The sequence below is a fragment of the Helicobacter zhangjianzhongii genome, assembly GCF_030249855.1.
In the GTDB taxonomy this organism is placed as follows: domain Bacteria; phylum Campylobacterota; class Campylobacteria; order Campylobacterales; family Helicobacteraceae; genus Helicobacter_B; species Helicobacter_B zhangjianzhongii.
Map to the genome: position 1 here is coordinate 56,467 of NZ_JANURN010000002.1, position 226,716 is coordinate 283,182.

242 protein-coding genes, 4 tRNA genes, 6 pseudogenes and 1 CRISPR repeat array (2 of these 253 cut by a window edge) are annotated in these 226,716 nt (G+C 46.1%); of the genes and pseudogenes, 118 read left to right on the top strand and 134 right to left on the bottom strand.

The genetic code is table 11. The features are described 5' to 3' along the window. The 4 genes in view from NYG90_RS02025 to NYG90_RS02040 are tightly spaced (at most 59 nt apart) and all read right to left on the bottom strand, a layout consistent with a single transcriptional unit that may run on beyond the window. Window positions 1-1,040, bottom strand: partial view of an L-serine ammonia-lyase gene (locus NYG90_RS02025; protein WP_285256650.1) — the 5' portion only. 313 nt of this gene lie to the left of the window's left edge; the window shows 1,040 of its 1,353 coding nt (coding positions 1-1,040); the start codon lies at window positions 1,038-1,040; its stop codon lies beyond the left edge, outside the window. Window positions 1,041-1,043: 3 nt separating this feature from the next. After that, the gene (locus NYG90_RS02030; RefSeq protein WP_285264630.1) at window positions 1,044-2,378 is read right to left on the bottom strand and encodes an aromatic amino acid transport family protein; all 1,335 of its coding nucleotides are present in this window, start codon (window positions 2,376-2,378) and stop codon (window positions 1,044-1,046) included. A 59-nt stretch (window positions 2,379-2,437) separates the two neighbouring features. Next, window positions 2,438-3,037 (bottom strand): Holliday junction branch migration protein RuvA, encoded by a 600-nt coding sequence (gene ruvA / locus NYG90_RS02035; RefSeq protein ID WP_285256648.1) that lies wholly within the window; start codon window positions 3,035-3,037, stop codon window positions 2,438-2,440. Continuing rightward, window positions 3,034-4,953: a hypothetical protein gene (locus NYG90_RS02040; RefSeq protein ID WP_285264631.1), complete on the bottom strand. Its 1,920-nt coding sequence runs from the start codon at window positions 4,951-4,953 to the stop codon at window positions 3,034-3,036. Before NYG90_RS02040 ends, ruvA begins: the two co-directional genes overlap by 4 nt. Before the next feature lie 158 nt (window positions 4,954-5,111). Here NYG90_RS02040 and NYG90_RS02045 point away from each other — a divergent pair. From NYG90_RS02045 to NYG90_RS02060, 4 genes and pseudogenes are all read left to right on the top strand, one after another. After that, window positions 5,112-5,843, top strand: a pseudogene (locus NYG90_RS02045) (lipid II flippase MurJ); the annotation flags it as partial. Window positions 5,844-6,488: 645 nt separating this feature from the next. Beyond that, a pseudogene (locus tag NYG90_RS02050) lies at window positions 6,489-7,229 on the top strand (lipid II flippase MurJ); the annotation flags it as partial. Window positions 7,230-7,245: 16 nt separating this feature from the next. Beyond that, on the top strand, window positions 7,246-8,700 hold the full coding sequence (gene cysS, locus NYG90_RS02055) for a cysteine--tRNA ligase (RefSeq protein WP_285256646.1): 1,455 nt from the start codon (window positions 7,246-7,248) through the stop codon (window positions 8,698-8,700). Window positions 8,701-8,724: 24 nt separating this feature from the next. After that, a complete protein-coding gene (locus NYG90_RS02060) occupies window positions 8,725-9,258 on the top strand; it encodes a hypothetical protein (protein ID WP_285256645.1) in 534 nt (177 codons plus the stop codon). A 92-nt stretch (window positions 9,259-9,350) separates the two neighbouring features. Here NYG90_RS02060 and NYG90_RS02065 read toward each other — a convergent pair whose 3' ends face one another. Then, complete coding sequence (locus NYG90_RS02065; protein ID WP_285256644.1) at window positions 9,351-10,895, bottom strand: flagellin A; 1,545 nt, start codon at window positions 10,893-10,895, stop codon at window positions 9,351-9,353. 195 nt (window positions 10,896-11,090) lie between these two features. Here NYG90_RS02065 and NYG90_RS02070 point away from each other — a divergent pair, with 195 nt between their 5' ends. Continuing rightward, complete coding sequence (locus tag NYG90_RS02070; protein ID WP_285264632.1) at window positions 11,091-12,641, top strand: phospholipase D family protein; 1,551 nt, start codon at window positions 11,091-11,093, stop codon at window positions 12,639-12,641. Window positions 12,642-12,832: 191 nt separating this feature from the next. Here NYG90_RS02070 and NYG90_RS02075 read toward each other — a convergent pair whose 3' ends face one another. Further along, the gene (locus tag NYG90_RS02075; RefSeq protein WP_285256642.1) at window positions 12,833-13,807 is read right to left on the bottom strand and encodes an iron-sulfur cluster assembly scaffold protein; all 975 of its coding nucleotides are present in this window, start codon (window positions 13,805-13,807) and stop codon (window positions 12,833-12,835) included. 243 nt (window positions 13,808-14,050) lie between these two features. Continuing rightward, on the bottom strand, window positions 14,051-15,217 hold the full coding sequence (locus NYG90_RS02080; RefSeq protein WP_285256641.1) for a NifS family cysteine desulfurase: 1,167 nt from the start codon (window positions 15,215-15,217) through the stop codon (window positions 14,051-14,053). Window positions 15,218-15,504: 287 nt separating this feature from the next. Here NYG90_RS02080 and NYG90_RS02085 point away from each other — a divergent pair, with 287 nt between their 5' ends. The 13 genes from NYG90_RS02085 to hypD all read left to right on the top strand — a co-directional run bounded on the left by NYG90_RS02085 (window position 15,505) and on the right by hypD (window position 25,703). Beyond that, window positions 15,505-15,894, top strand: coding sequence for a hypothetical protein (locus NYG90_RS02085; RefSeq protein WP_285256640.1), 390 nt, complete (start codon window positions 15,505-15,507; stop codon window positions 15,892-15,894). A 150-nt stretch (window positions 15,895-16,044) separates the two neighbouring features. Next, window positions 16,045-16,566 carry an SPASM domain-containing protein gene (locus NYG90_RS02090; RefSeq protein ID WP_285256639.1) on the top strand — a complete coding sequence of 174 codons (522 nt, stop codon included), beginning with the start codon at window positions 16,045-16,047 and terminating at the stop codon, window positions 16,564-16,566. Between the two features lie 117 nt (window positions 16,567-16,683). Next, the gene (gene metG, locus NYG90_RS02095; protein WP_285256638.1) at window positions 16,684-18,687 is read left to right on the top strand and encodes a methionine--tRNA ligase; all 2,004 of its coding nucleotides are present in this window, start codon (window positions 16,684-16,686) and stop codon (window positions 18,685-18,687) included. After that, window positions 18,687-19,733: a UDP-N-acetylmuramoyl-tripeptide--D-alanyl-D-alanine ligase gene (locus NYG90_RS02100; RefSeq protein ID WP_285256637.1), complete on the top strand. Its 1,047-nt coding sequence runs from the start codon at window positions 18,687-18,689 to the stop codon at window positions 19,731-19,733. Before metG ends, NYG90_RS02100 begins: the two co-directional genes overlap by 1 nt. After that, complete coding sequence (gene cmoB, locus NYG90_RS02105) at window positions 19,733-20,827, top strand: tRNA 5-methoxyuridine(34)/uridine 5-oxyacetic acid(34) synthase CmoB (RefSeq protein WP_285264633.1); 1,095 nt, start codon at window positions 19,733-19,735, stop codon at window positions 20,825-20,827. Before NYG90_RS02100 ends, cmoB begins: the two co-directional genes overlap by 1 nt. Beyond that, a complete protein-coding gene (locus tag NYG90_RS02110; protein ID WP_115010845.1) occupies window positions 20,827-21,270 on the top strand; it encodes a PaaI family thioesterase in 444 nt (147 codons plus the stop codon). Before cmoB ends, NYG90_RS02110 begins: the two co-directional genes overlap by 1 nt. Next, window positions 21,271-22,398 carry a glycosyltransferase gene (locus tag NYG90_RS02115; protein ID WP_285264634.1) on the top strand — a complete coding sequence of 376 codons (1,128 nt, stop codon included), beginning with the start codon at window positions 21,271-21,273 and terminating at the stop codon, window positions 22,396-22,398. Window position 22,399: 1 nt separating this feature from the next. Then, on the top strand, window positions 22,400-23,134 hold the full coding sequence (gene hypB / locus NYG90_RS02120) for a hydrogenase nickel incorporation protein HypB (RefSeq protein ID WP_285264635.1): 735 nt from the start codon (window positions 22,400-22,402) through the stop codon (window positions 23,132-23,134). A gap of 9 nt (window positions 23,135-23,143) precedes the next feature. Next, entirely contained in the window at window positions 23,144-23,395 is a 252-nt protein-coding gene (locus tag NYG90_RS02125; RefSeq protein ID WP_285264636.1) for a HypC/HybG/HupF family hydrogenase formation chaperone, read from the top strand. Between the two features lie 43 nt (window positions 23,396-23,438). Continuing rightward, on the top strand, window positions 23,439-23,978 hold the full coding sequence (locus tag NYG90_RS02130; protein ID WP_285264637.1) for a DUF2147 domain-containing protein: 540 nt from the start codon (window positions 23,439-23,441) through the stop codon (window positions 23,976-23,978). Between the two features lie 11 nt (window positions 23,979-23,989). Next, a complete protein-coding gene (locus tag NYG90_RS02135; RefSeq protein WP_285256633.1) occupies window positions 23,990-24,223 on the top strand; it encodes a hypothetical protein in 234 nt (77 codons plus the stop codon). Next, window positions 24,199-24,579 carry a hypothetical protein gene (locus tag NYG90_RS02140; protein ID WP_285256632.1) on the top strand — a complete coding sequence of 127 codons (381 nt, stop codon included), beginning with the start codon at window positions 24,199-24,201 and terminating at the stop codon, window positions 24,577-24,579. Before NYG90_RS02135 ends, NYG90_RS02140 begins: the two co-directional genes overlap by 25 nt. After that, a complete protein-coding gene (hypD, locus tag NYG90_RS02145) occupies window positions 24,576-25,703 on the top strand; it encodes a hydrogenase formation protein HypD (protein ID WP_285256631.1) in 1,128 nt (375 codons plus the stop codon). The genes NYG90_RS02140 and hypD overlap by 4 nt, the downstream gene beginning before the upstream one ends. A gap of 21 nt (window positions 25,704-25,724) precedes the next feature. Here hypD and gltS read toward each other — a convergent pair whose 3' ends face one another. Beyond that, on the bottom strand, window positions 25,725-27,092 hold the full coding sequence (gene gltS / locus NYG90_RS02150) for a sodium/glutamate symporter (protein WP_285256630.1): 1,368 nt from the start codon (window positions 27,090-27,092) through the stop codon (window positions 25,725-25,727). Window positions 27,093-27,142: 50 nt separating this feature from the next. Next, window positions 27,143-27,577 carry a flagellar assembly protein FliW gene (gene fliW, locus NYG90_RS02155; RefSeq protein WP_115010838.1) on the bottom strand — a complete coding sequence of 145 codons (435 nt, stop codon included), beginning with the start codon at window positions 27,575-27,577 and terminating at the stop codon, window positions 27,143-27,145. A gap of 146 nt (window positions 27,578-27,723) precedes the next feature. On the opposite strand from fliW, the gene NYG90_RS02160 reads away from it, so the two are divergent. Then, window positions 27,724-27,978, top strand: coding sequence for a S4 domain-containing protein (locus NYG90_RS02160; RefSeq protein WP_285256629.1), 255 nt, complete (start codon window positions 27,724-27,726; stop codon window positions 27,976-27,978). A 167-nt stretch (window positions 27,979-28,145) separates the two neighbouring features. Here the strand turns inward: NYG90_RS02160 and NYG90_RS02165 are convergent, their stop codons facing one another. After that, entirely contained in the window at window positions 28,146-28,307 is a 162-nt protein-coding gene (locus NYG90_RS02165; RefSeq protein WP_285256628.1) for a hypothetical protein, read from the bottom strand. Between the two features lie 39 nt (window positions 28,308-28,346). Between NYG90_RS02165 and NYG90_RS02170 the strand changes: the two genes are divergently transcribed. From NYG90_RS02170 to NYG90_RS02180, 3 genes are all read left to right on the top strand, one after another. Continuing rightward, window positions 28,347-29,051 carry a glycosyltransferase family 10 domain-containing protein gene (locus tag NYG90_RS02170; protein WP_285264638.1) on the top strand — a complete coding sequence of 235 codons (705 nt, stop codon included), beginning with the start codon at window positions 28,347-28,349 and terminating at the stop codon, window positions 29,049-29,051. A 19-nt stretch (window positions 29,052-29,070) separates the two neighbouring features. Then, the gene (locus NYG90_RS02175) at window positions 29,071-29,397 is read left to right on the top strand and encodes a hypothetical protein (protein ID WP_285256626.1); all 327 of its coding nucleotides are present in this window, start codon (window positions 29,071-29,073) and stop codon (window positions 29,395-29,397) included. A gap of 69 nt (window positions 29,398-29,466) precedes the next feature. Further along, entirely contained in the window at window positions 29,467-29,613 is a 147-nt protein-coding gene (locus NYG90_RS02180; RefSeq protein ID WP_285256625.1) for a hypothetical protein, read from the top strand. Between the two features lie 58 nt (window positions 29,614-29,671). On the opposite strand, the gene NYG90_RS02185 is transcribed toward NYG90_RS02180, so the two are convergent. Both NYG90_RS02185 and NYG90_RS02190 read right to left on the bottom strand, forming a co-directional pair. After that, the gene (locus NYG90_RS02185) at window positions 29,672-31,447 is read right to left on the bottom strand and encodes a DUF262 domain-containing protein (protein WP_285264639.1); all 1,776 of its coding nucleotides are present in this window, start codon (window positions 31,445-31,447) and stop codon (window positions 29,672-29,674) included. 24 nt (window positions 31,448-31,471) lie between these two features. Continuing rightward, the gene (locus NYG90_RS02190; protein ID WP_285256623.1) at window positions 31,472-32,419 is read right to left on the bottom strand and encodes a hypothetical protein; all 948 of its coding nucleotides are present in this window, start codon (window positions 32,417-32,419) and stop codon (window positions 31,472-31,474) included. Window positions 32,420-32,554: 135 nt separating this feature from the next. Here NYG90_RS02190 and NYG90_RS02195 point away from each other — a divergent pair, with 135 nt between their 5' ends. Both NYG90_RS02195 and NYG90_RS02200 read left to right on the top strand, forming a co-directional pair. Further along, the gene (locus NYG90_RS02195; RefSeq protein WP_115010832.1) at window positions 32,555-32,764 is read left to right on the top strand and encodes a hypothetical protein; all 210 of its coding nucleotides are present in this window, start codon (window positions 32,555-32,557) and stop codon (window positions 32,762-32,764) included. 162 nt (window positions 32,765-32,926) lie between these two features. Further along, complete coding sequence (locus tag NYG90_RS02200; RefSeq protein ID WP_285256622.1) at window positions 32,927-33,196, top strand: hypothetical protein; 270 nt, start codon at window positions 32,927-32,929, stop codon at window positions 33,194-33,196. A 101-nt stretch (window positions 33,197-33,297) separates the two neighbouring features. Here NYG90_RS02200 and thrC read toward each other — a convergent pair whose 3' ends face one another. Beyond that, window positions 33,298-34,740 carry a threonine synthase gene (thrC, locus tag NYG90_RS02205; protein WP_285256621.1) on the bottom strand — a complete coding sequence of 481 codons (1,443 nt, stop codon included), beginning with the start codon at window positions 34,738-34,740 and terminating at the stop codon, window positions 33,298-33,300. A 266-nt stretch (window positions 34,741-35,006) separates the two neighbouring features. Here thrC and NYG90_RS02210 point away from each other — a divergent pair, with 266 nt between their 5' ends. From NYG90_RS02210 to NYG90_RS02245, 8 genes are all read left to right on the top strand, one after another. Beyond that, window positions 35,007-35,228, top strand: a complete 222-nt coding sequence (locus tag NYG90_RS02210) for an acetate and sugar kinases/Hsc70/actin family protein (RefSeq protein WP_285256620.1) — start codon at window positions 35,007-35,009, stop codon at window positions 35,226-35,228. A 230-nt stretch (window positions 35,229-35,458) separates the two neighbouring features. Next, window positions 35,459-36,319: an acetylglutamate kinase gene (gene argB / locus NYG90_RS02215; RefSeq protein WP_285256705.1), complete on the top strand. Its 861-nt coding sequence runs from the start codon at window positions 35,459-35,461 to the stop codon at window positions 36,317-36,319. Between the two features lie 446 nt (window positions 36,320-36,765). Continuing rightward, window positions 36,766-37,956 carry an aspartate aminotransferase family protein gene (locus NYG90_RS02220; protein WP_350338544.1) on the top strand — a complete coding sequence of 397 codons (1,191 nt, stop codon included), beginning with the start codon at window positions 36,766-36,768 and terminating at the stop codon, window positions 37,954-37,956. A gap of 87 nt (window positions 37,957-38,043) precedes the next feature. Further along, window positions 38,044-38,910 carry a foldase protein PrsA gene (locus tag NYG90_RS02225; protein WP_285256618.1) on the top strand — a complete coding sequence of 289 codons (867 nt, stop codon included), beginning with the start codon at window positions 38,044-38,046 and terminating at the stop codon, window positions 38,908-38,910. 24 nt (window positions 38,911-38,934) lie between these two features. Then, entirely contained in the window at window positions 38,935-39,858 is a 924-nt protein-coding gene (locus NYG90_RS02230) for a class II fructose-bisphosphate aldolase (RefSeq protein ID WP_285256617.1), read from the top strand. Between the two features lie 200 nt (window positions 39,859-40,058). Further along, complete coding sequence (locus tag NYG90_RS02235; protein WP_285256616.1) at window positions 40,059-40,211, top strand: hypothetical protein; 153 nt, start codon at window positions 40,059-40,061, stop codon at window positions 40,209-40,211. Window positions 40,212-40,345: 134 nt separating this feature from the next. Next, the gene (locus tag NYG90_RS02240) at window positions 40,346-40,552 is read left to right on the top strand and encodes a hypothetical protein (protein ID WP_285256615.1); all 207 of its coding nucleotides are present in this window, start codon (window positions 40,346-40,348) and stop codon (window positions 40,550-40,552) included. 37 nt (window positions 40,553-40,589) lie between these two features. Then, window positions 40,590-40,733 carry a hypothetical protein gene (locus NYG90_RS02245; protein ID WP_285264640.1) on the top strand — a complete coding sequence of 48 codons (144 nt, stop codon included), beginning with the start codon at window positions 40,590-40,592 and terminating at the stop codon, window positions 40,731-40,733. Here the strand turns inward: NYG90_RS02245 and NYG90_RS02250 are convergent. The 17 genes from NYG90_RS02250 to NYG90_RS02330 all read right to left on the bottom strand — a co-directional run bounded on the left by NYG90_RS02250 (window position 40,717) and on the right by NYG90_RS02330 (window position 59,836). Next, entirely contained in the window at window positions 40,717-41,184 is a 468-nt protein-coding gene (locus NYG90_RS02250) for an NfeD family protein (protein WP_285256613.1), read from the bottom strand. The genes NYG90_RS02245 and NYG90_RS02250 overlap by 17 nt on opposite strands. A 96-nt stretch (window positions 41,185-41,280) precedes the next feature. Continuing rightward, window positions 41,281-42,183 (bottom strand): SPFH domain-containing protein, encoded by a 903-nt coding sequence (locus NYG90_RS02255; protein ID WP_285256612.1) that lies wholly within the window; start codon window positions 42,181-42,183, stop codon window positions 41,281-41,283. Between the two features lie 13 nt (window positions 42,184-42,196). Beyond that, complete coding sequence (locus NYG90_RS02260) at window positions 42,197-43,837, bottom strand: O-antigen ligase family protein (protein ID WP_285256611.1); 1,641 nt, start codon at window positions 43,835-43,837, stop codon at window positions 42,197-42,199. Window positions 43,838-43,855: 18 nt separating this feature from the next. After that, on the bottom strand, window positions 43,856-44,908 hold the full coding sequence (locus tag NYG90_RS02265; RefSeq protein ID WP_285256610.1) for a hypothetical protein: 1,053 nt from the start codon (window positions 44,906-44,908) through the stop codon (window positions 43,856-43,858). 13 nt (window positions 44,909-44,921) lie between these two features. Further along, complete coding sequence (gene dksA, locus NYG90_RS02270; protein WP_285264641.1) at window positions 44,922-45,284, bottom strand: RNA polymerase-binding protein DksA; 363 nt, start codon at window positions 45,282-45,284, stop codon at window positions 44,922-44,924. A 20-nt stretch (window positions 45,285-45,304) separates the two neighbouring features. Then, window positions 45,305-45,763: a 23S rRNA (pseudouridine(1915)-N(3))-methyltransferase RlmH gene (locus NYG90_RS02275; protein WP_115010818.1), complete on the bottom strand. Its 459-nt coding sequence runs from the start codon at window positions 45,761-45,763 to the stop codon at window positions 45,305-45,307. After that, the gene (gene accD / locus NYG90_RS02280) at window positions 45,735-46,610 is read right to left on the bottom strand and encodes an acetyl-CoA carboxylase, carboxyltransferase subunit beta (RefSeq protein ID WP_115010817.1); all 876 of its coding nucleotides are present in this window, start codon (window positions 46,608-46,610) and stop codon (window positions 45,735-45,737) included. Before accD ends, NYG90_RS02275 begins: the two co-directional genes overlap by 29 nt. Before the next feature lie 20 nt (window positions 46,611-46,630). Beyond that, the gene (locus tag NYG90_RS02285) at window positions 46,631-47,842 is read right to left on the bottom strand and encodes an inositol monophosphatase family protein (protein ID WP_285256608.1); all 1,212 of its coding nucleotides are present in this window, start codon (window positions 47,840-47,842) and stop codon (window positions 46,631-46,633) included. 114 nt (window positions 47,843-47,956) lie between these two features. Next, a complete protein-coding gene (locus NYG90_RS02290) occupies window positions 47,957-49,378 on the bottom strand; it encodes a glycosyltransferase family 2 protein (protein ID WP_285264642.1) in 1,422 nt (473 codons plus the stop codon). Next, window positions 49,375-50,235, bottom strand: coding sequence for an FkbM family methyltransferase (locus NYG90_RS02295; protein WP_285264643.1), 861 nt, complete (start codon window positions 50,233-50,235; stop codon window positions 49,375-49,377). The genes NYG90_RS02290 and NYG90_RS02295 overlap by 4 nt, the downstream gene beginning before the upstream one ends. A 73-nt stretch (window positions 50,236-50,308) precedes the next feature. Beyond that, window positions 50,309-50,668 (bottom strand): class I SAM-dependent methyltransferase, encoded by a 360-nt coding sequence (locus NYG90_RS02300; RefSeq protein WP_285264644.1) that lies wholly within the window; start codon window positions 50,666-50,668, stop codon window positions 50,309-50,311. 27 nt (window positions 50,669-50,695) lie between these two features. Beyond that, the gene (locus NYG90_RS02305) at window positions 50,696-53,563 is read right to left on the bottom strand and encodes a glycosyltransferase (protein WP_285264645.1); all 2,868 of its coding nucleotides are present in this window, start codon (window positions 53,561-53,563) and stop codon (window positions 50,696-50,698) included. After that, window positions 53,563-55,254 carry a glycosyltransferase family 8 protein gene (locus NYG90_RS02310; protein WP_285264646.1) on the bottom strand — a complete coding sequence of 564 codons (1,692 nt, stop codon included), beginning with the start codon at window positions 55,252-55,254 and terminating at the stop codon, window positions 53,563-53,565. Before NYG90_RS02310 ends, NYG90_RS02305 begins: the two co-directional genes overlap by 1 nt. Further along, on the bottom strand, window positions 55,241-55,990 hold the full coding sequence (locus NYG90_RS02315) for a hypothetical protein (RefSeq protein ID WP_285264647.1): 750 nt from the start codon (window positions 55,988-55,990) through the stop codon (window positions 55,241-55,243). The genes NYG90_RS02310 and NYG90_RS02315 overlap by 14 nt, the downstream gene beginning before the upstream one ends. Next, entirely contained in the window at window positions 55,990-57,171 is a 1,182-nt protein-coding gene (locus NYG90_RS02320) for an EpsG family protein (protein ID WP_285264648.1), read from the bottom strand. Before NYG90_RS02320 ends, NYG90_RS02315 begins: the two co-directional genes overlap by 1 nt. Next, a complete protein-coding gene (locus NYG90_RS02325) occupies window positions 57,165-57,959 on the bottom strand; it encodes a glycosyltransferase family 2 protein (RefSeq protein WP_285264649.1) in 795 nt (264 codons plus the stop codon). The genes NYG90_RS02320 and NYG90_RS02325 overlap by 7 nt, the downstream gene beginning before the upstream one ends. A gap of 77 nt (window positions 57,960-58,036) precedes the next feature. Continuing rightward, on the bottom strand, window positions 58,037-59,836 hold the full coding sequence (locus tag NYG90_RS02330) for a Na/Pi cotransporter family protein (protein ID WP_285256598.1): 1,800 nt from the start codon (window positions 59,834-59,836) through the stop codon (window positions 58,037-58,039). A 171-nt stretch (window positions 59,837-60,007) separates the two neighbouring features. On the opposite strand from NYG90_RS02330, the gene recO reads away from it, so the two are divergent. From recO to NYG90_RS02380, 10 genes and pseudogenes are all read left to right on the top strand, one after another. Beyond that, window positions 60,008-60,784: a recombination protein RecO gene (recO, locus tag NYG90_RS02335; RefSeq protein WP_285264650.1), complete on the top strand. Its 777-nt coding sequence runs from the start codon at window positions 60,008-60,010 to the stop codon at window positions 60,782-60,784. A gap of 104 nt (window positions 60,785-60,888) precedes the next feature. Continuing rightward, window positions 60,889-61,554 carry a hypothetical protein gene (locus NYG90_RS02340; RefSeq protein ID WP_285256596.1) on the top strand — a complete coding sequence of 222 codons (666 nt, stop codon included), beginning with the start codon at window positions 60,889-60,891 and terminating at the stop codon, window positions 61,552-61,554. Window positions 61,555-61,648: 94 nt separating this feature from the next. Then, the gene (minD, locus tag NYG90_RS02345) at window positions 61,649-62,458 is read left to right on the top strand and encodes a septum site-determining protein MinD (protein ID WP_285256595.1); all 810 of its coding nucleotides are present in this window, start codon (window positions 61,649-61,651) and stop codon (window positions 62,456-62,458) included. After that, complete coding sequence (gene minE, locus NYG90_RS02350; RefSeq protein ID WP_115010801.1) at window positions 62,455-62,682, top strand: cell division topological specificity factor MinE; 228 nt, start codon at window positions 62,455-62,457, stop codon at window positions 62,680-62,682. Before minD ends, minE begins: the two co-directional genes overlap by 4 nt. Before the next feature lie 3 nt (window positions 62,683-62,685). After that, a complete protein-coding gene (locus tag NYG90_RS02355) occupies window positions 62,686-64,353 on the top strand; it encodes a divergent polysaccharide deacetylase family protein (protein WP_285256594.1) in 1,668 nt (555 codons plus the stop codon). A gap of 1 nt (window position 64,354) precedes the next feature. Beyond that, window positions 64,355-65,167, top strand: a complete 813-nt coding sequence (locus NYG90_RS02360; protein ID WP_285256593.1) for a DNA-processing protein DprA — start codon at window positions 64,355-64,357, stop codon at window positions 65,165-65,167. 18 nt (window positions 65,168-65,185) lie between these two features. Next, window positions 65,186-65,611 (top strand): Holliday junction resolvase RuvX, encoded by a 426-nt coding sequence (gene ruvX, locus NYG90_RS02365; RefSeq protein WP_285256592.1) that lies wholly within the window; start codon window positions 65,186-65,188, stop codon window positions 65,609-65,611. An 80-nt stretch (window positions 65,612-65,691) separates the two neighbouring features. Then, window positions 65,692-68,814 (top strand): alanine--tRNA ligase, encoded by a 3,123-nt coding sequence (alaS, locus tag NYG90_RS02370; RefSeq protein WP_285264651.1) that lies wholly within the window; start codon window positions 65,692-65,694, stop codon window positions 68,812-68,814. A 27-nt stretch (window positions 68,815-68,841) separates the two neighbouring features. After that, window positions 68,842-70,911: pseudogene (locus tag NYG90_RS02375) on the top strand (HsdM family class I SAM-dependent methyltransferase); the annotation flags it as partial. After that, on the top strand, window positions 70,900-72,468 hold the full coding sequence (locus tag NYG90_RS02380) for a restriction endonuclease subunit S (protein WP_285264697.1): 1,569 nt from the start codon (window positions 70,900-70,902) through the stop codon (window positions 72,466-72,468). The pseudogene NYG90_RS02375 and the gene NYG90_RS02380, both read left to right, overlap by 12 nt. 39 nt (window positions 72,469-72,507) lie before the next feature. On the opposite strand, the gene NYG90_RS02385 is transcribed toward NYG90_RS02380, so the two are convergent. After that, complete coding sequence (locus tag NYG90_RS02385; protein WP_285256589.1) at window positions 72,508-72,765, bottom strand: hypothetical protein; 258 nt, start codon at window positions 72,763-72,765, stop codon at window positions 72,508-72,510. A 132-nt stretch (window positions 72,766-72,897) separates the two neighbouring features. Between NYG90_RS02385 and NYG90_RS02390 the strand changes: the two genes are divergently transcribed. The 4 genes from NYG90_RS02390 to NYG90_RS02405 all read left to right on the top strand — a co-directional run bounded on the left by NYG90_RS02390 (window position 72,898) and on the right by NYG90_RS02405 (window position 76,418). Then, entirely contained in the window at window positions 72,898-74,079 is a 1,182-nt protein-coding gene (locus NYG90_RS02390; RefSeq protein ID WP_285264652.1) for an MFS transporter, read from the top strand. Window positions 74,080-74,270: 191 nt separating this feature from the next. Further along, a complete protein-coding gene (locus NYG90_RS02395) occupies window positions 74,271-74,999 on the top strand; it encodes an RICIN domain-containing protein (RefSeq protein WP_285256587.1) in 729 nt (242 codons plus the stop codon). Between the two features lie 33 nt (window positions 75,000-75,032). Continuing rightward, the gene (locus tag NYG90_RS02400) at window positions 75,033-75,857 is read left to right on the top strand and encodes a cytolethal distending toxin subunit B family protein (RefSeq protein ID WP_150337019.1); all 825 of its coding nucleotides are present in this window, start codon (window positions 75,033-75,035) and stop codon (window positions 75,855-75,857) included. Between the two features lie 9 nt (window positions 75,858-75,866). After that, window positions 75,867-76,418 (top strand): RICIN domain-containing protein, encoded by a 552-nt coding sequence (locus tag NYG90_RS02405; RefSeq protein ID WP_285256586.1) that lies wholly within the window; start codon window positions 75,867-75,869, stop codon window positions 76,416-76,418. 13 nt (window positions 76,419-76,431) lie between these two features. Here NYG90_RS02405 and NYG90_RS02410 read toward each other — a convergent pair whose 3' ends face one another. The 12 genes from NYG90_RS02410 to NYG90_RS02465 all read right to left on the bottom strand — a co-directional run bounded on the left by NYG90_RS02410 (window position 76,432) and on the right by NYG90_RS02465 (window position 86,050). Further along, entirely contained in the window at window positions 76,432-76,848 is a 417-nt protein-coding gene (locus NYG90_RS02410; RefSeq protein WP_285256585.1) for a type II secretion system protein, read from the bottom strand. A 7-nt stretch (window positions 76,849-76,855) separates the two neighbouring features. Continuing rightward, window positions 76,856-77,617 carry a hypothetical protein gene (locus NYG90_RS02415; RefSeq protein ID WP_285256584.1) on the bottom strand — a complete coding sequence of 254 codons (762 nt, stop codon included), beginning with the start codon at window positions 77,615-77,617 and terminating at the stop codon, window positions 76,856-76,858. Then, window positions 77,614-79,386: a peptidoglycan D,D-transpeptidase FtsI family protein gene (locus tag NYG90_RS02420; protein WP_285256583.1), complete on the bottom strand. Its 1,773-nt coding sequence runs from the start codon at window positions 79,384-79,386 to the stop codon at window positions 77,614-77,616. Before NYG90_RS02420 ends, NYG90_RS02415 begins: the two co-directional genes overlap by 4 nt. Before the next feature lie 17 nt (window positions 79,387-79,403). After that, a complete protein-coding gene (fliE, locus tag NYG90_RS02425; RefSeq protein WP_115010790.1) occupies window positions 79,404-79,718 on the bottom strand; it encodes a flagellar hook-basal body complex protein FliE in 315 nt (104 codons plus the stop codon). Between the two features lie 71 nt (window positions 79,719-79,789). Beyond that, window positions 79,790-80,284: a flagellar basal body rod protein FlgC gene (gene flgC, locus NYG90_RS02430; protein WP_023929475.1), complete on the bottom strand. Its 495-nt coding sequence runs from the start codon at window positions 80,282-80,284 to the stop codon at window positions 79,790-79,792. Between the two features lie 13 nt (window positions 80,285-80,297). Beyond that, on the bottom strand, window positions 80,298-80,744 hold the full coding sequence (gene flgB, locus NYG90_RS02435) for a flagellar basal body rod protein FlgB (protein WP_115010789.1): 447 nt from the start codon (window positions 80,742-80,744) through the stop codon (window positions 80,298-80,300). Between the two features lie 145 nt (window positions 80,745-80,889). Next, window positions 80,890-80,965 (bottom strand) — tRNA-Glu (locus NYG90_RS02440). Between the two features lie 50 nt (window positions 80,966-81,015). Further along, complete coding sequence (locus NYG90_RS02445) at window positions 81,016-81,873, bottom strand: SPOR domain-containing protein (RefSeq protein ID WP_285256582.1); 858 nt, start codon at window positions 81,871-81,873, stop codon at window positions 81,016-81,018. Between the two features lie 12 nt (window positions 81,874-81,885). Then, a complete protein-coding gene (locus NYG90_RS02450; protein ID WP_115010787.1) occupies window positions 81,886-82,428 on the bottom strand; it encodes a DUF1882 domain-containing protein in 543 nt (180 codons plus the stop codon). Between the two features lie 9 nt (window positions 82,429-82,437). Beyond that, entirely contained in the window at window positions 82,438-83,688 is a 1,251-nt protein-coding gene (locus NYG90_RS02455) for a serine hydroxymethyltransferase (protein WP_285256580.1), read from the bottom strand. Between the two features lie 2 nt (window positions 83,689-83,690). Continuing rightward, window positions 83,691-85,445 (bottom strand): lysine--tRNA ligase, encoded by a 1,755-nt coding sequence (gene lysS, locus NYG90_RS02460; protein ID WP_350338542.1) that lies wholly within the window; start codon window positions 85,443-85,445, stop codon window positions 83,691-83,693. An 11-nt stretch (window positions 85,446-85,456) separates the two neighbouring features. Continuing rightward, complete coding sequence (locus NYG90_RS02465) at window positions 85,457-86,050, bottom strand: CvpA family protein (RefSeq protein ID WP_285256579.1); 594 nt, start codon at window positions 86,048-86,050, stop codon at window positions 85,457-85,459. Between the two features lie 76 nt (window positions 86,051-86,126). On the opposite strand from NYG90_RS02465, the gene lnt reads away from it, so the two are divergent. The 6 genes from lnt (at window position 86,127) to NYG90_RS02495 (ending at window position 93,382) form a co-directional block, all read left to right on the top strand. After that, window positions 86,127-87,776, top strand: coding sequence for an apolipoprotein N-acyltransferase (lnt, locus tag NYG90_RS02470; protein WP_285256578.1), 1,650 nt, complete (start codon window positions 86,127-86,129; stop codon window positions 87,774-87,776). 1 nt (window position 87,777) lies between these two features. Beyond that, the gene (locus NYG90_RS02475) at window positions 87,778-88,425 is read left to right on the top strand and encodes an ABC transporter ATP-binding protein (protein ID WP_258552144.1); all 648 of its coding nucleotides are present in this window, start codon (window positions 87,778-87,780) and stop codon (window positions 88,423-88,425) included. An 18-nt stretch (window positions 88,426-88,443) separates the two neighbouring features. After that, the gene (locus NYG90_RS02480; protein WP_285256576.1) at window positions 88,444-89,031 is read left to right on the top strand and encodes a queuosine precursor transporter; all 588 of its coding nucleotides are present in this window, start codon (window positions 88,444-88,446) and stop codon (window positions 89,029-89,031) included. Between the two features lie 17 nt (window positions 89,032-89,048). Continuing rightward, window positions 89,049-89,984: a D-2-hydroxyacid dehydrogenase gene (locus NYG90_RS02485; protein ID WP_285256575.1), complete on the top strand. Its 936-nt coding sequence runs from the start codon at window positions 89,049-89,051 to the stop codon at window positions 89,982-89,984. A 3-nt stretch (window positions 89,985-89,987) separates the two neighbouring features. Next, complete coding sequence (locus NYG90_RS02490) at window positions 89,988-92,243, top strand: NAD(P)H-hydrate epimerase (protein WP_285256574.1); 2,256 nt, start codon at window positions 89,988-89,990, stop codon at window positions 92,241-92,243. A gap of 110 nt (window positions 92,244-92,353) precedes the next feature. Beyond that, a complete protein-coding gene (locus NYG90_RS02495; RefSeq protein WP_285264654.1) occupies window positions 92,354-93,382 on the top strand; it encodes a radical SAM/SPASM domain-containing protein in 1,029 nt (342 codons plus the stop codon). A gap of 20 nt (window positions 93,383-93,402) precedes the next feature. On the opposite strand, the gene gpmI is transcribed toward NYG90_RS02495, so the two are convergent. Next, entirely contained in the window at window positions 93,403-94,911 is a 1,509-nt protein-coding gene (gpmI, locus tag NYG90_RS02500) for a 2,3-bisphosphoglycerate-independent phosphoglycerate mutase (RefSeq protein ID WP_285256703.1), read from the bottom strand. A 133-nt stretch (window positions 94,912-95,044) separates the two neighbouring features. On the opposite strand from gpmI, the gene thiD reads away from it, so the two are divergent. The 3 genes from thiD to NYG90_RS02515 are packed head-to-tail and all read left to right on the top strand — an operon-like array spanning window position 95,045 to window position 96,871. Continuing rightward, window positions 95,045-95,872 (top strand): bifunctional hydroxymethylpyrimidine kinase/phosphomethylpyrimidine kinase, encoded by an 828-nt coding sequence (gene thiD, locus NYG90_RS02505; RefSeq protein WP_285256572.1) that lies wholly within the window; start codon window positions 95,045-95,047, stop codon window positions 95,870-95,872. A gap of 15 nt (window positions 95,873-95,887) precedes the next feature. After that, window positions 95,888-96,541, top strand: coding sequence for a glycerol-3-phosphate 1-O-acyltransferase PlsY (gene plsY, locus NYG90_RS02510; protein ID WP_115010777.1), 654 nt, complete (start codon window positions 95,888-95,890; stop codon window positions 96,539-96,541). Continuing rightward, the gene (locus NYG90_RS02515) at window positions 96,542-96,871 is read left to right on the top strand and encodes a dihydroneopterin aldolase (protein WP_115010776.1); all 330 of its coding nucleotides are present in this window, start codon (window positions 96,542-96,544) and stop codon (window positions 96,869-96,871) included. 87 nt (window positions 96,872-96,958) lie between these two features. On the opposite strand, the gene NYG90_RS02520 is transcribed toward NYG90_RS02515, so the two are convergent. From NYG90_RS02520 to NYG90_RS02540, 5 genes are all read right to left on the bottom strand, one after another. Then, on the bottom strand, window positions 96,959-97,660 hold the full coding sequence (locus NYG90_RS02520; RefSeq protein ID WP_285256570.1) for a hypothetical protein: 702 nt from the start codon (window positions 97,658-97,660) through the stop codon (window positions 96,959-96,961). After that, window positions 97,635-99,164, bottom strand: coding sequence for a hypothetical protein (locus NYG90_RS02525; protein ID WP_285256569.1), 1,530 nt, complete (start codon window positions 99,162-99,164; stop codon window positions 97,635-97,637). The genes NYG90_RS02520 and NYG90_RS02525 overlap by 26 nt, the downstream gene beginning before the upstream one ends. Before the next feature lie 37 nt (window positions 99,165-99,201). Next, complete coding sequence (locus NYG90_RS02530; RefSeq protein ID WP_285256702.1) at window positions 99,202-100,227, bottom strand: cytochrome-c peroxidase; 1,026 nt, start codon at window positions 100,225-100,227, stop codon at window positions 99,202-99,204. A gap of 68 nt (window positions 100,228-100,295) precedes the next feature. Further along, window positions 100,296-100,778, bottom strand: a complete 483-nt coding sequence (locus tag NYG90_RS02535; protein WP_285256568.1) for a tRNA (cytidine(34)-2'-O)-methyltransferase — start codon at window positions 100,776-100,778, stop codon at window positions 100,296-100,298. A gap of 15 nt (window positions 100,779-100,793) precedes the next feature. After that, a complete protein-coding gene (locus NYG90_RS02540; RefSeq protein WP_115010772.1) occupies window positions 100,794-101,336 on the bottom strand; it encodes an LPP20 family lipoprotein in 543 nt (180 codons plus the stop codon). 131 nt (window positions 101,337-101,467) lie between these two features. Here NYG90_RS02540 and trpS point away from each other — a divergent pair, with 131 nt between their 5' ends. Together trpS and NYG90_RS02550 are read left to right on the top strand one after the other, a co-directional pair. Next, on the top strand, window positions 101,468-102,457 hold the full coding sequence (gene trpS / locus NYG90_RS02545; protein WP_285264655.1) for a tryptophan--tRNA ligase: 990 nt from the start codon (window positions 101,468-101,470) through the stop codon (window positions 102,455-102,457). Window positions 102,458-102,498: 41 nt separating this feature from the next. Beyond that, on the top strand, window positions 102,499-104,268 hold the full coding sequence (locus tag NYG90_RS02550; RefSeq protein WP_434062724.1) for an extracellular solute-binding protein: 1,770 nt from the start codon (window positions 102,499-102,501) through the stop codon (window positions 104,266-104,268). A 227-nt stretch (window positions 104,269-104,495) separates the two neighbouring features. Here the strand turns inward: NYG90_RS02550 and NYG90_RS02555 are convergent, their stop codons facing one another. The 15 genes and pseudogenes from NYG90_RS02555 to NYG90_RS02625 form a co-directional block, all read right to left on the bottom strand. After that, complete coding sequence (locus tag NYG90_RS02555) at window positions 104,496-104,699, bottom strand: hypothetical protein (RefSeq protein ID WP_285256566.1); 204 nt, start codon at window positions 104,697-104,699, stop codon at window positions 104,496-104,498. A 115-nt stretch (window positions 104,700-104,814) separates the two neighbouring features. Further along, window positions 104,815-105,432: a hypothetical protein gene (locus tag NYG90_RS02560; protein WP_285256565.1), complete on the bottom strand. Its 618-nt coding sequence runs from the start codon at window positions 105,430-105,432 to the stop codon at window positions 104,815-104,817. A gap of 27 nt (window positions 105,433-105,459) precedes the next feature. After that, window positions 105,460-105,591: a hypothetical protein gene (locus tag NYG90_RS02565; RefSeq protein ID WP_285256564.1), complete on the bottom strand. Its 132-nt coding sequence runs from the start codon at window positions 105,589-105,591 to the stop codon at window positions 105,460-105,462. Window positions 105,592-105,618: 27 nt separating this feature from the next. After that, the gene (locus NYG90_RS02570) at window positions 105,619-105,849 is read right to left on the bottom strand and encodes a hypothetical protein (protein ID WP_285256563.1); all 231 of its coding nucleotides are present in this window, start codon (window positions 105,847-105,849) and stop codon (window positions 105,619-105,621) included. A 23-nt stretch (window positions 105,850-105,872) separates the two neighbouring features. After that, window positions 105,873-107,123, bottom strand: a complete 1,251-nt coding sequence (locus tag NYG90_RS02575; protein WP_285264656.1) for a restriction endonuclease subunit S — start codon at window positions 107,121-107,123, stop codon at window positions 105,873-105,875. Then, entirely contained in the window at window positions 107,104-107,235 is a 132-nt protein-coding gene (locus tag NYG90_RS02580) for a hypothetical protein (RefSeq protein WP_285256561.1), read from the bottom strand. The genes NYG90_RS02575 and NYG90_RS02580 overlap by 20 nt, the downstream gene beginning before the upstream one ends. Beyond that, window positions 107,232-110,267, bottom strand: coding sequence for a type I restriction endonuclease subunit R (locus NYG90_RS02585; protein ID WP_285256560.1), 3,036 nt, complete (start codon window positions 110,265-110,267; stop codon window positions 107,232-107,234). The genes NYG90_RS02580 and NYG90_RS02585 overlap by 4 nt, the downstream gene beginning before the upstream one ends. A gap of 3 nt (window positions 110,268-110,270) precedes the next feature. Further along, a pseudogene (locus NYG90_RS02590) lies at window positions 110,271-111,877 on the bottom strand (type I restriction-modification system subunit M). A gap of 26 nt (window positions 111,878-111,903) precedes the next feature. Beyond that, entirely contained in the window at window positions 111,904-113,943 is a 2,040-nt protein-coding gene (locus NYG90_RS02595) for a tetratricopeptide repeat protein (protein ID WP_285256559.1), read from the bottom strand. A 16-nt stretch (window positions 113,944-113,959) separates the two neighbouring features. Then, a complete protein-coding gene (locus NYG90_RS02600) occupies window positions 113,960-114,100 on the bottom strand; it encodes a hypothetical protein (RefSeq protein ID WP_181814120.1) in 141 nt (46 codons plus the stop codon). Window positions 114,101-114,120: 20 nt separating this feature from the next. Beyond that, a complete protein-coding gene (gene recR / locus NYG90_RS02605) occupies window positions 114,121-114,705 on the bottom strand; it encodes a recombination mediator RecR (RefSeq protein WP_115010762.1) in 585 nt (194 codons plus the stop codon). Window positions 114,706-114,726: 21 nt separating this feature from the next. Further along, on the bottom strand, window positions 114,727-115,248 hold the full coding sequence (gene ppa, locus NYG90_RS02610; protein WP_285256558.1) for an inorganic diphosphatase: 522 nt from the start codon (window positions 115,246-115,248) through the stop codon (window positions 114,727-114,729). Window positions 115,249-115,251: 3 nt separating this feature from the next. Further along, a complete protein-coding gene (locus tag NYG90_RS02615) occupies window positions 115,252-115,830 on the bottom strand; it encodes an adenylate kinase (RefSeq protein ID WP_285264657.1) in 579 nt (192 codons plus the stop codon). 9 nt (window positions 115,831-115,839) lie between these two features. Beyond that, window positions 115,840-117,585 (bottom strand): aspartate--tRNA ligase, encoded by a 1,746-nt coding sequence (aspS, locus tag NYG90_RS02620; RefSeq protein WP_285256700.1) that lies wholly within the window; start codon window positions 117,583-117,585, stop codon window positions 115,840-115,842. A 13-nt stretch (window positions 117,586-117,598) separates the two neighbouring features. Further along, window positions 117,599-118,567, bottom strand: a complete 969-nt coding sequence (locus NYG90_RS02625; RefSeq protein ID WP_285256556.1) for a chemotaxis protein — start codon at window positions 118,565-118,567, stop codon at window positions 117,599-117,601. Window positions 118,568-118,679: 112 nt separating this feature from the next. On the opposite strand from NYG90_RS02625, the gene ligA reads away from it, so the two are divergent. Further along, window positions 118,680-120,656 (top strand): NAD-dependent DNA ligase LigA, encoded by a 1,977-nt coding sequence (gene ligA / locus NYG90_RS02630; protein ID WP_285256555.1) that lies wholly within the window; start codon window positions 118,680-118,682, stop codon window positions 120,654-120,656. A gap of 66 nt (window positions 120,657-120,722) precedes the next feature. Here the strand turns inward: ligA and NYG90_RS02635 are convergent, their stop codons facing one another. The 6 genes from NYG90_RS02635 to ndk are packed head-to-tail and all read right to left on the bottom strand — an operon-like array spanning window position 120,723 to window position 124,413. After that, window positions 120,723-121,469, bottom strand: a complete 747-nt coding sequence (locus NYG90_RS02635; RefSeq protein ID WP_285256554.1) for a YggS family pyridoxal phosphate-dependent enzyme — start codon at window positions 121,467-121,469, stop codon at window positions 120,723-120,725. Further along, window positions 121,444-122,424: a beta-ketoacyl-ACP synthase III gene (locus NYG90_RS02640; protein ID WP_115010756.1), complete on the bottom strand. Its 981-nt coding sequence runs from the start codon at window positions 122,422-122,424 to the stop codon at window positions 121,444-121,446. The genes NYG90_RS02635 and NYG90_RS02640 overlap by 26 nt, the downstream gene beginning before the upstream one ends. A gap of 2 nt (window positions 122,425-122,426) precedes the next feature. Continuing rightward, the gene (plsX, locus tag NYG90_RS02645) at window positions 122,427-123,434 is read right to left on the bottom strand and encodes a phosphate acyltransferase PlsX (protein WP_285256553.1); all 1,008 of its coding nucleotides are present in this window, start codon (window positions 123,432-123,434) and stop codon (window positions 122,427-122,429) included. Between the two features lie 39 nt (window positions 123,435-123,473). Beyond that, window positions 123,474-123,623: a 50S ribosomal protein L32 gene (rpmF, locus tag NYG90_RS02650; protein ID WP_115010754.1), complete on the bottom strand. Its 150-nt coding sequence runs from the start codon at window positions 123,621-123,623 to the stop codon at window positions 123,474-123,476. Further along, window positions 123,595-123,975 carry a DUF177 domain-containing protein gene (locus tag NYG90_RS02655; RefSeq protein WP_115012253.1) on the bottom strand — a complete coding sequence of 127 codons (381 nt, stop codon included), beginning with the start codon at window positions 123,973-123,975 and terminating at the stop codon, window positions 123,595-123,597. Before NYG90_RS02655 ends, rpmF begins: the two co-directional genes overlap by 29 nt. A gap of 21 nt (window positions 123,976-123,996) precedes the next feature. Then, window positions 123,997-124,413, bottom strand: a complete 417-nt coding sequence (gene ndk, locus NYG90_RS02660; protein WP_285256552.1) for a nucleoside-diphosphate kinase — start codon at window positions 124,411-124,413, stop codon at window positions 123,997-123,999. Between the two features lie 173 nt (window positions 124,414-124,586). On the opposite strand from ndk, the gene kdsB reads away from it, so the two are divergent. From kdsB to NYG90_RS02715, 11 genes are all read left to right on the top strand, one after another. Further along, window positions 124,587-125,330 carry a 3-deoxy-manno-octulosonate cytidylyltransferase gene (kdsB, locus tag NYG90_RS02665; RefSeq protein ID WP_285256551.1) on the top strand — a complete coding sequence of 248 codons (744 nt, stop codon included), beginning with the start codon at window positions 124,587-124,589 and terminating at the stop codon, window positions 125,328-125,330. Window positions 125,331-125,394: 64 nt separating this feature from the next. After that, window positions 125,395-125,682, top strand: coding sequence for a hypothetical protein (locus NYG90_RS02670; protein ID WP_285264658.1), 288 nt, complete (start codon window positions 125,395-125,397; stop codon window positions 125,680-125,682). 154 nt (window positions 125,683-125,836) lie between these two features. After that, entirely contained in the window at window positions 125,837-126,589 is a 753-nt protein-coding gene (locus NYG90_RS02675) for a sugar-transfer associated ATP-grasp domain-containing protein (RefSeq protein ID WP_491543640.1), read from the top strand. Window positions 126,590-126,703: 114 nt separating this feature from the next. Further along, window positions 126,704-127,888 carry a hydrogenase small subunit gene (locus tag NYG90_RS02680; RefSeq protein ID WP_434062722.1) on the top strand — a complete coding sequence of 395 codons (1,185 nt, stop codon included), beginning with the start codon at window positions 126,704-126,706 and terminating at the stop codon, window positions 127,886-127,888. Between the two features lie 19 nt (window positions 127,889-127,907). Further along, window positions 127,908-129,647: a nickel-dependent hydrogenase large subunit gene (locus NYG90_RS02685; RefSeq protein WP_285256549.1), complete on the top strand. Its 1,740-nt coding sequence runs from the start codon at window positions 127,908-127,910 to the stop codon at window positions 129,645-129,647. Window positions 129,648-129,656: 9 nt separating this feature from the next. Beyond that, window positions 129,657-130,358 carry a Ni/Fe-hydrogenase, b-type cytochrome subunit gene (gene cybH / locus NYG90_RS02690; protein ID WP_115010745.1) on the top strand — a complete coding sequence of 234 codons (702 nt, stop codon included), beginning with the start codon at window positions 129,657-129,659 and terminating at the stop codon, window positions 130,356-130,358. 2 nt (window positions 130,359-130,360) lie between these two features. Then, window positions 130,361-130,900, top strand: a complete 540-nt coding sequence (locus tag NYG90_RS02695; protein ID WP_285256548.1) for a HyaD/HybD family hydrogenase maturation endopeptidase — start codon at window positions 130,361-130,363, stop codon at window positions 130,898-130,900. 1 nt (window position 130,901) lies between these two features. Beyond that, a complete protein-coding gene (locus tag NYG90_RS02700) occupies window positions 130,902-133,454 on the top strand; it encodes a hypothetical protein (protein WP_285256547.1) in 2,553 nt (850 codons plus the stop codon). Window positions 133,455-133,462: 8 nt separating this feature from the next. Beyond that, entirely contained in the window at window positions 133,463-133,828 is a 366-nt protein-coding gene (gene panD / locus NYG90_RS02705; protein WP_285256546.1) for an aspartate 1-decarboxylase, read from the top strand. Beyond that, complete coding sequence (locus tag NYG90_RS02710; RefSeq protein ID WP_115010739.1) at window positions 133,828-134,133, top strand: YbaB/EbfC family nucleoid-associated protein; 306 nt, start codon at window positions 133,828-133,830, stop codon at window positions 134,131-134,133. Before panD ends, NYG90_RS02710 begins: the two co-directional genes overlap by 1 nt. Before the next feature lie 91 nt (window positions 134,134-134,224). Further along, window positions 134,225-134,377: a hypothetical protein gene (locus NYG90_RS02715; RefSeq protein WP_285256545.1), complete on the top strand. Its 153-nt coding sequence runs from the start codon at window positions 134,225-134,227 to the stop codon at window positions 134,375-134,377. Between the two features lie 50 nt (window positions 134,378-134,427). On the opposite strand, the gene NYG90_RS02720 is transcribed toward NYG90_RS02715, so the two are convergent. From NYG90_RS02720 to NYG90_RS02730, 3 genes are read right to left on the bottom strand one after another with little or no spacing between them, the layout of a single operon-like run. Then, a complete protein-coding gene (locus NYG90_RS02720) occupies window positions 134,428-136,362 on the bottom strand; it encodes a motility associated factor glycosyltransferase family protein (RefSeq protein ID WP_285256544.1) in 1,935 nt (644 codons plus the stop codon). A gap of 52 nt (window positions 136,363-136,414) precedes the next feature. Then, window positions 136,415-136,879 carry an FkbM family methyltransferase gene (locus NYG90_RS02725; protein ID WP_285256543.1) on the bottom strand — a complete coding sequence of 155 codons (465 nt, stop codon included), beginning with the start codon at window positions 136,877-136,879 and terminating at the stop codon, window positions 136,415-136,417. 29 nt (window positions 136,880-136,908) lie between these two features. Further along, a complete protein-coding gene (locus NYG90_RS02730; RefSeq protein ID WP_285256542.1) occupies window positions 136,909-137,424 on the bottom strand; it encodes a hypothetical protein in 516 nt (171 codons plus the stop codon). Between the two features lie 107 nt (window positions 137,425-137,531). On the opposite strand from NYG90_RS02730, the gene NYG90_RS02735 reads away from it, so the two are divergent. Together NYG90_RS02735 and NYG90_RS02740 are read left to right on the top strand one after the other, a co-directional pair. Further along, entirely contained in the window at window positions 137,532-137,759 is a 228-nt protein-coding gene (locus NYG90_RS02735) for a FeoA family protein (protein ID WP_115010736.1), read from the top strand. Between the two features lie 317 nt (window positions 137,760-138,076). Next, window positions 138,077-138,472, top strand: coding sequence for a hypothetical protein (locus NYG90_RS02740; RefSeq protein WP_285264659.1), 396 nt, complete (start codon window positions 138,077-138,079; stop codon window positions 138,470-138,472). Here NYG90_RS02740 and flgA read toward each other — a convergent pair. From flgA to NYG90_RS02775, 7 genes and pseudogenes are all read right to left on the bottom strand, one after another. Beyond that, a complete protein-coding gene (flgA, locus tag NYG90_RS02745) occupies window positions 138,441-139,118 on the bottom strand; it encodes a flagellar basal body P-ring formation chaperone FlgA (protein WP_285256540.1) in 678 nt (225 codons plus the stop codon). The two genes, NYG90_RS02740 and flgA, sit on opposite strands and share 32 nt — an antisense overlap. 1 nt (window position 139,119) lies before the next feature. After that, the gene (locus NYG90_RS02750; RefSeq protein ID WP_285256539.1) at window positions 139,120-141,219 is read right to left on the bottom strand and encodes an ATP-dependent helicase; all 2,100 of its coding nucleotides are present in this window, start codon (window positions 141,217-141,219) and stop codon (window positions 139,120-139,122) included. Window positions 141,220-141,221: 2 nt separating this feature from the next. Beyond that, window positions 141,222-143,699 (bottom strand): tetratricopeptide repeat protein, encoded by a 2,478-nt coding sequence (locus NYG90_RS02755; protein WP_285264660.1) that lies wholly within the window; start codon window positions 143,697-143,699, stop codon window positions 141,222-141,224. Window positions 143,700-143,712: 13 nt separating this feature from the next. Next, window positions 143,713-144,939, bottom strand: coding sequence for a serine--tRNA ligase (gene serS, locus NYG90_RS10525; protein WP_434062725.1), 1,227 nt, complete (start codon window positions 144,937-144,939; stop codon window positions 143,713-143,715). Then, window positions 144,937-145,257 (bottom strand): annotated as a pseudogene (locus tag NYG90_RS10560) (serine--tRNA ligase); the annotation flags it as partial. The gene serS and the pseudogene NYG90_RS10560, both read right to left, overlap by 3 nt. Window positions 145,258-145,332: 75 nt before the next feature. Further along, window positions 145,333-146,754, bottom strand: coding sequence for a PhoH family protein (locus NYG90_RS02770; RefSeq protein ID WP_285256537.1), 1,422 nt, complete (start codon window positions 146,752-146,754; stop codon window positions 145,333-145,335). 5 nt (window positions 146,755-146,759) lie between these two features. After that, a complete protein-coding gene (locus NYG90_RS02775; RefSeq protein ID WP_023929881.1) occupies window positions 146,760-146,969 on the bottom strand; it encodes an alkylphosphonate utilization protein in 210 nt (69 codons plus the stop codon). Between the two features lie 203 nt (window positions 146,970-147,172). Here NYG90_RS02775 and NYG90_RS10565 point away from each other — a divergent pair. The 4 genes and pseudogenes from NYG90_RS10565 to rplT all read left to right on the top strand — a co-directional run. Continuing rightward, a pseudogene (locus NYG90_RS10565) lies at window positions 147,173-147,811 on the top strand (cache domain-containing protein); the annotation flags it as partial. A gap of 678 nt (window positions 147,812-148,489) precedes the next feature. Further along, window positions 148,490-148,930, top strand: a complete 441-nt coding sequence (locus NYG90_RS10570; RefSeq protein ID WP_434062726.1) for a methyl-accepting chemotaxis protein — start codon at window positions 148,490-148,492, stop codon at window positions 148,928-148,930. Window positions 148,931-149,049: 119 nt separating this feature from the next. After that, the gene (gene rpmI, locus NYG90_RS02785) at window positions 149,050-149,244 is read left to right on the top strand and encodes a 50S ribosomal protein L35 (protein ID WP_115010729.1); all 195 of its coding nucleotides are present in this window, start codon (window positions 149,050-149,052) and stop codon (window positions 149,242-149,244) included. A gap of 69 nt (window positions 149,245-149,313) precedes the next feature. Beyond that, a complete protein-coding gene (rplT, locus tag NYG90_RS02790) occupies window positions 149,314-149,664 on the top strand; it encodes a 50S ribosomal protein L20 (protein ID WP_285264662.1) in 351 nt (116 codons plus the stop codon). A 140-nt stretch (window positions 149,665-149,804) separates the two neighbouring features. Here rplT and NYG90_RS02795 read toward each other — a convergent pair whose 3' ends face one another. The 9 genes from NYG90_RS02795 to NYG90_RS02835 all read right to left on the bottom strand — a co-directional run bounded on the left by NYG90_RS02795 (window position 149,805) and on the right by NYG90_RS02835 (window position 156,571). Then, on the bottom strand, window positions 149,805-151,082 hold the full coding sequence (locus NYG90_RS02795) for an NAD(P)/FAD-dependent oxidoreductase (RefSeq protein WP_285256535.1): 1,278 nt from the start codon (window positions 151,080-151,082) through the stop codon (window positions 149,805-149,807). 82 nt (window positions 151,083-151,164) lie between these two features. Beyond that, window positions 151,165-151,239 (bottom strand) — tRNA-Asn (locus NYG90_RS02800). Between the two features lie 35 nt (window positions 151,240-151,274). Further along, a complete protein-coding gene (locus NYG90_RS02805) occupies window positions 151,275-152,612 on the bottom strand; it encodes a nucleotide sugar dehydrogenase (protein WP_285264663.1) in 1,338 nt (445 codons plus the stop codon). Beyond that, window positions 152,560-153,183 (bottom strand): hypothetical protein, encoded by a 624-nt coding sequence (locus NYG90_RS02810; RefSeq protein WP_285256533.1) that lies wholly within the window; start codon window positions 153,181-153,183, stop codon window positions 152,560-152,562. The genes NYG90_RS02805 and NYG90_RS02810 overlap by 53 nt, the downstream gene beginning before the upstream one ends. After that, window positions 153,173-153,754, bottom strand: coding sequence for an acyltransferase (locus tag NYG90_RS02815; protein WP_285256532.1), 582 nt, complete (start codon window positions 153,752-153,754; stop codon window positions 153,173-153,175). The genes NYG90_RS02810 and NYG90_RS02815 overlap by 11 nt, the downstream gene beginning before the upstream one ends. A 2-nt stretch (window positions 153,755-153,756) precedes the next feature. Then, a complete protein-coding gene (locus NYG90_RS02820; protein ID WP_285256531.1) occupies window positions 153,757-154,533 on the bottom strand; it encodes a glycosyltransferase family 25 protein in 777 nt (258 codons plus the stop codon). Window positions 154,534-154,581: 48 nt separating this feature from the next. Continuing rightward, the gene (locus tag NYG90_RS02825; protein ID WP_285256530.1) at window positions 154,582-155,307 is read right to left on the bottom strand and encodes a UPF0323 family lipoprotein; all 726 of its coding nucleotides are present in this window, start codon (window positions 155,305-155,307) and stop codon (window positions 154,582-154,584) included. Between the two features lie 34 nt (window positions 155,308-155,341). Then, on the bottom strand, window positions 155,342-156,088 hold the full coding sequence (locus NYG90_RS02830) for a hypothetical protein (RefSeq protein WP_285256529.1): 747 nt from the start codon (window positions 156,086-156,088) through the stop codon (window positions 155,342-155,344). Between the two features lie 81 nt (window positions 156,089-156,169). Continuing rightward, the gene (locus tag NYG90_RS02835; RefSeq protein WP_285256528.1) at window positions 156,170-156,571 is read right to left on the bottom strand and encodes a DUF4156 domain-containing protein; all 402 of its coding nucleotides are present in this window, start codon (window positions 156,569-156,571) and stop codon (window positions 156,170-156,172) included. A 23-nt stretch (window positions 156,572-156,594) separates the two neighbouring features. Here NYG90_RS02835 and NYG90_RS02840 point away from each other — a divergent pair, with 23 nt between their 5' ends. The 4 genes from NYG90_RS02840 (at window position 156,595) to NYG90_RS02855 (ending at window position 158,771) form a co-directional block, all read left to right on the top strand. Beyond that, window positions 156,595-156,729, top strand: coding sequence for a hypothetical protein (locus NYG90_RS02840; RefSeq protein ID WP_285256527.1), 135 nt, complete (start codon window positions 156,595-156,597; stop codon window positions 156,727-156,729). A gap of 19 nt (window positions 156,730-156,748) precedes the next feature. Continuing rightward, a complete protein-coding gene (locus tag NYG90_RS02845; RefSeq protein ID WP_285256526.1) occupies window positions 156,749-158,188 on the top strand; it encodes a COG3400 family protein in 1,440 nt (479 codons plus the stop codon). Between the two features lie 9 nt (window positions 158,189-158,197). Continuing rightward, entirely contained in the window at window positions 158,198-158,374 is a 177-nt protein-coding gene (locus NYG90_RS02850) for a hypothetical protein (protein ID WP_285256525.1), read from the top strand. Between the two features lie 184 nt (window positions 158,375-158,558). After that, window positions 158,559-158,771 (top strand): hypothetical protein, encoded by a 213-nt coding sequence (locus tag NYG90_RS02855; protein ID WP_285264664.1) that lies wholly within the window; start codon window positions 158,559-158,561, stop codon window positions 158,769-158,771. Window positions 158,772-158,928: 157 nt separating this feature from the next. Here NYG90_RS02855 and NYG90_RS02860 read toward each other — a convergent pair whose 3' ends face one another. Beyond that, window positions 158,929-160,794 carry an NAD(P)-binding protein gene (locus tag NYG90_RS02860; RefSeq protein WP_285256523.1) on the bottom strand — a complete coding sequence of 622 codons (1,866 nt, stop codon included), beginning with the start codon at window positions 160,792-160,794 and terminating at the stop codon, window positions 158,929-158,931. A gap of 257 nt (window positions 160,795-161,051) precedes the next feature. On the opposite strand from NYG90_RS02860, the gene NYG90_RS02865 reads away from it, so the two are divergent. Further along, window positions 161,052-161,279, top strand: coding sequence for a hypothetical protein (locus NYG90_RS02865; protein ID WP_285256522.1), 228 nt, complete (start codon window positions 161,052-161,054; stop codon window positions 161,277-161,279). Between the two features lie 123 nt (window positions 161,280-161,402). Further along, a complete protein-coding gene (gene aroB, locus NYG90_RS02870) occupies window positions 161,403-162,479 on the top strand; it encodes a 3-dehydroquinate synthase (protein WP_285256521.1) in 1,077 nt (358 codons plus the stop codon). On the opposite strand, the gene NYG90_RS02875 is transcribed toward aroB, so the two are convergent. The 11 genes from NYG90_RS02875 to NYG90_RS02925 form a co-directional block, all read right to left on the bottom strand. Continuing rightward, window positions 162,466-162,630, bottom strand: coding sequence for a hypothetical protein (locus NYG90_RS02875; protein WP_285256520.1), 165 nt, complete (start codon window positions 162,628-162,630; stop codon window positions 162,466-162,468). The genes aroB and NYG90_RS02875 overlap by 14 nt on opposite strands. Continuing rightward, complete coding sequence (locus tag NYG90_RS02880) at window positions 162,606-162,749, bottom strand: hypothetical protein (protein ID WP_285256519.1); 144 nt, start codon at window positions 162,747-162,749, stop codon at window positions 162,606-162,608. Before NYG90_RS02880 ends, NYG90_RS02875 begins: the two co-directional genes overlap by 25 nt. A 152-nt stretch (window positions 162,750-162,901) precedes the next feature. Then, window positions 162,902-165,310: a heavy metal translocating P-type ATPase gene (locus tag NYG90_RS02885; protein ID WP_285264665.1), complete on the bottom strand. Its 2,409-nt coding sequence runs from the start codon at window positions 165,308-165,310 to the stop codon at window positions 162,902-162,904. Window positions 165,311-165,349: 39 nt separating this feature from the next. Next, window positions 165,350-165,487 (bottom strand): hypothetical protein, encoded by a 138-nt coding sequence (locus NYG90_RS02890; protein ID WP_285256517.1) that lies wholly within the window; start codon window positions 165,485-165,487, stop codon window positions 165,350-165,352. Window positions 165,488-165,676: 189 nt separating this feature from the next. After that, complete coding sequence (infC, locus tag NYG90_RS02895) at window positions 165,677-166,189, bottom strand: translation initiation factor IF-3 (protein WP_115010714.1); 513 nt, start codon at window positions 166,187-166,189, stop codon at window positions 165,677-165,679. Continuing rightward, window positions 166,186-168,057, bottom strand: coding sequence for a threonine--tRNA ligase (gene thrS, locus NYG90_RS02900; RefSeq protein ID WP_285256516.1), 1,872 nt, complete (start codon window positions 168,055-168,057; stop codon window positions 166,186-166,188). Before thrS ends, infC begins: the two co-directional genes overlap by 4 nt. Window positions 168,058-168,178: 121 nt before the next feature. Beyond that, a complete protein-coding gene (locus NYG90_RS02905; protein ID WP_285256515.1) occupies window positions 168,179-169,504 on the bottom strand; it encodes a sigma-54-dependent transcriptional regulator in 1,326 nt (441 codons plus the stop codon). Window position 169,505: 1 nt separating this feature from the next. Next, entirely contained in the window at window positions 169,506-170,627 is a 1,122-nt protein-coding gene (locus NYG90_RS02910) for a hypothetical protein (protein ID WP_285264666.1), read from the bottom strand. A 41-nt stretch (window positions 170,628-170,668) separates the two neighbouring features. Continuing rightward, entirely contained in the window at window positions 170,669-171,808 is a 1,140-nt protein-coding gene (locus NYG90_RS02915) for an outer membrane beta-barrel protein (RefSeq protein WP_285256513.1), read from the bottom strand. A 10-nt stretch (window positions 171,809-171,818) separates the two neighbouring features. Beyond that, the gene (locus NYG90_RS02920; protein ID WP_285256512.1) at window positions 171,819-172,829 is read right to left on the bottom strand and encodes an outer membrane beta-barrel protein; all 1,011 of its coding nucleotides are present in this window, start codon (window positions 172,827-172,829) and stop codon (window positions 171,819-171,821) included. Between the two features lie 13 nt (window positions 172,830-172,842). Then, on the bottom strand, window positions 172,843-173,616 hold the full coding sequence (locus tag NYG90_RS02925; RefSeq protein ID WP_285256511.1) for a hypothetical protein: 774 nt from the start codon (window positions 173,614-173,616) through the stop codon (window positions 172,843-172,845). 100 nt (window positions 173,617-173,716) lie between these two features. On the opposite strand from NYG90_RS02925, the gene panB reads away from it, so the two are divergent. The 3 genes from panB to NYG90_RS02940 are packed head-to-tail and all read left to right on the top strand — an operon-like array spanning window position 173,717 to window position 175,781. After that, window positions 173,717-174,511, top strand: a complete 795-nt coding sequence (gene panB, locus NYG90_RS02930) for a 3-methyl-2-oxobutanoate hydroxymethyltransferase (RefSeq protein ID WP_434062723.1) — start codon at window positions 173,717-173,719, stop codon at window positions 174,509-174,511. 32 nt (window positions 174,512-174,543) lie between these two features. Next, entirely contained in the window at window positions 174,544-175,581 is a 1,038-nt protein-coding gene (ruvB, locus tag NYG90_RS02935) for a Holliday junction branch migration DNA helicase RuvB (RefSeq protein ID WP_285256510.1), read from the top strand. Continuing rightward, a complete protein-coding gene (locus NYG90_RS02940; protein WP_285264667.1) occupies window positions 175,578-175,781 on the top strand; it encodes a hypothetical protein in 204 nt (67 codons plus the stop codon). The genes ruvB and NYG90_RS02940 overlap by 4 nt, the downstream gene beginning before the upstream one ends. Window positions 175,782-175,803: 22 nt before the next feature. Here NYG90_RS02940 and NYG90_RS02945 read toward each other — a convergent pair whose 3' ends face one another. Genes NYG90_RS02945 through nth form a run of 8 tightly spaced genes read right to left on the bottom strand, consistent with a single transcriptional unit; the run spans window position 175,804 to window position 183,437 of the window. Next, window positions 175,804-177,222, bottom strand: a complete 1,419-nt coding sequence (locus NYG90_RS02945; protein ID WP_285256508.1) for a Do family serine endopeptidase — start codon at window positions 177,220-177,222, stop codon at window positions 175,804-175,806. A gap of 46 nt (window positions 177,223-177,268) precedes the next feature. Further along, window positions 177,269-179,080, bottom strand: coding sequence for a glycosyltransferase family 9 protein (locus NYG90_RS02950; RefSeq protein WP_285264668.1), 1,812 nt, complete (start codon window positions 179,078-179,080; stop codon window positions 177,269-177,271). A gap of 3 nt (window positions 179,081-179,083) precedes the next feature. After that, on the bottom strand, window positions 179,084-180,160 hold the full coding sequence (gene pyrC / locus NYG90_RS02955) for a dihydroorotase (RefSeq protein ID WP_285256506.1): 1,077 nt from the start codon (window positions 180,158-180,160) through the stop codon (window positions 179,084-179,086). Window positions 180,161-180,169: 9 nt separating this feature from the next. Continuing rightward, the gene (locus NYG90_RS02960) at window positions 180,170-180,988 is read right to left on the bottom strand and encodes an energy transducer TonB (RefSeq protein WP_285264669.1); all 819 of its coding nucleotides are present in this window, start codon (window positions 180,986-180,988) and stop codon (window positions 180,170-180,172) included. After that, window positions 180,985-181,959, bottom strand: a complete 975-nt coding sequence (locus NYG90_RS02965) for a flagellar biosynthetic protein FliO (RefSeq protein ID WP_285256504.1) — start codon at window positions 181,957-181,959, stop codon at window positions 180,985-180,987. The genes NYG90_RS02960 and NYG90_RS02965 overlap by 4 nt, the downstream gene beginning before the upstream one ends. Further along, window positions 181,916-182,281, bottom strand: coding sequence for a flagellar motor switch protein FliN (gene fliN / locus NYG90_RS02970; RefSeq protein ID WP_115010699.1), 366 nt, complete (start codon window positions 182,279-182,281; stop codon window positions 181,916-181,918). The genes NYG90_RS02965 and fliN overlap by 44 nt, the downstream gene beginning before the upstream one ends. A gap of 26 nt (window positions 182,282-182,307) precedes the next feature. Then, on the bottom strand, window positions 182,308-182,718 hold the full coding sequence (locus tag NYG90_RS02975; RefSeq protein ID WP_115010698.1) for a chemotaxis protein CheX: 411 nt from the start codon (window positions 182,716-182,718) through the stop codon (window positions 182,308-182,310). A 26-nt stretch (window positions 182,719-182,744) separates the two neighbouring features. Further along, entirely contained in the window at window positions 182,745-183,437 is a 693-nt protein-coding gene (gene nth / locus NYG90_RS02980) for an endonuclease III (protein WP_115010697.1), read from the bottom strand. 157 nt (window positions 183,438-183,594) lie between these two features. Between nth and NYG90_RS02985 the strand changes: the two genes are divergently transcribed. Then, window positions 183,595-184,164 carry a hypothetical protein gene (locus NYG90_RS02985; protein ID WP_285256502.1) on the top strand — a complete coding sequence of 190 codons (570 nt, stop codon included), beginning with the start codon at window positions 183,595-183,597 and terminating at the stop codon, window positions 184,162-184,164. Between the two features lie 4 nt (window positions 184,165-184,168). Beyond that, a CRISPR array of direct repeats spans window positions 184,169-184,536; the repeat unit is 36 nt; unit sequence GTTTTAGTCCCTTTTTAAACTGCCTTATGGTAGAAT. Window positions 184,537-184,691: 155 nt separating this feature from the next. On the opposite strand, the gene cas2 is transcribed toward NYG90_RS02985, so the two are convergent. From cas2 to NYG90_RS03015, 6 genes are all read right to left on the bottom strand, one after another. Further along, window positions 184,692-185,186, bottom strand: coding sequence for a CRISPR-associated endonuclease Cas2 (gene cas2 / locus NYG90_RS02990; protein WP_285256501.1), 495 nt, complete (start codon window positions 185,184-185,186; stop codon window positions 184,692-184,694). Beyond that, a complete protein-coding gene (cas1, locus tag NYG90_RS02995) occupies window positions 185,176-186,072 on the bottom strand; it encodes a type II CRISPR-associated endonuclease Cas1 (RefSeq protein WP_285256500.1) in 897 nt (298 codons plus the stop codon). The genes cas2 and cas1 overlap by 11 nt, the downstream gene beginning before the upstream one ends. Then, the gene (gene cas9 / locus NYG90_RS03000) at window positions 186,062-189,262 is read right to left on the bottom strand and encodes a type II CRISPR RNA-guided endonuclease Cas9 (protein ID WP_285256499.1); all 3,201 of its coding nucleotides are present in this window, start codon (window positions 189,260-189,262) and stop codon (window positions 186,062-186,064) included. The genes cas1 and cas9 overlap by 11 nt, the downstream gene beginning before the upstream one ends. An 81-nt stretch (window positions 189,263-189,343) precedes the next feature. Then, window positions 189,344-189,772 carry a hypothetical protein gene (locus NYG90_RS03005; protein WP_285256498.1) on the bottom strand — a complete coding sequence of 143 codons (429 nt, stop codon included), beginning with the start codon at window positions 189,770-189,772 and terminating at the stop codon, window positions 189,344-189,346. 213 nt (window positions 189,773-189,985) lie between these two features. Continuing rightward, window positions 189,986-190,171, bottom strand: coding sequence for a hypothetical protein (locus tag NYG90_RS03010; protein WP_285256497.1), 186 nt, complete (start codon window positions 190,169-190,171; stop codon window positions 189,986-189,988). Window positions 190,172-190,319: 148 nt separating this feature from the next. Continuing rightward, entirely contained in the window at window positions 190,320-190,517 is a 198-nt protein-coding gene (locus NYG90_RS03015; protein ID WP_285256496.1) for a hypothetical protein, read from the bottom strand. A gap of 69 nt (window positions 190,518-190,586) precedes the next feature. Between NYG90_RS03015 and NYG90_RS03020 the strand changes: the two genes are divergently transcribed. The 5 genes from NYG90_RS03020 (at window position 190,587) to NYG90_RS03040 (ending at window position 192,985) form a co-directional block, all read left to right on the top strand. Beyond that, window positions 190,587-190,661: transfer RNA gene (locus NYG90_RS03020), tRNA-Gln, on the top strand. Window positions 190,662-190,688: 27 nt separating this feature from the next. Then, window positions 190,689-190,765 (top strand) — tRNA-Met (locus tag NYG90_RS03025). 36 nt (window positions 190,766-190,801) lie between these two features. Then, on the top strand, window positions 190,802-191,662 hold the full coding sequence (locus tag NYG90_RS03030) for a menaquinone biosynthesis family protein (protein ID WP_285256495.1): 861 nt from the start codon (window positions 190,802-190,804) through the stop codon (window positions 191,660-191,662). Window positions 191,663-191,732: 70 nt separating this feature from the next. Then, a complete protein-coding gene (gene galU, locus NYG90_RS03035) occupies window positions 191,733-192,566 on the top strand; it encodes a UTP--glucose-1-phosphate uridylyltransferase GalU (RefSeq protein WP_115010692.1) in 834 nt (277 codons plus the stop codon). Window positions 192,567-192,577: 11 nt separating this feature from the next. Next, window positions 192,578-192,985 (top strand): hypothetical protein, encoded by a 408-nt coding sequence (locus NYG90_RS03040; protein ID WP_285256494.1) that lies wholly within the window; start codon window positions 192,578-192,580, stop codon window positions 192,983-192,985. A 23-nt stretch (window positions 192,986-193,008) separates the two neighbouring features. Here NYG90_RS03040 and NYG90_RS03045 read toward each other — a convergent pair whose 3' ends face one another. The 11 genes from NYG90_RS03045 to NYG90_RS03095 all read right to left on the bottom strand — a co-directional run bounded on the left by NYG90_RS03045 (window position 193,009) and on the right by NYG90_RS03095 (window position 205,926). Then, complete coding sequence (locus tag NYG90_RS03045) at window positions 193,009-193,812, bottom strand: MnmC family methyltransferase (RefSeq protein WP_285256695.1); 804 nt, start codon at window positions 193,810-193,812, stop codon at window positions 193,009-193,011. A gap of 60 nt (window positions 193,813-193,872) precedes the next feature. Then, on the bottom strand, window positions 193,873-195,318 hold the full coding sequence (guaB, locus tag NYG90_RS03050) for an IMP dehydrogenase (protein WP_285256493.1): 1,446 nt from the start codon (window positions 195,316-195,318) through the stop codon (window positions 193,873-193,875). A 26-nt stretch (window positions 195,319-195,344) separates the two neighbouring features. Next, complete coding sequence (gene gatA / locus NYG90_RS03055) at window positions 195,345-196,685, bottom strand: Asp-tRNA(Asn)/Glu-tRNA(Gln) amidotransferase subunit GatA (protein ID WP_285264670.1); 1,341 nt, start codon at window positions 196,683-196,685, stop codon at window positions 195,345-195,347. A 107-nt stretch (window positions 196,686-196,792) separates the two neighbouring features. Further along, on the bottom strand, window positions 196,793-198,739 hold the full coding sequence (locus NYG90_RS03060; RefSeq protein WP_285264671.1) for a hypothetical protein: 1,947 nt from the start codon (window positions 198,737-198,739) through the stop codon (window positions 196,793-196,795). After that, a complete protein-coding gene (locus NYG90_RS03065; RefSeq protein WP_285264672.1) occupies window positions 198,739-199,758 on the bottom strand; it encodes a tRNA dihydrouridine synthase in 1,020 nt (339 codons plus the stop codon). The genes NYG90_RS03060 and NYG90_RS03065 overlap by 1 nt, the downstream gene beginning before the upstream one ends. Window positions 199,759-199,815: 57 nt before the next feature. Then, the gene (locus NYG90_RS03070) at window positions 199,816-200,985 is read right to left on the bottom strand and encodes an ABC transporter permease (RefSeq protein ID WP_285264673.1); all 1,170 of its coding nucleotides are present in this window, start codon (window positions 200,983-200,985) and stop codon (window positions 199,816-199,818) included. Continuing rightward, window positions 200,982-202,127 (bottom strand): ABC transporter permease, encoded by a 1,146-nt coding sequence (locus tag NYG90_RS03075; protein ID WP_285264674.1) that lies wholly within the window; start codon window positions 202,125-202,127, stop codon window positions 200,982-200,984. The genes NYG90_RS03070 and NYG90_RS03075 overlap by 4 nt, the downstream gene beginning before the upstream one ends. A 35-nt stretch (window positions 202,128-202,162) precedes the next feature. After that, the gene (locus tag NYG90_RS03080) at window positions 202,163-203,149 is read right to left on the bottom strand and encodes an HlyD family secretion protein (RefSeq protein ID WP_115010683.1); all 987 of its coding nucleotides are present in this window, start codon (window positions 203,147-203,149) and stop codon (window positions 202,163-202,165) included. Between the two features lie 63 nt (window positions 203,150-203,212). Beyond that, a complete protein-coding gene (locus NYG90_RS03085) occupies window positions 203,213-204,046 on the bottom strand; it encodes a hypothetical protein (RefSeq protein ID WP_115010682.1) in 834 nt (277 codons plus the stop codon). Between the two features lie 9 nt (window positions 204,047-204,055). After that, window positions 204,056-204,895 (bottom strand): hypothetical protein, encoded by an 840-nt coding sequence (locus NYG90_RS03090; RefSeq protein ID WP_285256488.1) that lies wholly within the window; start codon window positions 204,893-204,895, stop codon window positions 204,056-204,058. Between the two features lie 752 nt (window positions 204,896-205,647). Next, a complete protein-coding gene (locus NYG90_RS03095) occupies window positions 205,648-205,926 on the bottom strand; it encodes a hypothetical protein (RefSeq protein WP_285256487.1) in 279 nt (92 codons plus the stop codon). A gap of 170 nt (window positions 205,927-206,096) precedes the next feature. Here NYG90_RS03095 and NYG90_RS03100 point away from each other — a divergent pair, with 170 nt between their 5' ends. Continuing rightward, a complete protein-coding gene (locus tag NYG90_RS03100) occupies window positions 206,097-206,564 on the top strand; it encodes a hypothetical protein (RefSeq protein ID WP_285264675.1) in 468 nt (155 codons plus the stop codon). On the opposite strand, the gene NYG90_RS03105 is transcribed toward NYG90_RS03100, so the two are convergent. Together NYG90_RS03105 and NYG90_RS03110 are read right to left on the bottom strand one after the other, a co-directional pair. Further along, entirely contained in the window at window positions 206,482-206,823 is a 342-nt protein-coding gene (locus NYG90_RS03105) for a hypothetical protein (RefSeq protein WP_285264676.1), read from the bottom strand. The genes NYG90_RS03100 and NYG90_RS03105 overlap by 83 nt on opposite strands. Before the next feature lie 21 nt (window positions 206,824-206,844). Further along, window positions 206,845-207,216: a hypothetical protein gene (locus NYG90_RS03110; protein WP_285264677.1), complete on the bottom strand. Its 372-nt coding sequence runs from the start codon at window positions 207,214-207,216 to the stop codon at window positions 206,845-206,847. A 74-nt stretch (window positions 207,217-207,290) separates the two neighbouring features. Here NYG90_RS03110 and NYG90_RS03115 point away from each other — a divergent pair, with 74 nt between their 5' ends. Genes NYG90_RS03115 through NYG90_RS03130 form a run of 4 tightly spaced genes read left to right on the top strand, consistent with a single transcriptional unit; the run spans window position 207,291 to window position 208,959 of the window. After that, on the top strand, window positions 207,291-207,428 hold the full coding sequence (locus NYG90_RS03115) for a hypothetical protein (protein WP_285256483.1): 138 nt from the start codon (window positions 207,291-207,293) through the stop codon (window positions 207,426-207,428). 53 nt (window positions 207,429-207,481) lie between these two features. Beyond that, a complete protein-coding gene (locus NYG90_RS03120) occupies window positions 207,482-207,682 on the top strand; it encodes a hypothetical protein (protein WP_285264678.1) in 201 nt (66 codons plus the stop codon). Beyond that, window positions 207,683-208,792 (top strand): tyrosine-type recombinase/integrase, encoded by a 1,110-nt coding sequence (locus NYG90_RS03125; protein ID WP_285264679.1) that lies wholly within the window; start codon window positions 207,683-207,685, stop codon window positions 208,790-208,792. After that, window positions 208,789-208,959, top strand: a complete 171-nt coding sequence (locus tag NYG90_RS03130; protein WP_285264680.1) for a hypothetical protein — start codon at window positions 208,789-208,791, stop codon at window positions 208,957-208,959. Before NYG90_RS03125 ends, NYG90_RS03130 begins: the two co-directional genes overlap by 4 nt. A gap of 6 nt (window positions 208,960-208,965) precedes the next feature. On the opposite strand, the gene NYG90_RS03135 is transcribed toward NYG90_RS03130, so the two are convergent. After that, window positions 208,966-209,298, bottom strand: a complete 333-nt coding sequence (locus NYG90_RS03135) for a hypothetical protein (RefSeq protein WP_285256479.1) — start codon at window positions 209,296-209,298, stop codon at window positions 208,966-208,968. A gap of 54 nt (window positions 209,299-209,352) precedes the next feature. Here NYG90_RS03135 and NYG90_RS03140 point away from each other — a divergent pair, with 54 nt between their 5' ends. From NYG90_RS03140 to NYG90_RS03190, 11 genes are read left to right on the top strand one after another with little or no spacing between them, the layout of a single operon-like run. Continuing rightward, window positions 209,353-209,487 (top strand): hypothetical protein, encoded by a 135-nt coding sequence (locus NYG90_RS03140; RefSeq protein ID WP_285264681.1) that lies wholly within the window; start codon window positions 209,353-209,355, stop codon window positions 209,485-209,487. Beyond that, window positions 209,471-209,608, top strand: a complete 138-nt coding sequence (locus NYG90_RS03145) for a hypothetical protein (RefSeq protein ID WP_285256477.1) — start codon at window positions 209,471-209,473, stop codon at window positions 209,606-209,608. The genes NYG90_RS03140 and NYG90_RS03145 overlap by 17 nt, the downstream gene beginning before the upstream one ends. An 11-nt stretch (window positions 209,609-209,619) precedes the next feature. Further along, the gene (locus NYG90_RS03150) at window positions 209,620-209,802 is read left to right on the top strand and encodes a hypothetical protein (protein ID WP_285256476.1); all 183 of its coding nucleotides are present in this window, start codon (window positions 209,620-209,622) and stop codon (window positions 209,800-209,802) included. Next, window positions 209,795-210,964 (top strand): phage replication initiator YdaU family protein, encoded by a 1,170-nt coding sequence (locus NYG90_RS03155; RefSeq protein ID WP_285264682.1) that lies wholly within the window; start codon window positions 209,795-209,797, stop codon window positions 210,962-210,964. The genes NYG90_RS03150 and NYG90_RS03155 overlap by 8 nt, the downstream gene beginning before the upstream one ends. After that, entirely contained in the window at window positions 210,957-211,250 is a 294-nt protein-coding gene (locus NYG90_RS03160; protein ID WP_115010592.1) for a hypothetical protein, read from the top strand. Before NYG90_RS03155 ends, NYG90_RS03160 begins: the two co-directional genes overlap by 8 nt. A 51-nt stretch (window positions 211,251-211,301) precedes the next feature. Beyond that, a complete protein-coding gene (locus tag NYG90_RS03165; RefSeq protein ID WP_285256474.1) occupies window positions 211,302-211,472 on the top strand; it encodes a hypothetical protein in 171 nt (56 codons plus the stop codon). After that, a complete protein-coding gene (locus NYG90_RS03170) occupies window positions 211,469-211,762 on the top strand; it encodes a YopX family protein (RefSeq protein WP_285264683.1) in 294 nt (97 codons plus the stop codon). The genes NYG90_RS03165 and NYG90_RS03170 overlap by 4 nt, the downstream gene beginning before the upstream one ends. Further along, the gene (locus tag NYG90_RS03175) at window positions 211,755-212,102 is read left to right on the top strand and encodes a hypothetical protein (RefSeq protein WP_285256472.1); all 348 of its coding nucleotides are present in this window, start codon (window positions 211,755-211,757) and stop codon (window positions 212,100-212,102) included. Before NYG90_RS03170 ends, NYG90_RS03175 begins: the two co-directional genes overlap by 8 nt. Next, on the top strand, window positions 212,083-212,460 hold the full coding sequence (locus tag NYG90_RS03180) for a hypothetical protein (protein WP_285264684.1): 378 nt from the start codon (window positions 212,083-212,085) through the stop codon (window positions 212,458-212,460). The genes NYG90_RS03175 and NYG90_RS03180 overlap by 20 nt, the downstream gene beginning before the upstream one ends. Further along, on the top strand, window positions 212,457-212,792 hold the full coding sequence (locus NYG90_RS03185; RefSeq protein ID WP_285264685.1) for a hypothetical protein: 336 nt from the start codon (window positions 212,457-212,459) through the stop codon (window positions 212,790-212,792). Before NYG90_RS03180 ends, NYG90_RS03185 begins: the two co-directional genes overlap by 4 nt. After that, complete coding sequence (locus NYG90_RS03190; RefSeq protein WP_285256469.1) at window positions 212,780-213,958, top strand: ATPase domain-containing protein; 1,179 nt, start codon at window positions 212,780-212,782, stop codon at window positions 213,956-213,958. The genes NYG90_RS03185 and NYG90_RS03190 overlap by 13 nt, the downstream gene beginning before the upstream one ends. Before the next feature lie 270 nt (window positions 213,959-214,228). Here the strand turns inward: NYG90_RS03190 and NYG90_RS03195 are convergent, their stop codons facing one another. After that, a complete protein-coding gene (locus tag NYG90_RS03195) occupies window positions 214,229-214,396 on the bottom strand; it encodes a hypothetical protein (RefSeq protein ID WP_285256467.1) in 168 nt (55 codons plus the stop codon). A 36-nt stretch (window positions 214,397-214,432) separates the two neighbouring features. Between NYG90_RS03195 and dnaG the strand changes: the two genes are divergently transcribed. Continuing rightward, entirely contained in the window at window positions 214,433-216,199 is a 1,767-nt protein-coding gene (dnaG, locus tag NYG90_RS03200) for a DNA primase (RefSeq protein ID WP_285264686.1), read from the top strand. Between the two features lie 30 nt (window positions 216,200-216,229). On the opposite strand, the gene NYG90_RS03205 is transcribed toward dnaG, so the two are convergent. Then, window positions 216,230-216,472: a hypothetical protein gene (locus tag NYG90_RS03205; RefSeq protein WP_285264698.1), complete on the bottom strand. Its 243-nt coding sequence runs from the start codon at window positions 216,470-216,472 to the stop codon at window positions 216,230-216,232. Then, a complete protein-coding gene (locus tag NYG90_RS03210) occupies window positions 216,403-216,696 on the bottom strand; it encodes a hypothetical protein (protein WP_285256464.1) in 294 nt (97 codons plus the stop codon). Before NYG90_RS03210 ends, NYG90_RS03205 begins: the two co-directional genes overlap by 70 nt. 306 nt (window positions 216,697-217,002) lie before the next feature. Between NYG90_RS03210 and NYG90_RS03215 the strand changes: the two genes are divergently transcribed. The 4 genes from NYG90_RS03215 (at window position 217,003) to NYG90_RS03230 (ending at window position 219,610) form a co-directional block, all read left to right on the top strand. Beyond that, on the top strand, window positions 217,003-217,632 hold the full coding sequence (locus NYG90_RS03215) for a hypothetical protein (RefSeq protein WP_285256463.1): 630 nt from the start codon (window positions 217,003-217,005) through the stop codon (window positions 217,630-217,632). A gap of 43 nt (window positions 217,633-217,675) precedes the next feature. Beyond that, complete coding sequence (locus NYG90_RS03220) at window positions 217,676-218,860, top strand: phage capsid family protein (RefSeq protein ID WP_285256462.1); 1,185 nt, start codon at window positions 217,676-217,678, stop codon at window positions 218,858-218,860. Window positions 218,861-218,870: 10 nt separating this feature from the next. After that, complete coding sequence (locus NYG90_RS03225; RefSeq protein WP_285264687.1) at window positions 218,871-219,068, top strand: hypothetical protein; 198 nt, start codon at window positions 218,871-218,873, stop codon at window positions 219,066-219,068. A gap of 167 nt (window positions 219,069-219,235) precedes the next feature. Beyond that, complete coding sequence (locus NYG90_RS03230) at window positions 219,236-219,610, top strand: hypothetical protein (RefSeq protein ID WP_285264688.1); 375 nt, start codon at window positions 219,236-219,238, stop codon at window positions 219,608-219,610. On the opposite strand, the gene NYG90_RS03235 is transcribed toward NYG90_RS03230, so the two are convergent. Further along, window positions 219,524-219,913 (bottom strand): hypothetical protein, encoded by a 390-nt coding sequence (locus tag NYG90_RS03235; RefSeq protein WP_285264689.1) that lies wholly within the window; start codon window positions 219,911-219,913, stop codon window positions 219,524-219,526. The genes NYG90_RS03230 and NYG90_RS03235 overlap by 87 nt on opposite strands. Between NYG90_RS03235 and NYG90_RS03240 the strand changes: the two genes are divergently transcribed. The 7 genes from NYG90_RS03240 to NYG90_RS03270 are packed head-to-tail and all read left to right on the top strand — an operon-like array spanning window position 219,897 to window position 226,595. Further along, a complete protein-coding gene (locus NYG90_RS03240; protein ID WP_285264690.1) occupies window positions 219,897-220,793 on the top strand; it encodes a gluzincin family metallopeptidase in 897 nt (298 codons plus the stop codon). The two genes, NYG90_RS03235 and NYG90_RS03240, sit on opposite strands and share 17 nt — an antisense overlap. A 9-nt stretch (window positions 220,794-220,802) precedes the next feature. Further along, the gene (locus NYG90_RS03245; protein ID WP_285264691.1) at window positions 220,803-221,606 is read left to right on the top strand and encodes a hypothetical protein; all 804 of its coding nucleotides are present in this window, start codon (window positions 220,803-220,805) and stop codon (window positions 221,604-221,606) included. Window positions 221,607-221,623: 17 nt separating this feature from the next. After that, window positions 221,624-222,169 carry a hypothetical protein gene (locus NYG90_RS03250; protein ID WP_285264692.1) on the top strand — a complete coding sequence of 182 codons (546 nt, stop codon included), beginning with the start codon at window positions 221,624-221,626 and terminating at the stop codon, window positions 222,167-222,169. Beyond that, window positions 222,166-222,909: a hypothetical protein gene (locus NYG90_RS03255; protein WP_285256455.1), complete on the top strand. Its 744-nt coding sequence runs from the start codon at window positions 222,166-222,168 to the stop codon at window positions 222,907-222,909. Before NYG90_RS03250 ends, NYG90_RS03255 begins: the two co-directional genes overlap by 4 nt. A 10-nt stretch (window positions 222,910-222,919) precedes the next feature. After that, a complete protein-coding gene (locus tag NYG90_RS03260; RefSeq protein WP_285256454.1) occupies window positions 222,920-224,599 on the top strand; it encodes a hypothetical protein in 1,680 nt (559 codons plus the stop codon). Continuing rightward, window positions 224,586-226,136, top strand: coding sequence for a terminase large subunit domain-containing protein (locus NYG90_RS03265; RefSeq protein ID WP_285256453.1), 1,551 nt, complete (start codon window positions 224,586-224,588; stop codon window positions 226,134-226,136). Before NYG90_RS03260 ends, NYG90_RS03265 begins: the two co-directional genes overlap by 14 nt. A 12-nt stretch (window positions 226,137-226,148) precedes the next feature. Beyond that, window positions 226,149-226,595, top strand: a complete 447-nt coding sequence (locus NYG90_RS03270; protein ID WP_285256452.1) for a hypothetical protein — start codon at window positions 226,149-226,151, stop codon at window positions 226,593-226,595. Here NYG90_RS03270 and NYG90_RS03275 read toward each other — a convergent pair. Then, window positions 226,574-226,716, bottom strand: the 3' portion of a protein-coding gene (locus tag NYG90_RS03275) for a hypothetical protein (RefSeq protein ID WP_285264693.1). 85 nt of this gene lie beyond the right edge of the window; 143 of the gene's 228 nt are visible here — the last part of the coding sequence; the start codon falls outside the window, past its right edge — the gene reads right to left on this strand; the stop codon is at window positions 226,574-226,576. The two genes, NYG90_RS03270 and NYG90_RS03275, sit on opposite strands and share 22 nt — an antisense overlap.

A 226,716-nucleotide genomic window follows, 5' to 3' on the forward strand; every position in this document is an offset into this window, starting at 1 on the left:
CCTGCTGCCATAGAGCTAGCCGAGCCGATCTCTGCTTGGCAGCCGGCTTCTGCGCCGCTTATGCTGGCATTTTTCTTGATGAAAGAGCCTATGAGTATGGCTGTTAGCAGAAAATCTATGGCTTTATCATCGTTAAAGCCTATGGTGTGGTTTTTTAGATAGAGCATCACTGCTGGGATCACCGCGCAAGCCCCGTTTGTAGGGGCTGTTACCACGCGTGCGCCGCTGGCATTCTCTTCAGCTATGGCTATGGCATAGAGCGAGATAAAGTCAATGATCCCTAGCGGATCGCTTGTGGTATGCACGCGCTCAAACAAGCCTTTGGCGCGGCGTTTTAGGTGGAGCTTGCCCGGGAGATAGTCCTCGCTTGGGTGCGTGCCTTGGGCATAGGCTTCTTGCATACACTCCCATACTTCAAGGCAGTAGGCTCTAATGCTCCCCTCATCGCGGAATTGCAGCTCGTATTCTAAAGAGAGTTTGGCTAGGTCGCAGGACTTCTCATCACAGAGATAGAGGGCTTTGGTGGCGTTCTCTATCTGCCAAAGACTAGAATCCACTTTTTCTCCTTGGGTGGATTCTAGCTCTTGCTCATCTTTGACAAAGCCCCCACCGATAGAAAAGTAGGTGCAAGAAGTTACTTTTGCGCCTTGTGCGTTGTAGGCTTCTATGCGCAGGGCATTTTCGTGCTGGGGCAGAAACTCATCGCTAAAGATGATGTCGCTGCTGCTATTAAAGGGGATAAGCTTTGTCCCGCAGAGATTAAGCTGCTTTGTATCATAGACGCGTGCTAGGGTGGCGGCTTGGAGGTCTTTGGTGATGGTTTTGGCGTGGAGATTTTCTAGCCCCCAAAGGATCGCTTTATCACTCAAATGCCCTCTGCCTGTGAGTGAGAGAGAGCCATAGAGCGTGATAGTGATATGCGCGATGGATTCTAGCTTGGGGGCGATTAGCTCGCAGAAGCGATTGCCCGCTATGAGCGGTCCTAGCGTGTGCGATGATGAAGGACCTATGCCGATTTTACAAATGCTAAGATTACTCACGCGCTATCCTATAAGCTTGTAAATCACGGTGAAGATTGTCAAAAGCCCTGTGATAAACACAAAGGCATCTAGGGCAGGGTTTTTAAACTGCTTCATCTTTGAGACGCTATAAATAGCGATGATTGGCATAAGGAATAAAATCGCTGCGATGATTGGACCGCCTAGATCTTCGATAAAGCCTAGCACGCTTGGATTGATATAGGCTACAAAGAGCATTATCACATACATTACACTTGTGCTTGCAATAGCGATTGTTTTAAGATTTGGATTCTCATTGCCGGCGATTTTGCAGCATTTACGCACGATCCCATACGCCCCTTCTCTAGCCCCAAAATAATGCCCAAAAAATGAGCTAGAAATAGCCAAAAATGCTATCAAAGGACCACCATAAGAGATGAAAGGATTATCAAGCTTATTGGCAAAGTAGGATAGCACAGGGATATTTTGCGCTCTAGCTTCAGCAAGCTCTGCTGAGCTTAGACATAGCACACAAGAAAAGACAAAAAACATCACAAAGATTAAGAGCATTGTCGCGGTGCGGAAAAGGATTTGATTTGCCTTTGCTACGGAGTGCTCCCCATACTCACGCTTCACGCTTAAAGAAAAGGTAGAAATGGCTGGAGAGTGATTGAAGCTAAAGACAAGCACAGGCAGAGTAAGCCATACGATTGTCAAAAACTCTTTCACATTGGGCACTTCGCTTAGGCTGCCTAGATTCCACTGCGGAATAAGATAGAGTGAAAATAGAAACAAAACCGCACATAGCGGATACACGAGCCATTCACATACTTTGGTGATAAACTCTTCGCTAAAAAGCATAATAAGCATAAAGCTACTCACACCCAAAAATACCAAAATCGCCCGCCAAAGTGGCAGTAAATGTGCTATTTGCGTGCCTTTTTCATTTAGCTCGGTAGTATAGATAGAGCTGATAAACGCAGCTAATGAGCCATTAGTATCTAGCAAGGGCAAAAGCTGATTGTAAATAAAGCTTTCAAATGTGTTTGTAATCCCCACGCAGTAAGCCAAGCAAATAGGGAAAATCGCAAAGAAGTAAAGGATAGAGATAAACACACTCACCCCACGCCCGAAGTATTCTTCTGCTGCGTGCGTGATGTCCCTATCATTGCCACTAGCTTGGCAGACAAAGCGACTTAACGCTCTGTGGCTCAAATACACCATAGGGAAGATGACAAAGCACATCACCACCACGGGCCAAAAGCCTCCGCCCCCAGCTTTGATAGGGAGATACAAGATCCCAGCTCCCACTGCCGTGCCAAATAAAGATAGCATCCAGCGAGTGTCAAATGAATTCCATTTTGGTGGGGTATTTTTCATAGTCGCTCCTTGTGTGAATTGAATATATTATACATTTTCTCGCGCATTTTCTTACTCATTTAGCGAGCAAGCAAGCGCAAGGCTTCTTTGATCGCGCTTTGTGTATCTGTGGCAGTGATTTGAGGCAGGATACGGGTGATTTCATTTGCCTTGTAGCCTAGGGCTTCTAGCGCACTTGTGATGTCGTGCTTGCTGGCTAGATTGCTTGGGGATTGGGGCTTGCTAGATTCTAGTGCCTGCTCGCAAAAGCCCGCTAAATCTAGCAAGATTTTGCCCGCACTCTTTGCGCCAACGCCCGGGACCTTTTGCAAGAGCTTAATGTCCTTGCTAGCGATGATTTCTAGGAATTTTTGCGCGCTGAAGGTGCTAAGGATTGTAAGGGCGACTTTGGTGCCTACGCCGTTAATTTTAAGCAATCGCTCAAAAGTGCTTTGCTCTAGTGTATCTACAAAGCCAAAGAGCAAATGCGCATCTTCACGGATAATGGTGGTGATGTGGAGATAGATCAAAGGACTAGACTCCTTGCTAGAATCCACTTTTATCCGCAGCTGCGCACTTGTCTGCACGCTAATGGCAATGCCATAAATCACGCCTTGGACATTGAGCTCTACGCGCATAGGCTCTAGCTTGTGGATCGTGCCGATTAGACCGCAAATCATTGTTCTACCTTTAAGTGGATTGAGTGAGTATCTAAAGATTCTGGCGCGGATTTTACCCTAGAATCTTTAGCGATAGTGATGTGTGAGGGTTTGTTGTATTCAAGTAAGAGAGATTCACTCATCGTGTCATTTGGCTCTAGGGATAGCTCTTGTATATGCGCATAGTTTTCAAAGCCCATAACCTTGCCTATATGTAAGCGTGCGTTACAAAGCCTTGGTGATAGGGATTTGATCGTGTGCTTTAGCGTGTGCAAGGAGTGCTCTAAAGACTTCTTGCGTGCTAAGGTGGCTTTATAGAGCTTGATAAGCAGGCAGGATTCTTGGTAGGTTTTGGCAAATTTGCTCTCTTTTAGCGCGATTGCTTGCTGATCTTTGGTAAAGCCCTGAAGCTTTGCTAGGAAGCTTTGGGCGGCTTGGGCTTTAGGGAGTAGGGCAGATAGGGTGGATTCTAGCTGGGCTAGGGTGTGGGATTTGTCGCGGTGGTAGATTCTAGCATTGCAGAGATAGCTACGATAATCGCTAGAGCCTAGCAGGCTAAAGACTAGGGCATTGTCATCGCCGCGATTTTGCGGGATCTCTTTTGCTTCTAGCAGGGCGGAAAAGTAGCAGGTATTGGCATTGCGCAGGCGGTCTATGGAGATAGAGCTTGCATAGATGGTGCTAGCGATTGTCTCTTGGATTTTAGTGGTGTTGGCATAGATTATGCCAGAATCCAGATTTTTGATCGTGCAATCTTGTGCGATCAAAAGCCCCTTGTGGGTTAGGATCTTGGCGTGCTGGGCTAGGATTTTGGAGCTTTTGTGGGTTGAGCCATTGATGATGAGCTGCTTTGCTTTAATAGTCGTGCTGCTTCCTAGATCGCCAGCTATTTCTATATGCTCCGCTTCGATATGCACGCCATCGCCTAGGGCATCGATACTGCTATGACTAGATTCTATACGGAGTGTGATATGCGCTCGCACGCCCCCTAGTAGCGGCGGAGTTTTGGTAGAAGTCAGCTCTAGGCTTGGAGGTGTATAGAAGCAAAAAAGATCCGCTTGGCTATCTTGTGTGGCTTGGTTTTGGGGGCTTGGGCTCGTGCTGGCATAGGGCGCGGTGAATTGATTATGCAAGGCGATGAAGCCTTGGATCTGGCTGAAGTATTGGATTTTATCCGCATAGGCTTTGGTGGTGATATGCTCCTGCACACTTGGGATTATGCGTGGCTTTTCATCGGCTTGGGGGCAGTATTGCCCTAGGAGATTGCGCCCTGCTACCCCACGATCGCCAAACTCATACACCGCGATAAGCTCGCCCTTTTTCACACCATAGAATGCTTCTTGTAGCCTACTAGGTGGGGGGATACTCTCATCATCAAAGAGCCCTTGCTCTTTAGCGTGGTAGGACTCTTGCGGGAAAAAGACAAAGCGCATAGGCTTTGGCGGCGCATATACGCTACTTTGCATAAGGCAAAATTCTTGGGCTTTGCTTTTGGGATCGTGCTTGATTGCGTGCAAGAGCTCATCGATTTTAGCGTGCAAGCTCTCCATATCGCGCAAGATCACCCCTAGCATAGCAAGCCTTGCGCCTACTTGGGCGTATAGATCGGCTTTGATCTCTTCAAGCGGCAAAAAGCTATCAAAGCAGCGCATAAATGCCTTGTCTTTATCCGTGGAGAGATAGATACTAAAGGTATCATCAATACGCTTTGGTCGCACGAGGATATCGCAGCTCTGGCAGATTGTGAAGCGATCACTATGATATAGCCTATCGTCTAAAAGCGCGTGGCTTGGGAGCTTGGGATCGCTTAGGGTGATATGGTGCTTTTGCAAGAGACATTGCACGCTATCTATGGAGATCGCGCGTTTTTGGCACTCGCTTTGCAAGGATTCTAGGATATTGTCAGTATCAAGTAGGAGAAATGGCGCAAACTCCACGCAAATCCTTCGTATCCATTTTGTATCATTATAGTAGCTATGAAACTTACAGGCTAACACACGCGTTTATTATAGTATATCAAACTTCTTTTGGCTAGAATCTAGGCTTTATTAAAGCTAGTTACATATCTATGTGATTTGTTTTCTAAGGATTATTGGTGCTTAAAAAGGCGTTTTTGACAAATAGTAGCGGGATTTTATGCTCTAGGGTGTTTGGATTTTTGCGGGATTTGAGTATGGCAAATATCTTGGGGGCTGGGGTGTATAGCGATATATTTTTTGTCGCATTTAAGTTCCCTAATCTTTTCCGCAGGATCTTTGGCGAAGGGGCATTTACACAAAGCTTCCTACCTAGCTTTATCGCAAGTAGCAAAAAGGGTGCATTTAGCGTGCTTGTGCTTGCGATTTTCTCTTGCGTGCTTATAGGATTTAGTCTGCTTGTGGTGGCATTTAGCGGGGCATTTACTAGAGTGCTAGCCCTAGGCTTTGATGAGGAGCTAATTAGGCTTGCTAGCCCCATTGTAGCGATACATTTTTGGTATTTGTTTTTGGTGTTTTTGGTTACATTTTTTAGCACGCTTTTGCAGTATAAGCAGCATTTCTGGGTGAGTGCGTATAACACAGCATTGCTTAATATCGCGATGATTTGCGCGCTACTTTTTGCTAGGGATAGTGATGAGATGCAAATCGTGTATATCGCTAGCTATGGGGTGCTAGTAGGCGGTGTGGCACAGATTGCTTTGCATATTTATCCGCTGTATAGGCTGGGGTTTGTGAGGCTTTTTGTGTGTGGGGTGGGGGAGGTGCGGCTGGCTTTTTTCACAAGGGATTCTAAGGGGGATTCGGTCTTGGGTAGTCATAGTGGCGATTTTAAGGATTTTAGGGGAACCGCAGACCTCAAGTCTTGCTCCCCCCTAAAATCCTTAAAAAACACCGCTAGCACCACCGCAATTCCTAGAATCCTTGAAGAAGAAATTCAAGCCGGGTGTGAAAAACACGCCGCAAATCAAAACCAGCCGCAAAGTAAAAAAGTGGATTCTAGTAATGAAGCTTTTTTATCGTCATTGCGAGCCGACTTGTCGGCGCGGCAATCCATACAAACAGAGACACAAAACCTAGAATCCACTTTTGATAAAAACGCAAAATTACAAAAAAAGGATTCTAGCCCTAACGCCCATTTTTCCGTCATTGCGAGCCGCGATAGCGGCGTGGCAATCCACAAAGGCGCAAAAGTGGATTCTAGCAATGACTATTCTGCTAGCGCAGAATTTGTGGATTCTAAAGAAACATCGGCTAACGCCGAGCGGTATCCCTTGTTTTCTAAAGAAGCTACGCTTTGCCACGCCACTGCTACCGCAGAGGCTCGCAATGACAGAAGAAACGCCGAAAGTCAAAAAGTGGATTCTAGCAACGCTCAAAGTGTAAGCAAGCCTCAGGCGGAAGGATTGAAAAACGAAAGAGTAGAAAAAGCCAACGCCCAAAACACAAAAGTGGATTCTAGCCTAGAATCCAAATCCACAAAGCTAGCCCACACCATTAGAACAGAGCTTGGACGATTCTTCAAGCAGTTTTTCCCAGCTATGCTTGGTAGCTCCACGGCGCAAATCGCTAGCTTTATTGACACGATTTTGGCGTCATTTTTGGCAAGTGGGGCGATCTCATACCTCTACTATGCTAATCGCATTTTCCAGCTGCCTTTGGCTATCTTTGCCATTGCGATTTCTACCGCGCTCTTTCCTATGGTGGCAAAAGCGATCAAAGCAGGGCAGGAGCAAAAAGCCCTGCTAGCGATGAAAAGGGCGTTTTGGTTTTTGCTTTTTATGCTTCTTGTGTGTGCGGTAGGGGGGATTATGCTTAGGGAGCAGATTATTTGGCTGCTTTATGAGCACGGCAAATTTAGTCGCGCTGATACACTAGAGTGTGCGATGGTCTTTGGGGCATATATGGCTGGGCTTGTGCCTTTTGGCTGTGCTAGGATATTTTCTCTCTATCTTTACTCGCATTCTAAGCAAGCCTTAGCGGCGAAAATCTCGGCGATCTCCTTGCTTGTGGGGGTTGTGTTTTCCCTAGTGCTTATGCAGTTTTGGGGGGCATTTGGGCTAGCACTTGCTGGGAGTTTGAGCGGATTTGTGCTATTTGCTTTGACCATTAGGGCGTTTGGGTTTGGGGAGTTTTGGGCTATAATTTGTGCGCGAAATTACGCGCTATGGCTTGGTGTCGTGCTTGTATGCGAAGTGCTGCTACTTATGCTATGGCTACATTATATACATATCTAAATACACAAGGATAATGATGAAAATCTATGATACAAGAGTGAAGAAAAAGCTAGAGTTTGTGCCGCTCAAAGATAAGGCAGCTAGGATCTATGTCTGCGGACCTACTGTGTATGATGATGCGCATTTAGGACACGCTAGAAGCTCTATCGCCTTTGATTTGCTATGTAGGACACTTAGGGCTTTGGGCTATGATGTGCTATTTGTAAAAAACTTCACCGATATAGATGACAAAATCATCAAAAAAGCCAAAGAATCAGGCATAAGTGTCGCAGAAGTCGCAGAATCTTATATCCAAGCCTATTTGCGCGATATGGACGCCCTGCTGGTGCGCCGCCCAGATATTATGCCAAAGGCGACAGAAAATCTCTCCGCGATGGCAGCTCTTATCACCAAGCTTTTAGACAAGGGCATAGCCTATAAGCTTGATAGCGGTGATATTTACTTAAATGTCCCACAAGATCCGCGCTATGGGGAGATTTCAGGGCGTGGGAGAGATGATGAAAATCAAGCTAGAATCCACAATGATGAGCAAAAGCGCGATGAGAGAGACTTCGCCCTGTGGAAGAGCTACAAAGGCGCAGATGACTTTGGCTATGAGAGTGCGCTAGGGCTAGGGCGACCGGGCTGGCATATAGAATGCTCGGCGATGATTGAAGAAGTGCTAGCTTACCAAAACAAAGAATTTGCCATTGATATTCACGGAGGGGGGGCAGACCTGCTCTTCCCTCATCACGAAAATGAAGCCTGCCAGAGCCGCTGCGCCACAGGCAGAGAGCTAGCAAAATACTGGATGCACAATGGCTTTGTCAATATCGATGGGCAAAAGATGAGCAAAAGCCTAGGCAATAGCTTTTATATCAAAGACGCGCTAAAGACTTATAGCGGCGAAGTCGTGCGTAATTACCTGCTTGGCACGCACTATCGCGCACTTTTGCACTTCAATGAAGAAGATATGCTGCTAGCAAAAAAGCGGCTTGATAAAATCTACCGCCTAAAGCAGCGCGTGGCAAGTGGCTTTAGTGGGGGGCTAAGCGGGACTAGGGCGGCTATGCAGACTACACCTATCAAAATGGAGTGTGAGTTTTGCGCGGAGATTTTAGAGAGTATGAGTGATGATTTGAATATCTCAAAAGCCCTAAGCGCGCTAGAAGAGATGATCCACAGCGCAAATACAAGCCTAGATTCTACCCCAAAGGACAAGGAGCTAAAGCTAAGGATTTTGGCAAGCCTTGATTTTATCTGGGGGCTGCTTGGCATTGGCGGGGGGGATTGTGTGGAGTATTTTCAGCAAGGCGTGGGAGAGGAGCAAAGAGCGCGTATAGAGGAGCTAATCGCCCAGCGCACACAGGCGAAAAAGGCGCGAGACTTCGCTAGGGCTGATGCGATCCGCACAGAGCTAGAATCTATGGGGATTGTGCTTAGTGATACAAGTGATGGCACGATATGGGAAGTGAGCTTAGGCGAGATCTAGGGCAATAGGCAATAAGGAGCAGATATGACAAAGCAATGCACACTTATCATACAAAGCCTAGAATCCACTTTTGACCAAAACGAGCAAGCAACGCAAAAAGTGGATTCTAGGGATAGCGCGTATTTTCAAGGGGCATATACAATGTGGATAAAAAGTGTGCGTGGATTTGATAGCACAAAACATTGCGCGAAGTGCTTTGTGGGGGAGTTTATACAGATAAAAACGACACATTATAGCAAGCCCTATGAGCTAGGTGTGGGCTATACTTTTACACTAGATTCTGGTGTGCTAGATTCTAGCGTGAGTGTAGATGGCGAGGTGTTGCACTATTTTTGCATAGTAGCTAGCCCTTATGACTACAATGCCAATATTCACGCAGGATTTATATATGCGCAAGGACATACTATCGAGCGTGTTTTCAAGGGACAGAAAATCACCATAGAAAATGCCAAAGAGATTTACTTTGATGATAGTGTGGTAAGAGAGAAGTATGCGCATTTGCCTAGAGAATTCACCACTTGTAGGAACTTTTGGTTTGGGGCGTATTACTACGGCTAGAATCTATTTGGAGTTTAGAGATAGGCTAAAAGAAGTGAAAGACCCGCGCTTTAGCCTTAGGGCATAAGCCCCAAGTCCAAAGGCGTAGGCACTTAAGAAAGTAGTCTTAAGATGTTTTGCTGTGCAGCGTTTGCTTGGCTCATCGCGTAGCTTCCGCTTTGTGCGAGAATGCTAAATTTGTTAAATTCAGCAGATTCGCTTGCAAAATCCACTTCGCGGATTTGGCTTTCAGCTGCTTTAACATTCACTTGAGTGATGGTGATGTTATTAACTGTGGCTTGCATTTGCCCTTGCACAGAACCAAGATCCGCACGGATTTTATCCAGTGTCCTTCCAGCGGATTCTGCAATATCCATAACAATCATCGCACCTCGAAGTGTCGTAACACCAGCACCTAGAATCCTGTTATTCAAGGCTTCAGCGTTGTTTTCGTTCGCACCAGCAGCAGAGCGCACGGCTTCATTAAACACACCTAAAACATCGCGCAAGTTTGCAACCCACTCGGCGACATCTTGACCATTACCATAGCCTGTGGAGCTAATATTTGTCCCAGACACGATAATGTCCCTAGAATCTAGGCGAGTCATCGCTAGGCGTCCGTAGTTGATAGAGCCACCTTGTGGCACACCATCTTTTGTCGTTCCTTCGATTTCTTGATCATTGATCTTTTCAATCGCTTTAGGAGTGTTTGCGCCTTGATTGTTTGAAGTTACAACAATCCCGCGACCATCGATACTGCGGAGGTTTAGCTTACCTTCATTATCCGTATAAGCCTCAACGCCTGTCTCGGCAGTGGCGCCATTGATCGCTTGCACAAGTCGCCCATCAGAGTCAGCTTGCTTAATGCCGATAATATCCCCAAGTGTAAAGCCGTTGATAACAAGCTGTCGCAAGTCGCCCGCTTTAATTTCTTCGTTAGAAGTAGAATGCACGATCGCATTAGCGCGGATACCTGTTTTATCAGAGCTTTTGTTGATGATTTCAGCAAGATTTCCTAGCCCTGTGCCTGAAGAGTGAGAGATCTTCACAGACTCTAGCTGGACATCATTGACACCATCGACAGCCTTAAACTTCAAGCTAACATCACCAGAAGAAGTGATCATCGCTCCTGTTTCTAGGCGCACTTGACCGATTTTATCCGAAGTGGTAGAGCCAATGCTTGCTTTGATAGATTGGTTTGAATACGCACCCACTTGGAACTCTTTGTTCGTCCATTGACCAGAGAGCAAAGCCTGTCCGTTGTAAGAAGTGGTATTACCAATGTAGTCAAGACCTTGGATCAAGCGGATAATGTCGTTTTGGATCGCTTTTCTTGAAACTGTTGTTTGCCCATCTTGCGCAGCTTGAGTTGCTTTAACCTTCACTGTGTCAAGAATTTTTAACATTTCATCCATCGCCTTATCCGCAACTTGGATAATCCCAATCCCATCATTGGTGTTGGAAATCGCTTGTCCTAATGCACTTGCTTGAGATCGCAAAGAGTCCGCGATAATCATACCAGAAGCATCATCTGCTGCTTTATTGATACGAAGACCTGAGCTCAATTTTTCCAAAGAATTTTTGAGACCTAGCTGTGTGCCGACACTCTGCGCGTGTGCGTTAAGAGCGTTGATGTTGGTGTTAATTTGAAACGCCATTTGAAACTCCTTTTTGAAATTATGTCTTCAAGGCTTCCTTGCCTTTGACAGAGATATAATCGGTCAAAGGCACGAAAAGTTGTAATGTTTTTTGTAAAAATCTTTTGATTTGCTATAATTTGCGCTCGCCACAACGCGCGCATTTCGTGCAGTTATCGCGCATAGAGCGCAATCTCAATAACTTATGGATATGTAATGAATGATACGCATATTGCTTTAATTATATTCTCCTTGTTTTTTATTTTAGCAGGCTGTGCTTCTATCGTGCCCTCAACGCGCTATCTCAAAAACCCCCTAGAATCCAGTGGCTTTGCAGTATTTGACCCGCTAGATTCTCCCATAGCTACGCCTTATGCCAAGGAGCTTTCATCTTCGCCTAGCTCTAGCGGGGCTATGCTTATCGCTGATGGCTCAAGCGCGTTTTTGCAACGAGCAGCCCTTGTGCGTAAAGCTCGCTTCTCCCTAGAGATACAAACATACATCTACAAAAACGACATTGCCTCTCGCGTGCTAATGCACGAGATCTGGCTAGCGGCTAATCGCGGCGTGAAAGTCAAAATGCTTGTTGATGATAATGGGCTAGATTCTGACTACTCTGATATTATCGCGCTTAATAACCACCCAAATATCGAGGTCAAAATCTTTAACCCCTATCGCAATAGAATCAAGCTTTTGCGCTTGCCGGAGATGATCTTGCACTTCAATCGTATCAATCGCCGTATGCATAATAAGCTTTTTATCGCGGACTCTGTGGGGCTTATCATCGGCGGGCGCAATATCGCGGATAATTACTTCAACAACAAAGAAGATGTGAATTTCTCCGATACAGACGCGCTTTTCATCGGCTCTATCGCTTCTCAAGCACGCGCGAGCTTTAAGCAGTATTGGGAATATCACCGCGCTATCCCTGTGGAGCTTCTGCCATCAAAGCGCAAGATGAAGAAGTTTATGAAGCATTATGAAGAGATTGTAGCAGGGCTTGAAGAGTCTTCTAGCGAGTGGGATCAATATGAGCAAACTATCGTGCAAATTGTCAAGCAGTATGAAAGCCGTGCTAATACAATCTACTGGGGCAATGCACGCCTAATCGCCGATCTACCAGAAAAAATCGATGCCAAAAACCCTACAAGCAAAGTCTATGAAGCTATGCAGCACATTATACGACACACGACAGATTCTATGTATATCTCTTCAGCCTATCTTGTGCCGGGTAAAAGGGGCTTGGCAGAAATGCAAGAGTGTATTGATAAAGGGATTTCGATGTTTGTGCTGACAAACTCGCTCTCAAGCACGGATTCTCTGCCTGTATATGCAGGCTGGGAGCGGTATAGAGATAAGCTTGTGAAAATGGGTGCGGAAGTATATGAGTATCGTAAAAGTGCTGGCAAAATCCAAGTCAAAGGCAAGCTAACTTCTGGGGCGAGCTTGCATAGTAAAACGCTTGTGTTTGATAAGAAAATCGCGTGGATAGGGAGCTTCAACCTAGACCCTAGATCAAGTATCATCAATACTGAAGTAGTAGCGATCTTTGACAATGAAGAGTTTGCTAAAGAGAGCATTAAGCTTATCCATCTTGATATGCAAGGTGCGTGGCATATCGAGCTTGATGGCAAAAAGACCAAGTGGTGTGCATATAATAGCCCTGAAGGTGAGAGTGATATATGTGTAACGCACTTGCCAGATACGACATTGTGGCTAAGGACTTTGAACTTTTTTATGCGTATTTTCCCTGAGAGCCAGATCTAGATCTAGCCTTGGCTAGATCTAGCTTGCAACTCATCACAATTTGCTTGCAAACTACTCATCAAAATTTTAAACAATTTACCAAACCACTTGCCAAAATTTGCCAGCGCGACCTAGCCAAAGGGCACTTACGCCCCGCTTCATCTTTGATTTGGCGCATAGAATCTATGCTTTGATAAGCCTAGATCGTGCGACTATATCGGCAAAACGCGGATATTTGGGTGTAAGTTTTCTTGCAAAATGGATTCTATGGCATAGAGTGTGTCAGTAGAGCCACTCGCACAGCCGCTACACGCCCCAAGATAGCGGATATACACATCGATAAAGCCATCGCTTGTATCTTTAATATCCAAAATCTCCATATCACCGCCATCCATCATAAGCATTGGGCGGATATGCTCATCAATGACCTTATCAATCGCACGCACCTTTTGGGCGATAGTCATCTCTGCAAATGCGATTTCACTACCTTTATCGGCGACTTTTTTCACAGACTCTCTATCCATTTCAGCCCTTACTTCTGCAAGTATATCTTCTAAATAATACTCTCTCTCCTCGTGCCCGCCGGGCTTAATGCAGCTTTTGCAAAATGCCCCTGCTTTTGTGTAGTTTGTGATGTCCTCTACACTTTTTAAATCATTGAGTTTGATCACTTCTTTAATGGTAGATAGGCTAACGCGCGCACACTCACACACGATGATTTCACTCTCAAAGTCCGCCGCGTCTTTTCCTAGATAGAGTCCGGCTGCTTTTTTGATCACATCATACGCCATAACAGAGCAGTGCATTTTCTGCCCCGGGACTGCGGGGGTATCTGGGTCATCACGCAAGGCGTGCTCTACATCAAGGTTGGTGATTTTTACCGCATCTTGCACCTTTTTACCAAGGCAGAGTTCTACCATCATATCACTACTTGCGATCGCCGTCCCACAGCCAAAGCTCTTAAATTTTGCGTCAATAATTGTGTCATTAGAATCCACAAGCCAATACAGCCGCACCGCATCGCCGCAAGATTCTGCGCCATAGTCTGCTACGATGAGTTTCGCTCCCTTTTCATTAGCGTCCTTTTGTGTCAAAACGCCTAAATGTGTGGGATTATCCATTCTCTCGCTTACTTTGTTTGAATATGCGTCCCATAACGCACCACCGATTAAGTCATTCTTTGCCATTTTATTTTCCTTTAGTTGTTTTTGTGTTTGTTTCTAATGCCTTTGCCAATAGATTCTAAAGCAGATTAAATCATTGCGGCAGTATCTTTGTGATAAGCCACAAATCCACATTCTAGCAGTTGTGGTATGGCTTTGTGGGCTTTATGGGGATTTTAGGGTAGGAGTTACCTAAAGTGGTAATGACTATCCTAAAATCCCCATAATCGCGCAAATTGCATACCCAAATGTGAATGTTTTTAGAATCTAGCTCTCATAGCTGCTAGAAATCGCTCTCAGCCTCTCCACCGCTTTCTTAAACACTTCAAAAGTGTAGTCAATCTCGGCTTGCGTGTTATAGCGGCTTAGAGAGATTCTAATCGCCGTGTGGGCTAGCTCTTTATCCGCGCCTACTGCCACCATAATGGGATTTGCCTCTAGATCCTCGCTCGCACAAGCACTGCCAGTAGAAGCAGCAATGCCAGCTTTGTTTAAATCCCACAGCATAGCCTCTCCCTCAATGCCTTTCACGCTCACTAGGATCGTGTTTGGCACGCGGTGGGTAATATCACCGATGACTTGCACATCATCTAGCCCAAGCAGTTTGGATTCTAGTGTATCGCGCAAGTTTTTCACATAGCTATTTTCATAGTCTAAATACTCTACCGCAAGCCGCATAGCCTCTCCCATACCCACGATATAAGGCACATTGAGCGTGCCAGATCGCCGCCCGCGCATATGCTCTCCGCCGTGCAGAAGTGGAGTAAGCTCCACACCTTTTCTAATGTAAAGCCCGCCCACGCCCTTTGGTCCGTGGAATTTATGCGCGCTAAAGCTTAGAAAATCCACATTCGCGCTTTGCACGCATACAGGGATTTTGCCAATCGCCTGCACTGCATCGGTGTGGAAAAGCACGCCCTTCTCCTTACAAATCTCGCCGATTTCTTCTATGGGGAAAATCGCGCCGGTTTCGTTGTTTGCCCACATTACGCTTACAAGCGCACTCTCTTCAGTGATAGCTTCTTTCACATCTTTGGCATAAATCGCGCCGTGCTTATTGACTTTAAGCCGCGTGATTTTCACCCCCAAGCTCTCCAAGAAGTCGCAAGTAGCCCCCACGGCTGGGTGCTCGACTTCTGTGGTGATAATGTGGTTTTTGCCCTTTTTTAGCACTTCATCAAAATACACGCCTTTAAGCACCCAATTATTGCTCTCTGTGGCGCAGCTTGTGATGATGATGTCATCTTCATCACGCGCGTTAATGCCCGCATAGAGCTTCTCAAGGGCATCGGCGATTGCCGGGTGTGTCTCTGTGCCGTATTTATGCAAGCTATTTGGATTCCCATAATGCTCGCAGAAAAACGGCTCCATTGCTTCTTTGACTTTAGGATCGACCATTGTGGTCGCGTTGTTATCAAGGTAGATTCTCATCATTACTCCAAATCCGCTTCTACAAGCGATAAATTATATGTAGCTAATGGTTATTGATTGATAAGTATTGATTAAATGTTTGCTTTAGTTGTTTGTGAAAACGGGCGCGATTGTAGCACGGATTTTCTAATGTTTGTATGAAAATATCGCTGGCAAAATAAGACTCCTTTGCAAAATATACATTTAGCATCCACTACGGCTTAAGCTCTTTACAAAAAAAAAAAACTACAATCGCAAACGCGCCCATCACCTACAACCACCTAGCGCGATACTATTGACAAAGGAAATCTATGAGCCTGCACGCTTTTAAGCAAACTATTAAGCCCTATGTCCCTTTTAGAGCGCGGCACTACTATCGCACCAAGCTTGCTAAAAGCACTAAAGATGCTGCCAAGCTAGATTCTAGGGCTAGCGATGCTCTAAATACGCTTAATCGCTATATCGCACTCACCACGCCCACTACCGATAGAGCGCGCAAAAAGCAGCTTTTATCCCAGAATCTAAAGTTGATAGAAATCGAAATCTCTAGCTTTTGCAATCGCACCTGCTGGTTTTGCCCAAACTCCATCATCGATAGAAAAAGCCACATAGAGCTACCTGAAGAGCTATTTCTCAAATGTATCGATAATCTCGCAGAAATCGATTATAGCGGTATGCTAAATTTCCATAGATTCAATTAGACTCTAGCAAACAAAGAGCTTATCCTAAAACGCCTGCACCAAGCTAGATCTAGGCTTCCTAGGGCAACTCTAGGGATTTTTAGCAATGGGGATTATCTCACAAGAGAGTATTTAGACGCGCTAGCAGATGCTGGGGCTAGCTTTTTGCTAATGAGCTATTATGCGACAAAAGATGAGCCATTTGATGTCAAGACATATATCAAGCCTGCTATGGCGAGAATGGGCAAAAAGCTAGGGCTACCATATATCACTTATATCGACACACCGCAAGAATATGGCGTAAGCTTCGTGTATGAAAAATGCAAGGTCTTCTATCGCAGCTGGAATCCAAGCTTAAGCGGCGGTGATAGAGGCGGCGTGATTGAAAAAATCAAGCAAAGAAGCCAGAGCGTGCGCCAAAAGGGCTGCTACTATCCACTTATGGATATGTATATAGACTATAATGGCTTGGTTATGCCCTGCTGTAACTTGCGCAGTGATGTTAAGGCGCATAAAGACTATATCCTAGGTGATATTGCTAGGCAAGATTTGTTTGATTTGTTTATGAATGACAATTTTATCGCTATGCGTAAAGTCCTTACGCCTAATGGAGAGAAAGGGGGTGTTTGCGCGAGCTGTCATTATGAGAAGCCTATGCGATCATTTATCGATCCTAGCTCTTCTATCTTGTAGCCTTATTTATCCTTAGAGAGTTGCTTGTAGCTTTAGATTCTAGGCTTGGTGCTGCCAAATATTTTAAGCTTTAAAGCTTATAATACACGGCAGCATTTTTTGATGGGAAGGATTGTTATGAAGCAGCTTATCACCACGCCAATTTACTATGTCAATGATGTCCCACACATAGGACACGCCTATACGACTATCATCGCCGATATGTTGAAAAAGCATAAATGGCTTAGAGGCGATGAAGTGTTTTTGCTCACAGGCACCGATGAGCACGGACAGAAAATCGAGCAAGCCGCCAAAGCAAAGGGCAAGCCCCCCAAGGCTTATACTGATGAGGTTAGCGCGGTGTTCCGCAGTTTGTGGGATATGATGGGAATTGATTATGACCACTTTATCCGCACCACAGATGAGTCGCATAAGCAAACGATTGTGCAGGTCTTTGAGCGATTGTGTGCAAATGGCGATGTGTATTTGGGAGAGTATGAAGGGGATTATTGCGTGAGCTGTGAGAGCTTTTTTCTCAATGTGGATTCTGGGATCTGCCCTGATTGTGCGGGGAGCAAGCCACTAAGCAAGATTAAAGAGGAGAGCTATTTCTTTGCCCTAAGCAAGTATGAAAAACGACTTTTAGAGTGGTATGCTAGCAGTGAAGATGTGATCTTGCCAAAATATCGCAAAAATGAAGTAGTGCGCTTTGTCGAAAGTGGCTTGCAAGATCTCTCCATATCGCGCACAAGCTTTGAGTGGGGGATCGCCCTGCCTAAGCACAAGGGGGCGCAAAAGCAGCATATCGCGTATGTGTGGCTTGATGCGCTGTTTAACTATATGAGTGCGTTTGGGCTGTATCAAAATCCAGAATCCTTACAAGTGGATTCTAGTAGCCCTGCCCATTTGGGGGAGAAAATGGCGTATTGGGAGTGTGCTACACATATCGTGGGCAAAGACATTTTACGCTTCCACGCGGTGTATTGGCCTGCATTTTTGATGAGCCTAGGGCTACCCTTGCCTAAGCATATTTATGCGCACGGCTGGTGGATGCGCGATGGGCAGAAGATGAGCAAGTCGCTTGGCAATGTGGTTGATCCTAGGGCTTTTACTAAGGCGTATGGCGCAGAAGTGTTGCGCTACTATCTGCTTAGAGAAACGCCCTTTGGGCAAGATGGCGACTTTAGCCAAAAGCTCTTATGTGAGCGGATAAATAGCGAGCTAGCAAATGATCTAGGCAATTTGCTGCATAGGTTTTTAGCTATGTGTGCGAAATATGCTCCACAAAAAGGAATCAATAGCTTTACGCTAGAGAATCAAGGAGTGGCGGAGTTTGTTGTAGAGCATTATGGCGATGAGGTCAAAACTCAGTGCAAGATCTTAGATGAGATAAACAGCGGGCTAATAGAATCTATGCAGATAAAAGCCTATATAGAAGCCATTTGGAAGCTCCTGCATCTTGGCAATGCAATGATCGCTAAATACGAGCCGTGGAATCTCTTTAAAAACGGCAAATCCGTAGAGCTCAATGCGATTTTAAACTTTGTGGGATATACCTTGCTAAAGGTCGCCAACGCGCTATATCCCATAATGCCACAGACTGCTAGCACTATCGCTATGGCATTTGGGCAAGGAATCACGCCAGCTTCTTATATCTACCATATCAAGCAAAATAAAATGTTTCATCTCCCACTTGAAGTGCGTGTGATACCGCCACTTTTCCAAAAGCTAGATTCTATGCTAATCCCAGAAGCCCCCCTAGAATCCACTTTTGAAAAAGTGGATTCTAGCGACTGCGGCAAAGAAGCAGGGCTAGCCCTTGTGAGTATAGAGGATTTTAGCAAGCTTGATATACGCGTAGGTGAAGTGCTAGAAGCAGAGCCTGTGCCTAAATCTAGCAAGCTTTTACGCCTAAAGATTGATCTAGGTGAGAGTGAGCCACGAGTGGTGCTAAGTGGTATCGCGCAGTATTACACGCCCAAGCAGCTAATTAGCACGCAAGTATGCGTGATAGCCAATCTCAAGCCTGCCAAAATTATGGGGCAGTTTAGCTATGGAATGATACTTGCTAGCAAAGATGATGAGTCCTTATCGCTTGTGCGCATAGATGGGAAAAGAAAAAATGGGAGCAGGATAAGCTAGTGCAAGACATCGCAAAAAAAGTGCAAGAAATCACAGAAATCATCAATGGCACACTCATCAACTCTCCAGCGATCGGGGGGTTTAGTGGGTATTGCACCACGCTTGAGAATATCAAGCGTGGGAGCTTGTTTTTTGCCCTAGAGACTAGTGATATTGAGATAGCATTACAAAAGGGCGCATTTGGGATCGTGTTTGATAAGTTTTTGCAAACACGGCTCAATGATGAAGAAATCGCGTGGATCAAGGTAGAATCCATACACGATGCCATTATCCGTCTTGTGCGCTTTGAGCTACTTGCAAAGGCGATCCGCGTAGTCGCTACAAATCCCACACAATACCTAGTCGCCAAATCCCTAATCCACAGCAAATCGGTGCTGTTTTTTGATGACAATCCTATCGATCTGCTTGATAAGCTAGAAGAGCTATCGCCTACAATCATCATCGCAAAGTCCCGCCAAGTGCTTGATCTAGCCCTAGAGCCTATTGCTTGTGATACACCTGTGGAGCTGCCTTTTGAGCTTATCACGCCTATGTCGATGTTTGAGATCAAGTTCTACTATAAGCTGTATTCTTACAGGGTCGCTCTGCCGTGTGTGTTTGTCCCAGAGCTTGCTGCGGTTGTGTCTCTTTGCATACGAGAGAAGATTGAGCTTGATTTTGTGCATTTTGATCCTATGCCAGAGCTTTTGCCTATATCGCTGACAAATGATGCCAAGATTCTATCCTTTGGCGCGAGTTCAAGGGTGATTATCCCCACTAATGACCAAGACATATTCACGCGCTATGGCGAGTTCCTCTCCCAAGAAGCCAAATGGGCGAGAGTCGTGGTATTTGCCCCTACGATCCTTGAGTATGAGCGAGAGCTAGAAGAGCTATGCGACAAGTATAAGAGCTTGTTTGTTGTCCGCTATGATTCTTCTAATGACCTGCCTATGCTGCTAAAAACTACGGAATACAACTTTGGGCTAATCTTTGGCATAAGCACGCAAGGGCTAGTGTTTGTGCTATCACAGACCCCGCAAGAATCCACCCCTACACTTTTCTAATGGCAAATCCCCTAGAATCCAAACATATAGCCCCGCTCTACCGCGCTATCACGCTGCTTGATAGGCTTGTGGAAAAGGGCTGTGCGAGCTTTGGCTATAACAATGGCGTGCAGATTTATAGCGAGAGCTTTGCTATGCCGCTAGTGGATTCTAGGGCAGATGAGCTTATCGCGCTGCTAGGGGGCGCAGATGAGCTAGAGTGGGCGAAATCTCTTGTGCTAGATAAGAGCCAAGTCCCAAGGCAGGGCAAAGAGAGCTGCGTGCTTGATGTGCTATCACTGCTAGCGTGGAAGCTTAAGGGCTGGCGCAAAGGTCCCTTCACCCTTGCTAGCCCCAGCTGCTCACTTCATATTGATAGCGAGTGGCAGAGCTATATGAAGTGGGATTTGCTCGCACCTTTTGTGCAGATAGGTGGGGCGAAGGTGGCAGATGTAGGGTGTAATAATGGGTTTTATATGTTTGCTATGTATGCTGGGCGCAAAGCTGAATCGCCACAAATGCCACAATCACCGCAAAAAATCGTGGGCTTTGACCCTAGCGGTTTGTTTTACTGCCAATTTGCGTGGCTTAATCACTTGCTTGATTTACCCATAGGCTACGAGCTTTTGGGCGTGCAGGATCTGCCTGCGTATGTGCAGAGAGTGGGGGAGAAGTTTGATGTGATCTTTTGCCTAGGCGTGCTATACCACCGCAGCGATGTGTTTGCCACGCTAAAATCCATAGCCCAGAGCCTAGAGACAGGCGGCATAGCATTTATCGACACGCTTATCTTTGATATAAACGATGTGGCTAGCACGCTAGATTCTAGCATTGCTGGGCTGCCGCTAGCCCTTAGCGTGCGTGGGAGTTATGCTAAAATGAGTAATGTCTATCTGCTCCCAAATCTAAGCGCATTAGAGGGCTGGTGCGAGCGGTGTGGATTTGAGTCTGTGGAGGTGCTAGCGATTGTGCCTACCACCACGCAAGAGCAGCGCAAAACGCGCTGGATAGACTCTCTAAGCTTAGAGAATTTCCTAGACCCAAATGATAGCAGCAAAACCATAGAAGGCTACCCAGCACCCAAAAGAGCCTATATCAAAGTAAGGAGAAAATAATGGACGAAGAAGAGTTGCAAGAGCGGCAGATCGTAGGAGATAGAGTTATAGGCACAGCGATCAATCCGCACTTTTGCGGGCAGGTGGGGGAGATGGGCAAGGATAAGGCGCAAGTTACACTCACTACGCGTGAAGATATGGAGGTAGAGCCGGGTATCACACATACAGGCTTTGTGCAAGCAGCAGCGGGCTTTGCCGCACTCTGTGCTATCAATAAGAAAAATTCCATTATCATCGGCTCTGATGTGAAATTCCTAGCTCCTGTGGAGACAAATCAAGTCATCGAGCTAAAGGCAAAAACCCTGCTTGGCGATGTGCGTAAATGTGAAGTGAAAGTCGAAGGCTTTGTGCTCAATATTAAAATCTTTGATGGGCTATTTTATATCGTCATTTTTGACAAAAAGCTTTTTAAACTTAAGCTTAAAGATGACAAGGAGCTGTGATTGATTATCGTGCTTGTGGTCGATAGCTTTGCTGATAAGAGTAATGGCACTTCAATGACAGCAGCGCGCTTTGCTAGTGCGCTTGAGAAGCGTGGGCATAGCGTGCGTGTGGTCGCGCCCTTTGTGCAAGGAAGTGGATTCTACCCTGTCAAAGAGCGGTATATCCCGCTTGTTACAGAGATTGCAAAGGCGCAGCATATGGTCTTTGGCAAGCCAGATGTAAAGGTGCTAGAGCAAGCATTTTTAGGCGCGGATATTGTGCATTTGTTTTTGCCATTTAGGCTAGAGCAAGTCGCTGTGCAAGTGGCAAAGAAAATGGGCGTGCCTTATATGGCAGCTTTCCACCTCCAGCCAGAGCATATCACCTATAATATCGGCTTGCAGAAGTTTGCCCTGCTTAATCGCTTCATCTTTTGGCTTTTTAAACGCCGCTTTTATCGACATATCGCCCATATCCACTGCCCCTCCCAGCTTATCAAAGATGAGCTTGAACGCGCAGGCTATGGCGGGAAAAAGTATGTCATCTCTAATGGCTTTGATCCAAAGTTTAAGCCAGCAGATCCTAGCAGCACTCCTTTAGATAAGCTTATCCATATCACAATGGTGGGGCGTTACTCTAAAGAAAAGCGACAAGATCTCATCATCAAAGCCATCGCCCAAAATCCCTATAAAGACAAGATCAAGCTACATTTGCTTGGTGTAGGTCCGCTAGAATCCACTTTAAAAAAGCAGGCAAAAATCCTGCCAAATGCGGTGGATTTTAGGTTTTTGCCCCTTGAAGAGCTTATCAAAGTGCTACACCAAAGCACGCTCTATATCCACGCCGCAGAAGTAGAGGGAGAAGCGATCGCCGCACTAGAGGCGATAAGCTGTGGGATCGTGCCAATTATCGCGGACTCTAAAGTCTCGGCGACTAGGCAGTTCGCGCTAGATTCCCGCTCGCTTTTTAGAGCTGGAGATGCAAGTGATTTGAGCGAGAAAATCACCTATTGGATAGAGCGGACACAAGAGCGAGATCAGGCAAGCAAGCTCTATGCCAAATCCGCGCAAAACTACACCCTAGAATCCACTATTGCTAAGGCTATTGCGATGTATGAAGAAGTCATTAGCGATTTTCAAAGGAGCTAAAATGCCAAACAAACAAATGCCAAACAACCCAACCCTTTCACCAAAATCCCTACAAATTGTAGAAAAAATCCTAAGCAAAAACGACCAAAAAGCCAAGCAAATGCGCGAAATCTATGCGCGAGATAATCTCTATGTGATCAATCTTATGAGCTCTCCAGGTAGCGGGAAGACGACTTTGCTAGAGCAGTTTGCAGATATTAAATCCGTGGGGGAAGATCGCTTTAGCTTTGCGGTAATTGAAGGAGACTTGCAGACCAATCGCGATGCCACTAGGCTAGAAAGCAAAGGCATAGCTGCCCACCAGATTCTAACAGGGGCTGCCTGCCATTTAGAAGCGAGTATGATAGAGATTGCCTATAATGCCCTAAAATCACGCGATGCGCTTAGTGTGGAGTATTTGTTTATCGAAAATGTGGGGAATTTGGTCTGCCCTGCTAGCTATGATTTGGGCGCGGATCTTAATATCGTGCTACTCTCAAGCACAGAGGGCGATGATAAGGTGCTGAAGTATCCTAGTATGTTTTTATGCGCGGATGCGGTGGTGATTTCTAAAAGCGATGTGTGTGAGGTATTTGGCTTTACAATCGCTAAAGTGCAAGAAGATCTAGCAAAGCTAAAGCCCAATGTTCCGCTGTTTTGCACAAGCTCTAAGGATAGAGCGAGCATAGAAAATCTCGCGCGATTTATTGTAGATTGCAAAAAAGCTGGCTATCATTCTAGCCATTGCTTTAGCTAAGGAGTGTGTATGTGCCTAGCGATCCCTTCCAAAGTGCTAGCGATAAATAGCGAGACAAATACCGCCACGATAGAGACCCTAGGCGTAAGCCGAGAAGCAAGCCTAGATCTTATGCAAGAAGAGGTGCAAGTGGGCGAATATGTGCTGCTGCATATCGGCTATGTGATGAGCAAGATCGACACACAAGCCGCGCTAGAATCCATAGAGCTGTATAAGCAAATCGTGCAGGATATGGAGATGGAGCAAGAAGAGCTAGATTGAGTATTGCGGGCGGATATAATACGATATAAAACAAGGAGAGATAATGCGAGTTTATGCGATGTTGCAAAAAATTGTGCTAGTGCTTGCTATGGTGCAAGTAAGTGTATATGCTAATGAAGCGGATTCTACATTAAGCGGCTATTATATGACACATATAGGTGATAGTGGGCGACAGAGTATCGTGGAGTTTTTTAGCAAAAATGGCAAGTTTTATGCCTATGGATTTGCCAATGTCGATGGCAGCGGACCGAAAAAAGACAGCAAAAACCCAGACCCAAAGCTACGAGAGCGATACGACAAAGGCGCGGTATTCGTCTATGGGCTAAAGAGCGATGGCAAGGGCGGCTTTAGCGGTGGGGAGGTGTATAACTATGATGATGGCAAAACCTATCACCTAAAAATCACCAAAGATTCTTCTGGCAAGCTAACTTTGCGCGCAAGTATCGATAAGCTAGGAATGATGGGGCAGACGCTTACTTGGACGCCGCTCACACAAGCGCAAATCGCACAATATGAGGGCGAGAAGCCAGACCCAAAAGTTGTAGAAGACTCCTACCAAGCGTTGCCACAAGCATTTAAATAAGGCTGTAAAAAGTGGATTCTAGGTTGAGGGATTCGGTCTTGCTTAGTGGGGATTCGGCTTGCGGGCTAGAATCGGGGATTTCATCGCCTAGCTCACGCGATAGCCACTCAAGGCTTATCTCCGCGTGCGGCTTGAAAACAAGCGAAGCGGTGCAAGGCGGGGGCACGCAAGCAGGTTTCTTTAGAATGCCTAGAATCCTTGAAGAAGAAATCGAGTCAAAATGGAAAATCAAGCTCAAATCCTAGAATCCACTTTTGAAAAAGTGGATTCTAGTGATACTCCCATTTTTGCCACCGCAAAAAATATGGATTGCCACGCCACTGCTACGCAGCGGCTCGCAATGACGGCAAGCAACACTGCTAGTGAAAAAGTGGATTCTAAGGAAACCGCCCAAAATGTAGATAAATCGCCAAACGAAAAAGCCGAAATTGTGCCTGATAAAATCTCGCAGGTGGCAGGATTTTTGATGAAAAAGCGGGGTTGTGCAGCCTTTTGCGCGGAGATAAGACTGAGTGTCTATCGCACAAGCAAAAGGCAAGCCCCCCGCTTTTTCGCAAAAAGCCAACACCAAAACCAAACAAAACACAAACACCCAAAATGAAAAACACGCTAAACACCAAGCTCCTTTTAGAAGGCTTCCGTGATAATAATGCAATCCTAGCTCTTAAACGCGAACTACACGAAATCGCCAAAGATCTGCAAGAGCCGCTTTATATGATGGAAGTGTGCGGTGGGCATACACATACGCTTATGCGCTATGGGCTAAGTCATCTGCTACCAGAATCTATCCAATGTATCCACGGACCGGGCTGCCCTGTGTGCATAATGCCAAAAAGCCGCATAAACCAAGCCTACACCATTGCTATGCAAAAAGATGTGATTTTACTAACGCTAGGGGATATGATGCGCGTGCCGGGCTCTTTGGGGAGCTTGCAAGATGCTAGGGCTTTAGGAGCTGATGTGCGCTTTGTGTATTCACCTATGCAGGCTCTAGAGATCGCCAAGGCTAATCCATACAAGCGCGTGGTGTATTTTGCTATCGGCTTTGAGACGACTACGCCGATGACTGCAGCTGTGCTAAAGCGAGCGATAGAATCCGGGCTAAAAAATCTCTTTATCCATAGCAATCATGTCCTAGTCCCACCGCCTTTATATGCGATTTTAGGTAGTAAGGATTGCAAGATCAACGCCCTAATCGCGCCTTCACATGTAAGCGTGATCGCAGGCTCTAAGATTTATGAGCCGCTTTTTGAGCGGTTTGCTATGCCTATTGTAGTAAGCGGCTTTGAGCCTGTGGATATGATGGAGAGTATTGTGATGATCGCGCGCCAAGCGGTGCGCAATGCCCCTAAGCTTGAAGTGCAATATCGCCGCGTGGTAACGCGTGAGGGCAATACAAAAGCCCAAGAGCTTATGCGCACATATTTTGAGATAAGAGAGAGCTTTGAGTGGAGAGGGCTAGGACACATAGCAGGATCTGCCTTGCGATTGCGCGATGAGTTTAGCGCATTTTGCGCGGAGAGAGAGTTTGCTAGCGTGCTAGATCACACGCCCATAGCTGATAATAAAGCTTGCCGATGTGGCGATATTTTGCGCGGTGTGGCAAAGCCACTTGATTGCAAAGTATTTGGCAAGTCCTGCACTCCAGAGCACCCTCTAGGGAGCTGTATGGTAAGCAGCGAGGGGGCTTGCGCGGCGTATTATAAATACGGGCAAGTATTATAGAATCTACTTAGGATAAAGCCTCTAGCATACACTTACAATCGCGTGCGCTAGGCTTGATAGTGCTTGCACACTAGAATCTAGCATAGGGCTTAGGGTATGAGTGGATTCTAGTGCGGATTCTAGGCTAGCTTGCGGATCGGGCTGCGGAAATATGCGCAGGAGCAAAAAGCCTTGGATCACAAGCAAGTTGATAATATCGATGAAAAATGCCCCCACAAGCGGGACTATCATAAATGCCGCGTGGCTTGTGCCATAGTGATTGGTAACAGCCTGCATATTGACCACAGCCGTAGGCATAGCCCCAAGCCCAAACCCACAATGCCCAGCGGCAAATACGCTTGCATCATAATCCTTGCCTAAGAATCTAAAGGTGATGAAAATCGCATACGCTATCATCATCAATGTCTGCACCACCAAAATCACGATAAGCGGCAAAGCAATATCTGCTAGCTGCCAGATTTTGATGATGAGAAATGAGAGAGCAAGAAACAACGCCAAGCTGACATTCCCTAGCACAGATACTTCTCTATCAAATACATGGTGGATTTTGAGCGCGGCTAGGGTGTTGCGCAAGATGATCCCGCAAAACAAGCACCACACAAATGTAGGGATATTGATCCCTAATTGATCACGCAAGGTGGGTGTGCTGATCTGGGTGATAAAATTCCCCACGAGTAAGCAAGTAGCAATTAGGGCTAGAGATTCTAGAAATGAAGCAGTGGTGATGAGCCGCTCTTTTTGCGGGGCTTCAAAATTGCTCGCTAGAGTGCTTTGCTCATTAGTGTCTATGCTATGGCTAGAATGCGGGGTTTGTAGCTTGTGCCTGCGTATAAGAAATCGTGCGACAGGACCGCCGATAAGCCCGCCCATCACAAGCCCAAAAGTCGCGGCTGCAAGCGCAGCTTCTCTGGCATTACTAAGCTCATAGGGAGACTTGGCAAACATATCTGCCCAAGCCGATCCGGTCCCGTGTCCTCCGCTCATCGTGATAGAGCCACCAAGAAGCCCTACTAGCGGATCTACGCCCATAGCAAGTGCCAGCCCCACGCCCACGATATTTTGCAAAAAGAGCAGTCCTGTTACAATCACCAAAAACAACACCAAAAGCCGCCCACCCTTTTTGAGCGAAGAGAAGTCCGCACTTAGCCCAATACTTGAGAAAAACGCCAGCATTAGTGGATCTTTTAGAGACTCATCAAAGGCAATATGCACAGAAAAATACTTATAGCCGATAAAAATCGCGATACAGACAAACACCCCGCCCACAACAGGCTCGGGCAGATCAAAATCTCGCAGGAATTTAATGCGTGCTAGCAAAAATCTCCCAAGCAGCAGCACCGCCACCATAGCCACAAGCGTGGAATAAAAATCCAAAGAATACTCTCTCATCATAGTCTCCGTATTATCGCATAAAGCGCAAGCCTTAGAATCAAGGCTATTTATTTTGTGTTTTGATTGTCTGTGGGGGTGTTCGCCGCTAGCTCTTCGCCCTCTTTATACCACTTAGAGATAGGTTCGGCTATGCTGTATGTAGGGTATTTGAAGCTATCTAGGACGATTTGTGCCATTGTTTGATTATCAAAGTTAAATACTAGTGGGGCTAGGAAGTTGATCGTGGATTGCTGGATAGGGTTTTGCATCACCATAATATTGGCGACAAAGATGTTTTTGGCATTTTCTAGATCTAGCAGTAGTTTCATCGCCACAGGCACTTCGAAGTCATACTCGCGCAAGATGAAAGGATTGATAAGCACAAATACCGGCGCTGGCGCATCGACATTACTCAAACGCATAAAAATCTCATCGATTTTTTCAAGCTTCATTTTCACAACATCTTCAAAGCCTAAAATGGGCGACTTGACTTCAAAAACCATCACGAACCTTTAAATTTGCAAACTTAAGTATAGCTGCCGATTCTATCTAATTTTTTGTGAAAATCAAATATACTTGAGGTGCAATCTTTGGATTTTGCTACAATCTCGTGCAAAATATCTAGCTACATTTATGAAACGGAGAATCTGTGCGGATCGATAGTTTTCTCAATGCGACAAATATTGTCAAAAAGCGTTCAATCGCGCAAGATATGTGCGCAAACAATGTCATAGAGCTCAATGGTGTGCGTGCCAAAAGTAGCAAGGAAGTGCGCGTGGGCGATGTGATCACTCTGCATTTTCTCACCTATACAAAATCCTACAAAATCCTAGCGATCCCCACCACACGCACCACGCCAAAGTCGCTATCTGCAAGCTTTGTGCAAGAAATAATCCACTCCTAGAATCCACTTTTGAAAAACGCAAATGGATTGCCACGCAACCGCAACCGCGCCTGCTCGCAATGACAGAGCCGCGCAATCTTAGAATCCCAAAGCGGCGATGAAACAAGCTTAAACCCCTAGAATCCACTTTAATCACTCTTATCTTTTATCACCCATCTCGCACCCGCCTATCCCCATTTTGCGCCAGATCCGCGCTTATGGTGTGGCGTGATCCCAACGATGATGGGGCTTGTCTTATGGGGACTTATGGGGGCTTGGTGGTTTGCTTTAGTTTGTAGCATAGCATTAGGCATCGCCAAGGTTATGCTTACAAAGCCATAAGTAAGCATTTGCTATACTGCGCCTTTCTACAAAGATATGGAGTGATTATGCAAGATCTAAGCCCTACACAATCCCTTAGAATCCACTTTTGCGACTTTGGCGATATGCAAGGTATCGCCCAAAAGATTTGTGCCATACTACAAGAGCATTTTACAATCATACTTGATAGTAAAGCCCCGCAATATCTCTTCTACTCTGTTTTTGGTAGCGAGCATATCAAATATGATTGTGTGCGCATTTTTTACACCGGTGAAAATATCACGCCTAATTTCAATATCTGCGACTATGCCATAGGCTTTGATCATTTACACTTCTTAGATCGCTATTTGCGCTATCCGCTCTACCTTTTCTATGAGCAAGACACACAAAGAGCAAGCAACAAGCACAAGGGCGTTGATGAGACACTTCTAGCAAGCAAGAAGCGATTTTGCAATTTTGTAGTGAGCAATGGCAATGCTGATCCTTATAGAGAGCAAGTCTTCTACGCGCTTAATGCGTATAAAAAAGTGGATTCTGGCGGGAGGTATCTAAACAACATAGGGCAGCGCGTGCAAGATAAATTTGCCTTCCAAAAGCAGTGTAGATTCTCCCTTTGCTTTGAGAATTCTTCTACTCCGGGCTACTTGACAGAGAAGCTTATCCAAGCAGCAGCAGCACAGACTATCCCAATCTATTGGGGCGATCCCTTAGCGACTAAGGCATTATCTACGGGGGGGGGGGGTAAATGCAAAGGCGTTTATCAATGCCCATAGCTTCCCTACCCTAGAATCCTTGATCGCGCATATCAAAGACATAGACACAAGCCCTAGCAAGCAGCTTGCGATACTGCAAGAGCCTTTGTTTTTGGACTCTAATCATATCGAGCTTTTTGAACGCCAGCTTGAGCAATTTCTGCTCTCTATTGTAAGCCAGCCTTATGAGAAGAGCTTCAGGAGGGGGAGGGCTTGCCTAAGGCTCTTTGAAGAGAGGCGTTATAGGCGATATGTGGCATTTATAGGGGTGTTTAAAAGGCTGAAATCTTGCCTGCGCTTTAGGAGTGTGGAGATATTTTGCAAGGACAAACTAGCACGCATAAAGCAAGCCCTTTTCAAAGCCTAGCCTATAAATACGCGCATTTCTAGCTACAAGGACTTATCTCTACATCTATTTATAAAGTAGAATCCACTTTTGCTGTCATTGCAAGAGTGCATTAGCAGCGGTGCGGTAGCTACTGCCTTTGCCATAGAATCCACTTTTGCCCTATCTTTGGCGCGTGGATTCTACCGCTTGGCACGCATTTGTGTGGAGGGGCTTGTGGATTCTAGCTTGGTATGATCAGTGTCTGCTTGGTAGCTGTCTTATCACGCATCGCATATTCTAAAATAGCTAGAATCTAGTCTATAAAGTCTTTGAAAAATTCTTTGAGAAAATCTCGCGCTTCTTCATTGCGCTTTTTTATCGCTTCTTTGTCAAACTTATCCACTTGGCTGCCAAATCCTTTAGTATAGGGGATATGAGATCTTCCATACGCGGCTTGCTTTTGCTCTGGGGATTTATCGCCTGCTTCACTATTTAGACTCTTTTCTAGGGTGAGTAGATTCCCATACGAGTGCTTAAGCCCATCAAACTCGCCCCTATCGCTAAAGCCATAGCCCCTCCACTCTCCCTTATCACCCCAGCTTTGCGGGCATATATGCTCGATACCTAGTGCATTGCCTAGGTCAAAATTCTTTTGAGAAGTTCTAACAAGCCCTAGCAGATCTCCTATCGTCAAATTGGGGCAAGTGTGCTTGAGAAACACATAGTGGTAGCCAGCTTTGCTATCGGTGTTAAACGCGCTTTGCACAAACCCTTCAATATGACTTTGCAAGTTTTTGCCCGTTTTTATACAGATTTTTTGTATCTCTTTTAGCAATTCTTGCTTAGTTATACTTCTAGCTCCATTATCTCGTATCAATCCACCATCGCGTATCACCGCATTGATGTCATAGACTGATTCAGTGCGCAAAAGCTTGGATAGCACGAAGTCTGCCCTAGTGATAAGCTCTACTAGCTCTTCTGTATTGGCGATTGCAGGCTGCATATAGAGACGCACAAGCGTGGGGTAAAGGCGCGGGTGTAGATTCTCCAAATAAAGGCACTCAAAAAGCACCTTGTTTGTATCGATTTGGTCTAAAATCTCTACAAATGTCTTAAAAAAGTCGCGCAAATCCATCACATAATGATCGATAAACTCCCCTAAAGCCTGCGGATCTTTTTTGCAATGTGCTAGATAATCTTTAATGATTTTATATGTCATCTCTGTGGTAACTCTAGGACCCATCGCCGAGCCTTTGAGAGACAAAGTGGGGTAGCTGCCTAAGTGGTGGCGCAGCATTTCAGCTTCTTTGAAATTTGTCCCCCCTACTACCGAGCTATGCTTATGGCTCTCTATATGCGCAGAATACTCAAAAATCTCGCCAAAGAGATCATTGATCTTATCATCAAGCCTTGCACTACAATAGCGATTGGAGTAGTAGATTAGCAGGGATTTAAGCTTGTCAAATGTCTTTAGCGGCACGCCGCGATCATTGACACTTTGGAATGTGCGGATAGCCTGCCCAGCGTTACTCTCTCTAAACACAATTAGCTGCATCGCTAGCAAAGTATCGATATAGAGATTGACCTCTTCACTTGGCAGATTTACACGACTTAAAATCGCATCAAACACTTCACGGAGATTTTGCTGCCCTTTTGTGTGGGCTTGGTCTTGTAGCTCTTGTGGGATATGCGAGCTACCAGCATAGCCTAAAAGCTTGGTGAAAAAGTCTTGGTTTTTCTCAATGACTTGGAGTCTAGAGGTTTGCTTCCCATCATCTGCTTCTATATAGGCTCTATTTATGCTGCCTCTTGCCAAAAGCGCGTAAAGCAGCATAAATATCGTAGTCATTCGCTGCTGCCCATCGATTAGATCGTAAGCATTATACGATCCGTGCGGGGCGATGACAATCGTGCCCAAGAAATGCCCGCTTTCATCGCTTTGTCCTTTGCCTCTAACAATCTCTACATTTTCTTGCAAATCTTCCCAGAGATCGTTAAGCTGCTCGATCCCCCACGCATAGTCGCGCTGATAGTTTGGGATATAAAACACCCCCATTTGTAATGCTTCTCTTAGATTTCCGTTTTTCATTGTTGCTCCTTTGATTAAGATTGCCTAGCAGTATTTCAAGTTTTTCACTTTGCTAGTGGGATAGATAAGATTTTGGAATATCTCTTGCACAATCCTATCGCCATTGATCATGTCAAACTCCCTTTCATACAGCACCCACTCAAACTTCCTAGCCCCTATCTCTATCGTAGCCACTGCAACTGGGACTTTGATACGATAACGCTGCGTGGCACTACCATTACGAGAGATATTTGCGTAGGAGCGGCGCTCATATGTTGCCTTTGTCCTATCATATATGAAGTCAAGCTTCTCTATTTGCATATCGCCCCGCAGAAGAGCTGTGCGGATCATCCTGTATTCTTCAAACTTTTTTGGGTCAAATCGCGGATCATTGGCTGTATCAATACACTCTCTTTTAATCAGGTAGTTATATATCAGCTCAATATTAGTAATGATCCACCCTGAGTCATAGCAGCTATCACACTCTGCTGCTGGATCATCAAACGCCCATTTGCGATCTCGTTTTTTTAGTTTTCCGCACGCCTTGCACATATCATCAAACTCCGTGTGGATACATTCATCACATGGCTTGACTCCTTTTTCTATACATTTTCTGCATAGTCTTTTTAGATAGAATCTATACTCTTCTGCATTTTCGATAATATCTTGCTGTGCTTGTTTAGTTTGTGTGAAATCCCAATTTCCCATGTGATCTTGCATTACCTTGGCAAATCTTTTTTGCATAGCCGGATCATCGGCAAAATAATGTGGAATAGCATGTCGCTTCTCTTTCCACTCTTCTCTTGTGATATATCGCCCTTCCGCCAATGGCACTTTGTCGTATTCATTCCAACTTACACCGCTCATATCGCTTAGCTCCATCTCAAACTCATACTCCACACTCTCCCAGCCTATAATCTTAAGCCCTAAAAATGACTTTTGTATCTCACTACTAAGCTCAGTGATAAATTTTTCCACCTGATCTTGTGTCATTACGCGCCTTTGTGATTGCTAGCTCACTAATGATACGACATAATTTCTTAAATAATTTATAAAAACGACTTATTATCATAGTTAGCTTTAAAGAGAGTTTGCCTTTAAATGCCAAAAATTTAAAGGCAAAGCATTATGAAATACACCCAAAGAGACAAAGCCAGAATCCTGCGTATCACCACCCGCACACTCCAGCGGTGGAAGACCACTAAGCCGGAGCTTTATGCGATCATTGAAGCAGGCTTTAAAATGCGTGAGAATCTAGCCAGCCAAGAGCTCTACCACCAAGAGATCCTAGAGCTTATCAAATCTGTCGATCCCAACTCCACCCACTCTATCAAATAGCTCTAAACCCTAGAATCCACTTTTTCTAAAGCTGAATCGTTTTAGAAAAAGTGGATTCTAGTAATGATTATTCTGCTACCGCAGAATTTATGGATTGCCACGATTTTGCTAGCGCAAAATCTCGCAATGACGGAAAATAAGCGTTGCTACTAGAATCCACTTTTGAAGGTTTTTGACTTCACAAAAAGCTTGTTTTACTTCAATACGATTCTAGGGATTATCAAAGAAGCTGCGCGTTGCTTGCTTTGCCACGCCGCTAAAGCGGCTCGCAAGCGAGAGAAAGTGGGCGTTATTTCACAAAAAGCTTGTCTTGCTTCACAAAGTCCATTTTACTTTCGCACGATTCTAAGAATTGCGGTGGGGACTGTGGTTGCTTTGCGTGATTTTCTAAAGAAACTTCGCTCTGCTCGTTTTGGGGTAGGAGTTACCTAAGCGGTAATGACTGCCCTAAAATCACGCAACACTGCCGCATTGCCTACCCAAAGCTGAATCGTTTTACAAAAAGTGGATTCTAGAGCGAGGGCTTAAGGAGATCACAGCCACTGCAAAATCGCACCTTCCACCTGCTCTTTTTCTAGCACTTGTGTGTGAAGCTTCGGCTTGCTAAAAAGCTCTGTGATCCCAGCACCAATGCTCGCCCCAGCATCTAGCATTATCTGTATCGCCTGCTTATCATCGACCCTCTTACCAAAGATCGCTTCCACCACACTTGGGGCAAATTTACTCCACTCAGCCGTAGCGCAGACAAGCGTCTTTTGACTAGGGTTTATGGCACAATGCGCCCCGTATGCTAGGGCAGTGTGCGGATCTAGGATATAGCCTTTGTCAAAAGCTGTGCGGATCATCTCTCTAGCCTTTGTATCATCGCCCCACCACGCACAAAAATGCTCTTGCAGCTTTTCTAGCTCATCGCCGCTTAGGGCATAGCGCGAAGTGGATTCTAGGGACTCTTGCAGCTCTTTGGTGCGCGTATCGCCATAGAGGTAGAAAAGCACGCGCTCGACATTGGAGCTTTTTAGTATATCCATAGCAGGTGAAATGCTCTTATGCAAGGATCTACCTGCGATGTCATACACGCCGCTTGTTATAAGCTCTGTAAGGATATTGTTTTGATTACTAGCGATGATGATCTGCCCTAGCGGCAGCCCCATACACTTAGCCAAAAACGCCCCCAAAGCATTGCCGAAGTTCCCGCTAGGCACGCTCACTGCTAGCTTCTCCCCCCACTTCATCGCCCCTTGTCGCACAAGCGTGAGATAGCCCCATATATAGTAGATGATTTGGAAAGCGATTCGCCCAAAATTCACAGAATTTGCCGCGGAGAGTTTATAGCCCTTTTGCGCGATTTTATCGGTGAAGTCTTGGCTGTTTAGTAGGGATTTTAGCAGGCTTTGCGCGGTGTCAAAGTCGCCTACAATGCCTAAGGTTTTGAGATTGGGCGCGGAGGCTGTTTGCATTTGCAAGCCTTGCACTTGGCTTGTGCCGCCATCTGGATAGAGGCAGATCACTTTGACATTGGGCTTAGAGGCAAGGGCGGCAAGCGTGGCAGGTCCTGTGTCGCCGCTGGTGGCAGTTAGGATTAGATAGCGTTGATTATGCGCGGCTGCTAGAGAGCTAAACAAAGAGCCAAAGGGGCATAGAGCCATATCCTTAAACGCCCGAGTAGGTCCGTGATAAAGCTCTAGGAAATAGGCATTTTCACGCTGGGTGATGGGGGCTGGGTTATTAGGGTCATCAAAGCTTGCATAGCAGTGCAAGGCAGCATCTAGCACGCTAGAATCTATCTCTATCTTTAAGTGCGTGAAAATCGCCTTGCATAGATCATTGTAGCTAGAATCTAGCAGCGCGCGAAAGTCGATTGTAGGCAGTGTGGCTAGGGTATAAAGCCCTTTAGAGTCAGCAGCGGGTGATAGGATCGCTTGGGTGAAATTGGCGGGTGGGGTGGTGGCGTTGCGTGTGGAGGTGAAGGGGTTCATTTTATAGTCCTTTTTGAGCAATCTAGCGATTCAGTCTTGGGTGAGCGATTTCGTAGATTTTGGGGATTTGGAGGCAACCGCAGACCTCTAGTCTAGCTCTGCCTCCAAATCCCCAAAAAACTCCAAAAGCCCCACCGCAACCCTTAGAATCGTGTTAAGATAAACAACCTTAAAAAAGTGGATTCTAGGGCTGGCGATTCAGCAGGCGCGATTGTAGCAGATTTAAGCTTTTGTTGTAAGCTTGCGATTTTTCTAAGGAGCTAGCTATGGCATTATCATATAAACTTGTGATGTTTGGATTCCCGGCGTTGTGTGAGGACATCGATGAGGTGCAAGCAAGGATGCGCCAGATCCCGCCAGAGCGTGCTAAGGTGGAGACTTTGGAGCAGTGCTATGTGATCGATCTGCACACAGGCGTGCGCTATGAGATCGCCTGTGATGAAAAGGGCTTTTATATCTGTGATTTCTCTGCGGATACTAGCGAGTGAAGCGTGTATTTGCTATAATCGCGCCTTTGCTAGAATCCACTTTTTTAAGGTTGTTTATCTTAGCACGATTCTAAGGGTTGCGGTGGGGCTTTGCGTCTTTTGAAAAAATTTAGGGTAGGAGCTATCTTGTCGATAGTGACTGCCCTAAATTTTTTCAATGGCGTGAATCGCTCGCCCAAAGCTGAATCGCTAGATTGCCCACTTTTTATAACAAGGACAGCTATATGAATATGCAAGAACTACAAAGCAAAGCAAAAACACTCATCGAAGCCCTCCCCTATATCCAACGCTTTAGTGGCAAGATCATTCTCATCAAATATGGCGGTAGTGCTATGGAAGATGAGAGCTTGAAAAAAAGCGTAGTGCAGGACATAGCCCTGCTAAAAAGCATAGGCTTTAAGCCTATCATTATCCACGGAGGTGGCAAGGAGATCAGCAAGTGGGTGGGCAAAATGGGCAAGGAAGCGCGCTTTGAGCAGGGACTACGCGTAACCGATGAAGGCACGCTAGAAATCGCCCAAATGGTGCTAAATCGTATCAACAAAGACCTTGTAGGCTATATGGCAAGCTATGGGGTTAAGGCAGTGGGGATAAGCGGCAAAGATGGCAATACTTTTTGCGCGCAAAAAAAGCTCGCAAATGGCGTGGATATAGGGTTTGTAGGCGAGGTGCAGGCGGTGGATACAGCCTTGATTTTAGGGCTACTTGATAATGGCTTTGTGCCGGTGATTTGCCCTATTGGTATGGATACAAATGCCCAAGATTATAATATCAACGCCGATGATGCCGCCTATGCGCTAGCTATCGCGCTAAAGGCAGAGAAGCTTGTCTTCCTTAGTGATATTGAGGGGATTTATCGTGATTTTGATGACAAAGCCTCGCTTATCACGATACTACCGACCTCAAAGGCTAAGGAGCTGCTGCAAGGCGGGGGCATTAGCGGTGGTATGCTGCCAAAGCTACAAAACTGCATAAAAGCCGTGGAGAGCGGTGTATCGCGCGTGCATATTATCGATGGGCGTATCAAGCACTGCTTATTGCTGGAGTTTTTTACCGATGAGGGTATAGGCACGGCGATTTTGCGCGATTGATAATACATTAAGGAGAGAGTATGGCAAGGAAAGATTCTAAACAAAAAGTGGATTCTAGGAAAAGTCTAAATTAAGGAGTAACAATGGATTCTAAGAAAAAAACGCCAAAAGTGGATTCTAGCACCGCAACATCTCTCAACAAGCCAGCAAAGGATTCTAAGATTTCTACCCACATAGGGGCTGAAAGTGCGTTTGATAGCCAACTTGTAGAATTACAAAAAGTGGATTCTAGGAAAAACGCTCAAAGTTTAAACAAGCCGCAGGCGGCAGGATTGTGCGGCAAAAATACAAGGGCTGAAAGTGCGTTTGATACAAAAGCCGCAGGCGGAAGGATTTTTGATGAAAAAGCGGGGTTGTGCAGTGGCGAGCAAGGAGATAAGACTTGCGGTCTATCGACGCAGCGAGCCACAAACTCCCCGCTTTTTCGCAAAAAGCCAACGCCAAAAATGAAAAAGCCAAATGACAGCGCGATTTTGCAGGTCTATTCCCGCTTGCCTATCATCTTTAACAAAGGACAGGGAGTATATCTCTATGACACGCAGGGCAGAGAGTATTTAGACTTTGGGGCGGGTATCGCTGTCAATGCCCTAGGCTATGGCAACACCGCTTTCAACACCGCGCTAAAAGAGCAGATCGATAAGCTTTTGCACATTTCTAATCTCTACTACAATCTCCCGGCAATAGAGGCTGCTACAAAGCTTGCTAAAGCTAGTGGGCTAGATCGGGTGTTTTTCACCAATAGTGGGGCAGAGGCGTGCGAGGGCGCACTCAAAGTCGCCAAAAAATACGCCTATGAAAAGGGCATAAAATCCCCCCAAATCATCGCTATGAAAGATTCTTTCCACGGGCGCACGCTTGGTGCGCTATCAGTTACAGGCAATAGCGCGTATCAAAAGCCCTTTAAACCGCTGCTCTCTGGCGTGAAATTCGCCCGCTTTAATGACATAGCAAGTGTAGAGCGGCTTATCACGCCAAAGACCTGTGCCATTATGCTAGAAACCATACAGGGTGAAGGCGGGGTAACGCCTGCTAGCAAGGAGTTTTTACACGCTATGCGCAAGCTTTGTGATAGGCACGATATGCTGCTAATCCTTGATGAAATCCAATGCGGTATGGGCAGAAGTGGGAGTATGTTTGCCTATGAGCAGTATGGGATAATGCCTGATATTATCACCACGGCGAAAGCCCTTGGCTGTGGTGTGCCTGTGGGGGCATTTGTGCTATCACAAAAGGTCGCTGACCTCTCACTAAAGCCCGGAGATCATGGCAGCACCTATGGGGGCAATCCATTTGTATGCGCGGCAGTGAGTAAGGTGTTTGATATATTTGAAGAGCTGCAATTAGTGCAAAGAGTGATTAAGCTTACACCTAGCCTCACACAAGTGCTACAAGAGCTATGCGATCGCTATGATTTTTTACACAGCGTGCGGGGTAAAGGCTTTTTGCAAGGTGTCCAGATTGATCCAAAAAGCAAAATCCAAGCAAAGCACATAGTCCAGCTTGCCATAGAAGAAGGGCTAATAATCCTTAGCGCATCGCATAATGTCCTGCGCTTCGCCCCGCCGCTTATCATCACGCAAGAGCATATAGAGCTAATGCGCCAGAGACTCACACGCGCACTTGATAGAGTGAGCTAGAATCTAGCTTGCGCGATTCAAAGATAATTTACAAAAAGCAGCTACAATTGCTGCACTCACACGAGAAATCTACCCTTGGAGAACATAATGAAACGAGATTCTTACAGCATACTTAAACGAGGTCTAATTGCCACGACACTTATCTGCTCTTTTAGCCTAAGCGTAGCAGGGGCTAAGGTGCTTGCCACCGTTGATGGCACACAAATCACAGAAGAAGTGTTTGATGAGATTAAGGCGCAAAATCCGGGCTTTGAGTTTAGCAAGCTCCCTAAAAATCAGCAAAAAGAGCTACTAGACCAAGCGATCAATAATGTCCTAATCGCCAAAGAAGCCAAGCGTGCCAAAATCGACACCACACCAGAATTCACACAGGCATTTGATAAAATCACGCAAAATATCAAAGATCGCTTGCTAGTCCAAGCGTGGGCGCAGAAGCAAGTCCAAGAAATCGCTTCTAAAGGCTCTGCCACAGAAGCTGATGCAAAAGCCTATTACGACTCCCATAAGGCTGAGTTTAAAAAGCCCAATGTCCGCGCACGCCACATTGTCGTAAAGACAGAAGCAGAAGCGCAAAAGATCATCGATGAGCTAAATAAAGCCCCTAAAAGCAAAGTAGAATCCACTTTCATCACACTTGCCAATACACGCACCATCGATCCGGGCAATAAGCAAGCCCAAAATGGCGGGGATTTGGGTGCGTTTGAAAAAGAGCATATGGTAAAGCCATTTTCTGATGCGGCATTTGCGATGAGCCCCGGGACTTACTCTAAAGCCCCTGTGAAAACAGACTTTGGCTACCATGTGATCTATGTCATTGATAAAGCAAGTGAATATGCCTTTGACTCTATCAAGCAGCCGCTTATCAATATGCTTAATGAAAAAAAGGTCTCTGAAACGATGAAAAGCAAGGTCGATAGCCTACGCGCAAAAGCCAAAATCCAAATCTCTAACTAAGTCAAACCAACTAAGGAGCGAGCAATGCTAGTCAATGGTAATGAGATCTTGCAGAAGGCACATACAGAGGGCTATGGTGTCGGGGCGTTTAACTTTGTGAATTTTGAAATGCTAAATTCCATTTTTATGGCGGCAAATGAGGCAAAATCCCCCATCATCGTTCAGGCAAGTGAAGGGGCGATTAAATATATGGGGATTGATATGGTTGTAGGTATGGCACAGACTATGGCTAAACGCTATCCGCATATCCCTGTGGCATTGCACCTTGATCACGGCACAAGCTTTGAGTCGTGCAAAAAGGCAGTAGATGCGGGATTTACCTCTGTGATGATTGATGCCTCTCACCACCCTTTTAAAGAAAATTTAAAAATGACCAAAGAAGTGGTAGCATACGCCCATAGCAAAGGGGTTAGCGTAGAAGCGGAGCTTGGGCGGCTTATGGGGATTGAGGATAATATCTCTGTTGATGAAAAGGACGCGGTGCTGATTAACCCTGATGAGGCAGAAGAGTTTGTCAAAGCTACAAAGGTGGATTACCTAGCCCCAGCTATTGGCACAAGCCACGGGGCATTTAAGTTTAAAGGTGAGCCAAAGCTGGATTTTGACCGCTTGCAAGAAGTGAAAAGACGCACCAATATCCCGCTAGTCCTGCACGGCGCAAGCGCGATCCCTGATTATGTGAGGGAGGCATTTCTAGCCACAGGTGGGGATTTGAAGGGGAGCAAGGGCGTGCCATTTGCATTTTTACAAGAAGCAGTCAAAGGCGGGATCAACAAAGTCAATATCGACACGGACTTGCGGATCGCCTTTATCGCCGAAGTGCGTAAAGTGGCAAATGCGGATAATACGCAGTTTGACCTACGCAAATTCTTCGCCCCTGCAATGGAATCTATCACAAAAGTTATGGTAGAGAGGATGGGCATTTTGGGCAGTGCTGGGAAGATATAGAGACTCTGCCCCTAGAATCCACTTTTTTATCAAGCGTTCAGTCTTGGGCTACTCTCGATTCAGTTTTGGGCGAGCAATTCACGCCATTGAAAAATTTAGGGCAGTCATTACCGCTCAAGATAACTCCTACCCTAAATTTTCCAAAGCGCGCAAGGACCCCACTGCAACCCTTAAAATCGTATTGAAGTAAAACAAGCTTTTTGAGAAAAGTAGCTTTATCATCATTGCGAGGCACAGCCCAAGCAATCCACAATTCTAGCGCGCAAGTGGATTCTAGGATAAATGCTCTTTCTCCGTCATCGCGAGCCTTGAAAAAAGGCGCGGCGATCCACAGCCTAGAATCCACTTTTTGAAAAGTGGATTCTAGAGCAAGGGCGGTTGATTCTATGGATTACTAAAGAAACATCGCCTAACGGCGAGCGTTTTACTTGTTTTCTAAAGAAACTTCGCTTCGCTTGTTTTCTAAAGAAACTTCGCTTCGCTCGTTTTGCCGCGCTTGTTTCACACGGCTCGCAATGACAAAGCTGCAGTGGATTGCCACGCGGATAAATCCGCTCGCAATGACAATGAAAACGCCGCTAATAAAAAAGTGGATTCTAGGGGGTTTGATTCTGCTAGGTCAAAACTATGGATTACTAAAGAAGCTTCGCTTCGCTCGTTTTGCCGCGCGGATTTTCAATCCGCTCGCAAGTGAGAGAATTTGTGCTTTATCCCTAGAATCCACTTTGAAAATGGATCGCCGCGCTCGTTTCACTCGCTCGCGAGTGATGATAAAGGGCGTTTGTGGCTGTGTTATCAAACGAGGATTCTACTTTTGGGCGTTTTCTTTGTCATCGCGAGCCTTGCACCGCGTGGATTCTAGGATAATGGCTTAATGATTGCTTTCCCTTTTTCTATGGACAAAATCTCTACTTTATCACCATCGCGCAAAGCCATAGAATCTACAGCCGACTTGGAGTCGCTAGATTCTAGGCTCTCTAGCTGATATGCCCAGAGCGTGCCTTTGAAATACACCATTCCTTGCTGGATCTCCCCCACACCGCCATTTTGTAAGGAGTCTTCATAGACTTGAGAGCCTTTAAACCACGATTTTATGGGCTTTCTTAGCACAACAAGGCAGAGCAGAGAAAAAAGACAGATACTTAATGCCTGCCATACATACACACCCTCCACACTACCGCCCATAATATCGCCAAAGCCTATGAACGCTTCAATCCCAGCTGTGATACATAACCCCATACCGATAAAAAGCAAGAAAAATGAGCCAAAAAATATCTCCGCCACAATAAAGCCAAACCCCAACCCCAAAAGCATAAGTGCCGACATCTTACTTCCTTATATTTGTGCTGCTTTTTAGCAAAACTCCCGCAAGGGATTTGGATTCTAGGCTTGCTTGAGAGCTAAACCTTAGAATCGCCAAATCTACGCCTTTTTGCCCTTGCCTAGAAATTCACTTATCACACTAAGCCCACCGATAAATTCACTCGTCTCATAGGGGATAATCACCTTATCTTTACTTGGATTCTTACTTAGCTCCGTGAAAGCCACAATTCGCTCTTTTGTCAGCAAAAACTCCGCTGCTTGAGCGTTTTTGCTCATTTGGTTAGCGATAAGCTCCATCGCATCGCTCTGTCCTTGTGCTAGGGCGATTTGCTCATATTTTTTGGCATCTGCCATTCGTTCAATAGCTTCAGCTTGCAAAACCTTTTCTTGCTTTAGGGCTTCGGCGTTGCGGATTAAAGCTTCTTTCTCCGCTTGTGCTTTTAGCTCAATGGCGCGCTTTTCTCTCTCTGCCTTCATCTGCAGATTCATCGCATTTTCTATATCCTTTGGCACAGAGATTTCGCTAATCTCCACACGCATAATCTTCACCCCCCAATTATTTGCCGCATCGCCCAAAGCCACTTGCAAAGCAGCATTAAGCCTATCGCGAGATGAGAGAGAATCATCTAGATTTATCCGCCCTATCTCACCGCGAAGTGTCGTGGTAGCAAGGTTTGCAATGGCTTGTTTATAGTCATTGACACTATATACCGCGGATTTTGCATCAAAGACCTTTAAAAACACAATCCCATCAATATTGATATTGACATTATCTTTAGTGATCACCTGCTGACGCCCGATGTCTATCATCTGCTCCCTAGCACTCACCACCGCACTTAGCCTATCAATGATGGGGATAATGAAGTGAAACCCACCATCAAGCACCCTGTGGAATCTCCCCAGCCGCTCCACAATGGCAATATCTGTCTGTGAAATAATCTTTATCCCAAAAGCTAGCACCACCACGCATAGCACAAACACCACACCAGCAAAAATAAGCATTCTATACTCCTTGTTAATTAGATCTAGTATTGTAACCGATCTTGCCTAATAGTCCATCTTTGGCTGCTAGCACGATCCCAAATAGCACAAACAAATAAGTCGTATTCCACCGCCATAGCAAGCAGTCAAAAATCATCGCCACACTAAGTGCCACGATAAACACCACCCCACCGATAAACACGATCCCATAGCTTTTTCGCGCTAGGGATTGTGTTTGACCACAGGGGCTAGATTCTTGCACCTTTGCCACAAGCTGTCGCATATCGCGGAAAAACACCATATAGCAAAAGCCCCCAATCGCTAGTAGCCCCACGATAGATAGCTCAAAAGCAAGCGATAAAAGCTGATTATGCGGGTGTGGGTAGCCTTTGGGGCGATCGGCGAGTGAAAGCACATAGCTATGATGCAAAGAATCTCTAGGGAAAATCTGCTCTAGATTATCCACATAGCCCAAAAAGCCAAAGCCATTAGGGCGCAAAGGATTCTGCCATATCGCCTGCCAAGCAGACTTGCCCATAGAGAGCCGTGCTAGTGAGCTATGCTCCCACGAAAAGCTCTCATCTTTGGGGAAAGAGAAGCGCGAGCAAAGCAGCCAGCCATAGAATCTAGATGCACGCAAATACGCTCCTTTAATCGTAAAGTCTGCGCTAGATTCTAGCACGCCAAACTCCTTGATAAGCGCAGGGATAGTAGAATACTTGGTAAAAAAGAGCGAGTCGTGATTATAAGCGTGAAATGCAAGGGGCTTAGTAAAGTCAAAGGCTTTGTTGTAGAAAATCACTTCCACAGCGCACGCTCTATCAAATCGCCCCATAGCTGCTGGCTCAAAGCTAAGGACATAGGAGAGATTATTTGCCATTTTGTGGAAGTTATATCGCTCATTCCACTGCGCACTAGCCACATACACCACCGCGACAAAGCCTATCGCAAGCACCCCCACAAATCCTAGAATCCACTTTTTATACGCGAAACCAAAGAGCAAAAACGGCAGCAAAAGAGCCACAAACACCGCCACAAAGACAAGCCGAGAATTATTCGCCAAAATCGCCAATAGCGCGATACTAAACAAAGCCACGCTATAGAAACGAGCTTTGCCACGAGTGAGCCAAATCATAGCGATAGAGAGTGCCGCAGCAAGCAGCAAAATAAAGCTATACACAAGAGGCTGGTCATTGCCAAAGCCTGTGGCACGAGTATTGACAGAAATATCGCCATTAGCATAGTCTATGGCAAAATCCACAATCGTAGCCACAGGCTGGATAAACACCACCGCAAGCCATAGCAAGAAAAAGAGCAAAAATCCTTTAGAATCCACTTTTTTAAGCGCGAGATAGACTATCACCATAAATAGCCCATCAAATGCCAGCCTGCGGACATTCTGCAATGATTCATAGCTATTTGCGCTATATAGGCTTGAGAGTGCGCCAAGTGCTAGCACAAGCGCAAAAGCCCCAAGGAGCCAAAAGTGGATTCTAAGCGCGGCAAAATCACGCCAAAACGCTAGCACAAACACTCCGCTTGCCACATACAAAAGATTGATAGCAAAGGAGCTTTTGATAGGGATAAGACTATGGGAGAGCGGCAGCACGCTTAAGGCAGCTAGCACAAGCCCTATACAAAGCAGCAAGCAGTAAGATCGCCAATTTTTTATCATACACTGCCTTGATACACGCTACTTTGCGATGACAAAGGCAGAGATAGGGTAGTGCTTGCCTGCTCGCTTTAGCTCCATATACGCACGCAGTCCCTTTGCCTCATCGCCCCCAAAGCCCCTAAGCTCTTGCTCAAGCGTATCTACCATCTCTAGCTCAACTAGCACAAGCAAATATGCCATTTGCGCATTTTCATCATTATCCGCTAGCTGCTTAAAATATGTGAGCCACACATCAGGGGTGCATTGGGCTTGCATAGCCTTTGCCAGAGAGATATAGGCATTTGTATCAAAGCCTACTTGCTTGCAAAGCCCAGCGATTGTGGCGGGATCTAGGGCTATATCTAGCTCCTTGCACAGAAGCAAAGCCTGCTGCAAAGAGCTAGGATCTAGGCAGTCGCAGGCATTGGCGTTTAGGGCTTTTTGCAAGTCTTTGGCATTTTTAGACTCACAAATAAGCCTAAAGGCATAGGCACGCACTTCATCACTCTTGCTTGGGTCGCTAAAAATTTCTAGCGCGTTTTTATTGCTTTTTAGGGCGTAGTTTTTGGTGTTTTGCAGGGCAAATGGATTGTTGTTGTTTAGGTGGTATTTGCGTATGTCAGTGAGCTCGCCTTGGGCGATAGCGCGATAGAGGGAAAAAAGCTTATCAATCTTGGCATTGCCAGAGTCTTGTGAATCAAGAGCTGGCACAAGGTGAAATCTAGCGATTGTGTTAGAGAGCTGCTGATTGCTAGGGTGATAGAGCTTGCTTGGGCTAGAATCCACTTTTTCAAAAGTGGATTCTAGGGGGCTATGCGTAGCAAAATGCGTGGCTTGGGCGTGGATTTGATCGATAAGAAGCGTGAAGTCTTTTTGAAGTTTTTTATCCACGATGATGGTGCGCAGCTTTTTATAAAAGAGCAGCATACTTGTGCAGATGAAAAACACCCCCACAGGCACACACACCCAAAACGCAGTTGTAAGAGCTAGTCCTGTATCTAGCTCATATCGCTGCACACATAGCCCAAACGCCCCCCCAAACACCGCGACAAAAAACACTAATGAAAACAGCGCGTAACCTGTAAAATTCATCATATCTCCTTAGTTATGATTTGGGCTGATTTTTTTCATACAGCTCCCTACAAGTGATACAAAAGCGTGCGTGGGGCTTTATCGTAAGCCGCTCTTTGCTGATTGTATCATCACACATTTCACAGATCCCATAGGTATTATCAATGATTTTTTGCAATGAAGCTTCAATCTCGGCAAGCTCTAAGGTGTATTTCTCAATGATTAGCGAATCTAGCTCGCCTTGGATTTGCGCGGAGATCACATCGCTATCATCGGTAAGGGAGCTTGCGTGCAAGTCTTTGATATTGGCATTTCTCAATGCTAGGATTTCTAGTAAATCTTGCTTGCGAGCAAGTAAGATGGCTTCAAACTCTGCTATGTCAATGGGACTTTGCACACACGCTCCTTGTGATGTGGTCATTTGTGGTAGGGGTGGTTTGCCAGCAGGCTACACGCGCGGTAAATCTGCTCTAGCACGATCACCCCCACAATACTATGGCTAAAGGTCAGTGGGCTTAGGCTTATGGGCGTGGTTTTCTCAAGGAAGCGCGACTCAAAGCCAAACGCCCCACCGATGAAAAATGCTAGCTGCACCTTATCTTCAAAAAGTCTAGCAAACTCCCTAGAATCCACTTTTTGCCCAGCAGGGTGCAGGGCGATATTTGCCTGCTTGCTTGGCAGTAGCAAGGGTAGCAGAGCTTTGGTGTAGGACTCTTGGGCTGCTTGGGGTCCTTGCTTTTGGGCTTTGGCTACTACACTTGGGAAAATATACTGCATTATGATCTCCACGCCAAAGCTTCTGCACAGCTTGTGGTAGTGGGCTTCTAGCTTTGTAGGTGGCAGTGGCTTAGATATGGTGTAGAGCTGGATTTTCATAGCTGAAAGGATTGAGATATAGGCTTAGATCGCTTAGAGTCTTGCGTAGATCCCCCCTTGATACGACCATATCAATAAGCCCGTGTTCTAGGAGAAATTCTGCGGTTTGGAAGCCCTGTGGCAAATCCGCGCCAATAGTCTGCTTAATCACCCTAGCCCCGGCAAAGCCTATCATAGCTCCGGGCTCTGCGATAATCACATCACCCAAAAACGCGAAGCTAGCACTCACGCCCCCAAAGGTAGGATCTGTCAGCACAGAGAAAAACGGCAGTGAATGCTCGCTTAGGCGATTGAGCGCGGCAGAAGTCTTTGCCATTTGCATAAGCGAGTAGGTGGATTCTTGCATTCTAGCCCCGCCGCTTGTGGAGATGATGACTAGGGATTGATGCTTTTGCACCGCGCGATCAATGGCACGCACGATTTTCTCCCCCTCCACAGAGCCAAGACTCCCTCCCATAAACGCGAAGTCAAACACCACAATCTGCATAGGCACGCCCTCTATGCGACCTTCTCCTGCGATCACAGAGCTAGGGCGACCGGTCTTTTGCTCGTATTTTTTCACGCGTTGTTTATAGCTCTCTTTATCCACGAAGTTAAGCGGATCGACAGGGGCTAGGGACTTGTCGTATTCGATGAAGCTTTCACTATCGCATAAAATCTTGATCCTATCAGTAGCGCAAATGCGGAAGTGGTAATTGCACTTTGGGCATACTTGCCCAAGGGCTGCGACTTCTTTGTAATACATCAGCGCACCACATTTGTGGCATTTGACCCAATGACTTGAAGTGTCTTTGGCACTTCTTGCTTCATCGCGTTTGATGTTTTTCAAAAACTCCATAAATCCCATTACCCATACTCCTGATTCTGCTAGTTGTGCTTGGTGTGGTGTTTGTAAAGTATTTGTTCAATCATACCAAAATCTTGCTTATTTTGACTTACAAGCAAAAAGTCCTTCTCCCTTGCGATAGCCAAATCACGGCAGAGGAAAAGCCCTGCTAGCGCATCGTATTTGCGTATCGCTCCACAAAAAAGGAAGAAATTATGCTCTAGCGCGTAGGCTAAAGAGAGCGCGCTAGCCCCTAAAGAGCGGAATTTAAGCTTATGGGCATACAGCTCTCTAGCAATCTCTGGGTGGGAGTAGGCTTTCTCAAAGATCCCACACTTCGCACGCGTGGGGGCTATGGGGGAGTGCTTTTGTGTGAAAAGGTGGATTCTAGTCGCATTTGGCGTGTCGCGATTGCCATAGATGATTTGCGCACTGCAGAAATTCACCACCGCGGCTTCTAGCACCTGCCCTGTGCTATCACACAGAGCTAGACTCGCGCCATAGTAGGGGATATTGGAGAGGTAGTTGTCGCTGCCATCAAGTGGGTCTAAGATGATAGTGAGTTTGTTGGTGGATTGAGCTTTTTTTGGTTTGGGCGTTGGCTTTTGCGCGCTTTTGCGGGAGTCTGCGGCGTGGGCTTGCTCATTATCGCCTAGATAAATCCCTTCGCCCACGCCTTGACAACCCACAAAACGAAGTTTCTTTAGAAAATCATCGCAAAATCCTGCCGCCTGCGATTCGCTTACTTTTTGGGCGTTTTTGTCAAAAATCCTAGAATCCTTTGCTGACTCGCTTACATTTTTGGCGTTTTGGGTAAAAATCTTAGAATCGCTTGGGCTTGTCCCAGAATCCTCGTTTGCTGCCGCCTGCGCCTTGCTTAGAGTTGCGGCGTTGTCAAAAGTGGATTCTAGGTTTGCGGTGCTAGAATCCACTTTTTTATTAACGCTATTTTTATCGTCATTGCGAGCGGATTTATCCGCGTGGCAATCCATAGAATCCACCGCCCTTGCCCTAGAGTCCTTATTTGTATCCATCTGCGACCCAGCTGGTATAAATCCGCTCTCTTCAGAATCTATATGTGCGATGTGGGATAAGTGCTTGACAAAGATAGCTTCACATAGCAGATCCGCACCTATGCTTATATCTCCGCCTGCGCCTTTTGCGCCTGCTTGTAGCAAATGCGCTTCGCGCGTGGCAAGTGCTGGGATAATCTCTCTAGCTGCTTGCAAGAGCGCGCATAAAAACTCGCTCATATCGCTCCTTTGGTCTATGTGGATTCTAGTCGTGTAGTCGCGGTCAAAATATCGCGGTCAAATATCGTGGTATTGTAGCGCAAATAGTGTAGATAGCTAGCACGCAAGCTAGCCCTAGCGCACTATCTTGCCAAAGCTTAGGAGATAGAGCAGTATTTTTGCTAGCGACTCTATGCGAAACCACACAAAAAGCGAAGCGCACATATTTTTGACATAGTGGCTAGCCTGCGCCTTTTTGCACAGCACCAAATAGCGCAAGATCTTATCAAGCTTCCCATACAGCTCCCTATCACAAGGCGCAAGCTCTCTAGCGCACAATGCCAAGGCTTCTGCGACTTTGCCATAAGCTCCAATGTCTTCTAGGGCTTTTGCCCTGCTTTGCGCCCTATCTTTGCAGGAGCTAGTAGAGGAGCTGGCATTGGCGCAGTAGATATAGAGCTTCTCTGGTAGGGTGATAGCAGTAGAGCTTAAGTGCAAAAGGACAAAAGCCTTTAGCAAATCTTCTGCTAGTGTGATAGGACCTGCCACACGCGATATGATACTATCTGCCCTAGCGATTAGCTCTCGTTTATAGAGCTTGTTCCACAAATATGGGCTAAATTTACTACGAGTGGGGAAAATCAGCTTGCTAAGAGCAGAGCCTGTGTAGATCATACTGCCTTTAGGCTGATACACATAGCGGTAAAATCCCTTACACTCACTGCCAAAGACCACCATATCCGCTTGTGATTGACTAGCACTTTTGTAGGCAAGCTCGCATAAATTGGGCTTGATATAATCATCACTATCCACATACAAGATATACTCGCCTTGGGCTAGACTCGCGCCCACACAGCGCGTGTGGAGCAAGCCTAGGTTTGTAGGGTTGCGCAAAATATGGATTCTAGGGTCGCGCGTAGCAAAAGATCTAGCTATCTCCATAGCTCCATCACTCCCGCAATCATCAACGATGATAATTTCAATATCGCGCAATGTTTGTGTGATGAGTGATTGGAGGCAGCGTGTGATGTAGGGTTGGGTATTAAAAACAGGGACGATGATAGAGATGTTTGGTGGTGTCGCAGCTTGGCTGGTGGATTCGGCTTTGCGCGATAAATCTTTGATTGCTTCGCGCGTGCTGCAGTTACATACGCCAAGTATGCGCCCTTGCACGCACTCGCAAAGCAAAGATTTATCATCGCAAATCCTAGAATCCTTTGGCTGCTTGCTTACATTTTTGGCGTTTTTATCAAAAATTGCAAAATCCTGCCGCCTAGCTGCATTTTGAGAAACCACATTTTGAGCGTTTTTGTCAAAAATCCTAGAATCCACTTTTTTATTAGCGGCGTTTTTATCGTCATTGCGAGACACTGCGCTAGCAGTGGCGCGGCAATCCATAGAATCCACCGCCCTTGCCCTAGAATCCACTTTTGCAAAACTAGATTCTAGGCTATGGATCGCCGCGCCTTTTTTCAAGGCTCGCGATGACAGAGAGAGGGCTGGCTTGCGTAGATCTTGCGCGTTGTTGGGGTCTAAAATAATAAGGCGTGATTTCATCGCTTGTCTTTATGCTGGAAGATCACGCTATTGTGTGCTTTGGCGACTAGGGCATAGCCTTTAGAGAAGAGAAAGCGCGCGATTTCATTATCCTGCAAAGCGACCATATCTAGCTCGCCATAAATGTTTGTCAAAATCTCTACGATTATGATGTGTGGCACGAAGCTTTCCCAATCATTGCTACGCAAGACAGAGAGATCAAAGCCCTCGCAATCTATGCTTAAAAAGTCTATCTCCACGCCCTTTGGCACATAAGTATGCAGCACTTCGCCGAGGGTGAGCAGCGGCACTTTGACTATGCGCTGGAGCTTGCCTAGAGAGTTTTGGGCGACTTGTTTATCAAAGGTGTTCCACGCGGGTTCATTAAACATATAATACTCCATATATCTAGGTGTTTGCTTGTCGCTGGAGGATTGGGCTTTTTTTGGTTTTGGCGTTGGCTTTTGCGCGCTTTTGGCGGATTCTGCGGCGGTGGCTTGCTCATTACCGCTTAGGTAAATCCCTTCGCCCCCGCCTTGAAAGCCACCAAAACCAGCGAAGCGGTGCAAGCGCAGCGCAGCAGGTTTCTTTAGAAAATCATCGCAAAATCCTGCCGCCTGCGATTCGCTTACTTTTTGGGCTTTGTTGCCAAAAATCCTAGAATCCTTTGCTGGCATTTTTAGATTTTGCGCTTCACTCGTAGAATCCACTTTTTTATGGATCGCCACGCCGCTTTGCGCGGCTCGCGATGACAATGAGCTAGAATCTAGGCTTTTAGATTCTAGGCAAACTTGCTCGCGGTTGGATTTTGGCTTTTCATTACTGCTTTTGGATTCTAAGATTGCGGAGCTAGAATCGGGGCTTTTCAAGGCTTGCAAGGAAGATAAGACTAGTGGTCTATCGACGCCGCAAGGCGCAGAAATCCACGATTCTAGCCCGCAAGCTGAATCCCTAAATATTACCCCCCCCCCCCGTTTGCTCCCCTATCCCCACTTCCAAATTTATATCCCTAGGGCGATATTTGTTAAAGGCTTTCATACTGCCCGGAGTCGCATCGATATTGATCCCGCTCCAGCCTTGCGTGTAAAACAAATAAGTATTTGAGAAGCGAAAGGGGTGGTGCGCCCCCACATCGACATAGAATCCTTTGTCGCTCTTTTGCCAAAGTAGCGCACGCACGATGCGATCTTCACCCTCGATTGAGTAGCTAGGATTCATATACGCTCTGCGCCCTAAAAGCCGCTGCCTAGCGCGCTTGAGACACTCCCATACGCGCCTTGGTAGGATCTGCTTTAGTGTATAAGCTAGCATTTTCACTCCTTATAAGTTGGTTAAATCTCATCGCAAGCCAAAGGATATGAGCCTTTGGGCTAGGGATTTTGCCCACGCTCTGCGCCTGCTTCCGTGCGGGAAGCACAGCTTGATAAAGAGCCTTTTAGGCAGAGTCTTTAGGATAAATCTAGGCGACTTACTCCTAGCCACATAATCACTAAGCAAAGGCTGATACTGCTTAAATGCTTGCTTGTGTTTGTCAAACCTTGAGCCACTCTCCAGCCACGATCCGGCGCAGTGGTGTGCTAGTGTGGTGTTTGGGCTTAGGTCTTCTAGCACAGGGGCTAGCCCTACGCTAAGAGGCGAGAAGTAGTCTTTAGGGTAGATTTTGACCCCGCATTTGATGATAGGCTCACTAATATCCCCGCAAAAGCCCTTAGTCTCTACAAACTCGCCTTGATCTAGGAAGTAGAGCTGTGCGAGCTTGGGGCTTATAAGCAGCTCTTTTCTAGCCAAGTAGAGCTTGCCTAGATTCTCATATATCTCGCACATAAATTTCGCTAGCTTTGCGCCTTTCTTGCCAGCCATAGCGTGGCTTGTGTAGCCGCCATTTACTCTATCTTCTATGCCGATTATCATCTCATACGCACTAGATTCTAGCTCGCTAATAATGGCGCGAAACTTCTCTCCACTTATCACTTCAATATCCGCGTCCAAATACACGCCCCCATAGTGATAGATAAGCCACCACCGATAATAATCCCCCAAAAACACGCCATCTTTAAGCTCGCTTAGGGCTTTGGTGTAGGGGTTTAGATCTAGGGGGAGATTGCTTGCATTGTAGGATCTAATCTCAAAGTCCGGTAGCTGCTGCTGCCAAGTCTCAAGATAGCGCGTGTAGATGTCGCGCTCGCCATTGAAGCCAAAAAAGATCCTGTGGAGGTGTTTAAGTGATTGGGCTTCTTTTGTTTTAGGCGTTGGCTTTGGGCTTGGAGGCGTCGCATTTCTAAAGAAACCTGCTGCGGCTACGCCTTGCACCGCTATCGCTGGTTTTGAGCGATAAATCGTGGATTCTACGGCGTGGGCTTGCTCATTATCGCCTAGATAAATCCCTTCGCCCACGCCTTGAAAACCCCGATTTCTCATCTCAACTGCTGCCGCCTGCGATTCGCTTACTTTTTGGGCTTTGTTGTCAAAAATCCTAGAATCCTGTGTGGAGTTTTCTACATTTTCAGCATTTTCCCTAGAATCCACTTTTTTACATATCGCGTTGTTTTTGTCATTGTGAGCGGATTTATCCGCGTGGCAATCCATAGAATCAACCGCCCTTGCCCTAGAATCTAGTTTTGCAAAACTAGATTCTAGGCTATGGATCGCCACGCCGCTTTGCGCGGCTCGCGATGACGCTCGGCTTTCTTCTTCTAGGATTCTAGGAATTGCGGTGGGGCTGTGGAAGCTTTGCAAACTTTGGGGAAGGTTAGCGACCTTGGTGGTCGTGCCTTTCACAAAGTTTGCAACACTGCCGCATTGCTCACCCAAAGCCGAATCCCACTTGCCTAAAGCGTGTGAGAATGCGTTGTATATCTCCCTAGCACACCCCTCCCAGCTAAATTTGCTCGCCTGCGTTAAAGCCCTTTGACTTAGCTCCCTAGCATAGCTCTCATCGCTATAAATTTTGTAAATCGCTTCTTGCAAGCCTAGGGCGTCATTTGGGTCTAGGGCTATGCCGCCACTGCCCAGCACTTCAGGCACAGAAGTCGTGCTAGAAGCGATAGTCGGGCAGCCGCAGCTCATAGACTCTAGCACCGGCAGCCCAAAGCCCTCATAGGTAGAGAGATACACGCTAGCAAGACTATGGCTAAAGAGATTTGCCAAGTGCCTATCCTCAACATAGCCCGCGCGGATAATCTTGCTGCGCCACTCCCCCAAAGAGTCAAAGCTAGATTCTAGCTCGCCTATGAAGCTCTCCCACGCCCCACCTCCAAGCACTAGCACTAGGTCATTGATATTGTGCTTTTTGATACACTCGATGAAATTTCGCGCGACAAAAATCAAGTTTTTCCTAGGGTCTAGCGAGCATAGGCTAAAGATATAGCGCGCATTATGCGGGATATGGTATCGCTCTCTTATTTGCGCGTTTTTACGCTCATCAAAATCTCTGTAAAATATCTCCCTATCTGCGCCAAGCAGTGCTACGCTGATATGGCTCTCACAAAGCCTAGTAGGGAAGTGCTTAAGGAAGTCGGCTTTGGTAAAAGCAGAGTTTGTGATATAAAAGTCCTTGACATTAAGCGAGTCGGCTATGTCATAAAAATCGTGCCGCTGTCTCAATACCTGTCTCAATACCTGTCTCAATAGCTTATCAATAGGTATATCACTCATTCTAAAATGCTCTTCATAGACAATTGGGATCACATCGTGCAGGAGTGTGAAGCGCACGCACTCAAGTGCGGCGATCTCTTTGGCAAAGGCATAGTAGGGAGAGAAGAGAATATCGCAGCTCTGCATAGATTCTAGTGTGCTTGATCCTAGCTTGTGGTAGCGCGCTAGAATGATAAATGGCAGAAACACCGCCCGCATAGCGCGGTCTAAAATGGGGTGATTGCGCTCTCTTAAGTAGTGGCAAATGGAGTATTTTTGATAGCACAGATAGGACAAAGCGCGCTCTACAAGGCTAAATCTATTGACAAAGCTAAAGCCCTTTAAGCTCTCTAGCTTGGCGCACTCTCTTTTGCAAAGTGTGTAGAACTCCAGCTCGCAAAAAAGCCTAACTTCACAGATTTTGCTTAAAGCTAGCAGGACTTGGTAGGCACTAAGTGTAATGCCGCTGCGATTGGCACTAGAGCGAGAGATATACATTAGCGCGCGTGCATCAAAGCAGACTGTAAGCCTTGTGCCCTTGGTGCTAGAATCTAGATTTTGACAAGCTGGCATTATGCTTCCTTGTGGCTGGGATTGGAGGGGGTAAAGAGTCTTGCTAGAGCGTGCAGGGCAGCATAGATTCTAGGGGCTTTGGTCTTAGCGGCAAATATCGCCTTTGTCTTATATGCTTGCAAAGTGGGGGCGATAAAGGCACGCAAAATCTCTGTGAAAAAGGGGCTTTTACGCGCTACTTCCCACCACTGCTTGGTGTGAGGGCTTGCATACTCTATAAGCTCTAGGGTGGAGTGTGTCTGCTTGATATAGCACACGCGCCCCCACGGCTTAGGCTGCGCAGCAAAATGCACGATATAGGGAGATTCTAGTGCGCTGTCATAAGCGGCGCGGCTGTGGCGAGAGAGCATTGATTGAGCTTCTTTGGTGGATTCGGCTTTCGGGCTAGAATCGTGGATTTCATCGCCGCGCTTCGTCGATAGACCTCCAAGTCTTATCTCCTTGCGCGGCTTGAAAAACCCCGATTCTATCTCCAAAATCCTAGAATCCTTTGCTGACTCGCTTACATTTTGGGCGTTTATCCCAGAATCCTCGTTTGCTTCCGCTTGCGGCGTGCTTACATTTTTGGCGTTTATCCTAGAATCCACTTTTTTATTAGCGGCGTTTTTATCGTCATTGCGAGACTTGCTTGGCAAGTCGTGGCAATCCACTGCAGCTTTGTCATTGCGAGCAAGCGCGGTAGCGGTTGCGTGGCAATCCATACTAGAATCCACCGCCCTTGCCCTAGAATCCACTTTTGCAAAACTAGATTCTAGGCTATGGATCGCCACGCCGCTTTGCGCGGCTCGCGATGACAAAAGGGTGGCTTCATCATCTCGCAATGACGCTCGGCTTTCTTCTTCTAGGATTCTAGGAGTTGCGGTGGGGCTGTGGTTTTCACTACTGCTCTGGGATTCTAGGATTGTAGATGAGAAATCGGGGCTTTGCGAATCGACACAAGGGCGCGCACTTGGCGTGCGTAACCGCAGGGTCGATGAAGCAATCGCCGATTTATCGCTACAAGCCGAATCCTCTTGTAAAAAGCGCAAGATGTGTGGCGGAGCTACAATCACATTCCACCCAATCGGCAGCTCGATCGCCTCATCACAAAAGCACTCATTTAAGAGATTTTGATCGTGGAAGCCTTGCGTGATTTGTGGGCGTGTGGCTATTAGGCGGAAGAGTCGCTTACTAGCCTTTGACTCTCGCCACTTCTCCATATCTAGCAGCAAAACTCCAGCATTGAAGTAAAATCCCAAGTGATTGCTACACGCACTAGAAGCGTCATTAAAGGCTAGATCACGCACCGCACCAAGCAATGCGCCTTGCAAATCTATGCTAAAAAGCCTAGCAATATCTGTGCGCACCAGCACATCGCAATCAAGATAGACGCATTTGCTAATGCTAGGGGGCAAGATAGAGTCTAGCAGCAAGCGCAAGTAGGTGATATGGCTGTCATTCTCGCCTTGGGTGGGCAAGGATACAAAGCGTGCTAGAGAGTGGCAAGAGTGTGAAATACTAGCATTGGGGTAGGTGGATTCTATGCGCGAGAGCTTGGCTTGTGTGGCTAGAGATAGGGGACTATCGCTTAGGAGATAGAAAGTAATATCCGCTTGCGTTGTCTCTAGCACAGAGATCATCACCACGCTTGCGTATTTGACATAGCTCTCATCAGCGCATAGCACGATGGGCAGGGCATTATCTTTTGGCATTATTAGCCCTTGCGCTTTTTAATCCGCGCACAAACTCCGCGACAAATACCGCCAAAATCGCGCACACAAAGCCACTCACACAAAGCAGTATCCACATACTTTTGCCACCATAATGACTCCCCACGCCCTCTTTTAGCACACTTAGATCGCGGAAGCCTTTGGCATAAGTTTTAGCAGGGCTAGAGTAGATGAAAAAGCCATTGTTAAGAATATCATCAACCCCAGCCATCCACGCCGCTACCTCATCGCCCTTGGGCTGCAAATCGCGCAAAAAGCCAAGAGAGTCTATAAGGGCTTGCACCTCTGGCGCAGAGTCTAGCTCCTTTTGCACCGCTTGGGCTACTTGCTTTGCTTGGCTCTCACTCTCTGCTGGATAAACACACCAATACACATCAGCATAGCTCATCGAATACCCAGCCGGTGCTAGAATCCACATTTTGCCCTGAATTATATGCGCGATTTCTCTGCTCACATTCTCCAGAGGCTTTGCATACAGGCGGCTAAGGAGCGGGTTTAAGATCCTATTGCTCACAAAATACGCGCTTTGAGAGTTAGGCGATCTAGTCGCACTCTTTGATAGGATAAAAAACGCATAATTATCCCCAGCACTTAGGCTAGCATTTTGCGCGGTGCGCTGCTTGTATAATATCCCCACACCCCCCACACCAAGCACCAAAGCAAGCACCACAATAAACACCCACCTATACCGCCAAAACACCGCCAATGTAGAATCCATCACAACTCCTTAAAAATATAGTAAAACCACTTCCCATAGATCCCATAGCTATCAAAAAGATAGATATTCTCCTTGCCAAAGAGCATAGTTTTAAGCTTATAAAGCAAGCACGCTCCAGCAAAAAATAGCGCGAGCATAGAGAATCTACGCAGCCCTACAAAGAGCAAAAATCCCAGCAAAATCGTGGTAAAAAGTATGGTGAATCTATGTGCGATCCCGCCAATGACCAAATGCAAAGCAAAATACATCATCACAAACCACATCACAAAGAAAAACCACCGCTTTTTGATAGGGTCATTTGTCGGTAGCAAAATCAGCCCCGCCACCATAATGACCAAGCCCAGCTCAATGGCATTTGGCATAAACTCCCCAAACCCCATTGCATAGAATCCTAGCTTATCAAAGAGCGGCAGCTCTCTAGGCAGCGCGCCGCTATTATAAAGAGCTAGAATCTGGGGGAATGTAAGCCCTGCAAGCACCACGACAGCAAAGCTTAGAGCAAGCGTGGCTTTAGGATAATGCCTAAGTGCAAAAAGCAAGGGCGCAATCAGTAGGGTGCTTGTGTGAAAAAGTGTGGCAAGCGCGATTGCAAAAAGCTTGCCTAAAGTGGTGCGTGCATAAAGCGCATAGAGGATCACAAGCGAGGCAAAAAACTGCCGCGTGTATTCCCCGGCGATATAAAAGTCAAAAAACAGCAGCGACAATGCCACGCAGAGTGATTTCTCACTCTCTTTAAGCTCGCTCATAGCGTATTTCTCTAGCCAAATGTAGAAAAGCACAGAAGCAGGGAAAATCGTCCAAAACAGCACAGAAGCAGGCTCAAGCTCGCCAAAAAGTGCGATAAGCACGACATACCAGAATCCAAGCGCACACTCAATCTTATAGAGCGAAAACACTTGCATAATATCGCCATTTAATAGCGTGCGATAGGTGGCAAAATAGCGGATAAAATCATCGCCCTCCCAGTGGAAATACATTCTACTTGCATAGAGTATGCTTCCACTTAGGATAATGCCCACGCCAAGTGCGATACGGCAGAGCTTATCAAGCTCTTTTCCACACGCCAAAAGTAGTAAAAACCCCAAAATGAAAGAAAAAAGCGGGCAAAAAGGCAGAGCCATATAGGGCAAAAGGCACGCCGCATACAGCCCATAATGCCTAGAATCTAGCGCGACTAGCATACACGCGCCTTGCTAGGCTTGCGGTAGAATCTATGCTTGATGACTCCATTTACCGCATAGTGCGCGAAGTAATACGCCGCTTTATGTAGCGGCAGCTGCAAAATCTCGCGATAGACTTGCCATTGTCTATGCGCGGATTTAAGCTTATTGGCAGTGTCGCTTTGGCTATGGATCCTAATGCGCGCTAGATAGCAAATATCATCTAACGGGGGGGGGGGGGGCGAAATATATGCGCAATGATCGCGCAAGATAGAGAGCCAAAGCTCATAGTCGTGGCGGATTATGCCAGCTTGTGGAGTGCCGACTTTGTCTCTATCATACATTGCCGTGGAGTTGCCGATTTGACAAGTTTTAAGCATATCGTTGTAGGTGATTGTAGAGTTGGGGAGAAAGCCCCCAAGCATTGCCCCACTCTCATCAATCACGCGATAGCCCCCATAGCTTAGGGCTGCATCTTGTTCAAGCATTGTGCTTACCTGCACTTCTAGCTTATGAGCCTCCCACACATCATCAGCGTCTAAAAATGCGATAAACCGCCCCTTGGCTTGTGAGAGAGCGTAGTTGCGCGCGGCACTTACGCCTTGATTGCGTGGGAAGAATGTAGGCTTAATGCGAGAATCCTTGTGTGCATAGGCTGCAATGATAGATTGCGAGCTATCTTTAGAGCCATCATCGACTATCAACGCTTCCCAATGTGCATAGCTCTGTGCTAGGACAGAATCTAGCGCGGCAGCGATATACCGCTCGTTGTTAAAATTGGGAATGATGATAGAGACAAGATTGTGCATTGTGATCCTAAAAGCGCGTAAAGTAAGTGCGGATTCTAGCTAGATTATTTTTAAGCGACAATAAACACCGCGCGCTCCTACTCACTTATGCGTCCTTCAGCACCCTCTTCTAGCTCATTTGGCGTGTCTTCAAGCTCTAGGCGTGTTTTTTGGATTTGTATGATTGCATTGGCTAGCTCTTTGGCGATATTATGGCTAAAGCCCACGGCATTAAGCAGTGAAGTCCCATTGGGAACGCTTATTTGCTTTTTGCTTAGTATGGATTCTATATGCACGATAGAATCTTTATCGATTTTTTTAAACGCCTTTTTCTGGGATTTTAGCTTGATAATGGCTACTTGCGGGTGGATCTCTTCATCAGTGTTAATCTGCTCAATACTGCGCAAAAGTAGGGCTAGATGTGTCCGTAAGGCGTTGTATTCACTAGATAGAATCTGGTTTCTTGATAGGCTGTTTTTCTTAAGATTTGGCTGCAAAAGCTCCATATTTTTGATAGCTTCAATGATATGGCGTGAGGCAGAAGTAAGCATAGCAAACTTATAAATATGCTCTTTGTCTTGCGTGTGGGCTTGGGCTTCTGTGGAGAAGTCAAGGATCGCATTAAAAAGCACTTTGATTTTTTTGATATAAAAAATCTCAATATCCACATCATCTTCATTTGCCCTATTCCAAATATGCTCCTTTAGCACCTCTTCTATGTCTTTTTCACTTCGTATGTCGTGCCGCGAGAAGCCAAGCGCGTGGGCGATAAGCTCAAAGGCGTTTTCATAGAGATGATACACCTCTCTTGTAAGCGCGATTAGCGCGGTGTTTTGATACTGCACGATAGTATCACTCACATACAAAGGCTTATCGACTTGAGAGTCTTCATCTTTCATCAGCACTTCTAAGAATCTAGCGATTTTGGGGATAAATGGCAGGAGAAGCACCACGCCCACAAGATTAAAGAGCGTGTGAAACACCGCAATGCGCAAGACGCTGTCCTCCCCAAAGCCTAAAAGCGCGGAAATGGTGCTATTTATCCACATAAAGTAGTCAAATGTCGCAATCACAAGCAGCGCGATACCAAAGTTGAAGATACAATTTGCCATAGCCAAACGCTTGCCATCGACATTGGTGCTAAGTGAAGCGATAACAGCGGTCATAACCCCGCCCACACTTGTGCCAAGTGTCGCTGCAAGGGCGTTTTCATAGCTCATACTGCCAGCTGCAAAAGCGGAGATGATGATTGTAAGCGTAGCGTGGGAGCTCTGCACGATGGCTGTCATTAGCGCACCTAGCCCTACAAAGAGCAAGACCCCGCTTAAGCCCTCCATAGAGTATTGCGAAAAATCTACAATCTCTTTATACTCTTCAAACCCTTCTTTAATATACCCCACACCTAAGAAGAAAAACCCAATACCCACAAAAATCTGCCCTATGCCTTTGCTCGTCTTTGAGCTCTGGAAGTTGAAAAGCACGCCGCCTACGATGAGCGGGAGTGCAAGGGCTGAGATTTTCATACCGCTAACCCCAGCAATAAGCCACGAGCCAGCACTATTGCCAAGATTTGCGCCAAAGATCACGCCTATGCCTTGCGCAAGACTTAAAAGTGCTGCAGAGACAAAAGAGATAGAGAGCACAGAGACTAGCGATGAGCTTTGCATAACCGCTGTGGCAACGCTCCCAAAGGCGACACTCCTTACTGAAGTGCTTGTAGAGCTTGCTAGGAGATTTTCCAAAAAGCCGCCATTAAAAGCGCGGAATCCACTCCCAAGACTAAGCATACCAAAGAGTAAAATCGCAAGCCCAGCACTGACATTGGTCAAAGCATCGCTTGTGGATACAAGATAAATAATCGCCACAATACACAAAGGTATAAGGTATCGTTGAAACATAGCTCCCCCTAGATTCTGCATTACTCAAAGTTTGCGTAGAAATTTTGCTACATTGTAGCCTAAACACAGAGTGTTTAAAGTTACATTCTGCCAAACTCGCGCAATACTTAAGTCGCTTAAGCAAAATTTAGCCACAATGCCGCCATACTTAAAGTAGGACAAAGAGCGATTATGCAAGGCTACATTCTCTGCGTGCAAAAGCAAAAAAACGAAGATGTCATCGTGCGCATTCTCACACAAACCCACATCGCAACGCTGTATAGATTCTACGGGGCGCGCCACCCTATCGTGCATATCGGGCGAAAGATTGACTTCACCAAAGAGTATAATGGCACCTTTATGCCAAAGCTTAGAAATGTAGTGCATTTGGGGTTTGCTTGGGAGAGAGATGTAACACGCCTGTATGTATGGCAGCACTTTATCGAGCTTTTGCACCAGCATTTGCGCGATATTTCTAGCCTTGAAGAGCAGTATTTCTCTATCCTAGATTCTAGTGCGAAGCGGCTTGCTAGCCAGAATCCTAAGCGCGTGGTGCTAGAAGCGTATGCGCAAATCTTACACCTAGAAGGTCGTATCCCACCACTAAGCCACTGCCTAATCTGCGATCAGCTACTAGAGAGCGAGCCAGATCATAACGCACTAGAATCTTTAGAGCTAGGCTATTTGAGCAGTGATACAAGCGCGAGTTTGCAGGCATTGCAAGAATCTAGGGAGGCTACCTTAAGCACAAAGCTAGATCACAGGGCGCATACTTGTCCTATCACACCTCCGCAACACATCGCAAATATAGCGGTGCTACGAGGGTTTTTAAGCGCGCATACGGCGTGTGCAAATGCAGCGACCCTGCCTTATACTAAGCTAGAATCCTATCTCCGCACAGCTAGCACGATTGATCTAGATGATGAAGAGCTTGAGCGAGCATATCAAGTGCTGCTGCTTGGCTTGTAGGTGCCTTATAATCCCTTTAAGGCAAGTTTTGGCTATAATCACGGCTGTGATTTAGATTTAGGAGTTTGGTGGTGGGCTTAGGCAGGGTGTTTATCATAGGAGTATTGCGACAATCTTGCTCTAAATGGCTTATGTGTGGGGGCTTATGTGTGGCGGTGCTGTTTGGGATTCTAGCTTGTGCGAGAGTGCCAAAGCCTACGACAGAAACGCCCATACGCCTTACAATCAATGTCGCCGGTGTCTTTAGCGATCTTACAGATGGAAGCACCACGATAAAATCCGCGCTGACTTATTGGCGTAAGCGCAATGATGATGGCAGCTTTGGCGATCGCTTTGCCATAGGCGGGGCAAATGCCTTTAACCGCGCGATCAACACGACACGATTCCGCAAGGTGCGCGATGAGGTGGTGGCACTTGATGCTGGGGAGTATGTCTTGGACTCCTTTGAGCTTCAAGCACCAAAATCCATAGCCATCTCACAAGATGGTGATTATACAAAGCGCGATGGCTGGGATCACACAAGCAACACCCCTAAATACTTGCTTCTATCACTGCAAAAGCCCGTTGTGCTACCGAGATTTATCATAGAAGTGCTAGATTCTAGAGCGCAAGGTGGGCAGAGGGTGCGGCTGCTTATGTGCCTAGCAGATAATGAGCGTGTCCCTGAAGCCTTGCGCTTTGGCAGATATATGCAGCCAGCGCGTGCGCCAAAGGCTATGTGCGATAGAGTCTTTGGCAATATGCGTGTAAGCAAAGAAGAAGGCAGGTAGGGCGTGGTCTCTAGGAATGTAATTTGCTTTAGATTCTACAAATCTAGCACGCCCATAATGACTCTATATTTAAGATTATTTGTAAGGAGCAACAATGGCAGAAGTCATCACCATAACTTCCGGTAAAGGCGGTGTAGGCAAATCTACCGCCACGGCAAATCTCGCAGTAGGGCTTGCGCAAGTGGGGCAAAAAGTAGTCGCAGTGGATTTTGACATAGGGCTTAGAAATCTTGATATGATCCTAGGGCTAGAAAATCGCATAGTCTATGATGTGATTGATGTGATGGAGGGCAAATGCGCCATCTCCCAAGCCCTAATCCAAGACAAAAAGACGCCAAATCTTAGCTTCCTCCCAGCTAGTCAAAGCAAAGATAAAACGATCTTAGACAAGCAAAAGGTCAAAGCTTTGATCGAGTCGCTTAAAGAGCAGTTTGACTATATTTTGCTAGATTCTCCAGCGGGGATTGAGGGCGGCTTTGAGCACGCCATTTTCTGGGCGGATCGCGCGCTTGTGGTGGTAACGCCAGAGGTAAGCTCGGTGCGTGATAGCGATAGAGTCATAGGCATAATCGATGCTAAAAGTGATAAAGCCGCCAAGGGCGCAAAGGTGCAAAAGCACTTAATCATCAATCGCATTAAGCCAGAGCTTGTGGAAAATGGCTCTATGCTTAGTAGTGAAGATGTGCTAAAGATCCTAGCAATCCCGCTTATCGGGCTTGTGCCAGAAGATGAGAGAGTCGTATCTGCGACAAACTGCGGCGAGCCTGTGATCTATGACAAATCTAGCATAAGCGGCGAATGCTACAAGCGCATTGTGGCTAGAATCCTAGGTGATGAAGTGCCATTTGTGGAGTTTAAGAAGCAAGGCGGGATTTTGCAGGGCTTTAAAAGGCTGTTTCAATGAGCTGGAAACTTTTTAGCAGAGATGGCGGCAGCGCGAAAGTCGCACGCGATAGGCTTACGATAATGCTAGCACACGAGAGAAGCGTGAAAGTGCCGTATATGGAGCAGATGAAAGAAGAGATTTTAGCCGTGGTGCGCAAATACACCCAAACGGACAAAATCGCTATAAGAGCGGATTCTAACCAAGAAGTAAGCACACTAGAAGTAGAAATCACTTTAGGATAAGATATGAATAAAACAAAGTTTTTCAAGGTATTGCAGCTTATCAGCTCGCTTGTGATTATCGCAGTCATCGCTACGGGCGCGTATTTTGGCTATGGACTTTATAAAGAATACAAGATCGATCAAGCCGCCAAAGCCGAGCACATAAGCCCAAGCACCCCAGACACTCAAGCAGAATCTAGCAACGCAGAATCTAGTCAAGAATCTAGCATTGATTGGGATAAAATTAGAGCCAATGCCAAAAATGACACAAAAGAGCAAGTAGCAGTGCAAGAGCCTGTGATAAAGACACTTGCCCCACCCAAGAAGCAAGCCAAAAAGCAAAAGCCAAAGCTTGCTATCATTATGGACGATCTAGCATACAAAAGCCAGCTTAATGACTTGCAAAAGCTTAATCTGCCCATCACGCCCTCATTTTTCCCTGTGAGTCCGGACTCTCCTGATACGGCAAAGCTTGCGGCTTCTACGCCTTTTTATATGGTGCATTTGCCATTAGAAGCCCAAAATCCACAGCATTCGCGCCAAAAGTGGATTCTAGTAGGCTCCAATCAAGATGAGATCCGCGCACAGATCGCGACAATCAAAGAGCAGTTCCCTAGGCTGATGTTTCTCAATAATCACACCGGTAGCAAATTTACTGCCAGCGAGCCTGATATGGCAAATCTCTTGCAAGTGCTAGGGGAGTTTGGGATAGAGTTTGTGGATTCTAGGACAAGTGCTGATACAGCCGCGCCAAAGCTCTATAAGCAGGCAAGCCGCCCACTGCTCTCACGCGATGTGTTTTTAGATAACACGCCAAGTGTGAGCTACACGACAGATCAACTCAAGCTTGCGATAAAAATCGCCAAGAAAAAGGGCTATGCCATAGCGATATGCCACCCACATAAAAGCACCTTTAAAGCCCTAGCAAATGCCAAGCATAGTCTCTTCAAAGAAGTGGAGCTTGTGTATATCAAAGATCTCCCTGTGGCACGCACGCTACTTGCTCAAAATCTCTCCAAAACTCCGCCCAAAGCCCCCACCACAGAGACTAGCACGCTAGCACACACACCAGAATCTACAGCCCCCATACTCCCTAGCGCACCAAGCCAGCTGCCCAACGCCCAAACTAACGCCCCAAAAGACAATGCCCCAGATACTACCCAAAAGGACAATGGAATCGCAGGGCTTTTTGACTCAGCACAAGGTGGCGAAATACCGCATAATGCGTATTTAGACCACACCCCAAGCAACGAGCCTTTGCAAGCAGATTCTAGCTCCCCTGCGCCTTTAGAGACTCTCCTAGAAGCCCCAGAAGCTCAAGAAGCCCAAGCCCCTGCTCCACAAACCGCGCAAGCCCAAACACCACCTACTAAAGAGCCGATCCCAAAGCCTTCAAAGATTGATACCACGATGTTTAAAGAAGCTAAGCGCGTAAGTAATGAGCAAAAGGCAAAAGCCAAGCCCGCCCAGCCGCCAAAGCCCAAAGTCAAAAGCGAAAAATCCACAAAGACTTATGAGAGTAGCCAAGATTGTGCGCAAAATGAAGTAGAAGCCTTTGTCTCTGGCTGCCCAAGTGATAAGGCTAAGAAAAAGCAAGGATTTATCGATATTAAGTGGAATGGCAATGAGCAAAACCCCAGCAAAAAGCCTAAAGATTTTTTAGATTCTAGTGATTTAGACTCTAGCTTATAATATGCCAAGCCCTAGCAGCGTATCGCCTTATCTTATTGATGTTCCGCGCTCTTTGCAGATCTTGCCAGATCCGCCTGCTAGGCTCTTTGCCCTAGGGGATAGCGCGCTTTTAGACCCTAGGCTAAAGATCGCCATAATCGGCACAAGAAAGCCTAACACCTACACTCAAACCTACACCACCTTGCTTGCCAAATCTCTAGCCAATATCGGTGCGATTATTGTGAGCGGTGGTGCGCTAGGCACAGATATTATCGCCCATAGTGCCGCGCTGCCTAGCACGATTTGCGTGCTACCTACAAGCCTTGATCGCTTCTACCCAGCAAGCAATGCCAAGATGATCCAAGCTATCGCACAGCAGGGACTTGTGCTTAGTGAGTATGAGTGCAATCCCACCCCCCAGCGATATGACTTCCTCCATAGAAATCGCTTGATCGTGGCTTTGAGCGATATTGTCATAATCCCTCAAGCCGATCGATATAGCGGCTCACTTGCTAGTGCTAATCTTTGCACCAAGCTTGATAAGCCGATATTTGTGCTATCTCACCGCATAGGAGAGTCGCTTGGCACGCAGGATTTGCTAGCTAAAAAGCGTGCGAGTGCGATCACCGATATAGAAGCTTTCACACAAGCCCTAGCCACGCGCTTTGGGCTTAAGGCGCAAGAAGCCAAAGAGCGCGATAGGCTGCTAGAATTTGCCCTAAGTAACCCCACCTTTGAAGAAGCCTTTGCGCGCTTTGGGGAAAAGGTGCTTGAGTATGAGCTTATGGGCAAAATTACGCGCGAAAATGGGCGCATAATCATTAGCGGCGCATAATATTAGTGGAGTGTAAAAGTGGATTCTAGTCAAAGCTCTAAAATCCTAGCGTGTGATGTGGGGCTAAAGCGCATAGGGCTAGCGCATATTGTGCAAGGCATTATCCTGCCATTAAAGCCAATTATACGGCGCAATCGCAATCAAGCTGCCACAGAGCTTGCAGAGCTTCTAGCACAAATGGGTGTGGAGAGGCTTATTATAGGGCTGCCAAGCGGAGGGCTAGGAGGAGATACGAGCACGCAGAAACGCATTAAGCATTTTGTGGGGTTGCTTACTTTTGGTGGGGAGGTGGTGTATGTCGATGAGGATTTTACTAGCACGCACGCGCTAGAGTCTTTACACCACGCCAAAAGAGAGTCTAGGCAAGCATATAGGAAAAACGGCGTGCTAGATTCTCTAAGCGCGTGTGAGATACTTAGACGCTATCTTGGACAAATGGCTTAGGTGGCGCATTGTAGGCATATCTCGCTAGAGCGCAAGGGGGAATTTGCTACAATGCTAGGAATTTATCATAAAGGGTTGTTATGGATATTCGTGCCAAGTTTTTAGAATTTTTTGAAAAAAAGGGGCATAAGGTGTATAGCTCTATGCCTTTAGTCCCAGATGATGCGAGCTTGCTTTTTACCAATGCGGGAATGGTGCAGTTCAAGGATATTTTCACAGGCAAGATTCCAGCCCCAAGTCCCAATATCGCTACAAGCGCGCAGCTTTGTATCCGTGCAGGCGGGAAGCATAATGACTTAGAAAATGTCGGCTACACAGCGCGCCATCACACGCTTTTTGAAATGCTTGGCAACTTTAGCTTTGGGGCGTATTTTAAAAAAGAAGCTATTGCGTATGCGTGGGAGTTTGTAACAGAAATTTTAGGCTTTGATAAGAGCCTTTTATATGTAACGATACACGAGAGCGATGATGAAGCCTATGAGCTGTGGTGCGAGCATATAGAGCCAGAACGCATTAAAAGAATGGGCGATAAGGATAACTTCTGGCAAATGGGTGATACAGGACCTTGCGGACCTTGCAGTGAGATATATGTGGATCAAGGGGCAGAGTTTTTTAATGGGGAGGAGGATTATTTCGGCGGAGAGGGGGATAGATTTTTAGAGATATGGAATCTTGTGTTTATGCAGTATGAGCGGGATTCTAGTGGGGCGTTGAAGCCGCTACCTAAGCCTAGCATTGATACAGGTATGGGGCTAGAACGCGTGGTGGCGTTGAAAGAGGGCAAACGCTCTAATTTTGACTCTAGCCTTTTTGTGCCTTTAATCCACAAAGTGGAATCCCTAAGCAAACAAACATATATCTATGAAAGTGGGGCTAGTTTTAGGGTGATCGCTGATCACGCGCGCGCTGTCGCCTTTCTGCTCGCTCAAGGGGTAAATTTTGACAAAGAAGGCAGGGGCTATGTCTTGCGGAGAATCTTGCGCCGAGCGGTGAGACACGGCTATTTACTAGGCTTAAGAAAGGCGTTTTTATACGAAGTGGTGGGGGTGGTGTGTGATACTATGGGCGGGCATTATAGCTATTTGCAAGAGCGTAAAAATGCCCTACAAGAGCAATGCAAAGCAGAGGAAGAGAGGTTTTTTGAGACGATAGAGTTGGGGATGGCGTTGTTTCAAGCGGAGCTAGAAAAATTAAGAGGGCATTCAGCTAACAACAATTCATCTTTGGGTAATCATAGCGGCGATTTTGTGGATTTTAGGACAACCGCAGACCATCAGTCTAGCTCTGCCCTAAAATCCACAAAAAGCCCCACTAGCACCACCGCAAATACTAGAATCGTGGATTCTACAAAGCAAGACTCCAGCAATTCTAAGATTTTTGATGAGAAATGTGGGTTGCAAGGAAAATCGCAAGGGAGTTACCTTAGCGGAGAGCTGTGCGATTTTTCGCAGCTCCCGCATTTGTCGCAAAATGCAACGCATTTTAGCGGTGAAGTTGCTTTCAAGCTTTATGACACTTACGGCTTTCCACTTGATTTAACACAAGATATGCTAAGGGAGCTTGATTTAAGCGTAGATTTGCAGGGCTTTGAAAAATGTATGCAGGAGCAAAAAGATAGAAGCAAAGCACACTGGAGGGGCAGCGGTGATACTATCAAAGAAGGCGATTTTAATGCGCTGTTGAGTGAGTATGGCGAGAATGAGTTTGTAGGCTATGAGCGTATGAGTGTGGAATCTAAGATTCTAGCCCTTTTGGATTCTGGCTTTAAACGCATAGAATCTTTAGAAGCAGGGCAAGAGGGCTGGGTGATGTTGGAAGATACGCCGTTTTATCCAGAGTCAGGGGGACCGGTGGGGGATACAGGAGTTTTACTTGGTTTGGGGCATTCAGCTTGTAACAATTCGTCTTTGGGTAATCATTGCACCGATTTTACAAATTTTGAGAGAACCGCAGACCTCAAGTCTAGCTCCCCCTCAAAATTTGTAAAAAACAGCACAAGCACCACCGCAAATACTAGAATTGTGGATTCTACCCCTTGTGAGCGTGAGCTAAAACCCACAACCCCAAAATGCCAAGAGTCTAGTGGAGCAGAATCTCAAAAAGTGGATTCTAGTCATTGCGAGACTTCCTTAGGAAGTCGTGGCAATCCACAGAACATAGTCGCTAAAGTTTTAGATACGCAAAAATACTTTGGTTTAAATCTCTCTAAAGTTGTCGCAGTAAATATGCTAAAAGCAAGGGATTTGGTAAAAGCACAAGTGGATTCTAGTCGCTTTGAAATCATTAAGCACCACTCTGCTACGCATTTATTGCATTATGCTCTAAGGCAGATTCTAGGATCTCATATCGCCCAAGCTGGAAGCCTTGTAGAAGCAAATCGCTTGCGGTTTGACTTTAGCCACCCAAGGGCGTTAAGCGTCAATGAGCTAGAGCAAATAGAAGCTTTAGTCAATAGCAAAATCGCAGAATCTTCACCGCAAATTTGTGAGACTATGGGCATAGAGCAGGCAAAAGCAAAGGGGGCTATGGCACTTTTTGGCGAGAAGTATGGGGAGAGTGTGCGTGTGATAACTCTCGGCGATTCTGTCGAGCTATGCGGGGGGATTCATATCCACAATACCGCAGAGATTGGGAGCTTTTATATCGTGCGTGAAAGTAGTGTCAGTAGCGGTGTTCGGCGTATTGAAGCGGTGTGCGGCAAAGCGGCATATAGCTATGGCAAAGCAGCATTAGAATCCATAAAAAGCCTAAAAGAGCAGCTAAAAGCTCAAGATGTCTTGCAAGGTGTGGCAAAATTGCAAAATGCACTCAAAGAAGCAAGAGATAACGCAAACAAGGCAAAGCAAAGTGTCAAAAGCCTAGATTATGAGGAAGTAAATGGGGTGAAACTCATCGTCCTAAAGCTAGATTCAGTGGAAACAAAAGAGGCAAAAGACATCATAGATAGGGCAAAAAATGAGAATGAAAAAGTAGCGATTTTGCTTGTAACAGAATCTAGTGGAAAAGTAGCTTTAACTGCCGGGGTAAAAGGTGTGGCAAATCTCAAAGCCGGAGCGTGGGTAAAGCAAGTCGCACAAATCTTAGGGGGCAATGGCGGGGGCAGAGATGACTTTGCTACCGCTGGAGGTAAGACTACAGATCCTAACAAAATCCAAGAAGCCCTAGATGTAGCAAAAAGAATCGCAAGAGAGAAGCTAAGCTAAAAGTAAAAAGAGATAAAAGGAAGCGGTATGCAGTGGAATAAAGAAGTGCAAGTTGATGAATGGGTAAGAGAGAAGCTAAAGTCTATGGGCTTAAAGCTAGGCAAAGACTTCTTAGAAAAAGATGCAAGTGCCTATCTCAAAGACGCCCTAAAAGGTGCAAGCAAGACCAAGAAGCAAACAGGCACAGGGATACCAGATTTTGTGATAGAAAAATACAAAGTTGATAATGAGATTATCCCAGTTATTTTTGAGTGTAAGCTAGGAGTAGGGAAGCTTGAAAAATACGCAAAGGATAATGAAAAAGCCCTAGATTTTTCTAACGATGCCATTAGCAAATACGCCCTTAATGGTGCTTTGCATTACGCAAGGGTGGCATTGCAAAATGAAAGTCAAAAGCAAGACCACTACAAAGAAATCATCGCCATAGGCATAGCAGGAGATAATAGCCAAAATGTAAGGGTAAAAATCGCCTGTGTCTTTGCAGACTCTTCACTTGCCTATAAGGAGATAAAACACACAAATTTAGACTTTTTAGAAAATGCCAAAAGCTTTACACATTTTTATAAAGAAGAGTGCAAACTCACAGAAGAGGATAGGCACTTGATACTTATCAGAGGTAAATGGCATTTATCCTATCATAGTGCCCAGCTTAATAAGCTTATGCACAATCACAACATCACCGCACCCCAAAGAGTGCTTTACATCGCAGGTATGATTCTATCAATGCAAAGTGTGATGAGTAATGAGTATAGAATCCTAACCAAAGGGCTAAGCCCAGCCGACCTACAAGGCTCACAAGAAAATGGGCTAAGAGATGGGGAGCTAGTGTTTGAACGCATTGAAGAGTTTTTACAAGTCAAAGTCCCAGATAGTGCAAAAAGAAAGCTTATGTTAGATTCTTTTAACGAGATTAGAAAAGATACTGATAGAGATAAGATTCCCAAAAATTTCACCTATAAAGAAGGTGAAAAGAAAAATCCAAATCACAAAATCATAGCCCACATTCTTAAAGAACCCTCAAGTATCAATAAGCAAATTTTCGCCTACATTTACGCACATATTTATAAAGAAATTGATGGGCTTAATGGGCATTTAGATATTATGGGTGAGTGTTATAGCGAGTTTTTAAAATACGCTTTAGGCGATGGCAAGGAGCTAGGCATAGTGCTAACTCCCCCTTATGTTACCAAAATGATGACCCAAATCCTAGACATCACAAGCACAGATAGAGTTATGGACTTAGCCACAGGCTCAGCTGGTTTTCTTATCTCTAGTATGGAGCAAATGATAGAAGATGTCTATAAAAACACAGCCAAGCACTCCACACAAGCAAACAAAGCCATTTTAGAGCTTAAGACTAAGCAGCTTTTAGGGATAGAATACAACGCCGAGATGTTTGCCCTAGCTACGAGTAATATGATTTTACGCGGTGATGGCTCTAGTAAAATCTATAAGGCAAATACCTTTGAGACAGAAGATTCTCTTTATGTAAGCTTTGCCCCCACTAGAATCCTGCTTAATCCCCCTTTCACTTGGGATTATAATGGACTTCCTTTTATAGAGTTTGGACTAGATAGGATGCGCCCTCACGGCTTAGGAGCTATCATTATCCAAGATAGCGCAGGTAATGGACAAGCTATCCCTATAACCCAATCCATACTGAAAAAGCACACACTAAAAGCTAGTATCAAAATGCCCATAGATTTATTTCAGCCTATGGCAGGAGTGCAGACAAGTATTTATATCTTTGAGGCAAAAATCCCGCACGATTTTGAAAAGCCAGTGAAATTTATAGACTTTAGAAATGATGGCTACAAACGCACAAAAAGAAGTTTGCAAGAAGTAGATAAACCCGCTCAAAGATATAAAGATATTCTTAAAATCTACAAACAAGGCTTAAATGCCAAGCTTGATAATAGCGTGTATGAAAAGCCCATTAACTTAAGCGAAGTGTATGTAGAAGATTTCATTAGTGAAAGTGGGGCGGATTGGAACTTTGACCAGCATAAGAAAATTGACACAACGCCGACTTTAGCGGACTTTAAAAAATGCGTGAGTGAGTATCTCGCGTGGGAAGTGAGTAATGTGCTAAAAAATTCTTGTCATACTGAAGCCTCTCTGCCTTGTCATACTGAGCATTCCCCTTGTCATTCTGAGGGAGCGATAGCGACCGAAGAATCTAAAAACATAGAATCCAAAAACGCCATTATAGATTCTTCACTTGCTACGCAAGGGAGCAATGACAAAGGAAAAGATGTTTCGGCTACGCCTCAACATGACAATAAGGCAGGGCTGGAGGGAAACGCCCTTAGCCCTCGTTTAGTAAAGCTTGAAATAGAATTCAAGCAAAACGGGGGCGAGTGGAAAAGCTTTAAAATCGGCGATTTGTTTGATGTTGATGAAACTTGGATTTATGGAAAAAATAGACAATATAAAACAAAGTTTAATGAGCCTGATAGCGAAACAATACCCGTCATAAGTGGGATTACAATCAATAATGGGATAAATTATTATACTAAAGACAAAGATATTCCAGCAAATGAAATCTTTTGTGATAGTTTAACAATTTCAACAAGGGGTGAATATAGTGGCACGGTAACTTATCACGATGGCAAATTTGTGTTAGCTAATAATATTTTAGTAATGCACCTGCCTAAAGAATGGACTAAAAAGGCTAAAATTTATTTTGCCACTCTTGTGTCAAAATTAGGCTATGGCGGTTTCAATGGTTATCCAAGAAAAGAAACATTAAAAAATGATGTCGTATCTCTACCAGCTTTCAACGGCAAAATCGCCTTTAACTATATGGAATCCTACATCAAGGAACTTGAAGCCGAGCGTCTTCAAGAACTTGAAGCCTATCTTAAGGTTACAGGCTTAAATGATTATACTTTAAGCCAAAAAGAAAAAGACGCACTAAAAGCTTTTGAGAATCTAAGCACGCCAAAACGAGAGAGAGAGAGAGTAAGCGGCACGCCGAATGAAGTGCCGCTTAAGTGGGAGAGCTTTAAAATCGGCGAGTTGTTTGAGATAAAGCCAACTAAGGCATATAAAATGACAAATACCACTCTTTTTGAGACAAAGGGCGATGTGCCTGTGGTAACAAACTCTAGCCTTAATAATGGTGTAAGTGCTTATGTGGGATTAGAACCAACAGAAAAGGGCAATATGATAACTTATAGCGACACGACAACTTCGGAGGGCATTTTTTATCAGCCTAGAGATTTTGTAGGCTACTCACATATTCAAGGGCTTTATCCTTTAGTGCATAAAGATAAGTGGAATCGCTACTCTTTGCTGTATTTTGTAAGCGTATTTAGAAAAGCGAGTTTTGGGAAATTTGACTATGGAAATAAGTTTAATAGAAAAATCGCTAAAGAAATGCGTGTTTTACTACCTGTTTTGCCCACCGCTTGTCATACTGAGCCTTTAGGCGAAGTATCTCAAGTGGAATCCAAAAGAGATTTTTCGCTTGCTACGCAAACTCAAAATGACAAAAATGTAGAGTCTAGTGCAACGCAAGATTATCAAATCGCCTTTGACTTTATAGAATCCTTCATCAAAGCTATCCAAAAAGAATGTATAAAAAGCGTGGTGCTGTGGCAAGAGAGAGAAGCAAGAGCCTATAAACAAGTGGTAGAAACGCTCGCATAAAGCCTAATAGTCCCTAGTAGCCTTATCCTGCATAGTATTTCAAAAGTGGATTCTAGTGTGGATTACCAAAAGGCTGCGGCTATGCCTTGCTTCTAGCAACTTCGCTTGACCGCGCCGTGCTAGCACAAGGCTCGCAATGTGATAAATCGCCCCTTTAATCAAACCCCCTAGAATCCACTTTTCACACAATGCCACAAATGTGTATTTAAGAGCTTCTGGGCAAATATTGCTGCACTTTGCTTGGTGTTTAATATATTTTTCCCTACAATCACGGACATATTTATCACACACGGACATATTTAAAGCATTGGAGCTGCTATGGCTGCATCGCAAAAGTGGATTCTAGTCGTATCACAAGCTCTAGCAAAGCCCATAGCAAAAGTCGCGATTCTCTAAGCACACTAGAATCCAAACCCCAAAGAGCCAGCAATGAACAAACCACAAAACTCCGCCAACACACGCCGCAAGATCTTTTTCATCAATCTATTGCCAATTATTTTGATCACCCTAAATCTCCGCGCCCCTATCACTTCTATCGCGCCTGTGGTGGATAGCGTGCGTGAGTATTACGCGCTTAATGCCGCGCTTGCTGGGCTGCTCACCAGCCTGCCGCTGCTTGCCTTTGGGCTTGTGTCTTTTGTCGTCTCGTATTTTCAGCCTGTGCGTGCGATGTTTGTGGGGCTGCTTTGTATCCTGCTAGGTGAGATTGTGCGCTGCGTGGGCGGGAGCGCGGAGCTTTTCATCGGCACGGCGATTATGGGCAGTGGGATTGCCGTGGCAAATGTGCTACTCCCAAGCCTTGTCAAAGCCAAATTCCCCCGACAAATCCCCAAAATAATGGGGATTTACAGCCTTGTGCTGAATTTCTCTGCTATGCTTGGGGTGCTGCTTATCCTCCCACTTATGGGGCTACTCCCTGTGCCTTTAGCTCTCTCTAGCTGGGCGATTCTCGCAGTGGCTGCCATTGCTAGCTATCTGCCTCAAATGAGCAACCACAGAATCTCACGCCCCAAGCTCAAATCCACCGCCAAAGGCACGCTTTTTGCCAATGCAAATGCGTGGAAAATCACGCTGTTTATGGGGATCACAAGCGCGATTGCGTATAGCTTTTTCGCGTGGTATCCTAGCTTTCTTATATCCTTTGGCTTCTCTGCGCATTTTGCTTCACAGATGATGATTCTAGCGCATTGCATTCTCGTGCCTGTGGCGTTTTTCGCGCCGCTTATGCTTGGGGTTTTGCCAAATGCGCGCAGAATCTATCTCATCATTTTCATCTGTGGGACATATATTGTGTGCTTCGCCTTGCTGCTTCTCTCCCAGCAAGCATGGGTGGCGCTCATCGTCTCTGTGCTTATTGGCGTGCCTGTGGGCGGTGTGTTTGGGATCGCGCTGCTTTTTATCTCTACAAAAAGCTCCAATGTCCAAACCGCCACCAAACTCTCCGCTATGGCACAAGGCGTGGGCTACCTCATCGCCGCACTATCCCCTGTGGTGATTGGCAAAATTTATGATCATTTTCATAGCTTTACCTACGCGCTTGTGGGGCTGCTTGGCTTGGCGATTTTGCTAAATTGTGTGGGCTATCTCGCCTACAAATCTCCGCAGATCTAGGGGCTAGGGGTGGTGGATCTGCGTGCTTTGTGTGAAATGGCTTGAAATAAAGGGCTTGCTACTACAATGCGCGTATGTTGATATTGGGTGTTAGGGCGTGTGTCTTTAGGCAAATTTACCGCACTTTGCTTGGTGTTTAATACATTTTGCCCTACAATCGCGGATACATTATTACGACATTGGGAGTTGCTATGCGTTTGACTATGTGTGCGGTGCTGTTATCTGGGGTTTGCTTGGCGCAAGAAGTAGGTGTAAGCGTGGATTTGGGCATTGGGGATTCTCCTACGCCGCCTGTGGATATTGATGAAGTGGATTCTAGTAAAGTCTCGCTTGTAGAGGGAGCAAACCTTACAGACATACTCCCTCGACCAAACACCGATGAAGCGGGCAACCACACGCCCACCGAGCATACAGAGCTACTTGTGCTAGCGGGGAATAGTAGCGGTAGAGAGAGTGTGTCTGATTTACTCTCCATTATGAGCCCTGAGGGGGGTGTTTTGACGCTTTGGGCTCTAGCGGTGGGGAATTGGGTGTGGGGGTATCCACTGATAGATACCCTAGATTTCGGTGGGGCTAGGATTTGGCGGATTTTTACCAAAGCTAATGGCAGTGTGGCAATCCAAAATGCCAAGGAAGGCACCTGCCTAAGCGCGTATAGAAATGGCGTAATCCACAGCTACTGCAATATGGAAGATCCAGCGCAGCTATGGAGGTTTAATTTCTTTGACAATCAAGCGGTGCAAATCCAAAATGTCGCCACCAAGCAATGCCTAGAGACACCGAGCAATCAAGCCACGAGATTTTTTAGCATTTTTCTCACAGACTGCGTGCAAGGCGGGCAGCTAAATAGCGATCAGCAGTGGTTTATCACCGCGCCGCCGCTTCAAGCAGGTGTAGTCTTTAGCACCGATGGCAGATAGATTGATACGACATTGACATAAGGGAGTGGCACAATGAAGATTATCGCGCTAATGCTACTAGGCATAAGCCTACTTTTTGGCAGGATTGAGGACTATGTCGTGGGGACTTGGAATCTGCAAGGCTCTTCAGCTAGCACGGAGAATAAGTGGAATGTAAGTGTGAGGCAGCTCATCACAGGCGATAATCCTGTGAATATCCTAATGGTGCAAGAAGCAGGCAGAGTGCCTGCCACTGCTAGACCCACAGGCAGAGTGATCCAGCCCGGCGGCACGCCCATTGAGGAATACACTTGGGATCTAGGCACGAGATCAAGACCAAATTCTGTGTTTATCTACTATGCCAATATCGATGTAGGGGCTAGAAGGGTGAATATGGCGATTGTGAGTGCTAGGCAGGCGGAGGAAGTCTTTGTAATCCGTCAAGATAGGATTGCGGCTGATGTTTCACGCCCTGCTATTGGCATTAGAATCGGTAATGATGTGTTTTTCAATATCCACGCGCTAGCAAGTGGCGGTGGAGATGCCACTGCTTTAGTAACCGCCGTGCATGATGAATTTATCACTCGCCCGGAGTTAAGCTGGATCATCGCTGGGGATTTTAACCGCGATCCTGCTAGCTTGCAATCTGGGCTTGATACAAGGATCACCAATCATATACACATCGTTACGCAAAATTCCGCCACGCATTTTAGTAGGGGGGCGGCAAATAGGATTTTGGACTATGCGGTTGTGGGGCGAAGCTCTAGTGATAGGAGGACACTTGCTCTGCCTGCTATCACCGCGCTTTTGATGGCAGCTAGCGTGCGATCGCATTTAGCTTCAGATCATGTCCCTGTGCGTTTTGGGAATTTCAAATAAGGAGTGGGTATGAAAAGATTCTTGCTTGTTGCAGTGCTTGTATTGAGTGCGTATGCTGATGACCCGGAGCTGCCAGATTTTGTAGAATTTACCACACCTGTGTCGATACGAAGTGCGTTTTCTGGGGATATTGTGGGCTTTGGGAAAGATAGGAATTGGACTATACGGGATATTCCTTTGACAGAGGATATGAGTAAAAATGACCCTTTTAAGGATTTTGGGCTTGGTGCGGTGCAGTTTGTGCAGCTAGGCACACAAGATGTCTGCCTAGCATTAGGCGAAGATGGATTATTTACACGCAAAAATTGTAATGAAGATTTGGATTCTAAAAAATATGAGACACTCTATACCATTATCCCCACAACCACGCCCGCAGTGCAAATCCGCTCCTTTGTGCTGGATAAAAATGAGTGTATGACGGTGTTTAACAACCCTCAGCTCCCAAGGGGCAGGGGCATTGGAATCCGCCCTTGCGATGTGGATAGCCTCTTTTCTGTGGATTTGGATAATCTCTTTTTGCTCAATCCCCCTATCCGTGATGCAAGGCTTATCAATCCTTAATCTTGCTCCTTGCCTAGAGTCTTTTATTGCGCAAGAGAATCTCTCTACAAACAATATTCCTAGAAAAGGGGCATTTAAACGAGGGCTGGATACTCAAATCACTTGGCTCTAGGGTGAAATTCACCCCCACGCCCGCTACTTCTGCGCGGAAGCGATTGCGCACAAAGCCTAGCCGACATTGTTTGGATTCTAGTGTGTGGGCTTCTATAAGTGCGCGCACTTGGGATTGCGTAGGCTTGCTGCCTAGCAGGCTGTGGCGCGTATAGAGAAAAGAGAGCTGCTCTTGTATCGTGCCTAGTGTGTGGGCTAGCTTGGTATAGCAGGCTTTCTTGCTAAAATCTAGCTGCTTGATGAGCGTAGCACTTAGCACACCAAGCACGGCTATCACAAACACTAGCTCAATCATACTAAACGCCCTGCTTAAGCGCATAGTAGATCTATTTAGCGGGGGTTTTTATGATATATGGCACGCCTTGCAAGCCTGCTTTTTGCAGCTCTAGCCCTATTGGAGTAAGTTTGGCAGTGATATCTCCTTGCTCTGTGGGCTTATCAAAGCGCACGCTACTTGGGTCAAAGTTTTTGTCAAACACCCTTTTTAGCACGGCGATTTGCTCATTCTTGGCTTTGGCACTCTGGATAAGCTTGGTAAATGCCGCTGCTTTATCTATGGAGCTTTGCTTGAGAATGCCTACAATCATAAGCACGAGTGTAGAATCTTTGGCATATTCTTCAAGCTTTTCTATTTCATTTTTACAATAAGGGCAGTTGGGATCAAGCACCATATAAAGTGTGTTTTTGGCTGATTTGTTTGCGATAGTTATGGTGCTATTTGCGTGCTGTTTAAATACCTTTAGCACGCCATCATCGGTGATTTGCTTGTTGTGTAGGCTGACTTTTTGCAAAAGTGCTTCAAGCTTGGCATCAAACTTCTCATCTTTGGAAAAGACAAGGTTTGGCGATATGCCTAAGATGATTTTGCCACTATCGTGGGCGAGCAGAGGTATCCAGAATCTATCTTGCTCGACTATGGCAAATGTAAATCCCTGCAAGCCAGAATCCACTTTCTGCACGACTTGGGCAGAGAGTCCTTGTGCTTGTAAAGTGGATTCTAGCTGCTTAGAATCTAGCCCATAAGCTAAGCCTACAAGAAGCACACTATAAATACACACTCTAATACCGCGAATATATGGCATTATCATTGTTTGTCCTTTTTGATTGGTTTGAGATAGCCTTGGGCGATAAGCTCTTTGGCGATTTTTTGGAAAACAGGCGCAGAAGTTTGTGAGCCATAGTAGTGCTGCCCTGATGAGCCAAAGGTTACTACCCCTATGACATAGGCGTTTTCATCATCTTTGGCAAAGCCAAAAAATGAGCCATTATAAGTCTCGCCATAGCCACCAGATGACGCCACAACTCGTGCTGTGCCTGTCTTGCCCCCTACGATAATCTGCTCTACTTTAGCTGCTTTGCCCGTGCCAGATTCTACGACTTTGATTAGCACTTCTTGCATTTTTTGCGCGGTGGTGCTAGAGATAGCGTGCTTGGGAGATGGGAGATTGGGGACATAGATGGAGCTATCTTGGGCGATGAAGTGCTGTGTGATATGTGGGGTAACCAAATATCCACCATTGACAAATGCCCCATAAGAGCGCAAAAGCTGCATAAAAGTAACGCGCACGCGATAGCCATAAGACACCGATGCCTTTGCCGCGGAGGACTCTTGGCTTAGCTCGCGCACAGATGGGATCACGCCATCTTTCTCATAAGGCAGATCAATCCCTGTAATCTGTGCTAGCCCAAATGCTTTTAACCCATCATAAAATTCTCTCCCACTAAGTAGCATTGAGAGCTTGACCATTCCTACATTGCTAGAGCGCACAAGCACATCTTCTATCGTGGGATTTTTGGGCATTATGGAATCATCTTTGATGATATATCGCCCCACGCGGTAGTAGCCATCGTTTAGATCAATGGCACTTAGTGGATTGATAAGCTTCTTTTCTAAAAGTAGCGCATAGACTAGTGGCTTAATGGTGCTGCCGGGCTCAAAGGACTCTATCGCGCGGATTTTTAGGCTTGTGTAGTCTTGCTTGCGTATGGATTTTGGATTGAAGCGATTGGAAGTGGCTAGGGCTAGAATCTGCCCTGTTTTTGGATGTAGCACGCCAGCGATCACTTCATCAGAGTCAAACTCCCTAATGGCATCATCTACGATGGCTTCTACTTTTTGCTGGAATTTAAGCGGAATGCCTAGCACCACATCAAAGCCATCATAGCGTTTTTGCTGCAATGCCCCCTTGCTTTGAATGACATTAAACCCTATATCGCGCCTGCCAGATACTTTGCCGTGGCTTACGGCTTTTAGGATTGGGTCTTGGGATTTTTCTATACCATCGACACCTTTGGGGATTGTTAGCCCAGATTCCTGCTCCTTTCTTGTGTAGCCTACAATTGGCTCTAGTAAATCTGCATACGGATACTCCCTATCAACCCCACTTACCTCGATACTAAGCCCTATTTTTTGCACGAGCTTGCCGCTATCATCTTCGTATTCTTGGAACACATCATAAGCGAGTAGCTTGGCATTTAGGGCTTTTAGATTAGCGGCGGTATTGGGGCTTATGGCATAGGAGAGAGTCGTGTAGTTTGTCTGGGCGAAAGCTTCTAGAATCTTAGATCTTGGTATATGGCTATATATCTCTAGAAGTTTGATAAAAAGCTCTTTTTTATCAGGGTCAATGGAGCGTGGGTTGAAGCTTAGTTTATAGAGCTTTTTGCTTCTTGCGAGTGAGTAATTATCCTGCGTATAGATAGTGCCACGCACTGCTATGTCAGCTTTGGTGATGATAAGGGTGGGCATTTTGCGAGGCAAAACTGCCTTGAAATACGCCACAGCTAGAAATACGATAAACCCCACCAAAAGCAGCAGAAAAAAAACAAGAATCCTACGCGATTTTTCTAACTGCATACACAAGAATCTAGAATCTACACTTGTGTGCGTAAAATCTCTTTATACGCGCTCAAAGCCTTATTGCGCACTTCTAGCATAAGTTTCATACTTGTCTCTGCTTTGCCAATAGCAATGGCTGCTTGATGAAGATCTTTAAGCTGACCGCTTGCCATATCAGCAAGAGCTTTGTCGGATGTTTCTTGGACTTGATTAAGCTCATCAATGGACTTTTTCAAAAGCTTTGAAAACTCCCCACTAGAAGCATCGCTACTCCCAGCGGTGCGAGATGATCCTGTAGAGCTTGTGATAGAGAGTGCTTGGTTTAAGCCAATCTTTTTAATCTCATCCATTTGGTTTCTCCGTGTTATTTATCAAATTATTATATCGGTTTTTTGTAATTTTACTATATACAACTATATCGCTATGCTTGCATCATTAAAATCGCATTGCCAGCCATAGTCTTAGCACTTTGAAATGCCGCAACATTAGCTTGATATGCCCTTGTGGCTTCGATTAGATCAGCCATTTCTACCACAGGATTGATATTAGGATATGCGACATAGCCTTCAGAATTTGCATCTGGGTGGTTTGGCTCATATTTCATAATGGGTGCGCGATCATCACGCACGATTTTATCGATATACACGCCCATTATCGCGGGCTTTGGAGTCTTGCCTAAATCCCCTTCGTTGAGCGGATCTTCGTATTCTATGCCATTAGAGTTTTTCTCAAGCTTTTGGTTTAATGCCTTATTAAAATCAAATGCACGGAATGAGAGCATTTGCCGCCTATAAGGTCCGCCCTCATCGGTGCGCGTGGTGTTGGCATTTGCGATATTAGCAGAGATGAGATTGGCGCGGATCCTTTGAGCCGATAGCCCATAGCCGCTAATGTCAAATGAGTTGAAAAAATTCATCGCTTATCCTTTGTTAAATGTTTTTGCCAGCTTCAATGGCGTAGTTTAAGATGCCTTTGTGCTTTTTTAGCGCGGTGGTTAAGCCTTGATAGACAACAGAGTTTTTCCCAAGCTCTGTTGTCTCAATGTCCAAATCCACACTATTGCCATCATTTCTTGCCAAATGCCCATCACGGAAAAACATATCGGGTCTATGGATATGGCGCGATGTGCGACTATCATCTAGGCTAAAATGCTTGGATTTTGTTTGTGCGATATGAAGAATGGGTGGCTTTTTGTTTTCAAGTATTTCTGCTTGCTCTAGGGCTAGCATTTGTGTAAATTCTATATCTCTTGGGCGATAAAAGGGGGTGTTTTGATTAGCGATATTGCCAGCTATCAAATCTTGTCGCAAAGAGCGAAAATCCAACGCCTTATATGTGAGAGAATAGACTTTAGCCTCAGCTGCAAAAGAAATCATCACAACTCCTTTATGACTCTTCATAAATATATTAAGCAATGAAGCAAATTTAATTCCATATTGAATGGGTTTGAAAGAGATTGGAGAAAATTATGGCATTTGATCGCATTTATATGGTAGATGATAATTGTGGGGATAAAGCAGATGGCGACCCTTGAAAGATTCGAACTTCCGTGACTGCCTAGAAAGGGCAGTATCCTTGACCGCTAGATGAAAGGGTCTTGTATAAAAAGCCTTTAGATTCTAGTAGAATCTAAAGGCTATGCACATACTATGGGATTTCGACAGGTGTTGGATTTTCTTTAAACATATTGGCTATTTCTTCGCGATTTGGGGCTTGCGCTCTGCTTTTGTATGGTCCTAAAAGATAGCGAGCATTTGGCTTGTTGTCTAAAACAATATGCTGGATTCTATAAGGGTATTTTTTAATGAGTGTCAAAAATTCTGCATTTGGCTCTTTCTCAAATGCGCCAACCTGCCAATAAAACCCTTGTGTAGGTGCAGATCCATTTGCCACTGCGGGGGCACTCGCGCTAGCAGGCTGGGCTTTGGGGCTAGATTCTGGCTTGGGCTTTGGAGCTTCTGGCTTAGGCGCAGGCTTTGGCGTGGTAATAGGCTTAGGAGCAGGGGCTTGTGGCTTTTGGACAGGTTTTGGCTTTTCTGCTGGCTTTGGAGCTTCTGGCTTAGGTGTGGTAGTGGGCTTAGGAGCGGGGCTAGGGCTAATTGTATCTTCGATATTGCTCAAGGCATTGTCAATATCGACAGCATTGCCTGCATTGGTATTGTCTTGAGAGATTGGATCTTGCTCAAAGCCCATATTCAAATCCTGTGGGATAGAGGGCATACCATAGGTATCTATGGAGCCAGGCGCACTACTATCTTGCCCAAAATCTAAACTACCAAAATTACTACTAAACACATCATCGGCTGGTTTCATTGCATTTTGATCGACAATCTCGCTTGGAGTAGCTAGCGGCTCTTCTTTGGTGATGAGAAATTTCCATACCAAAAACGCTACCACCGCGATAATCGCAATAGCCGCTATGACGACAAACACCGCTTTCTTGCCACTTGAAGATTGTTTATTGTTTCCTAGTAGAATCTCGCTTAATTCTTTCCTATCTTCCATATATGCTCCTTCCTACATATGTCTAGCCCAAGAAGCCCCACGCTCTTTGGCATAGACTTCATAAGGCACGATAAGTATATTAAAATCTCTTGGTAAATCAATATTCGGGAAAACGCGCCATTCAAGGGGCATTTTTTGTCCAAGTTTTAGTGAGAGTGTGCGTGCAAGCCGCTGCCCCTCGCTCAAATCTGTGTGTCCTTTGTGGATATACAAATGCAAATGCCCAGGGGTTTTTGTGTTATAAGCGGTAAAATTGATGAACCCTTCATCGCGCAAGAGTAGCTGTGCTTTGTGGTAGAAGCGATCAGGATTCCTACCATTGTAGTCAAAAACGATATTTTCTACCTTATCACCGGGTAAAATTAGGCTATGTGCCACAGTGATCTTGCGCGCGAAATGATCCCGTATAATCTGGCTTGTGAGCATACTATTGACGCGTTGGAATTTATCAAACAATAATCGCCCATTGTAATGCACCTTTTGCCCCAATCCATCAAGCTTCTTGAAGTAAAACGCGCTATGCATTTTGATGAGCTTCAATTCCATTTCTGTCATACTGCGTCCTTAAAAAATGGGCTTTTGATAGACCACAAACCCTCTATTTAGCTCCCTAATCTCAGCTTTAATGCGCTCTTGGAGTTTTGTATCAGTAATATTATCTAAAATATCAGCGATTTTGTGTGCTATCCACTCAAACTCTGCTTCTTTCATCCCCCTAGCCGTCAAGGCAGGAGAGCCTATGCGGATACCGCTTGTTACAAATGGGCTTCTTTTTTCGCCCGGCACGGTGTTTTTATTGACCGTGATTCCAGCATTGCCTAGGGCGATGTCCGCATCTTTGCCGCTAAAATCTTTAGCCAAAAAGCTCATTAAAATAAGGTGATTATCACTTCCACCACTCACTAGATCATAGCCTCTATCGACAAGCACTTCTGCCATTTTGCTAATGTTTGCTTTGACTTGTTTGGCATACGATTTCCACTCGGGTTTTAGATTTTCTTTAAAGCCCACTGCCTTGCCTGCGATGATGTGCATAAGCGGTCCGCCTTGCAAGCCCGGAAAGACACTTTTGTTGATTTTGGTGGCGATTTCTTCGTCATTGGTTAGGATAAGCCCTCCTCTAGGACCGCGCAAAGTCTTGTGGGTAGTGGAGGTTACCACATCACAATGGGGGAAAGGATTGGGGTATTCGCCCGCGCAAACAAGTCCAGCGATATGGGCAATATCTGCCATCAAAATCGCCCCTACTTCATCAGCGATTTCTCTAAACTTGGCAAAATCTAGCTCTCTTGTATAGGCAGAAAATCCACATACCAAAATCTTTGGTTTGATGATATGCGCACTTTGGCGTAGCTTTTCATAATCAATCCTGCCATCTAGCTCCACGCCATAAAAAAAGCTTTGATAGATCTGTCCTGTAATGCTCACTTTCGCGCCGTGTGTGAGATGCCCGCCGTGGCTTAGATCCATACCCAAAATCTTGTCATAAGGCTTGAGCAACGCACTATACACCGCGCCATTTGCTTGGCTACCAGAGTGTGGCTGCACATTGGCAAATTTGCAACCAAAGAGCTTTTTAGCCCGCTCAATAGCTATGGATTCTATCGCATCGACAAACTCGCAGCCTCCATAATATCGCTTATTTGGATAGCCCTCTGCGTATTTGTTTGTCAGCACGCTGCCCATAGCCTCCATAACGGCTGGAAAAGTGTAGTTCTCACTAGCAATCATCTCTAAATGCTCATTTTGGCGCGTAAGCTCGGCATTGATGAGATTGTAAATCTCAGCATCAACTCGCTCTATTTCATATCCCATATTTACTCCTTTAAGTCTTGGCTAGATTCTAGGTCTGTGCCTTTTGCTTGGGGCTTCATCGCGGGGAAAAGCAAGACATCTTTAATGCTCTTATTGTTGGTAAGCAACATCACAAGTCGGTCGATCCCTATGCCCTGCCCAGCAGTTGGCGGCATACCATAGCCTAGCGCGGTTACAAAATCCTCGTCCATATATTGAGCTTCTTCATCGCCCGCGTCTTTTTGGCGCACTTGGGCGAGGAATCGCTCATATTGATCGATAGGGTCATTTAGCTCGCTAAAGCCATTGGCAATCTCCTTGCCGCCGATAAATAGCTCAAATCGATCAGCAATGCTTGGGTCTTCATCATTGCGGCGTGCTAGGGGGCTTATATCTATGGGGTATTGTGTGATAAATGTGGGGTTTATGAGCTTGGATTCTACAAACTCGCTAAAGGCAGCATCTTGCAGCTTGCCATAGCTTAAATTGGATTCTAGCTTCACGCCCTTTTGTGCGAGATAGGATTCTAGGCTTTTGGCATTTTCTAGGGCGGATTCTGGGATATTGCCGATTGTCCTAAGGCTATCTTTGTAGCTTAGAGTGCTCCACTTACTAAAATCCACTTCCGTATCGCCCCAAGGTAGCTGCGTGGGGAGCTGGAGCTTTTCTAGCAAGTAGGTGAAAAACTCCTGTGTCAGCGTGATTAAATCCTTATAAGTATGATACGCCCAATAAAATTCAATCATACTAAACTCTGGGTTGTGGGAGTGATCCATTCCTTCATTGCGGAAGTTGCGATTAAGCTCAAACACCGCTTCAAATCCCCCTACAATGAGCCGCTTTAGATACAGCTCTGGGGCTATACGCAAGTAGCGATCCACACCTAGGGCATTATGATGGGTTACAAAAGGCTTGGCATTAGCACCGCCAGGGATTGGGTGCAGCATTGGCGTCTCTACCTCTAAGAATCCTTTTTCTTCAAAAAATCTCCGCACAAGCGCGACAATGCGCGATCGTAAAATAAAAGTCTCTTTCACGCCAGGATTCATAATCAAATCCACATATCGCTGGCGATAGCGCGCTTCAATATCAGTAAGCCCGTGAAACTTCTCTGGCAAAGGGATAATGGCTTTAGTAAGGATTGTAAATGCATTAGCGTGGATACTTAGCTCACCTGTTTTGGTAACAAATGCGTAGCCTGTGATATTGACAATATCGCCCACTTCAAGCAGCTTTTTGACAATGAAAAATTCTTGCTCACTTAGCTCATTTTTTGACAAATATGCCTGCAAAATCGCGCTTTCATCTTGGATTTTGATAAAGCAGGCTTTGCCCATAATGCGGATAAACTTCACACGCCCTACAACCGACTCGGTTGGCATTTCAGCTTGGTCGGTGGATTTGGCTTGTAGCGATAAATCGTGGATTCTGCGTGATTGGCTGCAGTCATTACCGCTAAGGTAACTCCCTTGCCAATCGCTTGAAAGCCCCGATTTACTAAAGAAACTGCGGCTGTGCCCCGATTTCTCATCTACAATCCTAGAATCCTTTGCGGAGTTGGCTAGAGTTGGGGCATTATCCAAAGCTGAATCCCCATCACCAGAATCCACTTTTTGCGCGTTGGTGTCAAAAGTGGATTCTAGCAAATGCGCGTAGCGTTGCAAAAACGCCGCATTGCTCATCGTGCGTGTAAGCGCATTGGTATATGGGTTTAGATCCTGCTCTCGTAGGGCGTTTGCCTTTTGGATTCTCTGTGTGATATAAGTATTCTCAAACATACCAATCCGCTTTATTTAGTGTTTAGATTCTGGACTGTTTGCTTGACTTCTTCAAGCCCTTGCTCAAGACTATCGGCACTCGCCTTGCCTTGCGTGATGTCGCTGAGATTTTGGAGCGTGCCATCAACCACAGAGAGCTTCATAATCTTTTGGGCGATATTGATCATATTGACATACATTTGGCTATTTGCCCTAGCACTTTGCACGAAATTTTCACGGATAAAGCTAATTTGCGACACCGCATAAGCAATAAAGCTAAAGATGAAAAACACCTTCACCGAGGCAAAGATAAAGCCTAAGCCTTTATTGAGAAAATCTAAACGCAAAAATACAAGCTTGCTTGCTAGCACAATCCCAATAAGCACAAACAGAGCCCAGCACACAAGCAGCACGATGATAAAGCCTAGAGTCGTGTGGATTGTGCTGCTCCCAAAGTCATAGACATTTTTGAGCACATTGCCCACAGGGCTAGCAAATACCGAGCCTAGATACACCCCAAGCAGCACGCCTACCAAGCTACAAAATTCCGCGACAAAGCCAGATGCAAACCCACGAAATCCAATCACTACAATAATCACAATCAGCGCGACATCAATATAATTCATCACCACTCTTTACGGAAAATTTAGCTTAAAAAGGCTACCATTGTAGCCAAAGATACATAAAATCAAGGTAAATATTTTGAAAAAAGCTTCCGCGCAGGGCTTGCTTGATAAAGGCTTGCTAGAATCCACTTTTGACAGAACGCAAAAAGTGGATTCTAAGACAAACGCCCAAAATGTAGAAACGCCGCCGAACGAAAAAACAGAAAGCGTGTTTGATAGTGAGCAGCAGGCGGCAGGATTTGTGATGAGAAAACAAGGCGTAGCCGCAGTTTCTTTAGTAAATCGTGGTTTTCAAGGCGGGGGCAAAGGGATTTACCTAGCGGAGAGCCAAGCCCCCGCCGCAGGATCCACGACTTATCGCGCAAAGCCAACGCCCAAAACACAATTTTTCTCGCGTCTGCTGCTGGGCTTGCTCTATGCGCTAGGATTTTGTGCGTGGCTTTATGTCTTTGCGCTTATCGCGCTTATGCAGGATTCTACTCTTGAGGCAAGTTTTTCAGCTCATATTGCTAGTGCTTTGCTCCTTAGCATTCTTGTGCTAGCGAGCTTTAGTATCTGGCTCTATGTGCCACGCGCGATAGGGGGGTATTTTGGGTTTTTTGTGGGGGTGTTGCTGTTTTATTGGATTGGGCTTTCTTTTCGCTTTTCTATCGCGCCATTTTTGCTAGGCTTTGTGTGTGTGGGCGTAGGGCTTGCGTATGCGGCGTTGCTGTATTTAGGGCTATATTTTACAAGCAAGATCTATCGTATTTTTTCACTCTTTGCGCTAGGGATTTTCGCGCCTTTTTCGTTTGATTGGTTTGTGCCGCAATCGTGGCTGGCGTATAGTGTGTTTGGGGTGGGAGATTTGGCGTTTATAGGCATTTTGTGTGCGCTGGCTCTTGGGCTATATCGTGGCAAGGCTAGGGTAGTGAGAATGCTAGTAAGCGCGGTGCTTTTGCTTGCGTGCGTGGATTGGGCGATGGTGGATTCTAGTGCGCATAGGCAAGCCCTAGCGCATATCACGCCGCTTGCAGATGAGATTGTCATCGTCCAAAGTGCTATCCCCCAAGATCTCAAATGGGAGCAAAGCACCATAGATTCTGTGCTTGAAGGCATTATGAGCGATATTGATTCTGCGATTATGGATTCTAAGCAGATGATCATCTTCCCAGAGACGATCCTGCCCTTTGTGCTTAATCATCAGCAAGGCTTCCCAAAGCGCGTGCTAGAGGCATTTCTAGCAAAAAGCGCGAAGATCACCATAGTGCTTGGGGCTTTTAGCGAGGAGGGATCACAGGTGCATAACTCCACCTATGTCTTTAAAGATATGGGCGTGGAGATTTTGCACAAAGTCATCTTAGCCCCCTTTGGTGAGAAGATCCCGCTCCCAGACTTCTTAGCAAAGCCTTTGTATAAGCTCTTTTTTGGCATAGATGATGGACTGCAAGCCGCCAAAGATCCGCAAGATTTTAGCGCATTAGGCAGGCTCTGGCGCAATGCGATCTGCTACGAGGGCACGAGCAAGGAGATCTATACAAATGCCCCAAAATATCTTGTGATGATTAGCAATAATGCGTGGTTTTACCCAAGTATCGAGCCGTTTTTACAACGCGTGCTGCTAAAATATTACGCGCGTAAATTTGGCACGATACTCGTGCATTCTGCTAATTATTCTCGCTCGATGATTATCACGCCCTTGATCGATGATACAAGGGCTACTAGAATCCTATCTCACAAGGAGTAGTATGCTACTACAAGCCAAAGCGCTATCGCATCATTTTGATACCCTGCTCTATGACAATGTCTCTCTCAAAGTGGATTCTGGGCAGAGTGTGGCTATCCTTGGGGTCTCTGGCTCTGGGAAATCCACCCTGCTAGCAAATCTCTCTACAATGCTAAAGCCACGAAGCGGGAGCGTGGAGATTTTGGGGCAGGATATTTACGCGCTTAAAGAGTCTCAAAGGCTTGAGCTTTTGCGCACAAAGCTTGGGATAATCTTTCAAGCACACTATCTCTTCCGTGGTTTTAGTGCGTTGGAGAATCTTCAAGTAGGCGCGATTTTGGCAAGGCAGCCCATTGATATGGAGCTTTTAGAGCGATTTGGCATAGCGCACACTTTGGAGCAAAACTCTGCTGATCTCTCTGGCGGGCAGCAGCAGCGGCTCTCTATCGCACGCGTGCTAATGAAGCAGCCTACTATAATTTTCGCCGATGAGCCCACGGGCAATCTTGATAAAGCCACCGCCCATAGCGTGATGGACGCGCTGCTAGCGTATATTGCTAGCAAGCAAGGTGCGCTTATCATCGCCACCCACGATGAGTCTATCGCTCACAAATGCACGAGAATCTATCGCATACAAAAGCACGGCTTAGAGCCATTACAGCTTCATTAAATACATTGAAGGACAGCTATGAAACCGCTAGAATCCACTTTTACCCCCCCTGCTAAAATGCCCCTAAAGGTGCTTGTTATCGCCGCTTGTCTCCTAAGTCTCATCGTCATCGCTGCAAACTACTCTGTGCAGTTTCACCTAGGCGACACGCCCCTAACCTTTGGGGCTTTGACCTATCCTTTTAGCTTTTTGCTGCTAGATATTTTGAGCGAGAAATACCGCCGAGCAGATGTTACAAAAGTGATCGCCCTTGCTATTTGTATCGCTTTTTACCCCTCTTATCTCTCGGCTACTACGCAAATCGCGCTTGCTTCTATCGCGGCGTTTTGTATCTCCCAGCCTGTTGATGTGGCGATTTTTTATGCGTTTAAGCGATTTTTCCCTAAGCTTTGGTGGCTTAGAAATGGATTTTCTACGATTTTTGCGCAAAGCTTTGATACACTTATTTTCTTTAGCTTTGCATTTTGGGGGGTGAAAAGCTTTAGCGAGTGTATGGATATGGCAGCGGCGGATTATACGATTAAGGCGATTGTAGGCATTATGAATACGCCGCTCTTTTATATCCTTGCCATTCGGGCAAAACGCCTATGGCGACACCTTACCTAGATCTACAAGGAGCAGAAATGAAAATAGTCAATCTTGATGTAAGCACACTTGGCGCAAATGCGGATTTTAGCGAGCTAGAGAGCTTTGGCAGCTATGTGAGCTATCCACTTACTAGCTATGAAGAGACTTATGAGCGGGTAAAAGATGCAGAGATTATCCTTACCAACAAAGTCGTGCTAGATAAGCCCCTGCTCTCTAAGCTCCCTAGTCTTAAACTTATTGTCGTAACGGCTACTGGCACAAATATCGTTGATGTAGAGTATGCCAAAGAGCGTGGAATCCCTGTAAAAAACGCCGCTGGCTACTCCACGCTAAGTGTCGCCCAGCACACGCTGACTTTTGCTCTTAGTCTGCTAAGTCAAATGCCTTATTATGATAGCTATGTCAAGCAAGGGCAGTGGGCTAAAAGTGCTTGCTTCACGCATTTGGCGCAAGGGCGGCGGGATATAAATGGGCTTGCTTGGGGGATCATTGGACTTGGGGCTATTGGGCTAAGGGTCGCAGAGCTTGCTACAAGCTTTGGGGCAAAGGTGGCTTACACCTCCACAAGCGGCAAAAACACCGCCCAAGCCTATCCGCATTTAGCCCTAGATGAGCTACTAGCTCAAAGTGATATTCTCTCTATCCACGCCCCGCTAAACCCCGCTACAAAGGGACTAATCAACGCGCAAAAGCTTGGATTGCTTAAAAAGGACTGCATTCTTATCAATGTCGGTAGAGGGGGGATTGTCGATGAGCAAGCCGTGGCAGCTAGGCTAAAGGGCGGGGCGGAGTTTTACTATGCTTGTGATGTGCTAGAGAGTGAGCCTATGAGAGGTGATCATCCATTTTTGGATTCTAGTATCCAAGATCGCTTGCTCCTAAGCCCCCATATCGCCTATGCCTATCAAAACTCGCTTAAAACCTTGGTGCAAATGAGTATCGATAATGTCAAAGAGTTTTTAAAGGCATAAGCCTTGCGCCATCTCTATCTCTCCACAAAGCCCCTTGATGAGCGAGCTAAGTCGAAATATCTTTTAAGCGATGAATTGCTTATGGAAAATGCCGCTAATGCTCTATGTGGGCTTATAGGCTCGCTCACGCATAAGGGCAGTGTGGTTACTATCGTGTGTGGCAGTGGGGATAATGGCGCAGATGGCTACGCACTAGCAAGAAAGCTTCAAGGCAGCTATATCACTAGAATCTATGAGGCAAAAGAGCCTAAATCGCGCTTATGCAAGCTCCAAAGTGAGAGGGCGCAAGTCGCAGGTGTAGAGTGGATAAAAAAGCTTCTGCCTTGTGATGTGATAGTGGATTGTCTCTTTGGTAGTGGGTTTGCTGGGGAGCTAGGTGCGGAGTTTATCAAGCTTTTAGAGCAGATGAATACTTGTGCGCGCCTAAAAATCGCGTGCGATGTCCCAAGTGGGCTAGATCTACAAGGGCGCGTGGAGTCCTATGCCTTTAGCGCGGATTATACGCTAAGTATGGGTGCGCTTAAGGTCGCGCTTTTTAGCGATGTGGCAAAGGATCTCACAGGCAAGGTGCTAGTAGGCGATCTAGGCGTATCAAGGGAGCTTTTTGAAGTGCAAAGCCCCTTTTATCTGCTTGAAGAAAGCGATTTATGCTTGCCACACCGCACCAAGCACAACTGCCATAAAGGCAGCTTTGGGCATATCGCAGTGATTGCTGGGGAGAAGGCTGGGGCGGCAGAGCTTAGTGCGATGGGAGGGCTTAGGATGGGGGCTGGGTTGGTGAGTGTGGTTAGCAGGGATTCGGCTTTACTAAAGAAACATCGGCTAACGCCGACCGCTTCGCTTGTTTTGGGTAGTCATTCCGCAGATTTTGGGGATTTTAGGGCAACCGCAGACCTCAAGTCTAGCTCTGCCCTAAAATCCCCAAAAAACTACGAAAGCAATACCGCAAATCCTAGAATCCTTATGGAAGAAAGTCAAGCAGAAAGTGAAAATCCTCAAAAATCCTGCCGCGAGCAACTTGAGCTAGAATCCACTTTTGAAAACACTCCCACCACCGCGCAAAATATGGATTCTAGCACCGCCCAAAATCTAAACAACTCGGCACAGGATTCTAGGAATGAAGTAGAATCAACTTTTGAGCAAAACGAGCAAGACACCACCGCAAAGCGCAGAATCCTTGCAGACAAACAAGCCGCGCTAGAGTCGTCATCGCGAGATTTGCCCCAGCAAATCGTGGCGATCCATAATCAAAATGCGGATTCTAGCCTTGAAGCTATGGATTGCCACGCAAGCACTAGCGTGCTTGCTCGCAATGACGGAAACAACAATCAAGCGCAAAACGCAGATTCTAGGCAAACCGCGCAAAATGTAGCCGCCCCACAGACAGAAGCAAAAGTGGATTCTAGGAATGAAGCCCAAACCCTAGAATCCACTTTTGAAAACGCCACAACTCTAAGTGAGTCGCAGGCGGCAGGATTTGCCGATGATTTTTGGGGTTTTCTAAAGAAACATCGGCTAACGCCGAGCGGTATCCCTTGTTTTCAAGCGGTAGGCGCAGGGATTTACCTAGTCGGTAATGAGCAAGCCTACCGCGCAGAATCCCCAAAAAGCGCGGTAAAGCCAACGCCCAAACCAAGCCAAGCGCAATCGCTATATAGCACCATCACCACCCATAGCGAGCTTATGTATCCCCACGCAATCCCCCCCACCGCCAATGTCCTATGCCTAGGTATGGGGCTTGGCAGTGGCTATGGATACTTGCTTGAGCCTAGCTTCATCGGCGAGAGATTGTGCGTGCTTGATGCTGATGTGTTTTATGAAAGCACATTGCCCAATCTACTAGAATCCACTTTTGCCCACAATCTTGTCCTAACTCCCCACCCCAAAGAGTTTCACGCGCTTTTGCACTTATGCGGGCTTTTTAGCGGCGATATAGCAGAAGTCGCAAACAATCGCTTCGAGCTAGCCTTGCGCTTTAGCCAAGCTTACAAGTCCCCCACACTGCTGCTTAAAGGCGCAAGTCCCATCATCGCCCACAATGCCAAGCTCTATATCAATCCCCTAGGCACACCAGCCCTAGCCAAAGGCGGCAGCGGCGATGTGCTTAGCGGCGTTATCGCAGCCTATCTCGCACAAGGCTTTAGCCCCCTACAATCCGCCATCAACGCCTCTCTAGCCCACGCACTAGCCGCTACTAAAGAGAAAAACACCTACGCCCTAACGCCCCTACGCTTAATCGAGCATTTAGGCACGCTTTAGCACTTTTCTAGCTAGATAGATTCTAGGCGGCTCTTCCCTTTCCTTGACTCGTTTTTTTTTTTTTTGTAATCTGCGCGTTTTTGGATTCTAGCCTATTATAAGGATAAGCGATGAAGCAAGCTATCAAAGCCCTTTACACGCGCGCACCACAACGCCTAAAGACCAAATTCCACAATCTCCTAAATAGCGATGGCTTTTATAGTCATAAATCTCAAGCCCTAATTGATAGGATCACCGCCCTTAGCCTGCCTATCACAGATACAGAGCTACAAAAGCGTATCATCAAGGACAATCTCTTGCTAGTTGAGATAGAGATTTCTAGCTTTTGCAATCGCACTTGCTGGTTTTGCCCAAACTCTAGCGTGGATAGAAAGAGCAAAAGCATAGAGCTACCTGAAGAAGTGTTTATGAAGCTTATTGATAATCTCGCGCAAATTGATTATGACAAGGATCTAAATTTCCATAGATTTAATGAGCCTTTAGCTGATATGGAGCTACTGCTAAAGCGCGTGCGACAGGCTAGGGCGGCTCTGCCAAAGGCGCGGTTTAGTATCTTTTCTAATGGTGATTATGCAAGTAGGGAGAATCTAGAAGCTTTGCGAGAAGCTGGGGTGGATAGTATGCTTATGTCGTATTACTACGGCAAGGATAAGTCCTATGACAAAGAGTCTGTGATACTCCCAGCTATGGAGAAAATGCGCCAAAAGCTAGGGCTAGATTATGCCGTGGTAGAAGATAATTTTCAGCAGTTTTGCGTGCAGTTTGCTATGGAGGGTATGGAGGTGTATTATCGCGTGTGGAATCCAAGCACAAGCGGGCAGTCTAGAGGCGGTGCCATAGAGTCGATGAAAAGAGCGCGAAAAGTGGATTCTGGCTGCTTCCAAGGGGCTATGAATTTTTATGTGGATTATAATGGCTTGGTGATGCCCTGCTGCCATACGCGCAGCGATGTCAAAGCGCATAAAGACTTTATCATAGGGGATTGCAATACGCAGGATATGTTTGAGATATTTTTTAGCCCAAGATTTACGCGCTTGCGTCAAGAGCTATTTATGAGCGGGGCTTGCTCGCCTGCTGTGCAGCGTATCTGTGCGGATTGTAGCGATAGGCGAAGAGAGCAGTTTCTATCACTAGGCTAGATTCTAGCGATCAAGCACGCCTAGATCAGCGGGCGATCCATTTCTTTGGGGATTGCTAGCCCCATAATCTTTAGCACACTTGGGGCGATATTATTCAGCGAGCCAGAATCCACTTTTTCCACGCCATTAGCCAGCACGAAGCACCACACATCGCCTATGGTGTGATTGGTCTTAACCTCGCCTTGCTCGCTTTTCATCTCCTCACAATTGCCGTGATCGCTTGTAAGCACCACCGCATAGCCTAGCTCACGCGCTTTGGCAAATATCCGCCCTAGCTCATAATCCACCGCTTCTACCGCCTTTAGCGCGGCTTCATAATTGCCTGTATGCCCCACCATATCGCCATTTGCGAAATTGACCACGATGAAGTCATAGGCGTTGGTATCATCGCGGGCTTCTCCCATAGCCTTTAGCACCGCATCGCCCACTTCTGGTGCGCTCATTTGGGGCTGCAGATCGTAGGTAGCGACTTTGGGGGAGGGGATAAGCACGCGCGACTCTCCTATGAAAGGCTCCTCCACGCCGCCGTTGAAAAAGAAGGTTACATGCGCGTATTTTTCTGTCTCAGCGATATGGGCTTGGCTCTTGCCAGCATCTGCTAGCACTTGGGCTAGGGTGTTTGCGGGCTTTTGCTTAGTGAAAAGCACAGGATAAGAGAAGCTCTCATCATACTCACACATCGTTACAATCCGCTCCATACGCTTAGGGCGTGGGAAATGCTCGAACTTCTCCGCCCCAAGCGCGGTGATAATCTCTCTCGCGCGATCAGAGCGAAAATTGCTCATAAGTAGCCCATCTTCACTAGCAAAGCCGCCATTTTTAGCAAACTCTCCAAAGCACATAGGCGTGATAAACTCATCTGTAATGTCTTTGGCATAGCAAGATTCTATATACTCTCTAGGGCTTTGATCTGTGTGTGGGATAGCGTGTGCTAGGGCATTGTAGGCTTCTTGTATGCGCTCCCACCGCTTATCTCTATCCATCGCATAATATCGCCCGCTAATGCTTGCTATGCTGATAGAATCCACTTTTGCACACATTGCCTCCACCTCTGCCAAAAATCCTAGCGCACTTTTAGGCAGCACATCGCGCCCATCGGTGATTAGGTGCAAAAACACGCGCTTTTTATGCGCGGCAAAAATCTCTGCCAACCCTAGAAAATGCGATAAATGCGAATGCACGCCGCCATCGCTCATAAGCCCTAGCAAATGCACTGCTTGTGTTTCTTGCATAAACTGCTGCAAAAGTGGATTCTCTGCTAGCTCATTAGAATCTAGTGCGCGAGAGATCCGCACCAAATCTTGGTAGAGCACTCGCCCAGAGCCTAGGCTCATATGCCCCACTTCAGAATTCCCCATCTGCCCCTCTGGCAGCCCCACACTCTCCCCATAAGTATGGATAAGGCTATAAGGCACATTTTTAAAGAGCCAATCATAAGTGGGCTTAGTGGCATTGGCAAAGGCATTGTAGGGGGAATCTGGCTTATAGCCGATCCCATCTGTGATGATAAGCACGCATTTTTGAGACATTGATAATCCTTTGGTGAGCGATAGAATCAAGCCTTTATTAAAGCTAAAAATATTAAACCGCTGCTCATAAAGCGCGGATAGAATCCACTTAAGATCTGCTACAATACGCGCAAAATATCCCAAGGACTCTTTTATGTATGCATTCGCAAATGCCATTCCTATCCTTAGTGTCGCTGGGAGTGATTGTAGCGGTGGGGCAGGGCTACAAGCAGATCTAAAGACCTTTGCCGCGCACGGATTGTATGGTATGAGCGTGGTGCTAAGTGTCGTAGCAGAGAACACTCAGCGCGTGATAAGTAGCATAGATATGCCTAGTGAGTCTATTTTCGCGCAGTTTGATGCGGTGTTTGAAGATATTGTGCCTAGGGCTGTGAAGATCGGTATGCTAGGCTCATCTTCTATCATCGAGAGCGTGGCTCAAAGCCTATCGCGCTATCTTCCTAGCAATATTGTCATCGATCCTGTGATGTTTGCGAAAAATGGCTTCCCACTTATGCCTAAATCTATCCGCAAGGAGTTTGCTACATCACTTATCCCTTATGCGTGCGTGCTTACCCCAAATATCCCAGAAGCTAGCGAGCTATGTGGCTTTGAGATAGCAAGCCTTGAAGATATGAAAAAATCCGCGCTAATGCTCCACAAAATGGGCGCAAAAAGCGTGCTTGTCAAAGGTGGGCATAAAGAGGACTTTGCCGATGATGTGCTTTATGATGGCAAGGAGTTTCATATATTCCGCGCTAAGAAGCTCCAAAGCACCAGCACGCACGGCACAGGCTGCACGCTAAGTAGTGCTATTGCCAGCAATCTAGCCTTGGGCGTTGGCTTGCAGGATTCTATCAAAAATGCCAAGGCTTATACCTACAATGCCATAGCCCACGCCGCGCCTCTTGGCAGGGGCTTTGGTCCTACTAACCACCTCTATGGGCTTACCCATAATACTATGGTGGGTGTGGAATTTTAGAGATTAGGAGTGTGTATGGAGTTTTTGTATAACTATATCAATGTGGTGTTTTATATCGTGGCATTTCTTGTGGGGGGGATCCCCTTTGGCGTGTTTTTCACGAGGCTTTATGGTGTTAAGATCCAGGAAGTAGGCTCAGGTAGCACAGGTGCTACCAATGTCTATCGCGCGTTGAAAGACATCGCCCCTAAGCAGGCTAAGCTGCTCTCTATCGCCACGCTTGTGCTTGATGCGATTAAGGGGCTGCTTGTGGTGCTTGTAGCAAAGCTTGTGGGGCTGCCTTATGGGGCGCAGTGGATGATCGCGCTACTAGCGATTGTGGGGCATTGTTATAGCCCATATCTGGGCTTTAAAGGGGGCAAGGGCGTATCCACGGCTATTGGCTCTGTGCTATTGCTTATCCCTATTGAAGGTGCGCTTGGGCTTGTGGTGTGGGCGATTGTAGGGAAGGTGTTTAAAGTCTCTTCGCTTTCTTCACTGCTTGGTGTGCTAAGTGGGATTGTGCTGACCTTTGTCGTGCCTTATGTCCTGCCGATCCCAGATTCTATCAATATCGTTGCTCAAATCCATAGCCACACGCCAGTGGTGTTAATCGGGCTGCTTATTCTCTACACACATATCCCAAATATCAAGCGGCTATTTTCTGGGCAGGAAAACAAGGTGCTATAAATGCCCTATGAAATCGTGCTAGAAGATTTGTGCCTTGAAGCTATCATTGGAGTCTTGCCACGCGAGAGAGAGCAGGCACAAAGATTGCAGGTAGAAGCGCGTATAGGCTATGAGCGAGATGGCAAAGGGTTTTTAGACTATGCGCAAGTGCGAGAATCTATCATCACACATTTGCAGCAAGCACGCTATGAGCTACTAGAGCAAGCCTGTGATGGTCTAGCGGCGTGGCTGTATGCGAGCTTCCCTCCTATCACGACACTCACACTCACGCTAAAAAAGCCTGATGTTTTTGTGGATTGTTGTGTGGGTGTGTGTAGGAGCTATCCTTAGGCAGTAGTAGAAAGTGGATTTTGGCACATAAGAATGACTACAATATCTATCGTGGTGGTGCGGCAGATCCACAAGTCTATCCAAGAGCTATACTCTATACTCCACTACGCAGTAGTTTGGTAGAATCTTTTTTAGCCTTTCTGTTAGGATTCTGCCTCTCTCAATAATCGCTTCATCGGTTACTGGGGTATAGCACCCATTTTTCCATTCTAAATCTATGTGTTCTTTAGCCCATTTATCCAAGTCTTTTTCTAATTGTTTTGCTTCATTGCTTTGTAAAGAGATATTGCAATCCTCTTCAATATTTTGAAAGCAAATTCCAACATCCTCTTCATCCCACAACGCATCATAATCCGCCATTACACAATAATACTTTATCTCCTTTATATCCTTTTCACTCTCAACATAAGTTTCTACATATACATCGCTCTTAAAGTGTGCTTTCAATGCCTTAGCAAGTTCTAATTTTTGCTCATCAAATGCAGTGCGAAGCTTTTTTAGAAACTCATCTGCATCATCTCTATACCAATACAGCCCATACTCATCATACAAACTCTGCCATTGTTTAAACTTCCACACTAAATCTTTTGGTAATCCCAAAAGTTCATACCCAACATTTGGAAATTCCCTTTCTTGCTTGTCGTCATTCCAAAGACTCCATATCCCACTACTATAAAATTCCCCCCACACTTGCAAATGCCACTTATGTTCGCAATGCTGATCGCCACAGGGCTTAGTCTTTCTTTTTTGCTCTAGCTGCTCTTTATGTTTTTTGCAGGAGGCTTTCATATCGCTCTAGCACGCCTTTATTTGGCTCTTTTTTGCTATTTCTCTCCATAATGTCAATAATGCTTTGTGGAATCTCTTTGTAAGTTTCAATCACATTTAATGCCATATTTCGGCAGCGTGTTACAGGGCTTTGCAGGGCAGTTTCTACAAACTCTAGCCCGATAATTTCATCAAAATTTCTAAGATTTTGCACGATGAAGCTTATATCATCATACACCCTAAACTCCGCTCCAAGCCCTAGCTCATCTTTTGGCTCACTTTTTAAAGCCTTCAAGTCAAATCGCTCCTTTGCTAAAGCACAAAGCCTTTTATATCTATCTTTAGAATCTGTGAGTGTGAGCGGATACCACTCTTTAAACTCCTTATTTTCACTAGCGATTTTAAACATATCCTCCCATATATCAATGCCAAGATGTCTAGCAATACTCCTTGCATCATAGTTAAACACATCGACACGGATAAGCCCCTCCCAATCAATATTGCTATGAAACGCTAGTTTATTGACAATATCTAGTAGCTCCTGCCTCTCACTCTCATCATATTCTAACTCCTCTTTAATGGGATCAATAAGCGCGCAAATAATGGCAAATCGCTCTATATTCATCTTTTGATTTTTGGATTCTTTGATAAACAATGCTACCAATTCTTTAGAGTGCGGATAGTCTTCAAAATGCACCTTGCTTAATCCGCAAAAGCTTTGCAGCATTTCGCCTGTGGCAATGTAGATTTTCTCTTCAAACCCCCTTTCTTGTATCAACCCTAGCAAATCGCCCTTCTCCAAACACTCAAGCACAATATGATCAATCCCAATCTCACATTTATAGCCCTCAAGCAAAATCCACTCGTGCTTTTTCTCATCATCAATTTTCACATAATCCACATAGGCGATTCTCCCCCAGCCCTTTGTGCGTTGTGCAAGATAAAAGACCTCTTCATTTTTCTCATTGCGTGCTAATGCCACGGCTACAAATCTCGCAAACTCATCTGCCAAGCCAAATTGCATTAGCATACTTATTTCTTTTTCATCAAGTCTGCAAACCCCAAGCACCGCTATACCAAACTTAATCGCCTCTCTATGCACCCCACTAAGCAGAAACTGCCTAGCAGTGTTTATGCAAAAATGCAAAAGTTTTGTGTTATTCTCCGCTTCATTCATCAATGCTTCTAAAAAATCATCAATATACCCAAGCGTTCTATGCTGGATAATAAACATATAAATCCCGCCCAAATGCTTATCTATCAATTCATCACTTAGCTCACTAGAATCCACTTCTGCAAAACACCTAAACATCGCAAGCAGCGTAGCAGCACTATTGTCTGTGTCTTTCCCCATAATGCCATCTAGCATTCCGGGCATAAAGTTCATCTTAGCAATTTCTGGCATAGCAATATGCAGACTATCATCATCTGGCAAGTCTTTATCCAAGCCATCTTCTGTCGCATTATCTATAATCCATCTAAGCAATCCTTGCTCACCGCTTATAATCTTTTCATAGCTTTGCATAATCACTCCTTTTGAATCTATAACAAAATCTAGCTATCTATAATGATGGCTTTGGCGTGGCATTGGTGCTAGCAGGCAAGATAGGATAGATATTTGTAGGGTATTTACCGCTAAGTGATTGGAAAAACTTCTCTAATATTTTTATCTCATCATCGCTTATAGTGATCCCTAGCTGTATAGATCCCATTTCTTTGATCGCTCCTGCAATGTCCCAATACTGCCCATTGTGAAAATAAGGCGCAGTGTCTAAAATATTGCGCAAAGATGGGGCTTTGATCCTGCCCTTAGCATCGCCCTTGAAGCCCCCGACCTTAGCAAATGTATAGGGCTTGATGACAGAAAATGCTCGCATAGAGCCGCCTAGATTGATGTCTGTGTGGCAGGTCGTGCAGCCTTTATCGATAAACATATTAAGCCCAGCTTGCTCATCTTTGCTTAGGGCTTTGGTATTGCCGTTTAAGAAATCATCATAGCGACCCGGGGTAGTAAGTGTCATCACAAAAAGCGCGATAGTATCGGCAATTAGCGCAGGCTGGATTTTGACATTGTTGCCATAAGCGGCTTTAAACTCATTGACATAATCTGGGATTGATTGTATGCGTGCAAGAATCTCTTGCGGCGTGGTTTGCATTTGATTTTGTATATGTGCTTGAAGCTCTAGTCTAGTCGCACGACCATCCCAAAATAGCACGCCATTAAAGATCGCGTTATACACACTTGGGGAGTTTAGATAGCTTGGATTGTCTGTCCATTTATGCCCTGCTGGGACTATATCTGTCCCGCCTAGCCCTAGATTGTGGCAGGTGTTGCACGAGATTAGGTTTGAGCGCGAGAGTCTTGGGTCAAAGTAGAGCTTTTTCCCTAGCTGAATTTGGGCTTGCGTGAGCTTGGGTTTATAGGGAGTGGCGAGCTTATGCTTTTTGGCGTAGTCTTGCTGGTATGTCTCTAGCTCTTTGCCTTGAGGCATAGGCTTTAGCCCTGCGTCTTTTGCCTTTTGTATGAGCTGCTTTGGGTCTATGGTGCTTGGCTGATTGGTAGCGGTATGGGCTGCTAGGCTAGTCATCACTACTGCTAGAGAGAGATTGCAGATGTGCTTGTAGGGGCGTGCTGGCATAGTTGTCCTTATATGGCTTATGGTGCGATAGGTGCGCTTATGGGGCTAGTGGCTTGAAGCTGGCGGATGGCTTCATACGCCACGATCCCCACACTTGTGGCGAGATTGAGCGAGCGAGCTTGCGCTGCCATAGGGATTGTGAGACATTGACTTGCGTGCTGTTGCAAGATACTTTCACTAATGCCCGCATCTTCACGCCCAAAGTAGAGAAAGCACTCTTTGTCAAATCGCGCGTGGTAGTAGGGCTTATGTGCTTTAGTCGTTAGGAAAAAATGCTTAGAATCTAGCGGATAGCTCCTCCAAAAATGCTCCACACTATCCCACTCGCATTTGTGCAAATACTGCCAATAATCCAGCCCTGCGCGTTTGAGAGACTTCTCACTAAGGCAGAATCCTAGCGGGTGGATAAGATGGAGCGTGGCATTGGTGGCGACACAGAGCCTGCCGATATTCCCTGTGTTTTGGGGGATCCTAGGCTCTATGAGAATGATATGAAGCATAGCCGCACAAAGTGGCTATCTAGCAGGACCATCGATAATGTCATCGACAGCTTGAGAGAGTGCGGCAGCTGCGGCTTTGTCGAGAGATTTGGAGTTTAAAAGATTGCTTTTTAGCAAGTCGGTGTTTAGCTTTTGGATCTTTACAAGCACCCATAGCGTGCCATCTTTGCTGACCCATTTGTTTGTGATCTTTGAGCCTGCTAGCACTTGATCGACACTATTGCGGATAGCTTGCACAGCTTCTTGATTGACACTATCTTCATCACTTGTGGCAAGCTCTTTATACTTGCTCTCAATCCTTGTAGAAATCTGTGTAGCAAGCTCCACGCGTGCTGCTGCTCCTGCTTGTGTAGTGGCAAAGCCCAAATTGCCATTTTTGACTTTCGCGCTTCCGGTAGCACTAAGCAAGTCATCATTAGATTCTACTACCCAAGCAGGTGCGCCCTCTAGGGAGGCGTTGATTTCTTTATTATCGCCTAAGCCCTTTTTGCAACCATTGATCCCAAGTATCGCCACAAGCACAAGGCTCGCAAGCACGCCAAACTTTAAAGCTTTCATCAGCAGTCCTTTGTATTAAGATTGAGCGATTATAAAACATATTTAGTTAATGCTGGCTTTAAACGAGTTGGTATATAATCGCGCCTTTAAGCGCACGACTCCCCCTATTTCACACATTACAAAGGATTCTTATGCCAAGCAAAAAGCGTGTTTTCTCCGGTATCCAGCCCACAGGCTCTATCCATTTAGGCAATTATCTAGGGGCGATTAAGCAGTGGGTGGATTCTCAAGAGCAGTATGACAATATCTTTTGCGTGGTGAATTCCCACGCGATCACCACCAAGCAAGACCCCAAGGAGCTAAGGGCAAAGACCTATGAGCTTGTGGCGATGCTTTTGGCGTGTGGGATTGATAGTGAAAAGTCTAGCCTTTTTATCCAAAGTGAGATCGATGAGCACGCGGCTTTGGCGTGGATTTTAGACTGCAATATCCCTATGGGCGATATGAGCCGTATGACGCAGTTCAAAGACAAATCCCAAAAAAACCCCAAAAATATCAATGTCGGGCTGTTTAACTACCCAGCCCTTATGGCAGCAGATATTTTGCTCTATCAAGTCGATGGCGTGCCAGTAGGAGAGGATCAAAAGCAGCATTTAGAGCTTACGCGTGATGTGGCTACGCGCTTTAATCGCGACTTTGGCGAGTGCTTCACGATCCCTAGTCCCATTATCCCAGCTCTAGGTGCGCGTGTGATGGGGCTAGATAGCCCAGAATCCAAAATGAGCAAATCCGCCAAAGGCGAGAATCACGCGATATTTTTGCTTGATAGCAAAGATGCCATTGTGCGCAAATGCAAAAAGGCAGTAACAGACTCTAGCGGGGTCATCGCCTTTGATACAAGTCGCCCCGGTGTGCATAATCTCCTAAGCATTTATCAAGCCCTAAGCCAGCAGAGCCAAGAGCAGATAGAAGAGCATTTTGCTAGCAAGGGCTATGGCGCGCTAAAGCTTGAGCTAGCTGATATGCTAGTAGCCACGCTAGAGCCGATCCAAGAGCGTTATACGCAGCTTAGCAGCGATAAGCACTATCTCCAAAGTATCCTAGATACAAGCCTAGAGCGCGTGCGCCCCATCGCTAAAGCCACTTACCAAAGAGCCAAAGAGCTTGTAGGGCTTGTGTGAGATTCTTTGCGTTAGGCTTTGCCCCCTATAATTTTGCCCGTTTGGGCTTGCTAGGCTTCGCGCTTCTTAGCTGTGCTTGTGTGGCACACGCCGCGCCTTTTATCTCGCTTGGCGATCCGCCTAAATACCGCGACACTAGCACATTCAAAGCCTTTGACTACACTAATCCCAACGCCAAAAAGGGCGGCACGCTTAAAGCCTACGCGCTAGGGAGCTTCTCCACGCTTAATGCCTTTAGCCTAGAAGAGAGTGCTGCTGGGCTAGAGCTTGTCTATGACACGCTAATGGCACAGAGTATGGACGAGCCTTATGCGCAATACGCCCTTGTAGCAAGCGATGTAGCCATCGCGCCAAATCATAAAAGCGTGATTTTTACCATAAATCCCAAAGCACGCTTTAGCGATGGCGTAGCAATTAGCGCGCAAGATGTGGGATTTAGCTTTGATATGATGCGCCAAAATCCGCTGTATAAGCAGTATTATGCTGATATTAGCGGGTATGAAATACTAGATTCTAGGCGCATTAAATTTCTCTTTACCACAAGTGAGAATAAGGAGCTGCCGCTAATCCTAGGGCAGCTTAGTATCCTGCCTAAGCATTACTATGTGCGAGATGGGCAAAACTCCTATGGCAAAGACCCCTTGCAGCTCCCGCTAGGCTCTGGGGCGTATAAGCTCACGCGCTATGAGGTGGGCAAGCTTGTAGAATATAGGCGTGATAAAAACTACTGGGCAGAGAATCTACCTAGCCGCAAGGGGCAGTTTAATTTTGATGTGGTGCGCTATGAGTATTACCGCGATGATACGGCGGCTTTGCAGGGCTTTTTGCGGCATAAATACGACTTCCGCATTGAGAGCGCGGCAAAGGTATGGGCAAATGGATATAGGCAGAGCAAGGACTCTGCCTTTAGCAAGCTTGAGATCCCCCATAGCCTGCCAAGCGGTATGCAGGGCTTTTTTATCAATCTGCGCAAAGCTCCCTTTGATGATCCGCTTGTGCGCCGCGCGATGATTTTGGCGTTTAACTTTGAATGGAGCAATGAAAATCTCTTTTTCTCCCAATATCAGCGCACGACAAGCTTTTTTAACCACTCCATTTTTGCCTCCACGCCTAGCCTAAGCAGCGATCAGCTAGAGCTTTTGCGCGTGTGTAAGGTGGATCCTGCCACGCTCTCGCACTTGCAAAAGCCCTATACTATCCCCACTGCGCCAAGCCTGCAAGATGAGCGGGAGAATCTCAAAAAAGCGCGCGATTTACTGCGCCAAGCTGGCTATGTCGTGCAAAATAATCAGGCGTATAAAAATGGCATTCCACTGCGCTTTACCCTGCTGCTTGATAACCCAGCCTTTGAGCGACTAGCGATCCGCTATGCCAGAAACCTCGCACGCCTTGGGATCACTATGGAGATACAAAAGCTGGATTCTAGTCAATACGCCAATCGCGTGAAAAGCTTTGATTATGAGATGATTGTAGGCATTATCCCCCAAAGTCTCTCGCCGGGCAATGAGCAGCGGTATTTCTTTGGCAGTTTAAGTGCGGATACACAAGGGAGCAGAAATTACAGCGGCGTGAAGTCTGCGCTTGTAGATTGCTTGATAGATAGGCTTATTAACGCTCAAGATAGAGATAGCCTAGTGCTTGCCACACGCACGCTTGATCGCGTGCTGCTTGAGCTAGACATAGTCGTGCCGCACTACTTTTTGCCAAGCTTCCGCCTAGCGATTTGGGATAATATCGCTATGCCTAAGGTGCAGCCGCTCTATGATATTAGCCCCACACTATGGTGGGATAGGCGCAAAAGTGGATTCTAGGGGGTAGGCGATTCAGCCTTGGGTGAGCAATGCGATTGATTACGCTATTTTTAGGACAACCACAGACCTCTAGTCTTGCTCTGCCCTAAAAATAGCGTAAAACAACCACAGCCCCCACCACAAAACAAGCGAAGCGGTGCAAGGCGAAGCCGCAGCAGGTTTCTTTAGTAATCCTTAGAATCGTGTTTCTCCAAAAGGGACTTCGCTCCTAGAATCCACTTTTTACACTAGCGGCGTTTTATCGTCATCGCGAGCAGTGTTTGCGTTAGCTGTTTGCTGTCATTGCGAGCCGCTGCGGCAGTAGCAGCGGCGGCGCGGCAATCCACTCCCCCCACTTTGTCATTGCGAGCCGCGTTAGCGGCGTGGCAATCCATAGATTCTGCGCTAGCAGAATTGACTTTACTAGAATCCACTTTTTGAAAACGCTCCATTTTCTCACATTCTAAGAATCCTAAAAGTCTTTTGTATCCATACTCGTCCTTTAAGCTTGAATTTACAATTTTGCATTATAATGTCGGCTCTATCTAGGGGGCACTTGTCCCCACCTTACTCTCCATAATGCACCAAATCCTTATGAAAGCTCCCTAGCAAATCGTTTAAAAACTCTACAATTTTGTCTGGGTGGATTGCTATATAAACTGCTTCATTGTGCTTATTTGTGATTTTTACATTTAGTCTAGGGTAGCCATTGCCTACGATTTTATAGAGATTCTCAAAATGAAAGGCGCGATTGCGAATAAGTCGCAGAAGTAATAAAATCGCTTTTGCTTTGTGATGTCGCATTAAGCTCGTGCTACAAAAACAATGTGGATTTTTTATACAATACTTCTTAAAATCTAAGGTATCCAAAAACTCTGCTTTAAAAATCGCATTATGGATTTTATAAAAATCCACTACTTTTAGCCAGAATCCTAAGTTTTGAGCGGAGATGAGGCTATCTCTGCTTTGATTTTGCAAAACAATCTTTTCAAGCCATTGCGAATCCTTTTGAGATAGCAAGAAGTCTATTTTGTTTCTTATGATAATTTCTAGGATTCCTATTTTATGCGCGATATGGGATATTAAATATAGATTTTGCTCGTGTTCTTGTGGATTGGCATAGCCATCTAAGCGGCTTTGCGAAAAAAGCTCCATGTGAAGTAAATTGCACAAATATGGCTTCATTCTTGCTGTCCTTGTTTAAAATCCAGATTATAGCGGATTGTTGTCATATTGAGCGGCAGCAGCAGCGCGGCAATCTACTACTTTGTCATTGCGAGATTTTCTAAAGAAACTGCGCTTCGCTTGTTTTGCGGTAGCAAAATCGTGGCAATCTACTTTCACACTAGAATCCACTTTTGATAATCACCGCTAAGGCACAAAACACAAACGATATAAAAAGTGGATTCTAGCTTTTAGCCTTGCTTCAGCCCCTAGAATCCGCTTTTGTGTTATGGATCGCCACGCTTTGCTAGCGCAAAGCTCGCGATGACGGAGAAAGTCGCTTACTTTGTCATCGCGAGTCTCGTTAGCGTGTGGAGTGGTTGTTTTGCTGTCATTGCGAGCCGCTGCGGCAGTAGCAGCGGCGGCGTGGCAATCCATTTCACACTAGAATCCACTTTTGCCTATTTGCCTTGCTCTTTAAAGCTTAATAGCCGCTCTCTGTAATACTCATATTGTTTTTTCCTCGCTTCTATCTCGGCGGGGATTCCGCTTGTTAAATCATTTGTAAGTGTGTCAAATTTGTCTAAAAGCTCTACGATGTCATTTTGCACCACTAAAGGCGGCAGGGAGATTTGGAATTTTTCTAATTGCTCATTATGCACTCTTAAAACTTTAGCACCTTGTGCGTATTTGTGTTTAAATGTATTAAAATTTTCGGTTTGAAACATATAGCCTATAAACTTTGGATTTTGTGAGTGTGAGAATATGAAAGTATCACCGCTAACACACGCTTCTTGCTTTCCTAGATACACGACTGCTTTACAAACACAATCTTTATCCTCACTCACTCCTACTATGACCAAATCTCCATATTTGGCTTTTTTCAATTTTTTTGCTTTTTCTTCACTTACAAAGCTTATAGTGCTATGCGTGTAATTGTGGTAATGCGTGTGGATTTGCCCATAATGGATACAAGGCACACCAACTTCTACAAAATCGGCTTTTGTCAAGCCATTGCCACGCGTGAAAGTCCCTATCTCGCCTAAGCTTACAAGCTTAAGACCCCCCCCGTTTAGCATATCAGTGCGTCTTTGTAGCTCCTCAAAGCTTAAAAGCTTATTTCTATAATAATGATATTGCTTTAGCCTTGCTTCTAATTCTGCTTCTAATTCTGCTTCTAATTCTGCTTCTAATTCTGTAAAGGTGTCTAAAATCTCTACGATTTTATACTGAATTTCTAGCGGCGGCAGGGGGATACAATATTCTTTTTTTATAATTGATGGGTGTGCTTTTTTAGTGTAGTTAAACTTTTTCTTTACCCACTCATTTATTAACGCATAGAATAAAAATTTTGTATTTAATTCATCTAAATTTATAACTTTTATCCAACCGCAAACATTAGTAACCGAGTATTTTAAATGATTTCTATAAAAAAATTTTCCGCCCCCATCAATGCTCCAAGTTATTCTTTCATCATCAAACATATATTTGCCATATTTGCCGATTTCTCCATTTTTAGTCGCAGAACTAGAATATACGGGGTATTCGCCCGGGCAGTTTTTTAAATCGTTTTGACTAATAATTTTCCCCCTGCCTAAATTTAAAATCTTGTTTAATTCTAACTCCCCAAGCTCTTTAAACTCCACGCCATTTGGGCAGTGCTGTTGTAGTAAGGATTCTAGGGGGTGGGTGCTAGGCTGTGTTTGGCTCATTGTTTGCTCCTTTTATGTGGTTTGTGGATTCTGTGGATTGCCACGATTCTACTAACGCAGAATCTCGCAATGACAAGGGGGCTGCGGTGCAAGTCTTGTAATGCCATTTCATCGCTCCTGCCTTAGCTCTAGTCCCTTAAAAAGCTCGAAAAATGCTTGTAGCTTTTCTAGGGCTTTTTCGCGGACTTTATGCGTCTGCTCTGCACCTTTGCCAAAGAGTGGGCTAGGAGGCAAAATCTCGCCAAAGGCTCTCCCATAGTCCCTTAGCTCGCCTCGCTCAAAGCTATCTTGCATAAATGCCCTAGTCTCTTTGGGCTTTAGATCTAGCTCGGTGATGATTGTATCTAGGCTCTCATCTTTGCGCGCGGCTATGTAGGTGCTAAAGTCTTTTTCCACATTGCTTTGGGGGTTTAGCGATTGTATGAAGCGGAGTAGAAGCTCCTTTTTGCTCCGTAGGCTTAGGCTAGAATCTAGCAGCTTGAGTATGCGCTCATAGCTGCCTTTGTCTTTGTGCCTGTGGTATGTGGCGATAAGCTCTAGGATATACTCGATACTTACTTCTACTTGCTTCAAAAGCTCTACTTCAAACTCCACTTCATCTAGCACGCTGTGCTTCTCTGCTTGGTCTTTGGCGCGTAGGCTCTCATAAGTGTCGATGTAGTAGCTTTGATAGTCTTGGCGGTCTCGCTCGCTTAGAGGGTCGCTAAAGTCATCAAATACTTCAAGGATATTGCGCAGCTTCAAAATCTCGCCAAAAAGGGCTAGGAAGTCTCTTTTGTCGCTTTGCTTTAGGGTGGATTCTAGGAAGTTAGCCAGAGGGAAGCGCGTTTGTAAGGTGTGTAGAAGCTCGTGGTAGCCTTTATGCTTATCGCCTTTTTCATCGGTGTAGCCGTGCAAATATTCTTCTAAGCTTCTTAGAAAGACTATGCCCTTAGCGTTCTCATCGCTGAAAAGGGCTAGGGCGTCATCGGTGTTTCTCTGCAAGTCTCTAAAGGCTATGATATTGCCAAAGCTTTTTATGGAGTTTAGGATTCTATTGGTGCGGGAGTAGGCTTGCAAAAGCCCGTGATAGCGTAAGGACTTATCGACATAGAGAGTGTTTAGCGTGGTGGCGTCAAAGCCTGTGAGAAACATATTGACCACGATGGCTAGGTCTAGCTCGCGGTTTTTAAGCTTTAGGGAGAAGTCTTTGTAATAGTTTTGAAAATTATCCGCGGAGCTATCAAATCTGCACGCAAATATTGCGTTATAGTCGTTTATCGCGGCGTCTAAAAAATCGCGCTGGGACTTAGGCAGGGCAGTGGTGTCCTCGCTGCTCTCTTCTTCTTGCTCATCGTTTGGGGCATAGCTGTAGATAATGCCTACTTTTAGCCTTTGAGATTCTGGCAGGCTGGCTTGCTGTCTTTTAAACTCTTCATAATATCGCATAGCCATAGGGATAGACTGGGTGGCAAAGATAGCGTTAAAGCCTTTTGTGTGCTTGCCATTTATGGTGTAGGTGGAGCTGCGCTTGGTCTGGGTGGTAAAATGCTCTAAGATATAGCGAGTGATGTGGGAAATACGCTCTTTGGCTAGGAGGATCTCTTCTGTGTCTATGGCTGGGACTTGCTCATCTTGGATAGGCTGGGACTTTAGCTTAGCTGTGGTGTGGTAGCTCACGCGGAAAGGCAGGACATTATGGTCGCGTATGGCGTGGATTATCGTGTAGCGGTGCAAGCAAGCCCCAAAGACGCGCTGTGTCGTCTCAAAGCCTAGCGCGTTTGCGGCAAAAATTGGCGTGCCTGTAAAGCCAAAGAGATAGAGCTTTTTAAAGGCTTTGGAAATGTCTTTTTGCATTTGCCCAAATTGACTTCTATGGCACTCATCAAAGATCATCACAATGTGTTCGTTAAAGATTGTATGGTCTTTTTCTGCTTGGGCGATGAAGCGGGAGAGCTTTTGGATCGTGGTGATGATGATTTTGTGGCTTTTATCTGTGCTGTTAAGGCGTGATTGCAGCTCTTTGGTGCTTTTGCTCCCTGTGGCAGCACCCTTTTGGAATCTATCGTATTCACGCATAGTTTGATAGTCTAAATCTTTTCTATCCACGACAAAAAGCACTTTAGCGATTTCTTGGATCTTGCTTACTAGCTGGGCGGTTTTGAAGCTGGTCAAAGTTTTGCCGCTGCCTGTGGTGTGCCAGATATAGCCGCCGCTTTTTTGCTCGCTTGATTTTTCGTAGAATTTGTTGTGGTAGCTTATGGCGATTTGCTGCAAGATCTTTTCGCACGCGGCGATTTGGTAAGGTCGCAGGACTAGGAGCTTTCTATCCACATCAAGCACGCAGTAGTGGCAGAGGATATTTAGCAGTGTGTGCCTAGCAAAAAAGCTTTTAGCAAAGTCGATCAGGTCGTTTATAATGGTGTTTTTCTCATCGCTAAAATAGCTTGTGAATTCAAAGCTATTGGAGGTTTTGGTCGTTTTTATGCCGTTTTGGGTTTTGATATGAAAATCGCGCGTGGTGTTGGAGTAATACTTGCTCTGCGTGCCGTTGCTAATGACAAAAATCTGCACAAACTCAAAAAGCGCGTTTCCGCTAAAAAAGCTCTCCCGCCCGTAGCGGTTGATTTGATTGAAAGCTTCTTTAAGGCTCACGCCGCGGCGTTTTAGCTCGATATGCACTAGGGGCAGTCCATTGACTAGGATAGTTACATCATAGCGGTGGGAGCGTGTCGGCGTGGTAGCTTCATACTGATTGATAACTTGCAAGGAGTTTTTATGTATGTCGGCTTTGTCGATTAGCTTGAAGTTGATAATGCTGCCATTATCGCGCTCTAGGGGCTGGATATAGTCCTCTTGGATTAGCACGCTTTTTTCCACGATAGAGGCATTTGCCCTAGAAAGCACTTGAGCGAAAAATCGCCGCCACTCTGTGTCGCTTAGGGTGGTGGAATTTAGCTCCTCTAGCTTTGTGCGGAGATTGGATTCTAGGGATTTTTCATCGCTGATAGGGGCGTATCCATAGCCTTGGGCTTGTAAGGTAGCGATAAGCTCTTTTTCAAGCTGGGCTTCACTTTGATAGCTAGAATCCACTTTTTGCTTGGGGGTAAATTCCGCGGCTATGGTGGAGGCGGTGCTTTGGGCTAGGAGTTTTAGGCTTCTCATAGGCTAGCCCTCTAAGCTTGTGATGATAGAGTCTATTTGCGTCCTTAGGGCTGCTTGTCTCTCTACGATTTGGGCGATTTGTGCGTTTAGGTCGGTGATATTGATAACTTCCCTTGTGTCCTTTGGCGTGATGTAGGTGGAGGTGCTTAGATTGTAGTCATTAGCTCGTATTTCCTCCACGCTTACTAAACGCGAGAAATGCTCTATATCTTCGCGCTTGGCATAGGCTTCTACTATGGTGTTTATATGGGTGGATTCTAGGATATTTTTCTTGGTAACTTTGGTAAATTGCTCGCTTGCATCGATGAAAAGGGTGTGCATATTGGGCTTATTTTTCTTTAGCACGATGATAGAGGTGGCGATATTTGTGCCGAAAAAGAGATTGTCCGGGAGCTGGATAATGGTGTCGATGAAGTTTTGATCAATTAGGTATTTGCGGATTTGCTTTTCTTTGCCTCCGCGGTAAAGCACCCCCGGGAACTCTACTATGGCGCAAGTGCCAGAAGGAGAGAGCCAAGAGAGCATATGCATAGTGAAAGCCAGATCGGCATAGCCTTTAGGAGCTAGCACACCAGCAGGGGCGAAGCGCGGGTCATTGATAAGCTTGGGGTCATCATCGCCTATCCATTTGGTAGAGTATGGGGGATTTGACACGATAGCGTCAAAGGGCTCATCATCTGCGTGCTTTGGCTCTAGGAGTGTGTCGCCTAGGGCTATGTCAAAATTCTCAAAGCCCACATTGTGTAAAAGCATATTGATACGGCAGAGATTATAAATAGTGGGGTTTATCTCCTGCCCGAAAAAGCCTTGCTTGACATTTGCGCTGCCTAGCACTTTGGCAAACTGCAAGAGCAGCGAGCCACTCCCACAAGCTGGGTCATAGACTTTATTGACACTTTGCTTGCCATAGCTTACAAGCCTTGCTAGTAGGTGGCTCACTTCCTGCGGAGTGAAAAACTCGCCCCCACTTTTGCCTGCGTTGCCCGCATACATACGCATAAGGTATTCATACGCATCGCCAAAGGTATCGATAGCATTATCACTATAATGCAAATCAAGCGTGGCTATGGCTTGCATCACCTTATAGAGCTTTTCATTGCGCTTTAGGAGAGTTTCTCCTAGATTTTTACTAGAATTGACATCAATATCGCTAAAAAGCTCTTTAAACTTGGCTTCACTTGCTGTGCCTATGGTGGAGGCTTCTATGCTTTCAAAGGTGTTGCTTAGGGTTTGGTTTAGGTTGGTGGTGTCGTGGGCGTGGGACTTTAGGACATTGCAAAATAGCTGGCTAGGGTAGATGAAAAAGCCCTTTTCTCTAATGATAGCTTCGCGGCTCTTTTCATTTGCATCTATATCTTTATCGCTTAGATTTTCGTAGGCGTTGGGGTTGTCCCCCCCCCCCCCGTTTGCATAGTGGCAGGGTCTATGCCTTGCTTGATATTGATATGGGCGGCTAGATTTTCACTGATAAAGCGGTAAAAGAGCATACCTAGCACATACATTTTGAAATCCCAGCCATCGACACTGCCGCGCAGGTCATTAGCGACTTTCCAAATGGTAGAGTGCAGGGCATCTCTTTGGGCTTGGGTCTTATCTGGTGTGGGTTGCATTGGGTCTCCTTAGAAGTGATATGGGGCTAAAAGCCAAAGCCTATGGTCAAAAACACGCCGTGCGCACCTGATCGCGCCTTGCTAGTAGAATCTAGCACCAAAATACTTGAATGCCTATCGCTATAAATATACCCGGTGTGATAGGTGTAGGACTGGTAGAGATACTGCACGCCTAGGCGCATAGATGATAGCTCAATGCCTACCCCAAATCCCACGCCTAGCATATCGCGCAGAGGGACACTTATATCGCGTGAGAGCTTGGAGAAATTGGCTAGATAATTGACTATCCCATAGGCTCGATAGATTTTATACTGCACGCCTGCTTGTATCCCAGAGCCAAAGAGTAGGGCAGAGACTCTACCGCTCTCTTCATCGCTCTTATCATCATCGCGCTCTTTCTCTCTAGCAAAATCCTCTGCGCTAAAAAGCCCCTGCCACGCTAGCTCGATAAATGGCGCAGCATAGAAAGATAGCGGCTGCTTTGCCGTGCTAAGCTCTATGCCTAGCCGCGCAGATCCTGCAAAAGACATCGCCTCATCATCAAGGATTTTGTGCATACCCTTAATCTCTGGGAAGCGCATAGCCCCCACACCTCCTAGCCCTAATTCACCAAAGAGCTTGATGATCTTTGGCTTGCTTGGGGGCAGAGCTTTGGCGGTGGATTTGGGAGTAGAATCCACTTTTTCAAAAGTGGATTCTGGGCTTTTCTTTTGACTTGGCTTTGGCGTGAGTGTAGGATCTAGCGGGCTATCATCATCGATAATGCTATCAACTGCGCTAGATAGGGCTAGGGCGGGATCTTGCTCGCTAGCAAGGCTTACGCACACGCTCTCATTCTCGCATTTATCGGGGGATAAGTCATAGAGCTTTTGGCAGGCACTTGCCTCATAGAAGAGGTGATTGCAGCTTGTGGCGTAGTAGTCTTGCGCGCGGGCTTTGTCGCTTGCTAGTAGTGTATCGCCAAGGGCTTCACACGCTTTGGTGAAGTCATTGCGCACGCCGATCTCACAAGAATGTGTAAGAAAATTGTCCCTAGCTTTGTCCCTAGCTTGCAGGGCTAGGAAGTAGGCTGCTTGCGCCGAGCCTAGTGAAAACGCCTTTTGCAAAAGGCTAGAATCCTGTTTTTGCTGCCCTAGTAAGGCACACGCGCGGGCGTTGTTGTGATCGCAGAGCCTTTGCATACTTGCTGGGTCAAAGTTGGACTCTCCTAGTAAAAGCACCGCGCCATCGCCGTAGGGATCAAGCCTAGCAGATTGCTTGTAGAAGTCTTTGGCTTTGGCGTGATTGGCTTGTAGATTGGCTAGTCCTAGGGCGTAGATCTCGCCTAGATACGCGCACGAAGTGGAGTCGTTTAGCTTGCAGCCTAGCGCGTAGAGATCAAGCCTCTTGCGCACTAGCTCTTCTAGCCCAGCACTTTTGGCACACGCAAGCCCATAGCCATTTTCACACGCGTGGGAGAAATACCACTGCGCGCTCTTTTTGGACTCTTTAAGGGCGATCTCTCCTGCTAGCACGCAGCCCTCCAAAGTCCCCATAAGGCAGGCTTTTTTGTAGTATTTAAGGGCTAGCTTGTCGTTTTTGGCTAGCTCAAGCTCGCCTTTGTGATAGGCATTGCCCAAATGCACGCAATAATACCCATCAAGCTTAGAGTCTTGGCAGAGCTTTTCAAGATTGTCTAGCTCTCTAAACTCTGGGGCGGGGGCTTCTTTGACAAGCTTTTTGCTCGGGTCATATTGAAGCTTGATATAAAGATACTTGCTATCTTCATAGCGATCTAGGATTTTATAGCCGATATTATGCGCACCTGCATAGATTCTAACGCGCTCATTTGCCACGCTCTGCCCGCTCTCATCGGTGCTTTGCTCATACTCTGCTTGCACGCTTGTATTCAGCGATAGGCGCAATTCTTTCAATGCACGCGCGATCGCACTTGTCTCGCCCTCTTGCTTGCTTGCCTGCCCTATGGCGCAATGCTCCTGCTCGCAGATTTTGGATTCTACCCATTGGGGCTTAGGCTTTGCCCACATACTACACACGCAGAGTCCAAGACATATCCACCATTTCATTTGCTGCTCCTTATGCCTAGCTCTTACCTAGCTTTTGCAGTAGCAAGAAAATGACAAAAGCACCCGCGCTCACCACAGCGATCGTGCTAAATGCCTCAAAATACCCAAAGGGCGCACTTAAGTCAAACACGCGCATACCAAATAGTTCAAATCCCATAGCTAAGCCTTTGTGTAGTGTTAGAGCTTCACGCGCGCACTCAAAGCACGCGAGAGCGAGAGCTGGTCGATATTCTCAAGCCCGATCCCGGTAGGCACGCCTTGGGCGATCTTGCTAAATGACAGGGATAAATCTTGCAGCTTATCTTCGATAAAGAGCATTACCGCCTCATTTGCCAGACTTGGTGAAAAGGCAAAAATAACTTCTTGTATATGCTTGCTAGCTATGCGTGTGCGCACTTGGGCGAAGTCGATTTGCTCTAGCTCAGGAGATAGCACCCAATATTTGCCGTTAAAATCGCCCATTTCTTCAATGGTGAAAATATCTTTAGGGTGAAGCACGACACAAAGCTTTGTATCATCTCTGCTTTCATCAAGGCAGATTTCACAGATTTCATTCTCACTTACAGAGCCACACACCACGCAAGTCCTGATGTGCTGGATCGAAGTTTCTATACAATGAGCGAGCTTTAGGGCTAGGTATTTGTTTTCAATAGCTAGGAGATAGGCGATTTTCTGCGCACTTTTGCGCCCAATGGTTGGGATCTGCTCTAGAGATTCTACAAGCGCGCTAAAACGCGCGAGAGACTTTCTGTATAGATTCATAAAGCAAGCAAGCCTGCTGCGCTATTTGGCGAAGTTTTTTATAGACTGCTGCAAGATCGCAACGGCTGCGGCTTTGTCTTTATACTCTTTGACTTTGACCCATTTGTTTGGCTCTAGCATTTTGTAGGTTTCAAAGAAGTTTTTGATCCTATCGCGCGTGATTTGGGGCAAGTCATCTAGGGAGCTAATCTTGTCATAGCGCGGATCGATTTTGCTAACAGGCAGGGCGAGCAGCTTCTCGTCCATTCCGCTCTCATCTTCCATAATCAGCACGCCAATCAAGCGCACTTTGATCACGCTTCCAGCTTGCAGGGGGTATTCATTGAGCACCAAAATATCCATAGGATCGCCATCATCAGCGAGTGTGTGAGGGATAAAGCCATAGTTTGCAGGATAAAACATCGCGCTATACATCACTCTATCGACCACCACCGCGCCAGAATCCTTATCGACTTCATACTTCACGCTTGAGCCATAGGGGATTTCGATAATGGCGTTGATATTATCTGGGATTTCTCCTAGGGGGATTTTTTCTACATTCATTTTCTATCCTTTAATGTGAGATATGATATAGGCATTCATTTCTTCTACAATCTCTTCAATCGTGCGCTCGCCATTGATCGTGTGTAGCAGATCCTTTGCTCCATAAAATGCGCGGATCTCTGCCAAAGGCTCTAAAAATACACGCATACGATTATTAAAGACCTCTTCATTATCATCAGCCCCTCTCGCACGCCCTAGCACGCGATCTTTAGCGACTTGCTCGCTTACTGCTACTTCTATGACTTTAGCAAGCTTGACATTGCTTTGCTCGGCAAGCTTGTTATGCAGGGCTTGCATTTGCTCGACACTTCTGGGGTAGCCATCAATTAGCACGATGTCTTTGGGTGCGTTTGCTAGGGCATTGACGATAGTTTGGACGACTATGTCTAGTGGCACGAGATTGCCTTTAGCGATAATATCGCCGATGATCTTGCCTTGATCTGATCCGCTTGCGACTTCTTCGCGTAGCAAATCGCCCGTGGAGTAATGCACGATCGTGTCGGCATTGCGCTTAGCTATGGCTTGCGCATCGGTGGTCTTGCCAGAGCCGGGGGCTCCAATGATGAGAAATAACTGCTTCATAGTTGCTCCTTATGATGATGGATTGCGTAAGCGGATATGCAGCTCGCGCAAAAGCTCTTCGCCCACTTTGCTTGGTGCTTCCGTGAGTGGGCAAGCGGACCTTTGTGTCTTGGGGAAAGCGATCACATCGCGGATACTTCCTGCCCCGCTGATAAGCATAGCCAGCCGATCAAGCCCTATGGCAAAGCCTCCGTGTGGCGGTGCGCCATAGCTTAGGGCATCAAGCAAGAATCCAAACTTCTCTCTTGCCTCTTGCTCGTTTATCCCAAGTAGCTTAAAGACTTGCTGTTGGGTAGAATCCTTGTGGATTCTCATACTTCCACCGCCTAGCTCTATGCCATTTAGCACCACATCATACGCGATAGATTCTATCTGCTCTATGTCGCTTTTGTCCAAATCTTTAGGCATTGTGAAAGGATGGTGCAATGCCGCGATAGAGCCATCATCGCTGTGCTCAAACATAGGGAAATCCACCACCCATAAAAACGCCATTTTGTTTGTATCAATTAGCCCCAAATCTTTGGCGATTTTCTGTCGTAAGCGTCCCATATAATCCCATATCACGCGCTTTTCTCCCGCGCCAAAAAAGATTATATCTCCTTGTTTTGCTCCTGTGCGCTCTAAGATTGTCTTTAACCCATTTGGTGAGAGAAACTTGACAAGCGGTCCTTTTGGCTCATCTTTTAGCTGGATATAGGCTAGCCCTTTCGCGCCAAATCCACGCACAAATTCTTCAGCTTCGCTTAAACTCTTGCGGCTAAAGAGACTATCCCCATCTTTTATGCACAGAGCCTTTATGCGCTGCTTATGCGTGTCTTTGGCGATTGCGGCAAAAATCTCATTACTAGAATCCACAAACGCATCGCCTACTTCAACAAGCTCTAGCCCATAGCGTAAATCTGGCTTATCGCTGCCATATTTCTCCATAGCTTGCGCATAGGGCAGGCGCGTAAATGGCGTAGTGAGCTGCACACCCACTGCGGCAAAAATATCGCACAAAAGCTGCTCGCAAACGCCCATCACATCTTCTTGTGTGCAAAAGCTCATCTCTACATCAATTTGCGTAAATTCCGGCTGTCTATCAGCGCGTAAATCTTCATCGCGGAAGCAGCGTGCAATTTGAAAATACCGATCAAACCCCCCTACCATTAAGAGCTGCTTGAAAAGCTGCGGGCTTTGAGGCAGGGCAAAAAAGCTCCCATCATACACACGACTAGGCACGAGATAGTCTCTAGCCCCTTCAGGTGTCTGCTTGGTCAAAATAGGCGTCTCCACTTCTAAAAAGCCCATTTTCTGCAGGCTATTTCTCGCTGCTATACTAATATCACTACGCATTTTAAAGATGTCATAAGCCTTTTTGGAGCGTAGGGTTAGATAGCGGTATTTTAGGCGCAGTTCCTCGCTTGTGTTTTCATCGTTTATGGGGATTGGCAGGGTTTTGGCTTTGTTTTCTATGGTGAGACTCTCTAGCACGATTTCTACTTTGCCGGTTTTTAGCTTTGGATTCTCAAGTCCTGCTCCACGCGCTCGCACAAGCCCGGTAGCAAGCAGCACAAACTCATCGCGCACGAGATTTGCCTGCTTGTATGCGCTAGATTCTGGATCGCATACAAGCTGCACGATCCCGCTATGATCGCGCAAGTCGATAAATATCACGCCCCCGTGATCGCGGTAGGTATTGCACCAGCCACATACTTCCACGCGCTGCCCGATAAACTCCTCACTAATTTCTGCGCATAAATGCGTCCGTAACATCGCCACTGCTCCTTTAGCCTAAAAATTTTCGCAATAAATCTTGCACTTGCAAAGGATCTGATTTTGAGATAAATCCATCGGCGTGGAGACTTGAAGCCATTTCAAGATTAGAATCATTGCTCATAGAGGAATTAACAATCACAGGGAGATTTCTGGATTCTACGCGCCCTTTGATTTGCTTAAGCACTTCAAAGCCGGAGATGACAGGCATTTCAAGATCTGTGATCACAGCCCCCACTTGCTCTAGCACGCCATCGGAGTAGAGATAATCCAGCAATGCACGCCCATTGCTAAACGATATATAGCGGACATTCAGCTTTTCTAAAACTGACTCTAATGCCTTAGAAGCCGACTTAGAATCCTCTGCCATAAGCACGAGTTTATCACTATTGATCGTGCCTAGCACATCGATTTTGAGCTTGCGCCCAAACTCTTGATCAGGGAAGGCATCGGCTACCATTTTTTCTACATCAAGGATTTGGATCACAGAGCCATCATCGTATTTGGTCGTGGCAGTTACCTTGCTATCCCCATCAAAGCCAAATTCACTCCCCACGGTAATGTCATTCCAATTTTTGTTGATGATGCGCTTCACGCCTAGAATCTTAAGCCCTACATTTTGGTTAGAAAAATTACAAATGACTACAAGGCTTTTTTGCGAGCTGATTGAGAATGGGCGCAGGTCTTTTTGGGGGTTTTGTGAGTTGAAATACAGCCAGCGGCGCATATCCACAAGGGGCATAGACTCTCCACGCACGGTCAAAAAGCCCAGCACAAGTCCGTCATTCTCCCCAGCAGTCTCTGTCAAATCTCCATCATAGTAGATAATCTCGCGCACTTTAAATACATTGATCGCATATAGCTGCATACCGATATGCTCGCCGTGTAGCTCTATGGATTCTGGATCATCAAGCGTGAAGCATAGAAACTGCGCTTCATTATTGAGATGAAGACTCGTGGTTTGATCAATATCTTTTATCACGCCTATGCTCCTTGTGCTAGAGAGTGTGTCTGGATAGGTGGAATGGCTTAAACTTAAAAAATGTATAATTTTACATAGCTTATGTTAAAAAACACTTATAAAAAGGACAAAAATGCTACGAAGCAAGGAGCAATACCTAAGTGCGCTAAAGACACTACAAACTTACGCGTATGCTTACTATGTGCTTGATGATCCAATCGCTAGCGATGAGGAATACGACATACTCTATCATCAAGTCAAAGCCTATGAGAGCAAGCACCCCCAAGACACTCTGCCAGAGTCCCCCACGCAGCGCGTAGGTGGCGGTGTGCTAGAGGGCTTTGAGAAGCACACACATAAGCAGAGAATGTGGAGTCTTGATGATGTCTTTAGCGTGCAGGAGCTAGAGGAGTGGGTGGAGCGACTGCATAGACAATACCCACACGCTAGCTTTGTATGCTCGCCGAAGTTTGATGGCGCATCGCTTAATCTCTGCTATGAAAACGGCGTGCTAGTGAGTGCTGCCACAAGGGGCGATGGACTCATTGGCGAAGAGGTGCTGCAAAATGCCAAGACAATCCACTCTATCCCACTCACAATCCCCCATAAAGACACGATTGAAATCCGCGGTGAAGTCGTGATAAAACGAGCGGATTTTGCCGCGCTTAATGCCGCTAGAGCAGAGCAGGGCTTGCCACTTTTTGCCAATCCGCGCAATGCCGCAGCAGGCTCACTGCGCCAGCTAGATAGCGCGATCACTGCCCAAAGGAAGCTGCTGTTTATTCCGTGGGGCATTGGCTTTAGCGAGCAAGCGATCTCTGCTAGCTTTTATGAGACAATGCGCTTTGTGGAAAAAAGTGGATTCTACCCCATAATGCGCCATATCCGCCAAGCTAGCAACGCCCAAGAAATCCACGCCTACTATGAGTATCTACAACAACAGCGCGATGGCTTTGCGATGATGCTAGATGGTATGGTGGTGATGATAGATAGCTTTGCCCTACAAGATGAGCTAGGCTGGACGATCAAGTCTCCTCGCTTTGCTTGTGCGTATAAATTCCCAGCGGTTGAGAAGATCACGCAAATCCTTTCTATCACCAATCAAGTGGGGCGCACAGGCGTGATCACACCCGTAGCAGAGCTAGAGCCTATCGAGATTGAAGGTGCTATGATCACGCGCGCTAGTTTGTATAATTACAGCGATATTGAGAAAAAGGGCATTTATCTTAATGACTTTGTCATCATTATCCGCAGTGGCGATGTGATCCCTAAAATCATTAAGCCCTTAGTCGCTAGGCGCGATGGCTCTCAAACCCCTATCCTCCCTCCTACAACCTGCCCAGAATGCCACTCACACTTGGTGCAAGAAGAAGTAGCCTTGCGCTGCTGCAACCTCTCGTGCAAAGCTCGCATAGTCGAGTCTATCGTGTATTTTGCGAGCAAAAAGGCATTAAACATCGATGGGCTAGGCGAGAAGCTAGTCTATCAGCTCTATGAAGCTGGGCTCATTACCTCTATCCTTGATCTTTATGTCCTTGATAAGCAAAGCCTGCTATCTCTAGAGGGCTTTAAAGATAAAAAGGCAAGCAATCTCCTAAATGCCATTGCCACAACTAAGCATATCGCGCTATGGCGGTTTATCAACGCGCTAGGCATTACACATATTGGCGAGTGGGCGAGCAAGGAGCTAGAGAGAAGCTTTGGGCTTGACTGCTTTGCAAAAAGCTATGAAGAGATTATCGCCATTAGTGGCTTTGGGCAGGAGATGGCGCGAAGCTTTGTGGAGTTTGTGCGTATCAATGCCGAGTTTATCAACAGGCTTTTAGCACTCATTGAGCCTACACCCCTAGAATCCACTTTTGAAAAAGTGGATTCTAGCCCCATAGCTAATCTAAGCTTTGTCATCACCGGCACACTGAGTGTCCCGCGCGATGTGATGAAGCAAAGACTAGAAGACCTAGGCGCGCGCGTAAGCTCTAGTGTGAGTAAAAAGACAGATTTTGTGCTGTGTGGGGTGGATTCTGGGAGCAAGGAGCAAAAGGCTAGGGAGCTTGGCGTGCGCATTATCGATGAAGCAGGATTAGAGCAATTACTAGCAGCTAAGTCCTAGATCTAGCTTATCGTGCTTGCTATGACTATGGAGAGAGACAAAGTGTCGCTAGATCACTTTCAAGCATCAAACAAACAATGCTGAGCCGATACGCACCATATTTGCCCCTTGTTTAATCGCATAGGCAAAGTCCCCGCTCATACCCATAGACAAAGTCTCTACACCTGCAAAGTGCGCTTGCAGCGTATCATACAGGGCTTTTGTCCTAGCAAAGCTCTCTTCTATGGCTTGTGTATCGTGCGTGTGCGCACCTATACACATAAGCCCTTGTAAGCGCAAATGCGGGCAATGCGCACGGATATGGGCGAAAGCATCACAAGTGGATTCTAGGGAGAAGCCGTGCTTGCTAGGCTCATTTGCGGCATTGACTTGTAGCAAGATAGGCTGGATTCTATCCTTTGCGCGGCATTTTTCATCAAGGCTTAGGGCTAGCTCTAGGGAGTGGATAGAGTGGATTAGAGTGGGGCTTAGGGCTAGGAGGGAGTTGATTTTATTGCGCTGGAGTGTGCCGATGAAATGCCACTCAATGGGCGCGCTAGCTGGCGCAGTGGGGGCTAGATCGCTTAATGCACTGCAAAATCCACGCTGCTTATCGCGCAAATCTTGCACCCTGTTTTCGCCAAAGGCATATTGCCCAGCAAGGTAGAGTGCGCGCATAGAATCTAGATTTTGGTATTTGCTTACAGCGATGAGTTTGATTGTGTGTTTGCCGAGATTGTGCTGCTTTTGGTATTGTGCGGCGGCGGTTTGGATTTGCTGGGTGATGTGGGCGAGATTGTGTGCTAGATTATGCATATAGCGGTGTGCCGCCAAAATACACCAACGCCGACCCCCAAGTAAATCCCCCGCCAAAGGCATCAAGCAGCATAAGATCGCCTTTTTTAAGTCTCTTAGCCTTGTAGGCTTCATCGATTGCCATAGGGATACTTGCTGCTGAGGTATTGCCATATTTCTGCACGGTTATGATGACTTGATCATCGCGCAAGCCTAGCTGCTCGCCTACTGCGGAGATAATGCGTAAATTTGCTTGATGAGGGATAAAGAGATTGATAGCTTCAGGGGAGAGATGATTGCGCTCTAGGATATGGATCACATCGGCAGTAAGTGTGCGCACTGCGTGCTTGAAGACCTCGCTGCCTTTCATTTGCAGCTTGCCGCCTGCACCATCGCTAGATTTTTGCGGTGTCATTAGCAAGTCGCTATATGTGCCATTTGCGCCGATATGGACATCAAGGATAGATTCTGCTTTGTCTTGTGTGCGTGAGATGACAGCAGCCCCTGCCCCATCGCCAAAAAGCACGCAAGTCCCCCTATCGCTAAAGTCTAGGACATTGCTGACTTTTTCTGCTCCCACAATAAGCACATTGCGATATGTGCCTGACTCTACAAAGCTCTTTGCCACGGAGAGTAGGTAGATAAACCCCGTGCAAGCAGCAGTTATATCAAAGGCTGGGACATCAACTATGCCAAGCCCAGCACTGATCAAGCACGCATTGCTAGGCATAGCCATAAAATCTGGGCTAAGGGTCGCGCAGATAACGAGATCTATATCTTTGGCTGTGAGATTGGCTCGCTCTATGGCTAGGGAGGCTGCTTTGATCCCTAGATCACTGCTACCTTCATCATCGCTTGCAAAGTAGCGAGATCTGATCCCTGTGCGTTTGGTGATCCACTCATCGCTTGTATCAAGCGTGCTTTCAAACTCTGCATTTGGGACACAGCGACTTGGCACAAATGATGCGATAGAGCGCATAGCAGCATAATACATCTCTACTCCTTGCTGGCAAATGCCTGGGCTATGCGCTCACACACTTTGGTTTCACACGCTCGCAATGCTTGATATACGGCATTTTCTATGGCGCGGGCGTTAGATTTTCCGTGGCTGATTATGGCGACTTTTTTGACCCCAAGCAGTGGCGCACCGCCATACTCGGCGTAATCGACCTTTTTCTTAAGATTGGCAAATGCGCCTTTAAGTAGCAGCCCACCTAGCAGGCGCAAAGGAGATGACTTAATCTCTTGTTTTAGGATAGTGCTTATAGAGCTTGAGACACCTTCACTTGCCTTTAGCACGAGATTCCCGCTAAAGCCATCGCATACGATGACATCAACACTGCCATTAAATATGTCATTGCCCTCTACATTGCCCTTGAAAAACGCATAGGGCTTCAGCATAGCAAAGGCGGCTTTTGTGAGTTCATTGCCTTTAGATTCTTCCTCGCCATTTGCTAAAAGCCCCACGCGGATAGCGTTTTCATCATAGCCCATCACGCCTCGCGCGTATTCATAGCCCATTATCGCAAACTCCACTAGGTATTCAGGCTTGCAGTCGGTGTTTGCCCCGGCATCTAGGATCATACTAGGCTTATCTGTGATAGTGGGCATAAGTGTGCAAATAGCAGGGCGCGACACGCCATCAATGCGCCCAAGCCGCAAGGTCGCTAGACTCATAGTCGAGCCGCTATGCCCGGGTGATACAAGCGCATTAGCTTTACCCTCTCGCACAAGCTCTGTGGCGATATAAATCGATGAATCCTTGCGCTTTAGGGCATCGGTGGCACTCTCTTCCATACGGATATAGTCGCTACAATGCACCACTTCTACGCGCTCATTTGCCCCATACGCCACGCTACTTTGGGAAAGCACAGGGACTATCTCGCGCTCATCGCCTACAAGCAGCACCTTGCACTCACGCGCTTTGCTCGCTGCAATAGCACCTTGCACAATGGGCGCGACTCCGTGGTCAGCCCCCATCACATCAACAGCTATTTTCCACATCTCTACTCCTTAGCGGTTGGCTAAACGCGATTTAGTGAGTTATTTATATGAGCCACTAAATTTATTGATATGGTGTGGGAGCTTCCAGCTGCCGTCTTTGTCTTTGATCGGTTTTGCTAGGGCGATTTTGTAGTGAGTCCTGCGTTTTGCTGCTCTTGTTTTACTTACTCGTCTCTTTGGCACTGCCATAGTGGTCTCCTTTATTATGATAGTCAAGCTTGATGGATTCTATCTCGCTTTGTAAGATAGAATCCAAATCGACAAAGCCATCAAAACACTCAATCACATCAAGTGCATCAAAGCGTTGGCTTTGTATATCCCAGAATCCATCTGCGATATACAAAACCAACTTTTCATCAATCTCTTGTAAAAATTCTTCCCCACTTCTATCGCATATCAGCTCTATTTGACCCTTTAGGCTCGCATCGATACAAAACAGCCCCTTTTCTTTGGCAAAGATTTCGCCCTTGAAGCAAAGCCCTTGCGCACATAGCTCAAATGGCTTTGGCGTGGCGGAGATCTTTTTAGCCTGTATGCGCATAGCAAGCACACGCTGCTAGATCTAGCAAATCTCTCTAGCAGCGAAGAAAAACGCGATTTCATTACGCGCATTCTCTAGGCTATCGCTGCCATGCACGGCATTAGCATCAATACTTTGCGCAAAATCCGCACGGATCGTGCCGGGCTTGGCTTCTTTGGGGTTTGTCGCGCCCATTAGATCGCGGTTTTTGCTCACGGCATTATCCCCTTCTAGCACCATCACTACCACTGGACCGCTGATCATAAACTCTATAAGATCGTTGAAAAATGGTCGGTCTTTGTGGATAGCGTAGAATGCTTGCGCATCGCATTTAGATAGTTGAAGCTTCTTCATCGCAGCAATTCTTAAGCCATTGCTCTCAAAGCGATCGATGATTTTGCCGATCACGCCTTTTTGCACGGCATCAGGCTTGATGATAGAGAGAGTCTGCTCTGCCATAAAATCTCCTTAACAATAAGTCAAATGTAGTAAATAGAATTTGCGATTATAAGCCCATAATGCTTAAATAATAATTACTTATAATAATAATCGCGCTAGGCTTTGCGATATAATGCGTGGCTTTGATGAGCTAAAGTCCTTGCCCCATTTAAAGTCTTTACTAAGGAGACCCTATGATCATAATCCCAGCGCGGCTTGCTTCCACTCGCTTTCCAAACAAAATCCTAGCCGATATTTTTGGGCTACCTATGGTGATAAAAAGTGCCAAAAACGCCGCCAAAGTCGATGAGGTCTGCGTGGCTTGCGATGATATAAGCGTGCTAGAGCTATGCCAGAGCCACAATATCCGCGCCACTCTTACAAGCAAAGATCATCAAAGTGGCACTGATAGATGCTATGAAGCGGCAAAAAAGCTAGGGCTTCCTAGCAGTGAGATCATCATCAATCTCCAAGCTGATGAGCCGTTTTTGGAGCCAGAGATTTTGCAGGCATTGCAGGGCAAGATGGCGCAAGGTGCGTTTATGGCAAGCTGTGCTACACATATCACCAAAGCCCAAGCCCTTGACCCAAATGTGGTGAAAGTCGCGGTGGATTCTAGTGGGAATGCGCTGTATTTCTCGCGCTCTCTTATCCCTTATGATCGCGATGGTAGCACAGATGATAGCAAAATGGATTCTAGCTATTTAGGGCATTTGGGCGTGTATGGGTATAGTGTGGAGAGTCTTAAAGAGTTTTGCTCCCTACCACAATCTAGGGAGCAATCCCCCCTAGAGCATACAGAGAAGCTAGAGCAGCTACGCGCGCTTTACAATGGATGGCGCATTGCTATGGTGTTTGTAGAGACACAGAGCATAGGGATTGACAGCCCAGAGGATCTAGCAAGGGCTTTGGCGCGATTTAGCCATAAAGAGTCCTAAAGAAACCAGATAAAGCAAGATTCTGCTAGAATCCACATTTTCAAGCCCAACACAAAGGACACAAATGAGCCTACAATCTCTACTAAAAAACTCCGCCAAATCCTACATCAAATCCTATTTGGCGAACTTCAAAGCCACTAGAATCTACAAAGCCCAAAGATGCTATTTTGCAAGCAAGACCAAATCCTACCTAGACTACCTAAGCCAAGCAGGAGCTTTACGCGATTTGCCACAAGATCACGCTAAAAAGGTGCTAGAGTTTTGGACGCCTTTACTCTCTCTCTCTCTCTCTCTCTCTCTCTCTCTCTCGTGGCGGCGCGGGCAAGAGTGCATTACAAGAGCGACTAGATGAGCTACTAAGCTGGCATACAATCTACCATAGCATAAATCCCCACCACCCCCTAGATGTCGCCTACCTAGACAATCACTTCTACTACTGCGATATTCTCCCCTACTTCAATCCTAAATCCTACCAAGCCGCCTTTAGCGATAAAAACTACTATGATGTGATTTTCTCCCGCTTCCCTACCCCTCGCACGATAGCCAAGCGTATAAAAGGCAGCTACTATCGCCCAAGTGCAAACGCAAGCCACACACCCCAAAGCCTAGAATCCACTTTGGCATTGCTACAAGACTATGACCGCGTGCTGATTAAGCCCACAGAAATGCACGCCACAGGGCTAGGCAGTGGGATTGCAATAGTGGATTCTAGGGGGCAAGACATAGCACAAGTGCTAGCAGGCTATACAGGCGATATTGCGATACAAGAAGTCATTACACAGCACCATTTTTTGCGCGATTTGCAGCCAAGCTCTGTGAATACCTTTAGAATCGTTACTTTTTTATATCAAAACAAATGCGTGCTACTTAGCGCGGTGCTATATATCGGGGCTGGAGGCGTGGCGTCTAATGATGGGGAGTTTTATAAAATCGGCATTGATGAAAATGGCGTGGCGAGAGATTTCATTGTGCAGGGCTGGGGCAAGCAGGCTTCAAGCCTACCAAGTGGCGCGAGAGTTTGCGGCGAGCAGATTCCGTATTTTGATAAGGCTGTAACTATGGCTAAGTCTATGCACCTAGTGCTGCCGCATTTTGGGCTTATCGGCTGGGATTTTACTATCGATGAAAATGGTAAGCCTGTGATGATAGAGCTAAATCTTGACTGCCCGACTTGTGAGAGCTTGCAGTTTTGCAACGCCCCACTCTTTGGTGATTTAAGTGAGAGTGTGTTTGAAGAAGTCTTAAGAGCTAGAATCTAGTCGCTTCAAGACTACACACTATGCTTAAGCATTTAGGGTGGATTAAGTGAGATTTTAGCACTTTGTGCCTAAAATCCGCAGCTAGATTAGCTGCAAAGTAGCAAAGGAGAGAAAATGAAAAAAGTGGATTCTAGCTTTGATATGACACAAAAAAGCACACAAGAACTTATAGCAGAGGTCTCCACTAGGCTTGATAGGATAGAGAAGCTCCCCGCGCACAATGGCGATAAAGAGCTTATCACAGAGCTAGAGAGTAAGGGTATCTCACGGCGTGATTTTATGAAATGGGCGGGGGCGATGACAGCAGCTCTCTCACTTCCAGCAAGCTTCGCACCGCTTACCGCGCGTGCCGCAGAGATCGCTAATCGCACACCTGTGATCTGGCTGCATATGGCAGAATGCACCGGCTGCAGCGAGAGCTTGCTACGCACAGAGGATCCAAGCGTGGATTCTGTGATATTTGATATGATAAACCTTGAATACCACGAGACCATTATGGCAGCCTCAGGCTACCAAGCGACACAAAACCTAGAATCCGCTATCAAAAAACACCACGGCAACTATATCTTAATGGTAGAAGGTGGGATACCAAAGGGCAGTAGCGAATACTTCCTAACAATCGGGGCAAATGCCACCACAGGTGCGCAAGAGTGCCGCCACGCCACAGAGGGAGCTATGGCGATATTTGCTATTGGGACTTGCTCTAGCTATGGTGGTGTGCAAGCTGCCGCGCCCAATCCCACCAACGCCCAACCACTTGATAAAATCATCTCAAAGCCTGTGATAAAAGTCCCGGGCTGCCCACCAAGTGAGAAAAATATCGTAGGCAATGTGCTGTATTTTGTGATGTTTGGCAAGACTCCGCCTATTGATGCCTTTGGGCGACCTACTTGGGCGTATGGGCATAGGATCCACGATCTCTGCGAGCGTAGAGGGCATTTTGATGCGGGTGAGTTTGTAGAAGCCTTTGGCGATAGCAACGCTGAAAAAGGCTACTGCCTATACAAAGTAGGCTGCAAAGGTCCCTATACTTTCAACAACTGCTCTAAACTGCGCTTCAACTCCCACACAAGCTGGCCCATACAAGCAGGGCACGGCTGCATTGGCTGTAGTGAGCCAAACTTCTGGGATACGATGAGTCCGTTTGAGCGACCCTTGGGGAATACGCCATTCCACACCGCATATAGCGGCTATGGCGCAGATAAAGCGGCAGATACAATCGGCACCGCAGTGCTTGCTGTAACAGCTGTGGGCATCGCCGCGCACGCAGTCGTATCAAGTATGACTAAAGCCAAATAGCACGCATTAAGGAGAGAAAATGACAAAGCGAATTATTGTAGATCCAATCACAAGGATTGAAGGACACTTGCGTATAGAAGTGATCGTTGATGAGAGCAACACCATTGTCGATGCGTTTTCTTCATCGACTTTGTGGAGAGGATTAGAGAAAATCATCGTAGGGCGCGATCCTAGAGATGCGGGGTTTATCGCGCAAAGGATCTGTGGTGTATGCACATATAGTCACTATAAAGCCGGTATTGTTGCTGTTGAAGATGCCCTAGGTATCAAGCCTCCGCTCAATGCGCAAATGGTGCGATCGCTTATGAATATCTCACTCTTTTTGCACGACCACATTGTGCATTTCTATACGCTACACGGACTTGATTGGTGTGATATTACAAGCGCATTAAAAGCCGACCCAGCAAAAGCTGCAAAAGAAGCCTACAAATACGCCAAAATTCCTTTATGCGCTGGAGAAAATGAGCTCCTAGCCGTGCAAAAGCGCGTAGGAGACTTTGTCCAGCAAGGCGCACTAGGACCATTCCAAAACGCTTATTGGGGGCATAGGACTTATCGCTTCTCTCCAGAGCAAAATCTCATTGTCCTATCGCACTATCTAAAGCTCCTTGAAGTGCAGCGCGAAGTGGCAAAAATGATGGCAATCTTTGGTGCTAAGCAGCCCCACCCACAAAGTCTAACCGTAGGTGGGGTAACTTCTGTTATGGATATTTTAGATCCTACAAGGCTTGGCGAGTGGAAGAGTAAATTTGAAATGGTAGCAGACTTCGTGTATCGCGCATATTGGGCAGATCTTGTAATGGCAGCTCAAGTGTATGCTAGCGAGCCTTCAGTGGCACAAGCAGGCTGCGGAGTGAAAAACTTCCTATCACACGCTGAAATGCAAATTGGCGAAAATGAGTATTTATATAGCACAGGGATTGTGAAAAATGGCGATTTAAGCAAGCTCTATGATTTAGATGAAAATCTCATCGCCGAAGAAGTTACAAACTCTTGGTATAAGTATGAAAACACCGATAAAGTCGCTCTCCATCCCTATGATGGGCAAACAACGCCAGACTACACAGGCTTTGATGATGGAGTAAGCATAGGACCAGATGGCAAGGAAATCCCCACTAAAAATCTCAAACACGATGGCAAATACTCGTGGATCAAATCTCCGCGCTATGATGGCGAGCCTATGGAGGTAGGACCTTTGGCAACCGTCGTAGTAGGGCTTGCAGCCAAAAATCCCTACATCACGCCCGTAGCGCAAGAGTTTTTAAAGCAAACAGGCTTGCCGGTAGATGCTCTCTTTACCACACTTGGTAGAACAGCGGCGAGATGTATTGAAGCGCGTGTGTTGTGTGATTATGGACTAAAGGCATTTGACACACTTGTGGAGAATCTCAAAGTCGATACACGCACTTGTGCGCCTTATAGCATTGATGAGAGTAAGGAATACAAGGGGCGATATATCGGCAATGTGCCTAGAGGTATGCTAAGCCACTGGGTGCGAATCAAAGGCGGCAAGGTGGAGAATTATCAAGCGGTCGTGCCTTCTACTTGGAATGCCGGTCCAAGAGACTCTCAAGGCAAGAAAGGTCCCTATGAAATGAGCCTTATAGGCACAAAGGTAGCGGATATTACACAGCCTTTAGAGATTATCCGCCATATCCATTCATTTGACCCTTGTATTGCGTGTGCGGTGCATATTATGGATACAAAGGGCGTGGAGCTTAGTGAGTATCAAGTCAAGCCCTCATTTGCTCGCATATAAGGAGAGACTATGAGAGAAGCAGTAGATTCTGGCAAGAGGGATTTCCAAGCCCATACGGAGTTTTCTGGGCTGACTAGGATTTTCCACTGGTTGCGTGCGTTTGCGATTTTTGGGCTTATTGGCACGGGATTTTATATCGCTATGCCATTTTTGAGCGCGACTCCAAGCCCTGAGCCTACGCTTTTTACCCAAGCATATATCCGCAGTATCCACTTGATTTTAGGGTTTATCTTGATCGCAGTGTCTATCTTCCGTGTGTATCTTTTCTTTTTTGACAAAGAGGGGAGCAAAGAGGAGCGGCGGTCATTTAAGCAGTTTATCGATGTGAAAGTGTGGATTGCTTCGATTAAGACTTATCTCTTTATCGGCAAGCATCCACATATAGAAGGCGCGTATAATCCACTGCAATTTATCACTTACTTCACACTTGGTGTGCTGACGCTGCTTGTGTGCTTGACAGGCGTGGCACTCTATGGCAATGTCTATCATAGTGGGCTAGGTGGCGTGCTGGGCGCGTGCTTTAAATGGGTAGAAGTGCTATGTGGTGGGCTATCTAATGTCCGCGTGATCCACCATATATTGACTTGGGCGTTTGTGATCTTTATCCCTGTGCATATTTATCTTGTCGTGTGGAATTCTGTGAAATATCCAAATGGTGGGGCAGATGCGATTATCAGCGGTGTGCGCTATCAAAACGAGCTGAAAGTGTAAATTTGCGTGTTTTGGTGCTAGGGATAGGCAATATCCTCTTTGGTGATGAGGGTATTGGCGTGCATTTGTGCAATTATCTCAAGGTCAATTACGCCTTTGACTCACTAGAGCATAGTATAGAGTTTGTCGATGGCGGCACGCTCGCCCAAGCTCTTATCCCTATGATTGTCGAGTATGATTCTGTGCTGGTGCTTGATACGATAAATGTCGCAGGTGCGGCGATCGGCGATGTGTATAGCTTCCCATTTTCTGCGATCCCTGATACTATCACTTGGGCGGGGAGTGCGCACGAGGTAGAAATGCTCCAAACACTAAAGATGATCGAGCTTCTAGGCGATCTACCGCCCTTGCATATCATCGGTGTTGTGCCTTATATCATAGGCTCTGATACGACTTTTGAGCTATCAGCCCAGCTTCTAGCGCGATTTGATGACTTAGAGCAAGAGGTGCTGCGATATTTACGCACGCTAGGCTTTGAGAGTAAAAAAGTGGATTCTACTCCTATCCAAGCTATCGCCAATCATTCCTACAAGGGCTACTAGCGTGCTAGCCTTTATCTTCCACACAAGCAAGCCTAGCTCCTATATCGCGCCATTTGAAGCGATCTTAACACACATAGCCAAAGCACATAATCTAGTCTATGCCAAAGAATTTATCGACACAAATCCGCCCTATCAATACGCCTTTATCCTTGCAGAAGTGGATTCTAGCAATAATGCAGGGATCAAAAGTGTGTTTGACAAAAACACCGCAGGCGGCAGGATTTCTAAAGAAACATCGCCTAACGCCAAAACCAAACCAACACCCAAAACACCAAACACAGATGATTTTTCCGCGCGTGTGCTAGGCTTTGCCGATGAGCTATCACGCACCCTGCCTTTAAGTATGTATTTCATCTTTGATCGCATTGAGCCAGAGTATGAGGCTAGCCACCGATCGCCGCGCTTTTGCCGCGCCGCACGCGCTTGCGCTAAACCTCTGCCTATGGTAAGCGACATCCTAGCACTGATACAAAGCTTTGAAAAGCAGGATTCTAGCTTTTCGCGTTTATGCAAGCAGTTTTTCTCCCATATCCACACGCCAAATCCTAAAGACCCCAAAAGCTCTCGCGCGATCACAATCCCCCCAAACGCACTTTACACGCTCCTAGACTCTCTCTCCCACGCACTTCTCACGCGCTCGGTTATCATCGCCACTACACGCGGGAGCTATGAGCTATCACGCGCCAAATCCAAGCAATCCGCGCTAATGTTTTGGGAAATGGGGGCGTTGCAAAGCTTTATGCGTATCGATTCTACCCAGCTCTCCTGCCTTGCTAGCGTGGAGAAGCCTAGTATGAAGCTCTGCCCCAAGGATATTTTCCGCGAAGAGCTGCTAGGCTCTAGCGAGCGCGTGGAGATAGAGTGCTTGCTCGCCTTTGACCCTATGCTTATGCTGCTAGGCTCTCTTGCTCGCACTAAAGGTGTGGAATATGTCTTTATCCGTAAAGCTCGCAAGCCTGCGGATTTATCGTATAGCTCGCGCTTTTGTGTGCCAAAGCTAGAGAGCATTGTCTGCGGACGCGATGGGATCTATCTCAACACGCGCAAGAGTAGGCATAATCTTTTTAGCATTGTTGCTAAGCATTATCCGCGCCCCCTAGAATCCACTTTTTGCGATGGGGATTCGGTCTTGGGTGAGCAATGCGGCAGTGTTGCAAACTTTGTGAAAGGCACGACCACCAAGGTCGCTAACCTTCCCCAAAGTTTGCAAAGCTCCCACAGCCCCACCGCAACTCCTAGAATCCTTGAAGAAGAAAAACAAGCCGGTTTTGAAAAATCCGCCAAAAATCAAAATCAGCCGCAAAGTAAAAAAGTGGATTCTAGCAATGAAGCTTTTTCATCGTCATTGCGAGCCGACTTGTCGGCGCGGCAATCCATACAAACAAAAACACAAAACCTAGAATCCACTTTTGAAAACAATGCTGAACAAATACAAAAAACCCAAAAAAAGGATTCTAGCAATGAAGCTATGGATTGCCACGCCACTGCTACGCAGTGTCTCGCAATGACAGAAAACAACGCTGCTAGTGAAAAAGTGGATTCTAGGAAAAATGCTGAAAGTGTAAAAACATCGCAGAATGAAAACGCCGCAGGCGGCAGGATTTTTCTAAAGAAACATCGGCTAACGCCGAGCGGTGTCCCTTGTTTTCTAAAGAAACATCGCTTTGCTTGTTTTGATGAAAACGCACAAACGCAAAAAGTGGATTCTAGCAAGCAAGCCCAAAGTTTAAACAAGTCGCAGGCGACAGGATTTGCCGATGATTTTGTGGGTTTTCAAGGCGGGGGCGAAGGGATTTACCTAAGCGGTAATGAGCAAGCCCCCGCCGCAGAATCCCGCAAAAGCGCGGCAAAGCCAAAGCCCAAAACACAGCGCGAGCAAAACGCCCACCTTATGCTTGTATGCTATCTCTCTATGGCACATTCTAGCGCGGTGTGGATCTATGATGGCATAAGCTACAAGCAAGCCCTGCCCGTGCGCTTTGCTAGCAGTGAAGCTTCTATGCTAGAGACTCTAGCGCGCGAGTATAAAGGCGCAGATAGGCTACTAGCAAACTATCAGGCGCATTTTGGGGCACTCGGTGCGCTAGAGCTAGAGGCTAGCCCTAGAATCTCAACAAACCTTACTGATATATTTGCCATTATTGCGCGAGTGCTTGGGTTTTGTGAGAGTGGTGCAAGCGATGATTGCGCGAAAGAAAGCTTGCTAAATTATGCCAAGCTATGCTTGCGCGATAAGGGTCCGCGCATTGACTACAAGCTTAAAAAAGCCCCCCAAGGAGGCATAGAGCTGGACTACCCTAGGATCTTGCGTAGCTGTATGAGCTTCGCGCTTGCAGGCGTGGAGCGCGAGATGATAGCCTTTGGCGTGCTGGATTCTCTAGCGGAGTTTATGGGGAATTTCGTGCGAGATATGAGCCAAAACTACGCGATCAAGCAGGTTTTCATCTGTGGGGATATGCTTAGTCATAAAATATTTTTCGATAAGATTTTGCTCTATCTACCGCGCGATATTACGCTAATCTTGCCACAAGATGGCTACATTGATACATTATAGGAGAGTCTATGCACTTTGAAATGCTCTATGCCAAAATCCACCGCGCTCGCGTGAGTGATGCAAATATCAACTATATAGGCTCCATTACGATTGATAGGGCGTTGTGCGAGGCGGTGGGCTTGCTTGAAGGTATGAAAGTTGATGTAGTCAATGTCAATAATGGCACAAGACTTAGCACCTATGTCTTGCTAGGGGAGAGTGGCAGCGGGGTGGTGTGTCTAAATGGCGCGGCAGCTAGGCTTGCTTGCGTGGGTGATGTGGTGATCATCATCGCGTATGCGAGTATGACGCTAGAGGAGGCAAAAGTGCATACGCCTAGAGTCGCCTTTGTCGATGAGAATAATCGCTTACTACAACAACCAAAGGAGCAATAATGTTTGATATGAATCAATTACAATCTCTACTAAGCACAATGCAAAAGCAAATGCAAGAGCTAGAATCTAGTGCGCAAGACTCTATCCACACGGCTAAGAGTGGCGGCGGGCTTGTGAGTGTCAGCATAAATGGCGCAGGGGAGGTGGTGGATATTAGTATCGATGACTCTTTGCTAGAGGATAAAGACTCCTTGCAGATTCTCTTAATCTCAGCCCTAAATGATGCCTACAAAAATGTCGAAAACAGCAAAAAATCCCAAGCCCTTAATCTGCTCGGCGGACTTAATCCGTTTCAAAAATCTTAGCCTAGAATCCACTTTTGCGACTTTGGCGGTGTTTCTTATGGATCGCCACGCTCGCTTCACTCGCTCGCGATGACGGAGAAAGTCGCCTACTTTGTCATTGCGAGCCTTGCGACAGCAAGGCGAGACAATCCATAAAATAACAGGTAACCCCCTAGAATCCACTTTTGCGCGGTGTGTGGATACGCGGATAATCCGCTCACGGATACAAGATAAGAAAACAAGAGATGTAGAAAGTGGATTCTAGGATTGGGGTTGCGGGGATTTGGATCCACGCCTTGCCTGCAAAAGTGGATTCTAGCTTAGAGTTGTGCGTTTGGTGGGTTTGCTGCTTGCTAGGGCTAGATCCTGCTTGCTCCACTCATCAAGGGCTTTTTGTGTTGTGTGGATCACGCAGTCTATCCCCCCAGCAAGCGAGAAAAGCCAGTATTTATGGTAGTAGAGCCATTGCAGCTGCTTTGCTTTAAGCTCATCTTCATTGGCAGTGTAGAGCACTAGCACTTTGGCGATGTCTAGCTCTTGGTGGAAGATGTAGGATTGTATGGCGTCCATAAAGTAGCTCGTAAATTTCCGCTCGCCAAAAAGCCCTTTAATATCATCGATTTTATCGCTTAGGGCATTAAGCTTGGCGAAATTGATCTTTTCAAGCTTGTTTTGGGCATTGAGCTTTTCTATATGCTCTAGCTCTCTAGCTAGCTGCAAAAATACGCGCTCGATCTTGCGCTTTTGCGTGCTGCCGTATTTGATGATGTCTTGGGCTTTTTTGTAGGCTTGCTTGATGAGCTTTGCGCTGTGCTTGGGGCTAGGTGGGGCTAGCAGTAGGGGGGGCTTTTTCTGCGCTTTTTGCACGATAGATTCTACCACTTGTGTAAAGGGCAGCTCCTTTGTGCCAGCTATGCGCGCGCCTCCTTGCGTGGCATTGATGACTTGCATACTAGGTGGTGTCCTAGCAATGTCCTTTTCAAAAAAGTGTAAAAATAGCTTCCAAATCTTGCTTGTCTCTATCTGCCCTTCTCCACCATAGCGCGGGACATATATGCCCTCTTTTTTGTATTGGGACTCTTGTGTGCCATAGATCGCATCTTTAGAATGCGAGCTGCCATCATCGCCAAACGCCAAATCCTGCCCGATAAATATGCACTGCTTAAATTCTGCGAGCATCGCTAGCTCATACGCCATATTTGCCGCACTCATTCCTATGCCCAAATACCCATACTCATCAAAGCCAAAGAGACTTGTATAGCCAAATGGACGGAAGCTAAAGCACACTTTTGCCCCCTTTAGGGCTAGTTTGGTGTGCTTATGCACGATAGAAGTTAGGGCAAACACCACGCCTTTTTGTGCTTGCTTAGGCGTGTCGGTGTAGAATTTGGCACTTTCTTGCACGCGCTCTAGACTTAGGACAATATCTGGCTTTATGCCGTGCTTTGTGAGAATGGGGAAGCTCGCATCCACGCATAATAATGTCGCATAGGGCGCGACTTTTTTCAGCAAGGGCAGCTGCTTATGCAGGCTAGGACCTGTGGAGATGATGATCGCGCTATCTCTGCCCCTTAAAGCTAGCACGAGATCCTTTAGGCTTGGGGTGCGCAGGGCGTCTGGGAGATTGGCTATGTGATGATAAATCCCCACCACAGAATCCCTAGCGTCATTGCCCACACTCACGACTGCTTGCTCAATGGCTTTGATAAAATAGCCATTGATACGCAAAATATCATCGTGATAGCTCTCATAATATGGGCAGGTTACTAGTAGGTCATAAGTTTTTACAAATACGCGGGAGTATTTATTGCTATCAAAGAGAGAATCCACGCCCATATAGCTGATTTGCTTAGTGTAGATGATTTGCAGCTTTTGCGTGGCGATTTCACTAGAAAAATCAAGCAAATTTAGCACGATGAAAATGATCTCAAGCTCTGGCTCAAAGACTACTATGCGCTGCCGCTGCTCATTAAAGAGCAAGCGGATTAGCACGCCATTGCCTAGCCCATAGAGGTATAAAAAGGGGTAGTAAGAGTAGCTATGGAGCTGGGCATTTCTCTCCATAATCTCATCAATAGGCTTTGTGAGGTAGAGGGCTTTGGTGTTTTTGGTATCGATGATGTTGTAGTTTGCCGGATCATTATCCATAAAGACTTCATAGTGTTGATTGGGCTTGAAAGATTTCAAAGCGAGATATAGTAGCGCATCGACTTTGGCTAGGGCGGCTAGGTTGGTATCAAAATGGCTCATTAAGGCTCCTTGGTAGCTAGGCTTTAGAAGCCTTAAGCAATTTTAAATCCACTTAAGCCCCGCTTGCATAAATCCTTAAATACTCTTGCAGGCAAAAAGAGCTAGCCCTATGGATAGCTAGCACATCGTAGTAGTGGATTTGCTTGGAAGTGTTTGTGTAGCCCATAAGTAGGCTAAGATTTAGCCCATCAGTGCTATCTAGCACACATAGCAAGTCCCCAAAATTATCAAATATCACAAGCTTTTCATAGCCCAAGTCTCTAAGCATAGGGAATATAGAAGTTGGGGATTCTCCTTGCTCGAGCAAATGCGATAAACTCCACTCAAAATAAAGAATCGGCATAAATGCGCTAATCGTAGCCCTAGCTCCTCGGAGGACTTTGAAGTCAAATCCATCGGTATCGATTTTGATGAAATTAGGTGTGAAGTTGGTCTGCTGGATAATGTGATCTAGTGTAGTGATAGATGATGAAGTAGAGCTAGCGACAAGCTTGCCACTGCCATCTTGCAAGCTCATCGCATACTTTTCACAAGAGTCGCTCTGCCCTAAAAATGTCGTGTAAATATAAAAGAGTTTATGGTCTCCCCCCCCCCCCCCGTAGAATCTAGTGTGCTATTAGTCGTATAGATAGCATAAGAATCTGGGCTAGGGAGCTTATGGAGAGAGCGGAGATTGTGTGAGAGATTGGTATAAATCAAATCCGCATAGCTCCTCTCTCCTTCTATAAGCAAATATGAAGCATTGCTAGCTTGATCGCTTAGAGAGAGCACCGCCGTATCGCCGATATTTGCCCCTACATCAATCATAGCAAGCCTGCCATCTTTGGCACAAATATATTGCGCGATAGCTTGCAAGCGCATATCATAATGCGGATAGAGCTTTTGATTGATAAAGATCGTATGAGAAAAGGGCATAGTAAGCCTAAGCTCTCTAAAAGTAGCGGTGATAACAGGATCACAAAAGCGTAGTAAAAACTTGCGCAAATGCAGCAAGATTCTAAAACAAAGCCTGCTTTGTGTCTTTAAAGTATGCTGGTAAATGGCTTGTGCCAAGAATTTCATAGCGACTCCTTGTGGTATAAATAAGCGCGAAAGGCGCGGAAGCGATTGTAGCACAAGCGTAACGCAAAAGTGCTATAATAATATACATTATCATTATAGAGGACAAAATGAATCTTGATGCTTGTGCATATAACCATAGCTACAAAGTTACGGCAATCAACCTAGAAGATAGCATAGCCAAAGAGCGTTTAGCATCGCTTGGGATAGTGGCTGGCGTGATCATCACGATCTTGCAAACCTCAGCCAAAAAGGCGACTATTTCCGTGCAAGTGCATCAAACAATCATCGCCCTGCGCAATGAAGAAGCTAGGCAGATACAAGTAGAGCTAATATAGCTCCGCTGCTTGTTGCTCCGCGCAATGGATAGTATCTTACTTACAATGTAAAGCTCGCAAGTAGGTGTGCAAAAAGTGGATTCTAGGGGGTAGGCGATTCAGTCTTGGGTGAGCAATTCCGCAGATTTTAGGGATTTGGAGACAACCGCAGATCTCTAGTCTAGCTCTGCCCCCAAAACAAGCGAAGCGCAGTTTCTTTAGAAATCCCTAAAAAACTCCAAAAGCCCCACCGCAACTCTTAGAATCGTGTTGAAGCAAAACAAGCTTTGTGAAAAAGCCCATTTTCTGTCATTGCGAGACCTACCGCAAGGCAGGGCGTGGCAAAACAAGCGAAGCGCAGTTTCTTTAGAAAGCAAGGTGAAGCCGCAGCTTCTTTAGTAATCCATAAGCCCAAATCTAGCGATAACGCCCAAAACCTAGAATCCACTTTTGACAACAACGCGCAAAAAAGCAAAAAAGTGGATTCTAGGGGGTTTAGGCTTGTTTCATCACCGCTTTGGGATTCTAGGATTTGCGATGATAAAGCAGGGTTGCGCCGCCTTTTGCGCGGAGATAAGACTGATTGTCTATCGCACAAACAAAAGGCAAGCTCCCTGCTTTATCGCGCAAAACAAGCGAAGCAAAGTTTCTTTAGAAAGCCGAATCCTTATCAAAAAGTGGATTCTGGGGACCAGATAGAAGCTAGAGAATCTCGGCAGTGCTTTCATCAATGATTTGTGCGCGCAAGATTTTTTGCGTGCTTTGATTGCGGACTTTGATTATGTCGCCTTGTGAGCCATTTTGCAAGGCTTGGACTTGGGTTTGCAAGGTGAGATTATCACTGCGGATAATACCTGTGATCATCTCGCCCTTACGCACTAGCACGCGCTCTTTGACTTTATCTAGCGTGATAAGCCCCCCAGAGCCTATGAGCGATCGCGCCGAGACTTTGCCTAGCGCACTTTGGGGTAGGAGCTTGGTGCTTGTAAGGGCGGAGAGCTTGGCGCGCGTGGTGGCGGTGTTTTGCGTGGTTATATTGACATTGGTGCTAATAAGCCCCGTGGTTTTGATGATAGTAAGCTCGGCTTCGATATTATACGCGATAGGCACAGATAGCACGCTTGTGCCGTTGTGGATTTTGGCTATGAGTGTGCCGCTGGATTTGCTAAGGGCATTGGCAGAGAGTGTGCAGAGATTTGGAGCAGCGCAGGAGAGATCGGGCAGGTCTTTGGCTGAAGGTGGGATTTGTAGGCTGATTTGCGTGATGTGCAGGTCATAGTCTTTGTAGGCGTGCATATAGCTTTGCTCGATGAAGTGTGTAAGAGAGTCTTTGGCACACAAACACACACAAAAGCACAGCAAAAGCACAAAAAATCGCATCTCACACCCTTTGCACAAAATCAGCAAGGATCAAGCGGATATTCCCGCCAAAATTTATGCGTAAATACTCCTGCCCACCTTGCCTACGCACTTCTTGCACCACTCCTAGCCCAAAGATTTTATGACTCACTGCACAGCCCTTGCTAAAGCTACCACTAGAATCCACTTTTGCCCCCCTAGAATCCACGCCGCTAGAATCGTCCCTAGAATCCACTTTGGCAAAGCTATCTTCACAAAAGTGGATTCTAGCTTCTTTGATGAAGCGCGATGGGGCTAGACTCTCTCGCTTGCCTTTGTAAAATCGCGAATGCGCGTGTGAGACAAAGAGCTTTTCCCTAGCGCGTGTGATTGCTACATAGCCTAGCCGCCGCTCTTCTTGCAGATCGCCCTCTTCACGCAGCAGGGGGAAAAATCCTTCTTCACAGCCTATGATAAACACATAGTCAAACTCCAGCCCCTTAGAGCTATGCACGCTCATACAGCTCACACTCTCGCCCACTTCTACATCACTGCTAGAGCTTAAACTTAGCTCATAGAGCAAATCATCAAGCCCTTGGTGCGGATTTTGCATAAAAAAGTCGCGGAAATAACCATAAAACTCCTCAATATTTGCCCGCCTATCAATATCATCAGCACTTGTTTGCAAGCGCAAAGCAAAGCTCTCATCAAAGGCGTCTAAAAATCCTAGCGCACTTTCTTGGAGCTTTGCTTGCAGGAGTTCTATGGTGTCAAAAAGAGCGCGTAGCTGCTTATTTTGCGTGTGTGATAAAGTGGATTCTAGTAGCCTTTGCTTGTAGGCTTTATAGACACTAAGTTTATGTGATTGAGCAGTGCTAAAGATCTTTTCTTGCGCGATTTTGCCAAGGGATCGTTTGGGGACATTGATGATTCGTGAGAGAGAGAAATCATCATTAAGATTTAGCACCACGCGGAAATATGCTAGCACATCTTTGATCTCTGCGCGTTCATAAAATCTAGTCGCGCCGATAAGTTTATAGGGGATTTTGGCGCGGTTTAAGCCCTCTTCTATACTGCGAGAGAGCGCATTTAGGCGGAAGAGTATGGCGATTTGCGTAGGAGCGATGCCCTGTGCTAAAAGCGTGGTAATGTGGCTGGCTATGGTGTTTGCCTCTGCTACTTCATCATCATTGCTAAGTAGCACAATTTCATCGCCTTGCCCCCTTGTGCTATGCAGCTCCTTGCCAAGCCTAGAGGTGTTGTGTGCGATAAGGGCGTTTGCCGCGCGTAAAATCGGCTCTTTGGAGCGGTAGTTTTGGGCTAGGGTGATGGTCTTTGCGCCAAAAGTTTGTGCAAAGTGCAAGATATGAGAAATATCCGCCCCTCTCCAGCTATAAATGCTTTGGTCATCATCGCCTACGACACAGAGATTGCTATGCGTGGTGCAGAGCTTTTGTAGCAAAGAGACTTGCAAGAAGTTTGTATCTTGGTATTCATCAACCATAATATATTGGTATCGCTCGCTCATCATTGTAGCGATTTCAGTATTGCTCGCTAGAATCTCATAGCTCTTTAGCAGTAAATCATCAAAATCAAGCATATTGTTGTCTTCTAAAAATGCCTGATAGGCTTGATAGGCTTTGCTTAGATCTAGGAAATGCTCGCTTTTTGCCTGCTTGCGTGCTTGATCGGGAGGGATAAGCTTGTTTTTGCAGCTAGAGATATAGCCTAGAATCTGGGCGGGGCTAAAGTAGGCAAAGCTAGAATCCAGTTTTTTGATAACGCGCTTTTGATCATCGCTATCAAGCAAAATGAAGTCGTGCTTACGCCCTAGGTGGTGGATATGCTCGCGTAAAAAGAGCAGCCCAAAGCGGTGAAAAGTGCAGAGCAAGGGTGGGTGCGGGATCTCTGCACCTAAGAGCTGCAATGCCCTAGTGCGCATTTCATTTGCGGCTTTGTTGGTGAAAGTGAGTGTGAGAGTGCATTGGGGCGGGATCCCTACGACTTTGATGAGATAGGCTAGACGCGTGGTGATAGTCTTTGTCTTCCCACTGCCTGCGCCTGCTAGGATCAATAGCGCGCCATCGATATGCTGGGCTGCCTCTGCTTGGGCTTGGTTTAGCTGGGAGAGTAGTGTGTCCAAGGCTATTGCTCGCTAGTTGGCGGGGCGTTAGATTCTAGCTCATAGGCATAGATTTTTTGCGTATCAATTTGGAAGTCAAAAAACTCCGAGCGAAAGTCAGCTAGTGATACGAAGTTGTAATTTGTCGCAGCGGCTTTGTAGTTTTGGGCTGCTTGATAGAGTAGCCCTAGGGCATAGCGTGCTTCATAGGCGGTGGGGGTTTCCATTTTGGCAAGCTGCAAAAGCAGAGTCGCATCGCCATAATTCCCTGCCCCTACGGCAGATACTGCTGTGAGGAAGCGCGTGTGGCTATCGTTTTCTTGCAGCTCATCAACAAGCATATTAAAAATCGTATAGGCTTTTTGAAAGTCTTTTTGATAGATATTGATTGTCCCAAGTGTCTGCAACGCCCCGCGCGGGTCGTCATCTTTGGCGGTAAGGTGGTTTTGTATAATGCGGGCTTGATTTTGCAAGGAGCCTGTGATAAATCCCGTATAGACATATAGCTCTCTAGGCAACGCCCCGCCATAATACAATGGGCGCAAATCTAGGGTATCGGTATTGAAGAGATTATACATACTAATGCTAATATCTTGCAGGCTCTCGCCAAAGTTTTTGGTAAGCACTGCTAGGATATTGACCACCACATCGTTTGGAAATATCGCTTTAAGGGCGTTGATGTTCTCTAGCATACCTTGCTTGTTTTTGTTTTTAAGCGCATAGACAAATTCTAGTGCATAGAAAATCGGCTCTTTGATTTTGGCTTGCGCGATCCAATCGCTCTCTTGGATTTGGTTGTCATTTAGGTAGTTTAAGAAATTTTCGACAAAGGTGTGCCAAGCGGGGTTTGCTATGTGGTCTTGGATCTCGTGATCTTGGAAAGACTGCACCATATCAAACACCACGCGCTCGGTATCTTTATGGCTAAATCGCCCTGTAAGCACCGCAAAGATTCCAGAGAGATAGTCGTTTTGATCAAGATAATAAGCGCGGATAAAATGCGCATACGCATCATCATACTGCCCAAGTTGCGCATACACTAGCCCTAGGTTGTAGTATAAAATGGCGTGGTTTGGGTTGGATTTTGTCGCGTTTTTTAAAAATGCCAATGCCTGTCGCAAGTCTTTGGTCTCAAGGGCGACAAGTGTGCGGATAATTTCTCTATCGATTTTAGAAGTTGTCGCAGAGCGCAGAAGGATATTTTTCCCCTCTGTGATATTAAGCTGGGCAAAGTTACTTGCTTGTGTGATTTCTTCTAGAACAAGCTTGGCATCAAACACACGATAGGGAGCGAAATAAAAAAGCATTTTATAGCCGATTTTGTCTTTGTTTTCAAAATCGCGCTCCCAAAATGTCTTTTGGGCGATGCTTACATCAAATAGCTCTGGATTGATGACGACTTTGATAGGGTAGGTTACCTTGGCTATTTCGTGGATCCGCTTATCAGAGGTGATAGAATCTAGGCTTGATGCAGCCGCGGCATAGTTCCCAAGCTTTAGCTCGACAATTTGCAATGCCATAAGGGCTTCTACATCATTGGGGTGGTTTTGTAAGAATCGTATGAGATGTGTTTTTGCCTGGGCGTATTCTGCTTTGCGTGCATAAAGTAGCCCCATAGATTTGTTGTCTTCTGGGTTTGCTGCAGCTTGCAAATGCTCTAGGGCATTGCTATCATCGCCAAAGATGGTGAAAATATGCGCGGCTAGGCGGTGGTTTTGCTCACTAAATTCTAGGGAGTTTGGATTAAGCAGGGGGCTTAAGGTCTCAAAATATTTATCCTCATAGTAGGAGGTAAGCGCATAGGCATAGCTATAAAATGGCTCATTGATAATCTCGCTTAAATTGTCATTAGCGACTTTGACATAATGCCCATAGAGATCAAATCGATCTATTTTAAACGCCGCTACTGCCGCGTTGATAGCACTTGCAGAGATATTTTGCCCGGTTTGGATACTTTCATTATATGCAGCAATGGCATCGTGATAGAGCTGGGATTTTAGCTCCATTGTGCCTAGGTTGTAATTGGCGATTGATTGCGAAAAGTCAGCGATTTTGCGAAAGACTTCATAGGCTTCTTGTCGATAGCCTTGATCATAGAGAACATTGCCTTTGATGATGAGATTATCGACACTAGAATCTTGGGCTTCATCATCTGGGGCTGGCAGTGGCGTGGCTAGGAGTTTATGCACTTCTTCTTGGGAGATTTCATTGCTTACACTCTCTTGGGGGGTTTGCTTGGGGGATTTGGTGGATTTACTAGGCATAAGTGCTAAAATCAGCAGCAAAAGCAGCAAGACAATCAATAACGCCGTGCCGCCTAGCACACTATATAGCAGGACTTTGTTTTGCTTGAATTTTTGCACTAAGGGGTGATCTATGGCTGCTATCTTGTCAAGTAGCCCTTGCATAGGGGCAAGCACACCTTGCAGCTTAGAAGCTAAGCTTGCTTTAGGCTCTGTATCTGGGGCTTGCTCTTCTTGGATACTATTGATGTCTGCCATAATATAGCTCTAGTTATAGGTAGGGTTCTAGGACTTTGGGGATAGCTATGGAGCCATCTTTTTGCTGATAGTTTTCCATAATCGCCACAAGCGTGCGCCCTACGGCTAGGGAAGAGCCATTAAGCGTGTGGGCGAAGTGATTTTTGCCATTTTCTTTGTAGCGGATTTTGGCGCGGCGTGCTTGGAAGTCGCGCGTGTTGCTCACAGAGCTTATCTCGCGGTAGCAGCCTTGTCCTGGTAGCCAGACTTCTATATCAATGGTATTGCTCGCGCTAAAGCCCAAATCCCCACTACATAGCCGCATAAAGCGATGAGGCAGCTCTAAATCGCTTAGGATTTTGCTAGCGGTGCGTAGCATTAACTCTTGCATAGCATCGCTTTGGCTTGGGTGCGTGATCGCCACTAGCTCGACTTTGTCGAATTGATGCTCACGGATAATGCCCCTTGTATCGCGCCCCGCACTGCCGGCTTCTTTGCGGAAGCAGGGGGTTTGTGCGGTTAGGCAAATAGGCAGATCTTTGGCACTAATAATGCAGTCGTTGTAGAGATTGGTTAGGGTGATTTCTGAAGTGGAGATGAGGTAGAGGCTGTGTCCTTTTTGCTTTTCTTTGGTTGGTTTGGGTGTTGGCTTTTGGTTGGTGGATTCGGCTTTTGGGCTAGAATCGTGGATTTCATCGCCGCACTGCGTCGATAGACACTCGAGTCTTATCTCCTTGCGCGGCTTGAAAAACCCCGATTCTATCTCCAAAATCCTAGAATCCTTTGGTTGCTCGCTTACATTTTTGGCGTTTTCCCCAGAATCCACTTTTTGCTGCTCGCTTAGAGTTGTAGCATTTTCAAAAGTGGATTCTAGGTTTTGTGCCTCACTCCTAGAATCCTCTTCACCGCAGATCTTAAACATATCATCTTCAAATTTTGGCAGCTGCCCCGTGCCAAAGAGCATAGCACTATTGACAATCACCGGCGTGCTGACAAGCTCAAAGCCTGCTTTGCGATTGCTATCTATCATAAAGTTTATAAGCGCGCGCGAGAGTAGCGCACCTTGTCCGCGTAGCACTGAAAAGCGACTTTTAGCTAGCTTCACGCCAGCGGCAAAGTCAATCCAGCCATTTTGCTCTGCTAGCTCAAAATGCTCCTTAGGAGTGAAGTCAAACTCCCTAGGGGTAAGAATGCGCTTAAGCTCGATATTTGCACTCTCATCTGCGCCTTCTGGCGTGTGAGAATCCGGGAGATTAGGGATAGTGGCAAGGCTAGATTCTAGCTCTTCTTGCAAGGCTCGCACGACTTCTTGCTCACGGGCGATATTTTGCTTATTTGCTTCTAGCTCTTGGCGCAAAGGCTCTAGCACACTAGAATCCACTTTTTGCGCCTTTTGCGCGCCAAAGAGCTTGGAGTTTTTGTTTTGCAGCTCTTGGAGAGATTCTAGGGACTGCTTGGCGTGCTTAAGCTTAGTGGCTAAGGCACTTAGAGCTTGCAAGCTACTAGGATCTACCTGCTTCTTGCTAAGGGCTAGGGCTACACTATCAAAATCGTGTAGTAAAAGTTTTATATCTATCATTATTGACCTTGAAAAGTGGGAGTTGCTCTGTGATTTTAGCAAAAAGCGCGAGTTTTTGCACGCTCTTATACTAGCCTAAAAGCTTTCCCCAAACCACTGGGCTATGGAGCTGCGGATCGTCTGGCGCAGCTGGATTCCAGCGATGATGTCTGTGGCTAGGGCTTTTTGCAGTAGGCTTACGGCGCCGTTGCGAAACTTGCTTAGATATGGGTGGTCAATCTGCGCCCAATCCCCTAGAAACACGATCCTGCTATCATCTCCAAGCCTTGTGCCAATGAGCTTGATCGTGGCGTTTGAGGCATTTTGCACTTCATCAAATATCACAAACTTCTTGCGGATAGTGATCCCCCTAGCGTGCGCAATATCAACGACTTGGATATTGTGCTTTTTTAAAAAATATTCCGTGGCATCTTCTTTGTGGATTGTATTGACATTGCCGCGGTATTCAAGGTAGCTCTTTAGCGAGCTAGAGCGCAAGGAGTCGATGATGAAGTTGATCGCGCTATACAAGGGATACATAAAGTAGCCTAGCTTTTGGTCTTCATCACCCTTGCGGAATCCAAGCTCCGCTTCTTTGTCATTAGCGGTGATGGTGTTGCGCAGGTAGATAATGCCATCAACTACTTCTTGCTTCAGTAGCTCTAGCCCTGCTTGGAGGGCGATAAGTGTCTTGCCAGAGCCTGTTGAGCCTGTGGCTATGGTGGCGACATTATGCGGGTGGGTGAGCAGGCAAAAGAGCATTTTTTGATCTAAATTTATGGGCGTTACATAGGGAGCAGCTTCATCTATCATTGTATCTAAATCCCATTCTTCAAAGCGACCTTGCAGCTTTATGCCAAAGCGTTTTTTCCCCGTGAGATAGAGCGAGCTATCGGTATTATCTTGCTCATCGATATGGATTAGACTCCACTCTTTTAGTGTTTTAAATGCCTTTGTTTTCTCAAGCTGGGCTAAAGGCGCGTCTTTATGGAGCAAGAAGCTATGCCAGAAGTTGATTTCACTGGGGTTTTCCACGCGATCGCGGAAGAGAGATTGGGCATTAAGCCCGCTTGCTTTAGTGCGGATTTTTAGTGCTATATCATTGGTGAGTAGAGTGAGCCCATAGTCTTTGGCGATTTCTGCGAGCCTTGCGTCATTTAGCCCATACTCTAGGTGCTTGGTTTTGTAGCTTGCGCGGTAGATGATTGTAATGGGGATCGCACCTTGCTTGCTCTCATAGTAGGCTATGTATAAAAAGTCCTGCTCTTTCGGGGGGAATGGCAGCTCTTGCTTGCTTGCTTTAGCACTGCTTGTGGCGCGCTTATCAAAGTCCCCAATATTGCGGAAAAACTCTCGCGCTAAAAAGCCTACTTCGTGTGAGGTTTTCTTCTTATCAAGCTCTTCTAGCACGACATCGCTTATACATAGGGTGTTTTTGGCGTTGTCGTAGAGATAGATGATGTTTTCTGGGTCATCAAGTATGATAGAAGTATCAATGAGGTAGGACTTTTTTGCCATTTATGCTATGCCTTTTTGACAAAGCAGGTCTTTATCACAATGGTGCCAAGCTTTGGGAGCTTGGCTTCTATCTCATCATCATTACCATTTAAGCGGATATTTTTCACCATAGTGCCGCGCTTTATCGTGCTTGAAACGCCTTTTACTTTAAGGTCTTTAGTGATAGTTACGCTATCGCCAGAATCTAGCGGGCTTCCGTTGGCATCTCTTGGCATTGCTACTCCTTGAAGTGGTGGTAGCTGGGATTATAGCGCAAATGTGCTAAAGCACTAGAATCTATCTCAAACGCTCCTAATCCTTGCTCTTTGCTTACTATCTACACATAGCCTAAGGCCGGGGGTAGATTTTGCTTGATTTGCTTGGATTTTATGCTACCTTTTTTGCAGTGCTATTTACTACCCTGCTTGAAGGAATGGCTATGAAGTTTTATAAAAACCTTTCACTTAAATCAAAGTTTTTCACCTTGATTGTCGGCTTTGGCGTGGCATTTGTCATATTTTTGGTGCTAACGATCTTAGGAGAGACGAAGTTCTCCAAGCATACGCAAGAGCAAATTATCGCAATGCTAGAGCAAGAGATTAAGGCAAAAATCAAGCTCGGCACAGATTCTATGGCAAGCTCGCTAGGTGAGCTTGTAAAAGGGCTTGATGAAAAGGATCAAATCGCCATCATCGCAAAAGCCATTGATAAATTCAACTTTGAAGACGACAAGTCTGGCTACTACTTCGCCTTTCAAAAGGGCATAACCGTCGCACACCCAAACCGCAAAGATATGATTGGCGTGTCGTATTGGGACGCTAAAGACCCCAATGGCGTATATTACATACGAGAGCTTTTTGAGATCTCTAAAGACACGAGTCAAAAGGGTAAATTTGTGTATTACATATTTTCTAAGCCTTTGCCACAGGGCGGGTTTGTCGATGCGCAGAAAGTCGCCTATGCCAAGCTTATCCCAAATACGAAGGATATTTGGATTTCAACAGGGGTGTATATTGATACGCTAGATATTTACACCCACGCCACTTCGCAAGGGATTCTAGGGAATATTTCTCAAACGATCTATAACAATATCGCTATTTCTATGGTGGCATTTTTGCTGATCTTTTTCCCATTGATGTGGCTGTTTTATAGCACGCATTTGCGCGGGATTCTAAGCTTACAGCATAATGTCTTTGCCTTTTTTGCCTACCTTAATCACGAGAGCAAGCAGATGGACTCTATCCCGCTAGATTCTAAAGATGAAATTGGGCGTATGGCAAAGGCGATTGATGAGAATGTCAAACGCACACAAGAAGGACTCAAAAAAGATTCTAATCTTGTGCGTGATGTGCTAGGTGTCGTAGCGGAGGCAAAAGAGGGGCGATTTGGCTCTGTGATAGAAAATACAAGCCTAAATCCACAAATCAATGAGCTAAAAGATGCGATAAATCAAATGTCGCACACGCTTTTAAATCTTGTGGGCGAGAATCTCAAAAATCCCGCAAGAGTGTTTGAAGCTTATAAAAATAATGACTTTACCGACAGGATAGAAAATCCTAGAGGGCTTGAGAGTGCGATAAATAGCTTGGGAGATTCTATGGTGAGTATGCTTTCAGTCTCTAAAAGCTATGCAAACGAGCTTGAAGCTAAGTCAAAAGAGCTAGAATCTTCGGTGCTTGAGCTTACAGAGAGTGCAAATACGCAAAGCTCATCACTCGCACAAACCGCCACGCTCACAGAAGAAATAGCTCAATCTATGCAAAGCGTGAGCGATCGCACAAATGAAGTCATCGCACAAAGTGAGGATATTAAAAATGTCATCGGTATCATACGCGATATAGCCGATCAAACAAATCTTTTGGCTTTGAATGCCGCTATTGAAGCTGCAAGGGCAGGAGAGCACGGCAGAGGTTTTGCAGTCGTTGCTGATGAGGTAAGAAAACTTGCCGAACGCACACAAAGAAGTTTGGGTGAAATTGAAGCAAATACAAATCTTTTGGTGCAGAGCATCAACGATATGGCAGAGTCTATCAAAGAACAAGCAGAAGGTGTAACGCAAATCAATGACACCATTTCACAATTAGAGGGTATCACGCAGCAAAATGTAAAAATCGCCAATCATTCACGCGATATAAGCACCGCACTCGATGATGTGGCGACAAAGATTTTAGATGATGTGAATAGTAAGAAGTTTTAGTCAAGTTTTAGCCCAAGCTATAAAGAAGTTTTTAGAAAAATCGTGTTAGAATCCGCGCTTATTTTGTCGCTTAAAAGTCTAAGACTTAAGCGCGGTATATCTTATGAAAGGAGACGACAATGCCAAAGATGAAAACAAATCGTGGGGCAGCCAAACGCTTTAAGTGTAAGAAAAATCTTATCAAGCGTGGGTCGGCGTTTCGCAGTCATATCTTGACAAAGAAATCGCCAAAGCGTAAAGCACGGCTAAAATCCCCGCATTTCGTGCATAGTGCAAATATGGATTCTGTGAAGAGTCTTTTGTGTCAAGCATAAGTTGAAGTCCCCCTATTTTAGGGAAAGATTAGCAAGAGCTACACCTACATACTAGGTCAAGGAGAAAAAATGAGAGTTAAAACAGGCGTTGTCAGACGCAGAAGACACAAAAAAGTCCTAAAGCTAGCCCGTGGATTTTACAGCGGACGCAGGAAGCATTTCCGCAAGGCAAAGGAGCAATTAGAGCGAAGTTTGTGCTATGCGTTTCGAGATAGGAAGCAGAAAAAACGAGATTTTAGAAGCTTATGGATTGTGCGCATAAATGCAGCGTGTAGAATCAATGATATAAGCTACTCTAAGTTTATCTATGGGCTAAAGCGTGCAAATATCAAGCTTGACAGAAAGATCTTGGCTGATATGGCGATGAATGACCCCCAAGCATTTGGCGCGATTGTCCAGCAGGCAAAAGCCGCCCTATAATCTTAAGAATCCTATCGCACAAGCGGTAGGATCAATCACCCCCACTTCTCTAAAACTTGATTCCCCCACTTATAAGCCAACCTAGCCTTAAGATCTAAGCGATATGTATAGGCGCATTGCCACATCGTGTGCTAGATTGACTAACGCCTTTTGCGGATACTCCTACGCCAACGCCACTCTACGGCGCGTTTGAGTGCTATGGCAATAAACCCAGAAAAGCTTTTGCCCGCGATTTCTCCTATACCATAGCAAGAGCCAAGTGAGCAGATCGTGCCTTGTGGCTCATAGGCAAAGGGCGGGATTTGCTCGCTAGCGTGCCTGCTAGAATCCACTTTAGCAGAGTCTTTAGCAGCGTATTGTTGTAGATATGCTGGCAAAATGCTTGCTAGATAGACCCCTTGCTGCTGGGCTAGCTGGGCAGTAGGCGGATAGAACCGCTGGGTCTTTTCATCAAGCAATGCCCCGCAATCCCCAAGCACAAAGATAGAATCCATATCAATAGGCGTGCTAGATTCTGGGGCTTCTTCTGTGGAGAGAGATTTGGGGTGGAGGTAAGGGGTGATTACAAGCTTAGATTTTGGCGTGGCAAAGGAATTAGCGATGACAAGATTGCCCTGCACGCCCGCAGTCCATATCACGCAAAATGACTCGATTAGCTCTGTTTGCGGCTCTTTTTGTTCTTGATTTGTGCTAGGGAGTGCGATTTGCACGCCATTTTCTTGCACGGATAAGATCTTGCTAGAGGTGCGCACATTGACCCCTAACTTCTCTAAATATTTACGCCCCTTTTGGGCTAGCTTGGGCGCAAACATCGGCAGCACTGTATCTAGGGCTTCTATACACACGCATTCTATCGCCTTTTGTATCCCTAGCTTTTTGGCTTGGCGTGGGATCTCTTGGGCAAGTGTCGCCACAAGCTCGCACCCGCTAAATCCCCCGCCACACACCACAAAGCGCAGATACCGCTCATCATTAGTGCGTATATAGGCGTGAAGATTTTCTTCTATCCTAGTGCGGATTGCTTTGGCTTGGTGGTAGCTAGTAAGTGGCAGAGCATACTCACTCACACCCTTTATGCCAAAGCTATCGCTAGCAAACCCTAGCCCAATGACTAGCACATCATAGTGGTATGTGCCATTATCGCAAATGATACTTTTATCGCTTGCGTTGATTGTCTGCACGCAATCTTGCACGATCGCTATGTCTTTGGGGATAATATCTTGCAAGGGGTGCAAAATTTCTCTATCTTTATAGCCACTTACTACTTCGTGCAGCAAGACACTTTCATAATGTGCAGACTCTTTTGTGATAAGCGTCCATCTTGCAGTGTTGTAGATAGATTTTGGCAAATTAGCAATACAAGCAAGGCTTGCATATCCAGCACCTAGTATTATGATATGTGGGGCGTTACTTTTCATAGTATGTCCTTGTGTAAGTAGAAATCTAAGTTGTATAAATGTATCATAAATTACTTAAACGAGTAGAATAAATAGAAAGAAGTGGCTCCGGATGCAGGATTCGAACCTGCGACCAAGCGGTTAACAGCCGCCTACTCTACCGCTGAGCTAATCCGGAATGCGTGAAGTAAAACGCGTATTTTAGGGAAAAACTTATGCCTTGTCAAGGGAGATAGACATAAAGACTCCGTTGATTTTGCAAAAGCGTTGAAAATCTATCGCGCTATCGCAGCTATGGATCACATTGCACAGCACGCCATCATAGCTATGTGCTAGAAGCTGGCTAGATTCTAGCACGCTAATGCCATACTCTAGCCTTGCTTGCTCCTTGTCTATAAGAGAGTCTATCACTTCTACTTCTAAGCCCAACCCCCCTAGCTCATCGCATAAATTTGGCACTAAGGTATTGCGCATATCTTTGCAATCTTTTTTAAAGGCAAAGCCCACGACAAGCACCCTAGCACCTTGAAGCTCAATCCCAGCGGATTCTAGCTGCTTGGCAAACTTGCTAGCGATGAAGCACGGCATTGCTTCATTAGTCTGCCTGCTGCTTGTGATAATCTGCGGCATAAAGCCCTTAAGCTCGGCGATATAGGAGAGGTAGTAAGGATCGACACTAATGCAATGCCCCCCCACAAGCCCGGGATAAAACGGCAGGAAATTCCACTTGCTGCGTGCTGCTTGCAAAATCTCTGCCATATCAAGCCCAAGTGTATCAAAGAGCATATACGCTTCATTCATAAAGGCGATATTGATGTCGCGCTGGGCGTTTTCTAGGGCTTTGCTCGCTTCGGCTACCTCGATACTAGAGACACAATGTGTGCCAGCAGGGATCACGCTCGCATAGAGCTTGTCGATTATGGCAGCAGATTCTGGAGTGGAGCCTGAAGTGATTTTCACCACTTGGCTTAGGCGGTGCGCTTTATCGGCTGGATTGATACGCTCTGGCGAGTAGCCCACAAAAAAGTCGCGATTAAGCTCTAAATTGCTAGTGGATTCTAGCAGCGGCACACAAAAGGTGCGCGTGCAAGTGGGGTAGGTGGTGGATTCAAACACGACAATATCCCCCACCTTTAGCACAGAGCCTACAAGCTCGCACGCGCTTTGCAGGTAGGAGAGATCTGGGAGCTTATCGTGGGTGATAGGCGTGGGGACGGCGATGAGATAGATAGTGGCTTGTGCTAGGTGCTTTGGATCATTGCTAAAGTGTGCTAAAGGGGCTTGCAAGAAGTCTTGCAAAGTGCATTCACCGCTAGAATCTAGCTTTTGTTGTAGCTCGTTTATGCGTGTGGGGTTTATATCAAAGCCTATGGTGGGGTATTGTCTGCCAAAGGTTAGGGCTAGGGGTAGCCCCACATAGCCAAGACCGATGATAGCTATGGTGCGGGGCGTTGGCTTTTGAGTGCTTTTGAGGGATTCTGCGGCGGGGGCTTGCTCATTACCACTCAAGGTAAATCCCTTCGCCCCCGCCTTGAAAACCCCCAAAATCATCGCAAAATCCTTCCGCCTGCGGCTTTTTATCAAACACACTTTCTGTTTTTTCATCTTGCGGCGTGGTATCAAAAACACGATTTCCGTCATTGCGAGATTTTGCGTTAGCAAAATCGTGGCAATCCATTTTTTTTGCGTTAGCAAAAATAGCGGTGTTATGAAAAATCCTAGAATCCACTTTTTGTAATTTCTGTATTTTTTGTGTGTTGTGTGAAAAAGTGGATTCTAGGGATTGTGTCTTTGTTTGTATGGATTGCCACGCTTTGCTTCGCAAAGCTCGCAATGACGATAAAAAGGCTTGCTTGCTAGAATCCACTTTTTGAATATCGGTAGTTTTTTTATTTTCAGCTTGTTTTTCTTCTTCTAGGATTCTAGGAATTCTAAAGAAACCTGCTTGCGTGCCCCCGCCTTGCACCGCTGTCGCTTGTTTTCTAAAGAAGCTTCGCTTTGCGGTATTGCTAGTGGTGCTTTTTGTGGATTTTAGGGCAGAGCAAGAGTCTGCGGTTGTCCTAAAATCCACAAAATCGCCGCTATGATTACCCAAAACCGAATCCCTTTTCTTAGATCTCACGCACGACACCATTTTCTAATATATACTCCCTCCCATCATAAATGCTCCTAGCAAAGCCCCCCTCATCAAACCTAAGCCTAGCCCCAGATCTATCCACAAAGCCGATAAGCCTAGCAGGGTTGCCCACCATAAGCGCGTAGCTTGGCACAGATTCTAGCACCACACTCCCTGCGCCAATGAGCGCGAACTCGCCTATTTCTATACCGCAAAGTATCGTGGCATTTGCGCCTATGGAGCAGCCTTTGTGCAAGAGTGTGGGGAGAAACTCACTCTTGCGATTGATGAAAGCGCGTGGGGTCAAAACATTGGTAAATACTACACTTGGACCCACAAAGACTTCATCGCACAGCCGCACACCTTCATAGATACTGACATTATTTTGGATTTTACAGCCACTGCCGATAGAGACATTCGCGCCGATACAGCACCCCTGCCCGATGACACAATCACGCCCTATCACGCTGCCGCGCAAAATATGGCAAAAATGCCAGATCTTGCTGCCTGCACCGATTGCTACATCTTCATCGATTATGCTGCTTGAGTGGATCAGCGCGCCATTTACTTCTCGCACCGCTACTGCCCTTTGGCAAGGAGCTTGCACGCGCGCAAAGATTTTTGGGCAAAGAGCCACATACGCACATCGCGGTAGAGTCTATGCAGCTCGCGCAGCAGCACAAAGCGATAGTAAAAGCCCTTATCCTTTGGCTGGTGCTCTGGCTTGCCTATGGTGGATCGCTCATCTAGCTCGCTAATCTCTGCGATATGCGGGAGGTAGAGCATTTCAGCGACATTATGCAAGTAAGAAAAGCTCATATAATAATCCACTGCGACAAAGATTTTTTCCGCGCTTTTGATGAGCTTTGCCGCGCCACTTGGGGAGATGTAGTAGCCAGAAGCGCCAAGCATAAGCTTAGGAGCTAGGGCGAAACGCTCTTGGATAAGATACATTGTATGCCAAGTCCGCCACGCTAGGCGGACATACTCATAGGGGCTTTGCGCGATTGAGAGCACGCCCTCCCCAAAGCCAGCGCAAAAGCGTATATCATCTTCTAGCACGATGATCCCTTCTCCTAGCTCTACGCATTTTTGCCACAGCGCGTAGTGTGAGGCAAAGCACGCTAGCTCTGTCTCTCGCACCGCCCTAGCCTTATACACCCCAGCCCAAAATGGACAATAGCGCGTGATAAAGCCATTTTCTCTAATGTCTTTAGGCGTTATAGCTTGGAAAAATGTGAAGTTAAGCTTTTCTTGCAAATGCGGCTCTTTGGCAAAAAGCGCGGCGATATGTGCCTCCATACTTGCCCTGCGATCAAGGGAGCGGGCAAGGTTTATAACAAAGCATTGCAGCATAGATTCTGCTCTCCTTTACTATTGCGATTGCTGGATTCTAGCGGCTTGCTAGCTGCCAAAGCCACTTTGCGTGCTTCTTGGGCTTGCCGCGCCTTTGGCGGTGTTTTGGGCGGCGTTGTTTTGGTAGAATCCACCTTTTGCATTACTTGGCGTAGCCCCTGCTCTTGGGGAGTTTGTAGCACCTTGCTTGAAGTTATTTGCGCTGCGCTCATAGGCTTGGGGGGATTTGTAGTTGCGCTGCTTGTTTTGCTGGTAGTTTGGGTTGTTAAAAAGCTTGTTGCCGATGTAGCTTCCTAGCAGTGCGCCTGCTGCGCTTGCTAGGATCGCCCCTCCTAGCCCTAGCCCTCCGCTGCCACTTTGCTCGCCTGCACCCCCTGCTGCTGGGGCTAGTAGCTCGCTTGTGCCATTCTCCACGCGTGCGGCTTCTTTTTTGATAAGCTCATCGACTTCCTCATCGCTTAAAATCCGCTCCGCCCCAGATTTGTCGCGCACGACCACGCGCGTGGTGGCACTGGGGTATTCTTCTAGGACTTTGTAGCTGCCATCTAGCTGCTCTTCTACGATGACAAACGCCCCTTGCTTGATGGCTTGGCTTGGGGTTTGGCTATTTGATGTTTGATTGCTTGATACAAAGTCTTGCTCTCTAGGATTATCGCAGCCTAGCAGAGCGACTAGCACAAGCGCGCTGCTGCTGCCTACCATCGCAAAATCCGCGATTTTCCTATGTGGCGATTTGCGTGGTGATGAGTTTGTGCTATGTGTGGGCTTTTTCATCATTGCTCCTTAGTCAAAGTATCAAAAGTGGATTCTAGCGCAAAGGCTCATAGATAAATGGCACGCCCTCTACAAGCCCTGATTCTCTAATGCTACTTGTTATGCGTAGCACTTGGCTATATGCTTTGTCATTAGCGGGTGGGTTTGTAGGCTCATAGGTGCGTGCATAGATTTTGCGCAAGGTTTGGATCTGGTCTTTAGGCGTCTTGGCAGAAGGGATTTGCCTGATAATATCTGCTGCTTTGTAGAGAGAGTCCTGCCCTAGCAGCCCTATCGGGACTATGACAATCGTGTGGGTTTTAAGCCGCTCTTCTATGTGTGCTAGCTCTTCTTGGCAGTGGCTACACATAGGGTCTGAGATGATGTAGAGCTTTTTTGTATTCGCGCCGGTTATGGTTATGGCATAGTCTGTGGGGATAGAGGCAAAAAGCTCATTAAGCTTGGCGGAGTTCTGGGCTTTGAAATTATGGCTGCTTATGGCGTTTAGCTCCTGCTGCACGCGCTTCATCGCTGCTTCATTGCTGCTAAAAAACGCGCTTGCTACCACTAGGTTTTGCTGCTTCTCATCGCTTATAAGGAGAGTTTTGTAGCCATTTGTTTTATCTTGGATAGTGAGCAAGAAGAGATTGCTGGATTCTAAGGGGGTGAAGCTTACGACCTCTAGGGTGCGCTTGGTTTTGGACTCTAGGAGATTTTTCGCGGTGGTGGCATCGCTTGGGGCGGCATAGATTATCCCTAGAAACGCCATAAAAGCGGCGATATATATGTGTGTCTTTTTCATTTGCTTCCTTTGTCTTTGGCTTGTCTTTGGCTGTAAAGCGCAATAATGCCATAGAAAATCTAACGCTTGCCCACGCACCCACTAGAGCCTGCAGCGATACACTTCGGCGTAGATGATGTATTCATCGATTTTGTTGGCGGTATTGTCATTTGCCAGCCCCATTTTAAACTGATAGTCCGCCCCTAGATAGCGCGACTCTGTGTGTAGCACAAGAGCGGCATTGCCCCCAAAGCGCACGGCTTTGTTGCGCAGGTCATTTTCCGCGCCGGCTATGGCGGCAAGGAGCTTTATACCATAGCCTTTGGTATTGACAACCCCTGAAGTCTCTGTGATATACACGCAGTCTTTGAGCGATGATTTACCGCGATAGATTTTGACATTTATGGCATTTTGGGTGAGTTTTGGAGGCTTGTAGCACGCGCTAAACATACTTGCTACAAATAGCCCCACTAAGGCTAGGGCAATGTGATAAGAGTATTTCATAATCTATCCTTATAGGCGTATTTATGCTAATACTAGCAAATAGCATTCCTTACGATCTGCCAAGATGTGCTTATGGCTTAGGCTACACTACAAGCGCGAAGTGGATTCTAGGCTTGGGATTTTGGCTTTGGTATAATGCCGCCACAAATCCCACTTAGCCTAATGTAAGGAAATGATGTGAAAAAAGTCGTGCTTGTGCTTGATAGCGTTGTCGGCAAGGTGTTTCTTGACTCCGTGCTAGAAAAGTATTTTAGTAATAATCTCTATATTGTCATTGTTAAAGACTCTGCAATGATCCCAGAGAAATTCCCAAGCTCCTTTAGCTTTCATCATTTTGATCCCACTTCAGAATACCACCTTACACAGGTGTTTGATGAGCACAGAAGCCTAGATCTTAGCGATGTGTTTGTGATTATGGAAGATAGAGATCAAGCGCGCGCGGTCTTTGCAATCACGCGCAAAATCTGCAAAGAAGCGCGTATAGTTACGCTCTCTAGCGTGAGCGATGAGAGCTTGCAGCGCGATGATCACGCGATATTTCTTGATGATGCCAAGATCATCGCAGGGCAGTTTATCTCAAGGCTGCCTAATGTGCCCATTATCCCGCGTGGTTTTGGGCTAGGGCAGGGGGAGATTATGGAGGTGGGCGTACCATTTGGGAGTGTGTTTGCCTATCGGCATATCGGCTCTATCCAGCAGAAAAATTATAAAATCGTGGGGATCTACCGCAATAATGCATTTCTTCTAAGCACCTTTTCTCTAGTGATACAGCCTCAAGATGTCGTGCTTGTCGCAGGCGATCCAAAGACACTAAGAAATATTTATAAGCAAATCAAGTCTGATATAGGGCAGTTCCCCTCACCCTTTGGGCGCGATATTTATGTCTATGTGGATATGCTAGCCCAAGATTCTAGCGCGATTTTGCGCGACATCACGCAGGCTATCTACTTCCATAGTCTTATCCGCTCGACAAAGCTCTTTGTCATCGTGCTAAATCCAGCGGACTTTGCCACAATCTATGAGATCAAGGAGCTTTGCAAGCAGGATTCTAGTATCGCGCTCAAATTTGATTATAGCAATGCGAGCTTCATTGATAGGCTTGAAAAAGATCGCACGAGAAAAATCGGGCTTATCATCGTAGGGACAGAGCTTTTTGCCAAGCGATCGCACCGCAAAGCACTCTATCGCACCGCAACCCCTGTGCTAAAAACCGCTGCCCTTTGCCTAACAGACTGCAAGCAATGCCTAGTCATCACCAATGAAGAGATGAACGCAGGGGAGAATATCTCAAGCGTGATTTTTGACATCGCTATCCAGACAAAGACTGATATACAAGTGTATGATTTTGAGCCAGATGGTGTGCATCAAGATGCCATTATCAAAGACTATGAAGCCCTAGGCAGAAGCTTTGGCAAAAAGGTGCTAATCACCAAAACCACGAGCAAAAATCCCATTTTCTACCTGCAAGACTTGACCGAGCCTGTGCTGCATTTCCTACCCTTTGAAGAATGTATCGCTAAAACAAGGCTTTTCGCGCTTTTTTCTACCAAGGCGGAGCGACTCTCCTTGTTGCTTCATAAGCATCCGCAGATGCTTATCCCTATAGGATCGCATTAAGCATAAAAAATGGATTCTAGGGATTCAGCTTGCGGGCTAGAATCGTGGATTCTGCGGCGGAGGCTTGCTCATTATCGCCTAGATAAATCCCTTCGCCTCCGCCTTGAAAACAAGGGACACCGCTCGGCGATAGCCGATGTTTCTTTAGAAAGCCACGATTCTAGCACCACAATCTTAGAATCCTAATTCAGCAAAGTGTAAAAAGTGGATTCTAGGGGGGTGGGCGATTCAGTTTTGGGCGAGCAATGCGATTGATTACGCTATTTTTAGGACAACCGCAGACCTCTAGTCTTGCTCTGCCCTAAAAATAGCGTAAAACAACCACAGCCCCACCGCAACCCTTAGAATCGTGTGAAGTAAAATAGGCTTTTTGAAGAAGCCCTTTTTCTGTCATTGCGAGCCGATGAAAGCACCACTTCTGTCATTGCGAGCGGTGCTTGCACCGCGTGGCAAAGCAAGGCGAAGCCGCGCTTCTTTAGTAATCCACAATCAAAACGAGGATTCTAGGGAAATGCCCCAAATTGTCATCGCGAGCTTTGCGCTAGCAAGGCGTGGCGATCCATATTCTGCGCTAGCAGAATAGTCATTACTAGAATCCACTTTTTGCATATCGTTGGCATTGTTTTCAAAAGTGGATTCTAGGGGGTTTGATTAAAGGGGCGATTTTCTAAACTGCCTTGATTGTCTTCTTCAAGGTTTCTTTGAGAAAAGCCAACGCCAAAATTAGATCGCTTGCTAATCTAGCTTAAGCCCAAATCCCCCAAAGCTCTCATCGCCTGCTCTATGGCATCTTGTAAAAATGCTTCCCAATTGGCATCAGAATTAGCAATGGCGATATTGCCGCAGACTTTACGCGCGGCTTTTATCGTGGCTTTGCTTTGTTTTGGCGTGTCAAAAAGCGAGTTGTAATTATACGCATAGCAATGCCCCCAGCGATTAAGCGTGATACCTAGCACATCGCTTTTTCTAAATCCAGCCCCGCCAAGCATCTCTTGCAAGTGCGAAAGGGTCATTTGCTCTAGGGTAGAAAATGGCGTCTCTAAAAGGGCGTGGCGTGTCAGGCGCGAGAGATCTCTAGCAGTAAGCTGCGTAGTGTCAAGCTCTGTAGGATTAAGCCGTAAGGGAGAGCCGATCAAATGCAGGCATATAGGCTTTTTGGGATCGCGTGGGTGCTTGTATGCGCCCATATCTACGGGATAATCAAGCTTGGTATTGACATAGAAAGATTTTGGCGCGTAAATATCGTGTATGCCAAGCTTTGTGAAGCACTCCCATTGAGAGAGCAGGACTTTTGTATAAATAAGAGAGGTTTTGACACATTGAGATAGCGCGCTTTTTTGCCCATCTTGCAGCTCTTTGACAATATAGGGGATCATCGCATTGTAGTTTGCCATAATGACCTTTTTGGCAAAGATTTTATGCAGCTTTTTATCCTGCATAGATCCATAGACTATCTCCACTCCTCCTGCGACATTACGCACATCAAGCGCGGTGCTTTGCAGGCGGATCCTACTCATATTTTGCTCTAAATCAAGCTTGCTATAATCAAATTGAGCTAGTAGCACTTCTTCTGGTGTGTTGCCACACGCTGCGATATGGGGGATAAGCTTCTTTACCATTAAGCGCGTGATAGAGGCATTGCCATCGGGGAAATGGTGGATATAGGGCTCTTCAAAGACTTCATTCGCAGAGTTTGTAGCAGCAAATCCCGGCAAAGCACACTCTTGTGCCAATTCGCAAGAGATCATATCAATCCCTAATGCCATAAAATCATCACTCACACCATCAAAAAAGCTTAGAGCCAGCGGAGAGAGCTTGACTCTCTCTTGCAAGAATTGCTTATAGCTTGTGTGGGCTAGGTAGTCGCGCTTTTGCTTGCTGCTTAAGCCTTGTAGATAGTCTTTAGGCGTGGTAAAAAGCTCTAAAAGCGCGTCTCTATCAGCCTTAGGCATAGGAAAATCCCCAATAAACTCCGCAAAGCTCCTAGCATTATTGCGCTCTTTTCTAATGCTATCATCAATCACCACGCGAGGATCGCCGCTTACAAGCTTGCTTGCTCCAAAGTCCTTTTTGCTAAAAAACACACCCCGACTAAGCCCTAAATCTGGGTAGAAGTCTTGATTAAAGCACTTTGCTAAAGCGTCTATATCGATATTTAGGCTAGCTAGAAACGCCACGACCTTTTTGCTATAAAGAGATTTTGGCGATTGTAGCGACTCGCTGCCACCATAGGTCAAGATCTGCCCATAAGGTGTGGCAAACTCATTGCGCCTAGCGTGTCCGCCGAAGTCTTTGTGATTATCGAGTATCAAGCTTTTTGCGCCTTTGTGCGTATCGTGGAACAAGCACGCCGCACTAAGTCCGCTGATCCCAGCTCCTACGACCACCAAATCATACTGCTCTTGTATAGGCAGTGCGCTAAAGTCATATTGCTCGCCATCGCGCAAGGCGTGTGCGAAAAAGTAGCTATCATCATCGCTGCCTACAAGATTCTGCCAAAGTGGGGGATAGTAGGGCTTTTTAGCATCTCTTGCTAGAATCTCTAGCGGTGTCATTCCAGCGACTACGGCTACTGCCATACCATTGATAAAGTCTCTACGAGTCATTTGTATCCTTTCAAAAGATTTTGTGTGTGGATTCAGCTTTTCTAAAGAAACCTGCTTGCGTGAGCTCGCAGGTTTCTTTAGAAATCCTAGAATCCTGTGCGACTTGCTTAGAATTGTCGAAAAGTGGATTTTAGCACCACAATGCTTAGAATCGTTTTCCTAGAATCCACTTTTGACTTGCCGCGTTTTTCCGTCATCGCGAGCTTTGGCGCAAGACAAAGCGTGGCGATCCACTCCCTACACCAGAATCCGCTTTTGTGTTTTTGTGCTTATTGTTTTCAAAAGTGGATTCTAGGGGGTCGCGGCTGTTTTGTTTTCCAACTTGTTTTCCAACGCCACCTTGGGATTCTAGGATCGTGGAGATAGAATCGGGGTTTTTCAAGTCGCGCAAGGAGATAAGACTAGAGCGTCTATCGCGTGAGCTAGGCGATGAAATCCACGATTCTAGCCCGCAAGCTAAATCCTTGTCAAAAAGTGGATTCTAGGATTTGGGGCTGCTTGGATTCTATTGGATTCTAAGGCTAGATCTATGGATCGCACCCCTAGATCTAACCATCTCTTAAGCCAAATATACTACAATCCCTATCATCTTACTCCCAAGGAAGCGTATGCCTACACTTACCATTACAGCACCTTCTGCGACTTATCCTGTCATCATCGAAGACTTTTTGCACAATGATCGCGCTTTCATCACGGCAAAAAGCAAAGCCCTAGTTGTGAGCAACCCAAAAATAGCAGGACTCTATCTCCACAAAATCCTGCCCAAAATCCGCGCGCAAGAAGTCTTTGTCTGCATTGTCCCTGATGGCGAAGAGCATAAAAATATGCAGAGTATCGAGCAGATTTTGCAATGTGCTTTTGCCAATCGCCTAGATAGAAAATCGCTAATGATAGCCCTTGGAGGTGGCGTGATAAGCGATATGGTGGGCTTTGCTAGTGGGATTTTTGAGCGAGAGATTAGCTATGTGTCAATCCCCACGACCCTGCTCGCACAAGTCGATGCCTCTGTGGGCGGTAAATGCGGGATCAATAATGCCTATGGCAAAAACCTCGTAGGGCTTTTCCACCAGCCTAGTGCGGTATATATCGATAAAGAGTTTTTGCGCACACTCCCTGCACGCGAGATTAGAGCTGGGCTAGCAGAGGTGGTAAAGGTGCTTGTGTGCTTTGATAAGCTAGGCTTTGAAGCCCTAGAATCCAGCCAAGATGATATGCTAGATCCTAGCGTGTTGCTGCCCTTTATCCAAAAGTCCATAGCGATCAAAGCTCGCGTGGTCGAGCAAGATGAGAGAGAGAGCGGTATCCGCGCCGCGCTTAATTATGGACACACTTTTGCGCATATTATTGAGATGCAAACCCACTATAAACGCTTCTTGCACGGACAAGCCGTGGCGATAGGTATGACTATGGCAAATGATTTAGCCCTGCGACTAGGGCTTTTGCAAGAGACACAGGCAAAGCGCATAGAAAGAGTGCTTAGGCGACTAGGGCTTGATGAGGCTTATCCTATCAGCGATATAGAGGCATTTTATCAAGCCTTTTTCCTAGATAAAAAATCTCACAACAACACACTTTGCTTCGTGCTACCTAAAGGCATAGGGGATTTTACCCTGCGCGATGATATACCAAAAGACCAGATTCTAGCCACTCTTGCACACTTTAGCTTAGAATCTATGAGAATCTAGCTCCACACATATCGCCTTTTCTCTCACTTGCGAGCCGATGAAGCTCTCTGTCATTACAAGATTTGGCGGTAGCAAAATCGTGGCGATCCACTTTCACACTAGAATCCACTTTTTCAAAATTAGATTCTAGGGTTGTTTTATGGATCGCCACGCCTTGCTAGCGCAAGGCTCGCGATGACGGAGAGAGGCTGGCTTGTGAAAAATGGGCATTGCTAGAATCCACTTTTTAACATTGTCATATTGAGCCAAAGGCGAAATATCTCTTGTCATTGTGAGCCGACTTGTTAGCGTGGTAAAGCGTAGCTTCTTTAGTAATCCATTTTCAAAAAGTGGATTCTAGTGTGCTTTTCTTTATGGATTGCCGCGCCACTGCTGGTGCAGTGTCTCGCAATGACAGAAAATGGGCATTGCTAGAATCCACCTTAGGATTTAAACCGCCATAGCCGCTGGCTATTTAGCACCACACAAACACTGCTAGCACTCATCGCAAAAGCCGCTAGCATAGGGTTTAGCAAAATCTGGGCTGGATAGTAGAGCACCCCACACGCAATGGGTATGCAAAGGCAGTTATACACAAAGGCGAAGGCTAGATTCTCCTTGATATTTTGCATAACCTTATGCGCAAGTCTCATCACATAAAGCACGCGCGATATGTCATTGTGATAGATGATAATATCAGCGGTATTTTTGCTCACATCGCTTGCGTGCGCGAAGCTTAGTGAGACATCTGCTGCAGCAAGCGCGCCTACATCATTGACCCCATCGCCTGCCATTAGCACGACTCTGCCTTTATCTTGCAACGCCTTGATATAAGCAAGCTTATCTGCGGGCTTGGCGTGGGCTTTATAGTGCGTGATACCAAGCTTGCGTGCTATATGCGCGGTATTAGCAGCACTATCGCCGCTTAGGATATGGGGGGTTATGCCCTTAGCCTTTAGGGCTTCTATCATCTCTTGCGCACCGCTTTTTAGAGTATCTTGCAGTGTGATAGAGCCTAGGATCTTATAGCGAGAATCCACCCTTTGCCCCAAAAAGACTTGGATATACGCGCATTCTTTATCTAGGCTAGAATCCACCGCGCCTTGCAATAGCTCTTTTGCCCCAAGCACATAGGTGATCCCTTGTGTGTCTCTAGCCTCTATGCCATAGCCCGCAAATGCCCTAAACTCGCCGCAATCCCTTGGGCTAATGCCCTGCTTTTTGGCTTCTTGCAAGATCGCTTTGGCGATGATATGCTCACTGCCTTGCTCGACTCCTGCGCTTATGGCTAGGATCTCTGCTTGATCTAGCTCGCTTATGCTGCTAATCTCCACCACCTCTAAAGCCGCATTAGTAAGCGTGCCTGTCTTGTCAAACACCACATCACTGACCCTGCCTAGATTCTCAAAGCTTTGAGCCTGCCTGATGAAAACCCCTTGTTTATTAGCAAGGGCTGTGCCTATCATCACTGCCATAGGCGTGGCAAGCCCAAGCGCACAAGGGCAGGAGATCACAAGCACAGCTATACACACGCCAAAGCCAAAATCCACCCCCATAATCGCCCACCACAACAAAAACGCCCCAAACGCTATGGCAATCACTGCTGGGACAAAATAGCTTGCGATTATATCTGCTAGCCTAGCAAGTGCTGGCTTTGACACAAGGGCTTCTTGCACAAGCGCGCTTAGCGCACTAAGCGTGCTTTGCTCGCTGGTGCTAGTAGCCTGCATAATAAAGGCGCGATTAGTATTGATACTCCCTGCATAGACCCTTTGCCCTACGCTCTTTTCCACAGGTAGCACCTCGCCACTTAGCATAGACTCATCAAGCGCGCAAGATCCTTGCGTAATAATCCCATCTGCTGGGATTGTCTGGGCGGGGAGAATCTGCAGCCTATCGCCTATGCGTATGGCTTGGGGTGGGATTGATGTTTGGGAGCTGGATTCTAGGCGGATCACTTGAGAGAGATTGCGCAAAAGTAGCGTGCGGATCACCGCGGCGGTCGTATCTTTGGCATTTTGCTCTAAGCCTTTCCCAAATAGCACAAAAAACACAATCACACAAATACTCTCAAAATACCAATGCGTATGTCCTAGCAGGGCATTATACACGCTATACACAAGCGAGGCGGTGGTGCTTAGGGCGATGAGTGAGTCCATTGTAGGGGCTTTGGCAAACAACGCCCTAAAACCCTTGAAATAATACTCCCGCCCCAAATGCATACTACTAAGGGCTAAAAAGAGCTGGGCAAAGAAATTTACACGCATATCATTAAATGGTGCGATAAGTGCTGTATCAAACACCATAGGCGACATAGAGAGATAGAGGATTGCAAGGGCGATGAGTCCGCTTAGTAGCACGCGTTTTTTGTGGATAAAATTGGTGGCAAGATGCATTAGTTCTTGTATTTTTGGCGTTAGAAAAATCCTTTGGCTGGGATTGGTGCTTGTCTTGCTTGCATTTTCTTGCGTTGGTTGTAGCATTGTCGCGGGGCTAGAATCCACTTTATCCCTAGTGTGGAAGCTCTGGCTTGACTGGCTAGGACGCCCTTGTGCTGGGGGAGAAATGCTTGGCTTATATGGCGTAAGCGGCGATGTGGCAAGGGGTTTTGCGGCATTGCTTGCAGGGATAAATGGACTAGATGGGCTAGATTCTGGCTCATAGCCTAGCTTTTTAATCGCGGAGAAAATTGCCTCTAGCGAGTGGCTCTCATCTAGGGTGAGCGTGGCGGTTTTGGTGATTAGATTGATGTGTATGTCATTGAGAAGCTGCTTTGCTTTGAGGGTTTTTATAATGGAATTCGCACAAGAAGCGCAAGACATACCATTGATTGTTATGACAATCTTTTGCATATCTATCCTTTGAAAAGTGGATTCTAGGGGGTAGGCGATTCAGTCTTGGGTGGGCAATGCGGCAGTGTTGCGGCTTATGGCAAAGGCACGAACGCTAAGTTCGCTAACCTTTACCATAAGCCGCAAAGCTACCACAGCCCCACCGCAACTCTTAGAATCGTTTTTCCTAGAATCCACTTTTTCAAAAGCTTGTTTTACTTCAACACGATTCTAAGGGTTGCGGTGGGGCTGTGAGTGTTTTTTACAAATTTTGGGCGGGAGTTACCTTAGCGGTAATGACTGCCCTAAATTTTTTCAATGGCGTGAATCGCTCACCCAAGACTGAATCGCCCCCCCTAGAATCCACTTTGCTCTTACCACCTTAGCCTACCGCTTAGGCACAAACAGCCAGCTTACAAAGCGTCCTTCTGTCTTTGGCTCTTTCTCTGGCTGGGCGACTTCCTCCATCATTGCTAGGACACGATTAAGCACCGCTACACCAAGCTGCGGGTCGCTTGTCTCCCTGCCCTTTAGCACGACTTTGAATCGCACATGCTTGCCACTTGCGATAAATTCTTTAGCGTGCTTGACCTTGTAGTTGATGTCATTTTGCGCGATTTGGGCGGAGAGCTTGATTTCTTTAATGTCAATTTGCTTTTGCTTTTTCTTGGCTTCTTTTTGCTTCTTTTCTAGCTGGTAGCGGTATTTGCCATAGTCCATAATCTTGCACACAGGGGGCTTGGCAGTAGGCGAGATACACACTAGATCTAAGCCTTTCTCCCTTGCAAACCCTCTTGCTTCACTAGCTGAAATGATCCCATAAGTGGAGCCATCATCATCAATGCAGCGCACCTCGCTAAAACGGATATTTTCATTTAGCAAAACTTCTTCTTTGCTCAAAAGCTCACCTCTTCTTTTTTGGATTCTATCATTGCTATAAACTCTCCTTCTGTCATATTGCTCTGCTCTTTTGCTCGCCTATCTCGCACTGCAAGCATTTTGGATTCCACTTCCTTTGCCCCGATGATAGCAATCATCGGCACGCGCTGTTTCTCTGCAGTGCGCACGCGCTTGCTAAGGGTCTCATTTTTATCGCTAATCTCCGCATACACGCCTATGTGTCGCAGGGCTAGCTGGATATGGCGTGCGTAGTCTTGCTGCTCGCTAGAAATGGGTATAATCACCACTTGCGTAGGCGCGATAGCAAAGGGAAATTCCCCGCCAAAATGTTCACACAAAATCGCGCAAAATCGCTCAAAGCTCCCCAAAATCGCGCGATGTAGCATTACAGGCTGCTTGGCTTGGTTGTTTTCATCAATATATTCAAGGCAAAAGCGATTGGGCAGATTCATATCCACTTGGATCGTCCCACACTGCCATTTGCGCCCGATAGCATCAGTGATTTTAATATCAATCTTAGGTCCATAAAACGCCCCGCCACCTTCATCGACATTATAAGGGATCTGGCTGGATTCTAGCGCGGATCGCAGGGCATTTGTAGCGATCTCCCACACCGCATCATCACCGATAGATTTCTCCGGGCGTGTGGATAGCTCCATTTCATAGCTAAAGCCAAATGCCCCCATAATCTTGCGCGTAAAATCCAAAATACTATGCACCTCTGCTTCTATCTGGCTTGGCATACAGAAAATATGCGCATCATCTTGGGTAAATTCTCTCACACGCAAAAGCCCGTGCAGCACGCCGCTTTTCTCGTGTCTATGCACCACGCCATATTCATAAAATCTAAGCGGTAGCTCTCTATAACTTCGCTTGCTATGCTGATAGACTTTGATATGCCCCACGCAGTTCATCGGCTTTATGCCATACTCCACATCATCAATGCTTGTGAAATACATATTTTCTTTATAGTTGTCATAATGCCCGCTGATTTTCCATACTTCGCTTTTCAAAATCTCTGGTGCCCTCACAGGCTCATACTCTCGCATAATAAGCGCACGAGTCAGCAGCTCTTCTATGCGCCTGCGCAATCTTGCCCCTGCTGGCAGCCATATAGGCAGCCCAGCTCCTAGCTGCTCATCAAAGGTAAAAAGCCCCATTTCCTGCCCTAGCTTTCTATGGTCGCGCTTTTTGGCTTCTTCTAGTTGGTGGAGATAGCTCTTTAAACTCTCTTTATCCGCAAAGGCTATGCCATAGATTCTAACAAGCATCTCCGCACTCTCATCGCCGCCCAAATACGCCCCTGCAAGCTTAGTGAGCGTAAAGCTATGCAAGAGCTTCGTGCTAGGCAAATGCGGTCCGCGGCATAGATCGACAAAGTCCCCTTGCGCATACAGCCCAAAGCTATCGCCCACTATGTTGCTCATCACCGCACACTTTAGCTCATCATCTTTAAATCGCTCTTGTGCTTGGGTGCGGCTTATCACAGACTTTTCTATCATATCACCAGATTTTGCTAGCTCTTTCATACGCGCTTGGATTTTCTCTAAGTCTTCTTCGCCGATTTTGCTGCTTGTCTTAAAGTCGTAGTAGAATCCCTCCTCAACCACCGGTCCTACGAAAAACTTCGCATCAGGGTAAAGCTGCTTGATCGCTTGGGCTAGCAAATGCGCACAAGAGTGGCGGATAATCGCAAGTGCCGGAGCAGAATTATCAAAGTGGATCGCCTCCCCATACGCGCTTGTATCAATGGAATGCTTTTGTAGCTTTTCTCGCAGTGTAGCTAGCGACTCTCCGCGCTCTAGGGCGATACTTTGTAGATCGATGATCTCTCCGCCTTCTTGTCTAAATCCTATAATCTCACTCATTATCTTCCTAATCTCTCTAATCTTGCTGGCTGTTGTGGTCGCGCGATCGCACACGCGTATGTATGTAGTAATGCAAAAAGCGCGATACTAGCACACAATCCATTATTTTTCACTAAAAATATCACTTAGGATTGCGTATATCGTATTTGGCAAGCTTATACTGCAAAATCTCTTCACTCATCCCTAGAATCTTGCTTGCTTTTGCTATGTCATTGTGGCTATCGTGCAGCACTTCTTCTAAAAGCTGCTTTTCTAATGCTTCTATCTTGCTAGGCTCTCTCTCATCGCGTGCCTTACGAGAATCTAAGAAAAGATCCTTTGGCGTGATTGCCTCATCGCTAAGGATCGCGGCTCGCTCCACCACAGAGAGCAGCTCTCTAATATTGCCGTGCCACTCATATTCTAGCAAGGCTTGTGTGGCTTCTTTGGTGAAAGTCTTTGGCGGGAGGTTGTATTGGGCTAGGACTAGATCAAGCTTCCATTGGGCTATGGGGAGGATCTCTTCTTGCCGCTCTTTTAGCGGGGGGATTTGCACGGGGATTGTCTGCAAGCGGTAGAAAAGATCTTCACGGAAAGCTTTTTGCGCGATTTTTTGCTCTAAATTCGCATTAGTCGCGGAGATAAAGCGCACATCAAAGCTTATGGGCTTCGATCCGCCTAGTCTTGTGGCTTCTTTTTCTTGGATTGCTCGCAAGAGCTTTGCTTGGAGCATTATAGGCATCTCCCCTATCTCATCTAAAAAGAGTGTCCCGCCATCTGCTAGCTCAAATAGCCCCTGCTTTGTCGCTATGGCATCAGTAAATGCGCCTTTCTCATAGCCAAAAAGCTCGGATTCTAGTAAATGCTCAGGGATTGCTGCCATATTGATAGCGATAAAGGGCTTTTTGCTCCTAGTGGAGTTCTCGTGGATAAAGCGCGCGAAGACTTCCTTGCCTACACCTGAAGCCCCCATAAGCAAAATACTAGAATCCGTGGGCGCGGCTTTTAGCACTTGGGCTTGTATGGATTCTAGTGATTTGCTTGTAGCGACAAAGGGGCTTTGGCGGTTGATTGTAGCACTTGCTTTGGAGGTGGTTTTGGTGTGGGTTTGCTGAAACTCTAGCACCTTTTTACTGCGATAGATTGCCTCAAGCAAAAGCTCTGGCTCAAAGGGCTTTTGGAAAAAGTCTTTCACCCCTAGCCGTATAGAATCGATCGCAGAATGCAGCGTGGCATTGCCGGTGATAACAATCATTTCATAGCGATTATTAAGCTGCTTTAAAAACTCTAGCCCATTCATATGTGGCATATTTAAATCCGTGATCACAAGCTGATAGCTAGAGTCCAGCTCTTTTAGCGCGTCTTTGGGACTGCGGAAAGTTACTACACGCAAGTCCTTATGCTCGGCGAAAAACAGCTCTAGGCTTTTTCGCATATTGATGTCATCTTCTACGATTGCGATTTTCATCTCACTCCTTTAGCACTTCTATGATTAGATAGCGATTATCCAAATGCGCCAAAATCCGCTGCGGCGGGAATGCAAAGGTAGTAGAATCCAGCACGCGCGTATTTTGGCTTGTAAGTCCATCGTGCCGCACGCTCGCCCGCCCTTTGCGTAGGCACTCAAGCACTTCTTCTTGGTAATGGGTCAAAATATATTTAATGGCATAGCTTTCATCATCGGTGATTAGGTCGTTTATGGGGGTATTAAGCGAGCAGGTGTAGGCGATTTTGAGCGTGCGAGCTTTTAGCGTGATGGGATCAGCGACACTATATCGCTCGCCGGTGATTATGCCATCGTGGGTTTGGGCGGTGTAGGAGATGATAAACTCTAGCTTGTTTGTGTTTGGCGTTGGCTTTTGCGCGCTTTTGCGGGAGTCTGCGCGGTGGGCTTGCTCATTACCGCTAAGGTAAATCCCTGCGCCCACCGCTCGCCGCGCGCAACCCACAAAATCATCGCAAAACAAGGGATACCGCTCGGCGTTAGCCGATGTTTCTTTAGAAAATCCTGCCGCCTGCGGCGTTTTTACACTTTTGGCGTTACCCCTAGAATCCACTTTTTGCGTTTGTGCGTTTGTGTCAAAAATCCTGCCGCCTGCGGCGTTTTCATCAAACACGCTTTGAGCCCTTGCGTTTTTGTTGCAAAATCCTGCCGCCTGCGACTTGTTTAAACTTTGGGCTTGCTTGCTAGAATCCACTTTTTGCGTTTTTGTGGTGAGACTTTCAAAAGTGGATTCTAGGGCGTGCGTTTTTTGTGTGATGCTTTTGTGGATTACTAAAGAAGCTGCGGCTTCGCCTTGCTTTGCCACGCCTTGCTGGCGCAAGGCTCGCAATGACGATAAAAAAGCTTCATTGCTAGAATCCACTTTTTCTAAAAAAGCTATTTTTCCGTCATTGCGAGATTTTGCGGTAGCAAAATCGTGGCAATCCATAGTGTTTGTGGGAGTAAAAATAGCATTGTTATGAAAAATCCTAGAATCCACTTTTTTTGCGGTAGCAAAATCAGCGACATTCCTAGAATCCACTTGTGCTTGTGTGTTTGTGATAATCGCCCATATCATCGCTATATATGCGACTTTTTTATTCATCAACACACGCTCCATATCGCCAAATTCCGCGCATTATAACACAGCTAAAAAAGCATAATAAAGCTTGCATACCAAAATGGCGTGCGCGTGATCACAATATCTTTAGACACGATAGATTCTCCATTAGAGTAGCTAGCTGTGGATTCTAGCCCTAGTCGCAGCTCACTAGGCAGCCCCACCGCACTCATAGGGATTTTCGCGCCAAAATCAAGCTTATAGCGCGAAGTGAGGGAAAAGCTCGCCCCAAGATTGAAGCCATAATCCACTTGCAATAAATAATTCCACAACACATCTTTGCTAGTAAGTCCATTGGTATATTTAGCTAGATTCTCATTAGCTTGGTCAAAAAACAGCAGCACGCCTATGCTTAGTCCCCCATACAAGCCCACTGCCATATCCTTTAGCACACGATTTTCCCCAAGAGTGCCAAAGATACTAAAGGGCAGCTCCGCTAGCACATCGACATTCATACCCCCAAGCACATAGTAAAAGCTCCCCACCGCCTCTTCGCCTATGCGCTCTGTCCCAGCACTAAGCAGCCCATCGCCATAGAGCCTAGTGCCTAAAAATGGGTTAAAAAACCTTTGATACCCAAAGCCCCCACCAAAGGCAAAAAGATTAGAGACAAAATCAATCCCCTGCTCGCCATTGTGAAATATCCCGCTAATTTTGCAGCCACTTTTATCTGTATCAGTGCAGACAAAGCCTGCTTCATCTTTGGGGACATTGTTTGTTTTGTTATACAGCCCATCTTGGTAGCGTTGCGTAAGTGTGCTAGTCCCTAGCATAACGCTAGCAAAGGCTCCGCTCTTTTTATCCGCACTTGTGTAATACCTGCTTAAATCCGCCTTTTTGCTAGGATCTGCGTGTGGGAAGCGCGCTTGTATATAGTCTCCAGACTTATAGGGCATAGGCTCTGGTGTGATGCCATTAGCGCGTAAAAGCTTCTCATAATGCTTGATTTTTTCCTGCGTGCTTTTGCCCTGCAGTGATCGCTCCTGTGCGCGCAAAATCTCTATCACATCAACGCGCCTATTCTCCAAAGTCGCAAAGCTTTTTTCATCAAGCAGCAATTCATCATTACTTAAGCCTTCAGCCGCACTTAGCCCATAGCATTGCGATAATGCCATAAAAGCTAGAAAGCCATTTAGAGATAAGATTTTAAGTGCTTGATTGATACACATACACGCCTACTTAGAAAAGATACTGATAGCTTACAAGATACATAAGCCTAAAGGCAAAATTATCATTGATGACACTTGGTGGGAGCTTCACGCCAGCTTCTAGGCGATGATGATATGCCAAAGTCGCAGAAATCCCAGCATTTAGCACACTGCCTACGATGATTTGGTGGTTTCTATACACATTTTCTAGCCTTTGATCAAATATCGCTAGCCCTCCGCCTACACCAGCGTATGCCCCTAGATAATATCCATCATCAGTGATCGCCAAATCCCCAAACACATCAAGATTGAAGCTAAAAAGCTGCATTGTAATGCTATCTTGGATATTGTTTGAAGAATTCCACGCGGCAAGGTATTGCCCATAGACACGGATCCCCATAGGCGCAGAGTCGATAAAGTGCATATAGCCCCCACTTGCCCCTAGCACAAAGGGATTGATTGCAGCTGGATAGGGTCTGCCGAGTCTTTGCAGTGTGATGTCCATATTGCTAGCCCCAAGGATTACGCCCACAAACGCGCCATTTCTAGCGCGGTTTTCTAGCGTGCGGGCTTGGGATTTTAGGTGGTGGTAGTATTGAGCGCGCAAGAAGTAGAGCTGCTTGCTGGAATCTGTGCTGGATTCGGCTTTTCTAAAGAAACCTGCTGCGGCTTCGCCTTGCACCGCTGTCGCTGGTTTTGGGCTAGAATCGTGGATTTCTTCGCCGCTCGATAGACGCCCAAGTCTTATCTCCTTACGCGGCTTGAAAAACCCCGATTCTAGCTCCAAAATCCTAGAGTCCTTTGCTTTTATGTTGTTACTAGAATCCACTTTTTTATTTTCGGCGGATTTTTCAAAACCGCCCTGATTGTCTTCTTCAAGGATTCTAGGAGTTCTAAAGAAACCTGCTTGCGTGCTTGCGCCTTGCACCGCTTCACTTGTTTTGGGGGCAGAGCTAGAGTCTGCGGCTGCATCCAAATCCCCAAAATCTGCGGAATGACTACCCAAAGCCAAATTCCACACAAACAAAGCGTGTAAAATCAAAAGAACTGCCACCCTAAAACACATAGCTATACCCCACCATAGTCGCCGCCCCAAACCAATCTAGCTTGTCATTGATGATGAATTTTATCTCTGCTTCTGTGCGATGTTTTGTCGCTATCACAACATCAAAGCCTAGGTTGATCACCCCACCAAGGCTAGAATCAGGCTTATTATCATACGCCATACTAAATAGCCCTAGCCCCATAATCGCGCCAGATTCTAGCCCCTTTGCCACAGGCAAATCCACCAAAATATCCGCACTCACTCCAACTCCGCTAAAGCCAATATCCGCATAACTAAGCTCCTTGGCATTGCTACCTAGATACTGCACATAGATTCTACTGCCTACGATATTGGGGATAGAGAGCCTATCATACAAAGAGGGATAGAAGCTTTGATACCCCACTTTTGCCCCATAGGCATAGGCATTGCCCGAGAGGTAGGCGGGGTCATTTGTGGCATTGTGAAAGATCCAGCCCCCATAAAGCCCGATAAACACGCCTGTTTTTTGATTAGAGGCTTCAAGGCTATTGACTAGATCGATGATCTCTTCATCTGTGGTGGCATTATAGGCGATGATATATGGATAGTAAGAAAGGTCAAGATTGTCATAGTCAAGGGGCTTGTCTGGATCAAGATAGGGGGCTATCTGGCTAGCTTGGCAAAGGCAGGCAGAAATTGCTAGCAAGATAGCCCCTCTTGCCATACGCCTATACAAAAGCAACGCCCTGCCCCCTACTTGTAAGCCCAAACTACACGCCCCCTTGGCATAACTCTTATCTCTCATCAAAGCCCTTGTATGTTATAATCCCCTAGTCAAACGCGCTGTATTATAGGTTTATCAAAGTTATAGGAAGTTTAAAATATCTCGCTACATAAGGATCACTATGTCAAGCAAAAAGCTCACCCTAAAAGCCCTACAAAACAAAAAAGGCGTAGAAAAAATCACCGCCATAACCGCGTATGACGCACTCTTTGCCGGGATATTTGATGGCGAAGTTGATGTGATTTTGATAGGCGATAGCTTAAATATGAGCTTTGGCGGGTGTAGCGATACCACAAGCCTAAAGCTAGAGCATATCATCTACCACGCCCAAGCAGTCTGCCGCAAGGCAAAAAGCTCATTTCTCATAGCTGATATGCCCTTTGGCAGCTATACTACAAGAGATAGCGCACTGCGCAATGCCACCAAACTCATCAAAGCCACGCAAGTTGATGCCTTAAAGCTTGAAGTTACACGCACAAAGCTTCATATCATCGAAGCTCTTATTGATGAAGGCATAGCCATAATGCCCCATATCGGGCTTATGCCTCAATATATCAAGGCAGAAGGCGGCTATAAGATTAAAGGCAGAGATGAGACGCAGAGCAAAGAGCTACTAGAATCCGCTTTAGCATTTGAGCAAGCAGGGGCGTTTGGGCTGCTATTAGAGGGCATTATCGCGCCTTGTGCTACCACCATCACACAAAGCGTGCAGATTCCCACCATAGGCATAGGCTCTGGGGCGGCGTGCGATGGGCAGATTTTGGTATGGAGCGATATGCTGGGGCTTTGCAGTGATATATCGCCGAAGTTTGTGCGCCGATATTTACAGGGGGCAGAGCTTATCAAGCAGGCGGTGCGTGAGTATGCTAGCGATGTGCGCAAGGGCAGCTTCCCTAGCGAGCAAGAGAGCTACTAGAGAAGTGCTGGGAGTGTAAGGAGCTAGGATATATGGAAAAAATCTCGCTAGATTTTACCCACGATGATGATAAGCAAGCCCGTGTCGTAGGCGTGGAGAAAATCAGCTTTGAAGAGCGTAATGAAATCTCACTAAGACCAAGTATCTGGGGGGATTATATCGGGCAAGAACAGGTGAAAAAAAACCTAGAAATAGCCATCTTAGGCGCGAAAAAACGCGGCGAATGCCTTATGCACACCCTGCTCTTTGGACCGCCCGGACTTGGCAAGACGACCTTAAGCCACATTATCGCCAATGAAATGAATGCCCCTATAAAGGTCTCTGCCGCGCCGATGATCGAGCGAGCAGGCGATCTAGCCGCATTGCTTACTAATTTGCAAGATGGGGAGATTTTGTTTATCGATGAGATCCACCGCCTAAGCCCCGCTATCGAGGAAATGCTCTATCCTGCTATGGAGGACTTTCGGCTCGATATTATCACAGGCTCTGGACCAGCGGCACAGACCATCAAAATCGACTTGCCGCGCTTTATGCTCATTGGCGCGACAACTAGGGCTGGTATGCTCTCTCACCCCTTGCGCGATCGCTTTGGTATGGACTTTCGCTTGCAGTTTTATAGCACAGATGAGCTAGCACAAATCATCAAAAAAGCGGCAAAAAAGCTTGAAAAAGGCATAGAAGACTCTGCTAGCATAGAGATCGCTAGCCGCTCGCGTGGCACGCCTAGGATCGCCCTGCGACTACTGCGCAGGATCCGCGATTTTGCCGATGTGAAAGATGAGGAGACAATCAGCCTAGAGACCACCAAGCAAGCCTTGCAAGAGCTAGGGGTCAATGAGCTTGGCTTTGATGCGCTGGATTTGCGCTATTTAGAAGCGATCGCACAAGCCAAAAAGCCCATAGGGCTAAATACAATCGCAGCTATCATTAGCGAAGATGAAGATACGATCCAAGATGTGATCGAGCCGTATTTGCTAGCACAAGGATTTTTAGAGCGATCGGCTAGGGGGCGGATCGCTACGGCAAAGGTGTATGAGCTGTTGCGTTTGCAAAGCCCTAGGTTGTTATGAGAGATTTGGCTTTACTTGGTGGGGATTTGGCTACGCGTTGTCTTTGCCCTTTTATTGTCATTGCGAGATTTTGTGCAGCAAAATCGTGGCAAAGCGTGGCTTCTTTAGAAAACAAGCGAAGCGAAGTTTCTTTAGAAAACAAGCGAAGCGAAGTTTCTTTAGTAATCCATAGAATCAAACCCCCTAGAATCCACTTTTGAAAATCACCCGGCTAAAGCAGGGCTATTTGACTACGATTGTCTTAACGCCTTGGCTAGAATACACCAAAAATCGCTTGTTTTTGTCTTTGTATTTATTGAGCGCACGGGCGAAATCACTCGGGCTTTTAATGGCGATTTCTTCAACTTGGGAGATGATGTCGCCTTGGGCAAAGCCCGCGTCTTGGGCTTTGGAATTTTCTATGACATTAGTAACAATCACGCCTTGTATATCATCAGGTATCCCATATCGCTGGCGGATTTGCGGGCTTAGAGGTTCTACGCGCATACCCTTTAGCGCGCTAGATTCTGTGGCACTCTCTGGCAGCTTTTCATCTTGCTTGGCGTTTGCATCTTTGCGCTCTGCTAGGGTGATTGTGATATTTTGCGTTTTGCCATCGCGCAAGATTGTTAGGGTGATTTTTTGATTAGGCTTGATAGAGCCTATGCGATTGCGCAAGTCTGCGGCGTTTTTGATAGGCTTGCCATCTACTGCGGTGATGAGATCCCACACAAGTAGCCCTGCATTTTTTGCCGGGGATTTTGGGTCAATGCTGATGACTACCGCGCCTTTATGCTCGCCATAATTATTGCGCAAATCTTGGCTTATATCCTGTGTGCCTACGCCTAGGTAGCCGCGCGTGATTTTGCCGCTTTTGACAAGTGAGTCCGCCACTTCACGCACCATATTTGCAGGGATCGCAAAGCCTATGCCGTGATTGCCCCCGGAGCGCGATAGGATAGCGGTATTCATACCAATAAGCACACCCCTAGAATCCACCAACGCACCGCCAGAATTCCCCGGGTTTATGGAGGCATCTGTTTGGATAAAGTTTTCATAAGTATTGACTTGGATATTTTTGTTTGTCGCTGAGACTATACCTTGCGTAACGCTCTCTCCCACGCCAAATGGATTCCCGATAGCAAAGACAATATCCCCGATTTTGACATCAGCACTATCGCCAAACTTGATAGAGGGCAGATTATTTTTGCTAATGCGGATCACAGCAATATCGCCCTCTTTATCGCTGCCTACAAGCGTGGCGGTGTATTCATTAGGGTCATTGGGGATTGTTACGATGATTTTATCCGCGCCATCGATTACATGGTCATTAGTGATGATATAGCCATCAGGAGAGATGATCACACCACTTCCAAGCGACCGCTCGATGCGGTCTTTGGGGATTTGATTATACATATCGCCGAAAAATTGCTGGAAAAATGGGTCATTAAACATTGGATTAAGATTGGTGGTGATTTTTTTCTGCGTGGAGATATTGACGACTGCTTGCGTGGCAGCGGCGATTACATCGTGGTAGGAATACACAGAATTAGCCTCGCCGACAGGATTTATCCGCTTGGCGATAGCAGGGGCTTGCTTGATTTCATAGGCATAGCTTGATAGGACTAGCAAAGGGACTAGCGCGTAGGAAAGAAATCGCATAAAAACTCCTTAAAAGTTATGTAAATGGCGATTATAAAGCCCTAGATTAAATGCTTATTAACTGCGCTTGTCTAGCCCTTAGATCCACCCACACGCGATAGATGGATTCTGGTGGGATAGAGGCGATCTCAAAGCTACCACTTTGACTTAGCACATAAGGATTGCCTAGCAGCACGCGCGAGAGCTTTGTATCGCGCATATTTTTGCCCTTGCTTGTTTGTGGATTGCCAAGTAGGGTGATGACTTGTGGGCTTTGTAATGCCCACGCCAAATGCGTAACCCCCGTATCCCCCCCGATCACGCAGTGCATAGCGTTTAGGACATATTTTAGGGCGTTGAAGTCAAGCGGCGGAAAAAGGCAGGTGTGAAGATTTCTCGCCTCTAGCATAGCTTGGAGGGATAGGGCATTGTGCTTATGCTCGTGATAGATTAGGCAAAATGTGATTTTCTGTGTGCTTGCTTGCTGCATACGCGTGGCAAGAGCGGCAAATTGCTCTATGGGGTAGGTTTTTTGCGGGATTGAGGCTTCTAGGACAAATAGCACGCGATAGGTGCTAGACTCTAGGGTGGCTTGTGTGCTTGGGGGGAGGGGGGCTTTGCCCCAGCCAAACCCACTTTTTGCGTGCTTGGGCGTTGGCTTTTGCGCGCTTTTTGGGGATTCTGCGGCGGGGGCTTGCTCATTACCGCTTAGGTAAATCCCTTCGCCCCCGCCTTGAAAACCCCAAAAATCATCGCAAAACAAGGGATACCGCTCGCCGCTAGGCGATGTTTCTTTAGAAAATCCTGCCGCCTGCGGCGTAGCTATGCTTTGGGCGTTAGGGCTAGAATCCTTTGTGGAGTCGCTTAGAGTTGAGGCGTTTTGGGCAGAAAAACTAGAATCCTCGTTTTCACTAGTGGCATTATTTTCTGTCATTGCGAGACACTGCGTAGCAGTGGCGTGGCAATCCATAGTTTTTGCGGTAGCAAAAATGGGAGTATCACTAGAATCCGCTTTTTGTAATGTTTGTATTTCTTGTGCTTTTTGTGCTGTTTTTTCAAAAGTGGATTCTAGGGGGTTGGTATATTTTTGTATGGATTGCCACGCTTTGCGGAGCAAAGCTCGCAATGACAGAAAATAAGCATTGCTGCTAGAATCCACTTTTTTATTTTCAGTCCGTTTTTCTTCTTCAAGGATTCTAGGAGTTGCGGTGGGGCTTTCAAAAGTGGATTCTAGGGGTTGGACTTGTTTTGTAAAACCGCTGTGGGATTCTAGGTTTTGCGATGAGAAATCGGGGTTTTTCAAGCGCGCGCAAGGGCGCATACTTGGAGTATGTAACTGAAGCGCGCGCGCAGAAATCCCCGATTTATCGCGCAAAGCCGAATCCCTCAAACAACACTGATAAATTGCGGCATTGCGCACCAATATATTCTCATCATACGCCACCTTCACGCGCCTACTATATAGCACGCTAGCTAGCCCCTCTCGCGCCGAGCTAAAGCTAAAGCCCACAAACTCCCTAGAATCTAGCGCACGCCCCACAATGGCAGATTTGATTAGTCCTTGCAAATCTAGCACCACATCAAACCGCCCCAAAGCACGCAAGCTCCGCCAAAGCTCCCTAACGGCACGGAGTGATTTAAGGCGTTTGATAGGTAGGGCGTGTAGTGTCGTGATCGCTTTATGATGCTCTAATATCCCTGCAAAGCGCGTATCCACAAACCACTCAATACGCACTTCATCATATTCCTGCGCCAAAGCGTGATAAAAGTCCATAAGCTTGCTAGCAGATACCACGACATCGCCAAACGATGAGAGCCGCACAATGCCTATGCGGATAGATTTTGTGGGGGTCTTGCTTGCTTGTGTGAGCTGCTCCATATCTTATGCCTTGCTCTCTATCTCTCTCCACGCGATCATCTCGCCTGCACGCAAGGGCGTTAGATTAGAATCTAGCACGCGGATAGATTCTGGGATTTTGTAGGGGGCTTGCTCTAGGGTGATTAGCTTAGGATTGTCCTCCCACGCCTGCGCTGCTTGCACCCAGCAAGCAAGATCATAGATTTTCATCGCATTATCGCTCACAAAGGCTTGGAGATTGTGCAGGGCATTATGCTTGTGAAATAGCTCTGCAAGCTGGGGCAAAAGCCCCACCGCGCTAAAAATCCCTGCCGCGCCCTTTTGCTTGGCTTCTAGGCTATGGGGCGCAGAGTCTGAGCCAAAGCACACTTTGCTATGCGCATTTAGGGCTAGATCTAGCAGGGCTTGCTTGTCTTTGGGTGTTTTTAGCACAGGCTTGCAGAAGTGATGATGACAGAGTGCGCCGCCTGCTAGATTGCTAAGATCTAGGGTGATATGGTGCAAAGTCAAGGTCGCATAGAGATTATCATACTCCTCTAGAAGTGGGATCGTGCGGTGATCGCTTATATGCTCTATGATGATTTTGAGATTAGGGAAGCGTGTGGCAAGCTCTCTAAATATCGCGCCAAACTCCATCTCTCGCTCCAGCACAAAGCCCCCGCTCTCGCCGTGGATACAAAGGATTATGCCAAGCTCTTGTGCCGCGCTAAAAATTTCATACGATTTGCTATCTAGCACTTGGGCTATGCCATTATCGCTATTTGTGGTGGCACCCTTGGGATAGAGCTTTAGGAGCTTGAAGCCGTGCTTGGCACAGGATTCTAGCTCTTGTGGGGTGAGTGAGTCGCTCAAATACAGCGCACAAAGTGGCTCAAAGGATTCTAGCGGCTGCTTATGTGCTTTAGCATAGCTATGGATAGAATCTTTAATTGCTTGCTTGTAGGCTTGTGCCTTGTGTAAGGAATCTATGGGGGGCGTTAGATTTGGCATTATCACCGCCGCGGCAAAGCTTTTAGCACTAAAGGGCGTAACGACATCAAGCAGCGCGCCATCGCGTAAATGCAAGTGCATATCAAGGGGATTTTTTAGTGTGATTTGCATAGTAGCTCCTTAACGATAAATAGTATAGGTGATGTGGAAGCGGATAAGCGTGCGCTGCTTAGGTCGCGGATAGTCCTTATAGGCGATTTCTATGGTTTTTTGCGAGTTTTTATCTAGTAGCACAAAGCCCGAGCTAAGAAGCAGCTTCAATCCTTGTATATCACCATTTGGTAGCAAGTAGAATTCTATCGCATTCTCGCCGGATTGGTTGAGATATGCGGCGGTGTTTGGGTAGGTTAAGTAGCGTTGTGTGATGCGTGCTATCTCGCGCAAATTGCTTGTGATGAAATCTCGCTCTGCACTGCCTAGATCCCCCCACTCATCGCCATAGAGCTTGTCAATATCGCGCCTCGTTTGGCGGTCAAGCCCTTTGTCTTGCTCAAGTGATGGACGCGATTGCGTGCTTTGGTTTGCTGGGGAGAAAAATTGCAAGTTTTTGGGATCGTAAGTGGTATGTGGTAAAGGAGTTTGAGAGTCTAGGGGCTTTGGCTGCTTGGGGTTGCTTTGTGTGCTTGGGGTGGTGGCTTGGCTTGGCTTGGTGGGGGGGTATGGGCTTTGGGCGGTGTCTTTGCTTGCTAGGGTGGGAGGTGGTGCGCCGGGGGTATTTGCACTTTTATCAAGGCTTGTGCCGCGCTTTAGGATAAGTAGGTTTTCTGTGTCGATTTTGCGGAGTTTGGGGGTTTTGAAAAAATGCGCATAAAGCCACCAGCTGATAAAAATCACAAACAAGTGCGCGCTTAAAGCGATCGCTAGGCTTACATAAAAGCGCGTTTGGCTGCTTGTATCAAGCGAGATAGGCGATTTATAGATGGGGGGTAGATTCATCATTTTGCATTGTTGAGTGTGCTCCAAAACTTCTCATCAAATGCTTTGACATCGCCTATCCTTTGTGGCTTGGCTTGGGGGGAGTTGCTGGTGGTGTGCGTTTGTTTGGGGATTTTATCAAGCAAGACATTGCCTTTATCACCTAAAAGCACCATATAGAAATACTCTTTAGCCTCGATGATGATGACTTTGTTTTTAGGGTCGATTTGGCTTTGTGAGACGACTTTGAGCGAGTCATTAAGCCCTGAGCGTCTGCGTATTTGCTTGCGGATATAGAGTAATACCACAAGGATAAGCAAAAAGCTTGCGATGATATACCAATACTTCTGTATATCCATATCCTGCGTGCTTAAGCTTAGCTTGCTTGTATCAAGCAAGGGGGCGGAGGTGGATTCTAGGGATTCTAGGGCTTTGGCGTTTGCGGTGTCTTTGTCTTGCGGGGTGCTTTGTGTGCTTGAAGGCTTTTGAAATACTTCATTGATAGGCGTTGGCTTTAGCGTGGTGGGGGTATTTAGCAGAGAATCCACAATCCCAGAATCCGCGGTAAAAAAGCTTAGGCGCAGGGTGTTTTTGTCTTTGGAAATGCTTGGCTTGACATAGTAGGGCTTGCGCGATTCTACGCTGAAGTAGAGATTGTTGTTTTTGGGGATAATCTCAAGCTTTTTTATCGGCGAGTTTTGGAAGCTCCTAGTTACTTTGCTGCCGCTTGTGATTTGCGAGATCATAGTCATTTTTTGCGTGCTTTTGCCATTAGGCACGCTTGCTGTGCCTACCTCACCGCTAAAGGCAGAATCCAGCAGCAAAAGCACATCAAGCTTATCTTGCTCGGGGTAAGTTTGGATCTGCTTGAGCGTAGCTGCACCACAAATATGCGCAACTACCATAAGCATAGCAAGCGTGTGTTGGATACCTAGCTTTTTCATCGGTGGGTTAGTCGTAGGGATTTGTGCGTGCGATGTAATACACAATCGCATTAGAATCCAAAATTTCATTTAAACGGATAGCAAGCGATCGCTCATAGACCATCACCTCGCCTTTGCCGATGATCCTGCCATTGACAAAGACATCGATACTCTCTCCTGCGGGCTTTTGCAGATCGATAATCGAGCCTTTTTCAAACTTCAAAATCTCTGCCAAAGGGATTTTAGAAGAGCCTAGCTCCGCGGTAAAAACTACGCCCATATCAAGCAAGCCGCCGTAATTTTCCATCATATCTTCAAGATAGGAGGCAAGCTCTATTTCTTCTGGGGTATGGGCTTTTTGCTTATCGAGTATGGAGTTGGGTCGATCTGCCATAAGCGTTCCTTAAAGAGTTGTTGTCGCTATGATTTATTACTGCGTAGAAAAATACTGCAATGCCCCAAGCCTTGCAAGCGGAAGTGGATACCTTGATCGTAGTTTTTTATCACGCGGATTCCTAGGAATTCTGGGGTGGAGATGTTGAAGCTTGTATTGCGCTTTTGGGCGATGACTTTGGCGTGTCCTACGGTGAGATTAGCAAGCTCTCGCGCCATATCTTCTAGCGCGTCATCACTAGGAGTGCTATCATCTAAAAAGTGCAGGCACATTGTTTTTAAAAAAGGCTTATTAAACACAAGCAAGACATTTGTGCCTCTGCCAATCATTTCAATCGAAGTGAGATAGCCCTTTTTAAGCGGGATAATAGACTCTTCTACCTCGACACTGATAGAATCTTTAATAACTTCAAAAAAACTCTCTTTGATCACTTCCATACCGCACCAGCCTTTGACTTTTATTATTATTGTAGCGTAATTTTGGCTTTAGGCTTAGGTTTCTTGCGTGTTTTGTCCTTGTGGCAGAATTCTTGCACGAAGCATTGTGAGCATTGGGGCTTGATCGCCTTGCAGATATAGCGACCAAATAGCACAAAAGCTTGGTGCAAGTTTGATAGCTCGGTAACAAACACTCTCTGCAAATCTTGCTCGGTTTTTTCTGGGGTTTTGGCATTGCTTAAGGCTAGGCGGTGAGAGACGCGGAATACATGGGTATCGACAGCCATTACATTTGCCTGGCAGTATTCTAGCAGCACGACATTGGCGGTTTTCTGCCCTACGCCTGCTAGGGATTTTAGCTCTGCTTGAGTGGTGGGGATCTTGCCTTGAAAATGCTCTAGGACTTGCTGTGCCATTTGGTGTAAATGCTTGGCTTTGTTGTTGAAAAATGAAATGCTTTTGATGAGATCTTTGATCTCTGCAATATCGGCTTGTGCTAGTGCCTGCACGCTGGGATAGCGCGCGAAAAATGCGGGCGTTACGAGATTGACACGCTTATCGGTGCATTGGGCAGAGAGCATTACACACACAAGCAGCTCATACATATTGCGATAGTTTAGCTCTGTTTTTGCCTGTGGATAATGCGCGAGAAATCGCGCCTTGATCTCGGCGATTTGGGATTTTGTCCTGCGTGGCTTGGGTATTGTAGCTTTGCTCATAAAAACTCCTTGGGTATGCAAATGCATTGTAGCAAAATGGCTTAGGTTTGTAATGTAAGCTTTTTGTTTTAGCTCCTTTTTAAACTGCCGTGTGTAGAATGAGAAAGCTATACAATGCTTTAAAATCGGTTAATAAACAATACTTAGGAGCGTAGAAATGGAATTGATTGTAAATGGTGGAAAAGGTGTAAGCAATGAGAATGTCAAGGGCTTTTTAGATAGCTTAGGCGAGCAGTTAGGGCGTATTGACAAGAGCGATTTACCAGAGGCGTTACAAGACTTTGTAATAGAGTTTGGAGATGGGCAGCACGATGGGCAGTATATGTATAAGCTAATAGCAGGCAATGCAGAGCTAGAAAATGTCGGCACAGAGCAAGAGCTAACTTACTACAACAAAGAGACAAGCGGCGTGGTAAGCAAGGTAAATATCAACGCAGAGAACACAAGCGATGCGCTAGGTTTAGCTTTGTTTGTGGGAATCTTTGGCAAGGTGTTTGAATCGGTAGAGAATCCCATCGAGCTAGTAGATAGCATAGTGGAGAATACAATAGATATAAAAGATTATAGCGGCAATAAGTATGCGCTACTACTTGCAGGAGATTTGCGATATGGCGCGATTGTAAATTACATTTTCACAAGCAACTCTTTTGTGAATGTATTAAAAGATAAAGCTAAGTTTATATATAATGTTATGAAAATTGCTATGGAATCATCAGCAAGAGTATAGATTTGTTTTAGTCCCTTTTTAAACTGCCTTATGGTAGAATGCACCGGCTTGAATACCAGCACCGCCGAGAGTTTTAGTCCCTTTTTAAACTGCCTTATGGTAGAATCAAGTCTTGCAAGCAGAAGCAAGCGAGCAAGGTTTTAGTCCCTTTTTAAACTGCCTTATGGTAGAATAGCACCAGCGGAGATACCAGCACCGCCTAAGTTTTAGTCCCTTTTTAAACTGCCTTATGGTAGAATGCTAAATGCCAATAATCCAAAGTATCACGGGTTTTAGTCCCTTTTTAAACTGCCTTATGGTAGAATTAAGTCTTGCAGCGGCTTAATGTCTCTAAAAGTTTTAGTCCCTTTTTAAACTGCCTTATGGTAGAATAGCTTCCTTTCTATCGCCCTGTGGCACGAAGCTAGAGCAGATTTGTAAAGCGCGAAATCCTTTAGGATTTCGCGCTAAATTTGGCAGTTTAAAAAGGGACTAAAATAAGGAAGTAAAGGGTCTTCCGCAGGGTAAGTCATATCCCTATCAAAACCCTAGAATTCAAAGAGACTTGGCTGCTTTGGCTTAGGTCTTTGTGTAGTGGTGTTGGATTCTTTTGCTACACTTTTTTGACTCTCTGTATCTTTGCTCTTTTGGCTAGATTCTTTATAGGCATAATCACCAAGCTTTTCATCAAAGTTAAATAGCACGAGATTTTGCTCGGCATTTATGCGTTCATTAAACGAGGCATTGCCTAAGAGGATCTCCATAGCGTCAAACTGCTTTTCTGTGATGATTAGGACACGCACATTGCCTTGTGGGGGTAGGATCATCTTTACTGCATTGATAGAGGCTTTTGCCGAGCTTAACCCCTTGCATATACGCATATATACGCTAAATTGCATCATAAAGTAGCCTAGCTTGATGAGATTATTGCGGAATTTGGTGGCGTGCTTTTGCTCCTTTTTGGTCTTGGTAGGCATATCAAACATCAGCAAAACACGCATAAATTTATCTTCAATCATTTGCATCACTAGCTTAGGTCTCAAAGCTTACCCTTAGCAAGCTCTGCTCCCCTAGCATTGCTCCCTTTAGGCTCTGCACATATCGCCCGATAGCCCTACTAAGCGGATAGCTCTGCCCATCTATACAGGCTTTTTCTTGTAGGATATTGATAAGAGTCCTTTTGTCTTCTTGCTGCAAGGATATGTCTTTAGAAGGGGTATCAAGCTCTAAGACACAGCGATCCACCCAAGGGCGAAAGACTTCTATCACATCATCGCAGAGATTGAAGCTGTTATACATATTATCGTGCTTTATGCCTAGCCACGGCAGCAGCCCGCTAATGCAGACATTACGCACGATACAAGCACGCACAATCGCATAGCCATAATTAAGCGCAGAATTAGCAAAGCAGAACTGCTCCCTAGAAAAGCCCTTGCCAAAGAGAGCTTTAAAATACGCTGCTGCTGCTATGGCTTCAAAATTCCTAGAATCCCCTAAGGTGACATTGCTAGCTAGGAGCAAGAGCTCATCGCTTGCTTTGTGCTTGTGGTGGGTTTGTAGGACATAGGCTTGATTGGTGATTTTGTTTTTAATGATTTTTTGCCACAAAATAGACTTTTTCTGCTTGGTTACTTGCATTTGCTCTCTAGCGACTTTGGCTTGCTGAAAATGCCCTGAGTAAGGGTGCAAGATACCATTGATGTGATGAGTATCATCACAAGTTAGCACGATGATATTATGCTCACAAAGCGCAGAGAGCAGGGCGGTGGTTATGGTGATCTGCGGGGATTCTAGGATTATGGAGTGAATGTCTTTTAAAAAGAGCTTTGCTTGCTTGTCTTCTTGGCTTAGGACAAGGTGCTTTGCTTGTAGGCTAAGCTTGGCTGGGGAGCTAACTAGCACACTCCTAAAGGCTTCATCATAGCTCATCGCCACTCCTTTGGACTATGCGCTTTGTGGGCTTTGTGTGCTTTAGGGTGATGTCTTGGCGTGGGTGGAAGGGGGCAGGTGCTACTTGCCCTAGGATTGAGACTTGGTATTTTTCAAAGACTTGTAGATTTTGGATTCCAACTCTATCTTTTACTTCTTCTTGTGTGGCGTTGCTAAAGAGCAATTTTTGATTGTCTGTAAGTGTGGAGAAGCTATTATCGTGCTTGGCTACTTTGATATTTACACCACTAGTATCAAAATTCACAAAATAACACAGCTCTGGCTTTTGCATCCCCTCCTTCTGCACTAGGAGCACATCATCTTTATAGAGTGAGAAAATAAACTCATAGCTAGAGTCCATTTCTAGCCAGTCCTTAATCACGCCATTTTTATCTTTCCCTTTAACCACTGCTTTATTTGGCAAAATCCCTAGCGCGAAGTCCATCGTATAAACAGGCACGCCGTAGAATTTCCCGCTTCTTTTATGTCGAAAAATATCCACCCGCACCATCGCACCATTGTTTACAATCTTTGTGCCGATTTTTCTCATCTTGCCTAGGGCTAATGCCTTTTCCACACCTTTTGTCCCGCCATAGCTTTTAAGTAGTTTAGGACCATTTGGCGAGTAGAAGGTAGCCTCGTGTAATGCCCCCCTTGCTCGCAATCTAGGCGGCTTAGAGACAAAGATGGATTCTAGCTTCTCTAGCACACTTGCGCGGAAGTTTTCGCCATTTGGGAGATTGATAAAGGCTCGTTTTTTCTTATACTCTTCTTTGCTTAGTGTGTGGGCGTAGTAGGCGGCTCTGCTTGTCTCTTGCGTCTTTTTGAACTCGCTAAAAGCCTTTATCACGCGATCATTCATAAAGCCGATAATCACCGCATCAAGCCCGTGGTGCAAGTGGTTGTTTCTATCTTTGCTAGCAAAGCCTAGGTAATGCCGCATTGTAGCAGTAAGCGCACCATTGACCACGACAATATGTCTTTTGCTCCCCTGTTGCCCCCTGCCAAGCGTGGTATCCTCACTCTCATCTAGGGGCAAAAACTCTAAATATGCTTGAGTATAGTCTGCTACAAGGCGTGCGATATAGCTTGTGTCATTGAGATTGCGGAGCTTAAATCCTGCTTCTTTATCGACAAAGTTTGCATTTAGGATTCTGCGTGCTTTGCTTTTGGGGATTTTTTTGGCAAATGTTATCAAGCCCACAATTTTTCCCCACTTGGCAGAGTCTGCGCCAAAGGCTTCAAAGGGCGTTTTATCGCCCTTTTCTTGGTTTGCCTTTGTAAAGACTAAGACTTTATTCATATAGCTATCATCAAAGCTGCGTGAGTAGGGGTAGATATGATCTATCTGCAAGGCGGCGGGGTCTTTTAGGTGGGCAAATGTGATTTTCTCCCCACTATATGCGCAGAATTCTCCTTGCTCTTCCCATAGCTTTAGCTTTAGGAGATTGGTGCTACTTGGCTCAAGTCCTAGACTCTCACATTGCTTGCGTGCAGCTTGATTAGCGGCGTAGTTTTCTCTTTGCTCTTTTTCGTATTTTTGTCGCTCTGTGGCATTTAGCTTGGCTTCTCTGGCGTATTCTATGTGGATTTTATGGGGTCTGCCATATTGCTTAAGCAGGGCGTTTAGCACCTTTCTATACTCGGCTAATGCCCTTTTTACAACAGGGTTTGCTAAATATGGCTCAAACTCTTCAAAGGGTGGCAAAATATCACCTTTTGAAGTCTTTTTACCTGTGTTTAGCCCTGCTTTTTCTACGGACTCATCATAGCGCAAGCACTGGCTCTCTCCGCTCTCATCAATGCCGATACAATAGTCTGCATCACTGCTGCGTGCTTCACGCTCCCCACGCATAAAGGGCAAGATCGTAGATAGAGCCTTAAAGCTTAGGCTAATATGCTTAGAAAAATTGAGATTGCTTAGGGCTTGTATCTGCTCGCTTGTGAGATGGAGCTGCTCTTTGGCAGAGTAGGATTCTAGCTCTTTGTGTAGCTCTACTACATCTTTAATCACGGCAATTTGGCTTGCTATCTTATCTATATGCTCTCTCTCTAAGCTTGCAAAGCTCTCTCCCAAAGCCTTTTTAAACGCCTTTAAATGCGTAAATTCTACAAATTTTACCTTTTCTGCCTCTTTGAGCCCCTTGCTATAATCTAGCCTAGAATCCACAAATTGTATTTTTTCATCTAGGTTGATCATTTCACGCAATGCGCGATAGCTCATCTCTCCTTTTTCTAGCACAGAAGCTAAGATTTTAAGCACCATAGCTTTGTCATAAGCTTCCCCGCTTTTCTTGCTAAGATTGGCAAGAGTGTTGATAATGCGCGATAGTGCGACAAACTCTATCGCACTTACGCTGTCTTTGGGCGCGCGCTTCTCCCCTGCGATAAACTGACACTCCCCTACCTTATCATCAAATCTCTTTAAGGGGCGTTGCTCAAAAATCTTTTTTATTAAGCTATCTTCAAACTCTTTGCTTATAGCAAAGCCATAGTCTCTTTGCTTAGAAAATATCAGTGCAAGCTCATCTTGGAGCATATCTTGTGAGACACAATGCTCGTAGTTATCTGTCGTATTTCGCACATTTTTAAACTCTAAGGAAACTGCGCTTTGCTTTGCAGGGTCTAGCTCTCTTGCTTGCTGAAAATACTCTTTACACAGATACTCGCCCACGCTTCTGTATCCTTTGTCTTGCAGGATTAGGCGATTTTCTTCTATTGCCTTTTTGACCTTGCCTGATTCTGTATCTTTGCTCTCTTTGGCGTGTTTATTGCCATAGCCGCGGTGCTTGGCGATATGCAAAACTATGCGTGCTAGCTCACTAGAATCCACTTTTTGATCTAGTGCCTTTGTGCGTAGCTGATAGGGGGATGGCAGTGGTGCTGCTTTGGAGCTTATGTAGGCTTTGGGCAGCTTGCCATCACTGCTTAGATAATCTTGTAGCTCTAGCTTAAACTCCTTGCAAAGTAGCTGTTTTATGGTGTTTAGCCTCCCGCTTCTTCTTGCTAGTCTTCTTCGCACGCCCCTTGCCGCTCTCCTTGGGAGAGCTAGGGACTCTCCTGTTTTGGGATTTTCTGCTTTGGTAAAGATCCTAACGCCCATATCTTTAAGCGCATTATCTTCAATCACCGCCCAGCCAATGCTGGCTACTCCAATATCAAAGCTATATATTTTGATGTTTGTTTGCATAGTTACTCCTTGATGAGATTTCTGTCATAGCCTCTACTAGTGCGAGTCTTGTATAAAGTGGATTCTAGGGCTAGATCCACTTTATAGCCCAAGCTCTAGCTCTGCAAGCTCCTTGGCACTCTCATAAATGCGCGATTTATACTGCGTGAAAAACCGCTCCTTACGCGCTTGGATTTCATCATACTCAAGTAGCTCGCCACGCATAGCATAATGCCTATGGATAGGGATATTTGCCATATTGTAGGCTTCTAGCTCGCAGCCATATTTCACACGCTCCATGGCAGTTGTATTGCCCGCTAGAGTGTGGGCGCGGACATAGCACGCAGAGAGATTGCGCGCGATGATACCTGCGATCCTTGGCATATCTTGCTTAGGATCGCCACTTAGTGTCTGGGAGAATGCATAATAATCCATAGCGTGGCGCGGCGGCTTAATGGCTTGGGGGTCCGTTGCTTGAAGAAGTGTGAGAGATAAAAGGGCAAGAGAGCCTAGAAGTGTGTATATGCGCATAAATGTCCTTTGTGATGGGTTGTTTTGCATTGTAGCAAGAGATAGTTATATTAAATGTGGATTCTAGCCCTAGCGATTCAGTCTTGGGCACTTTAGCGATTCAGTTTTGGGTGGGCAATGCGATTGATTTTAAGGATTTTGGGACAACCGCAGACCTCTAGTCTAGCTCTGCCCCAAAATCCTTAAAAAACACCCACAGCCCCACCGCAATCCTTAGAATCGTGTTACTCTAAAACTAACTTCAATCCTAGAATCCACTTTTTCAAATAACACCCTTTTCTTGTCATATTGAGCCACAGGCGAAATATTTCTTGTCATTGCGAGACACTGCGCCAGCAGTGGCGTGGCAATCCACACTAGAATCCACTTTTTGATATTGTCGTATTGAGCCCAAGGCAAAAATCTCTCATCATTGCGGGCGGGACTTATCCGCGTGGCAAAGCAGTGTCTTTAGTAATCCACAAACCAAAAAACATAGCCTAGAATCCGTGTTTGTATGGATCGCCACGCGGTGCAAAAGCACCGCTCGCGATGACAGAAGAGACTTTCACACTAGAATCCACTTTTGAAACACCCACAGCCCCACCGCAAAGCGTAGCTTCTTTAGTAATCCATAAAAACATAAAAAGTGGATTCTAGTAATGATTATTCTGCTACCGCAGAATTTATGGATTGCCACGCTCGCTCCACTCGCTCGCAATGACAGAATTTGTGCTTTATCCCTAGAATCCACTTTTTGACACATTGCTATATGCCTAAAATAAGTAAAATTTAAGCCAAACTCCTATACAATCGCGGCTTTATTAAACGCTGTTGGGGTATCGCCAAGCGGTAAGGCACCTGGTTTTGGTCCAGGCATTCCGAGGTTCGAATCCTTGTACCCCAGCCACTTTTCTTCCCTTTTCTTATACTATATCGCGGGGTAGAGCAGTCCGGTAGCTCGTTGGGCTCATAACCCAAAGGTCGGTGGTTCAAATCCATCTCCCGCAACCATTCATATATAAATAAGCTGACATTTTGGAGAGTTGTTTGATAAGCGTAGCACATAGTCCCGATGCTGATGATATTTTTATGTATTATGCCATTGCATTTGGGTGGGTGGGCTCGCCACTTGGGCTGAAGTTTTGCAACACTGCACTAGATATACAAACACTCAATGAAGCAGCTCTGCAAGGGAGCTATGATGTAAGTGCCATTTCCTTTGCTGCTTATCCGCTTATCGCGCAAGATTACGCGCTTTTGCGCACGGGGGTGAGCTTTGGCAGCGGCTATGGACCAAAGCTTATCAAGCTAAAAGGCAAGAGCCTAAAGTCTCATTGCAAAGTCGCCCTATCTGGCGCACACACGACAAACGCCCTGCTTTTCCGCATAGCCTACCCCCACGCAAAAATCGTGTATAAAAACTTCCTTGATATAGAATCCGCTGTGCTAAATGGCGAAGTGGATGCAGGCGTGCTGATCCACGAATCAATCCTGACCTTTAGCGATCAATTAGAAGTGGAGCGAGAGATCTGGGATATATGGTGTGAGCTAGCAGGCGATGATCTGCCTCTGCCACTTGGCGGTATGGCACTGCGCCGTAGTATCCCACTACACCGCGCGATTGATATAGAATCCACTCTCACAAAGGCTGTGCAAATCGCCACACAAAATAAACCCCTACTCTCACAAATGCTGCTTAGTCGCGGTCTTATCCGCGTCAATGCCAAAGAGCTAGATACTTATCTCAATCTCTATGCCAATGCCGAGTCCATTTCCCTTAGCCCCACGCAAATCCGCGCGATTGACACGCTTTTTGCCCTGCTGTATAAACGCGGATTCTACCCTAAGGCACTTTCTTGCGAAGAGTTTTTGCTCCCTAGAGAATACACAAGCCTGCGCAACTCCTAGCCCAAGCTTGTTTATAATCGCATAAATCTTTTGCGCTACAATTTTTACAAATCCACACAAGGACCACACGATGAATTACATTAACAAATGCCTTTTCCCAGCTGCTGGCTATGGGACGCGATTTTTACCCGCGACAAAAGCTATGCCCAAAGAAATGCTCCCCATTCTTACAAAGCCACTTATACAATATGGTGTCGAAGAAGCTCTAAGTGCGGGCTGCCAAACGATGGCGATTGTAACAGGGCGGGGCAAGCGCAGCATAGAAGATCACTTTGATATAAGCTATGAATTAGAGCATCAAATCAAAGGCACGGATAAAGAATTTTTACTCAATGAAGTGCGCTCACTCATCACACAATGCACTTTCTCCTACACACGCCAAAATGAGATGAAAGGCTTGGGACACGCGATTTTGACAGGTGAGACACTCATTGGCAATGAGCCTTTTGCTGTGATTTTGGCTGATGATTTATGCGCAAATATCGGTGGAGATAGCGTGCTAGCACAAATGGTAAAGCTCTATGCCAAGCATAAATGCTCCATAGTCGCCATAGAAGAAGTGCCTATGAGCGAGGTGGATAAATACGGCGTGATCGCAGGAGAGATGATTAGCCAAGATGTTTATCGCGTTAGCACGATGATAGAAAAGCCAAGTGCTAGCGAAGCCCCCTCAAATCTAGCAGTCATTGGTCGCTATATTTTGACGCCTGATATTTTTGATATTTTGCGCGTAACACCCCCGGGCAAAAAGGGTGAAATCCAAATCACCGATGCCCTAATGGAGCAGGCGAAAAATGGGCGAGTAATCGCCTATAAATTCCAAGGCAAGAGGTATGATTGTGGGAGTATTGATGGCTTTGTCGAAGCGACTAATGCGTTTTTTGCAGCAAAAAGTAGCAAATAAAGTAGCCAATAATGTATAACCAAGGATTCTATGCCATTATTTTGATGATCGCCTGTGGGTTTGGGTTTGTCATCTTTGTGTTTGGGTTTTTTATGCGTAGCATATTTGACAAAAAGCCAGCCCCAAAGCCTTTCACACTAAAAGACTTCCGCAAGCTAATCCCAAATGCCAAGACTCAAGATCAAGCCCACGAGCTCATCGAGCAGTTTGTGAAGAAGTTTGGGCTTTTTGCGCCAAGCTCTAGCGATCGCCAAGAATGGCTTGATGTGGTAAAAGAGCTTACAAGCCTTGAAGTCATCGATACAGACAAAGCCGCTGAAGTCCGCGAGCGGCTAAGTGCCAAAAATCCCAATATCAAAAAAGACATATCCGATGCCATAGGGCTAGCACTCAAAACCAAGAAAGATACCAGCACTTAGATCAACACAAAGTGCGCTAGAGACTAAGCGCGCAATCTACTGCCTAGAATCTGCACGGGAGCTTTGCTAAAAATACTTGATTTGCGCTTTATGCTAGTGTGTGTGCTAGTGGGGTATAGAGTAGCACAAGCTTGATAGAGTCTATCCATAGTGGCAGGATCTGCCTTATAAGTATAGGCGTGTAGCCCTACTTGCGTGGCGTTTGTGATGATCTCCTGCCTTGTGGCATAGGTGGTGATGATCCCAGAGTCTTTAAGCAAGCTAGATAGCTTACAAAAATGCTTATAGTCCCATAAACTCGGGCATTTCTCATAGCTAAAGGGATCTTGGTAGATCACATCAAAGCCCATAAAATCGCCATAATACTGCGCTAAGCTTGCGGACAAGTCCGCAAGTAAAACACACGCATCACCCCAGAGTATTTGCAAAGATACATTATGTGCTATGCGCGCTTGCCTACTAGAATCCAGCTGGGCTACAAGGCTAGAATCTAGCGCGTGGATTGTGCTAGCAAGAGCTAGATTCTGCCTATCAAGCTCGATAGAGATGATACAAAACTCTAGCGTCTCAAACGCGCTAAATAGGCGTGAAAGCAGGGCGTTATACCCAAGTCCAAAGCAAAGATCTAGAATCCATATTTGTGCCTTAGGGGCTTCTTTTGGGGGTTTGGCTTTTGTGGCAAAAGTGGATTCTAGGGTAGCCCACACAGGTGCTATATGCTTCCCTAGCTTTTCGCTAAAGGCACCCTCACCCATATTGGCATAATGCTCGCCAAACTCCACGCTAAAGGCATTGAGAGAGCCATCGGCACTTGGGGTAAGCTCCATTGCCTGCAAACTTAGCCCAACCCTATCCTAAAAATCTATCCCTAAAGCTTATCCCAAATCTTATCCGTGATAGTTTGGTGCTTCTTTGGTGATATCTACATCATGGACATGGGATTCTCTAAGTCCAGCAGCAGTGATTTGCACAAACTCCGCCCTCTCCCACAGGCTTGGGATATTTGCCGCCCCTAGATAGCCCATAGAGCTACGCAGTCCCCCCACAAGCTGGTGCAAAACATCGCCGATTTTCCCACGATATGGCACACGCCCTTCAATGCCTTCAGGCACAAGCTTATCTTGCGCGGTGCCTTCTTGGAAGTAGCGATCAGAGCTTCCCTTACTCATAGCACCAATGCTCCCCATACCGCGGTAGCTTTTATACTGCCGCCCTTGGTAAAGCACCAAATCGCCGGGGCTCTCTTCTGTGCCAGCTAGCAGGCTACCTACCATCACGCTAGAAGCCCCCACGGCGATAGCTTTAGCCACATCGCCAGAATACTTAATCCCACCATCAGCGATGATTGGCACGCCCATTTTCGCCCCCACTTCCGCACAGCCAGCGATCGCAGAGACTTGGGGCATACCCACGCCTGCGACAATCCTTGTCGTGCAGATACTGCCCGGACCAATGCCGACTTTCACCGCATCGGCTCCGGCTTTGATTAGGTCTTGCGTGGCAGCTGCGGTTACGACATTGCCCACGATCACATCAATTTCATAGTTTGCTTTAATGGATTCTAGGGTGGCGATGATATTTTTAGAATGCCCGTGCGCAGAGTCAAGCACCAGCACATCAACCCCTGCTTCAATGAGAGCTTGCGCTCTATCAAGCTGCCCCGCGCCGATCGCCGCTCCCACACGCAAACGCCCTTGCGCGTCTTTGTTGGCATTGGGATATTCTATGCGCTTTTGAATATCTTTAATGGTGATGAGCCCTTGCAAGATATTGTTGCTATCGACTATGGGGAGCTTCTCTATCCTGTGTTTATGCATAATGGCTTTGGCTTCATCAAGGCTTACGCCTACATTGGCGGTAACTAGGGGCATTTTTGTCATCACATCGCTGACTTTTTTGCTTAGATCATTTTCAAAGCGCACATCGCGATTGGTCAAAATCCCTATCAAAAGCCCCTTTTCATCAACCACAGGCACCCCGGAGATTTTGTAATTATCCGTGATGACTTTGGCATCAGCTAGCGAGCGATTTGCTTGGATAGAGATAGGGTTGGTGATGACACCGCTCTCGCTTTTTTTCACCTTATCAATTTGCTCTACTTGCAAGGCTTGGGGCATATTTTTATGGATAATGCCAATGCCCCCATAGCGCGCCATAGCAATGGCAGTCTTATACTCTGTAACTGTATCCATAGCCGCAGAGACAAAGGGGATATTAAGCGAGATATTGCGCGTGAGCTTGGAGCTTGTATCCACTTCTTTTGGCAGCACTTCAGAAAATGCTGGGATTAGCAAAATATCTTCAAAGGTTAGGGCTTTTTGCGCGAGTTTCATATCATCTCCTTTGCTGTGGATTGGGCTTAGGCGAGCTGGGATTCTAGCCCATAAGCGCAGTCAAGCACGCTTTGCTCTTCAAAGGCTCTGCCTAGCAGCTGCATACCGATAGGTAGCCCTTGAGACTCGCCTACAGGCAGGCTAATGGCAGGCAGTCCCGCTAGATTTACCCCAATGGTGTAAATATCGCTTAGATACATTTCAAGCGGACTTTGTGATGCGCGGAATTTAGGCGCGATACTTGGAGACACAGGCGATAGGATAAGATCGGCTTGCTCAAAGATCTGGGCATATTGTTGCTTGATAAGGGAGCGCATTTTCTGGGCTTTTAGGTAGTAGGCATCATAGTAGCCGCTACTTAGCACAAAGCTCCCTAGTAGAATCCTATTTTTCACTTCCCTACCAAAGCCTTGTGAGCGTGTGTTGATGTATAAATCTTTGAGTCCGCTAGAATCTACGCGATTGCCATAGCGCACACCATCAAAGCGCGCGAGATTGCTGCTAGCTTCTGCGGTGCAGATGATATAGTAGGTAGAGATATGCAAGCTTGTATCAAGCATTGTGGCTGGGACTATGGTATGCCCGCTTTTTTCTAGGAGCTTGATCGTATCTTCATACGCCTTAGCAATTGCCGGATCAGCATCTTTTAGGAAGTCATTTAGCACTGCTATGGTAAAGCATTTATCCCTATCAAGCTTGGAGAAGCTCTGTAATGGCGGGAGCTTGGCACTTGTAGAATCTAGCTCATCATAGCCACTAATGGCATCAAGCAAAATCGCGCAGTCTTCTACATTTTGTGTGATGGGTCCTATGCAATCAAGGCTTGAGCTATATGCCACTAGCCCATAGCGGCTCACGCGCCCATAAGTAGGCTTAAGCCCCACACAGCCGCAATACCCAGCAGGCTGGCGGATAGAGCCGCCTGTATCACTCCCAAGCGCGGCGATCGCATAGCCCCCAGCCACTGCTGCGGCACTGCCCCCAGAGCTGCCGCCGGGCACGCGCGTGGGGTCTTTTGGGTTTTTGGTGCGTCCATAGCAGCTAGATTCTGTCGTGCTGCCCATAGCAAACTCGTCCATATTCGCCCGCCCAAACGCGCTCATACCATTAGCACGCAAGCGCGTGATCGCCGTGGCGTTATATGGCGCGACATAGCCTTGTAGGATCTTGCTCGCACAAGTGATCTCCCAGCCTTTGACATTAATATTGTCTTTGATCAAAATTGGCACGCCGCTGTGATTATCGCTAGAAAAATCAATATAGGCATTAAGCTCGATAGCGGCTTGGGATTTTGCCTTGGCTTCTAGGCTGGACTTTAGAGCTTGCTGCTCTTCTTTAGGGAGAGATAGGGCTTGGGCTAGTGTCATAGGTATCCTTTGGATGGTCGTTGTATATGATAGATTGTTTTAGCTGGATTTTGTGCGGCATTATAGAAAAAAGTAGCTTATATATCGCTTGTTAATGTGCTTGCAGCCTAGAAGCTTAGGGCAAAGCGCAAGAACCATTCCTTGTCTTTTGTGCTGACAAATTTCTGCCTAAGCAAGCTCTCGCTCCACGGGTCATCTTCTCTCACTCCGCCGACACCATAAAGCCCATTATTTGGGTCGTATTTAGTGTGGTCAAAATGCGCACCATTATAGCCATACCACCGCTCTTGCGCGATAGGGTAGTAGGAGATTTTATAGCCAAAATCTATGCGAGTAAAGCGTGAGAGATATATGCTTGCCCCAAAGCGCATAAACCCTCCACTACCCGCGGCAAAGAACGCATCAGCCCCATTGCTTGCCTTGCCTTTAGCAGCAGCTTGGTTGTGCCAAGTTTTGTTATTAGGATCGCCTTGGGAGAAGCGCGCGAACTCCGCCCCCCCACCGATAAACCCCCCCACCTTAAAATACGCAAGCCGTGATCCCCAGAATCCACTTTTAAGCCCAAATCCTAGCCACCGCTGCAAAATCGTATCTATGGGGATATTAAGCATTGCATCAACCCCTAGAGAGAAGCTCAAATACCGCCCATCTTGCGGGGCGATGTCATTAGAATCTGGTGTGTCTTGGAAAGTGAAAGAGTCTTCGACTTTGGTGTTTGGTGTGTTTGGATTAGTGCTATTGCCTAGGATTAAGATCCCGCATTTTTGCTGCTTTTCTGCTTCGCTCCAAGTTTTGCTATTTTGTATGCAAAGATTATAGGCTTCTTGCAGATTATTGGTGCTTCTATCGCGCTTATCACTGCCTGCAATCTTACTCCCAAGCGAGCCGCTGCGGCTTGCCACCTCGCCAAAGAGTCTAATGCCCACAATGTGAAACTTGTCAAAAAAGTATTCCGCGCCAAGCTCTAGGCTAGAGCCTGCATTAAGCTGCCCAGAATACTCCGCGCTTGTGGTATCGCCGCTGCATTTTTGATTAGGGCAGGTGGCGACTTCCTTGCTCATACTTTGGGTGTTGTGCGTGTGGATAGAGCTTGAAGAAGTAAGCCCAAAGCCAATGTAGGGGTGCAAAATATCGCCAAACACCCACGCGCTAGGACTAGGCTTGTAGAAAAAGCTAGAATCCTGCGCACCAAACTTGCCTAGCGCATTATCGCTAATAGGCGGTGGGGTGTCTATTAGTGTGGTAGCGGGATTAGCGGGAGGATTGGCAGGCTTTGGGGCAGGTGTGGAGATGGGCGTGGTGGTGTGTGTGGGATTGTTTTGCAAAATCGTGCGTTTTGGCTCTTTGGATTCTGGTGCGGCGTGTAGGGGTGCAAAGGCTGCTAGTAGGTATAGGGCAAAGTATATTGCAGTCGTTTTGCTTGTTGGGGGCGTTGGCTTTTTGCGAAAAAGCGGGGAGTTTGCCTTTTGTTTGTGCGATAGCCCACTAGGCTTATCTCCGCACAAAAGGCTGCACAACCCCGCTTTTTCACTAAAAATCCTGCCGCCTGCGGCTTGGTTTGTTGGGGGCGTTGGCTTTTTGCTAGAGGATTCGGCTTTACTAAAGAAACCTGCTTCGGCTGCGCCTTGCACCGCTTCGCTTGTTTTCTCATCGCAAATCCTAGAATCCACTTTTTTACTTGCGGTGCTTTTTTCTGTCATTGCGAGACACTGCGTAGCAGTGGCGTGGCAAAGCGTAGCTTCTTTAGAAAACAAGGGATACCGCTCGGCGTTAGCCGATGTTTCTTTAGAATCCATATTTTTTGCGGTAGCAAAAATGGCGTTTGTATAAAAAATCCTAGAATCCACTTTTTGTAATTTCTGTATTTTTTGCGTTTTTTCGGCGTTGTATAAAAAAGTGGATTCTAGGGCTTGTGTCTTTGTTTGTATGGATTGCCACGCTTTGCTTCGCAAAGCTCGCAATGACGATAAAAAAGCTTTATTACTAGAATCCACTTTTGAGATTTTTGCGACTTTTGTATTGTCGTTGCTAGGATTCTCGTTTTGCCACCGCATTACACGCTTCTTTTGTTGAAATGCACAAGCTCCGCGCTTCCCCACTCTAGCGCACTTGTCGCAAAAAACTCTTCAATACTCTGTCGCATTTCTATGGGGCTTGTGATGGTATTTACCACATTGCGGAAAGCACTTGCGCCCTCGTGTCCCTTGGCATAGGCGTGGAGATTTTTTCTAAACATCACCACACCCCTATCGCCGTAGAACTCCACCATCGCATCAAAATGCTCTAGCACTAAGTCCTTTTTCACCATTGCAGGAAGCGCGGTGGTGTTATGGCGGATCTGCCAGAAGATCCACGGGCTAGTGAGCGCGGCTCGCCCTATCATCACGCCATTTGCGCCTGTTTCTTGCAGGACAGATTGCGCCTTTGCCACAGAGTCGATCTCGCCATTGGCGATGAGTGGGTGGCGCAAGATCTTTTTCATCTGGGCTATGGCTTGGTAGTCGATTTTCTCCTTTTTGTAGCCATCTTTGCGCGTCCTGCCATGCACTACGACAAAATCTATAGGCGCATCATTAAGCGCGTGAGCGATTTCAGTGGGGATCTTCTCATCAAAGCCTAGCCGCACTTTGACACTTGTATAAGGTGTCTTGCTCTGCTCTTTAATGAGTTTGAGCAGCTCTACAAGCTTAGGCAGATCCTGCAAAAGTCCGCTGCCATTGCCGTGATTAGCGACTTTGGGAGCTGGGCAGCCGCAGTTAAAATCCACAATATCAATGCCCTCTTGGGTGTTTAGCACGGCTATGGCTTTTTGGATAATCTCTTGCTTTGAGCCGGCAATTTGCACGCTATAAGGTGTCTCTAGGGGGGATTTTTGGAGCATTTTGAGCGTTTTAGCACTAGAGAATGCAAGCGCGTGGGAGCTTATCATCTCACTCACTGTAATATCTACGCCAAAGCGTTTGACCACCGAGCGAAAGGGCAGATCCGTATAGCCAGCAAGCGGGGCTAGAAAGAGCTTAGTGCTAGTAAAATCTAAGAGTGGTTTAGAATAGAAGCGCACATTTTTCTCCATTGCTACTGCTATATTTGAATTGCTTTGGGGGAAATGGGATTATAGCATAAGCTATATTTATGGCTTCTTGCATAGTAGGCGCGCTTGTTTCTGGCGTTTGTGTAGCACAATAATGCTCGCTACAAAGCACAGCCCAAATAGCCCAAATAGCGCGAAAAAATGTGGAGCCACACTCGCAAAGCTCGCGCCCATTTGATTTAGGCTGATAAATCCTCTAACGCCGTGATAGGCGGGGATCATAACGCTTAGATCTTGCAAAAATTGCGGTAGTAGCTCACTGGGCCAAATAAAGCCCAAAATAAACACCAAAGGCATAGAGGAGACAAAGATCACTTGCGTAGGCAAGCTCTCATCTTCTAAGCTAACCCCCAAAAGCACGCCGCTAGCCACACAGCTTGCGATAAATATAATCGCAAAGCACCAAAAATCACTCAAGCTTGCGATATGACTCACCCCAAAAAGTGGGAAAAGCACCCCAAAATACAAACCAAACAGCACGCAATAAATCCCTGTGAAAGCTAGGATTCTAGCACTTACGATCTTCCACGCACTAGCGTAGTTGCTATAATGCTGCAAGGCTTGGTAGTCTTTTTTAGCAGTTGCGCGGATGCGGATTCTGTTTTGATACGCGCTTAGGATACCGCTGCCTGCTATGGCAGTTTGGTGCAGGATAAAGACTAGCACCGCGGCTAGGGCGTAGTTGGTATAGCCTAGGCTTGGATTGTATAAAGGGATAGCCTGCAAGCTCACAAGCTCTGTATCAAGCAAATTTGGGTCGCGAGCTTTTCTTAGCTCATCGCTTAGCTCATCGATTGCCTTATGCACGCCCTCTGCGATCGCCCCATACACGAGGAAGTAAGAGGCATTGCCCATATAGGATACGACACTGCCAATGCCCTTTTTCGCGTTTGCTTCAAAGCCTTTAGGGATATAGAGCGCGCCATCAGCTTCAAAGCTCTCAATCAACCACTTAGCTTCATCAATGGAGCTAACCTCACGCACTAGCGCGATTTCTCTTGTGCTGCTAACAAGAAAAATCAGCCGCTTTGATAGCGCGCTAGAATCTTCATCAATGATGACAAGTCGCTGCTTGCGGACAATATCATTCATATAAGGCATAGGATAGAGCAGTCCATACACAAGCGAGCCGATGATCACGACCATTACGACAAGTTTATTGCTAAAAATGGCTTTATACTCTTCTAGCACAAGGGACAAAAAGCTCATAGCGCACTCCGTTTGCCAAAAGGTTTTGACAGAGATTTTGACAGAGATTTAATGATAGGATTACTGCTAAAAAGTCGCAGATGATAGATCATAACCCCAAGGGCTAAAAAGAGCAAAAACCACAGCATCTCCCCTATAATCCCAAGCCCAAAGCCCACGCTCCCGTCGTAGTTTGCTTGCTGGATATATAGCTCCATATAGTAGGATATGGGCAGAAATTTACTCCAAAAAAGCGCGAAAAAATTCATCGAAGCTTGCGGGTAAGTAACCCCGGCAAAAGCCAGAGAAGGCGCAGTATAGATAGCCACAAAGCCAATAGCCTTTTTCATATCAAGCAAGATAGATTGCACAAAGACTACCACAGCATTCACACACGCTACAAGCAGTAGCGTCCCTGCCACAAGTAGCAAAAAGCTCCCCCTAAGCTCATAGCCTAAGTTTTGCAAGAGCGTTAGCATACATACCCCCCAGAATCCAAACACAAGCGTATTAAACCCATAGCGCATAAACACGCTAGATACACTTGTGGGGCGATTTTTGAGTAGGTGGATCATCGCTAGCGCACTTAGGATTTGTAGCATACAGGGCAGCAAGAGTGTAAGCATAAATTGCGCGTAGTTGTTGCTGGCGTTATACAGGGGGATAATTTGTGAAAAAATCGGCATAGACTTGCTAATGGCAAGTTGTAGATTCTCATCTTTAATCAAGTTTTTCGCACTCCATTGCTTGGCATTGAGCGTGCCTACTACTTGTGTGAGCGCAGTGGCGATAGATTTGCCTATAAGCACAAATTGCGCATTGTAGTAGAGTGTGATTTGTGCATTGATAGAGCGTTTGAGATTGGACTCATAGGAGTGTGGGATCACCACAAGGGCATAGATCGCGCTTGTGGCTAAATCTTGCTTGGCTGCTTCTATACTTGGGTAGATGTGCCTTATATGCACTGCCGCAGAAGAATCAATCATAAAAAGAGCTTCCTTGCTAGAAGAGCTTTTGTCAAAATCCACTGCCCCTATGGCGAGATCTCTTGGTAGCGATGCCATAAACACCGCATAGATAAACCACGCCAAAAGTAGCGGCAACACCACATAAATAAGCAAAAGCACAATATGGCGCGAGAGATAGAGCCAAAATTGCCGCAATTTTTTGAAGAAATATGCTTGCATAAAAGTGGATTCTAGTTGGGCTCTAGGCGCACAATCGCGCTATATCCTATGCGAAACTCCCCGATATGCTCTAGCGGCTGTGCTTCTATCTCAAAGCTGCGCAAATCATAGCCCTTAGAGCTAGAGGTCGCCCTCCAAGTGGCAAAGTCGCCCAATGCCGCTACATAGCGCACCTTAAAGCGCACATCTTTTTGCAGGGCTGGGACAAACGCGCTAAATTCACTCCCTACACTAAAGCGCGGAAGATACTCTTCTGTAACGCTAAGATTAAGCCACGCTTGTGTGTTATCCACAAGCATAACCACAGGAAACCCTGTGGGACTTAGCTCACCCTCGCTTAAGAGAATATTGCTTACTTCTGCGGTGGCTGGGGCATAGGCTTGCATATCGTGGATATAGGCTTGCACTTCATCAAGCTGCCCTGCTGCGGCAAGCTCCTTTTGCTTGGCGGCGACTTTTGTCTCGTGGCTCGCGCCATCTAGGGCGATTTTATACTGCTGCAAGGCGGTGTTTTCGGCGTATTTGGCGTTTTGGTAGGCTGTGTAGGCTTCATCGCGTCTTTGCAAGCTTACTACGCCGTTTTTGTATAGATCTTGTATGCGTGTGTAGGTCTTTTCTGTAAGCTCGCGCATAGCCTTGGCACTATTATACATATCCTTTGCGGAGATGATTGTCTCTACTCTAGCTCCTTTGTTAGTCTCTTGGGATAGGGCTTTAGCAGCCTCATAGCCTGCTTTTGCTTGCTCTAGCTTTGCTTGCACCTCTGGGGAGTCGATAGTGAAGATCAAATCCCCCTTTTGCACCTTATCGCCCTTTTTGACCAAAATCGACCCCACACGCCCAGCAAGCTTAGAGCTTACGCTATATTGCTTGGCTTGGATTTGCCCTTGGATAAGCTGTGGCTTAGGCTGATAGGCTTTGTAGAAGCTTACAGCAAGCCAAATTAGGAGAAGAAGAGAGAGGGCGGCGATGAAGCTGATTTCGACATATTTTTTCATTCATTCTCCTTAAATAAATTTAGCTTTGGGCAAGCAGTGTGCGCAAAATTTGTAAAAGGCACGCTAAAATCCAAAGCTATATTGCAAAAATACCCTATGCGTGCTGTTTTTAGGCTCATAGAGAGTAACTGGCTGCCCTGTGTAGATACTCCTTATGGGCGCGCCTTGTGCTGCTTCTATACTCCAATACTCATACACAAGCCGCACAGAGCGCATACCCCCATCTTTTGTCAAAAAGTTTGCCCCGATATATCCCAAAGCCCCAAAGCCATCGTGCTGCAGCACGCTGTAATTATCCATAAAGCCAAAGCGTGTGGATTGGGAGAAGTGATTGCCAAAGATTAGGTAGCGATAGCCGCCACCATAGCTAAGGGCTAGAGTTTGCGAGATCTGGCTATGTCCTTCAAGCTCTATGGGGAGATATAAATAGCCCTGATACCTTAGCATTGAGATGATTTCGGTGCGATTTGCGTGGTAGCTCACACCACTTTGCAAAAAGAGCGAGCTTGTGGGCAAAAAATGCAGAAGATCATAGCCCACCCTTAGCTCTACATCGCCAGCGAGTGCGCCCACAGGCTGCCTTAGTGCTTTTCCATTTCTGTCTTTATTATCTGGGTCTAAGATCCCGCCGGTGTATTGCCCTAGCGCGTAGTTAAATCGAGCGGTAGCATCAAGCTTTAGCCCAAAGCTAGTAACATTGCCAAGCTGCCCACTAAGCCCAAACATCGCCGTATCCATACGCATAACACGACCGCCATTTCTGTCTATCTCGCCATAGTGATAGTAGCCTGTGTAAAATCCTAGCGATGAGTAGAATCCACTTTTATAAACTAGCCCTTCCGCGTAGCCTGCCGTGCAGAGAGTCGCAAGTAGTATGCCTTGTAGTATATATCTCATCATTACCTCCTAATATCCTATACCTAATCGAATGCCGACATAGCCGAGATTGGAGCGCGGATACGATAGCACAGCTTCTGCGCTGGGCTTGACGCCGGGCTCTTGGGTATCTGGCGGATTGCCCACGAAAATGCCTTTTGAAGCTCCAAAGCTATAATACTCCGCCACCAAAGTGCCAAAGAAATACAACTTAGGCGAGGCATAATATCTCCCCCCAAATTGCAAGCGCAAGCCATAGCTGCCATCTATGGGAAGCATTCTTTTATCTTTTTCACTGATGGTAACTTGCGTGGCTTGATCGAGTGCTATGTCATAGGCTAGAAGATACTCTATGGCTAGGGCTGGGGAGAGCCGCACATCACCGCGCAGCTCGATAGGTATATACACCGCCATTAAGGGCATATTGAAGCTTGTATTTACCACGACATTGGAGTAGATAAGCTCCTTTAGCCCTGTGCCAAGATAGAGCGGCTTGTCATAGCTGCGGCGGATTAGATGCCAGCCAGCATACACATCTAACCCCACAAGGAAGTTAATATCCCCCACCGGTCGCACGCTCATAAGATCCTGCATACCTTGGATCATATAGTTATCCAAATTGCCATAGCTCGCGCCAAATAAGGCATCAATCCCAAAGCCCAAACCAAGCTTTGTCGTGTAGTCATAGCTTGCAAATAATGCTTCGTGTAGCCCAGAGGTGCTGGCATTCGCGCTGGAGTGCCATAGCCCTGTGGATTGTATGGCTATTTGTGCGTGGGAGCCTCGCTTTTTAGGCTCATTTGCCAGCGCGAAAGAGCATAGAGCCACGCACACTATCGCTAAAATTTTTGTCTGTATTTGCATTTTCATTCACACTCCTTGTATCACCAAGCTTTAGGAATGGGCATTATGCATAAAAAATATTTAAACAAACTTAGAAACCGCAATGCCTAATCTATCTCAAACCCCCTAGAATCCACTTTTTAGGGGTGCGATGAGATTTAGGGGGTGGATTTGGGGGAGGGCTTGGGAGAGTGGGGCGAGTATGTCAAGGCGTGCGAAGCACCTTATATACGCAAGATAAGCGCGTGTAGTCTTAAAGGATTTTAGGAATTTCTGCGAGATTTGGGGGGGTCAAAGCCCCAGCCACCTGTGCCAACTCTGTGCCAAAGATGTCAAAACTAGTGCAAAAAGGCTAAACAAGGCAAAAGCAACGCTATCTAAACCAAGAAGCTACTAAACCTAAACCACTAAGCCAAACCTAAGGCTAAAAAGCGCAAATCTAGCTACCTCTAAGCAAGAGCTGCCCAAAAACTACACTGCATAAGTCAAACTACCAAAAAGGGAAACGCGATGACGATAAAAAAGCGGATTCTAGTATGGATCGTCAAAGAAGCTACGACACGCTACGCGGTGCAAAAGCTAAAAAAAGCTTAAAGCAAAACTACAAAAGCCAACAGCTAACACCAAAAACCACTAAAGCTACAACCATAAGACAAGCCTAGCGATGTCAAAACGCAAGCATAATGGGATACTGCGGATAAGGTGGAACTGAGCCAAAGCGCGTAGGAGTGAGCTAAACACAATCCAAAACGCGCTTTGCGTGGGGGGCTATCAAAAGGCTATAAACTTTGCTGAAAATCGCGGCGTGTGTGGTGTAGCTTAAAAGTGGATTCTGGGTTAAGTCTATGGATCGCCGCGCGGATAAATCCGCTCGCGATGACGGCGTGGCTTGCTTCTAAGATTCTAAGAATTGCGGTGGGGCTGGGCTTGCTTTTTAAGGGGTAGTAAAGCACGCCAAACAAAGCACCGCGCTGGATTCTAGTTGCAAGCAACGCCAAAAATCTAAACGAGCAAGCAAAGGATTCTAGGATTTGGGTGATTAAATCGGGGCTTTGCAAGGCGAGCGCGGAGATAAGACTAGTGGTCTATCGCACAAGCAAGCCGCAGCAATCCACGATTCTAGCCCAAAAGCCGAATCCTCCAAGCCCAAAAGCCACCGCCAAAACTAGTTTTGACTATCAGCTCTCAAATAACACGACTTAGCGACACCAACTTTAAAGGAGATTGTATGTGTAATTTAGAACGACTAGATTTGAAAGTGAAAACCCTAGAGCAGCATTTAAACGATGATTTTCAAGTGGAGATCATAGATCAAAATGGCGATGTCTTTGTAACGCTAGATAGCACGACAGAAGCCAAAGCCTACTTAAAAGAGCTAGAGTCTATGCCAAAGGCGCGGGCGCAACTTTATCAGCTAGGCTTTAAAAAGCTAAAGGTCAGGCTAAAGCTTGATGATGTGCTTAGCGTGTGTGTGGCGTATCTGTGGCTTGATCAGGGTGGGATAGTGCGGATCGATGAAGAGTGGTGGGAGTTGCGATCGCAGGTAGAAAACTACATACCTAGCGACTGGGGCTGGCTTGTGAGTAGCTATCTGCGTGATTTTGTGCGATCGCTTAAATGCTTAGATAAGGCGTGGAGGAGTCAAAGGGCGGCGGCGTGTGGGGGGGATATGCCCTTTTACCTAGGAGGTGTGTAATGTGGCTGGTGGATTCGGCTTTGCGCGATAAAGTAGGGAGTTTGTGGCTCGCGGCGTCGATAGACGCTCGAGTCTTATCTCCTTGCTCGCCACTGCACAACCCTACTTTCTCATCGCAAATCCTAGAATCCAGCGGCGTTAGAATCCAAAACGCCTTTTCTATCATCGCGAGCAAGCGCGGTAGTGCTTGCGTGGCGATCCATACTAAAAAAGCGGATTCTATGGATCGCCACGATTTTGCTAGCGCAAAATCTCGCAATGACAGAAAAGTGGATTCTAGCTACCAGCGTTGTGTGGGTAAAGGTGGATCAAAGGGCTTGGTTTGGTCTTTTATGGATTCTAGGGTTTGCTCCTGCTTTTCTAAGTCTTTTTTCAAGGATTCTAGGGCTTGGCTCTGTAGCTCTTGCTTGGATTTAAGCTCTTGCAGGGCTTCTAAAATAGGAGTGAGATCGTGGGAGCTTTTTACAATTTTGCTATCTATTTCATCAAGCTTTTTTAGTGATTTTTCATCGTGCATTGGTATATGCAAAACAAAAACACGGAAGCCCAAAACTCTCAACAAAACATTCAAAATAACCAAACCGCCTAAGCCTAAAAAGATCCCAAAAATAACGCCATTTAAACAATTACTAAAATCTAAAAGTGCAGTCATAAAAACTCCTTGCAGTTGGATTTTAGAAATTATATCACTCAACGCGAACTTTAAATTTTACAAAGGAGGTTCAAATGCTTGAAATGTTTCAAAGCGATTGCTTTTTGATTGGTGTTAAGCTGGGAGTTGCGATCGTTATTGTGTGGGCTATTTTAGTCAAAGCTACGGATATGTGGCGACATAAAAAGCTCTTAAAAAATTATGATGATTAGTTATTTGCTAGCGCAATTTATGGATCGCCACGCCTTGCAGAGCAAGGCTCGCGATGACAGAGAAAGCGGATTCTAGGGAAACGAGAAGCGCAACAAATCTACACAAGCACGCAGGCGGAAGGATTTTGAGGCTAGAATCGGGGCTTTGCAAGGCGAGCGCGGAGATAAGGCTGGTTGCCTATCGCACAAGCAAGCCGAAGCAATCCACGATTCTAGCCCAAAAGCCAACGCCAAAACCAAACAAAGGAGATTAAATGGACAATCTACACATTAAAAAATCGCACATAAGAGATCGCAACGGCATCGCCTATATCGACTGCAACACCAGCCTAGGGCGGCTGCGCTTTAGCTCTGGGGAGCCATATAAGCAAGAAAGCCTAGCTGATATAGCAAGCCGTATAAAAGAGCTTTGCATAAGCTTCTTACAAGGGCAAAAGGCAAGCCTAAGGGCTGTAAGCACTAGACAAGAAAACCTAGCAGATATACAGACACTAGGGGAGAGCTTCTTGCGCACTCGGTGTGGGCATTTAAAGCCTCAAAGCTTGAAGCGATATGAAAGCCACCTAAGGCTAATCGCCCAAAAAATCCCCTATGAAATAAGCCTGCTAAATCAAGCTGGCTATGAGCAAATCGTGCGCGATATGGCAAAGGAGCACATTGATATGCTAAATCGCCTTATCGCCTATGCTAAGGAAGCTGGCGTGCTAAGCACTAATATCATCGTAAAAAGGCATAGAAAGCTAGCCCTAAAAGAGCCAGATATAAAGCCGCTAAATTTACAAGAGGCAGAAGCGATGCTAAGGGCGTGTGAGAGCCTAGCAAGAGATGATAAAAAGTGGCTAGAAGTGAGAAACTACCTAGGCTTTGCGATCTTTAGCGGAGCTAGGCTAGGAGAGATCCTAGCCCTAGAGGTAAGCGATATAGATCTAGAAAATGACAAGGTCTATATCTGCAAGTCAAAAGAGCGGCTAAGAAATGTCATAAGCACCACCAAAACAGGAAAAGCTAGGTATATCGATCTACTAGAAAATGCCAAGCTAGCCCTGCAAAGTCAAATCGCTTTAAGAGCGACTCTAAAGCGCAAGCATAATCGGCTTTTCACCCTTGATGAAAAAGAGCTAGCAGTCCGCTGGAAGCAAGCTTTGGCGATGTGTGGGCTAGAAGCTCGCGTGCTGTATCAAACGCGCCATAGCTTTGCCACGATGATGTTAGTAAATGGCGAAGAGCCTTTATGGATAAGCGCAATGCTAGGACATAGCTCGCTGCATACGACCTTTACTCACTATGTGAAGTATATGCCGCAAAAACGATCAAGAGGAAAGTTCGTGGATTTTAGGATTCAGCTTTGCGGGATAAATCAATGATTCTACGGCGCGGGCTTGCTCATTATCGACTAGATAAATCCCTGCGCCCGCGCCTTGAAAACATTGATTTCTCACCGCAAATCTTAGAATCCTGCGGCAGACAATGCGGTAGAGAAAACGGCGGACAATCGGCAGAAAGGAGCAAGAATGAAAAAAGTGGATTCTAGTAAAAATCAAAATCTCTCAGTTGGGAGTAGCTCACGCGGCGGCTGTGTGTTGCGCTTAATGTCATCTAGGGTTTTTAATTTGTCGCTTATGGATTGTAGTAATTGCGACTCTTTTTCTATGTGTGGATTTTTTAAGTCTTTTAAATCTTGCTGCATAGATTTTACAAGGCTCAAAAGCTCATTGTCTTTTATGGGTATATGCAAAGCAAATGGCTTTAGTCCCAAAAGCTTGCGGCATAAATTGATAATCGCAAGACCGCAAGCCCCTGCGATAAAACCCCAAAAAAACCCTGATAAAAAAACAAAAGACTTCACAAAAATTAGCACCATCTCTTCCATACTATCTCCTTGCAGTAGTTGGGGGGATTATATAACAAAAAAGGAGAATAAAAAATGAGTTCAGTAGAAGTGGGAGCATTTTTTTTAGCTGGGATTATTTGTGGCTTTGTGTTGTTTGTGTGTATAGCCATTGGGGTTTATATACGGCAGCGACAATATGAAAGGAGCGAGAATGAAAAAACTCTTTGACTACTTAAGAAACGCCTATAAAAGTATGAGTGCTAGGGTGTGGCTTTTGTGGAGTGATTATGCTGTGTTTGTGGCTCTGGGAGCTGTGATATACGCGCTAGTTTTGCGCGAGATTTTATAAAGGAGTGTGAGATGATACTAATTTTTGACTGCCCTTTTTGTGGGCGTGAAAATGAAATAACCACCAAGCTAGAAAATGAGTTTGACTACCTAGAGCAAGATGAGATCAAAGAGCTTGGGTGCGAGTGTCAAGAGTGTGAGAAAGAGATAGGGCTAGAAATGCTTTTAAGTGTTCAGGAGGTAAGCTATGAGTAAGACAATCTACTACCAAAACAAACAAATCGAGCTAAAGTATGGCAGGATCAATCACCTAATCCCTGCGGATATGTGGCAATGCGGGCTAAGCCTGCAAGCCATAGGCGTGGCAAGCTATATCTACACGCTACCTAAGGAATGGAAGCTAAGTGTAAGCCATATCGCAAAGCAGCTAATGATAAGCCCTAATTCTTGCCGTAAGTATTTGCGAGAGATTTTCACCAATCCTAAAGCGATAAAGGTCTTTAAAGGTGTGGAGAGGGAGGCAAATACCTATGATCTAGAAGAGGGCTTTTATGAGTATCCTTATGTCGATGAACCACAAGAGGTAGCAAACTTCACTTCAAGCGTGGCAAAAGATGTCAGCGTGCCAAGGAAAAGGCGCGTGCTGATCGTGCAGACAGAAACGCAACGCTATTTATTGAATCTATGCTTTGCACGCGGAAAAGTGGATTCTAGTATGGATCGCCACGCGGATAAATCCGCTCGCGATGACAGAGAAATAAGTCAAGAAGCAAAAATAAGGGGATCAAAGGCGGAAGTATTTTGCGATGATTTTGGGGGCTTTCAAGGTGCGTGTGCAGGGATTTATCTCAGCGATAATGAGCAAGCCCGCGCCGTAGAATCCACCAAAAGCGCGCAAAAGACAACGCCTAATAAAAATGCGCAAAATTTGCGCACTATAAAAAGAGATTCTAAAGAATCTCTTAAAGATAGTAGTTCTAAACGCACGCGCGAAAAAGCAAAAGATCTTACAAGCTTTTTAGACTTAAAAGCCTTTAACGAAAAAGAACAAGAAGCCATTAAACTTTGGATCCGTTATAAGCAAGAATCCAGCAAAGCACGATTAAAGCCTAGTCAAATCGACTTTCAACTACGCAAGATACAACGCTTAAAAGAGCAGGGGCAGGATATTTGCGCCGTGATTGAAAAGAGCGTGGATATGGGCTGGCAGGGACTTTTTGCAATAAATACGGATTCTAGCTTTAAGTCTATGGATCGCCACGCGGATAAATCCGCTCGCGATGACAGGGGGGGAGCAAGTCTCGCGAGCGAGAGAAACGCCCACGCCGTAGAATCTACAAATCACACAAAGCTAACGCCCAAAATGCCTAAAAATCTCGGCGGAAAGGCAGTACTAAAGGTGGTGGATAATGCTTAGTGAGAAAATCCACAGCCCCAGCTTTTATTTGAGTGATGAGATCCTAGGCTTTATCCAAGTAGTCGCTACAAGCTATCACATCAGCCGCAGCGAAGTGATCGAGTGGGCGATCAACGCACACCTAAAGCCTTATGACAAAGCCCTAAAACTAGCCACAAGGAGAATCTATGCAAGGAAAGCACCGCAAAAAGTTCAAAATGCGACAAGCAAATATCACAAAGCTAAGAAAGTATGCCAAGAAGCAAAACAAGAGCAAAAACGCCTTTTTGATCCAAGAGCTTACTAGGCTAGCGAAGTATTTGCAAGATACAAATTTATTTTTCACAAAGGAGCAGAAATGACAGAATCCCAAGTAAAGCAAATGCAAGAAATGCAAGAAGCAATAGCTAGGCTCACAGAGTCAAACAATAATCTAGTGCAAAATCAGCAACTAGCAATGCTTGCTATACAAGAGCTAGCAGAGAGAGTAAAGAAGCTAGAGAGCAAAGCGCAAAAGGAGAAGCGATGAAGCTAAAAGACTTTGATTTTAGGATTTGGGACAATGGGCAAAAGTATGCTGGAGATGTAGTTAAAAAATATATGGGGCTTAGTGGATTCAGCGATGATGTAGAAGTGGAGCTATGGAGTGGATTTTATGATAGCAAAGGCGTAAAGATATACGAGGGCGACATAGTGCAGGATAGTCAAGGCAATACGCTTGTGGTTAGTGATAGTGTAATAGCGATTATCAAAAAAATCGATGTGGAAGTCATAGGCAATATACACGAGAACGCAGAGCTAAGGGGGCAGAATGAGTAAAGCAACGATTATAGTGGTGAGCCTAGCATTTATAACGCTAATCGGCTTTATTTCAACCCTTAGTGTATGGAACTACACGCAAGGCAAAGAGATAGCAAAGCTTAAAGGCGAGCTAGCAAACGCAAGCACACTCCTAGATACGCAAAATAAGCAAATACTACAAGATAAGCTAGACCTAGAAGCCTACCAAGCACAAGCCCAAGAAATACGCGAGCGAGTCGTGACTCGCTATATAAATACGCATACCAAAGATAAGGCGTGCGAAGCACAATTAAACGCGATTAAAAACGCATTAGAGATATTCTACACAAGGAGCCAAAATGAAAAAAGTGGATTCTAGGAGAAACGCCCCTTATGTCATTGCGAGCGGTGCTTGCACCGCGCGGCGATCCATAAGAACACCAAACGCGGATTCTAGCTTTAAGGCTATGGATCGCCACGCAAGCACTACCGCGCTTGCTCGCGATGACAGAAAAACGAGCAAAGTAGCAAATCCCAACCACACCACCCGCGCGGCAAGGTTGAAGAACAAGCAAAGCAACAATTCTAAACACGCACAAAGGCGGCAGGATTTTGAGGCTAGAATCGGGGCTTTGCAAGGCGAGCGCGGAGATAAGACTGATGGTCTATCGCACAAGCGAGCCGAAGCAATCCACGATTCTAGCCCAAAAGACAACGCCAAAAGGAGCAAACTATGAAAAGGCAAGATTTTATCAACTTTATCCAAAGTCAAAGCAACATCACTTTAAGCAAGTATTTCTGCCAAAACTTAAATGGCTTTATCAATAGCGCGAATGAGAGTGAGCTAGAAGTTTTAAGTGCCAAGATACTCCATAGCAAGAAGCGATTTATCAATGATAATGACTTTTTAGATTTGCTAAAAATGCTTTTCTGGGAGCAAGCGGGCAAAAGGGCTAGCACGGCAAAGATACAACGATATAAGGGCAGCAGATACGAGGAGCAATACCTACTCTCAATGTATTTTTACAAAAAAGAAGTCAAAGAAAGGGAGCTAGAATGGATACTTTAGAGAGCCTAGAGCAAGAGATTTTGCTCTCGATGGTGCATTATAAAGAGGATATTGATGAGTTTCTAGCGATCACGCCGCGCCAAGTCTTTAGCCAAAAGGGCAGCGTGATTTTGGAGAAAATCTTAACCCTGCAAGGCAAGAAAGCCCTAAGCACGCATAGCCTTATGAACGCCCTAACCACAGAGCAGCAAAGCGATGAATATGTGCTTGAACTTTTCAGCAAAGCTCCTAACTCTAGCTTTGTCAATCTCTCCCAAGAGCTAATCACTGCTTATAAGCTAAAAATGCAAAAGGCAAATGGGCTTAAGATGATAAAAGCAAGTGATAACAACACTTTGCTAGATCTCTCAATGCTAGATCGCGCCGTGGAGAGTAATGAGTATAAAAACCTAGCCCAGTGGATCGACTACTACTCTACAAGACCAGAGCAGCCGAAGTTTAAGACAAAGGTAGGATTTTTGGACTCTGTGTTTGATGGGGGGATAGAAGTAGCGCAACTTGTGCTAATCAGCGGCGATCCAGAAGCAGGCAAAACTACGCTAGGACTGCAAGTGCTAGAAAATATCAGCCACTATGCAAAGGTAGGGTTTTTTAGCTTTGAATTTACCATAGAGCAGTATATCCGCGCCAAGCAAGCAGAGAGAAAGCCGCCAAACCTTGATAATATGTATATCATCAACGAAGGCTATGAGCTCTACACAATCGCGCAAAATATTAAAAATCTCTATCGGCAGGGCGTGAAAGTCTTTTTGATCGACTCGCAAATGCGTATCACTAGCCCAAATGGCAGAAATATGGAAGAGGAAGAATCTTTAAAATTTAGCCTTTTGGCAAAGCTGTGCCACTCGTTAGGGATATTAGTATTTCTCATCGTGCAGACTTCTAAGAGCGATCGCGATAATCCTATGGGGAGCAAAAAGGGCGGACACGAAGCCAGCATAATAATCCGCATAGAACACTGCAAGCCAGAGATTGAGGCTTTGCGCGAGTTTAGCGAAAATAGCCGAATGGTGATCTTGAAAAAGAATAAGCAAACAGGCAAGCACTTCAAAGAGAAAGTCGCCTTTGATCCAAACACGCGCAAATTTGCGAGTATAGAGGTGGGGGGGGCAGCGATCACGGAGAGCGTGGAGATGGATAAGATCATAGAAGTGGTATCGATATAGGCGGCTATGGTGGATTCAGCTTTTGCGTGCTTTTCTAAAGAAACTGCGCTTCGCTTGTTTTGGTGGATTCTACGGCGGCGCGGGCTTGCTCATTACCGCTTAGGTAAATCCCTTCGCCCGCGCCTTGAAAACCCCCAAAATCATCGCAAAATCTTAGAATCCTTTATGAGCTTTTTGCCGCGAGAAACTCTAGGAAAAACGCCCAGCCGTCATTGCGAGGGAGCGAAGCGACCGAAGCAATCCACAAAAAAGTGGATTCTAGCTTTAAGGTTATGATCGCCACGCCGACAAGTCGGCTCGCGATGACGGAAAAAAGGCGTTTTTGTGTAAAAAAGATTCTAAGAATTGCGGTGGGGCTGTGTTTGTTTTACACGATTTTTGGGGCAGAGCTAGACTAATGGTCTGCGGTTGCCTCAAAAATCGTGTAATCAATCGCATTGCTCGCCCAAGACTGAATCTAAGAAAGGAAAAAGTATGGTAACAAATATTGAAGCATTAAAATCCCAAAGTATCGTAAGCGTAATTGAACGCTATATCCCTTTGCGCAAAAACGGCACAAACTTCATCGCGTGCTGTCCCTTTCATAGTGAGAAATCCCCTAGCTTTGTGGTAAGCGAGTCAAAGGGAATGTATAAATGCTTTGGCTGCGGCAAGGGGGGCGATGCGATAAGCTTCATCAAAGAGTATGAGAAAATCGACTTCAATGAAGCCTTACAGAGACTAAGCGAGCTTACAAATATCGCCCTAGAGTATGATAAGGAGCAAAGAGTAGGCAAGAGTCCTAGCGAAGTGCTAGAGAAAATCAACACCCTAGCAAAAGCCGAGCTACAAAAGCATAGAGAGATTATAGAGTATCTAGCAGGAAGGGGGATCACGCAAGAGATATGCGAAAAATACGATATAGGGCTAGTGCCGAACACGCAAGAGCTACTAAAACACTTTAGCGCGAGAGAGCTAGTAGAATCCAACTTTGCTAATGAGTATGAAAAGGGCAAAATATCAATCCCTATGCGTGAGAGAATCTCTATCGCTATAAGAAACCCACAACACAAGGTGGTCGCGTTTGTCGCTAGAACGCACCCCCACTACAACTTCAACAAAAACGCCCCAAAATACATAAATTCTAAGGAAAGCTACTTTTACAAAAAAGCCCAGATACTCTACCTTTACAGCAATGCCAAAGCCACGATCCAAGCGCAAAAAGCCGCCTTTGTCGTGGAGGGCTATATCGATAGCATACTGTTACACGAAAATGGCTATAAACACGCGCTAGCCACAGGCGGCACGGCTTTCAATATCCAGCATTTAAATCTGCTTACTAGGCTTGATTGTGAAGTGGTCTTTTGCTTTGATAATGACAAGAGCGGTATGGCGGCAAACTTTAGGGCGGTGAAAGTGTGCTTTCAAGCGGGATTTTATAGGGTAAGGGTGGCACTGCTGAAAAATAAGGATTCTAAGGGGAAATTGTGCAAGGATATAAATGAAGCACTTTTAGCTATGGATCGCCACGCCGACAAGTCGGCTCGCGATGACAGAAAGGGGGGAGCAAGGCTCGCGAGTGACAGAGAAAAGCTAGATTTTAACTTTTTAAATGGTTATGAGTTTTTTATAAAGTGGTTATATAAGAACAAAGACAAACAGCAGGCGTTTAATGAGATAAAAGCCGCGATTGCAGCGTGTAAAAACTTCTACGATAAGCAGGCGTTTTTAGAATGCGCGTGCAAGCTCACAGGAGTGCCAAGCGAGTATTTCACCCAAGATAGACTACCCACAAAGCAGGCTAACGATGATTATAGCAGCCTTATAGCGAGTATTTTGCATAGCGAGGAGTGTGCCTACATCGCAAGCGAATTAGATCTAAGCTTTTTACCCAAAGAGCTAGAGAAAATAATAAGCGGCGCGTTGTCTTTTGGGCTAGAATCGGCGATTGCCGCGCCGAGCTTGTGCGATAGACACCCCAGTCTTATCTCCGCGCACGGCTTGCAAAGCCCCGATTCTAGCTCCAAAATACTGCCGCGAGAGAAAACAGAATCAAAACAGCAAAACATACCTAACGAGTTTATACAAGCTACACCACTAGACTCTAACGAGTTTTATCAACACTACTGCGATCTATATTTAGCACATTTGCACCGCGAGCAGACCAAAGCTAGGGCAAAAAAGGATTTACACTTAGTGCTAGCATTAAGCGAGAAAATCGCCCAAGTCAAGCAAGATATACACGCCCAAAAGGCATTTTAATTTTAAGGGATTCGGCTTTTGCGTGCTTTTCTAAAGAAACTGCGCTTCGCTTGTTTTGGTGGATTCTACGGCGCGGGCTTGCTCATTTACGCTGAGTAAAATCCCTGCGCCCGCGCCGTAGAATCTACAATTTATCGCAAAAAGCCAACACCAAAACCAAACAAAGCCGAATCCCAAAACCAAAAGCCAACGCCAAAGACAACCTAGCCTAGCATATACTTCATCGCCCCGATCAATATCGCAATCGTGCCAGCCTGCAAGCCAAAGACCCATTTTAAGATCTCTACCTTCGCGCTAGAGATCTCCGCACGCACAAAATCTTTAGTCGCTAGCTCGCCCTTAATCTCATCAATCGCGCGTGATTTTAGCTCATCTACACTCACGCGATCCGTGCTAGCCTTGTGTGAAATCACTTCATCAAAGACACTTATAACCTTATCACTATTATTGGGGAATGCCTCTCGCACCAATGCCTTAAAGCTTTCATTTAACACCATAGCACACTCCTTTATCCACATTGTAGCATATCTTTACCCCCTTTTTAATGGGCTAAAACCTGCTAGCATTACAAGCGTGGAGAGAGTCTAAGTGAGAGCCAACTTTCAGCCGTGCAGTCCCCACACACACCCTGCACACTTCATAGTCTCCCTGATTAAGTCAAAATCCTTGCATACAAATCCTTTGAGAGACTCTCTCCACAACACTGCCTTTGACACCCCTTTGACACAACCCCAAGCTTTACCCCTTTTTTCTTTTGGGCAAGTTTTTTATATTACGCTTTTATAAAATGCTTAAGGACACTTATGGAACCACAAGAGCTAGAGACCCAAGAGCCAAGCCAAGAGCTAGCAGAGCAAGCCCAAGCACCACAAGAGCCTAGCCCCTTTGATACAAGCGCAGAGACTAAGGAGCTAGAGACCTTGCAAAATGAGCTAGCACAAAGTGAAGCAGCTTTAGAAGCTAACTTTGCTAAATATGCAAGCGAGCTTATCACACCAGAGCTAGAAGATTTATTTTATGAAGATAAAGAGCAGTTTTTCATAAAAATCGCGCAAATGCAAAATCAATTCTACCAAGATAATATCGCTAGCAAGCAAGCCCGCGCCCAAGAGCTGCAAGGCTCTATCAATCAAAAATCCCTTATGGGGCAGATCGATCAAGCAAGAGCGAAGTTTGAGCAAGAAGCAAGCGTGGATTTAAACACGCTTTTGCAGTTTTATGAGGATTATATCCCAAACGCGGCAAAAGCACAGCTAGATCAATTGCAGCCCTATGACTTTTTCAAACAACTAGAGCAAATCTATCTATCGCAAAATGCCAATCCACAAGGGAGCCAAGGTGGTGAGAAGCCACCAAGCCGCATAGCTGGGAATGCCACCCCAAGTGCCAACCTAGACTATAACGCCGACCTACTCCCTACGGAACGGTATTAGCCCACGGAGCGCGCAAGCGTAAAACACACATAAAGGAGTAACAATGTCTTACCAAAATCCACTAAATGCCATAAACTTTGCCGGCTGGAAAGAAGACCCAAATGTCCAGCTAAATATCGCTAGAGTGATCGAAAAAGCCAGCTGGAGTAAAAGCCCGTTTGAAAGCTTTTTTGGTAAAGGAGCGGATCGCGGCGTGCGATTTTATGCCGTGAAAGACTCCCAGCCCTACCGCCCCCGTTTGAAAGCACCGCTAACAGGCACAGGAGTAGAGGGCAACGCCGATCTAGATACCAACTACGACTCACTAGAGATTATGAGCCAAACGACTTATCCCAAAGTGATCGCAAATGCCATTAAAAGCGAGATTGAAAAATACACCGCTTTAAAGCAAATTGATTTCATCAAAGAAGCCAGCGATAGCTTGACAGACTGGATGCGCTTGCGCAGGGATAAGGCACTTGTATCCGCACTTATCACAGACTTTACAAATTGTGTCGTGTGCGATCAAACGAGCAATTTTAAAGATACTAGCAATGAGCCAGATGTCGCCACTGCCGCTAAGAAAATCAAAAAAGGCGATGTGATGAATGTCCAAGCCCTGCGCCGCGCGATCTTTATGGCTAGAACAGGTATAAACTACAAAGGCAAAGAATGCTACCCGCTAAAGCCTATCAAAAGCGATCTAGTCTCTGTGCAAGGCATATCCATAGAGCATAATAGCTATATCATTTTGCTTGATAGCTATGCCTGCAACCAGCTCAAAAACGACCCTGAATGGATTGAAATGCAAAAAGCAGCGGGCGTGCGCGGCGATGAAAATAGGATCTTTACAGGGCTTATCGGGCTTATAGATAACTGCCCTGTGCTAGATATGGGTATATGGACGCCTTTGCAAAGTGGTATGCCAAATAGCGAGGTAAGTGATACAGACTATATGGCAAATATCAACCCCCAAAACCACAAGAAGCTAACCCCACCTAGCTACTATGCTAATGGTCAGCCTGTAAGTATCGGGGCGTTGATCGGGGCTTCTGCGCTTGTGATGGTCGGCGGCGATAAGGTGGATTTCTACATCGATGAAGCCGACTCTGGGCGCAAAACCATAGTCGGCGTGGATCGTTTGCTAGCTGTCAGCAAAGCGCGATTTGATAGCAATGAGAGCGGAAGTTTAAGTCCGTTTCACGATACGGATTTTGCGTGTATCGGTATCTTTAGCTCTAAAGAATAAGGAGGGCGCGTTGCTTGTTTTAGGAGAACTAGAATCCACTTTTTTATCGTCATTGCGAGGGAGCGAAGCGACCGAAGCAATCCATACACAAAAAGCGGATTCTAGTATGGATCGCCACGCGGATAAATCCGCTCGCGATGACAAAGTGGGGGGGGAGTGTCTCGCGAGTGAGAGAAAAACGAGCAACGCAAGAAAACGCGTTTTCTAAACACGCCACAGGATTCTAGGATTTGCGATGAGAAAGTAGGGTTGTGCAGTGGCGAGCAAGGAGATAAGACTCGAGCGTCTATCGACGCCGCGAGCCACAAACTCCCTGCTTTATCGCGCAAAGCCGAATCCCAAAAAACCAACCCACAAACTACAAGGAGTTTTACAATGAAACAACGAGTCAAAAACATCTACTACCTAGCCAAAGCCCAAGTAACCCTAAAAGAGCTAAAGTCTAAAATCTATGAAGCCGTAGCATTGCCAGCAGGCGCGGAGATAATGAGCATAGATGTCGAAGTGCTAGAGCCAGCAGTAACGGCTACAAAGCTTGATCTAGGGCTTAAAGTAGGCAAAGACTATAGCAAAGAAGCCTTTGGCAATGACTTAAATCTAAGCGCAAAGGCAAACCACAAATCAAGTGTCGTGACTAGCACAAAGCTAGGCGGCGTGGTAACGCTAGAGTTTGATCAAAAGCCAACAGGCGGAGAGGTGGTAGTGAGAGTAGCATATTTTTGCCCAAGCGAGATTTTGACGGAATTCTAGTTTTTTGCGATAAATCGTGGATTCTACGGCGCGGGCTTGCTCATTACCGCTTAGGTAAATCCCTGCGCCCGCGCCTTGAAAACCCCGATTTCTCATCAAAAACCTAGAATCCAGCAGCGTTATAGAATCCAAAACACCTTTTCTGTCATTGCGAGACACTGCGCTAGCAGTGGCGTGGCAATCCATAAGCAAAAAGTGGATTCTAGGAAAACGAGCGAAGCGAAGTTTCTTTAGAAAAACGAGCAACAAAACTAAACGCCACACGCGCAAAAAAAAGGAGGCAAGTATGACCCTATTTGACAAAATCTCCGCCCTTGAAACTACTTTCACCACCGCTAAAAACGACCTACAAGCCCTGCAGCAAAGCGTGCAAGCACATTTAGAATCCTTTGTGCAAGAGAGCCTAGAGACTACAAAAGATAAGGCAAAAGAGTTTTTTACAAAAGAGCTAGAGACCACCGCGCAAACTCTAAACGCGCAAAATATCGCCCAAGTGCAAGAGCTTTTTAGTAAAAATCTCCGCGCCCTAGCCCAAGAGGTAAGCCAAAGCCTAGATCTAGAAGGCATAAGCCGCCAAGTGGCAAGAGACTTTAGCGATCGCAATGCCACCAACCTAGCCCAAGCCCTAAAGCAAATCCTAGCAGGCTTTAAGCTTGATAGCAAAATACAAGCCCTAGAGACAAAGGCAAAAGAGCTTGCGCAAAACTATAAAGACACATTAGATCAGCTTATAAGCGACTTTGGCACTGCGGCAAGCATAAAGCTACAAGCCTACCTAGATCAAAATGCAAGCAAACTCCTAGCCGAGCTAGATCTAGCCGCCATCACCCACGCCGTGCAGGAGAAAATCACCCCGCAAATCAATTTGAGGGAGCTAGAGAGCCAAGCCCTAGAATCCGCAAAAAGCAGCATTGATAATCTTCTAAGCACGCTAGAATCCCAAGAGCAAATCCTAGAGAGCCTAGAAAGTAAGGCTAAAACCATAGCCCTGCAAGCAATGCAAAGTGATGAAGTGATTGTAATGCGCTATGAGACGGCTCTGCGCTTGCAGAGCTTAAAGTGCTTTGCTAGCCAAGAGATCATAGCAAATATCATAGAGCTAAATGCCAAGCGCAAAAACTATGAAGACATCATTACAAACGCCCTAAATGGAGCGGATAAAAAGATATATCTAAGCATATAAGGAGAGCAAGTGGCAAAGGATCTAAGTGATGCTATCGAGCAAATCGACTATGAAAAAGACCAAAGAGAGCAGGGGCTATCCCCAGAGGTGCAAGCAGGCGCAGGGCTTGCTATGCACTTTACCGGCACGCCCCAAGGATACACAGGCATAAAATATTGGGATGAGAAAAAGGAGATAACCCCATATGACGCCTATCTAGCCAAAAAGTATAATGACATCACCTTCACCGGTAATCTCAACATCAATGCCAACACAAAAACCCAGAGCGTTACCAAACTTATGGGCGATATAAGTCAAACACTCGCAGGGCTTGAAAATCTTGAGAAAACTTTAGAGCTAGGGGAGAAGCAAGCGGGCTTTTGGAGTGGGATAGGCAGGAAGCTAAACACTTGGAGTGGCGGTATAGTCCCTATAAGCGAGGACAATGCACGCTATCAAAGCCTAACGCAGCAGAACTTTTACAACATCGCTAGAGGCAATGGGCGACTCACAAATGCAATGGTGGAAGACATCAAAAAGGGAGCTGGGGGAGAGTTTAAAAGCCCAAGCGAGCAAGCAAAAAGACAGGGCGAGACAATGCGCATAGCTTTGACAAATCTAGGCACGCAAATAGAGCAGCTAGAGAGACAAGGATACCCTATCCCGCCCCTTTTAATCTGGCAGTGGAATCGCTACAACGCCCTAGCCCAAGCCGCCACCACGCAGAAAAACTTTCAATACAGCAAATGGTGGGAGCAGCAGCAGAAAAATCAGCCTAAAGAAAACGCTAGCCAAAGCAGCGACACGACCCCCAGACCCTATACGAAGCAGTAGCTAATAAAGGAGAGCAAATGAAAAAGCATAAACAACACTTAATCGATCACAACACCCTAGAATCCACCGCGCAAAAAGTGGATTCTAGCACGGCGGCTATGGATCGCCAAGCCTTGCAGAGCAAGGCTCGCGATGACAGAGAAAACGCGGATTCTAGTAACGCCCAAAATCTAAACAACTCGCAGGCGGCAAAGACAACGCCCACCACCAAACCGCCACAGGATTCTAGCCCTACAACCGCCAAGGCGGCAGGATTTGCCGATGATTTTGGGGGTTTTCAAGGCGCGGGCGAAGGGATTTTACTCGGCGTAAATGAGCAAGCCCGCGCCGTAGAATCCACCAAAAGCGCGGCAAAGACAACGCCCACGCCGCGCAAAGCCGAATCCCAAGCGATTTTATGCGCGTGTAGTGAGTTTGTGTATCTAGGCTCCCTCCCCTACACCCTGCGACTCCCCACAGGCAAGACCTACCCCCTACACCAAGGCGATAGCTTCATAGTCCCCCAAGGTGATCTATCACGCTATCTAGAGTATAAATCCACGATGTTTAAGAAATTGCGATGAATACCACGCGCTTCCACCTAAACTTCCTAGAGCTAGTGAAAATCCTAAAGACCACTAGCTTCCCACAAAGCCAGCTAGCAGAGCTTGCTATGAATGCAGCCTTAAAGCTAGAAGAGCTAGAGCTCCAAGATCGGCAAATCTCTTTACAAGAAGAAAAGACCCGCCAAGAGATAGAGCTACAAATAATCCAAGCCAAAAACCTAAACAAGCAAGCCATAGCCGAAGCACTAAAATCCATAATCCAAGCCGAATCTATGGCAAGATCTGTGCAAGATAATGCCCTAATCAACAAAAGCAATGCGCATGTAGGATTTCTCAATGTCGTAGGCAATGCCAATGATACAAGTGCGATCAAAGCCCACGCTGATAAGGTTATGCAGACAATTAACCTTATAAATGGCAACCCCTTAAATGAAGAGTATGACACCCTGCTAGATAATTTACGCGATGAACTTTTAGAAGCATTAAAAAAGGGCGATGGCTGCAAAGATGTGCTCGTATATGCCCACCGCACAGAGATCCTAGAAAATGAGCGCATAAAGATCCTAGGCTTTTCAAGCTATGGCAATAATGAAACGAGATTTTTCATAAACGAAGAGCAAGTGCAAACCCCCCACGCCAAATCGCTCCTTTTTACTAAAGCAAATGCTGGACTTTATAGCGTGCGCTTTGAAGCCAAAAATGACGCGGGCGAGTGGGTAGCCGATACGATCACCATAGAAGTGCGTAGTATAGTGTAGTGAGCATAGCGTGGGGATCGCGTGGGATAGAGATTCTAAAAGCTATCAAAGAATCAAAAATCGCTATAAAAATAAAAGGCTAGAAGCCTTTATGACAATCAATGCCGAGCATAATCTCTGCTTGCCGCAAGTTTGGCTAGAAGCAGAGGCAGAAGCCTATGGCAGAGTCAAGGCAGATAGCGAGGTGTTTTTGTTTAGCGAGCTAGATCCCATCTCTATGGCACTTATCACCGTAGGCGCGATACTAACGGCAGTCATTACAATCATAGCCCCTCCTGCTGGGTGGCTTGGCTGGACACTTTGGGGCGTGGCTCTTGGGGGGCAAGTAGGCGTAAGTGTCTTAACAATCACGCAGCAAGGCTTTTTAGACCAAGTAGCCTACTCTTTGCAAGCCCAAGCATTAAACACCACCACCCAAGCTAATCTCACCAAAAACACCCTAGAAGCTAGAAGCAATCAGCTAAGCGACTTTCTCATCTACAATCCTTATGCAATTTGTGCCGATGGGGAAGTGTATAAAGCAGGGCAAGCAGGAGGGGAGAGCTTCAACTACACCAAGGCTTATAATCCCGCACAAGGACTACTAGGCGAGTATGCCCTAAGCCCCATTGATGAGCTCACGCAAAATAGATCGCATAAACACCTAGCGGGCAATGACGCCTACACCACCGCGCACAATCCTCTCCCAATCCCACGCAAAAAGGCAGAGCTAGCCTTTGAGAGCGTGCAAGGAGGCATAAAGGCAAGCATACAAGCCCGCCTAGATCAAATCAATGAAGGCTATATGAAGCTATCAAAAGAGTATTTTGGCTATCTGGATTCTGGCAAGCATATAGAGAAATACTACAAACACAGCCAAGATAAGCGCATAGAGCCGCTAAAAAACCGCTACAAGCAAAACGACTTTTTACACAAGCTAGGCAATTATAGCAAGGGCAAAAGGGCGGACTTTTTCTACGAGTATTTAAAGGAGCATAAGCTAAGCACCGATCAACGCCAAAAGATATTGCAAGAAGTGCTAGAATACTACAAAGACAAGCTAGAGTCTGCAAGCACGCCCATAGCAAAAGGCGCGATATTTTTAGAATTATCCTTAAGCTTTGTGGAGAGCTTTTATACAGATCTAGGGGAGCTGGGGGGCTTAGAGTTTGCTGGGAATTATGCTGATGATAGTGCGTTTTCTAGCAAGGCGGAGGCGGAGTTTTATTTTCACTCACAAGGACGATCAAAGGCATTTTTCTTAAACGGCAAGACAAGGGGGCTGCCGCTGCCAAACTTTAACACTGATAAACGCACGCGCAAGGTTACTTTTGCTAATGAAACCTTTGTGCAGGCAAAGCTGAAGCTAGATTTTTACACGCTAGGGTGGAGGGAGATCTTGCACGAGTTTGATGAGATCTATAACCATATAGCAAAAGAGCCTATCCCTGATGATGATCTTATACATTGCGGGGCGTATATTTATCATTTTTGTATCCACAAGAGCAGTGGGAGGGCTTATTGGGTGGCGGGGTGGTTTATCACTACGATCTATGATGACAAAAACTTTGACTACATCACACCCTACACGCTAGATACCGGGACTATCAATGTATTTCTAGCCCTTTTAGATAGGAAGCCAGATCTAAGCGAGCAAGAGTGGGAGCAAGCCTATAAACTCTACACAGGAGCAATGAGTGAATCCACATAAAAAAGAGCTAGCAAAAAGAGCGTTAGCAAGAAAGAGCCTAAAGGAATTTGTGCTACTAAAATGGCAGAGGTATAATCAAATGCCCTTTAATGATAGCTGGCATTATGACTATCTCTGCGCCGTGCTAGAATCCACTCTGCCACAGAGTGATGGCAAACCTATAACAAGACTTATGCTAAATATGCCCCCAAGCTATGGCAAGACAGAGATAATCGCAAGAAGCTTTATCGCGTGGGCGTTGGGGAAGTATCCGTGGCGCAAGTTTTTTTATATATCTTATAGCGATGAGCTTTGCCGCAAGATCTCAAACCAAGTGAGAGATCTTATGAAAAGCCCCTTTTATGCCCAGACCTTTAATAAATCGCCCGTGTTTTTGCAAGATAATGCCAATGAATTTGTGCTTAAAGAGGGCGGAGGGCTTTTTGTAACGACTTTGAAATCTGCGATCACAGGCTTTCACGCACATCAAATAATCATCGATGATCCCATAAAAGTGAGTGCGATGAGCAGCCGCGCTGAAAGAGTGCTAGTCAATCAAAACTTCAAAGAAAGCGTGCTTTCACGCTTGCAGGACAATGAGAGTAATATCACGATCTTAATGCAACGCCTTGGCGAGCAGGATCTATGCGGATTTTTACAAGATCCTAAGAACTTCGAGCAAGACATCATAAATGAGTGGAAAATCATCAAGCTAAAAGCCCTAGCCACAGAAGATGAGACCCACAGCATAAAGGGCAAGATCTACACACGCAAAAAGGGGGAAGCGTTGTTTGCCGCAAGGCATAGCCCAAGCGAGCTGGAGTTTTTACGCTTGCAGATGGGTAATGATGAGTTTAGCACGCAATATCAGCAAGAGCCTATCGCAAGTGAAGCGGGCTACTTTGAAAAAGTGTATTTTAAAACGATCCCTGCCTTTGAGTGCGCCGCGCAAAATCTCTATATCTTTGTGGATAATGCCATAAGCCTAAATACCGCAGCGGATAATCGCGCTATCGTTTTAGTAGGCGTAGAGAGCTATAAAGACTCTATGCGCTATGTCGTGCGCGATTGTATCTATGGGATATGGAGTGAAGAGCAGACCATAGCAAACTTGCTAGATATGATGAGCCAAAATCCACAAGCAAAAGTCTATATAGAAAGCGATGGCGGAGGGCTAACGCTGGAGAGACTGCTACAAAATGAGCTAGTCAAAACCAATAACGAGCTAAAAAGCCAAGATAAACCACCCATCACCAATGACATAAAATGCTACACCCCAAGCCGCAAGATCTCTAAGGTAGAAAAGATCAAAGCCCTGCGCCCCTACTACAACACAGGCTACCTTGTCTTTCTACACAACGCAAGAGGGCTAGCACAGATACAAAAAGAGCTTTTTAGCTTCAATCCAGAAAAGCCCTTTAGGAAAGATGACTGCATAGATGCCATCGCAAGCGCGTGCGCACATAGTGAGATCGTAGCACCGCCAAGGGCGAGTGTGAAAGTGAGAGAGAGTGGGAGGCGGGGGAGTGGAGGGGCTAGGACATTTTGGAGAATCTAGGGGATCTTATCTTTGCGCGATAAACCTTTGATTGCTGCGCCGCGCGAGCTCGATAGGCGACCCAGCCTTATCTCACTCACGCGGCTTGCAAAGCAAAGGTTTCTCATCGCAAATATAAAATCCCTGCACCTACGCTTGCAAAGCCACGATTCTAGTCTCAAAATCCTGCCGCCTGCGCCGTGTTTAGATTTGTCGCGTTTTTGGTTTTTCAATCCTAGAATCCACTTTTTTATCGTCATTGCGAGTGAAACGAAGCAATCCATAAAAAAGTGGATTCTAGCACGACGGCTATGGATCGCCACGCCGACAAGTCGGCTCGCGATGACAATAAAAAAGCGGATTCTAGGATTTGCTAAGATCGTGGGCGACTTTGATCCCAAGACACAAGACAAACGCTATGCTAGCAAAAATACTCCCAAACACGACTACCTCAAGCATCACAACTCCTCTAGCTCTTGAATTTGACTCATAATAATCTTGCTTATGTAGTAAATCGCCGTAGCGCAGATCGCCACACACACCACAGAGCCAAGCACGATAAACCAATCCGTTTTATCATAGTTTAAAACCAGCCAACCAG

Bases quoted from the DNA above. Each gene is read 5' to 3' on its own strand.
- NYG90_RS02030 (WP_285264630.1), bottom strand. From the start codon at position 2,378: ATGAAAAATACCCCACCAAAATGGAATTCATTTGACACTCGCTGGATG.
- ruvA (WP_285256648.1), bottom strand. From the start codon at position 3,037: ATGATTTGCGGTCTAATCGGCACGATCCACAAGCTAGAGCCTATGCGC.
- cysS (WP_285256646.1), top strand. From the start codon at position 7,246: ATGAAAATCTATGATACAAGAGTGAAGAAAAAGCTAGAGTTTGTGCCG.
- NYG90_RS02060 (WP_285256645.1), top strand. From the start codon at position 8,725: ATGACAAAGCAATGCACACTTATCATACAAAGCCTAGAATCCACTTTT.
- NYG90_RS02065 (WP_285256644.1), bottom strand. From the start codon at position 10,895: ATGGCGTTTCAAATTAACACCAACATCAACGCTCTTAACGCACACGCG.
- NYG90_RS02070 (WP_285264632.1), top strand. From the start codon at position 11,091: ATGAATGATACGCATATTGCTTTAATTATATTCTCCTTGTTTTTTATT.
- NYG90_RS02075 (WP_285256642.1), bottom strand. From the start codon at position 13,807: ATGGCAAAGAATGACTTAATCGGTGGTGCGTTATGGGACGCATATTCA.
- NYG90_RS02080 (WP_285256641.1), bottom strand. From the start codon at position 15,217: ATGATGAGAATCTACCTTGATAACAACGCGACCACAATGGTCGATCCT.
- NYG90_RS02085 (WP_285256640.1), top strand. From the start codon at position 15,505: ATGAGCCTGCACGCTTTTAAGCAAACTATTAAGCCCTATGTCCCTTTT.
- NYG90_RS02090 (WP_285256639.1), top strand. From the start codon at position 16,045: ATGAGCTATTATGCGACAAAAGATGAGCCATTTGATGTCAAGACATAT.
- metG (WP_285256638.1), top strand. From the start codon at position 16,684: ATGAAGCAGCTTATCACCACGCCAATTTACTATGTCAATGATGTCCCA.
- cmoB (WP_285264633.1), top strand. From the start codon at position 19,733: ATGGCAAATCCCCTAGAATCCAAACATATAGCCCCGCTCTACCGCGCT.
- NYG90_RS02110 (WP_115010845.1), top strand. From the start codon at position 20,827: ATGGACGAAGAAGAGTTGCAAGAGCGGCAGATCGTAGGAGATAGAGTT.
- hypB (WP_285264635.1), top strand. From the start codon at position 22,400: ATGCCAAACAAACAAATGCCAAACAACCCAACCCTTTCACCAAAATCC.
- NYG90_RS02125 (WP_285264636.1), top strand. From the start codon at position 23,144: ATGTGCCTAGCGATCCCTTCCAAAGTGCTAGCGATAAATAGCGAGACA.
- NYG90_RS02130 (WP_285264637.1), top strand. From the start codon at position 23,439: ATGCGAGTTTATGCGATGTTGCAAAAAATTGTGCTAGTGCTTGCTATG.
- NYG90_RS02140 (WP_285256632.1), top strand. From the start codon at position 24,199: ATGGAAAATCAAGCTCAAATCCTAGAATCCACTTTTGAAAAAGTGGAT.
- hypD (WP_285256631.1), top strand. From the start codon at position 24,576: ATGAAAAACACGCTAAACACCAAGCTCCTTTTAGAAGGCTTCCGTGAT.
- gltS (WP_285256630.1), bottom strand. From the start codon at position 27,092: ATGAGAGAGTATTCTTTGGATTTTTATTCCACGCTTGTGGCTATGGTG.
- fliW (WP_115010838.1), bottom strand. From the start codon at position 27,577: ATGGTTTTTGAAGTCAAGTCGCCCATTTTAGGCTTTGAAGATGTTGTG.
- NYG90_RS02165 (WP_285256628.1), bottom strand. From the start codon at position 28,307: ATGCTTACTTATGGCTTTGTAAGCATAACCTTGGCGATGCCTAATGCT.
- NYG90_RS02170 (WP_285264638.1), top strand. From the start codon at position 28,347: ATGCAAGATCTAAGCCCTACACAATCCCTTAGAATCCACTTTTGCGAC.
- NYG90_RS02185 (WP_285264639.1), bottom strand. From the start codon at position 31,447: ATGAAAAACGGAAATCTAAGAGAAGCATTACAAATGGGGGTGTTTTAT.
- NYG90_RS02190 (WP_285256623.1), bottom strand. From the start codon at position 32,419: ATGACACAAGATCAGGTGGAAAAATTTATCACTGAGCTTAGTAGTGAG.
- NYG90_RS02195 (WP_115010832.1), top strand. From the start codon at position 32,555: ATGAAATACACCCAAAGAGACAAAGCCAGAATCCTGCGTATCACCACC.
- thrC (WP_285256621.1), bottom strand. From the start codon at position 34,740: ATGAACCCCTTCACCTCCACACGCAACGCCACCACCCCACCCGCCAAT.
- NYG90_RS02210 (WP_285256620.1), top strand. From the start codon at position 35,007: ATGGCATTATCATATAAACTTGTGATGTTTGGATTCCCGGCGTTGTGT.
- argB (WP_285256705.1), top strand. From the start codon at position 35,459: ATGCAAGAACTACAAAGCAAAGCAAAAACACTCATCGAAGCCCTCCCC.
- NYG90_RS02220 (WP_350338544.1), top strand. From the start codon at position 36,766: ATGAAAAAGCCAAATGACAGCGCGATTTTGCAGGTCTATTCCCGCTTG.
- NYG90_RS02225 (WP_285256618.1), top strand. From the start codon at position 38,044: ATGAAACGAGATTCTTACAGCATACTTAAACGAGGTCTAATTGCCACG.
- NYG90_RS02230 (WP_285256617.1), top strand. From the start codon at position 38,935: ATGCTAGTCAATGGTAATGAGATCTTGCAGAAGGCACATACAGAGGGC.
- NYG90_RS02245 (WP_285264640.1), top strand. From the start codon at position 40,590: ATGGATCGCCGCGCTCGTTTCACTCGCTCGCGAGTGATGATAAAGGGC.
- NYG90_RS02250 (WP_285256613.1), bottom strand. From the start codon at position 41,184: ATGTCGGCACTTATGCTTTTGGGGTTGGGGTTTGGCTTTATTGTGGCG.
- NYG90_RS02255 (WP_285256612.1), bottom strand. From the start codon at position 42,183: ATGCTTATTTTTGCTGGTGTGGTGTTTGTGCTATGCGTGGTGGTGCTA.
- NYG90_RS02260 (WP_285256611.1), bottom strand. From the start codon at position 43,837: ATGATAAAAAATTGGCGATCTTACTGCTTGCTGCTTTGTATAGGGCTT.
- NYG90_RS02265 (WP_285256610.1), bottom strand. From the start codon at position 44,908: ATGAATTTTACAGGTTACGCGCTGTTTTCATTAGTGTTTTTTGTCGCG.
- NYG90_RS02275 (WP_115010818.1), bottom strand. From the start codon at position 45,763: ATGAAAATCCAGCTCTACACCATATCTAAGCCACTGCCACCTACAAAG.
- accD (WP_115010817.1), bottom strand. From the start codon at position 46,610: ATGGGATTTATGGAGTTTTTGAAAAACATCAAACGCGATGAAGCAAGA.
- NYG90_RS02285 (WP_285256608.1), bottom strand. From the start codon at position 47,842: ATGAGCGAGTTTTTATGCGCGCTCTTGCAAGCAGCTAGAGAGATTATC.
- NYG90_RS02290 (WP_285264642.1), bottom strand. From the start codon at position 49,378: ATGAAATCACGCCTTATTATTTTAGACCCCAACAACGCGCAAGATCTA.
- NYG90_RS02300 (WP_285264644.1), bottom strand. From the start codon at position 50,668: ATGCTAGCTTATACACTAAAGCAGATCCTACCAAGGCGCGTATGGGAG.
- NYG90_RS02305 (WP_285264645.1), bottom strand. From the start codon at position 53,563: ATGCCAGCTTGTCAAAATCTAGATTCTAGCACCAAGGGCACAAGGCTT.
- NYG90_RS02310 (WP_285264646.1), bottom strand. From the start codon at position 55,254: ATGCCAAAAGATAATGCCCTGCCCATCGTGCTATGCGCTGATGAGAGC.
- NYG90_RS02315 (WP_285264647.1), bottom strand. From the start codon at position 55,990: ATGGATTCTACATTGGCGGTGTTTTGGCGGTATAGGTGGGTGTTTATT.
- NYG90_RS02320 (WP_285264648.1), bottom strand. From the start codon at position 57,171: ATGCTAGTCGCGCTAGATTCTAGGCATTATGGGCTGTATGCGGCGTGC.
- NYG90_RS02325 (WP_285264649.1), bottom strand. From the start codon at position 57,959: ATGCACAATCTTGTCTCTATCATCATTCCCAATTTTAACAACGAGCGG.
- NYG90_RS02330 (WP_285256598.1), bottom strand. From the start codon at position 59,836: ATGTTTCAACGATACCTTATACCTTTGTGTATTGTGGCGATTATTTAT.
- recO (WP_285264650.1), top strand. From the start codon at position 60,008: ATGCAAGGCTACATTCTCTGCGTGCAAAAGCAAAAAAACGAAGATGTC.
- minD (WP_285256595.1), top strand. From the start codon at position 61,649: ATGGCAGAAGTCATCACCATAACTTCCGGTAAAGGCGGTGTAGGCAAA.
- minE (WP_115010801.1), top strand. From the start codon at position 62,455: ATGAGCTGGAAACTTTTTAGCAGAGATGGCGGCAGCGCGAAAGTCGCA.
- NYG90_RS02355 (WP_285256594.1), top strand. From the start codon at position 62,686: ATGAATAAAACAAAGTTTTTCAAGGTATTGCAGCTTATCAGCTCGCTT.
- NYG90_RS02360 (WP_285256593.1), top strand. From the start codon at position 64,355: ATGCCAAGCCCTAGCAGCGTATCGCCTTATCTTATTGATGTTCCGCGC.
- alaS (WP_285264651.1), top strand. From the start codon at position 65,692: ATGGATATTCGTGCCAAGTTTTTAGAATTTTTTGAAAAAAAGGGGCAT.
- NYG90_RS02385 (WP_285256589.1), bottom strand. From the start codon at position 72,765: ATGTCCGTGTGTGATAAATATGTCCGTGATTGTAGGGAAAAATATATT.
- NYG90_RS02390 (WP_285264652.1), top strand. From the start codon at position 72,898: ATGAACAAACCACAAAACTCCGCCAACACACGCCGCAAGATCTTTTTC.
- NYG90_RS02395 (WP_285256587.1), top strand. From the start codon at position 74,271: ATGCGTTTGACTATGTGTGCGGTGCTGTTATCTGGGGTTTGCTTGGCG.
- NYG90_RS02400 (WP_150337019.1), top strand. From the start codon at position 75,033: ATGAAGATTATCGCGCTAATGCTACTAGGCATAAGCCTACTTTTTGGC.
- NYG90_RS02405 (WP_285256586.1), top strand. From the start codon at position 75,867: ATGAAAAGATTCTTGCTTGTTGCAGTGCTTGTATTGAGTGCGTATGCT.
- NYG90_RS02410 (WP_285256585.1), bottom strand. From the start codon at position 76,848: ATGCGCTTAAGCAGGGCGTTTAGTATGATTGAGCTAGTGTTTGTGATA.
- NYG90_RS02415 (WP_285256584.1), bottom strand. From the start codon at position 77,617: ATGATAATGCCATATATTCGCGGTATTAGAGTGTGTATTTATAGTGTG.
- NYG90_RS02420 (WP_285256583.1), bottom strand. From the start codon at position 79,386: ATGCAGTTAGAAAAATCGCGTAGGATTCTTGTTTTTTTTCTGCTGCTT.
- fliE (WP_115010790.1), bottom strand. From the start codon at position 79,718: ATGGATGAGATTAAAAAGATTGGCTTAAACCAAGCACTCTCTATCACA.
- flgC (WP_023929475.1), bottom strand. From the start codon at position 80,284: ATGAATTTTTTCAACTCATTTGACATTAGCGGCTATGGGCTATCGGCT.
- flgB (WP_115010789.1), bottom strand. From the start codon at position 80,744: ATGATTTCTTTTGCAGCTGAGGCTAAAGTCTATTCTCTCACATATAAG.
- NYG90_RS02445 (WP_285256582.1), bottom strand. From the start codon at position 81,873: ATGGAAGATAGGAAAGAATTAAGCGAGATTCTACTAGGAAACAATAAA.
- NYG90_RS02450 (WP_115010787.1), bottom strand. From the start codon at position 82,428: ATGACAGAAATGGAATTGAAGCTCATCAAAATGCATAGCGCGTTTTAC.
- NYG90_RS02455 (WP_285256580.1), bottom strand. From the start codon at position 83,688: ATGGGATATGAAATAGAGCGAGTTGATGCTGAGATTTACAATCTCATC.
- lysS (WP_350338542.1), bottom strand. From the start codon at position 85,445: ATGTTTGAGAATACTTATATCACACAGAGAATCCAAAAGGCAAACGCC.
- NYG90_RS02465 (WP_285256579.1), bottom strand. From the start codon at position 86,050: ATGAATTATATTGATGTCGCGCTGATTGTGATTATTGTAGTGATTGGA.
- NYG90_RS02475 (WP_258552144.1), top strand. From the start codon at position 87,778: ATGCTACTACAAGCCAAAGCGCTATCGCATCATTTTGATACCCTGCTC.
- NYG90_RS02480 (WP_285256576.1), top strand. From the start codon at position 88,444: ATGAAACCGCTAGAATCCACTTTTACCCCCCCTGCTAAAATGCCCCTA.
- NYG90_RS02485 (WP_285256575.1), top strand. From the start codon at position 89,049: ATGAAAATAGTCAATCTTGATGTAAGCACACTTGGCGCAAATGCGGAT.
- NYG90_RS02495 (WP_285264654.1), top strand. From the start codon at position 92,354: ATGAAGCAAGCTATCAAAGCCCTTTACACGCGCGCACCACAACGCCTA.
- gpmI (WP_285256703.1), bottom strand. From the start codon at position 94,911: ATGTCTCAAAAATGCGTGCTTATCATCACAGATGGGATCGGCTATAAG.
- thiD (WP_285256572.1), top strand. From the start codon at position 95,045: ATGTATGCATTCGCAAATGCCATTCCTATCCTTAGTGTCGCTGGGAGT.
- plsY (WP_115010777.1), top strand. From the start codon at position 95,888: ATGGAGTTTTTGTATAACTATATCAATGTGGTGTTTTATATCGTGGCA.
- NYG90_RS02515 (WP_115010776.1), top strand. From the start codon at position 96,542: ATGCCCTATGAAATCGTGCTAGAAGATTTGTGCCTTGAAGCTATCATT.
- NYG90_RS02520 (WP_285256570.1), bottom strand. From the start codon at position 97,660: ATGAAAGCCTCCTGCAAAAAACATAAAGAGCAGCTAGAGCAAAAAAGA.
- NYG90_RS02525 (WP_285256569.1), bottom strand. From the start codon at position 99,164: ATGCAAAGCTATGAAAAGATTATAAGCGGTGAGCAAGGATTGCTTAGA.
- NYG90_RS02530 (WP_285256702.1), bottom strand. From the start codon at position 100,227: ATGACTAGCCTAGCAGCCCATACCGCTACCAATCAGCCAAGCACCATA.
- NYG90_RS02535 (WP_285256568.1), bottom strand. From the start codon at position 100,778: ATGCTTCATATCATTCTCATAGAGCCTAGGATCCCCCAAAACACAGGG.
- NYG90_RS02540 (WP_115010772.1), bottom strand. From the start codon at position 101,336: ATGAAAGCTTTAAAGTTTGGCGTGCTTGCGAGCCTTGTGCTTGTGGCG.
- trpS (WP_285264655.1), top strand. From the start codon at position 101,468: ATGCCAAGCAAAAAGCGTGTTTTCTCCGGTATCCAGCCCACAGGCTCT.
- NYG90_RS02555 (WP_285256566.1), bottom strand. From the start codon at position 104,699: ATGGAGCGTTTTCAAAAAGTGGATTCTAGTAAAGTCAATTCTGCTAGC.
- NYG90_RS02560 (WP_285256565.1), bottom strand. From the start codon at position 105,432: ATGAAGCCATATTTGTGCAATTTACTTCACATGGAGCTTTTTTCGCAA.
- NYG90_RS02570 (WP_285256563.1), bottom strand. From the start codon at position 105,849: ATGGATTGCCACGCCGCCGCTGCTACTGCCGCAGCGGCTCGCAATGAC.
- NYG90_RS02575 (WP_285264656.1), bottom strand. From the start codon at position 107,123: ATGAGCCAAACACAGCCTAGCACCCACCCCCTAGAATCCTTACTACAA.
- NYG90_RS02580 (WP_285256561.1), bottom strand. From the start codon at position 107,235: ATGAAATGGCATTACAAGACTTGCACCGCAGCCCCCTTGTCATTGCGA.
- NYG90_RS02585 (WP_285256560.1), bottom strand. From the start codon at position 110,267: ATGAGAAGCCTAAAACTCCTAGCCCAAAGCACCGCCTCCACCATAGCC.
- NYG90_RS02595 (WP_285256559.1), bottom strand. From the start codon at position 113,943: ATGAAATGGTGGATATGTCTTGGACTCTGCGTGTGTAGTATGTGGGCA.
- NYG90_RS02600 (WP_181814120.1), bottom strand. From the start codon at position 114,100: ATGGGATTTGAACTATTTGGTATGCGCGTGTTTGACTTAAGTGCGCCC.
- recR (WP_115010762.1), bottom strand. From the start codon at position 114,705: ATGAATCTATACAGAAAGTCTCTCGCGCGTTTTAGCGCGCTTGTAGAA.
- ppa (WP_285256558.1), bottom strand. From the start codon at position 115,248: ATGAATGTAGAAAAAATCCCCCTAGGAGAAATCCCAGATAATATCAAC.
- NYG90_RS02615 (WP_285264657.1), bottom strand. From the start codon at position 115,830: ATGAAGCAGTTATTTCTCATCATTGGAGCCCCCGGCTCTGGCAAGACC.
- aspS (WP_285256700.1), bottom strand. From the start codon at position 117,585: ATGTTACGGACGCATTTATGCGCAGAAATTAGTGAGGAGTTTATCGGG.
- ligA (WP_285256555.1), top strand. From the start codon at position 118,680: ATGCTACGAAGCAAGGAGCAATACCTAAGTGCGCTAAAGACACTACAA.
- NYG90_RS02640 (WP_115010756.1), bottom strand. From the start codon at position 122,424: ATGTATTATGCTGCTATGCGCTCTATCGCATCATTTGTGCCAAGTCGC.
- plsX (WP_285256553.1), bottom strand. From the start codon at position 123,434: ATGTGGAAAATAGCTGTTGATGTGATGGGGGCTGACCACGGAGTCGCG.
- rpmF (WP_115010754.1), bottom strand. From the start codon at position 123,623: ATGGCAGTGCCAAAGAGACGAGTAAGTAAAACAAGAGCAGCAAAACGC.
- NYG90_RS02655 (WP_115012253.1), bottom strand. From the start codon at position 123,975: ATGCGCATACAGGCTAAAAAGATCTCCGCCACGCCAAAGCCATTTGAG.
- ndk (WP_285256552.1), bottom strand. From the start codon at position 124,413: ATGGCAGAGCAGACTCTCTCTATCATCAAGCCTGATGCCGTGCAAAAA.
- kdsB (WP_285256551.1), top strand. From the start codon at position 124,587: ATGATCATAATCCCAGCGCGGCTTGCTTCCACTCGCTTTCCAAACAAA.
- NYG90_RS02670 (WP_285264658.1), top strand. From the start codon at position 125,395: ATGAGCCTACAATCTCTACTAAAAAACTCCGCCAAATCCTACATCAAA.
- NYG90_RS02680 (WP_434062722.1), top strand. From the start codon at position 126,704: ATGAAAAAAGTGGATTCTAGCTTTGATATGACACAAAAAAGCACACAA.
- NYG90_RS02685 (WP_285256549.1), top strand. From the start codon at position 127,908: ATGACAAAGCGAATTATTGTAGATCCAATCACAAGGATTGAAGGACAC.
- cybH (WP_115010745.1), top strand. From the start codon at position 129,657: ATGAGAGAAGCAGTAGATTCTGGCAAGAGGGATTTCCAAGCCCATACG.
- panD (WP_285256546.1), top strand. From the start codon at position 133,463: ATGCACTTTGAAATGCTCTATGCCAAAATCCACCGCGCTCGCGTGAGT.
- NYG90_RS02710 (WP_115010739.1), top strand. From the start codon at position 133,828: ATGTTTGATATGAATCAATTACAATCTCTACTAAGCACAATGCAAAAG.
- NYG90_RS02720 (WP_285256544.1), bottom strand. From the start codon at position 136,362: ATGAGCCATTTTGATACCAACCTAGCCGCCCTAGCCAAAGTCGATGCG.
- NYG90_RS02725 (WP_285256543.1), bottom strand. From the start codon at position 136,879: ATGAGCTTGCAAGATGGCAGTGGCAAGCTTGTCGCTAGCTCTACTTCA.
- NYG90_RS02730 (WP_285256542.1), bottom strand. From the start codon at position 137,424: ATGAAATTCTTGGCACAAGCCATTTACCAGCATACTTTAAAGACACAA.
- NYG90_RS02735 (WP_115010736.1), top strand. From the start codon at position 137,532: ATGAATCTTGATGCTTGTGCATATAACCATAGCTACAAAGTTACGGCA.
- flgA (WP_285256540.1), bottom strand. From the start codon at position 139,118: ATGCGATTTTTTGTGCTTTTGCTGTGCTTTTGTGTGTGTTTGTGTGCC.
- NYG90_RS02755 (WP_285264660.1), bottom strand. From the start codon at position 143,699: ATGGCAGACATCAATAGTATCCAAGAAGAGCAAGCCCCAGATACAGAG.
- NYG90_RS02770 (WP_285256537.1), bottom strand. From the start codon at position 146,754: ATGGCAAAAAAGTCCTACCTCATTGATACTTCTATCATACTTGATGAC.
- NYG90_RS02775 (WP_023929881.1), bottom strand. From the start codon at position 146,969: ATGCCAAGAGATGCCAACGGAAGCCCGCTAGATTCTGGCGATAGCGTA.
- NYG90_RS10570 (WP_434062726.1), top strand. From the start codon at position 148,490: ATGCAAAGCGTGAGCGATCGCACAAATGAAGTCATCGCACAAAGTGAG.
- rpmI (WP_115010729.1), top strand. From the start codon at position 149,050: ATGCCAAAGATGAAAACAAATCGTGGGGCAGCCAAACGCTTTAAGTGT.
- rplT (WP_285264662.1), top strand. From the start codon at position 149,314: ATGAGAGTTAAAACAGGCGTTGTCAGACGCAGAAGACACAAAAAAGTC.
- NYG90_RS02795 (WP_285256535.1), bottom strand. From the start codon at position 151,082: ATGAAAAGTAACGCCCCACATATCATAATACTAGGTGCTGGATATGCA.
- NYG90_RS02805 (WP_285264663.1), bottom strand. From the start codon at position 152,612: ATGATTTTGGGGGTTTTCAAGGCGGGGGCGAAGGGATTTACCTTGAGT.
- NYG90_RS02820 (WP_285256531.1), bottom strand. From the start codon at position 154,533: ATGCTGCAATGCTTTGTTATAAACCTTGCCCGCTCCCTTGATCGCAGG.
- NYG90_RS02825 (WP_285256530.1), bottom strand. From the start codon at position 155,307: ATGAAAAAGCCCACACATAGCACAAACTCATCACCACGCAAATCGCCA.
- NYG90_RS02830 (WP_285256529.1), bottom strand. From the start codon at position 156,088: ATGAAAAAGACACACATATATATCGCCGCTTTTATGGCGTTTCTAGGG.
- NYG90_RS02835 (WP_285256528.1), bottom strand. From the start codon at position 156,571: ATGAAATACTCTTATCACATTGCCCTAGCCTTAGTGGGGCTATTTGTA.
- NYG90_RS02840 (WP_285256527.1), top strand. From the start codon at position 156,595: ATGCTAATACTAGCAAATAGCATTCCTTACGATCTGCCAAGATGTGCT.
- NYG90_RS02850 (WP_285256525.1), top strand. From the start codon at position 158,198: ATGGATTCTAGGGATTCAGCTTGCGGGCTAGAATCGTGGATTCTGCGG.
- NYG90_RS02860 (WP_285256523.1), bottom strand. From the start codon at position 160,794: ATGACTCGTAGAGACTTTATCAATGGTATGGCAGTAGCCGTAGTCGCT.
- aroB (WP_285256521.1), top strand. From the start codon at position 161,403: ATGCCTACACTTACCATTACAGCACCTTCTGCGACTTATCCTGTCATC.
- NYG90_RS02880 (WP_285256519.1), bottom strand. From the start codon at position 162,749: ATGACAAGAGATATTTCGCCTTTGGCTCAATATGACAATGTTAAAAAG.
- NYG90_RS02885 (WP_285264665.1), bottom strand. From the start codon at position 165,310: ATGCAAAAGATTGTCATAACAATCAATGGTATGTCTTGCGCTTCTTGT.
- thrS (WP_285256516.1), bottom strand. From the start codon at position 168,057: ATGAGTGAGATTATAGGATTTAGACAAGAAGGCGGAGAGATCATCGAT.
- NYG90_RS02905 (WP_285256515.1), bottom strand. From the start codon at position 169,504: ATGAAAATCGCAATCGTAGAAGATGACATCAATATGCGAAAAAGCCTA.
- NYG90_RS02915 (WP_285256513.1), bottom strand. From the start codon at position 171,808: ATGTGTATCAATCAAGCACTTAAAATCTTATCTCTAAATGGCTTTCTA.
- NYG90_RS02925 (WP_285256511.1), bottom strand. From the start codon at position 173,616: ATGAGAGATAAGAGTTATGCCAAGGGGGCGTGTAGTTTGGGCTTACAA.
- panB (WP_434062723.1), top strand. From the start codon at position 173,717: ATGTCAAGCAAAAAGCTCACCCTAAAAGCCCTACAAAACAAAAAAGGC.
- ruvB (WP_285256510.1), top strand. From the start codon at position 174,544: ATGGAAAAAATCTCGCTAGATTTTACCCACGATGATGATAAGCAAGCC.
- NYG90_RS02940 (WP_285264667.1), top strand. From the start codon at position 175,578: ATGAGAGATTTGGCTTTACTTGGTGGGGATTTGGCTACGCGTTGTCTT.
- NYG90_RS02945 (WP_285256508.1), bottom strand. From the start codon at position 177,222: ATGCGATTTCTTTCCTACGCGCTAGTCCCTTTGCTAGTCCTATCAAGC.
- NYG90_RS02950 (WP_285264668.1), bottom strand. From the start codon at position 179,080: ATGGAGCAGCTCACACAAGCAAGCAAGACCCCCACAAAATCTATCCGC.
- pyrC (WP_285256506.1), bottom strand. From the start codon at position 180,160: ATGCAAATCACACTAAAAAATCCCCTTGATATGCACTTGCATTTACGC.
- NYG90_RS02960 (WP_285264669.1), bottom strand. From the start codon at position 180,988: ATGATGAATCTACCCCCCATCTATAAATCGCCTATCTCGCTTGATACA.
- NYG90_RS02965 (WP_285256504.1), bottom strand. From the start codon at position 181,959: ATGCGATTGTGTATTACATCGCACGCACAAATCCCTACGACTAACCCA.
- fliN (WP_115010699.1), bottom strand. From the start codon at position 182,281: ATGGCAGATCGACCCAACTCCATACTCGATAAGCAAAAAGCCCATACC.
- NYG90_RS02975 (WP_115010698.1), bottom strand. From the start codon at position 182,718: ATGGAAGTGATCAAAGAGAGTTTTTTTGAAGTTATTAAAGATTCTATC.
- nth (WP_115010697.1), bottom strand. From the start codon at position 183,437: ATGAGCAAAGCTACAATACCCAAGCCACGCAGGACAAAATCCCAAATC.
- NYG90_RS02985 (WP_285256502.1), top strand. From the start codon at position 183,595: ATGGAATTGATTGTAAATGGTGGAAAAGGTGTAAGCAATGAGAATGTC.
- cas1 (WP_285256500.1), bottom strand. From the start codon at position 186,072: ATGAGCTATGATGAAGCCTTTAGGAGTGTGCTAGTTAGCTCCCCAGCC.
- cas9 (WP_285256499.1), bottom strand. From the start codon at position 189,262: ATGCAAACAAACATCAAAATATATAGCTTTGATATTGGAGTAGCCAGC.
- NYG90_RS03005 (WP_285256498.1), bottom strand. From the start codon at position 189,772: ATGCGCATATACACACTTCTAGGCTCTCTTGCCCTTTTATCTCTCACA.
- NYG90_RS03015 (WP_285256496.1), bottom strand. From the start codon at position 190,517: ATGTGTCAAAAAGTGGATTCTAGGGATAAAGCACAAATTCTGTCATTG.
- galU (WP_115010692.1), top strand. From the start codon at position 191,733: ATGAATTACATTAACAAATGCCTTTTCCCAGCTGCTGGCTATGGGACG.
- NYG90_RS03040 (WP_285256494.1), top strand. From the start codon at position 192,578: ATGTATAACCAAGGATTCTATGCCATTATTTTGATGATCGCCTGTGGG.
- NYG90_RS03045 (WP_285256695.1), bottom strand. From the start codon at position 193,812: ATGGAGCTTACCCCAAGTGCCGATGGCTCTCTCAATGCCTTTAGCGTG.
- guaB (WP_285256493.1), bottom strand. From the start codon at position 195,318: ATGAAACTCGCGCAAAAAGCCCTAACCTTTGAAGATATTTTGCTAATC.
- gatA (WP_285264670.1), bottom strand. From the start codon at position 196,685: ATGACACTAGCCCAAGCCCTATCTCTCCCTAAAGAAGAGCAGCAAGCT.
- NYG90_RS03060 (WP_285264671.1), bottom strand. From the start codon at position 198,739: ATGCGGTGGCAAAACGAGAATCCTAGCAACGACAATACAAAAGTCGCA.
- NYG90_RS03065 (WP_285264672.1), bottom strand. From the start codon at position 199,758: ATGGAGAAAAATGTGCGCTTCTATTCTAAACCACTCTTAGATTTTACT.
- NYG90_RS03070 (WP_285264673.1), bottom strand. From the start codon at position 200,985: ATGAGCTTTTTGTCCCTTGTGCTAGAAGAGTATAAAGCCATTTTTAGC.
- NYG90_RS03080 (WP_115010683.1), bottom strand. From the start codon at position 203,149: ATGAAAAAATATGTCGAAATCAGCTTCATCGCCGCCCTCTCTCTTCTT.
- NYG90_RS03085 (WP_115010682.1), bottom strand. From the start codon at position 204,046: ATGAGATATATACTACAAGGCATACTACTTGCGACTCTCTGCACGGCA.
- NYG90_RS03090 (WP_285256488.1), bottom strand. From the start codon at position 204,895: ATGAAAATGCAAATACAGACAAAAATTTTAGCGATAGTGTGCGTGGCT.
- NYG90_RS03100 (WP_285264675.1), top strand. From the start codon at position 206,097: ATGTGTAATTTAGAACGACTAGATTTGAAAGTGAAAACCCTAGAGCAG.
- NYG90_RS03110 (WP_285264677.1), bottom strand. From the start codon at position 207,216: ATGACTGCACTTTTAGATTTTAGTAATTGTTTAAATGGCGTTATTTTT.
- NYG90_RS03115 (WP_285256483.1), top strand. From the start codon at position 207,291: ATGCTTGAAATGTTTCAAAGCGATTGCTTTTTGATTGGTGTTAAGCTG.
- NYG90_RS03120 (WP_285264678.1), top strand. From the start codon at position 207,482: ATGACAGAGAAAGCGGATTCTAGGGAAACGAGAAGCGCAACAAATCTA.
- NYG90_RS03125 (WP_285264679.1), top strand. From the start codon at position 207,683: ATGGACAATCTACACATTAAAAAATCGCACATAAGAGATCGCAACGGC.
- NYG90_RS03130 (WP_285264680.1), top strand. From the start codon at position 208,789: ATGATTCTACGGCGCGGGCTTGCTCATTATCGACTAGATAAATCCCTG.
- NYG90_RS03135 (WP_285256479.1), bottom strand. From the start codon at position 209,298: ATGGAAGAGATGGTGCTAATTTTTGTGAAGTCTTTTGTTTTTTTATCA.
- NYG90_RS03140 (WP_285264681.1), top strand. From the start codon at position 209,353: ATGAGTTCAGTAGAAGTGGGAGCATTTTTTTTAGCTGGGATTATTTGT.
- NYG90_RS03145 (WP_285256477.1), top strand. From the start codon at position 209,471: ATGAAAAAACTCTTTGACTACTTAAGAAACGCCTATAAAAGTATGAGT.
- NYG90_RS03150 (WP_285256476.1), top strand. From the start codon at position 209,620: ATGATACTAATTTTTGACTGCCCTTTTTGTGGGCGTGAAAATGAAATA.
- NYG90_RS03155 (WP_285264682.1), top strand. From the start codon at position 209,795: ATGAGTAAGACAATCTACTACCAAAACAAACAAATCGAGCTAAAGTAT.
- NYG90_RS03160 (WP_115010592.1), top strand. From the start codon at position 210,957: ATGCTTAGTGAGAAAATCCACAGCCCCAGCTTTTATTTGAGTGATGAG.
- NYG90_RS03165 (WP_285256474.1), top strand. From the start codon at position 211,302: ATGACAGAATCCCAAGTAAAGCAAATGCAAGAAATGCAAGAAGCAATA.
- NYG90_RS03170 (WP_285264683.1), top strand. From the start codon at position 211,469: ATGAAGCTAAAAGACTTTGATTTTAGGATTTGGGACAATGGGCAAAAG.
- NYG90_RS03175 (WP_285256472.1), top strand. From the start codon at position 211,755: ATGAGTAAAGCAACGATTATAGTGGTGAGCCTAGCATTTATAACGCTA.
- NYG90_RS03180 (WP_285264684.1), top strand. From the start codon at position 212,083: ATGAAAAAAGTGGATTCTAGGAGAAACGCCCCTTATGTCATTGCGAGC.
- NYG90_RS03185 (WP_285264685.1), top strand. From the start codon at position 212,457: ATGAAAAGGCAAGATTTTATCAACTTTATCCAAAGTCAAAGCAACATC.
- NYG90_RS03190 (WP_285256469.1), top strand. From the start codon at position 212,780: ATGGATACTTTAGAGAGCCTAGAGCAAGAGATTTTGCTCTCGATGGTG.
- NYG90_RS03195 (WP_285256467.1), bottom strand. From the start codon at position 214,396: ATGCGATTGATTACACGATTTTTGAGGCAACCGCAGACCATTAGTCTA.
- dnaG (WP_285264686.1), top strand. From the start codon at position 214,433: ATGGTAACAAATATTGAAGCATTAAAATCCCAAAGTATCGTAAGCGTA.
- NYG90_RS03205 (WP_285264698.1), bottom strand. From the start codon at position 216,472: ATGGGTCTTTGGCTTGCAGGCTGGCACGATTGCGATATTGATCGGGGC.
- NYG90_RS03210 (WP_285256464.1), bottom strand. From the start codon at position 216,696: ATGGTGTTAAATGAAAGCTTTAAGGCATTGGTGCGAGAGGCATTCCCC.
- NYG90_RS03215 (WP_285256463.1), top strand. From the start codon at position 217,003: ATGGAACCACAAGAGCTAGAGACCCAAGAGCCAAGCCAAGAGCTAGCA.
- NYG90_RS03220 (WP_285256462.1), top strand. From the start codon at position 217,676: ATGTCTTACCAAAATCCACTAAATGCCATAAACTTTGCCGGCTGGAAA.
- NYG90_RS03230 (WP_285264688.1), top strand. From the start codon at position 219,236: ATGAAACAACGAGTCAAAAACATCTACTACCTAGCCAAAGCCCAAGTA.
- NYG90_RS03240 (WP_285264690.1), top strand. From the start codon at position 219,897: ATGACCCTATTTGACAAAATCTCCGCCCTTGAAACTACTTTCACCACC.
- NYG90_RS03250 (WP_285264692.1), top strand. From the start codon at position 221,624: ATGAAAAAGCATAAACAACACTTAATCGATCACAACACCCTAGAATCC.
- NYG90_RS03255 (WP_285256455.1), top strand. From the start codon at position 222,166: ATGAATACCACGCGCTTCCACCTAAACTTCCTAGAGCTAGTGAAAATC.